General features: G+C 41.1%; 178 protein-coding genes (1 of these 178 running past the window's edge). 79 read left to right on the forward strand and 99 right to left on the reverse strand.

Features of this window, described 5'->3' with window-relative positions; genetic code table 11:
- Together trmB and AB0756_RS04770 are read left to right on the forward strand one after the other, a co-directional pair.
- Nucleotides 1-535, forward strand: the 3' portion of a protein-coding gene (gene trmB, locus AB0756_RS04765; RefSeq protein WP_038084102.1) for a tRNA (guanosine(46)-N7)-methyltransferase TrmB. 101 nt of this gene lie to the left of the window's left edge; the window shows 535 of its 636 coding nt (coding positions 102-636); its start codon lies off the left edge, out of view; the stop codon is at nt 533-535.
- A 498-nt stretch (nt 536-1,033) separates the two neighbouring features.
- Nucleotides 1,034-1,741, forward strand: coding sequence for a response regulator (locus AB0756_RS04770; protein WP_167844637.1), 708 nt, complete (start codon nt 1,034-1,036; stop codon nt 1,739-1,741).
- A 17-nt stretch (nt 1,742-1,758) separates the two neighbouring features.
- Here the strand turns inward: AB0756_RS04770 and AB0756_RS04775 are convergent, their stop codons facing one another.
- The 7 genes from AB0756_RS04775 to ppsA all read right to left on the reverse strand — a co-directional run bounded on the left by AB0756_RS04775 (nt 1,759) and on the right by ppsA (nt 12,345).
- Nucleotides 1,759-2,400, reverse strand: coding sequence for a hypothetical protein (locus tag AB0756_RS04775; protein WP_038084104.1), 642 nt, complete (start codon nt 2,398-2,400; stop codon nt 1,759-1,761).
- Between the two features lie 235 nt (nt 2,401-2,635).
- Nucleotides 2,636-3,373 carry a hypothetical protein gene (locus AB0756_RS04780; protein ID WP_050046279.1) on the reverse strand — a complete coding sequence of 246 codons (738 nt, stop codon included), beginning with the start codon at nt 3,371-3,373 and terminating at the stop codon, nt 2,636-2,638.
- A 409-nt stretch (nt 3,374-3,782) separates the two neighbouring features.
- Nucleotides 3,783-4,946, reverse strand: coding sequence for a hybrid sensor histidine kinase/response regulator (locus AB0756_RS04785; protein ID WP_038084107.1), 1,164 nt, complete (start codon nt 4,944-4,946; stop codon nt 3,783-3,785).
- 97 nt (nt 4,947-5,043) lie between these two features.
- On the reverse strand, nt 5,044-5,490 hold the full coding sequence (locus AB0756_RS04790; RefSeq protein ID WP_038084109.1) for a response regulator: 447 nt from the start codon (nt 5,488-5,490) through the stop codon (nt 5,044-5,046).
- On the reverse strand, nt 5,429-7,738 hold the full coding sequence (locus AB0756_RS04795; protein WP_202048597.1) for a sensor histidine kinase: 2,310 nt from the start codon (nt 7,736-7,738) through the stop codon (nt 5,429-5,431). Before AB0756_RS04795 ends, AB0756_RS04790 begins: the two co-directional genes overlap by 62 nt.
- Nucleotides 7,739-8,122: 384 nt before the next feature.
- Entirely contained in the window at nt 8,123-9,802 is a 1,680-nt protein-coding gene (locus AB0756_RS04800) for a dolichyl-phosphate-mannose--protein mannosyltransferase (RefSeq protein ID WP_050046280.1), read from the reverse strand.
- A 44-nt stretch (nt 9,803-9,846) separates the two neighbouring features.
- Complete coding sequence (gene ppsA / locus AB0756_RS04805) at nt 9,847-12,345, reverse strand: phosphoenolpyruvate synthase (protein ID WP_038084115.1); 2,499 nt, start codon at nt 12,343-12,345, stop codon at nt 9,847-9,849.
- A gap of 354 nt (nt 12,346-12,699) precedes the next feature.
- Between ppsA and AB0756_RS04810 the strand changes: the two genes are divergently transcribed.
- Nucleotides 12,700-13,764 (forward strand): tellurite resistance TerB family protein, encoded by a 1,065-nt coding sequence (locus AB0756_RS04810; protein WP_038084117.1) that lies wholly within the window; start codon nt 12,700-12,702, stop codon nt 13,762-13,764.
- Nucleotides 13,765-13,881: 117 nt separating this feature from the next.
- Here AB0756_RS04810 and AB0756_RS04815 read toward each other — a convergent pair whose 3' ends face one another.
- From AB0756_RS04815 to rpsB, 5 genes are all read right to left on the reverse strand, one after another.
- Entirely contained in the window at nt 13,882-15,813 is a 1,932-nt protein-coding gene (locus AB0756_RS04815) for a GAF domain-containing protein (RefSeq protein WP_050046281.1), read from the reverse strand.
- Between the two features lie 880 nt (nt 15,814-16,693).
- Nucleotides 16,694-19,294, reverse strand: a complete 2,601-nt coding sequence (gene recG / locus AB0756_RS04820; protein WP_038084119.1) for an ATP-dependent DNA helicase RecG — start codon at nt 19,292-19,294, stop codon at nt 16,694-16,696.
- 66 nt (nt 19,295-19,360) lie between these two features.
- Nucleotides 19,361-20,377, reverse strand: a complete 1,017-nt coding sequence (locus AB0756_RS04825) for a hypothetical protein (RefSeq protein WP_038084121.1) — start codon at nt 20,375-20,377, stop codon at nt 19,361-19,363.
- A 240-nt stretch (nt 20,378-20,617) separates the two neighbouring features.
- A complete protein-coding gene (tsf, locus tag AB0756_RS04830) occupies nt 20,618-21,562 on the reverse strand; it encodes a translation elongation factor Ts (RefSeq protein WP_038084123.1) in 945 nt (314 codons plus the stop codon).
- A 279-nt stretch (nt 21,563-21,841) separates the two neighbouring features.
- Nucleotides 21,842-22,639 (reverse strand): 30S ribosomal protein S2, encoded by a 798-nt coding sequence (rpsB, locus tag AB0756_RS04835; RefSeq protein WP_038084125.1) that lies wholly within the window; start codon nt 22,637-22,639, stop codon nt 21,842-21,844.
- Here rpsB and AB0756_RS04840 point away from each other — a divergent pair.
- On the forward strand, nt 22,564-22,731 hold the full coding sequence (locus AB0756_RS04840) for a hypothetical protein (RefSeq protein ID WP_167844575.1): 168 nt from the start codon (nt 22,564-22,566) through the stop codon (nt 22,729-22,731). The two genes, rpsB and AB0756_RS04840, sit on opposite strands and share 76 nt — an antisense overlap.
- A gap of 99 nt (nt 22,732-22,830) precedes the next feature.
- On the opposite strand, the gene AB0756_RS04845 is transcribed toward AB0756_RS04840, so the two are convergent.
- Nucleotides 22,831-23,799 carry a glycosyltransferase family 2 protein gene (locus AB0756_RS04845; protein ID WP_038084208.1) on the reverse strand — a complete coding sequence of 323 codons (969 nt, stop codon included), beginning with the start codon at nt 23,797-23,799 and terminating at the stop codon, nt 22,831-22,833.
- 318 nt (nt 23,800-24,117) lie between these two features.
- Between AB0756_RS04845 and AB0756_RS04850 the strand changes: the two genes are divergently transcribed.
- The 6 genes from AB0756_RS04850 (at nt 24,118) to AB0756_RS04875 (ending at nt 30,779) form a co-directional block, all read left to right on the forward strand.
- Nucleotides 24,118-24,999: a cation diffusion facilitator family transporter gene (locus AB0756_RS04850; RefSeq protein WP_237265856.1), complete on the forward strand. Its 882-nt coding sequence runs from the start codon at nt 24,118-24,120 to the stop codon at nt 24,997-24,999.
- Nucleotides 25,000-25,149: 150 nt separating this feature from the next.
- Nucleotides 25,150-25,401: a hypothetical protein gene (locus AB0756_RS04855; protein ID WP_038084129.1), complete on the forward strand. Its 252-nt coding sequence runs from the start codon at nt 25,150-25,152 to the stop codon at nt 25,399-25,401.
- Between the two features lie 855 nt (nt 25,402-26,256).
- Nucleotides 26,257-26,796, forward strand: coding sequence for a helix-turn-helix domain-containing protein (locus tag AB0756_RS04860; protein WP_038084132.1), 540 nt, complete (start codon nt 26,257-26,259; stop codon nt 26,794-26,796).
- Between the two features lie 215 nt (nt 26,797-27,011).
- On the forward strand, nt 27,012-28,745 hold the full coding sequence (locus tag AB0756_RS04865) for a ScyA-related TPP-binding enzyme (protein ID WP_038084134.1): 1,734 nt from the start codon (nt 27,012-27,014) through the stop codon (nt 28,743-28,745).
- 10 nt (nt 28,746-28,755) lie between these two features.
- Entirely contained in the window at nt 28,756-29,883 is a 1,128-nt protein-coding gene (locus AB0756_RS04870; protein ID WP_038084136.1) for a 3-oxoacyl-ACP synthase III family protein, read from the forward strand.
- 95 nt (nt 29,884-29,978) lie between these two features.
- The gene (locus tag AB0756_RS04875; RefSeq protein ID WP_038084140.1) at nt 29,979-30,779 is read left to right on the forward strand and encodes an SDR family NAD(P)-dependent oxidoreductase; all 801 of its coding nucleotides are present in this window, start codon (nt 29,979-29,981) and stop codon (nt 30,777-30,779) included.
- Between the two features lie 159 nt (nt 30,780-30,938).
- Here AB0756_RS04875 and AB0756_RS04880 read toward each other — a convergent pair whose 3' ends face one another.
- The 4 genes from AB0756_RS04880 to AB0756_RS04895 form a co-directional block, all read right to left on the reverse strand.
- A complete protein-coding gene (locus AB0756_RS04880) occupies nt 30,939-31,310 on the reverse strand; it encodes a hypothetical protein (protein ID WP_050046282.1) in 372 nt (123 codons plus the stop codon).
- Between the two features lie 475 nt (nt 31,311-31,785).
- Nucleotides 31,786-35,475: a WD40 domain-containing protein gene (locus AB0756_RS04885; protein WP_050046284.1), complete on the reverse strand. Its 3,690-nt coding sequence runs from the start codon at nt 35,473-35,475 to the stop codon at nt 31,786-31,788.
- A 113-nt stretch (nt 35,476-35,588) separates the two neighbouring features.
- Nucleotides 35,589-39,395 carry a WD40 repeat domain-containing protein gene (locus tag AB0756_RS04890; RefSeq protein ID WP_038084145.1) on the reverse strand — a complete coding sequence of 1,269 codons (3,807 nt, stop codon included), beginning with the start codon at nt 39,393-39,395 and terminating at the stop codon, nt 35,589-35,591.
- Between the two features lie 76 nt (nt 39,396-39,471).
- Nucleotides 39,472-40,338 carry a helix-turn-helix domain-containing protein gene (locus tag AB0756_RS04895; protein WP_038084147.1) on the reverse strand — a complete coding sequence of 289 codons (867 nt, stop codon included), beginning with the start codon at nt 40,336-40,338 and terminating at the stop codon, nt 39,472-39,474.
- 115 nt (nt 40,339-40,453) lie between these two features.
- On the opposite strand from AB0756_RS04895, the gene AB0756_RS04900 reads away from it, so the two are divergent.
- The 7 genes from AB0756_RS04900 (at nt 40,454) to AB0756_RS04930 (ending at nt 47,394) form a co-directional block, all read left to right on the forward strand.
- The gene (locus AB0756_RS04900; RefSeq protein ID WP_038084149.1) at nt 40,454-40,807 is read left to right on the forward strand and encodes a DUF2834 domain-containing protein; all 354 of its coding nucleotides are present in this window, start codon (nt 40,454-40,456) and stop codon (nt 40,805-40,807) included.
- A 461-nt stretch (nt 40,808-41,268) separates the two neighbouring features.
- Nucleotides 41,269-41,964, forward strand: coding sequence for an NADH-quinone oxidoreductase subunit NuoB (nuoB, locus tag AB0756_RS04905; RefSeq protein WP_038084151.1), 696 nt, complete (start codon nt 41,269-41,271; stop codon nt 41,962-41,964).
- 38 nt (nt 41,965-42,002) lie between these two features.
- Complete coding sequence (locus AB0756_RS04910; RefSeq protein ID WP_038084153.1) at nt 42,003-42,968, forward strand: hypothetical protein; 966 nt, start codon at nt 42,003-42,005, stop codon at nt 42,966-42,968.
- A 101-nt stretch (nt 42,969-43,069) separates the two neighbouring features.
- On the forward strand, nt 43,070-44,452 hold the full coding sequence (locus tag AB0756_RS04915) for a cytochrome P450 (protein WP_082051791.1): 1,383 nt from the start codon (nt 43,070-43,072) through the stop codon (nt 44,450-44,452).
- Between the two features lie 128 nt (nt 44,453-44,580).
- The gene (locus AB0756_RS04920; protein WP_038084154.1) at nt 44,581-45,960 is read left to right on the forward strand and encodes a cytochrome P450; all 1,380 of its coding nucleotides are present in this window, start codon (nt 44,581-44,583) and stop codon (nt 45,958-45,960) included.
- Between the two features lie 569 nt (nt 45,961-46,529).
- Nucleotides 46,530-46,997 carry a GNAT family N-acetyltransferase gene (locus AB0756_RS04925; RefSeq protein WP_038084156.1) on the forward strand — a complete coding sequence of 156 codons (468 nt, stop codon included), beginning with the start codon at nt 46,530-46,532 and terminating at the stop codon, nt 46,995-46,997.
- Between the two features lie 4 nt (nt 46,998-47,001).
- Nucleotides 47,002-47,394 carry a nuclear transport factor 2 family protein gene (locus AB0756_RS04930; protein ID WP_038084158.1) on the forward strand — a complete coding sequence of 131 codons (393 nt, stop codon included), beginning with the start codon at nt 47,002-47,004 and terminating at the stop codon, nt 47,392-47,394.
- 142 nt (nt 47,395-47,536) lie between these two features.
- On the opposite strand, the gene AB0756_RS04935 is transcribed toward AB0756_RS04930, so the two are convergent.
- The 3 genes from AB0756_RS04935 to AB0756_RS04945 form a co-directional block, all read right to left on the reverse strand.
- On the reverse strand, nt 47,537-48,040 hold the full coding sequence (locus tag AB0756_RS04935) for a TIGR00725 family protein (RefSeq protein ID WP_038084160.1): 504 nt from the start codon (nt 48,038-48,040) through the stop codon (nt 47,537-47,539).
- A 123-nt stretch (nt 48,041-48,163) separates the two neighbouring features.
- Complete coding sequence (locus tag AB0756_RS04940; RefSeq protein WP_038084168.1) at nt 48,164-48,769, reverse strand: hypothetical protein; 606 nt, start codon at nt 48,767-48,769, stop codon at nt 48,164-48,166.
- Nucleotides 48,770-48,932: 163 nt separating this feature from the next.
- Nucleotides 48,933-49,814: a 4-hydroxybenzoate solanesyltransferase gene (locus AB0756_RS04945; protein WP_038084171.1), complete on the reverse strand. Its 882-nt coding sequence runs from the start codon at nt 49,812-49,814 to the stop codon at nt 48,933-48,935.
- A gap of 283 nt (nt 49,815-50,097) precedes the next feature.
- On the opposite strand from AB0756_RS04945, the gene AB0756_RS04950 reads away from it, so the two are divergent.
- A complete protein-coding gene (locus AB0756_RS04950; RefSeq protein WP_038084172.1) occupies nt 50,098-51,750 on the forward strand; it encodes a Ppx/GppA phosphatase family protein in 1,653 nt (550 codons plus the stop codon).
- A gap of 320 nt (nt 51,751-52,070) precedes the next feature.
- On the opposite strand, the gene AB0756_RS04955 is transcribed toward AB0756_RS04950, so the two are convergent.
- Nucleotides 52,071-52,610, reverse strand: a complete 540-nt coding sequence (locus AB0756_RS04955) for a GNAT family N-acetyltransferase (RefSeq protein WP_038084174.1) — start codon at nt 52,608-52,610, stop codon at nt 52,071-52,073.
- A gap of 150 nt (nt 52,611-52,760) precedes the next feature.
- Between AB0756_RS04955 and AB0756_RS04960 the strand changes: the two genes are divergently transcribed.
- The 4 genes from AB0756_RS04960 to AB0756_RS04975 all read left to right on the forward strand — a co-directional run bounded on the left by AB0756_RS04960 (nt 52,761) and on the right by AB0756_RS04975 (nt 57,377).
- Nucleotides 52,761-53,831 (forward strand): DMT family transporter, encoded by a 1,071-nt coding sequence (locus AB0756_RS04960; protein ID WP_038084176.1) that lies wholly within the window; start codon nt 52,761-52,763, stop codon nt 53,829-53,831.
- Between the two features lie 265 nt (nt 53,832-54,096).
- Nucleotides 54,097-55,278 carry a peptidoglycan-binding protein gene (locus tag AB0756_RS04965; RefSeq protein WP_408019777.1) on the forward strand — a complete coding sequence of 394 codons (1,182 nt, stop codon included), beginning with the start codon at nt 54,097-54,099 and terminating at the stop codon, nt 55,276-55,278.
- Between the two features lie 24 nt (nt 55,279-55,302).
- Nucleotides 55,303-56,277, forward strand: coding sequence for a S66 peptidase family protein (locus AB0756_RS04970; protein ID WP_038084181.1), 975 nt, complete (start codon nt 55,303-55,305; stop codon nt 56,275-56,277).
- A 32-nt stretch (nt 56,278-56,309) separates the two neighbouring features.
- Complete coding sequence (locus AB0756_RS04975; RefSeq protein ID WP_038084182.1) at nt 56,310-57,377, forward strand: glycosyltransferase family 4 protein; 1,068 nt, start codon at nt 56,310-56,312, stop codon at nt 57,375-57,377.
- On the opposite strand, the gene AB0756_RS04980 is transcribed toward AB0756_RS04975, so the two are convergent.
- Nucleotides 57,374-58,135, reverse strand: a complete 762-nt coding sequence (locus AB0756_RS04980) for an FkbM family methyltransferase (RefSeq protein ID WP_038084184.1) — start codon at nt 58,133-58,135, stop codon at nt 57,374-57,376. The genes AB0756_RS04975 and AB0756_RS04980 overlap by 4 nt on opposite strands.
- 364 nt (nt 58,136-58,499) lie before the next feature.
- Here AB0756_RS04980 and AB0756_RS04985 point away from each other — a divergent pair, with 364 nt between their 5' ends.
- The 3 genes from AB0756_RS04985 to AB0756_RS04995 are packed head-to-tail and all read left to right on the forward strand — an operon-like array spanning nt 58,500 to nt 61,883.
- Entirely contained in the window at nt 58,500-59,285 is a 786-nt protein-coding gene (locus AB0756_RS04985) for a hypothetical protein (protein ID WP_038084188.1), read from the forward strand.
- Between the two features lie 4 nt (nt 59,286-59,289).
- Nucleotides 59,290-61,014 carry an ABC transporter ATP-binding protein gene (locus tag AB0756_RS04990; protein ID WP_038084190.1) on the forward strand — a complete coding sequence of 575 codons (1,725 nt, stop codon included), beginning with the start codon at nt 59,290-59,292 and terminating at the stop codon, nt 61,012-61,014.
- An 11-nt stretch (nt 61,015-61,025) separates the two neighbouring features.
- Nucleotides 61,026-61,883, forward strand: coding sequence for an energy-coupling factor transporter transmembrane component T family protein (locus AB0756_RS04995; RefSeq protein ID WP_038084194.1), 858 nt, complete (start codon nt 61,026-61,028; stop codon nt 61,881-61,883).
- A 243-nt stretch (nt 61,884-62,126) separates the two neighbouring features.
- Here AB0756_RS04995 and AB0756_RS05000 read toward each other — a convergent pair whose 3' ends face one another.
- Complete coding sequence (locus AB0756_RS05000) at nt 62,127-64,199, reverse strand: S9 family peptidase (protein ID WP_038084197.1); 2,073 nt, start codon at nt 64,197-64,199, stop codon at nt 62,127-62,129.
- Entirely contained in the window at nt 64,192-64,824 is a 633-nt protein-coding gene (locus AB0756_RS05005; RefSeq protein WP_038084199.1) for a hypothetical protein, read from the reverse strand. Before AB0756_RS05005 ends, AB0756_RS05000 begins: the two co-directional genes overlap by 8 nt.
- Nucleotides 64,825-65,397: 573 nt before the next feature.
- Here AB0756_RS05005 and hemE point away from each other — a divergent pair.
- Together hemE and AB0756_RS05015 are read left to right on the forward strand one after the other, a co-directional pair.
- Nucleotides 65,398-66,453: a uroporphyrinogen decarboxylase gene (gene hemE / locus AB0756_RS05010; protein WP_038084201.1), complete on the forward strand. Its 1,056-nt coding sequence runs from the start codon at nt 65,398-65,400 to the stop codon at nt 66,451-66,453.
- 101 nt (nt 66,454-66,554) lie between these two features.
- Entirely contained in the window at nt 66,555-67,499 is a 945-nt protein-coding gene (locus AB0756_RS05015) for an NAD-dependent epimerase/dehydratase family protein (protein ID WP_050046287.1), read from the forward strand.
- Between the two features lie 22 nt (nt 67,500-67,521).
- Here the strand turns inward: AB0756_RS05015 and AB0756_RS05020 are convergent, their stop codons facing one another.
- From AB0756_RS05020 to AB0756_RS05035, 4 genes are all read right to left on the reverse strand, one after another.
- Nucleotides 67,522-67,818 (reverse strand): DnaJ C-terminal domain-containing protein, encoded by a 297-nt coding sequence (locus AB0756_RS05020; RefSeq protein WP_050046288.1) that lies wholly within the window; start codon nt 67,816-67,818, stop codon nt 67,522-67,524.
- Nucleotides 67,819-67,826: 8 nt separating this feature from the next.
- Nucleotides 67,827-69,038, reverse strand: coding sequence for an RNA-guided endonuclease InsQ/TnpB family protein (locus AB0756_RS05025; protein WP_038080764.1), 1,212 nt, complete (start codon nt 69,036-69,038; stop codon nt 67,827-67,829).
- A 65-nt stretch (nt 69,039-69,103) separates the two neighbouring features.
- Entirely contained in the window at nt 69,104-69,574 is a 471-nt protein-coding gene (locus AB0756_RS05030; protein ID WP_038072196.1) for a hypothetical protein, read from the reverse strand.
- A 77-nt stretch (nt 69,575-69,651) separates the two neighbouring features.
- On the reverse strand, nt 69,652-72,150 hold the full coding sequence (locus tag AB0756_RS05035) for a protein kinase domain-containing protein (RefSeq protein WP_038072199.1): 2,499 nt from the start codon (nt 72,148-72,150) through the stop codon (nt 69,652-69,654).
- Between the two features lie 815 nt (nt 72,151-72,965).
- Here AB0756_RS05035 and AB0756_RS05040 point away from each other — a divergent pair.
- Entirely contained in the window at nt 72,966-74,546 is a 1,581-nt protein-coding gene (locus AB0756_RS05040) for a B12-binding domain-containing radical SAM protein (RefSeq protein WP_038072202.1), read from the forward strand.
- 50 nt (nt 74,547-74,596) lie between these two features.
- Here AB0756_RS05040 and AB0756_RS05045 read toward each other — a convergent pair whose 3' ends face one another.
- A complete protein-coding gene (locus tag AB0756_RS05045; protein ID WP_038072307.1) occupies nt 74,597-76,738 on the reverse strand; it encodes a sensor histidine kinase in 2,142 nt (713 codons plus the stop codon).
- A gap of 560 nt (nt 76,739-77,298) precedes the next feature.
- Between AB0756_RS05045 and AB0756_RS05050 the strand changes: the two genes are divergently transcribed.
- From AB0756_RS05050 to AB0756_RS05080, 7 genes are all read left to right on the forward strand, one after another.
- A complete protein-coding gene (locus tag AB0756_RS05050; protein WP_038072205.1) occupies nt 77,299-77,502 on the forward strand; it encodes a hypothetical protein in 204 nt (67 codons plus the stop codon).
- A 323-nt stretch (nt 77,503-77,825) separates the two neighbouring features.
- On the forward strand, nt 77,826-79,088 hold the full coding sequence (locus AB0756_RS05055) for a GNAT family N-acetyltransferase (protein ID WP_038072208.1): 1,263 nt from the start codon (nt 77,826-77,828) through the stop codon (nt 79,086-79,088).
- A 44-nt stretch (nt 79,089-79,132) separates the two neighbouring features.
- Complete coding sequence (gene ruvX, locus AB0756_RS05060) at nt 79,133-79,633, forward strand: Holliday junction resolvase RuvX (protein ID WP_082051834.1); 501 nt, start codon at nt 79,133-79,135, stop codon at nt 79,631-79,633.
- A gap of 124 nt (nt 79,634-79,757) precedes the next feature.
- Nucleotides 79,758-80,327, forward strand: a complete 570-nt coding sequence (locus AB0756_RS05065) for a DUF3727 domain-containing protein (RefSeq protein WP_038072213.1) — start codon at nt 79,758-79,760, stop codon at nt 80,325-80,327.
- Between the two features lie 201 nt (nt 80,328-80,528).
- Nucleotides 80,529-81,074 carry a YqeG family HAD IIIA-type phosphatase gene (locus AB0756_RS05070; RefSeq protein ID WP_038072215.1) on the forward strand — a complete coding sequence of 182 codons (546 nt, stop codon included), beginning with the start codon at nt 80,529-80,531 and terminating at the stop codon, nt 81,072-81,074.
- A 185-nt stretch (nt 81,075-81,259) separates the two neighbouring features.
- Complete coding sequence (gene proB, locus AB0756_RS05075; RefSeq protein ID WP_038072217.1) at nt 81,260-82,369, forward strand: glutamate 5-kinase; 1,110 nt, start codon at nt 81,260-81,262, stop codon at nt 82,367-82,369.
- Between the two features lie 90 nt (nt 82,370-82,459).
- The gene (locus AB0756_RS05080) at nt 82,460-83,326 is read left to right on the forward strand and encodes a HEAT repeat domain-containing protein (RefSeq protein ID WP_038072219.1); all 867 of its coding nucleotides are present in this window, start codon (nt 82,460-82,462) and stop codon (nt 83,324-83,326) included.
- 139 nt (nt 83,327-83,465) lie between these two features.
- On the opposite strand, the gene AB0756_RS05085 is transcribed toward AB0756_RS05080, so the two are convergent.
- From AB0756_RS05085 to AB0756_RS05105, 5 genes are all read right to left on the reverse strand, one after another.
- Entirely contained in the window at nt 83,466-86,939 is a 3,474-nt protein-coding gene (locus tag AB0756_RS05085; protein WP_050046292.1) for a trifunctional serine/threonine-protein kinase/ATP-binding protein/sensor histidine kinase, read from the reverse strand.
- Between the two features lie 31 nt (nt 86,940-86,970).
- The gene (locus AB0756_RS05090; protein WP_038072221.1) at nt 86,971-87,441 is read right to left on the reverse strand and encodes a serine/threonine protein kinase; all 471 of its coding nucleotides are present in this window, start codon (nt 87,439-87,441) and stop codon (nt 86,971-86,973) included.
- An 89-nt stretch (nt 87,442-87,530) separates the two neighbouring features.
- Nucleotides 87,531-87,773, reverse strand: a complete 243-nt coding sequence (locus tag AB0756_RS05095) for a sensor histidine kinase (RefSeq protein ID WP_082051793.1) — start codon at nt 87,771-87,773, stop codon at nt 87,531-87,533.
- Nucleotides 87,774-87,849: 76 nt separating this feature from the next.
- Nucleotides 87,850-89,223 (reverse strand): DUF3370 domain-containing protein, encoded by a 1,374-nt coding sequence (locus AB0756_RS05100; protein WP_038072226.1) that lies wholly within the window; start codon nt 89,221-89,223, stop codon nt 87,850-87,852.
- Between the two features lie 40 nt (nt 89,224-89,263).
- Complete coding sequence (locus AB0756_RS05105; RefSeq protein ID WP_038072228.1) at nt 89,264-89,776, reverse strand: C15 family peptidase; 513 nt, start codon at nt 89,774-89,776, stop codon at nt 89,264-89,266.
- Between the two features lie 58 nt (nt 89,777-89,834).
- Between AB0756_RS05105 and hisH the strand changes: the two genes are divergently transcribed.
- Both hisH and rsmD read left to right on the forward strand, forming a co-directional pair.
- Nucleotides 89,835-90,470 (forward strand): imidazole glycerol phosphate synthase subunit HisH, encoded by a 636-nt coding sequence (gene hisH, locus AB0756_RS05110; protein WP_038072231.1) that lies wholly within the window; start codon nt 89,835-89,837, stop codon nt 90,468-90,470.
- A gap of 85 nt (nt 90,471-90,555) precedes the next feature.
- Entirely contained in the window at nt 90,556-91,101 is a 546-nt protein-coding gene (gene rsmD / locus AB0756_RS05115) for a 16S rRNA (guanine(966)-N(2))-methyltransferase RsmD (RefSeq protein ID WP_038072234.1), read from the forward strand.
- 93 nt (nt 91,102-91,194) lie between these two features.
- On the opposite strand, the gene petG is transcribed toward rsmD, so the two are convergent.
- On the reverse strand, nt 91,195-91,308 hold the full coding sequence (petG, locus tag AB0756_RS05120; RefSeq protein WP_048871568.1) for a cytochrome b6-f complex subunit V: 114 nt from the start codon (nt 91,306-91,308) through the stop codon (nt 91,195-91,197).
- A 207-nt stretch (nt 91,309-91,515) separates the two neighbouring features.
- Here petG and AB0756_RS05125 point away from each other — a divergent pair, with 207 nt between their 5' ends.
- A complete protein-coding gene (locus tag AB0756_RS05125) occupies nt 91,516-91,890 on the forward strand; it encodes a c-type cytochrome (protein WP_038072313.1) in 375 nt (124 codons plus the stop codon).
- 28 nt (nt 91,891-91,918) lie between these two features.
- Here AB0756_RS05125 and AB0756_RS05130 read toward each other — a convergent pair whose 3' ends face one another.
- Both AB0756_RS05130 and AB0756_RS05135 read right to left on the reverse strand, forming a co-directional pair.
- Nucleotides 91,919-92,092, reverse strand: coding sequence for a hypothetical protein (locus tag AB0756_RS05130; RefSeq protein ID WP_153021519.1), 174 nt, complete (start codon nt 92,090-92,092; stop codon nt 91,919-91,921).
- 182 nt (nt 92,093-92,274) lie between these two features.
- Nucleotides 92,275-94,788 carry an NACHT domain-containing protein gene (locus AB0756_RS05135; RefSeq protein ID WP_038072237.1) on the reverse strand — a complete coding sequence of 838 codons (2,514 nt, stop codon included), beginning with the start codon at nt 94,786-94,788 and terminating at the stop codon, nt 92,275-92,277.
- A 311-nt stretch (nt 94,789-95,099) separates the two neighbouring features.
- Between AB0756_RS05135 and AB0756_RS05140 the strand changes: the two genes are divergently transcribed.
- The 4 genes from AB0756_RS05140 (at nt 95,100) to AB0756_RS05155 (ending at nt 101,749) form a co-directional block, all read left to right on the forward strand.
- Nucleotides 95,100-95,630 (forward strand): ATP-binding protein, encoded by a 531-nt coding sequence (locus tag AB0756_RS05140; protein ID WP_038072240.1) that lies wholly within the window; start codon nt 95,100-95,102, stop codon nt 95,628-95,630.
- Between the two features lie 636 nt (nt 95,631-96,266).
- Nucleotides 96,267-97,034: a peptidylprolyl isomerase gene (locus tag AB0756_RS05145; RefSeq protein ID WP_038072243.1), complete on the forward strand. Its 768-nt coding sequence runs from the start codon at nt 96,267-96,269 to the stop codon at nt 97,032-97,034.
- A 109-nt stretch (nt 97,035-97,143) separates the two neighbouring features.
- Nucleotides 97,144-100,152 (forward strand): peptidase domain-containing ABC transporter, encoded by a 3,009-nt coding sequence (locus tag AB0756_RS05150; protein ID WP_038072246.1) that lies wholly within the window; start codon nt 97,144-97,146, stop codon nt 100,150-100,152.
- Between the two features lie 52 nt (nt 100,153-100,204).
- Complete coding sequence (locus AB0756_RS05155; protein ID WP_050046294.1) at nt 100,205-101,749, forward strand: HlyD family efflux transporter periplasmic adaptor subunit; 1,545 nt, start codon at nt 100,205-100,207, stop codon at nt 101,747-101,749.
- Nucleotides 101,750-101,820: 71 nt separating this feature from the next.
- On the opposite strand, the gene AB0756_RS05160 is transcribed toward AB0756_RS05155, so the two are convergent.
- A complete protein-coding gene (locus AB0756_RS05160) occupies nt 101,821-102,972 on the reverse strand; it encodes a mannosyltransferase family protein (protein WP_050046295.1) in 1,152 nt (383 codons plus the stop codon).
- A gap of 49 nt (nt 102,973-103,021) precedes the next feature.
- The gene (locus AB0756_RS05165) at nt 103,022-104,752 is read right to left on the reverse strand and encodes an ABC transporter ATP-binding protein (RefSeq protein ID WP_038072248.1); all 1,731 of its coding nucleotides are present in this window, start codon (nt 104,750-104,752) and stop codon (nt 103,022-103,024) included.
- 678 nt (nt 104,753-105,430) lie between these two features.
- Here AB0756_RS05165 and AB0756_RS05170 point away from each other — a divergent pair.
- Nucleotides 105,431-107,167 (forward strand): iron uptake porin, encoded by a 1,737-nt coding sequence (locus tag AB0756_RS05170; protein WP_038072250.1) that lies wholly within the window; start codon nt 105,431-105,433, stop codon nt 107,165-107,167.
- A 71-nt stretch (nt 107,168-107,238) separates the two neighbouring features.
- Nucleotides 107,239-108,435, forward strand: coding sequence for a substrate-binding domain-containing protein (locus tag AB0756_RS05175; protein WP_038072252.1), 1,197 nt, complete (start codon nt 107,239-107,241; stop codon nt 108,433-108,435).
- A gap of 129 nt (nt 108,436-108,564) precedes the next feature.
- Here the strand turns inward: AB0756_RS05175 and AB0756_RS05180 are convergent, their stop codons facing one another.
- The 3 genes from AB0756_RS05180 to AB0756_RS05190 form a co-directional block, all read right to left on the reverse strand.
- Complete coding sequence (locus tag AB0756_RS05180; protein WP_038072254.1) at nt 108,565-108,966, reverse strand: VOC family protein; 402 nt, start codon at nt 108,964-108,966, stop codon at nt 108,565-108,567.
- A gap of 91 nt (nt 108,967-109,057) precedes the next feature.
- A complete protein-coding gene (locus tag AB0756_RS05185; protein ID WP_050046296.1) occupies nt 109,058-109,840 on the reverse strand; it encodes a sulfite exporter TauE/SafE family protein in 783 nt (260 codons plus the stop codon).
- A gap of 46 nt (nt 109,841-109,886) precedes the next feature.
- Nucleotides 109,887-110,750, reverse strand: coding sequence for a TauD/TfdA family dioxygenase (locus AB0756_RS05190; RefSeq protein WP_167844636.1), 864 nt, complete (start codon nt 110,748-110,750; stop codon nt 109,887-109,889).
- 1,844 nt (nt 110,751-112,594) lie between these two features.
- Here AB0756_RS05190 and AB0756_RS05195 point away from each other — a divergent pair.
- The 11 genes from AB0756_RS05195 to AB0756_RS05245 all read left to right on the forward strand — a co-directional run bounded on the left by AB0756_RS05195 (nt 112,595) and on the right by AB0756_RS05245 (nt 124,820).
- A complete protein-coding gene (locus AB0756_RS05195) occupies nt 112,595-112,750 on the forward strand; it encodes a hypothetical protein (RefSeq protein WP_153021520.1) in 156 nt (51 codons plus the stop codon).
- A complete protein-coding gene (locus AB0756_RS05200) occupies nt 112,751-114,001 on the forward strand; it encodes a response regulator (RefSeq protein ID WP_237265853.1) in 1,251 nt (416 codons plus the stop codon).
- A gap of 174 nt (nt 114,002-114,175) precedes the next feature.
- Nucleotides 114,176-115,279 carry a chemotaxis protein CheW gene (locus AB0756_RS05205; RefSeq protein WP_038072260.1) on the forward strand — a complete coding sequence of 368 codons (1,104 nt, stop codon included), beginning with the start codon at nt 114,176-114,178 and terminating at the stop codon, nt 115,277-115,279.
- A 96-nt stretch (nt 115,280-115,375) separates the two neighbouring features.
- Nucleotides 115,376-116,833, forward strand: coding sequence for a methyl-accepting chemotaxis protein (locus tag AB0756_RS05210; protein WP_038072263.1), 1,458 nt, complete (start codon nt 115,376-115,378; stop codon nt 116,831-116,833).
- 16 nt (nt 116,834-116,849) lie between these two features.
- Entirely contained in the window at nt 116,850-119,126 is a 2,277-nt protein-coding gene (locus tag AB0756_RS05215) for a hybrid sensor histidine kinase/response regulator (RefSeq protein ID WP_038072266.1), read from the forward strand.
- Nucleotides 119,127-120,191, forward strand: coding sequence for a chemotaxis protein CheB (locus AB0756_RS05220; RefSeq protein WP_038072268.1), 1,065 nt, complete (start codon nt 119,127-119,129; stop codon nt 120,189-120,191).
- Nucleotides 120,188-121,114: a phosphodiester glycosidase family protein gene (locus tag AB0756_RS05225; RefSeq protein ID WP_038072270.1), complete on the forward strand. Its 927-nt coding sequence runs from the start codon at nt 120,188-120,190 to the stop codon at nt 121,112-121,114. The genes AB0756_RS05220 and AB0756_RS05225 overlap by 4 nt, the downstream gene beginning before the upstream one ends.
- 200 nt (nt 121,115-121,314) lie before the next feature.
- Nucleotides 121,315-122,166 (forward strand): ABC transporter ATP-binding protein, encoded by an 852-nt coding sequence (locus AB0756_RS05230; protein WP_038072272.1) that lies wholly within the window; start codon nt 121,315-121,317, stop codon nt 122,164-122,166.
- Nucleotides 122,123-122,977 carry an ABC transporter permease gene (locus AB0756_RS05235; RefSeq protein WP_038072275.1) on the forward strand — a complete coding sequence of 285 codons (855 nt, stop codon included), beginning with the start codon at nt 122,123-122,125 and terminating at the stop codon, nt 122,975-122,977. The genes AB0756_RS05230 and AB0756_RS05235 overlap by 44 nt, the downstream gene beginning before the upstream one ends.
- A 514-nt stretch (nt 122,978-123,491) precedes the next feature.
- Entirely contained in the window at nt 123,492-123,998 is a 507-nt protein-coding gene (locus AB0756_RS05240; protein ID WP_038072278.1) for a MarR family winged helix-turn-helix transcriptional regulator, read from the forward strand.
- A gap of 39 nt (nt 123,999-124,037) precedes the next feature.
- Entirely contained in the window at nt 124,038-124,820 is a 783-nt protein-coding gene (locus tag AB0756_RS05245; RefSeq protein WP_038072330.1) for an ABC transporter permease, read from the forward strand.
- A 27-nt stretch (nt 124,821-124,847) separates the two neighbouring features.
- Here the strand turns inward: AB0756_RS05245 and rpsU are convergent, their stop codons facing one another.
- The 3 genes from rpsU to AB0756_RS05260 form a co-directional block, all read right to left on the reverse strand.
- Nucleotides 124,848-125,045 (reverse strand): 30S ribosomal protein S21, encoded by a 198-nt coding sequence (gene rpsU / locus AB0756_RS05250; protein WP_038072281.1) that lies wholly within the window; start codon nt 125,043-125,045, stop codon nt 124,848-124,850.
- Nucleotides 125,046-125,647: 602 nt separating this feature from the next.
- Complete coding sequence (locus AB0756_RS05255) at nt 125,648-125,968, reverse strand: RNA recognition motif domain-containing protein (protein ID WP_038072284.1); 321 nt, start codon at nt 125,966-125,968, stop codon at nt 125,648-125,650.
- Between the two features lie 282 nt (nt 125,969-126,250).
- Nucleotides 126,251-127,420, reverse strand: coding sequence for a fasciclin domain-containing protein (locus AB0756_RS05260; RefSeq protein ID WP_050046298.1), 1,170 nt, complete (start codon nt 127,418-127,420; stop codon nt 126,251-126,253).
- Between the two features lie 489 nt (nt 127,421-127,909).
- On the opposite strand from AB0756_RS05260, the gene AB0756_RS05265 reads away from it, so the two are divergent.
- Nucleotides 127,910-129,022, forward strand: a complete 1,113-nt coding sequence (locus AB0756_RS05265) for a DNA topoisomerase IB (RefSeq protein ID WP_038072287.1) — start codon at nt 127,910-127,912, stop codon at nt 129,020-129,022.
- Here the strand turns inward: AB0756_RS05265 and AB0756_RS05270 are convergent.
- The 4 genes from AB0756_RS05270 to AB0756_RS05285 form a co-directional block, all read right to left on the reverse strand.
- The gene (locus tag AB0756_RS05270; RefSeq protein WP_063779543.1) at nt 129,019-132,114 is read right to left on the reverse strand and encodes an ATP-binding protein; all 3,096 of its coding nucleotides are present in this window, start codon (nt 132,112-132,114) and stop codon (nt 129,019-129,021) included. The genes AB0756_RS05265 and AB0756_RS05270 overlap by 4 nt on opposite strands.
- 353 nt (nt 132,115-132,467) lie before the next feature.
- A complete protein-coding gene (locus tag AB0756_RS05275) occupies nt 132,468-133,499 on the reverse strand; it encodes a YihY/virulence factor BrkB family protein (protein ID WP_038072290.1) in 1,032 nt (343 codons plus the stop codon).
- A 120-nt stretch (nt 133,500-133,619) separates the two neighbouring features.
- Nucleotides 133,620-134,711: a glycosyltransferase family 9 protein gene (locus AB0756_RS05280; protein WP_038072293.1), complete on the reverse strand. Its 1,092-nt coding sequence runs from the start codon at nt 134,709-134,711 to the stop codon at nt 133,620-133,622.
- A 108-nt stretch (nt 134,712-134,819) separates the two neighbouring features.
- Nucleotides 134,820-135,701, reverse strand: a complete 882-nt coding sequence (locus AB0756_RS05285; RefSeq protein ID WP_038072296.1) for a TauD/TfdA family dioxygenase — start codon at nt 135,699-135,701, stop codon at nt 134,820-134,822.
- A gap of 281 nt (nt 135,702-135,982) precedes the next feature.
- Here AB0756_RS05285 and AB0756_RS05290 point away from each other — a divergent pair, with 281 nt between their 5' ends.
- On the forward strand, nt 135,983-136,774 hold the full coding sequence (locus tag AB0756_RS05290) for a DUF4058 family protein (RefSeq protein WP_237265851.1): 792 nt from the start codon (nt 135,983-135,985) through the stop codon (nt 136,772-136,774).
- On the opposite strand, the gene AB0756_RS05295 is transcribed toward AB0756_RS05290, so the two are convergent.
- Nucleotides 136,665-138,176 (reverse strand): group II intron reverse transcriptase/maturase, encoded by a 1,512-nt coding sequence (locus AB0756_RS05295; protein WP_038072299.1) that lies wholly within the window; start codon nt 138,174-138,176, stop codon nt 136,665-136,667. The two genes, AB0756_RS05290 and AB0756_RS05295, sit on opposite strands and share 110 nt — an antisense overlap.
- Nucleotides 138,177-138,729: 553 nt before the next feature.
- Here AB0756_RS05295 and AB0756_RS05300 point away from each other — a divergent pair.
- Nucleotides 138,730-138,954 (forward strand): DUF4058 family protein, encoded by a 225-nt coding sequence (locus AB0756_RS05300; RefSeq protein WP_038072302.1) that lies wholly within the window; start codon nt 138,730-138,732, stop codon nt 138,952-138,954.
- A gap of 308 nt (nt 138,955-139,262) precedes the next feature.
- Here the strand turns inward: AB0756_RS05300 and AB0756_RS05305 are convergent, their stop codons facing one another.
- Entirely contained in the window at nt 139,263-141,704 is a 2,442-nt protein-coding gene (locus AB0756_RS05305; protein WP_050046303.1) for a heavy metal translocating P-type ATPase, read from the reverse strand.
- A gap of 134 nt (nt 141,705-141,838) precedes the next feature.
- Between AB0756_RS05305 and AB0756_RS05310 the strand changes: the two genes are divergently transcribed.
- Nucleotides 141,839-142,243, forward strand: a complete 405-nt coding sequence (locus AB0756_RS05310; protein WP_038108555.1) for an ArsR/SmtB family transcription factor — start codon at nt 141,839-141,841, stop codon at nt 142,241-142,243.
- A 79-nt stretch (nt 142,244-142,322) separates the two neighbouring features.
- Here AB0756_RS05310 and AB0756_RS05315 read toward each other — a convergent pair whose 3' ends face one another.
- The 18 genes from AB0756_RS05315 to AB0756_RS05400 form a co-directional block, all read right to left on the reverse strand.
- Entirely contained in the window at nt 142,323-143,498 is a 1,176-nt protein-coding gene (locus tag AB0756_RS05315; RefSeq protein WP_038108556.1) for a hypothetical protein, read from the reverse strand.
- 289 nt (nt 143,499-143,787) lie between these two features.
- A complete protein-coding gene (locus AB0756_RS05320; RefSeq protein ID WP_072040795.1) occupies nt 143,788-143,979 on the reverse strand; it encodes a CbtB domain-containing protein in 192 nt (63 codons plus the stop codon).
- A 503-nt stretch (nt 143,980-144,482) separates the two neighbouring features.
- Entirely contained in the window at nt 144,483-144,971 is a 489-nt protein-coding gene (locus tag AB0756_RS05325; protein ID WP_082051794.1) for a YkgJ family cysteine cluster protein, read from the reverse strand.
- A 55-nt stretch (nt 144,972-145,026) separates the two neighbouring features.
- Nucleotides 145,027-146,235, reverse strand: a complete 1,209-nt coding sequence (locus AB0756_RS05330) for a glycosyltransferase (RefSeq protein ID WP_038108557.1) — start codon at nt 146,233-146,235, stop codon at nt 145,027-145,029.
- 65 nt (nt 146,236-146,300) lie between these two features.
- Complete coding sequence (locus tag AB0756_RS05335) at nt 146,301-147,467, reverse strand: glycosyltransferase family 9 protein (RefSeq protein WP_082051795.1); 1,167 nt, start codon at nt 147,465-147,467, stop codon at nt 146,301-146,303.
- A gap of 7 nt (nt 147,468-147,474) precedes the next feature.
- The gene (locus AB0756_RS05340; protein ID WP_050046305.1) at nt 147,475-148,512 is read right to left on the reverse strand and encodes a glycosyltransferase family 9 protein; all 1,038 of its coding nucleotides are present in this window, start codon (nt 148,510-148,512) and stop codon (nt 147,475-147,477) included.
- 245 nt (nt 148,513-148,757) lie between these two features.
- Nucleotides 148,758-149,567 carry a glycosyltransferase family 2 protein gene (locus AB0756_RS05345; protein WP_050046306.1) on the reverse strand — a complete coding sequence of 270 codons (810 nt, stop codon included), beginning with the start codon at nt 149,565-149,567 and terminating at the stop codon, nt 148,758-148,760.
- Nucleotides 149,568-149,812: 245 nt separating this feature from the next.
- Complete coding sequence (gene waaF / locus AB0756_RS05350; protein WP_050046307.1) at nt 149,813-150,949, reverse strand: lipopolysaccharide heptosyltransferase II; 1,137 nt, start codon at nt 150,947-150,949, stop codon at nt 149,813-149,815.
- Between the two features lie 163 nt (nt 150,950-151,112).
- The gene (gene rfaE2, locus AB0756_RS05355) at nt 151,113-152,648 is read right to left on the reverse strand and encodes a D-glycero-beta-D-manno-heptose 1-phosphate adenylyltransferase (protein ID WP_050046308.1); all 1,536 of its coding nucleotides are present in this window, start codon (nt 152,646-152,648) and stop codon (nt 151,113-151,115) included.
- The gene (locus AB0756_RS05360; protein ID WP_038087477.1) at nt 152,645-153,265 is read right to left on the reverse strand and encodes a D-glycero-alpha-D-manno-heptose-1,7-bisphosphate 7-phosphatase; all 621 of its coding nucleotides are present in this window, start codon (nt 153,263-153,265) and stop codon (nt 152,645-152,647) included. The genes rfaE2 and AB0756_RS05360 overlap by 4 nt, the downstream gene beginning before the upstream one ends.
- Nucleotides 153,266-153,352: 87 nt before the next feature.
- Nucleotides 153,353-154,078 (reverse strand): SDR family oxidoreductase, encoded by a 726-nt coding sequence (locus AB0756_RS05365; RefSeq protein WP_038087474.1) that lies wholly within the window; start codon nt 154,076-154,078, stop codon nt 153,353-153,355.
- A 12-nt stretch (nt 154,079-154,090) separates the two neighbouring features.
- Nucleotides 154,091-156,022, reverse strand: a complete 1,932-nt coding sequence (locus AB0756_RS05370) for a glycosyltransferase (RefSeq protein ID WP_038087473.1) — start codon at nt 156,020-156,022, stop codon at nt 154,091-154,093.
- 70 nt (nt 156,023-156,092) lie between these two features.
- Nucleotides 156,093-157,049, reverse strand: coding sequence for a glycosyltransferase (locus AB0756_RS05375; protein ID WP_038087469.1), 957 nt, complete (start codon nt 157,047-157,049; stop codon nt 156,093-156,095).
- A gap of 13 nt (nt 157,050-157,062) precedes the next feature.
- Nucleotides 157,063-157,476, reverse strand: a complete 414-nt coding sequence (locus AB0756_RS05380; RefSeq protein ID WP_050046309.1) for a glycosyltransferase family 9 protein — start codon at nt 157,474-157,476, stop codon at nt 157,063-157,065.
- Nucleotides 157,463-158,518 carry a glycosyltransferase family 9 protein gene (locus AB0756_RS05385; protein WP_038087467.1) on the reverse strand — a complete coding sequence of 352 codons (1,056 nt, stop codon included), beginning with the start codon at nt 158,516-158,518 and terminating at the stop codon, nt 157,463-157,465. The genes AB0756_RS05380 and AB0756_RS05385 overlap by 14 nt, the downstream gene beginning before the upstream one ends.
- A 435-nt stretch (nt 158,519-158,953) precedes the next feature.
- Nucleotides 158,954-159,658: a sugar transferase gene (locus AB0756_RS05390; protein WP_038087463.1), complete on the reverse strand. Its 705-nt coding sequence runs from the start codon at nt 159,656-159,658 to the stop codon at nt 158,954-158,956.
- Between the two features lie 5 nt (nt 159,659-159,663).
- Nucleotides 159,664-160,011, reverse strand: a complete 348-nt coding sequence (locus AB0756_RS05395; protein WP_038087461.1) for an STAS domain-containing protein — start codon at nt 160,009-160,011, stop codon at nt 159,664-159,666.
- 179 nt (nt 160,012-160,190) lie between these two features.
- Nucleotides 160,191-160,931 carry a WecB/TagA/CpsF family glycosyltransferase gene (locus AB0756_RS05400; RefSeq protein WP_038087458.1) on the reverse strand — a complete coding sequence of 247 codons (741 nt, stop codon included), beginning with the start codon at nt 160,929-160,931 and terminating at the stop codon, nt 160,191-160,193.
- Nucleotides 160,932-161,833: 902 nt separating this feature from the next.
- Between AB0756_RS05400 and AB0756_RS05405 the strand changes: the two genes are divergently transcribed.
- Nucleotides 161,834-162,136, forward strand: a complete 303-nt coding sequence (locus tag AB0756_RS05405; protein ID WP_237265849.1) for a hypothetical protein — start codon at nt 161,834-161,836, stop codon at nt 162,134-162,136.
- On the opposite strand, the gene AB0756_RS05410 is transcribed toward AB0756_RS05405, so the two are convergent.
- From AB0756_RS05410 to AB0756_RS05480, 15 genes are all read right to left on the reverse strand, one after another.
- Entirely contained in the window at nt 162,133-162,813 is a 681-nt protein-coding gene (locus tag AB0756_RS05410; protein WP_038087451.1) for a response regulator, read from the reverse strand. The two genes, AB0756_RS05405 and AB0756_RS05410, sit on opposite strands and share 4 nt — an antisense overlap.
- A 65-nt stretch (nt 162,814-162,878) precedes the next feature.
- Nucleotides 162,879-164,369 (reverse strand): ATP-binding protein, encoded by a 1,491-nt coding sequence (locus tag AB0756_RS05415; protein ID WP_038087513.1) that lies wholly within the window; start codon nt 164,367-164,369, stop codon nt 162,879-162,881.
- Between the two features lie 1,205 nt (nt 164,370-165,574).
- Nucleotides 165,575-167,704, reverse strand: coding sequence for a hypothetical protein (locus AB0756_RS05420; protein WP_038087449.1), 2,130 nt, complete (start codon nt 167,702-167,704; stop codon nt 165,575-165,577).
- A 27-nt stretch (nt 167,705-167,731) separates the two neighbouring features.
- On the reverse strand, nt 167,732-168,970 hold the full coding sequence (locus AB0756_RS05425) for a GAF domain-containing sensor histidine kinase (protein WP_050046313.1): 1,239 nt from the start codon (nt 168,968-168,970) through the stop codon (nt 167,732-167,734).
- 375 nt (nt 168,971-169,345) lie between these two features.
- On the reverse strand, nt 169,346-170,737 hold the full coding sequence (locus AB0756_RS05430) for a UDP-glucose dehydrogenase family protein (protein ID WP_038087445.1): 1,392 nt from the start codon (nt 170,735-170,737) through the stop codon (nt 169,346-169,348).
- A 33-nt stretch (nt 170,738-170,770) separates the two neighbouring features.
- The gene (locus AB0756_RS05435) at nt 170,771-171,721 is read right to left on the reverse strand and encodes a UDP-glucuronic acid decarboxylase family protein (protein ID WP_038087441.1); all 951 of its coding nucleotides are present in this window, start codon (nt 171,719-171,721) and stop codon (nt 170,771-170,773) included.
- Nucleotides 171,722-171,780: 59 nt separating this feature from the next.
- Complete coding sequence (locus AB0756_RS05440; RefSeq protein ID WP_038087507.1) at nt 171,781-172,815, reverse strand: glycosyltransferase family 2 protein; 1,035 nt, start codon at nt 172,813-172,815, stop codon at nt 171,781-171,783.
- Nucleotides 172,816-172,898: 83 nt separating this feature from the next.
- Nucleotides 172,899-173,933: a glycosyltransferase family 2 protein gene (locus tag AB0756_RS05445; RefSeq protein WP_038087438.1), complete on the reverse strand. Its 1,035-nt coding sequence runs from the start codon at nt 173,931-173,933 to the stop codon at nt 172,899-172,901.
- 348 nt (nt 173,934-174,281) lie between these two features.
- Entirely contained in the window at nt 174,282-175,286 is a 1,005-nt protein-coding gene (locus AB0756_RS05450; protein WP_038087435.1) for an NAD-dependent epimerase, read from the reverse strand.
- Nucleotides 175,287-175,316: 30 nt separating this feature from the next.
- Entirely contained in the window at nt 175,317-176,306 is a 990-nt protein-coding gene (locus AB0756_RS05455) for a glycosyltransferase family 2 protein (protein ID WP_038087431.1), read from the reverse strand.
- Between the two features lie 41 nt (nt 176,307-176,347).
- Entirely contained in the window at nt 176,348-177,613 is a 1,266-nt protein-coding gene (locus AB0756_RS05460; RefSeq protein ID WP_038087428.1) for a lipopolysaccharide biosynthesis protein, read from the reverse strand.
- Between the two features lie 50 nt (nt 177,614-177,663).
- Nucleotides 177,664-178,956: an O-antigen ligase family protein gene (locus AB0756_RS05465; RefSeq protein ID WP_038087425.1), complete on the reverse strand. Its 1,293-nt coding sequence runs from the start codon at nt 178,954-178,956 to the stop codon at nt 177,664-177,666.
- A 16-nt stretch (nt 178,957-178,972) separates the two neighbouring features.
- Nucleotides 178,973-180,400: a GumC family protein gene (locus AB0756_RS05470; RefSeq protein WP_038087423.1), complete on the reverse strand. Its 1,428-nt coding sequence runs from the start codon at nt 180,398-180,400 to the stop codon at nt 178,973-178,975.
- Between the two features lie 383 nt (nt 180,401-180,783).
- On the reverse strand, nt 180,784-182,025 hold the full coding sequence (locus AB0756_RS05475) for a hypothetical protein (protein WP_038087420.1): 1,242 nt from the start codon (nt 182,023-182,025) through the stop codon (nt 180,784-180,786).
- Nucleotides 182,026-182,350: 325 nt separating this feature from the next.
- Nucleotides 182,351-182,863, reverse strand: a complete 513-nt coding sequence (locus tag AB0756_RS05480; RefSeq protein ID WP_038087418.1) for a hypothetical protein — start codon at nt 182,861-182,863, stop codon at nt 182,351-182,353.
- A 420-nt stretch (nt 182,864-183,283) separates the two neighbouring features.
- Here AB0756_RS05480 and AB0756_RS05485 point away from each other — a divergent pair, with 420 nt between their 5' ends.
- From AB0756_RS05485 to AB0756_RS05505, 5 genes are all read left to right on the forward strand, one after another.
- The gene (locus AB0756_RS05485; RefSeq protein ID WP_167844635.1) at nt 183,284-183,424 is read left to right on the forward strand and encodes a hypothetical protein; all 141 of its coding nucleotides are present in this window, start codon (nt 183,284-183,286) and stop codon (nt 183,422-183,424) included.
- Nucleotides 183,425-183,491: 67 nt separating this feature from the next.
- Nucleotides 183,492-185,498 carry a protein kinase domain-containing protein gene (locus tag AB0756_RS05490; protein WP_167844634.1) on the forward strand — a complete coding sequence of 669 codons (2,007 nt, stop codon included), beginning with the start codon at nt 183,492-183,494 and terminating at the stop codon, nt 185,496-185,498.
- A 95-nt stretch (nt 185,499-185,593) separates the two neighbouring features.
- Nucleotides 185,594-186,454, forward strand: coding sequence for a hypothetical protein (locus AB0756_RS05495; RefSeq protein WP_038087415.1), 861 nt, complete (start codon nt 185,594-185,596; stop codon nt 186,452-186,454).
- A 125-nt stretch (nt 186,455-186,579) separates the two neighbouring features.
- The gene (locus AB0756_RS05500; protein WP_038087502.1) at nt 186,580-189,807 is read left to right on the forward strand and encodes a DEAD/DEAH box helicase; all 3,228 of its coding nucleotides are present in this window, start codon (nt 186,580-186,582) and stop codon (nt 189,805-189,807) included.
- A 4-nt stretch (nt 189,808-189,811) separates the two neighbouring features.
- Entirely contained in the window at nt 189,812-190,651 is an 840-nt protein-coding gene (locus tag AB0756_RS05505; RefSeq protein WP_038087412.1) for an SWIM zinc finger family protein, read from the forward strand.
- A 40-nt stretch (nt 190,652-190,691) separates the two neighbouring features.
- Here the strand turns inward: AB0756_RS05505 and AB0756_RS05510 are convergent, their stop codons facing one another.
- Nucleotides 190,692-190,991, reverse strand: a complete 300-nt coding sequence (locus AB0756_RS05510) for a KOW motif-containing protein (RefSeq protein WP_038087409.1) — start codon at nt 190,989-190,991, stop codon at nt 190,692-190,694.
- A 141-nt stretch (nt 190,992-191,132) separates the two neighbouring features.
- On the opposite strand from AB0756_RS05510, the gene AB0756_RS05515 reads away from it, so the two are divergent.
- The 4 genes from AB0756_RS05515 (at nt 191,133) to AB0756_RS05530 (ending at nt 198,466) form a co-directional block, all read left to right on the forward strand.
- Complete coding sequence (locus tag AB0756_RS05515) at nt 191,133-191,567, forward strand: COG3650 family protein (protein WP_038087407.1); 435 nt, start codon at nt 191,133-191,135, stop codon at nt 191,565-191,567.
- Nucleotides 191,568-192,447: 880 nt separating this feature from the next.
- Nucleotides 192,448-193,887, forward strand: a complete 1,440-nt coding sequence (locus AB0756_RS05520; protein ID WP_082051797.1) for an efflux RND transporter periplasmic adaptor subunit — start codon at nt 192,448-192,450, stop codon at nt 193,885-193,887.
- A gap of 74 nt (nt 193,888-193,961) precedes the next feature.
- Nucleotides 193,962-197,147: an efflux RND transporter permease subunit gene (locus tag AB0756_RS05525; protein WP_038087404.1), complete on the forward strand. Its 3,186-nt coding sequence runs from the start codon at nt 193,962-193,964 to the stop codon at nt 197,145-197,147.
- 353 nt (nt 197,148-197,500) lie between these two features.
- A complete protein-coding gene (locus AB0756_RS05530) occupies nt 197,501-198,466 on the forward strand; it encodes an orange carotenoid protein N-terminal domain-containing protein (RefSeq protein WP_038087402.1) in 966 nt (321 codons plus the stop codon).
- A gap of 473 nt (nt 198,467-198,939) precedes the next feature.
- On the opposite strand, the gene AB0756_RS05535 is transcribed toward AB0756_RS05530, so the two are convergent.
- From AB0756_RS05535 to AB0756_RS05575, 9 genes are all read right to left on the reverse strand, one after another.
- Nucleotides 198,940-200,406 (reverse strand): HlyD family type I secretion periplasmic adaptor subunit, encoded by a 1,467-nt coding sequence (locus AB0756_RS05535; RefSeq protein WP_408103986.1) that lies wholly within the window; start codon nt 200,404-200,406, stop codon nt 198,940-198,942.
- 214 nt (nt 200,407-200,620) lie between these two features.
- Nucleotides 200,621-203,572, reverse strand: a complete 2,952-nt coding sequence (locus AB0756_RS05540; protein WP_082051798.1) for a peptidase domain-containing ABC transporter — start codon at nt 203,570-203,572, stop codon at nt 200,621-200,623.
- A gap of 28 nt (nt 203,573-203,600) precedes the next feature.
- Nucleotides 203,601-204,380 (reverse strand): peptidylprolyl isomerase, encoded by a 780-nt coding sequence (locus AB0756_RS05545; protein ID WP_038087394.1) that lies wholly within the window; start codon nt 204,378-204,380, stop codon nt 203,601-203,603.
- A gap of 753 nt (nt 204,381-205,133) precedes the next feature.
- Complete coding sequence (locus AB0756_RS05550; protein WP_038087390.1) at nt 205,134-206,213, reverse strand: ATP-dependent 6-phosphofructokinase; 1,080 nt, start codon at nt 206,211-206,213, stop codon at nt 205,134-205,136.
- A 146-nt stretch (nt 206,214-206,359) separates the two neighbouring features.
- A complete protein-coding gene (locus tag AB0756_RS05555) occupies nt 206,360-206,983 on the reverse strand; it encodes a class I SAM-dependent methyltransferase (RefSeq protein WP_038087495.1) in 624 nt (207 codons plus the stop codon).
- A 167-nt stretch (nt 206,984-207,150) separates the two neighbouring features.
- On the reverse strand, nt 207,151-207,732 hold the full coding sequence (locus AB0756_RS05560; protein ID WP_050046317.1) for a Uma2 family endonuclease: 582 nt from the start codon (nt 207,730-207,732) through the stop codon (nt 207,151-207,153).
- A 216-nt stretch (nt 207,733-207,948) separates the two neighbouring features.
- The gene (locus AB0756_RS05565) at nt 207,949-208,155 is read right to left on the reverse strand and encodes a UPF0175 family protein (RefSeq protein WP_202048596.1); all 207 of its coding nucleotides are present in this window, start codon (nt 208,153-208,155) and stop codon (nt 207,949-207,951) included.
- A gap of 130 nt (nt 208,156-208,285) precedes the next feature.
- Complete coding sequence (locus tag AB0756_RS05570) at nt 208,286-210,619, reverse strand: hybrid sensor histidine kinase/response regulator (protein WP_050046318.1); 2,334 nt, start codon at nt 210,617-210,619, stop codon at nt 208,286-208,288.
- A gap of 250 nt (nt 210,620-210,869) precedes the next feature.
- Entirely contained in the window at nt 210,870-212,171 is a 1,302-nt protein-coding gene (locus AB0756_RS05575) for an adenylate/guanylate cyclase domain-containing protein (RefSeq protein WP_038087380.1), read from the reverse strand.
- Between the two features lie 125 nt (nt 212,172-212,296).
- Between AB0756_RS05575 and AB0756_RS05580 the strand changes: the two genes are divergently transcribed.
- The 4 genes from AB0756_RS05580 to AB0756_RS05595 all read left to right on the forward strand — a co-directional run bounded on the left by AB0756_RS05580 (nt 212,297) and on the right by AB0756_RS05595 (nt 216,203).
- Nucleotides 212,297-213,808: a DEAD/DEAH box helicase family protein gene (locus AB0756_RS05580; RefSeq protein ID WP_038087378.1), complete on the forward strand. Its 1,512-nt coding sequence runs from the start codon at nt 212,297-212,299 to the stop codon at nt 213,806-213,808.
- Nucleotides 213,809-213,825: 17 nt separating this feature from the next.
- Nucleotides 213,826-215,040: a DUF790 family protein gene (locus AB0756_RS05585; protein WP_038087376.1), complete on the forward strand. Its 1,215-nt coding sequence runs from the start codon at nt 213,826-213,828 to the stop codon at nt 215,038-215,040.
- Between the two features lie 134 nt (nt 215,041-215,174).
- Nucleotides 215,175-215,543 (forward strand): hypothetical protein, encoded by a 369-nt coding sequence (locus tag AB0756_RS05590; RefSeq protein WP_050046319.1) that lies wholly within the window; start codon nt 215,175-215,177, stop codon nt 215,541-215,543.
- Nucleotides 215,544-215,585: 42 nt separating this feature from the next.
- The gene (locus AB0756_RS05595; RefSeq protein WP_038087373.1) at nt 215,586-216,203 is read left to right on the forward strand and encodes a Uma2 family endonuclease; all 618 of its coding nucleotides are present in this window, start codon (nt 215,586-215,588) and stop codon (nt 216,201-216,203) included.
- Between the two features lie 95 nt (nt 216,204-216,298).
- Here AB0756_RS05595 and AB0756_RS05600 read toward each other — a convergent pair whose 3' ends face one another.
- Nucleotides 216,299-216,997, reverse strand: a complete 699-nt coding sequence (locus AB0756_RS05600) for a PD-(D/E)XK nuclease family protein (protein WP_038087371.1) — start codon at nt 216,995-216,997, stop codon at nt 216,299-216,301.
- A gap of 2 nt (nt 216,998-216,999) precedes the next feature.
- Nucleotides 217,000-218,145 (reverse strand): DNA cytosine methyltransferase, encoded by a 1,146-nt coding sequence (locus AB0756_RS05605; RefSeq protein ID WP_237265847.1) that lies wholly within the window; start codon nt 218,143-218,145, stop codon nt 217,000-217,002.
- A gap of 670 nt (nt 218,146-218,815) precedes the next feature.
- Here AB0756_RS05605 and AB0756_RS05610 point away from each other — a divergent pair.
- The 3 genes from AB0756_RS05610 to AB0756_RS05620 all read left to right on the forward strand — a co-directional run bounded on the left by AB0756_RS05610 (nt 218,816) and on the right by AB0756_RS05620 (nt 222,264).
- Nucleotides 218,816-219,187 (forward strand): hypothetical protein, encoded by a 372-nt coding sequence (locus tag AB0756_RS05610; protein WP_050046320.1) that lies wholly within the window; start codon nt 218,816-218,818, stop codon nt 219,185-219,187.
- Nucleotides 219,188-219,499: 312 nt separating this feature from the next.
- Nucleotides 219,500-220,852, forward strand: coding sequence for a histidine phosphatase family protein (locus AB0756_RS05615; protein WP_038087366.1), 1,353 nt, complete (start codon nt 219,500-219,502; stop codon nt 220,850-220,852).
- 98 nt (nt 220,853-220,950) lie between these two features.
- The gene (locus AB0756_RS05620; protein WP_038087364.1) at nt 220,951-222,264 is read left to right on the forward strand and encodes a dihydroorotase; all 1,314 of its coding nucleotides are present in this window, start codon (nt 220,951-220,953) and stop codon (nt 222,262-222,264) included.
- 293 nt (nt 222,265-222,557) lie between these two features.
- Here the strand turns inward: AB0756_RS05620 and AB0756_RS05625 are convergent, their stop codons facing one another.
- Nucleotides 222,558-223,076, reverse strand: a complete 519-nt coding sequence (locus AB0756_RS05625; protein ID WP_038087357.1) for a peptidoglycan-binding domain-containing protein — start codon at nt 223,074-223,076, stop codon at nt 222,558-222,560.
- Nucleotides 223,077-223,229: 153 nt separating this feature from the next.
- On the reverse strand, nt 223,230-224,813 hold the full coding sequence (locus tag AB0756_RS05630) for a phytoene desaturase family protein (protein ID WP_038087354.1): 1,584 nt from the start codon (nt 224,811-224,813) through the stop codon (nt 223,230-223,232).
- Between the two features lie 285 nt (nt 224,814-225,098).
- On the opposite strand from AB0756_RS05630, the gene AB0756_RS05635 reads away from it, so the two are divergent.
- Both AB0756_RS05635 and AB0756_RS05640 read left to right on the forward strand, forming a co-directional pair.
- Nucleotides 225,099-225,881: an ABC transporter ATP-binding protein gene (locus tag AB0756_RS05635; protein ID WP_038087351.1), complete on the forward strand. Its 783-nt coding sequence runs from the start codon at nt 225,099-225,101 to the stop codon at nt 225,879-225,881.
- A 79-nt stretch (nt 225,882-225,960) separates the two neighbouring features.
- Nucleotides 225,961-227,523 carry an MlaD family protein gene (locus tag AB0756_RS05640; protein WP_038087348.1) on the forward strand — a complete coding sequence of 521 codons (1,563 nt, stop codon included), beginning with the start codon at nt 225,961-225,963 and terminating at the stop codon, nt 227,521-227,523.
- Nucleotides 227,524-227,601: 78 nt separating this feature from the next.
- Here AB0756_RS05640 and AB0756_RS05645 read toward each other — a convergent pair whose 3' ends face one another.
- Nucleotides 227,602-227,892, reverse strand: coding sequence for a DUF3288 family protein (locus AB0756_RS05645; protein ID WP_038087346.1), 291 nt, complete (start codon nt 227,890-227,892; stop codon nt 227,602-227,604).
- A 243-nt stretch (nt 227,893-228,135) separates the two neighbouring features.
- On the opposite strand from AB0756_RS05645, the gene AB0756_RS05650 reads away from it, so the two are divergent.
- Nucleotides 228,136-230,601 (forward strand): ATP-dependent Clp protease ATP-binding subunit, encoded by a 2,466-nt coding sequence (locus AB0756_RS05650; protein ID WP_038087343.1) that lies wholly within the window; start codon nt 228,136-228,138, stop codon nt 230,599-230,601.
- The last annotated feature ends 85 nt before the right edge of the window (nt 230,602-230,686 follow it).

Here is a 230,686-nt window from a genome sequence, read left to right on the forward strand (position 1 = left end):
TTTACCACTACATTTAGATATTGGCTGTGCTAAGGGACGCTTTGTTCTTAATATGGCACAAGTGGAACCAATGTGGAATTTCTTAGGTTTGGAAATTCGGGAACCATTGGTAGCAGACGCAAATAGGTTGCGAGATGAGTTAGGGCTGAGAAACCTTCATTATTTGTTCTGCAACGCCAACAACTCACTCCGTCCCCTTTTGTCTTCTTTACCTCAAACAAGATTACAACGTGTCACAATTCAATTCCCCGATCCTTGGTTTAAAAATCGCCATGCAAAACGGCGAGTGGTACAGCCAGAATTAGTCGCAGAACTTGCAGAATTTCTTCTCCCTGGCGGTATTGTTTTTTTGCAGTCCGATATGGAGTTTTTAGCAGTCGAAATGTGCGATCGCTTTGCAGCTAATTCCGCTTTTGTGAGACATGGTAAGGGAGAATGGTTAGCAGAAAATCCTCTATCAGTTCCTACAGAAAGGGAAACATATACCCTTAACAAGGGAGAACCCGTTTATCGGGCTATCTTTGAAAAATCTTAAACTGAGGAAGACTTTATAGTTAACCGATACCCAATTGCTGTTCATCAAAGTTGCTCTCAAAATTCGCATCACTTGCTCTAAGTCTTAGGGAACTTAATAGCTGTCCCTCTCCCGTTTAAAACACTTTGCCATGTGAGTTTTGAATCCGTTGGTGTTTTTGCCTATTGGTCAAGTGCGCCTAACTCAGTTACCAGTTGTGCGAATCAGCCAAGGTTTTAGTTCTGCGATCGCTTGAACGCGCAAGCTTTACTCAACTTATCAAGTATTCAAATATAGGTACTGAAATAATAAAAAATTATTATTTATGCGATTCTCTGACGATCTTGGAAAAGCATTGATAAAATTGGTGAAACTCGGAAAAATATGTCAATACTAATCAATAGTGGGCTTGAAAGACAGATGGTTTGAGTATTTGTACGAATCACTCTTCCATAAAAGAGAACCATACCCCACTCTCCTTTACCCTAATTAGACTCTCAACTAAGAAACACTGTTACTATGAAACCTGAAAAGAGCGATTGTGATTCCAAAGATAGTGAAAATAATTCTCAATCTGTAGATAGATTGCGAGTACTTGTAGTAGATGATGATGTTGATAGCTGCATTTTTATGCGCTTTATTCTTGAAAGTTTTAATTTTCAGGTAATGACAGCCTCAAAGGTCATGGAAGCTGTGGAACTCATGGTGAAATTTCAGCCAAATCTTTTGATTAGTGATATCGTTATGCCTCAAATCAATGGTTATACGCTCATTCGTAAAGTTAGAACACTTAACCCTCCATTAGGACAAATCCCAGCTATAGCGGTAACAGGTCTGGATTTGGAAGAAGGACGCAACTTTGCTTTAAGGTATGGGTTTCAAGCTTATTTAATTAAACCAATCGCTCCAGATGAATTAATACTCTTAATAGAAAAACTTATAAAGAGCCCGTCAAACAATCAACTCCAATGCGAAAATTCATCTAAAATAATAACTACAAAAAGCTTCTTGCCTTCTCAATCAAAACAGGTAGATAAGTTACCAATTGAGACAACATCTTTACACAAAAATTCTGCCAATCAGATTATTATTAAAACTCAACAACTAAGAACTCAGTCAAAACAACTGAAGATACGTTATAACGACCTTGGCTGTCGCTTTGTAGTCTTAAGAGCTCTGTTTGCTCAAAGTCAACGGAAATTCGGGCGGATCAAGCTGTATCAATAAGATACAAATATGCATTTCTAATCTTTCTTTATCAATGGTTTCAGCACAAAAAATCCGTTATGCTGAAGCACATCCCGTTGCTCATCCGTAAGAAACATATAGCCTATGTCATACTTTTCATAAATAGAATAAAACTTGCCTTTAGGAAAATTTTGCTCCACAATCTGTAGAAGGGAATTTAAGTATTTAGAATCTGGAATTTGAATCGTGTTATAGTTAATTTTTGTACTGTAACGCTTTCCATTGAGTGTGAAAGACTGACCCACAGGCTGGTGTTTATTGTTAAATTCAGTTGAAATATTACTGATTGTAAAATCTCTGTGTGCTAGAGAAATTAATTTATACGTGAATTCCTTATATACAGCTTCTCTTGGTTCCGCATTTTCCCAATTGAAGGTCAAGACTAAGCGATCGAATGCCTTCAAAACTTGAGAGGAATGAGTCAAGTAGCTTTGTGCAATGTTGCGACGAGTAGCGGATATTTGCTGTGGAGTTAAGTAGTCTAATAGCCCAATCGTTTCAAGATTTTTTATAATTTTTTCAATACTATTTGTTGTAAGTAGGTTTTCATGGTCAATACTTACATAAAATTTTTCAAACAAAGCTTTAGCTTGATTTTCTGTTAAAGCAATAACACCAAAACCGTAACGTTCTAACAATGGTATCTCTGATATAGAAATTAAAATCCATGTGTCATAAAGCCGATAGGGGGACCCGCGATCGCGTAGGATTTTATTGAATAAATTGATAGATAACTCCTCGAATTGGTAGTCGCTTTGTTGATATTGCTTTCCATTAACACTAACGGAAACTATTACTCCCTTTCCGCCATAAGACTACCGATCTTCTTCTCCTCTTTCCTCTGTGTCCTCTGCGCCTCTGCGGTTCATTTAATTAAGAAATCTTCGAGCGCGAAGGGAGTAATTTCTCAGTTTGATAGTTGCTAAAGATTGTTTGTTTAACTATTTCTAATTTAAGATTTTCAAAATGAAGGTTTGCTACACCACTCTTGGCTAAGGTTTGGGCAATACCAACATAAATTTTTTGTAAGTAATCGGAAAAAGCTTCAGAGTTATCTCGTCGAGCAAAAACTGTAGATCCGTCAATATACTTAAATAACTCAATTCCATCGTTAACATTGTGAGACTTAAAATCTTTGAGGAGTCGCTTGTATCCCTCTTGTGAAAGTACAGCAGTAGAACGCAAGGAATTAAGGAGAGGTTCATATTGTTTTGATTCAAGCCATTCATAAATTTTCATTCGCCGTTTAGCCTGCTCAAATAGCTGAACATCAAGTTTTCCTATACGATTCCCCATGAGATCTGCTTGCAGTTGTTTGTGGACGTGTTGAGTGATAACACCTGACTCTCTAAGTTGATGCAAAATTTTAATTAATTGAGCGCGTTCCTCCTCATTTGGTTCTTCTACATCGAACCCCACAACTGCTTTAAACAATCCTACTGTAGGTGAAAAAGGAAGTAGACGGTCTGTAGCAGCCTGTATAAGTTGATCGAGTAAAGCCAAACGATCCGTAATTGCTCCCTCTGCAATTAAGCGAATAACCTCCTCATAACTTGCTTGTGTCATTAAGTTGAAGTTGCGGAGGTTGCGAGCAACATCTGTTAGAGACATGGTGTTTCTTATTGCAGCAGATTGGTCAAGCTGAATACCTTGTGTGGATAAAGGAAAAATAATTATAAAAAATACCAACCAAATGCAGGCTAATAGTTTTAAGAATGACAAGCAAAATTTCATAAGTGAAGTTGGCACAAATAAGCATATATAGTTTGTAGTTGTAATGTATGCCCTCCCTGCTAAGCTTTCTGCAAACACAGACATCGCAACTACAAATAGAAGACAGAAATTTTATATTTTTTTTACGTGTTTGTGTTTTTTTGCCAACAAACTCTAGTTTATAAAAGAAGAATTTTGCATGAGTTCTTATGTCTTTATTTGAAAGGTCGAATCATTCATCCCAAAATGACAAAATTTTTTCGGCTGATTGTTAGGGCAAACTGACTGTACAGGATTTGTTATAATTCTACTCCCTGCTCTTTCTAACTACAGGTAGTGTAACGGCAAAGGTCGTCCCTATACCAATCTCGCTATGAACGGAAATTTCCCCTCCAAGGGTGTCCACGCATTTTTTAACAATTGATAAACCCAATCCAGTACCGGGGATCGAACCTACATTGGAAGCTCGATAAAAAGGTTGAAACATTTGCTCGCGGTCTTCTTTTGGAATACCTATTCCATCGTCATGTATCTGAAAAATGACTTTTTGTGCCTGCCCAATCAATTCAAATCGAATGGTACTCTCTTGTGGGGAATATTTAATAGCATTGCTTAGCAAATTACTACAAATATGCCGCAGTACAATTTCATCCCACAATGCTTCTTCCAATTGACCAACACTTGTAAAAATCAGAGAAAGATGTTTTTCTTTTAAACTTAGTTGCACTTCTTCAATCAGTTGATGGCAAAATATTTCTAAATTAAGTAGTTGAAATTCACATATAAGTTTGCCGGAATCTGCTCTCCCTAAAAATGAAACTTCATCTAATATTTGAGCCATGCTTTTGATTGCAGAACGAATCAACTGATAATGAGAATTTTTTTTCTCTTTAGGCAATTTGTCTCCGCTATTATGCAATAATCCAGAAATTAACTGAATTGTATTTAAGGGGCTGCGAATATCGTGTGACAGCATGGAGACAAATTCTGATTTAAACTGACTGATTTCCTGAACTTTCACAAGTTCAGCTGTTCGTTCTTCAACCCGGCTTTCTAACGCCTGATTGACTGCACGTAATGATTCTAAAGCTTGTTTGCGCTCAATTGCATAACGTAGAGAACGAATCAAGACTGAGACATTAATTTGTCGTTTGACAAGATAATCTTGCGCTCCTTTCCGCACCGCTTCGAGGGCGAGTCGCTCGTCGTTAGTATTGGTCAATACAACAATTGGCAAATTAGGTGCTTGCTTTATCAAAGGCGAGAGGGAAGCTAACCCTTCACTATCTGGTAGGGTCAAATCTAACAAGATAGCGTCATAAGTAGCCCTACTTAATTCTTGAAGAGCGTCCCTCAATCGCTGAACGTGAAACAAACTAAATTGATTGGACTCGGCGTTTTTGAGTAACTCTTCTAACAACCTTGCTTCTGCAAGATTGTCCTCAATTAACAAAATTTTCACCGAGGTCACCCCCTATGGAATGATGAATTATGAATTATGGATTATGAATTATGAATGGAAGGTTTAAGTATTTAGCATTCATCATTCAGCACTCATCATTCATAATTTATTCTGATGGTAAAGTTACGGTTGCTAGCCAAAACTCTTCTATTCCTTTGACGATTTTGAAAAGCTGGCTGAGGTTGCGGGATTTGGTAATGTAGCAATTCACGTGCAAATCGTAGCTGTGGAAAATGTCATCCTCATTGTGTGAGGTTGTCAGTACGACGACAGGAATGCGTTTGAGTTGTGGGTCGGCTTTAATTTCTGCCAAAACTTCCCTACCATCTTTTCTTGGCAAGTTTAAATCTAGCAGAATAAGGTCAGGACGGGGCGCATCCGCATACTCCCCTTCTTGACGTAAATAAGCCATAGCATCCATACCATCCCTAGCCGTAATGACTTGATGTGGTACTGTACTATTTTTCAATGCTTCTTGGATCAGACGAACATCAGCTTTGTTGTCCTCTACCAAAAAGATTGTTTTGTACTTTTCTTCCGCTTCTGCGCTCACGATCGCGTCCTCCGACTGGAATCGTAAAGTAGAAAGTTGCTCCTTCACCGAGTTGTGACTCTACCCATATTCTTCCCCGGTGACACTCGACAATTTTCTTACAAATTGCCAAACCCATTCCTGTACCTTGGTACTCATCTCGCGTATGCAAACGCTGAAAGATGACGAAAATGCGATCGCTAAACTGCGGATCGATACCAATACCGTTATCCCGCACAGAAAACAACCACTCATCTTCCAAGCGAGTTGCTCCTATATGGATTTCCGGATTCTTGTCACTGCGGAATTTGATAGCATTGCCAATGAGATTTTGGAATAACTGCATCAACTGGGTACTATCAGCCATTACAGTTGGTAAGTCATCATAAGTAATTACAGCCTTAGTTTCACTAACACGCTTGCGTAAATTAGTCAAGGCGCGTTCTAATGCCGTATCTACCTCTATGAGTTCAAACTCAATCGCTTGCATATCTACTTTAGAATAAGCTAGCACATCGTCAATCAGAGTCTGCATGAGACTGACTCCCTCAACAACGTAACCAATAAATTCCTTAGCATCTTCATCGAGTTGTTGGTCGTAGCGCATTTCCAGCAACTGCGCGTAATTTGCCACTTGATTGAGAGGTTCTTGCAAATCGTGCGAGGCGACGTAAGCAAACTTTTTCAATTCAGCGTTGGAACGCTCCAGATCGTGCGCCAGCTGAGCCAGTTCATCAGCCTGACGCAGTACGATATTAACAATTGCTTTTCGTAATTCCAGTGCGGCTTTTATTTCTACATATCGCCACGGCAAAGAGGTTAAGCGAACTGTCTCTTTCCAGAGTTCAAAGGATTTTCGGGGACGCAAGTGCAAATTCCCTTCTGTTTGGCTCAACTCAAAAGCCTTATTGGGATCGCCTCCCCAGTTTACAGTTTGAATAACTTCTGGTCTAAACCACAAAACGTAATTTCGTTTGGAGATGGGAATTGCTAGCAAGCCACTGGCAACATGTTTGAATCTTTCAGCATCAGGATAAATATGTGGCAAAGAATCTGTATAGAAGACTTCTTCTTTGACATTATTCCTCAACCACTGGACTAAAAAGTTCAAATCTTCTTCTTTGGGAGTTTCACCAATTAACGTGTAATTTCCACCAAAGCAGATCGCTGCACCTTGAGCGCTGGTTAAATCGAGAAGGCTGGGCTGGTGTTTCACTAACCCATCAATAAAGTTTTCTTCTTGCGCCATATATTCAACCAAAGCTGATTGAATAGACGCTAACTGCATGCGGTAGTCATAATCTTCCGTTTCTTCTCTAGCTGAAAGTTCTGCAAATATGACTCGACCGAGAAATTCGCACGCTTTTCTTAACTCATAAGCAACGTATTTGGGTGTCTGATGGTGACAAGCAATGAGACCCCAAAGTTTTCCTTCTTTAATCAAAGAAATTGTCAAAGAAGCACCTACACCCATGTTATGCAAGTACTGTATGTGGCATGGAGCCGCACTTCTGAGACTGGAGTTGGTTAAGTCTACCGGACGTTGGGTAACTGGATTATTGATTGGAAAAATTTCTACAGGTTCTGAACGAGTATCCGGTATGATTCTAATCCAATTGGAAACAAATAACCTTCTTGCTGGTTTGGGAATATCTGATTCTGGGTAATGCAAACCCAAGTAAGGTTCTAGATGATCTAGTTTTTCTTCAGCAATAACAGAGCCATGTCCGTCTGCATCAAATTTATAAAGCATTACCCTATCAAATCCGGTGACTTTCCGGACTTCTTGGACAATAATTTGGCAGAACTCCCTAATATTGCTAGTTTCCCCCAGTTGATTAATGGATGCTCTCGCTAAATGATAAAAACTTAAAAAGGGAATATTGTCCTGAGCAATAGCAGGCTCTAATTCCAAAATCAACAATCCTTCTGGGTTGCGATGAAAGACTGCGTCAAAGACTACATATTCATCACCTTTTTTCCGCACCCAAATTTTTGTAGGATTGATGAAATCCAAACTATCTTCTAACAGTCCTGCTTTTATTCTTTCTATTTGAAAAGGATCGAGTAAATCTTCCAGTTTTTGGTGCAGCAAATTTATCGGAGCTATCCCAAATACTGAAGAGACATTGGTGGTAACTTGCAATATAGTTAATTCAGGTTCTTTCAGAACAAGAAGAACTCCATGGGGTTGAACTTGACCGGAAACATGAATGGGTGCTTCTTTTAAGCTAGTTACGTTAATGTCTTGTTGTAAATCCTTAAGCACTATGAACCTCTATTGTTAATAGTAGAGTAACTTTACGTAATTTTGTGAATTTCTGATAAAATTTCTCAAAAGAACACAAACTACAAACTTTTCAGTTTTTGACAGTTGATAAATTTTCAAACAGCAGCACGTATTCTATAAAGTTAACAAAATTTTTCCTAATAGTGACCGCTCGGCTTTCTTTCTACTTTTCCTCAGGACTTTGACTTGCATTACTACAGTAGTGTAGCTTACATTAGTTTAGACGATTGTCAATTTATGTTTCAGATAATAAATATTAAAAGTCAGTGATTGCTTGCACGGCAGATGTGTATTTATGTTAAAAAATCTCTTGAAAAGTTAGGGTCGGCATTGCCGACCCTACTAACAACTAACCACTAACAATTAAATCCAAGAATTAAACCACATCCTCACGGGTCTATACTCAAAATTTGATAGGGGTAAACCTAAATAGATCGGCAACCAGAAAATAAAGGCTGCAATAATCAAAAAGGTAAGAGTCACGCCAACAGCCCAGCTCCTTACGGGTCTAAACTCAAAATTTGATAGGGGTAAACCTAAATAAATCGGCAACCAGAAAATAAAGGCTATAATAATTGAAATGGTAGGAGTCAGGCCAACAGCACGCATTTGAGTATAGTAACTGCGGATGCACCAATCGACAAGCCAAGCGATCGCCAGAAATGCAAAGACCACAGCTGTCATGTAGTGATAGATAAAAAGGCATCGGTTGACTTTTACCCAAGGGAGTAAATTTGCGGCATAATTGACTAAGAAATACAAAACAATCCAAGTCTCGTTGCTGAATTCAGCAGACAGGAAAAAACGTTTTTGCTCAATCCAAAGCTTGGCAAATTGTCGAATTAAGACTCCTAAGAAAAATAAAAGCGCAGCAGCACCAAACCACCATAATAAGGGATTGCCCATGGCATGAACGTCATAAATAACTTTCCCTGCACCTGTAGGAAGAGGAGGACCTATGACAGGAATTGGATCTTTAATACTCGTTGCTGTTTGGTAGAAATACGCCATTGGTCGAATCATGAAAGGCCATGTATACCAAGGAGAACAGTAAGGATGTATTTTAGAGCTATTACCCAGACGTTCGTGAAATCCTAAAATCTGCTTGTGAACTTCTACAAACCCATATCTTGTATCTAAGTGTAGGTGTGGAATCCAGATAAGGCTGTACACAATCGCAGGAATGATTCCTAAAAAAAATAGAATCTGAAAAATATTCAGTTGAGTTAATTTTTTTAGTGGAGTAGGCTTAGCTTCTAGTCTATAGGGGTTTATATATTTCGTCTTTCTTTTGCCAATGGGTAATGAGGTCAAAGATAAAGGCAAAACAGAAGTTTCCTGACTTTCTATTTCAACAGAATTATTTTGAGCATGATGATGAACAAATTCATCTTGGGATTGCTCGTTGCTCTTGACTCTCTTCAAGTGAAAAGATTGCAACCACCGATTTCCCCAAGCTATTATCCACATAAGATAAGCACCTAGCAGAAACCACAAACCGTTCCACTTGGTAGCACAAGAAGCACCAAAAGCGACTCCAGAAATGACTAACCAAAAGGTACGCCGTAAGTGCTGTTTGGCAAGTGCCAGAATCAAACACAATTGTCCCAATAAGCCGAAAATGACAATATATTGATTGATTAAGGCATAGCGGGATTCTACAAGAAATATACCATCACACGCTGCAAACAATGCAGCTAGAAAGGCAAAGCTGCGACGGTAACTGATTTGATAAGCGATCGCCCCAACAATCACAGGAATAAATGAGCCAGAAAAAGCATTGATCCAGCGATAACTGATGGGTGACATCACCGACCCAGTTAACCCATTGACCTGGTTTTGTAAAAAAGGAATGTGATTGGCAATCCAAATTCCTATGGCAATAATGTATTTTCCTAATGGTGGATGACCGTCAAAAAATGGGGTATTGGTCAGATAGTTGTTGCCAAATTTAGCATAGTAAACTTCGTCAAAAACAAGGGTATTGAATCGTCCCAATCCCCAAAATCGGAAGGCGAGTGATAGCAAAAATACACTCGCCATGCTAAGGTAAAATATTTTTTTATTCACTGGTCGCTAGTCATGAGTCACTGTGTATTTTCTACTTTAGCGATCTCCAACATGGTTTTTAACACGGAATCGGGATTGAGGCTAATGGAATCAATTCCTTGTTCCACTAGGAATTGAGCAAATTCTGGGTAATCGCTGGGTGCTTGACCGCAAATGCCAATTTTCCGATTGTACCTTTTAGCAGCGGCGATCGCCAACCTGACCATTTGCTTGACTCCCTCACCGCGTTCGTCGAATAATCGCGACACTAAAGCAGAATCCCTATCCAACCCCAGTGTTAGTTGAGTCAAGTCATTGGAACCTATAGAAAACCCATCAAACACTTGTGCAAACTCGTCAGCCAGAATGACATTATTGGGTAACTCGCACATGACATAAACTTGCAAATCGTTGACACCCTGCTTTAAACCATTTTTTGCCATTTCTTCCAACACCAGACGCCCCTCATTGGGAGTGCGACAGAAGGGAATCATGGGAATTACGTTTGTTAATCCCATCTCGTCCCTCACTCGTCTCATTGCTTGGCACTCCAAAGCAAACGCTTCTTTGTAGCCTTCATCATAGTAACGTGCTGCACCCCGCCAGCCGAGCATTGGGTTTTCTTCTTCTGGTTCAAACTGCTTCCCACCCAACAAGTTAGCGTATTCATTACTCTTAAAATCTGACATTCGCACTATAACTGGTTTGGGATAAAAAGCAGCAGCAATTCTCCCAATCCCTTGAGCGAGGCGATCGACAAAATACTGGGGTTTATCATCATAAAGTGCGGTTATTGTCGCCACTTTATCTTTGACAAATTCATCATCTAGCTTGTCATAATGAATCAGTGCCATTGGATGGGTTTGGATGTGGTTGGCAATAATAAACTCTGTTCTTGCCAAACCGACTCCATCATTGGGAATTGCAGATAGGCTAAATGCTTCTTGAGGGTTACCCACATTCATCAATATCTGAGTGCGAGTGCGAGGTAAATCTTCTAAGGTCACTTCTTGCACTTCAAAAGGCAATAATCCCTCATAAACTCTTCCTTCTTCCCCTTCAGCACAAGAAATGGTAATTTCTTGACCGTTTTTCAAAATTTCCGTAGCATTGCCACATCCTACAATGGCAGGTACACCTAATTCTCGTGCAATGATTGCTGCATGACAGGTACGCCCCCCTTGATTGGTGATAATCGCACTGGCTTTTTTCATAATTGGTTCCCAATCAGGGTCCGTTCTATCTGTGACTAAAACTTCTCCCGCTTGGAAATCTTCAAGTTTGTGTATATCTGTAATCAGGTGAGCTTTTCCCTGACTGATTGCTTCTCCAATAGCACGTCCTATAACTAGTGCTTTTGGCGCTTGAGAATTGGCAATTGGCGATTGAGCTAACTTTTCCCCAGTCCCGATCCCCCATGCTCCGCTCCCTGTAAAACGATACGTCCTTAAAACATTTTGCGTTTTTTGTGATTGGACTGTTTCCGGTCGGGCTTGGACAATAAACAATTCGTTTGTGATACCATCTTTTGCCCACTCGATGTCCATTGGGGTGTAGGTGTTGTGAACTTGAGAATAATGGTCTTCTATTAAACAAGCCCAACGAGCGAGTTGTAAAATTTCTTCATCTGTTAAAGCATATTTATTTCTTTCTATTTGAGGCACTAAGATATTTTTTGTAAATTTTGTGCCATCATCATAGACCATTTTTAATTCTTTACTCCCCAATCTTTTATCAACGATTGGGTTGTAACCTTCTCGTAAAGTTGGTTTAAAAACATAGTACTCGTCTGGGTTAACAGATCCTTGAACTACATTTTCCCCCAAGCCGTATGCTGCTGTAATCAATGCAGAGTTCTTGAAACCCGTTTCGGTTTCAATTGAGAACATGACGCCAGAGCATGCTAGGTCAGAACGCACCATCTTTTGTATACCAACAGCAAGAGCAACGCTAAAATGGTCAAATTTCTTAATATGTCGATAAGAAATAGCTCTATCTGTAAATAAAGATGCAAAACATTTATGACATGCTGCTAAAACACTCTCTACCCCAGTTACGTTGAGATATGTTTCTTGCTGACCTGCAAAACTAGCATCAGGAAGGTCTTCAGCCGTTGCACTAGAGCGTACAGCTACGTCTGTATCTGGATTGTATCGTTTGCACAGAAGCTTGTAAGCTTCCACAATGGCTTCTCTTAGTGGTGTTGGAAATGGTGTGTGGAGTAGTAATGCTCTTGCTTTTTTCCCTCGTTCTCGCAAATTTTTGACATCCTCTACATCTAGGTCAGAAAACAGTTTTCGCAGTTTCTCTTCTAACCCAGCCGATTGAATAAAATATCGGTAAGCATAAGCCGTGGTAGCAAATCCAATAGGTACATTTACACCTTTCGGTGTAAGTTGTTGAATCATCTCACCCAAGGATGCGTTTTTACCACCAACAATTGGTATATCCGCAATCCCAACCTCATCAAACCAGAGAATGAGCGATCGCTCGATAGATGATGAGTGCGATAAAGTATTTTTTGTTGCTGTATCCATCTAAAATAACCCCTTTAAGATTGATCCCTGATTCTTCTCGATCGCCTTCCTATATGTATTATATATCACCGATCTTTTTAATGCCTGTACGTTTTTTTAGATTTCAACCTCATTTATTTAGCTTCACTGACAGACAAAACTTTTTCGGAAAATTGTCTAGCGATCGCTACGGATTCAAATGTTCAAATTAAGTTTTATAAAGATTTTTTTGCCTGACTGCTTCCTGTATGCCTTATCTGTAGCAAGAAGAAAGTTTTACGGAAGATCTAGGATTAGGGGACTCCCTCGCTTGGTAAACTACCCATTAACACTAAAGTTTTGATAGCACCAACAGCTTTTACGGAGGGAGCAGTCATGGGCAAATACGACAAAATCTTTAACTCCACGAAAACAACTAAAGAGAAACTGACCGCACAAGAAGCGGTAGCAGCGATTGGAGTTGTAACTTCGGCGGCTGATTCTAGCTTAGACGAAGTAGATCCAGACTATATAGCCGATATTCTGTGGGAATTTCTAGAAGTTTTTGAAGAATATTCAGATGATCAAATGTTAGAGCTTCTAGATAAACTGATAGCTATAGCGGAAGAAGATAGTGTAGGAGCATTATTTAACGCAGCAAAGAGTTCCCTCTCGGAAGACTTAACACTTGATGCTTATGCGGCGGGGGTTAGCCTTCTTGTTGATGAGGAAGAAATAGTGATTCCGAAAGGAAAAATGAATTTACTAAAAAAGTTACAAGAAGCGTTGGAAATTAAAGATGATGAAGCCAAGGAAGTCAGAGACGAAGTTATAGCCGCTTTTGAAGACGTAGAGGAAGAATTAGAAGATGAAGAATTTCTAGATGATGATGCACCAGGGTTTGATGAAGGTTCCGAACCACAAATGTATGAGTCTCCAGGAAAGAATTTTGTAGTTCCGATTCCTGTAGACACTCAAAGAGGTGGTAGAGTTCAAGCGCAAGAAGGGTTAGTTAGCTTTTCTGATGACTTTGGAACTCTATTAAGAATTGATTACTTTCGCTTGACATCACAGCAAAAAAAGGAAATTGAATCTATAGGACACGAAGAATATCTACGATCGCTTCTCCTAGAACAGTATGTACCTCAAGGAATTGTTGCAAATTTACCAGATGCACGGGTAAAACATACTAAGTACATAGAGGACGCATTGGATGGTGCGTACTTTGTGCTAGTTGATATGCCTGAAGGTTCAAACATTTCTAAAACGGGAAACAACGGAACTGCTAGCAGATTAGATGCCTATCGGGGACTTTTAGGATTTACCAGTGGTAATTTCCTATATATAGTTAGCAGCCAGCGCAGCTTTTTTGATGGAGAAACTCCCGGTTCAATTGAACAAGAGTCTCAAAGGATCGAAGAGAGCATTCTAAATTTCGTTGATACAATCGAATTTACTTAGGAATTGGGGACGAGAGCCTATGGACTGGCGACTGCGAGCTATTACAGATTGGCTCACCCCTTTTCCCAGGCTCCGCCTGGGAATGCCTTTAAGTGGTTTGTCACGTCAGCAAGCAGGCTAGAATCGAGAACTGCTAATATCTTGCCAGCATCCCACAATTTCTATGGGATTTCCTTCAGCATCTGTCACCAGTCTCAGTTCATCATACATCCATCGGTAATAACCGTTCTTGTGCAAAAAGCGGTATTCATAAGCAAAGTGTTTTCGGTGGGTTAACTGCACTAATTCAGCAAGCACGCGGTTCCGGTCATCTGGATGGATGTGAGAAAACCAAAACTGAGAATGGCTTGTAAACTCTTGGGGCTCATATCCCAAAATGTTAAACACGTTATCGCTAACGAAAGTCGCTCCAAAGTATCCCGATGGCTTGCAGCTATAAATAATCGCCGGACTGTAAGCAAGAAGGTGCTGAAGCTGATTTTGGGTACTGAGAAGCAACTTTTCCGTGCGCTTGCGTTCGAGGAGTTCTGTTTGTGCTTGTTGATAAAGTTCGGATTGCTGAATGGCAATTGCCACTTGAGTTCCCAACTGTTTGAGTAAATTAATTTCTACAGGTTCCCACCCTCGTGGCTCAAAACAATGGTTGGCAACAAGGAGCCCCCAAAGTTGAGAAGATGCCCCCGTTCCTCCGTTTTCTACTACAATGGAGACAACTAGATTCGAGCGAATTTGCAATTGTTCGAGCAATGCTATGTGACAAGGTGCAAGATTTGATGTGTATATATCCGCAACAGCTTGAATCTTTCCCTGTTCGTAAAATGGGCGAAGAGAGAGTTCTTGGAAAAAAGAATCTTTGATGATAGTCCCCTGAACGCTCTTGCAACCGGGCGCAAGTGACTCAACCACTATACTACCGGTCCAATCGGGATGAAAGCGATAGATGAAAACGCGATCGCACTGAAGGAATTGCTGCACTTCTGAAACCGTTGTCTTTAAAATTTCCTCTAGATCTAGCGACCGACGAATATGCTTTGCCATTTCTGCCATCAAATGTTCTCGTTGAGTTTGCTGGTATAAAGCAATCTCTGACTGTCTTTGCTGTGTGACATCCGCACCAATACCAATTACCTCCAACAATGTACCGCTATCGTTCCAACGATTGACCGAGTTCCACGAAATCACTCGTTTCTGTCCGTGCTTGGTAGTCAGTCTCATTTCGTAGTTAATCACTTGTCCCTTCTCAAAATCACGGAACAGTTGCTCAACTTGCCAGTATTCGCCATCTGGATAGAAAATATGCCACCAATTTTTTCCCACAAGTTCATCACTGCTATAACCCGTGACTTCACTAACTATGGGATTTACAAAGGTAGTCATCCCATCAGGAGCAATCCCACAAATCAAAGTTGGAGCAGCAGTTACAATATGACTGATGTATTCTTTCTCACGTCGCAAAGCATCTTCTGCGTGCTTGAGCTCTTTCAGATTTCGCGTAATGGATAATTCTGGCTCTACTTCCACAATGGCACGAAAATAGCTTTCTTGTTGCTGCAATGATTTTTTTAAATAGCGAAGTTCTATCTGGCTGACAACCTGACGACTAAGTGCTTCAAGGGCGGTGATTTCCTCTAAGTTAAGTTGGCGCGGTACCCGGTCAATAACACATAATGTTCCAATCCGAAAACCTTGTGGTGTTGTCAAAGGCGCACCTGCGTAAAACCGGATGTGAGGATCTTCAGTGACTAGAGGGTTAGTAGCAAAGCGGGGATCTTGCAACGCATCTGGAACGATCAGTGGCTCTTTATGCAAAATAGCATGGGCACAAAATGCGGCACTGCGAGGAGTTTCAGAAGTTGTTAATCCCACTTTAGATTTAAACCACTGGCGATCGCTATCTATTAAGGTAATCAATGCGATCGGAGTCTTGCAAATGAAAGCCGCAAGACTGGTTAACTCGTCGAATGCTACTTCTGATGATGTATCAAGGATTCGATAGCGCAAAAGTGCTTCAAGCCTCAAAGCTTCATTGTCGGGTAAAACAGATTCCATTGCCCAAGTTTTTAAGCAATACCAGTTAACTGAAGCTTTACAGCCTCGTATTTATCTTGTGCCCTAAATACCAATGGAAATTGACCTAGTCTATCAAAAAGACACAGTTTTTCATCCTTTGGTACAAAACGTTACGGCGCTTTGCTCCGATAGCTAATACTATAAACTGTCTCAATCAAATCCGGTACAATTTCTGCTATTCTCAGCTTTTGTCGCAACACTGTAAGGTAAATTTTAATTCAATACAATTTGTAGATATTTATGAATACATTAATAATAACTTATCGATCCAGAAAAATTAATGAAAGTTTATGAGTAATAGTCTTATTGTTTCCGTTATTCAAGAAGCCTTGCCGGCAATTATCTGGTAGAAGGCTGAATATGAATTGCCTATCCTCATTTAAATTAGATATTTATTTTTGATTATTAAGTATAAGAATATGGATGGATTGAAAGCATTGAAATACCCAGCGCATCGTTGGAGAAGTGGTTGGTTTACCTAGTACACGAAGGCAGAAGTACGATGGCAGAGGAGCCACTGCGGTGGACGGGTTTCACAGGCTACAGCAAGTGGCGTGGCAGAAGGCGCAAAAGCTTTAACTGTTAGCTTTTTCTCTGTTACTAATGGTTGCTTTATTTACGCCGAACTGTACTAGTTGGTTTTTAATAGTAGATTTTGTATGGCTTAAAAGAGGTATAACTAATAACTAACGCAAACAACAATAACGACAACAATCAAGAAATTTACGCGATTATAACAGAGTTAGCCGATATCTTGCACCTACACCCTATAAGGGTGAGGCTATACAAACGAAGCCAGCCTAAGCAGGCTAGAAATTCCAATTTTTCGTGTTATTGATAAAAATATACGCAAAATCAGTTATGTCAAAATTGCCCCACCCATTAACCGCTCGTACCGATATTTCAACTCTTCTTTCATCAAATACCATCGCTCTAAACTTGCGTCTATCTCTATCACCTTTTCTGCTGCTTGTCGCGCTAAAACTAAGACCTCCTCATCTTCTACCAAACTAGCCAAAGTAAAGTCCGGTACACCAGATTGACGAGTTCCTAAAACTTGTCCGGGACCGCGAAAACGCATATCCATTTCAGAGATAAAAAAGCCATCTTGGGACTGTTCCAAAACTCGCAGGCGTTGCTGTGCATCCGGGCTTCTAGAACTGCTCATTAACAAACAGTAAGATTGAGCCGCACCTCTACCAACACGTCCTCGTAATTGGTGCAATTGCGATAAACCAAAGCGTTCCGCATTTTCTATGAGCATAACTGTTGCATTTGGTACGTCTACACCTACCTCTACAACAGTGGTCGAAACTAAAATTTGAGTTTGATTAGCCCGAAATTTACCGATCGCTTCGTCTTTATCCACTGAACTCATGCGACCGTGGAGCAACCCCACCTGAAACTCAGGAAAAATACTTTCTTGTAACTTTTGATGCTCCTCCACTGCCGATCGCACATCTAATTTTTCTGATTCTTCCACCAATGGCAATACCACGTAAACTTGTTGTCCTTTAGCAATCTCTCTGCGGATGAGGTCGTAAGCTTGGGTGCGCTGCTGACTGGTTAGAATATTTGTTTGAATTTTTTGCCGTCCGGGCGGTAACTCATCAATTTGGCTGACATCCAAATCCCCGTGTATTGTGAGCGCCAGTGTTCGCGGAATTGGAGTTGCTGTCATCGTTAGAACGTGAGGTTGCTCGCCTTTTTGTTGTAACTTTGCCCGTTGTTCCACCCCAAAGCGATGCTGTTCATCAATAACGACCAAACCCAAACGTTGAAAATTAACAGGGTCTTGAATCAATGCATGAGTTCCCACCAACAAAGGCAATTCACCAGTTTCTAACTGAGCGTGAATTTGTCTTCTTTTTGCCATTTTTGTAGAACCAGTCAGTAATTCTACTGGTAAATGCAAAAGATTAAACCAACTCACTAACTTACGATAATGTTGTTCTGCCAAAACTTCAGTAGGAGCCATCAGTGCTGCTTGATACCCAGATTGAATAGCCGCCAGGATAGCAATCACAGCCACAATGGTTTTACCAGAACCAACATCTCCTTGAACCAAACGATTCATCGGTACAGATGTTTGCAAATCGTTGAGAATTTCATGAACAACTCGTTGCTGTGCGTTAGTCAGTTTAAAAGGCAATATCTCGTAAAATTTTTCCAGCAACTCTCCTTTAGGTGCAAGAACAGCACTGGTTTGGCTTGCCTTGGCATAGTGTTGCCGTTGTAGTAAACTCAATTGCAAGTAAAAGAATTCGTCAAAAACAAGACGACGACGGGCTGCTTGCAGGGTCATACTATCGGAAGGAAAGTGAATGTTAGCAACCGCTTCCTTCAATTCCATCAATTCATACTTACCTCGCAACCCACTTGGTAAGGGATCTTTGAGAGAGGAAGCACAAGGTAAAACAGCCGTAACTGCTTGACGCACGAGATCCGCACCAACACCCTCTGTTAAGGCATAAACTGGTAAAACTCGATTGATACTGAGTGACTCTATCGTATCGCCGGGATGCGCTAAAACTTCTATTTCTGGATCTTCTAGAGTTAACCCATACTTGCTTCCTTTAACCAATCCACACGCTGCTACAATACTACCCTGAGGATAGCGCCGCTTTAAACTTTCTTGCCATGCGCGACTGCTATAGCGCGTACCTGCGAAAAACCGACTAATCTTAATGCGTCCGGTATTATCGCGCAGCGATAATTCTAAAATTGTTAGCTTTTGATTTTTAGGGCTGCTAAAGCAATTGCAACTTTTGACTGTTGCGACTATCGTTACGGTCTCCCCCGCCTCCAACTCGCGGATATGAGCTTGACGGCTATAATCAATGTGGTCGCGGGGATAGTAAAAAAGCAAGTCGCGCACTGTCTCCAAGCCAAGACGCTCTAAACTTCCTGCTTTTTTGATTCCTATTTCTGGTAATTCCCTGAGTTTTTGGTCAATTTTGGGAGCTAGTCTCCGACTCACTTCGGCAATGATTTTGGATTGGGGATTGGGAATTTGAGAACTCGGAGTTCCCGCAACATGGGGATTGGGGGTTGGAGATTGGACGCTAGGAGTTGGGGCTTGGGAAGAAAGAATTCGAGAGTAGGTGAATGAGGATGAAGGAGATGAAGATGAAGGGGACGAAGGAGATGATGGAGATGAAGAAGATACGATTGTTTCCTTATCAACAGTTTGCTGTAATTGATAAAGATATTTGCGAGTTTCTGAGATTAAACGCTGTCTATCTTGCAAGCCCAGATTGGAATAATTAGCGAATTCAACAGATAATTCTTGCCAGCGACGCCGTTCATTGGTGGGCAAACCCGTGGGAAATTTGCCGAAAGTTAGGGTAAAAAACTCACTGAAGCGGTACTGCTTACCCATTAAATCGGTAAAACCTTGTTCTGATTCTATAGCTAGGGCTTTCTGTAATCGTATCCAATCTGGCTTGTCATTCATCATCGGATTTAAAATTTAGGATTTTGGATTTGGGATTTTGGATTGAATCTAAAATCGAAAATCCAAAATCTAAAATTCATCAGACCAAATAGCACGCCATGCTGCTTCTGCTTCAGCAATTGAGCGTTCTCGCTGTTTCTTTTGGTACTCTTGTGCTAGCTTATTTAGTTGAACGAGAATACTTCGGATCTGCTTGCGACAGGATGACAGGGTTACGTCATTAAACTCAATTTCTCCAAGTCGCAGGTTAAGAGCCATAATCTGTGTCAAATTGGGTTCTTCTGACTGCTGTTCGCCATCAACTTCAATGACTAAGCTGAGTAAGTTAGGTGGTCCTGGCATTACTTCAGTAGCAGCTTCAGAAGCAGCAGCTGCTGCTGCTTCCAAAATCGGTTCCGGTAATTTTTTAGGCAGTATCCCGCATCTCTGTAACAGAAGATTGGCATCACGTGAAACCAATTTCAGCTTATCTTGCATTGCTCTTTCCAAGCCATGCTGCCATTTGAGTATTTCGATGGGATTCGCGGAGTTGGGAAATGGAGGTAGGGGTACTGGCGATCGCGACGACAAGGAAAGGAAGGCGGATACAGCCGAGCGAGGGGACAAGGGGGGCGAGACAAACAATGAGGAATTTTCTCCTTTGTCGCTTTCTTGTTTGCTTGCTTCAACACTCGTCACTTCCTCTTTTGTACCATCTTCCCCATCTTTCTTATTTTCCCCTTGTTTCTCATCGTCCTCATCTGGCTCATTGTCCTCATCTTCCCGTTCTTCCTCATTCTTCTGTTCTAGACTGGCTTCCTGCTGCTCGCTTTTCATTAAAGCTTGCAACTGTTCGGCTGTTTGCTGACCGAACTTCCGGACTGATTGTTGCAATTGCTGGCGCTGATTTAAGGACAAACTCAAGAAACTTTCAGGGTACCCTTGGGTACATAGGTGGTAAGTTGCTTGATTTAACTGTTGCTGTACAGTTTTTCCCAAAGTCGTTAAATAGTTGGCGTAAGCATTGTGAAGTTCTTTAGCGATCGCCCGAATCGCCTCTTCTAATGCCTGAATATCCCGTTCTATTCGTTCAATAGCTCTTGCCATATCTTTAGTTTACCGCCCATCTGAACCGAATATGGTACAAATGCACTTAATTATTGTAGGATAAATTTGTTTAAGGACGCTAGTTTAATATATCAATAAATATTTTTAGTAGGTGGGCACTGCCCACCTACATCAAACAGTTAGTACTGCCCAATACAACTCCTCTCAACACGCATAAAGACGCTTGCGAGGGTGGCTTCCTTACGCCTAATGGTCATCTTTTAGGTAAACAAAGTAATTTTACTTAGTACCCATTTGAGCAGCCACTTCTTCAGCAAAATTGCTTTCTTGCTTCTCGATCCCCTCACCCAGTACATAGCGAGTAAAGCGACGGACTTGGACGCTTCCGCCTACTTGTTTTGCACTTTGCTTGATCAATTCCTCAACAGTGATACTTTGATCGCGAATGTAAGGTTGATCCAGCAAAGTCATTTCTTTGAGGCGTTTTTCAATTCGTCCCTGAACAATCTTTTCCTTAATGTTCTGTGGCTTGTTACCCAAGTCATCACGCCCCATTTCGATGTCTTTTTCCTTTTGAACAACATTAGCAGGAATTTCATCGACGTTGACATATTCAACGTTAGGGCAAGCTGCTATTTGCATGGCAACATTGCGTGCTAGAGTTTGGAGATGCTCGTTTCCAGCCCCTGCTTCAGCTTGGCTGTTCAGTTCAACCAACACACCGACGCGACCGCCCGTGTGAATGTAACTGTCTATAACTCCTTGTGTCCCTTCTGCAAGGTCAAATTTGGTGAATCGGCGAACCTGAATGTTTTCACCTAACTGGGCAATAGTTTGCTTGAGATAATCTTCAACCTTGACGCTTTGATCTTCTATATAAGGTTGAGTCAATAAGGACTCAACACTGTCAGCATTCGCCGCTTGTTTTGCCAAGTTCTGAACAAGGGCTTTGAAAGCATCATTACGGGCAACAAAATCAGTTTGGCAGTTAACTTCTATAACTACGCCAACACTTCCACCCGGTTGAATATAATTGTCCACTAGACCTTCTGCTGCAATCCGTCCTGCTCCCTTCTCGGCTTTTGCAATACCTTTTTGGCGCAGCCACTCGATAGCTTTTTCTACATCACCATCAGTTTGTTGCAGTGCTTTTTTACAGTCCATCATACCAGCACCAGTTTTCTGGCGTAGCTCTTGGACGATTTTTGCAGATATTTCCGCCATGTTGCCTCAATTCCTACTTAATGGTTAAGAGCTAATTGCTAATTGCTAATTGCTAATTGCTAATTGCTAATTGCTAATTGCTAATTGCTAATTGGTTTTTACCATTAACTATTAGCTTTGATCTTCTTACGGAGACGCTCTCGTCGCTGGCGCAACACGCCTCGCATTGCGAAGCTACGCTCGTAAGGGCTATACGCCAGTTGCTTGCAGGGGAAACCCACCTACACCACTGGTCTCACCATTAGCTATTAGCCATTAGCCATTAGCATTTAAGATCTATTATTCTTCGTCTTCGTCTTCTGGGAAAGCGTCAGAATAATCTGTTTCGCTTTCTTCGTAGTCGAAGTCTTCTTCAGCGCCTTCGTAATCTTCGTATTCTTCTTCTACATCCAATTGACCGTGACGACCTTCGTATATGGCATCTGCTAGTTTGCCCACGATCAATTTAATTGACCGAATAGCATCATCATTTGCCGGAATTGGAATATCTACAACATCCGGATCGCAGTTTGTATCTAACATGGACACAATGGGAATGCTGAGTTTCTGGCATTCCTGAACTGCGTTATACTCTCGGCGCTGATCTACGATCACGACTACATCGGGAACTTTCCGCATGGTTTTAATACCACCCAGATACTTCTGAAGCTTTGCCATTTCCCGACGTAGCATTGCCGCTTCTTTCTTTGGTAGCAGATCGAGAGCACCATTTTCTTCCCGGCGTTCCAAGTCTTTCAAACGATCTACGCGAGTTTTGATGGTCGTCCAGTTGGTGAGCATTCCTCCCAACCAACGCTGGTTGATGTAGTGAGCACCACAACGAGCCGCTTCTTGAGCAATAATCCCTGCTGCTTGACGCTTTGTTCCAACGAACAAGAACTTTTTACCCGCCTCAGCTTGCCCTCGCATATAAGTATACGCTTCTTCCATCAACTGGGCTGTTTGTACCAAGTCGATGATATGGACTCCGTTGCGGGATGTATATATATAAGGAGACATTTTTGGATTCCACCTACGGGTTTGGTGCCCAAAGTGAACCCCTGACTCCATCATCTGAGCCAATGAAACAACTGGCATATTCTTTAACTCCTATTCGGGTTAAACCTCCATCCAAGTGGATTTCCCAACATCAGGAAACACCCGAACCCTTGGATGTGCGAGATTGGTGAACCATACAAGGTTAGCACATTTTGGCGAATGGGGAATGGCGAATGGGCAATGGTGAGTAGAGAGAAAATACGAAAGTAAAGTACAAAATTCCCTACTCCCTATTCCCTGCTCCCTAGCCCCTGTCCATATGCTTCATACACGCCTTTAACGTTATACCAGTTTAAAAAAATCCGGGCGATTTCTAATGCTAACTGTGGCTTGCCAAGTTGGATCAACCACTGTAGAAATGGAGCCATTGTCCGTTCGTTAAGAAATCCATTGAGGGAAAGAATTCCCCAGAGCACGCGATGCAGCCAAGTCATTTGAATCATCATTCGTACTTCCCAAGTGGGATGCTTTTGATAAAATAAAACGCCCATACGTCCGCGTTGAATTTCTTTGTCTATTAAGCGGGGAATTTGTTCTAAACTAAAGGGAGGATGCCAGTGAAAACCAACTGCCTCCGGACATTTAATAAGTTTTAAACCTAGTTTCTTTAGGCGAACGCCTAATTCTAAATCTTCCCATCCATAAAGTTGAAAGCTGGTGTCAAAAAGCCCTGCTTCTTCCAGCCAATGTTTTGCGATCGCTACATTTCCTGTAGCAAAGAAAGCAGCAGAAAAATCTGTAATTTTGTAGGGTTCGGATGTGGGATTGTCAAAGTTACAAGTATTGATGACTTCCCCATAAGTGAATATGCAATCGCTCCCCAATTTCTCTTTTCCTTGGGTGAGTGCATCGGCATGGGCTTGCAAAAAATTCTCTTTTACAACGAGATCGCTGTCAATAAAAACGATTGTATCGCCTAAAGCCTTCTCAACACCCAAATTTCGAGCAGCAGCTGGACCTTTATGAGCTTGACGAAATGTTCGCACGTGGGGAAACTCGCTTTTGTATGTGTCCAACCACTCCAGCGTACCGTCTGTCGAGCCATCATCTACCAAAACAACTTCATAACCATCTAAGCGATCGTTTATCAGTTTCTGATTTTCCATAGCTCGCAGGCACTTTTCTAAAATTGGCTTGCGATTGTAAGTCGGAATAACAACGCTAAAAAACACAACCTCACCCACAACGATATTGCCCATCTCTAGCATAGGACAGCCTTAGCTCTAGGACTGTTCCTTGGGATTCGCGATTGTATCATGTTCGACTTATTGCTAGTACCAGGCAAATTTTACACGCTCGCGCAGTTCTTTCGCTCCCAAATGTTCAACCGTATGCGATATGAGTGGCTGGTGGAACCAGTACGGAACTTTCAAAGGGTGGTTTCATTCACTACTAAAGTGGGTGTTGCCATGTTAGAAATATATTGACATATAAGTTCGTAAGTTATGCTCTCAGTTCAGAAGTGTGAATGCGCGTGCAAAGATACAGTAACGACAGACACGCATAAAACTAAACTTTTGTCAATTATTGTCTGTTTGCTTGTTGGATTTTTTGTAACCGAGTGGAGCGTGGGTTTGTGGAGTGGTAGTTTATCTTTACAGGCAGATGCAGAACACATTCTCTCTGATGTAGCAGCTTTAGGAATATCGTTACTTGCGAGTTGGTTGGCACAGAAACCAGGAGGCGATCGCGCTACTTTTGGTCATCGCCGAATTGAAATTTTAGCAGCTTTGGCAAATGGTTTGAGTTTGCTTGTCATTGCTCTTTTTATCTGTTGGGAAGCTATTCATCACCTTCGCAGCCCAGAAGGGATTTCAGGCTTACCCATGTTGGTAGTGGCAACAATCGGTTTAATCGTCAATTTGCTGAACATTACTTTGCTTCATCCTCATTCTCATAATGACTTAAATCTTCGAGGGGCTTTGCTTCACGTCATCGCGGATACAGCTAGTTCCTTAGGTGTGATTCTTGCGGCTGTAGCGATTCATCTTTGGAATTGGTTGTGGGCAGATGCAGTTATCAGCCTATTTGTTGCAGGTTTTACAGGTCTGAGTGCCTTACCACTCCTTCAAGAAAGTCTTTTGATTCTTCTGGAATATGCACCACCATCTACCGACCCCATTGAGGTAGAAGCTTCTTTAAAATCTTTTCCTCAAGTGGTGAATGTTGAACAACTCCGTGTTTGGAGAATTAGCAGGGAACAAGTTATGCTTTGCGCTCACATCACTGTAGATTGTATGACTTTTGAAGAAAGTAATGGCTTACTCGCACAATTGCGATCGCATCTTCAAGAAACTTTTGGCATTCAGGATGTCACTTTGCAGCTGACAAACCGTAAATTTTTAACAGCAACTTCTATTCATCCTTTATTTAAGCAGGATTTAATCTCCATGCTTTAACAGTAACCAGTCGTTGAAATTCGACTCCTGATACTGAAGATACGGGGAGCATTTCAATTTGGAAAAAACACGTTTGCGATTGAAATCGCGGCTATACAGGCTAAGTCCCTCCGGGTATCTCCTGACGGAGACGCTACGCGATGCGAAGCTATGCCTGTAGGGCTATACGCCAGTTACCAGGGCGCGGGAAACCCGCCTGCAGCAATGGTCTCAGCGCCTGTAGGACTAGACTCACCGCCTGTAGGACTTCTTATTAAGTCCACGCAGGTGGACTTTGTTTATGTAGCCCCAGAATGCTATTCTGAGGGCAATTGGCAAATTCGAGATGCTCCCGAAGATACGGTCATACATCAGGCTCTCACCCTTGTCTTCCATCTTCCACAGACAAGTGATATCTGTTGACAGCAACGACCTATTAATTGATGGCGATATTGCATGAAAATCACGATATTAGTACTCTAAAGATGAGTAGTATATTTTCTTAGGACAAACAAACATGGATAAAGAAGTTGTTATATTTCTAATGAGTGCGAGTGCGGTTATTCTCTACCTAGTATTTTCTGCGATGACTGAGATGGGTACGAAGCTACCTTGGAAGAAATAGGTTACGAGCGCGATTAAACACGCTAGGTTTTGTTCCGAGCGTGAAACCACATGGAGAGTTTGGCGATCGACCGATAAGACATCTCTAGGAATTAATTTATATCTTCTAGAATCCCTGTAAAGACTAGCCATGCTTGGTCTTTACATTGTTTTTAGAGACGTCTAATGACAACAATTAAAAATACAAGTACCTATATGGGTAACTTTATAGCTGAACAAAACCTTTTACATCAAGTGCATAGGTTAATTCTGTTGGCAACTATATAAAAAGTAAAGAATGAGAATTAAATCAACTTGATGTAATAGGAGAAACGGGTATGGTATGAAACAAGAGTTCTTCTGAGCCAGAATTCTGAACCTAGAAACGTAGCTCTCCCTCCAGTATTTTCTCTTTTTTCGATAGTAAAATAAATTCTTGCTAGAAGAATACTCAAATGCAGAACTTGCATTGAGTTCGCTACAGCGTTAGCACGGTAATGCCAAAAAACTCGTTTCTTCTTAGAGACGATCTATTTGAAGTATCTATACATAGACTAGACATTACACTTTGCAAAAGAACAATCAGTTTTTTGAATTCATGTTAGTTATCTATTAGTGCTCTTGAAGTCACACATACTTATCAATCAAGAACTTTATTAAAGAGTCAAAAAGAGAATGATTGAAATTTTCATAGTGAATGAATCTCCCGAAACCAAGTTTTTTTTAACGAAATACTTGGAAGCAGCAGGCTTTACAGTAGTTGAAAGGAACAATGATTTTGTTCGCGTTCATCTAGAAGAAAATAAATTGTTAGCTCTTGAAGAGAATCAAAAATTTAATAATATCTCTTCTCTATTCCCGTCTATTCCCCGTCTTTATGAGGTTTTTGAATTCATTGAATTGAATTATCGCAAACCTATTAGCCTAAAAGAAGTTGCTCAAGCCGTTGGTTACTCTTCTGCTTACTTAACTAACTTAGTGCGACGGCTGACAGGAAAAACGGTTAATGATTGGATTATCTTGCGACGGATAACAGAAGCATGCTCCTTGCTTTTGAAAACTGATGAATCCGTCAATCAAATTGCTGTACAAGTCGGTTATCAAAATATCAATCATTTTTACTCTCAGTTCCGCGATTGTCATGGTACTACCCCCCATGCTTGGCGAAAAGTGCAACGCTCCACACTGGATTATCGCAAAAAACTGCAAGCATGAGAATGAATATCTACAAATAGTTCATCATTTTTTATTTTTTGCAAAAAATACTTAATTACCGTATTAATTGGTAGTAGGCTATTCTGAAGATCGAGAAATCAATAAAAGTTAGCAAACAAGGCGAAATTAATGAATGTGACTTTTGAATAACGACTTCGTTTTCTAATTAATGAAAATGCCATCAAACAATCAAGAGTCAAATAAGGAATGAATTTATGAGTGTTGCTTTAACTCCCTCACTTGTTACGAATAGCCAATCAAATTTACAATCGCACGTTGTACCTATTTCAGTTGCATCCGTAATAGTCAAGATGTTAGAAGAAATAGGAGTGAAATATGCATTTGGTGTATCAGGGGGAGCAATTGTCCCTTTGTGGCATGCCTTGCAACATAGTTCTATTCGGGTGCTACATTTTCGTCATGAAGCAGGAGCAGCTTTTGCAGCAACTGAAGCATACTTTGCTAGTGGTTCTCCAATAGTGGTGTTTGCTACAACCGGTCCTGGCATTACCAATGCAATAACAGGTTTATTTGCAGCTCGTTGGGAGGGTGCAAAGGTCATTTTCGTATCGGCTTCCACCTCAACATCTCAGCGCGGACGGTGGGCTTGCCAAGAAACCAGTGCTTATACAATGCCTACCACGGGGATTTTTACCTCAGAATCTCTGTTTCATTATGCGACTACCGTCGAATCTGATGATGAACTTCCAGAGATTTATTGCAGGCTTGCAAAAGGTTTAGCCCAACCTGGTGGCTTTGTTGCACACTTGAGTATCCCCAGAAATATTCAAGTTAGTTCATTGAAGACATCACTGTCACAAGTGGCTCTTTCTCTTGCTCCCCCCAGCACGACGGAGGACGCTATTGCAAAATGTGCGGGGTTGTTGTCGGAAGGATCGTTTGCCATCTGGGTTGGCTTTGGTGCGAGAGAAGCAGCTTCAGAAATTCGCCAGCTGGCTGAGAGGACAGGGGCGGCTGTTATGTGTTCGCCGCGTGGCAAGGGTATTTTTCCAGAAAACCATTCTCAATTTGTGGGGGTTACGGGCTTCGGCGGACATGAGTCGGTTTTGAAGTATATGCAAGAGTCTTGTCCTTTGAGGACGCTAGTACTTGGAACGCGCCTTGGTGAACTGACTTCATTTTGGCATCCTTCTATGGTTCCCGACCGAGGTTTTTTACACGTTGATATTGATCCGGAAGTTCCTGGAACTGCATATCCCTATGTTGAGACATTTGCTATTCAGTCTGATATCAGAGTGTTTGTCAAAGCTTTATTAAAGTATTTCCCAGACAATCAAGATGAGTCAGCCATTGCTTTGTCTCAAGCTGAACCAAAAAGCGTGAATACACCTGCGAAAAATTTGGTGCGTCCTAAAGTACTTATGGATGCAATTCAAGCGACGATCGTTGAGAAGAGTAATGCAATAGTGATGACAGAAGCAGGTAATTCACTGGCTTGGGGAAATCATGTACTGCAATTTACCGAATCAGGTCGTTACCGAGCAAGTACGAGTTTTGGTTCTATGGGTCATTTCGTCACGGGCGTTGTTGGTGCTGCACTAGCAAGCAATAAAAAAGCTGTTGCTATTGTTGGGGATGGTGCCATGCTCATGAATAGTGAGATTAGTACGGCTGTGAGATATGAAATTCCTGCTGTTTGGATTATTCTCAATGATGGATGTTACAACATGTGCCGTCAGGGCGTGGCATTTGAGGGATTGAAGGATATGGATACAGACATTCCGCAAGTAGATTTTGTTAAGGTTGCTTGCGCTATGGGAGCCGATGGTATCCGTGTTCAAAAAGAATCCGAGATTCAACAAGCTTTGGAGAAAGCGATCGCATCTCCTGTTCCTTTCGTAGTTGATGTAGTTATCGATCCAACCGAACCCGTACCAATAAAAGGTCGAATTGACAGTTTGATCTCACAAACCACTACAAATTCTTAAGGAGGTTAATATGAAAGGCTCTTCAGTAGGCATTCGCTCTCTAGCATTAAGTTTTCCAAATACCGTATGTACAAACGATTACTACCGTAAGAAATACCCAGATCTAGTTGCTCAGTCCGAACAAAAAAGCTTGGGAAGGCTCTTTTCTCTTGCTGGTTCTACTCCCGGCAATGCGTTTGACCAGGAGATGATGCCTTACGTATCAGACCCATTTCGTGGTGCTGTAGAACGACGCATACTCAGTTCAGATGAATCGTCATTAACCCTTGAGTGTCGTGCAGCACGAGACGCCCTTCAGGCAGGAAATTTTTTGTTAGAAGACATCGATCTTGCGATCGTCACTTCTTTTGGGACTGAAGAAGTCGTAGCTGGCAATGCTGCTTTCCTCGTCAATGAACTCGGTTTGCGCTGTGCGAGTTGGAATCTTAATTCCATGTGTTCAAGTGCTATAGTTGCACTAGAAACCGCCAGTACATTAGTGCGGTCTGGAGACTATCGCAATATCCTGGTGATTACTTCCTGTGCCTATTCTCGTCTTCTTGATGAAAGAGATACCATCTCGTGGATAGCGGGTGATGGTGCTGGAGCCTTTGTCGTCAGTGCGGTCAAAGCCAATCAAGGAATCCTTGGTAGTAAAATTGTTCATTCTGCAGAGACTTGTAGCGCATTTTACACTGAATTGGCAGAGGATCATCAGGGCAAGTTGCGATTATTTATGAGGTCTGGCAAAGGAGCAAATCGAGTTATTAGCAACACGGCGGCTGATTTTGTTCTCACTTGCACCGAGGGTGCTGCTGCTGCTGCTAATGTGACACTCGATGAAATTGATTTCTTTATTTTTAACACGCCAACTGCCTGGTTTGCAAAATTTGGTGCTCGCGTACTCGATATTGAGCCAAAACGCACTATCGATCTCTACCCCAAATATGGGAACATCGGACCTGTACTTCCCCTTGCGAATCTCTACCATGCTGCCCAAGAGGGTAAGATTCATGAAAATGATTTGGTTCTGGTTTATTCTTTTGGTGCAGCAGCAAATGCCACTGCAACTGTCATGCGGTGGGGTGATGTTGCCTTAGGTCCTGCTCCTGCTCCTTCCTTAAATGAACCTGTGGCAGCATTAGGAATGTCTAACTAAAACTTCCTGCGGTACAACCGTCCTGTATTCGTGGCGGGTTAAAAACCCGCCACACAAAAGCACTAATAATCTTCGATCGATAAGAAGCAGAGAGTATGGACTTGCAACTAAAAGGAAAACGCGCTCTTGTCACTGGTAGTAGCTCTGGAATTGGTGAAGGTATTGCTAAAGCACTAGCAAAAGAAGGGGTGACGGTAGTGGTGCATGGTCGGAATGAAAAAGAAGCGAGTCGCGTTGTTCGAGAGATTGCAGTAGATGGTGGAAAAGCGTTTGTTGCTATTGGTGACTTAGCGACTGATGGAGGAGCAGAGCAAGTAGTACATAAGGTTTTATCAGTTCTTGGTGCTGTAGATATTCTGGTTAACAATGCTGGTACTTATTCAATGCGAGGCTGGATGAACTCCACCCCCAACCAATGGTTGGAGCTTTACAATATCAATGTTGTTTCTATGGTACGCACAACCCTGTTACTGTTGCCGCAAATGCAAGAATTGGGTTGGGGACGTATTATTAACATCGCCAGTAGTGTAGCAACAAAACCAACGTCTGTGGCTGACTATTCAGCAACCAAAGCTGCCAACCTCAACTTAACAGTGAGTTTGGCACAAGAGTTGACTGGAACAGGGATTGCAGTGAATGCCGTTAGCCCTGGTTCAATTGTTACACCTCGTTTGAATGACATTATGCTTCAGATTGGTTTGAACCAAGGATGGGGTACAGACTTAGTGCAGATCCAGCAGCATATGTTGCGAGGGCTGATGAACAATCCCACCAATTCCCTGGGAAAAGTTGAAGACGTAGCTCATATTGTGACTTTTCTTGCCAGTCCTCTTGCTGATTACATCAATGGTGCAAACTTACGTGTAGATGGTGGTTGGGTACCAACAATGAACTAGTACAAAAAGGCAGAAGTACGCAGGCAGAGGAGCCACTGCGGTGGACGGGTTTCACAGGCTACAGCAAGTGGCGTGGCAGAAGGCGTAAAAGCTTTTATCATAAGCTTTTTGCTTGTTATTAATGGTTGCCTTATTTACGCCGTTCTGTACTAGAGTCTTTTAATATGTCAACGCCCCTTGCTCTTTCAGTATCAGTTTTTTACCTTGATAAACTAGCAAAACGCCGTCTGCTGTTACCTGATAAACATAGTTGTTATTGCGGAACTGGTAACCGAGAAACCGTCCTGGTGTAACACCATCTGCACCAGTTGAGTGCATAGTTTTGCCAGTCAGACTAATCGATTGACCGGTTTTTAAATTCTTGCCAAAGTACCTAACATTATTGCAAGTTACATATCCTTCCGGGCAATTTCTGGTGATTTTGACGTTGAAATTTTTAGTCTTTAAGGTTTCAGCATTAGCAACTTGAGTCCAAAGGGTAATAAATGGTAACAGAGCAACCAATACGGCAGATTTTTTGAAGTTCGACATGTATTCTACAAATTAATTTAATAGCTATTTGATAGATACAAATTGATTAATGTAATTTCGGAATCAATACTGCTCGGATCGGAATTTTTGTACGTTGGAAAAACCCAACAAATACCTGTAAAGTAAAGTTGGGTTTCGTTCCTCAAACGCCACGTCACTTAACGGGGGGAACCCAGAGCAGTCACCTCAACGGGGGTAACCCTCCGAAGTTTGCTATTGGGGAGTCAGTGCGGTCTTGGGGAGACAGTGCGTTGCGGAGGTTTCCTCCGTTGGAGCACCTGTCGTCTTTGCCCAAGTGAAGCATCTGACGTGGAAACCCCCAAGCCCTTACGGGTTCGCCAGTCCCCTCGTGCCGTAAACCTGCTTTCAGGGCTGGACTCACCGCAACTTCTCTGGGCACGGCGCTGCTCTGGGCACGTGAGTGGCTCCCCAACCTACGTGTTTTCGCATTTTTAGGCTTAACCAACAAGACTTGTTACATAGATGAAAAATGCTCCAATGCAGACTCTATAGCTCCTAAAGTCTTTAAGGTGGTAACCGTCGCATCTGTTAACCCAGTTGCGCTAGCGATTTTCATCCCTTCGTAAAGTCTTTTATCTCTTAAAATTTTCACACACAGACCTGTTGAGATCTGCCAAATTCTCAATGTCTCATCTTCACTGCTACTAATCAGAGTATACTCGCTCGGGCTGAAGGTGACTGACAAAACTCCCCGATTGTGTCCCCTTAGTGTTTTAAGAAATTGACCTGTTTTAATATCCCATAACTTTACCGTTTGATCCATGCTACCACTGCTTAAGATTCTTCCGTCAGGGCTGAAGGCGATTGACCAAACCCACCCTGTATGTCCGTGCAAAGTTCTCAAGCACTTACCATCAAAAACATTCCACAGCCTTACTGTGTGATCTCCACTACCACTACTTAACATTTGCCCGTCAGGGCTAAAGGCGATTGACCAAACCCACCCTGTATGCTCGTGCAAAGTTCTCAAGCACTTACCATCAAAAACATTCCATAACCTGACTGTATGATCGTGACCGCCACTTGCTAAAGTGAGACCATCTGGACTAAAAGCTACTGACAAAACTCCATGTTTTTCTTCACGTATAGTTTTTAAACACTTACCATCAAAAATATTCCATAACTTTATCGTGCAGTCGTGACTGCCACTAGCCAAAGTGAGACCGTCATAACTGAAAGCCAATGACCAAACCCAATTCGTATGTCCGTACAATGTTCTCAAACATTCACCAGTACTGATATCCCATATCTTGACGGTTTTGTCTTCACTGGCACTTGCTAGCATTTGACCGTTAGGACTGAAAGCCAATGCTCGAACTCCATTACTATGCCCTAACAAGTTTCTAAAGCTTTGACCAGTATTGATGTTCCACAGTTTCACCATTTTTTGACTGGTACTTGCCAGTATTTGACCATCAGGGCTCGAAGCAATTGACCAGATCCTGCTGCTATACCCCTGCATTGTTTTTAAGCACTGACCCGTGCTAACATCCCACAGTCTTAGCGATTGATCGTCACTACCACTTGCTAGAATTTGACCATCGTGGCTGAAGTGTACGGCTCGAATTATATTATTGTGTCCTTGCAAAGTTTTGAGACATTGACCGTTACTGACATTCCACAATTTTACTGTTCGATCCCAACTGCCACTTGCAAGGGTTTGCCCATCTTTACTAAATGCAACTGAAATCACCCAACCGCCATGACCTTGCAACTTCATCTGACATTTCCCAGTGTGAATATCCCATACGTTAACTGTGCCGCCACTCGCACTAGCAAGTATGTGCCCATCTGGGCTAATAGCAACTGACCAAATCCCTTCATTGTTTTCCTGTAAAGTGCTCAAACACTTACCATTCCTTGCATCCCATAACTTCAGTGTTGTATCTACGCTACCACTTACTAATATTTGGTTGTCAGGACTAAAAACAACTGCTCGCACCATATCACTATGTCCTTGCAGCGTTTTTAAGCACCTACCATCCCTGACATCCCATATTTTTACAGTCTTGTCATCACTACCACTCGCTAGTATTATTTGGTTATCTGAATTATTCGGGCTTGGTCGTGAAGCAAAAACGAGTGAGGAAATTCCTTTTTTGTGTCCCTGCAAGGTATTAAAATGCTGTCCGTTTGCAACATTCCAAAGATTGATTGTTTGATCTTCACTCCCACTGGCAAGAATACTACTGTCAGGACTGAAGGCAATTGATGTTACCCAATCCGTATGACCGGTTAAGATATTTAACTGTCTCCAATCACTGACTTGGTATACGCGAATTTCGCCATTCATATCCCCTACTGCTAGCAATTTCCGATCGGGGCTAAATACTAACGACAAAATACCACTGAAGCTTTCAGCAAATACCGTTCTCTCTAAATTAGCATGCACAAAATTCACATTGTGCAAATTTACATTTCGCAGATCGGCTTGCCGAACAGTAAGATATGAAAAATCGTAGTAACTCAGATCTGTTTTTAAATAACAAAGTAGATTTAAGATATTTCCCGCTATATAATTTTGTTCTTGCGGTAAGGTCTCTCGCAGTTTTAAGAAAATTTTTCTAATTTGATTTCTCAGGCTTTCTTGACTTCTAAAAACAGTTAGCAAACCATCGATCGCTGGTTTAAGAATTAGGCGAGTTTGAATCTCTTTAATATAATCTTTAGCTGTGGCTTTTATTAAAGCATGACTTGTCAATAAATTAGTATTTTGAGTACTAATTTCTTGCCAAATTTGTTGTACTAAATTATCAGTTATATACTCCATTACAACAGGCTGTAATGTAAAAAGCGATGCTCTCTTTTCAACTAGCGATCGCCTGACCAGAGATTCTAGAGCTTCGAGTAATTTTCTGGGTAGTATCAGTGCTATAATATCATCTTGTAACTCTGATATTGTCACTGGTTCGCGATCGATTGCCAACCAATATATTATATTTTTTTCTAAATTTGATAACCGGGAAAATTGTTGATCTAAAAGTTCTCGAATGCTACCGTAAACTGATGTATCTTCTTCTAAAAATTTAGAAATATTACCATTAAAAATATCTAAAATGGTTGTAGCGACTATTTTCAAGGCTAAAGCATTACCAGCATAGCGATCGACCACTGCTAGTATTTCCGATTCGGAACCCCATAACCCTTTAATTTCAAAGATTTTTTGCCCATCTACCACCTCTAAACCCTTCAGTTGTAGTGAGCGAACCGGTAGCGATTTGCCTTCAAGAAACGCCACTTCTTTCGGTTTTTCCCGTGACGTCACCACAACACAACTCGCGTGAACTAATTCACCCATTCTTCTCATCAGTTGACCGTATTCCTCATAGCCTTCTCGATAGCTTCCCGCGATCGCACCACTTTGTAGGATGGTCTCAGCATTATCAAGAACAATCAGACAACGATGTTTGCGTAAAAAATCCATGAGTTTAGAAATTCTACCATCCAGACTGTTTGGCAAATCAACTTCTAAAACTTGGGATTGAGAAAAAAATTGAATTAAGTTTGCTAAAAGCTCAAAAAGTGATGGAGCGTTATGGAGCGAGCGCCAAACAACATACTCAAAACGATCTTGAACTTGTTGTGCTAGCTTTGCAGCCAGAGAGGTTTTCCCAATACCTCCCATTCCCAACAGCCCTACCAATCGACAACCTTCTTTTGTCAACCATTGCTCTAGTATATTGAGTTCCTCTGTGCGTCCATAAAACACAGAAACATCAATTGCTTCTCCCCAATCTACATTCCCCTTGAATTCCTCCTTGGAAACAGGGGGGTTTGATGTTGGAGCAAGTGCATTGCTGAAAGAATTAGAATGAAAATCTTTAGCATAATTTTGGATGGAATTATCTGAAGTTTCCTCCACTCTGTCTGGCTGAAAAGATTTGCTCCACTGGCGTTTAAGAACAGAGCGCATATTACTTTTGCTAACCTTCTTACCCAGTACTTCAGTAAGTAACTGCCAAAGTTTAGGACCAATATCTCGTTTTACCCGTACTAGTGAGGAGTTAGCAATTCCAGCAATTTGCTCGTAGGTCAAATTCTCCCAAGAACCTTTAAGGATGGTAATCTCTACTGCACTCAACCGCCTTCCCACTTTTATGAAGACAGCTTCATCAGTAAATTCCAACAATTCCTTAAAGTCCATAGATTAGTGCATAGTTTTACGCAAACTCTATTATATAAGAGACTTTATCGGAACTTCATTGAAAGTTGACTCTATCGTGAAATAGCAGCGTTCGTTTTGCAGTTCGCAACACTCTACCTTTCCTCAACTGCTCCTAAAGCAAGCAAATTTGATTTTTGTGCTTCTGTTAAACCGGTAACTTTGTAAATATTTGTAGATTCATAAAGACGTTCAATTCTCATAGTCTTTATGCACTGTTTTGTCTCTACATCCCAAATTTTTAGCTGAGCATTTCCATCTCCACTTACTAAAAGCTGACCCTCAGGGCTGAAAGCAACAGATATAACCCAGACATCATGGTCAGTTAAAGTTGCCATGCAATCACCTGTCACTACGTCCCAGAGTTTGATAGTACCGTCGCTACTACCAGTAGCAAGGATATTGCTCTCGGGGTTGAAAGCTATAGTCCATACCCAATTATCATGAGCATGTAATAGATGAAGACATTGACTTGTGGTTATATCCCACAATCTCACAGTTCCATCAGCGCTACCAGTGGCAAGGATCTTTCCATTAGGGCTAATGGCAACCCACCAAACCCAACTGCTCTGTCCTTGAAAGATTTGATTGCACTGGTATGTTTCTAAATCCCAAACTCTTATAGCGTTGTCAAAACCACCTGCAGCCAGTTTTTTGCCATCAGGGCTAAAAGAAAGCGATAATGTCACGGCTGCAGGTAGAGTTTGCACGGGTTGACCTGTTGCTATATCCCACAGTTTAATAGTACGGTCATAGCCGCTACTTGCTAGGAGATGACCGTCAGGACTAAAGATAGCGCTTGTGACTGTACCTGTATGCCCTTGCAAAACTTTCAGGCACTGCCCTGTCGAGACATCCCACAATCGAATGGTTCGGTCAGCGCTACCACTTGCTATGGTACGTCCATCAGGGCTAAAGACTACGGAAAATAAAAAATCAGTGTGTCCTGTAAAACGGCGGTATTCACCCTCTAAATTCCACAATCTTATAATGCGATCGTAACCGCCACTAACAATGGTTTTTTCTTGTTTTGTCTGCCCTTTAGAACCTACAGGAGCAAAAGCCACATCAGCTATCCAATTGTGCATTCCCTGGAATATTCTGATACATTCTCCAGTAGTAATATCCCATAGCCTTACAGAAAAGTCGTCACCACCACTAGCAAGCAAAGTTTCTTGGTGGTTAATTGCGATCGCATAAACGGAGTTGTTATGTCCTTGCAAAGTTTTGAGGCATCGTTTGGTAGCAACATCCCACACTCGAATTGTTGTGTCTATACTAGAGCTGGCAAGAGTATTTCCGTTATCCAAAAAAATTACTTTAGGAACTCCATTATTGTGCCCTTCTAAAGTTCCAATACATAAACCCCGATCCACATCCCAAAGTCTAATAATTGGATCTAAAGCTCCGCTTGCAAGCATCCCTGCAGAACTAAATGTTACAGAACGAATACATTCAGTATGTCCTGATAGACTTTTAATACACACCCCTTTAGTGAATTCCCATAATTTGATGGTTTTATCATCACTACCGCTAGCAAGAATGCTGTTATCCGGACTAAAAGCTAGAGAAAAGATTGCGCTTTCATGTCCTCGTAAAATTTGAGTACACTCTCCCGTATTGAGATTCCAAACTCGAATATCAGAGTCTGTACCTCCGCTAACGAGTCTGCTACCACAAGGAGAAAAAACAATGACAAAAGCTCCCCCTGCATGACCTTGCAGAGTTCTCAAACATTGCCCGGTCATAACATCCCACAATTTAATGTTATCGTTTTGCGAACAACTAGCAAGTATGCTGCCATCCGGGCTAAAAGCAACACACCAAGCAGAACCAGTATGCCCTTGAAAGCGAACGATCTGCTGACCTGTAACCGCATCCCACAAACAAATTTGACCTTCTGTATGAGATGTCGCAAGGGTTTTGCCATCTGGGCTAAACACCGTAAAGACAGTGCTAGAGAAAGTTTTGGCAAAGACAGACTTAGATAAATCGCTACCAGTAAAGTTAACTTGTTTTAAAGAAGTTTCCTGGAGATATGCCTGCCAAATTGTGAGGTGAGATAAATTATAACCAGTCAAATCACTTTGTATATGACACAGCAAGTTAAGAATATTACCAGCTGCATACCCCGGTTCTAGTGAAGACAAGGGGGACAAGGGGGACAAGGGAGAATTGGCTACTTTGTCTTCTTGTCTACCTTTTCCTAACCTCTGCAGTTCATACAAAACTTGAGAAAGCAGATTTTCAATTGCTGACTTGGTGCGTAGGTTTAACAGCAATTGCTCAACAATAGGCTGAAGAATCAACTTAGCTTGAGCAATCCTGATATTATCTTTAGCAGTCGCTTTCATCAATGCATGACTTTGGAACAAGAAACTAGACACTGAAGAAGAAGCAGAGAAAAATTCTCCCTTGTCTCCCTTATCCCCTCTATCCCCTTGTCCCCACTCCAGAAGTTCACTACATACGCGTTGAACCAAATTTCTTGTAACATATTCCATCACCACAGGTTGAAGAGTAAATTGTACGGAAGTTTGTAGATCTGATTTTTTTTCAATTAAATTTCGCCTGCTAAGAGAATCTAATGCTTCCAAAAGTTTCATGGAAGATATGGGTAAGACTAAATCTTCACGCAACTCTGCTATTGTCACTGGTTCCCTATTGATGGTTAACCAGTACAGTAAATCTTTCTCTAGTGGAGAAAGACGATAAAATTGCTGCTCCAATAAATCATAGATACTACCAAAAACTGTAGTGCCTTGAGTTTGAAACTCTTGAATATTACCGTCAAACAATTCCTGAATGGTAGTAGCGATAATTTTCAGCGCCAAAGGATTACCTGAATAATGCTGTATTAAGTTTTTCCAATCTGCATCCGAGCCGCAGAAAAAACTTTTGGTTCTCACTAACTCTAGCGCTGCATTAGTACTTAATCCTGTTAAATGTAAAGACCGAACGGGTAAAATTTCACCTTCTAAAATTGTAATTTCTTGAGGTTTTTCACGACTGGTCAGAACAACACAGCTTTGATGGGATATTTCTCCTACTTGTTTGAAAAGTTCTTTGTAGTCCTCATAGCCCGATTGGTAACGTCCGGAGTGCTCTTGACTTGCTAATATAGATTCTACATTATCTAATACAATCAAGCAGCGATGCGATCGCAAATGTTGCATAAGTTGTGCAATGCATAATTGTGTAATATCTTGCGAAATATTGCTACTATTTGGAGATAAGTTTATTGCTTTACCGTTGGCAAAAAACTTTAGCAAACTCGTTAATAAATCTAAAAGAGACGGGCTATTACGAAGACTGCGCCAAGCGACAAACTCAAATTGTGTTTGAATTTGAGTTGCTAGTTTTACCGATAGGGAAGATTTGCCAATTCCTCCCATTCCCAGTAGAACAATGAGGCGACAACGGTCATTCAAGATCCAATGTTCTAACTGAGTCAATTCCTTAGTGCGCCCAAAAAATATCGAGATATCAACAACTTCTCCCCAATCACAGTGGGGAAGTTGGGACTCTTTTTGGGAATCGGGGGCGATGGGGAAGAGGGAATGGGAAATCGGGGGATTTTCTTCTTCACTCCCAACGCCTGATGAGACCAAACATGACTCGTTTCTAACACTCCCAACTCTTAAATAGTCACTTGTGGTCAACACCAAGCCAAAAGCTCTAAAAAAATACTCAAGAGTTTGCTTATCAACTCCTTCTTCCCGTGCTATCACCTTAGAAACTGTAAAAGGAGCTAACTGAGTACGATAGCTTAATTCCTCCAGGGTGAACCTTGCGCCGTCATTTTCCTGGATTTCCGCCTGATACCTAGCTTCTTGTAGCTTCTTCAATCCTGCAAGGCTGAGGACAACACCCCGCTTGCGTTTTTGCTTGTGCTTTTCCATGGGGAGGAGGCTCGATCGGTCTTTTATTTTAATAGTTTTAAAACCGTATCTTAAATTTCTTCAAGTTTTATACAACTTAGGCGATCGCTTTCTTCCAGATTCTTTCGGTTGTTTCATCTGCAGGAAACAGACATTCGATCCGCAGTTCCTGAAGCGTGATGTCATAAGGAGTCCCTAACGTGGCAATGGTCGAAAAAAACTGTAATTCCATATCCTCTCGCTTGAGATGAAGGGTGAGCAGCAAGGCATTTTGTGCTGTTTTATGGGAAGTTTGCCAAATCTCCGAAACACCCGGATAGCTCATCAGTTCGTTCAATAATAAAGAAGATGGCTCGGATTCCCCTTCTAAGTTTGGCAAAGACCCGCTATAAGCATTCACTTCTCGATGCAGTCGTTGGAGCGCCTGGTTTGCAAAGTCTTCCCAGTTGACAATAAACGGACGCACACCTTGGGAATGGAACACGACCCGCATCAAATTAATTTTTCCATCTCTATAGAAGAGGGTTTGTAATTTATGTGGATCGATGAAACTGTTAATAAGTCGAGTGGCTCCATTGTTGGGTAGCAGCAAATTCCAGTAGCGATCGACCACGAGCGCTGGGTAAGGTTCCTGTTGCTGGAGCATAAAATCAAGTGCTTGGCGAATTGAGGTCATTTCAGGAGCTGACAGGTCGGTCTCAGCATAAATGGGGGCAAATCCCGCCGCTGTCAGCATAAGATTTTGCTGTCTCATTGGAATTTCCAGAACTGTCGCCAATTGAATAACCATGTCTTGACTGGGTTTCGCTCGTCCTGACTCTAGAAAACTAATATGTCGTTGAGAGACTTGACTTTTGAGTGCTAGCTTGAGTTGACTGTACCCGCGTTGCTCTCGCCAGTGTTTTAAGAGCATTCCGAATGAGTCGGACTGGTGGTCGCGAAAAGCAGTTGAACGTTGCTGCATGAGAAGAATCGTGAGGAAAATGATTTTGATTACCTGACAGGTAATTGCTTCTATTATCTCCCTTTGGCACGATAGAGGCACACCGACTCAGAGGTAAGCAACCATGGTGAAGTCAATGGATATTTCGACAAAAAACTCATTTAACTTAATGAAACCACTGTATTTGCTACTTACTATTGTTGGCTTGATGGTGCCTTGGTATTGGCTGCTTCAAGATCCATCTGCGCTATTATCTCCAACCTTATTTCTACAAAAAGCATTTGCAAACAATATTACCATCGAGCTAATGGGCGATTTGCTCATTGCGGCAAGCGCTTTCTTTTGTTTTGCCTGGATTGAATTGAAGCGATTGGGCATTTCTCGGCTATGGATACTTCTTTATATTGGACTGACCTTTGGAATTGGGCTTTCTTGCGCCCTGCCATTTTTTCTGTACTGGAGAGAACAAAGCCTTGAAGACAACAATTGAATTGATGCAAAAAATAACATTGAGACATTTCATGTTCTTGCGTTGAGCGAGGAGGATTGGGGGAGAGTGTGACTGATTTTTCTAAAGTCTGAGAATACGCAAATTCAGAGCGCGACAGCTTAACAACTAAGCTGTCGCGCTCTGAATTTGCATAGTTTAAATCAATCAGATTGTGGTGGATGGGCATACTCTCCCATCCAAATTATGCAAAATGCAGGTAGAACAGCTTAAGTTAGCGTCTTAAAACCTTTATCTTTACTAGTGCAAGTCGGGATGTTATCGGAAACTGTAGTTATTGCTGATGTAGTTATCTGCGAGCCAAAAGAAGTTGCAAACAGGAGCTTCTTTGAGAAAGGTTGTTTTCGTGAGTAGCATTTGGAGTCATAGTTGACTTCCGGATCGAATTATGCATTGAACGCATTTTTGCAAGAACACATTCAAACTTTTTGGGGGACTTACCCATGACTAACTCTGTAATTAATCCTATTGAGCATTCACAAGTCACGCAACAACTCTCTGAAAATATTATTCTCACAACCGTAGACGACCTGTACAACTGGGCAAAAATGTCTAGTTTATATCCCTTGATGTTCGGGACAGCCTGCTGCTTTATGGAATTTATGGCTGCTTATGCTTCCCGATTTGATATGGAAAGATTTGGCATGATTCCCCGTGCGACTCCCCGACAAGCAGACTTGTTGATTACTGCGGGTACAATCACCATGAAGTATGCGCCAAACTTGGTACGGCTTTACGAACAAATGCCAGAACCAAAATATGTCATTGCTATGGGAGCATGCACAATTACTGGCGGTATGTTCTGTACCGATTCCCCTTCTGCTGTTCGAGGTGTAGATAAGTTAATCCCAGTTGATGTTTATATTCCGGGATGTCCTCCCAGACCGGAGGCTGTTATTGATGCCATCATCAAATTGCGGAAAAAGATTGCCAACGAGAGCATGCAAGATAGACAGCAGATTCAGCAAACTCACCGTTACTACAGCACTACCCATAAAATGAAAGTTGTCAGCCCTATTAACGATGGGCAATACTTGAAAAGCTCAACACGAGTTGCACCACCGCCAGAAATTACCGCAGCTACTGGATTGGAATTACCTTTAGCTCTTCAACCTGCTACAAACTCTCGCGATTTCTAATACTGCTAGGACTTTGGTGTAGCCCCCTTTTTTCAGCTATGGATATTGCTGTCTTTTCTCCCCAAGAACTACCATTGGTGCTCGGAGCACTGATGACTGTGGCAGCTAAACCTGAAGCACTAGTACCACAAGAGTATCAGTTTTTACAAGTCATCAACCAAATGCATCAATCTTTTGTTGCTGTTGATGACTTACGTCAGATCGCACCAAAGCAAATCGCTGAAATTATTGCCGATTCCCAGAAACGCAAACGCTTGCTTCAAATGGCAATGGTGATGGCAATGGTGGACGGTGAAATTAAACCCCATCAGCAGAAAATATTGCGATCGCTAGCAGAAGCTTTTTGCATTGACGAACAAGGTTTGCGAAACCTGTACAAAGCAGCCAACGGACATAAACTGTTAGTACGAGTTGATATGATGCGTCGGTTGACGGGTAAATTTGTGGCTACAGCCGATTGGCAAGAAGGAGTAACTGGTATCAAAAAAACGATATCCCCTCTATTTTTTAATGGAGGCGAAGACTTTGAAATGGCTTGGAGATACCGACAGCTTGGCTTGCTACCCAAAGGGACTTTGGGACGTGCATATTGGGAACATTGCGTTCAAAGACATTTCAGTTTTCCAGGTGAAAATGCTGGTATTCCAGAACGAATGGTTTTTCACGATTTCGGTCACGTATTGTCTGGCTACGATACAGATCCTCTAGGAGAGATCCAACAAGGAGCGTTTCAAGCTGGTTTCATTCGTGAAGATGGCTTTGTGTTTCTCCTGTTTGCGCTCCTGCATTTTCATTTAGGAATTCAAATGACACCTGTTGCAGATACTTGTGTTGGATTGTTTGATATTTCTCTGGTAATTCTAGCTCTACAGCGTGGTGCGGCTTGTAAAGTAGACTTTTCCAATAATTGGAATTTTTGGGAAGTTGTGGAGGTACCTGTAGGGGATTTACGCGATCGCTATGGTATTCCACCTGTGACACTCCTACACTTCCGCAAGCGGTAAGTGTAGGCTTCTGCCCGATTTAGCTAAATATTTAGCAACTAACCACCAACCACTGTGGGGGTGCAACGCCTTGCGCCCCTACTAACCACTAACCAAAACTTATGATTTCAATTCAAGAAAATTTTCTACAGCAAAGCGGTAATAAGCTACCTCCAAGAATACGCGAACCAAAATTGCTGCAAATTCTCTGGGGTGTTTTACAACAAAAAGATTATCTGGAAAAGATGTCAAAGCGCTATGGTGACATCTTCATAGGTGAATTTGCTGGCTTTCCTACTGCTGCAATTATCAGCCATCCCCAAGGAATTCAAGAAATTTTCACGGCTGATGCTAAGTTGTTTGAAACAGGCCCTGGCAATAGTATCATGCAGCCTTTAGTTGGGTCAAACACCTTAATATTATTAGATGGCGATCGCCACATACAACGCCGCAAGTTATTGATGCCTCCCTTTCACGGTGAGAGAATGCGGGCTTACGGACATTTGATGTGTGACATTACCGAGCAAGTAATGAGTCAATTGAAAGTTGGGCAAACATTCATCGCTCGTGAGTTTATGCAAGAAATTTCCTTAACCGTCATTCTAAGAGCTGTTTTTGGATTGCAGGAAGGAAAACGTTACGAACAAATCAAACAGGCTTTAACTGATATTTTAAAGTCTTTTAGCACTCCCTTAAAAGCAATGGTGCTATTTTTCAAAGGACTACAACACGATCTGGGTTCTTGGAGTCCTTGGGGATACTTTCTACGTCAAAGAGAAGCTCTTGATAAATTAATTTACCAAGAAATTCAAGAACGTAGAAATCATCCCGATCCTTCAAGGGAAGATATTTTAAATCTTTTGCTATCAGCTAGAGATGATGAAGGTCAACCCATGACAGATGTTGAGCTACGCGATGAATTGATGTCCATGCTTTTTGCCGGACATGAAACAACGGCAACAGCTTTATCATGGGCATTATACTGGATTCACAGCTTACCAGAAGTCCGTGACAAACTGCTACAGGAATTGAACTCCATTGATATTTCTGTTACCGAACATACAGAAATAGCTAAATTGCCTTATTTAAATGCTGTTTGTTCGGAAACTTTAAGAATGTACCCGGTTGTTTTCTTTACTCAAGCCAGAATTCTCCAAGCTCCCATGCAACTGATGGGTTATGAAATACCAAAGGGCATCATGTTGTCACCATGTATTTATTTAACTCACCATCGCTCAGACATTTATCCAGAACCTAAAAAGTTTAAGCCAGAACGTTTTTTAGAACGACAGTTCTCTCCCTATGAATATTTACCCTTTGGCGGTGGAAACCGTCGCTGTCTTGGTATGGCTTTTGCGTTATTTGAGATGAAATTGGTACTGACAACAATTTTATCCCGTTACTCATTTGCACTTGCCGATCGCAGTCCTGTACTTCCTGTACGCCGGGGTATAACATTTTCTCCATCCGGGGGGGTTCGTTTGATTGTACGAGACCGTAGATAAAGCAGCTTTCCAAGGTGGGATGGGTGGGATACCTGTCCCATGAGAACTAGATGTAGTTCAGGAAGTAAATTCTCGTTTAGACTTTATTTGTGAGATTTATTTGTGAGAAAAATTGAGGAAAATAACAAATGGTTGCGTTTCAAGAAAATTCTGCAAAGCACGTTGAGACTAAAGAACTCCCAAAAATACGTGAATCGCGCTTACTTCAAACAATATGGGCTATTGGTAACCCAATAGATTATCTTGAAAGAATGGGTAAGCGTTATGGAGACATCTTTTTAGCAGAATTTATTGGCTTTCCCTCTCAATTAGCTATCAGCAATCCCCAGGCAATTCAAGAAGTATTTACCGCTGATGCCAAGTTATTTAGTTCTGGTGTGGGGAATCTTGCCGAACCATTATTAGGAGCTAACTCTTTAGTGCTATTAGATGGCGATCGCCACAAGCAGCAGCGCAAGTTATTAATGCCATCTTTCCATGGTGAAAGAATGCGAGCATACGGTCACCTTATGGGTGACATTACCAAGCAAGTGATGAATCGACTTCAGGTTGGACAAACATTTGTCGTCCGGCAATATATGCAAGAGATTTCCTTAAGAATCATTTTACAAGCAGTTTTTGGACTCAAAGAAGGAGAACGCTACGAACAAATTAGGACAACTTTGACTGAGATGTTAGATTCTTTCAATACTCCCTTCAAGACACTATTTTTGCTTTTTAAAGTCCTGCAAGTTGATTTAGGAAATCTCAGCCCATGGGGGCATTTTTTAAGAAAAAGGGATTTACTCGATCGATTGCTTTATCAAGAAATACACGAGCGGAGAACTCAACCGGAATCCTTGGGTGAAGATATTCTCAGTTTATTAATATCAGCTAAAGACGAAACAGGTCAACCCATGACCGATGTCGAGCTGCGCGATGAATTAATGACGATGCTTTTTGCCGGACATGAAACAACTGCAATAGCTTTAGCTTGGGCTTTATACTGGATTCACTACATACCTGAAGTCCGAGAGAAACTGCTGCAAGAATTAAACTCTATTGATATAGCGAACATTGAACCAGTAGAAATTGCTCAGTTACCTTATTTAAATGCTGTTTGTTTGGAAACCTTAAGAATTTATCCAGTTGTTGTCGCTGCTTTAAACAGAGTTTTACAAGCCCCCATGCAATTAATGGGTTATGAATTACCTGAGGGAATGACTCTTTCGGTAAGTATTTATGCAACTCACCATCGCTCCGATCTTTACCCAGAACCAAAGCAATTTAAGCCAGAAAGATTTTTGGAACGGCAGTTTTCTCCCTATGAATATTTACCTTTTGGTGGAGGAAATCGACGCTGTCTTGGCATGGCATTTGCCATGTTTGAGATGAAACTAGTACTGGCGACAATTTTATCGCATAACTCATTTACACTAGCTGAAAAGCGACCTTTGTTTCCCGTCCGTCGCGGTCTAACATTTGCGCCTAATGGAGGAGTGCGGTTGATGCTGAAGGAGCGACGGTAATATTTGCTAACAATTCGATCTTCTTCACAGTGAGATTTCTATTCAGTAGTTCCCTGAAATATGGGCTCTTTTTACTGTTAGCCATATATAGCAATTCTATTTGAGATCCGAACAAGGGGGACAAGGGAGACAAGGAAGAGGTGTTTGTAACTCAGTTAGGACTGCTATATCCTCTCTTCTGAGGGAGCATGCAAATTTGGAAAAAACATATGATTAAATTAACTCTAAACTTACTATATTTTGACTATAGTTAGCTACTAATATAAACAATTTCAACCATCGAGAGCCTAGTAAAATTTCCTGAATTTCATCTCCAGCAAATATCAGGAATTTCCCACTCTTGACTATATTTCATTATAAAATTCCAAATGGGAACCATTGGCTCCCTTGGAACCAGAATAACAACTTCTTGCTTGGCAACACCGATACTCCGTTAACCACCTTCGGGCGGTTAGCCGGAGGTGCGGTTCAACTCCGCCGTTAGACCGCTCCGTTTTAGTCTTCAGGGAAGCAACCTAAGAACTACCAATTTCAAATTGGTGTTGCTGAAAGGTGATTAACACACAACCATGAACACAGTTAACTACAGACTCCCGCAGCTTGGAGACGAGCATCAAATCAGTGGTTGCATGTGGGCTTCTGCGGTTCTATGGGAACTCACTGATGGCACACCAGAAAGCGTTGCCGAATGGAAAAAGCTATGTAGCCCAGAAGAATTAAGAGACAGAATATTAAGTAATGAGAAAACGCTAGTTGCAACGTGGAATGAAATTGTTGTTGGATTTATTGCCTTTAAGAGGGGCAATCATTTGTCATTGCTGTTTGTCAGAAGAGAATTTTCTGGGCAAGGAATCGGTCGAGAACTCTTCACCCGATGCAGCTATGATTTGGATGAAGTCACTGTTAACGCCGCAGAAGAAGCAGTTGGCTTTTACCTTAAAGTAGGGTTTATCCAAAGCGGCGATCGCTTTTTCAAGTATGGAATATGGGGGACACCTATGAAATGGATCAACCTTTCACACGAAGTCATGGAGTAACCTGATGGATAACCTGTCACTGCTGTCCACACTCCGCGAATTAGAGTGCGAACTTCATCAGCCCAAGTGCCGTAGGGATCGAGAGCGCTTGGCACAGTTGCTTGCGTCTGACTTCAGGGAGTTCGGTCGCTCAGGTGCTTCGTACACACGCGATCGCATGCTGATGTCGCTGCCGAGCGATCCGGAACCACCGCAGATCTATGCCCAGGACTTTGCCGTCAACCAACTCTCAGACTCGATCGCTTTACTCACTTATCGATCGGCTCATGTGAACCCATCGGGAAAGTTGTTCCGCCACACCAACCGATCGTCGATTTGGCGGCTTGAATCGTCAGGCTGGCGAATGGTGTTTCATCAGGGCACTCCTACAGACCCGTTTGACCAACCTGCAGTCTAACACAGTGCGATCGCCTGTTCTGCGGCAATGATCTATCGAGCGGCAAGCTAGAGTTTATGCGAACCGTGAATTTTGAGATGAGCTATGAGTCTTTTACTGACTCCGTTATTTCTGCTGCGCTGTACTATAGCTATTTCACTTTTTATAATTTGATAATTAAAAGTTGCCTAATTGTTGCGATCGCATTCTCTACATCACAAAATACATAAACATTATCTGGTGACATCTTTTGGAAAAAAACTTGGCTGACTTCATCATCTAATAACAAAATAATCTTTTTACCTGCTTTCAAGGCGAGAGCAATTTCTGATGCAGTTCCTGCACCCATACCACAGGCAATTACCACATGAGAGGAGAGGACATTGATATTATTTCGAGCATTGCCCATATCAGTGAAAATAGCAATATCAACTGCCTCAGAAATTCCCTCATCTGTTTTACCAGGAAGAATACCAAGAGTTAAACCGTTGGCATATTTTGCTCCCTGATTTGCGGCTTCCATAACCCCAACATTTCTACCACCAGTTAGCAAAACCCAACCTTCTTGAGCAATGCGTTTACCCAGTTCATAAGCGTTTTTGATATCAATATCTTTTGCTTGTTCTCCAGGTCCCATCACCCCAATAACAATTTTTCTCGGCACCATAAGGTTTGCCTTAGATGATTTTTGTAAAATCTATTGATGTATCAAGATCTCCCCTAGCTCCCTTAAAAAAGGGGGAAGATACTCTCAAAGTCCTCTTTAGTAACAACTATCAACTAACAACAATTACCACTCCTCAGCCCAATAAATAATCTCCGAAGTCGAACTGTCAATTGCCACCCCAAAACTATCTCCATGATTCCATCTAAAATTTGAATTGCCTTTGTCATGCGCCCCCAACACAAGAACTTCATAGGAAGGAGGAAAAGAGTCTTCTTGAGAATCACTCGTATGGAAGAAAGTCGTTGGTACGCCATTCACTTGATTTGCGTGGTCGTTCGTGTTACCACCTTGATATTTATGCGTCGCGATCGCTCTATACTGCGAAAGCAAATTTTGAATCTTTTGTGGCGATTGCTTTAACCGCAGTTGAAAAAACTGATTTCCTTCAGAAGCGCCAGAAGAATAAGCAACACGCACACCTGAAGCGTCAGTAGGGATATCAGTAGGAAAATGTTTAATTTGTTCCCGATGGGACCACAGTTTGTGGCGAATATTTTTGTACTCGGAGCGATCGCTCACTATCTCAGGTTGACTTCCACTGCTAATGGCTTTTCTGAGAAAAAAACCACTCCCGGCAATACCAAGACTACCTAGAAATAGTATGACGACAGTGGCGATGTTAACAAAATGTATAGACAGACGATCTGCTGTTGTTAAGCTGCGCTTCATGAAGGTGGGTGTATCTAACTAAAAAAGTAGTACACCCCACTACTACCGAAAACAGTGAGATTTCGTAAGTACTATTAGAAGATTTTATGAAATATTCATAAAATCTTTATAAAATTTCCGTACAAATCCGGGTTTATTGTAGAAGTCGAGTTAACCGTCGCAACTAAAAACTTCCAGCAATCATGCCAGCAAGTAAGATAAAACCAATCCAAACATTCTGGCGGAACATTTCACCGTAGCTCGAGTTTGGCAAATCTTTCTGACCCAAGCGGATGCACTGCCAAACCCATCCAACAGAAGCAAAAGCAAGACTTATCCAAAAAATCAAATGCAGTTGCAAAATCAAACCCAACCACCCGAGTAAAATGACAGTGCCCATCAAGAAAATTCCAATCGCCACAGGAGCGTACTGACCAAAAAATAAGGCGCTAGAATTCACACCAATTCTTCGGTCGTCTTCGCGATCGCTCATAGCATAGACAGTATCAAATCCCAATGTCCAGAGTACCGTTGCACCCCAAAGTATCCAAGTGGGAAGCGAAAGATTGCTTGTCACTGCACTCCAACTAATTAAAACAGCAAAACCCCAAGCAATGGAAAGTACGAGTTGTGGAACGGGAAAAACTCGTTTTGCTCCAGGATAAAGCAAAATAACAGGAACGGCTGCTACGCACAACCAAAATGTGAGCGCGTTAAGATAGAAAGCGAGAACAGCGGCACATCCCATTGCGACTGTAGCGACAACAATACCGACTTTTACGGAAAGCGCACGGCTCGCGAGAGGGCGATCGCGAGTTCTTTCAACCTGTGGATCTATATCTCTATCCCATAAATCATTGACAACACATCCTGCAGCGCTCGTAGCAAGAGTCCCCAGAACGATCGTACCAACGAGTGGTAAAGGCGGTTTTCCAGAAGCCGCCAAAAACACAGCCCAAAGGGCTGGAATCATTAAAATTAATCGTCCTTCTGGTTTATGCCACCGCAAAAGCCGGACGATCGCAAGCCATGTTGGTTCGGTGTTGCTTAGGGGCGTGTTTACCATAGATCTGCAAAAAATATAGATATAGACAGAGAGCTTTATTAAGCTTTACATCTATAGAATATCTTTATTTGCTATTTGTAAAAACACAACCATAAAGTGGCACCTTTGAATGTGGCAAAGAACTCACTTGGGGTTGTAAATAGATAGGGTTAATCTGCGCTTCTCAGGTAAAGTCTATAAAAAGCCGAACTTGAGAAAAAATTATATTCCACATCAAGCGATCGTTATGCCGATAAGATCGGCAGTACCAGCTTTTCCCATCCCAAACAGAGAGAAAACATCGATGGTGAATTTAGTTTCGGCAAGCTGGGCGAGTCTATCCACTCAACCAGTCGATCAACAGAGAATTATAGCGGCAATTGATTTGGGGACAAATTCACTCCACATGGCAATCGTGCGAATTGAACCCACACTCCCAGCTTTTAGCATAATCGCTAGAGAAAAAGAAACCGTAAGGTTAGGCGATCGCGATCTCACAACAGGTAATTTGAAACCAGAGGTAATGGAACGGGCGATTGCAGCTTTAGGACGTTTCCAAAAAATAGCAAAAACCCTTAATACCGAAACAGTCATTGCTGTTGCTACGAGTGCAGTACGGGAAGCCCCTAACGGAAAAGATTTTCTCAAACAGGTAAAAGACGAATTGGGCTTATGTGTCGATCTCATATCCGGTCAGGAAGAAGCACGGCGAATTTATCTGGGCGTCCTGTCGGGGATGGAACTCAACAACCAACCCCATATCATTATTGATATAGGTGGTGGTTCCACAGAATTGATTCTAGGCGATAGCCATGAAGCACGCACCCTCACCAGTACTAAAGTAGGTGCTGTGAGACTGACAGGTGAATTCATTAAAACCGATCCCATCAGCAATATTGAATTTGAGTACTTACAAGCTTATACACGCGGAATGCTAGAGCGGGCTGTAGAAGAAGTACAGGCAAATATCAAGTTTGGCGAACATCCCCGCCTGGTTGGTACTTCCGGTACGGCGGAAACTTTAGCAGCGATTGATGCGCGGGAAAAGTTGGGTTATGTTCCCTCTACTCTCAACGGTTATGAAGTACACCTGAGGAATTTGCGCGAGTTGGTCAATCGCTTGCGCTTAATGAGCAATGTAGAACGAGCGACTATTCCCGGTATGCCAGAAAAACGGGCGGAAGTGATACTGGCTGGTGCGATTGTCATGCAGGAAGCAATGACTCTGTTGGGAGTTGAATCATTTGTTGTGTGCGAGCGTTCTTTAAGAGAGGGCGTAATTGTAGATTGGATGCTGACTCACGGTTTAATTGACGACCGTCTGCGCTATCAGAGTACGGTACGCCAACGAAGCGTTCTGAAAACAGCAAAGAAATTCCACGTTAATATAGAGCACAGCGATCGGGTTGCCGTATTTGCTTTAAGTCTATTTGACCAAACCAAAGGAATACTTCACAATTGGGGTGCTGAAGAACGGCAATTGCTTTGGGCATCTGCAATCTTACACAATTGCGGTCATTATATCAGTCACTCCTCACACCACAAGCACTCATATTATCTCATTCGTAATAGTGAGTTGCTAGGTTACAACGAAACAGAGATAGAAATCATTGCTAACTTAGCACGCTACCATCGTAAATCAGCACCTAAGAAAAAGCATGATAGTTATGGGAATTTGGCCAGTAAAACTCACAGGCAAATTGTTAACCAGTTAAGTGCTATTTTAAGATTGGGAGTAGCTTTAGATAGGCGGCAAATTGGAGCGATTACAAGAGTCCAATGTGAATCTTTGCCTAAAGATCGGGGATTCCAACTTAAAATTTTTCCAGCACATTTTGATGATGATTGTGCTTTAGAAATGTGGAGTTTAGATTATAACAAAGGAATTTTTGAAGCAGAGTTTGGGGTGAAATTAGTGCCTATTTTGGAAACATCCACTGTTCCAAGTAGTTGTTAGATAAAGAAAAAGGATGGCATTCATTTGAACCAAACAGGGGCGCAAGGCTTTGCGCCCTTACTGTACAGAAAAATTAAAATTACCGATTCTTGTAGGTGCGGCTATCCCCTACAACATTGAATGGCTGGCTTTAGCCGTCCTATAGTCTCTACGGTGGTGTACACAAGTTTTCTAAAGTGCATTCTTGCAGTTTCGATCCCCCCTAACCCCCCGATAAATTGGGGGGAAAATTTTTCAATCCCCCAATTTATTGGGGATTTTAGGGAGATCTCTAAAGATGTGTACACCACCGCAGCCTATACACTGGGGATTGAAGTAGCTCATAGCTTTTCCCACCGAGCTTTTGAAATTCCAAAAATCAAAGTATCCCACCAACGTCCCTTAAACCACTCATTCTCAGTAAATCTTTCCTCAAACTGCATCCCAACTTTTTGCATGACTCTAGCAGAAGCAAGGTTTTCAGCAATGCACCATCCATAAATGCGCTTTAGCTTCAACTCCTCAAACCCAAACTTTATCATCGTGCTTGCTGCTTCAGTTGCATATCCCTTTCCCCAGTAATCTGAAGCAATTTCGTAACCAAGGGAAGCTTCTGGTAACTCTGGTTTGATTTTACGAATACCGCAATTACCAATGACTTTTTCTTCAGATTTTAAGACGATCGCTAACTGAAATTTCGTTCTCGGTACTTGCTTTTGTTGTTCTAAAAACATTTGTACAAATTCCTGCACCTCAGTTTTGCTACGTGTCTCCCATTCGTAAAATTCCAGATATTGGGGTTCTGTTTGGTACTCAAAAATCGGTTCCCAGTCTTCCGGTATAAATTCTCGTAAGATAAGACGTTTGGAGGAAAGAATCATTGTGGTGAGGGCATTAACAATTAACGATCCAGCTTTGGGAAACTTACCAGTCTCCAGTATAACTTTGAGGTTCCTTTACAAAACAACATAATTCGGTACAATTGTGTAAAGTATTTCTCGCAATTGTAAAACAAAGGCGCACCCACTCCCATGCAACTGAAGCTCAGTGCATCTCAACAACCCTTCGCACCAATACTGCTGATAGCCCCATTTTTCTTGTGGGGTACTGCAATGGTGGCTATGAAAGGAGCGATCCCCCACACAACACCATTCTTTTTAGCAGGGGTGCGTTTGATACCAGCAGGGGTACTTATTCTGATCGCAGCAGCATTCATGGGAAAACCTCAGCCAAAAGGATGGTTGGCGTGGTTGTGGATCGCTCTATTTGCTTTGATAGATGGAACTCTATTTCAGGGCTTTTTAGCAGCAGGGTTAGTCAGAACCGGAGCTGGGCTGGGGTCTGTAATGATTGATTCTCAACCTTTAGCAGTTGCTTTATTGTCTTTGTGGCTGTTCCAAGAACGGATTGGTTTGTGGGGATGGTTGGGACTTGCGCTCGGAGTGATGGGTATTAGTTTAATTGGCTTACCAGATGAGTTAATCTTAGGTCTGCTCTCTAATTCCTTGCCCTCCTCTACTACTTTCCCACACTCCTTTCTAGAGAGTGGCGAATGGTTAATGCTTTTGGCAGCGCTTAGTATGGCAGTGGGAACTGTACTAATTCGCTTTGTGTGTCGTCACGCCGACCCCGTGACCGCTACAGGATGGCACATGATTCTGGGTGGATTGCCATTGTGGGGAGTTTCAGCAGTGACAGAATCCCAACAGATACAGAATCTTGTTCCTTCGGATTGGCTGGCTTTATGCTACGCTACAGTGTTTGGAAGTGCGATCGCATACGGCTTATTTTTCTATTTTGCCTCTAGTGGCAGTCTCACCAGTTTAAGTTCTCTAACCTTTCTCACACCTGTATTTGCTTTGCTATTTGGGAATTTGCTTCTTCAAGAAGTACTAAGCCCGGTGCAGTGGGTAGGAGTAGGATTGACTCTAGTCAGTATTTACCTCATCAATCAGCGCGATACTTTAGCACAAGCCGGTCATAAACTCGTCGCCAGTGATACAAATACTGCACAGCAACAATCCCTGTTAGAAGCTTCTGCAAGAAAACTGAATAGAGTTTCCGTACCGTTACGCGAATCGGAACCAGAGAGTTTACCGTAAGTTAAAAAAAAGTACTGAAAAAGAAAGAATTATCAAAATTCGCGGCATTGATAAAAGATGGGAAACAGGCTATGGTATTTTTCAATCATATTCATCTGTTACTCTCTTTATTTACGTATACCGAGCTGTTAAGCTGCTAGCTACTAGCATCTCTATAGTTACAGTTTTCTATGGCTTGGATAAGTAGGGTGTATTTAATTATTTTGTAGCCAAGAAAAAACTTAACATTAAAATAGCTTGTTACCGTGGCATTAATGCGTTAGTAATGCATATCCTACCTAAAAAACTTTATATGGGGCTACGTAGTTCCTCTGTATTTCTCATTGCCTGCTTTGCTTGCTTGGGTCTTGACCATAATTTAGCAAGCAACGCTACCCCTACCCAAGCTGTGAAAGGCTTTAAACTTGCTCAAGTCAGTTCTACAGACAATGTCAAGATTTCTAATCTCCTCGAACCTGGTAGCACGGGTACGGAAGTGAGAACACTCCAAACCTTATTGAAAGAGTTGGGGTACTACGATGGTGAAATAGACGGTAAATATGGTGGTGTGACAAGTGTGGCTGTCGCCAAATTTCAGCAAGCTAGGGGTTTAGTTGCAGACGGTGTATTTGGAACTGTTACAAAGCAGAATCTTGAACAAAATATTCAGAAAAAGTCTTTGACACCTTCTGTAGCGATCGCAAGCAATGCCATCTCAGCCAGTACTACAACAACAGACCCAGTAGAAAAACAGGACATACTGTGGTGGCTGCTGGTTGGTATGGGTACTATAGGAAGTCTTGGCGCACTCGCTTACATTATTAAGGGATTCAGTCAAGTCAAAAAACCTGCTCGCTATATTGAAACTTCTCCTCAAGAACACACCAACTCTGTTACGCCATCAAGACAAGAACACACCACAACAGCGAATGCAGGATACTTAAGAACTAGCGAACTTGTCCCACCAGAAACAGTTGCAAACCTTAAACCCCAACTTCTATCAGTAGAAAAAACTTCTCGCCTTGCCAAAGTCAACATCATCGAGCAATTGATAGAGGACTTGCACAGCGCAGATCCCACACAACGCCGTAAAGCTATCTGGGATTTGGGACAACAGGGAGATTCAAGAGCGGTTCAACCTCTGGTGGAACTGATGGTAGATGCAGATACTCAGCAACGCAGCTTAATTTTGGCAGCTTTGGCAGAAATTGGCACTCGGACACTGAAACCCATGAATCGTGCTTTGGCAATTTCGTTGCAGGATGAAAGCCCCCAAGTGCGGAAAAATGCTATCCGCGATTTGACTCGGATTTATGACATGATGGCTCAAGTGAGCCAAATGGTATCACACGCCATGCACGACCCCGATGCTGAGGTACAAGCCACAGCAAAGTACGCTCTTTCACAAATGAACCGCATCCGTTCTTTACCGAGTCAGGAAAGAGAAGACAAGACCAGTGACCAGTGAACAATGTCCAGTAACCGATGACCAATGTCCAACGCCCAATACCCATCTAAAATTGTCCCGCAATCCCTAAAACCGGGCGATCTACTGCAAGTTATTTCACCAAGTGGTGCTTTGAGAGAATTTGAATCGTTTCAAAAAGGAGTTGAAATTTGGCGATCGCGAGGTTACCAAGTTGAGTTAGCGTCGGGGTTTGATGACAAATGGGGATATTTAGCAGGTCAAGATGAAAACCGCCGCCATCAACTAGCAACGGCTTGGCAAAAACTGCAATGTCGTGGAATTCTATGTGCGAGAGGTGGTTTTGGTAGCGCACGCATTCTCGAAGATTGGGTATGGACAATGGGAGAATTGTCCCCCTCACCCTCCGCTTCCCAAGCCGTTGGAACTCCAAGTCCCCTACTGACTAACCCTAAATGGTTAATTGGTTTTTCTGACATTACTGCCCTTTTGTGGAGTCTTTATACAGTAGGTATTTCAAGCGTTCACGGTCCTGTCATGACAACTCTAGCTTCAGAACCAGAGTGGTCAATTCAAAGATTATTTGATTTGGTGGAAGGTCGTCCTTTAGCACCTTTAGAAGGTGACGGCTGGGGTGGTGGCATTGCTAGTGGTATTTTATTACCAGCCAATCTCACAGTAGCAACTCATCTCCTAGGTACACCATTACAGCCAGATATGGATGGTGTAATTTTGGCATGGGAAGATGTGACAGAAGCACCTTACAGAATAGACAGACTGCTGACTCAATGGCGAATGAGTGGTGCTTTGCAAAAAGTTCGAGGTATTGCTTTGGGGCGCTTTAGCCGATGCGAACCACCTCCCAATGTCCCTAGTTTCACTATTGAGGAAGTTTTACGCGATCGCTTGGGTAATTTAGGCATTCCTGTGGTTTCCGGTCTACCTTTTGGTCATGATGGACCAAACGCTGCTTTACCAGTAGGTGTGAAGGTAACTCTAGACGCAGATCGGGGGCTATTAGATTGCACACAAATTGAGTGATAATACGATTGCTCCTAACACGTAGAGCTTAAATGAAGCTAGCATTTATCACAGCTACTCCCCAAAATGCCGAGCTAGGAAGCGGAACTTTTGTGGGTAATGCACACCTGATTGCTAACCTGCGATCGCTACATCCTACCGTTGATGTTTTTACCCCCTCTCAACCAACTGGATTGATGGGCTACATGGTAGATCGTTTCCGATGGAATTGGGGGCTCGATCCACGATGCTTCGACAATTACGATGCTGTTATTGGTCTTGATATGGATGGTTACACCATTGCCAATCGCATCAAACCCCCATTTATTGCTTACATTCATGGTATTATTGCCGACGAAGCCAAGTTTGAGCGGGGGTGGGTACGTGTCTCTTTAGAGTTGATGGCAAAAGCAGAACGAGTCAGCGTCCATCGTGCCAATATGGTAATTGCCACTAGCGATTACTCTCGCACCAGGCTAAGCTATCTCTATAACTACACCAAAGACATCCAAATTGTACCGCCTCCTATCGACCTCCAAGCATGGGATGCAGCAATAACATCTATCAGTCAAGAAGCTAATAATGCGCGTCCCACCGTATTGTGTGTTGGCGTGCAGTATCCGCGTAAAAACGTTGCTACCCTGGTTCGAGCAACAGCAATTCTCCGCGATCGAATACCAGATGTGGAAGTGCGAATTGCAAGCAAAGGACCAGAATGGGACAACTTGCGCCGTCTAACTCAAGAACTCAATTTAAATCAAAACGTAACCTTCCTCGGCTACCTCCCTTATGAGAAACTAGTACGCGAGTACGTTCGCTGTCATGTTTTCTGCTTGCCAAGCCTGCAAGAAGGCTTTGGGATTGTCTTTGCTGAAGCCATGGCAACTAGCAAGCCCATTGTCGCCAGTCGTTCGTCCTCTACACCCGAATTAATTCAACATGGCGTACAAGGTTTGCTAGCAACCCCTCTAGATCCGGAAGATTTAGCACGTCAGCTAGCAGAAGTACTTTTATCACCAGAGAAAAGCTCTGCACTTGGCAAAGCAGGGCGGGTTAAAGTTGCAGAGTTTGATGCACCTGTTACCGCCCGACGCTTCAGCCAGTTGTTAACTAAACTTTAACGCTTAGCATACAAATTAAAGGTATCTACATATGTAGAAGGTAAAAGTTCTCTTTTTCGCAGTTCTATGTTAAAACCATGGGAAGTCAGCATTTTTTTCACTTTTTCTATTCGCCCATTTTTATCATGAACTTCAGCAATTATTTGCTTGATTTTAGACCAGTCACTGTCTTCTATGCCTTTCAAAACTTCGTATTCTTCTCCTTCTACATCAATCTTCAATAATTCTATTGAGCTAATCCCTAATTCAGAAATCACCGAAGACAGTGTTTTTACCTCACATTTTATTTTTTTCTCATCTTGAAAAAAATCTTTAAAGAGGTCTTCTATTCTGATTTCAGAAGGAAAAGACTCCTGCTCCACAAGTATTTCACCAGGTCTTGTTGTTGAATTTCCCGCCATGTCGGGATAAAAAGTGAACGCTTTTTCTAAGTTGTTTTCTGAACTCAAACCATAGTTAAATACGAACAGATTATCTAGGGAGTGCAACTGTTTATTTTTTTCTAACACGGCAAAAGTTTCTGGAATTGGCTCAAAAGCATAAATTTTTAATTTTTCTTGGATGGTACTTACATATAGAGAGAAGAGTCCAATATTAGCCCCAACATCAAATATACAATCACCTTCGTTAATGACAATATTATGTCCAATATATTGCTGTTCAGTAAAGATTTCTGAATAAATATATTGTGTTTCCTCTTGACTACTAACGTAGTAATACTCCAAGCCACTTGGAGAAGTCATCTTTTTTTCACTCATTGCCGACTCTGTTATTTCCAAACTATAGGTTGGTGAAAAAGATACTGAAGTATCAATGAAATCAGCATCTTGTATACAATGAGGCTATGATAGACCGAATAGTGCTTTAGTAGTCAATATGGAGGTAACTTTAGATCCAGATCGAGGAGTATTTAGTTAAACGCAGTATAACTAAATGCTATAGCACTCCCAAATGATTTACAATCACCTCTTCCTTGTCTCCCTTGTTTGGATCTCAAATAGAATGGCTATATTTCTTAGCGATCGCGGAACTTCTCAATCCCATTTGAAAGTAAATCTAGGTTAGTATAACCACCAGAACCCAAAGTTTTTCGCTCCGCCCTAATTAGGACTAGATATAACCATGACACTGATTCATTCTCCAGAAGGAGAAGAACGGAAAGTTCAAATTACGAGTACTGCTTCTATTGACGGAACTCCCGTGGCGTACATTGTCGTTTTAGCAGCAGTAACCACGGCGCTTGCTTTTATTCCGTTCACTATCGTATTGGCATCGGGAGGAGGAATGCCACTGAGCCAAAGTATTTTTCCTTTGTTAGGATGGATACTTGGACCTATGAGTGGTGCATTAGCTAGTGGTATTGGTACGTTAATTGGAACTTTTTTAGCTCCCTACACTGCAGGTATTCCCTTATTGTCAATTTGGGGAGCAATGCTAGGTAGCTTTACAGCGGGAATGATGGTTTTAAGTTACAGACGCAAATATTGGTGGATCGCATTGACTATTTTTTTCGCCTTTGAGCTTTTTCTGTATGCCGATCGCGCCCTTCGCAATGGCGTAGCTCCCAACATAGTCATAGCAGGTTCTTTCGTTGACTGGTCTGGTCTAGTGTTATTTGCCTTACCTACACGCACTTTATTTGCTCGATGGATCTCAAGTCAGAAGATTATTCCCTTAATAACGGGTTTATTTTTAGGAACATGGATGGTATGGGGTGTTATTCATCTGAGCGCAACAACAATAACGTACTACATATTTAATTGGCCAGAAGAGGTATGGATGGTCTTGATTCCTGTCATCCCTGTAGAAAACTTGATTCGCTGTGTAGCTGCGACAGTTATTGGTGCGGGCGTCATTTCCGGGCTCAGAGAGATCAATTTAGTGAAACCTAGAGAAGCCATTTATTAAAAGAATGAAAGCGATCGCCACTTTAGAAAAATTCTCTTATCTTTACCCAAGTTCTCCTAACTCAGTATTAAAAGATATCTCTCTAGAAATCTACTCCGGAGAATTTTTAGGTATTATCGGACCAACAGGTGCGGGGAAAACTACACTATGTCTCGCACTGAATGGAATTGTTCCTCAATTTTATGGGGGACGTTTTTTTGGACATATTACAGTTGCAGGGAAGGATACTCTTGAGTGTCCGATATCTGAGTTAGCGCGTTATGTAGGGATGGTATTTGAAGACCCTGAAATGCAACTCACTTCCACCTCTGTAGAAAATGAAATTGCTTTTGCTCTTGAAAATTTATGCGTTCCTAGAGATGAAATTATCAAGCGGATTCCCCAAGTTTTAGAAGCAGTTCGCTTGGAAGGCTGTGAAACAAAAAATCCTCAGGAATTATCTGGCGGACAAAAACAACGTTTAGCCATTGCTGCAACCTTAGCTTTACAACCTGCTCTACTCATTCTCGATGAACCGACCTCTCAATTAGACCCCATTGGTTCTGAAGAAGTTTTTGCTACTGTTAAAGAACTCAATCAAGAATTAGGCATTTCAATTGTTATGGTTTCCCATGCAGCTGAAGAGATGGCTCAATTCGCCGACCGCTTGGCTTTTTTATCTGATGGTCAGCTCTTAGACGTGGGAACGCCCAATCAAATTTATTCTCGGATCGAACAATTAAGACAGCACAACCTGCGTCCGCCTCAAGTTGCTCAAACTTTTTACTTTATCAACCAACGTCAAATTCCCGTTAGTCAAATTCCCGTGACGCTCTCTGATGGGTTCTCTTTGTTGAGCAAATTATCTACAGCAAATCAAATTGTTCCATCCCCTGAATTTTCTCAAAATGAAAAAAGTACGCAAACGCCCTTATTGTCCGTGCAAAACCTAAGTCACATCTATGAGGATGGTACGCAAGCATTGCGGGATGTTTCTCTCGATATTTATCGGGGAGAATATGTGCTAATTGTTGGGCAAAATGGAGCAGGAAAAAGTACTTTGGTTAAGCATTTCCTCAACCTTTTACAACCATCTCAAGGAAAGGTATACGTTAATAATCAAGAGACAAGTAACCTGTCAGTTAGTAGTTTAGCTCGTTCCATCGGCTATGTCGCGCAAAATCCCGATAACCAAATTTTTAACACAACAGTAGAAAAAGAAGTTTCCTTTGCTTTACGAAATTTGGGGTACTCGCGCAAAATCGTAGAGCAAAGAACTCATAACAGCCTTAAAAATATGAACTTATGGGACGAGCGCCATCTTCATCCCTTGTCTTTACCTAAAGGCGATCGTGCTCGGATTGTAATTGCGGCGATTCTAGCCATGAATCCAGAAATCGTTATTTTCGATGAACCAACTATCGGACAGGATTACCAAGGAGCTTGCTCAATTTTGGATGTAAGCCGTCAATTACATCAGCAGGGAAAAACTGTAATTGTTATTACTCATCATTTATATTTAATGACTGAATACGCCCAACGGGTTGTCGTTATGGGAAAAGGAACCGTTCTTCTCGACGCACCTATACGTCAAGCTTACCATGAGACAGAATTATTACAATCAACTTATTTAACTCCACCGCAAGCAGTTTTGTTATCTCAAAAGCTTTCCGAGCTTACCAATCAAAACTATCCTTTATTGACTCCTCAAGAGTTAGCTAATTGTTTTGTATCTCGTGATTCTGTTTAGGAGATAAAGTGATGGGAATTAGAAATTTTCAGACTGTAAAACGAGATTCAATTTTTACTCGTATAGATTTTCGTACAAAATTGGTGATGATAGGAACAATTACCCTGATTGCTTTTATCTGGGAAAGTCCTATTACCGGAGGTCTTTTAACTTTAAGTGTTGCCCTTGCTTGTCTCATAGCAGGAGTCAAGTTAAATTATTTGGCGACTCTTTTGAAAATTATGATTCCTTTTTATATATTCCTCTTATTGAGTATGGGGTTGTTTAATGTCTCTCAAGTGAAATTATTAACCCACAAGGAAGAATTAACTTCTCTACTGACTATTCCTTCAAATTGGTGGTTTCTTGGTGGAGGAAAAATATCATTAGAAGGAATTTTATATGGAGTGAATGTTATATTTAAAACTTTAACCATGGTTCTAGTCATTCCATTAGGAATTTTCACAACTGATGTCAATCAAATGATTGTCAGTATGGTTAAGGCTAATATACCTTATAAAATTGTCTTTATTTTTTCGTCTACTCTACGATTTTTTCCCGTACTTTTTGAAGAAATCCAATCGATTATTGAAGCTCAACGATTGAGAGGGCTAGCTTTTGAAAAAATGGGTTGGATGCAACGAACTCGAGTCTATGCTACCGTTGCAGTTCCGCTTATTTTAAATGCTATGACTAAATCCCAAACCTTAGAAGTTGTATTACAATCAAAAGCTTTTTCTGGTAGTTCTCAGAGAACTTATCTTCACGAATCTATACTTAGTACGACTGATTATTTCATCATAGGAAGCAGCATTGGTTTATTTTTCCTAGCTTTAATTGTCTATTTTGGGTTTGGCGTTGGTCAGTTTGCTTGGCTGATTTATTCTTAAATAAGGCATTAAAATCTCCAACGAACGCAGCTATATTACCTTGTTTTGTTACTTGATGGTAGAGTCTCATCAACTGCATTCCCAGGCTGAGCCTGGGAACGAGAGAAAACGGGTTCAAATAGAATTCCTACATCAGTGAACTTATAATTCAACACGCTTCAGTTAACAATATCTCATCCTTGAAGATCCCACCCTTTTTAAGGGGGGCTAGACGAGTCTTAGCTAAACCGTATTGACTTATAATTAACAATCTCCCAAACCTAACCTATCTAAAACAAAGGCATATTCAAAAGCGAGTTCCTTCAAGCTTTCATAACGCCCAGATGCACCGCTATGACCCGCACCCATATTAGTTCTCAGCAGGAGAATATTTTTGTCTGTTTTGATTTCTCGCAGTTTTGCCGTCCATTTTGCCGGTTCCCAGTATTTGACACGAGAATCATTTAAACCTGCTAAAATAAGCGTGTCCGGATAATCTTTGGCTTCAACATTGTCATAGGGAGAGTAGGATTTTATGTAGTCGTAATAAGCTTTATCGTTTGGATTCCCCCATTCTTCCCACTCTGTTACGGAAAGGGGTAAGGAAGTATCCAATATGGTTGTAACTACGTCTACAAATGGAACATCAGCAATGACGGCTTTAAACAGATCGGGACGCATATTCATAACTGCTCCCATCAATAAGCCGCCTGCACTTCCACCAGAAATCACAAGGCGATCGCTGGATGTCCATTTTTCACCAATCAAGTACTCAGCACAAGCAATAAAATCAGTAAAGGTGTTCTTTTTCTTCAAAAATTTGCCATCTTCATACCACTTCCTTCCCATTTCACCACCACCGCGAATATGAGCTATGGCAAACACGACTCCACGGTCTAATAATGAGAGTCGATTGGAGGAAAACCCAGAAGAGGAAGGATAACCGTAAGAACCATATCCTGTCAAGAATAGAGCATTTTTTCCATCTTTTTGAATGCCATTTTTGTAAACAATAGATATGGGAACTTGCGTTCCATCAGCAGAGGTAGCAACCAACCATTCGCTTTGGTACCGATCGCGATCGTATCCGCCCAAAACTTCTATCTCTTTTTTCAACTCTCGCTGATTTGTTTCCATGTCATAATCAAACACAGAATGGGGAGTAGTGAAAGAGGTGTAATTAAATCGCAGGATTGTTGTGTTAAATTCAGGGTTACTACTTTCGTAAAAATCGTAGGTTGGTTCTGGAAAGGAAATTTGATAAATATTTCCTGTCGATAAATTTTGTACTCTCCCGATAGGTAGCCCACCTTGCCTTTCATAAATCACCATATAGTTGGCAAATAAGCTAACACCCGAAAGCATGATATCTTCTCGATGAGGAATGACTGTTTGCCAATTTTCCCGTGCTGGTGAGGCGACAAGAGTTTTCATGAGTTTAAAGTTAATTGCCTCTTCATTGGTAACAATGTAAAAGGAATCACTGTGATGGTCGATATCATACAATACTCCTGTCTTTCTTGGCAGAAAAATTTGAAAATTTCCATTGGGCTCGTTGGCATCTAAGTAATGAATTTCTGATGTAATTTGGCTACCCAAACTCATCATAATGTATGCTTCGCTTCTCGTTTTTCCAACTTCCAAAAAGAAAGCATCATCTGGTTCGTGAAAAATGAGAACGTCTTCGTCTGCAGAAGTTCCTAAAGTGTGTCTAAAAAGCTGGAACGGGCGGTTTGCAGGATCTATCTTGGTATAGAATACCGTTTTATTATCATTTGCCCAGGCAAAAGAATAATAGGTTTCGGGGATAGTTTCCGGGTAAAGCTTTTTGGTGGTTAGATCGAGAAAGAAAAGGGTGTATTGCTCGGCTCCACTGGTATCAACTGAGTAAGCTAAAATCTGGTGATTGGGGCTTACTTGCAGGACACCCAAACTAAAGAATTCGTGCTCTAGTGCTAACTCGTTTTGGTCTAATAGCACTTCTTCCGGTGCTTCGAGGCTACCTTGTTTGCGACAGTGTATTGGATATGCCTTACCTTCTTCAGTACGTGAATAATAATAATAGTTATCTTTGCGATAAGGTACTGATAAGTCTGTTTCTTTGATGCGAGCAAGCATTTCCTCGTAAAGCTTTGTTTGCAATGCTTCTGTATGCTGCATCATAGCCTCAGTGTAAGCGTTCTCAGCTTCTAAATAAGCGATCGTGTCTGGGTTATCAATCTCGCGCATCCAAAAGTAATTATCGATACGACGATCGCCATGTAATTCTAAAACATGAGGTTTCTTGGACGCAGTGGGTGGAGTGAGTGTCCTTTGCAAAGCATTGTCTTTAGTCATCTTCGTCAATCTGTTTCCGATGTTTTGTTTTTAGGATACAAAAGCCAATAGCTGGGATAATTCCCAGAATAATAGCTGTAAATCCCTGTCCGCTCAAATACACTACCCGATCTCGGCTCGGTGCTGGAATAAAATCTTGCACAACGGATAGCAATCCCACCACAAAACTAATCAGTAAAAATGAAATTGAAGGTAAAAAATTCCACCACCAAGCACGTGCGGTATATCGGCGCAGCACTATCCATTGGAAAAATCCCAGCCAAATCCCTGAGAAAATGTACGCAGTCGTTGACACAATTCCAAAAATCAAAGCCTCTTGAAAAGTGAGATTTCTGTTTAAGGATGAGGCGATAGATGAGATGTAGTCAATCCAAGCTGTAGAAACGTTGGTGGAAACCAGCCAGCCCAAACTTGTTGCTATCATCCACAGCCAACCAGATATATATTGTCTGACAACAAGTGCTTGATCGACCCCATAGATAAGCGCAAACACACAATAACTGATATACCTCCCCAAAGCGTTCCATCTTGGTTGCTGAAGAATCTCAGGTGACAGTGTTTCTGCAAGGATCTTTTCTATCGCTATACTGGCAATTCCGCCTACAACCCACCCCAAGACAGTCATGAAACAGAACAGGATGAAAAATTTTTGGCGTTGCGATCGCGCTATTAAATACCTTTGTGGAATAACAACACTAGAGGAAGGCGTTTCATTCGAGGGGTGGTTTGAGTTGGTTGACATAAAAAATTTATATTTCTTTACATAATTGCTTTTATCTGTTTGATGTTATGAGAAAAGACTATCTTGGAGATTTGGTATCTAAAGATACTGATTTTCTTTATCCCACGAAGAATTTAGAAATGTTTTATTTTTTAGGTTTTATACCAATTTGTTAAAAAATTAGGTCAATACTACGAATCTTACTAATATCATCTATGGAAAATTCTAATGAGTGTAGGGCGAGCATTGTCTACCCTATGTACTTTATCTTTTATTCCAAAATTTGAAATCCAAACAAAATTACATACAGGCAATTATTAAAAATTGTCAATATTTACTTCTTAAAACTTTGCATTTAGTCAATAATTTTATAAGAAGTTTTGCGAACAGCCCCAAAAGGTATTTCTCTTGGAAAAAGGGCAAAGCGGGAATGATAAGCTAAACAATGACAAAAAAGATTTTAGGATGAATTGTTAAATGGGTGTTTCCTCTAACGATCCATTTCTCCTTAGAGCAGCTCGTGGTGAAGTTTTAGATCGTCCTCCCGTATGGATGATGCGGCAAGCAGGACGGTACATGAAAGCTTATCGAGATTTACGGGAGAAGTACCCTTCTTTTCGCGATCGCTCGGAAATACCGGAAGTAGCGATTGAAATATCCTTGCAACCGTGGAAAGCCTTTCAGCCAGATGGAGTGATTTTGTTCTCCGACATTGTCACACCGCTCCCTGGCATAGGCATTGATATGGATATCGCGGAAGGCAAAGGTCCTATTATTTACTCGCCCATCCGTACATCTGAGCAAATTGCTAACCTTCACCCTCTAGAACCAGAAGAGTCTCTGCCGTTCATTAAACCAATCTTAAAGGCGTTGCGGCAGGAAGTAGGTAATAAGTCAACTGTTTTGGGCTTTGTGGGTGCGCCCTGGACATTGGCAGCTTACGCTGTAGAAGGAAAAGGTTCCAAAACCTACTCCATAATCAAAAATATGGCGTTTTCAGACCCAGTTATCCTGCATCAACTGCTAGGAAAATTGGCAGATTCCATCGCCACCTATGTCCGCTACCAAATTGATTGTGGTGCTCAAGTAGTACAAATGTTTGACTCTTGGGCAGGTCAGTTAAGCCCTCAAGATTACGAAGTCTTTGCTCTCCCCTACCAGCAAAGAGTTTTCGAGCAAGTTAAGGCAACTCATCCAGAGACACCCTTAATTCTGCTAGTTACCGGTAGCGCTGGTTTGCTGGAAAGAATGGCACACTCGGGTGCAGATATTATCAGTGTAGACTGGACAGTAGACATGGCAGACGCACGGGAAAGATTGGGCAGGCAAATGAAAGTGCAAGGCAATCTAGACCCAGGGGTGCTATTCGGTTCTAAGGAGTTTATTCGCGATCGCATTCTCGATACCGTTCGCAAAGCAGGTAACAGAGGGCATATTCTCAACCTCGGTCACGGTGTTTTGCCAGAAACACCAGAGGAAAATGTAGCTTTCTTCTTTGAGACTGCAAAAAATCTCAATGCAGTGACTGTGTGAGGAGGGAGCAGTTATAAATTATGAAGTTAAAATTATGAATTATGAAACTTTTTTACCATTTATACTTCATAATTCATAATTCATAATTTATAATTTTCACTATGAGTCATAAAAAGATTTTTGTGACGGGTGCAAGCGGTTGTATCGGTCACTATATAAGCGAAACTTTAATACAACAAACAAACCACGAGCTGTATCTATTGGTTAGAAATCCAAAAAAGCTGCAAGTTGATACGCAAGCACGACCGGATATCACTGTATTGCAAGGTGATATGCAAGAAATAGGGCAATTTGCTGACTTGTTGAAAACAATAGATGTTGCGGTGCTGACAGCAACTGCTTGGGGTGGAGAAGGAACATATGAAATTAATGTATCTAAAACTTTAGAATTACTGAACTTGTTAGATCCGCAAAAGTGCGAACAAGTTATCTATTTTTCCACAGCGAGTGTTTTGGATAGTCACAATCAACCGTTAAAAGAAGCAGGGGAATTAGGGACAGATTACATCCGGTCTAAATATGATTGCTTGCACAAGATATCACAACTCGCGATCGCATCTAAAGTCACTTCTGTGTTTCCCACTTTAGTATTGGGTGGTGATAGCAAAAAACCTTACTCACACGCAACAAGCGGTATTCCACAAGTGACAAAATATATAGATCTCATCCGTTTTTTGAGCGCCGATGGTAGCTTTCACTTTATTCACGGACAAGACATTGCCACTGTCGTAAAATATTTGATAGATAATCCACCAGAAGAAGAAAAAACGCGTCGGTTTGTGTTAGGTCAAAAGCAAATCACTGCAGACGAAGCTATTCAAGAGGTTTGTAGCTATCTTGGGAAAAAAATTTACTTTCGCATCCCTTTGTCTGTATCGTTAGCTAACTTAATTATAGTGTTGTTCCGCATTCAAATGGCTGCTTGGGATAGATTCTGTATGAACTACCGACATTTTACTTACAAAACTGTTGTTAATCCTGCAAGTTTTGCATTACCAAATTATTGCGAAACAATGGGTGATGTATTAAAAATTAGTGGCGTATAATTGCGTGTGCTACAGCTAAACGTTATTGGATTTTTAGGATGATGAATAAATCGCCTGAGTCACCTTGGCTGTCGGTGTTCCCTGCTCCTTTGATACGCAATCGGGTATTATCACTCACACCAGCCGGAATTTGAACCTTTAAAGAGTCTAATTCATAGTGGTAACCTTGGCCCAAGCAATTCAAACACATTGCCTCGCTATCTCGTTCTTTGCCATGACCCCTACACCATTGACAGCGTTTCTGTCGGGAGAACTCCACTAGCTTGTCGGTAACCCGAACAGCTTCTTGTGGTGTTATCTTTAGCTCAATTTTTGACACTCTCCGCCCTATAAGGGCGAAGATTCTTCAATCACAGACCCAACTTGCTGATACAGGATTTCTCCAGTATGAGTAGAGGTCGAATCTCCTGAAGCGTTCGGATAGTAGATCCAAGTTCCCGTATGCCCTACGGTACTCAAGGCTAATTTCAGAATATTGATAGCGGCATTCGAGTCTCTATCTATTACAAAGCCGCATTCGCAAACATGGGTTCTTGTAGATAGAGATTTTTTGACTATTGCGCCACAACTGAAGCATTCTTGAGAAGTGTAGGCGGGGTTAACCGCAACAGTTATCCTGCCAAACTTCACCCCAAAATACTCCAACCATTTTCTGAATTTATACCAACCAGCATCATTAATAGATTTAGCGAGACAGTGATTTTTCACTAAATTTTTAATCCTCAAATCTTCATAGGATACCAAATCGTGAGATTGGATTACGCAACGCGCCAGTCTCTTGGCGTGTTCTTCACGTTGCCTACTTATTTTGAGGTGTACTCGCCCTAATTTATTAATAGCTTTCTTACGGTTGGCAGAGCCTTTCTTTTTACGAGAAACGCGCTTTTGTCTAAATTTTAGACGTTTCTCTCCTGTGCGATAAAACCTTGGGTTAGGTTCACTATGTCCATTGCTGTCGGTATAGAATTCTTTAAGTCCTACATCCAAACCAATGGTTTTCCCTGTGGGTTGTGTTTCTAATTTGTTGTCTACACTAATCAGAAATTGAACATAATACCCATCAGCACGACGAACTAATCTAACTCGTTTTACCTGTTCTAATTGGTAGAAGTTTAAATCCCATGTTCCTTTCAGCTTGAGCGTACCAATACCTTTTTTGTCGGTGAAGGTTATTTGTTTCCTAGTCTCGGAAAGTGACCACCCAGAGGTTTTATACTCCACTGAGCGAGAATTTTTCTTGAACTTTGGATATCCCTTTTTACCCGGAACAGACTTTTTGCAGTTGTCGTAAAAACGAGCAATAGAACTATAAGCCCGTTCAATAGAAGCTTGGCAAGCACTAGAATTCAAAGCTTTTACAAACGGGAATTCGCTTCTCAATGACTTACTAAGGCGATACATTTGTTTTTGTCCCACGCCTCGATTATCCATCCAAAAACGGATACTCTTATTGCGAACAAATTGAGCCGTCCTAATCGCCTCATCAATGGCAGTATATTGAGTCGTTTTCCCTTTGGCTTTGAATTCTAAAACAATCATTTTCCGTGGAAAACTTCTGCGCAAAATATTATAACACATATAAGTCGCCCTAGAAGGGCGAGGCTTTAGACCCATTCTCTTGGTAAATCAAGACTGGGGGAAGTAGATTGAGATTGAAAATATTTTGATTGAAAGATTCGACGTAATGAAGGAATTACGAATTCAAAGATTTGCCAATAAAGTAAGTTACGAATGAGGTAGAGCCCAAAACCCAATCCAAAACAACTGACTGCAAACAAGACAAACAATATAAATTGTACAAACAACACTACAGGTTCTTGAGAACCGCTCTCAGTCATGGGACTCGTGAGATAATTCAAAACGAGATAAACAGACATTTCGACGAAGCCGAGCTTCAAAAAATCGAGACTGTTACCCCAAATCTGAGCACGAGTTAGGTTTTGTTGGTTTAGCAGAGGTTTGCGTAACGTAGCAACCTCCCGAATCCAAGAAGTCTGTGGTAAGTATCGATGCCGCAACCAAGAAAATCCTAAATACAAGAGTGTAATTACAATCAACCAGTAAAGTTGATTCATTCTGTTACATCCTACAAAATTGCTAGATAGCTTGTAATAAAGGATACCCAGTTTATACGGCTAAAAGAACAATTAACCTAAAATACCATTTCATTCACTTGTGTTTCTTCGTATTGTTGTCTGAGGGGAATTTCTATGATAAATTCTGCACCTTGACCGGGTGATGAAATACAACTCAACTGTCCTTTGTGCTTTTCTTCAATAATCTGACGGCTGATTGATAACCCAATACCTGTTCCTTTACCTATTGGTTTTGTGGTGAAGAACGGGCTAAACAGCTTGCATCTCACCTCTTCTGGCATCCCAGAACCATTATCTGCAATCCGAATTGTCACGCGATCGCTATCTGATATTTCTGTGCGAATATGAATCAGTCCCGTGTTATGTATCATTTGTTCATCGTCTCGTAGACATGACGAATGACGAATGACAAATGAGTCTTCAACAGCATCAATCGCATTAGCCAGAAGATTCATAAACACTTGGTTGAGCAACCCGGCATAACACTGTACCATTGGTAAATCACTGTAATCTCTAATCACTTCAATGGCAGGTCTGTGAGGTTGGGCTTTCAAACGGTGTTGTAGAATCATCAAATTTGTATCGATTCCTTCATGAATATCTTGCAGCGTCAGTTCGGTTGAATCCTGTCTGGAAAAATTTCGCAAATTGCGGATAATTTCTTTAATCCGGTCTGCTCCTACTTTTAATGATTTCAGCATTTTTGGCAAATCTTCTTGAAGAAAAGCCAAGTCCATTGCTTCTATCTCGTCTTTAATTTCATCAACTGGTTTGGGATAGTAGAACTGGTACAAGTTGATAAGATGGAGCAAGTCTTTAGTATAGTTACTTGCATGAGAGAGATTGGCAGTTATAAAGGTGACTGGATTATTAATTTCGTGAGCAATACCTGCTACCATTTGTCCCAAACTACACAACTTTTCATTTTGTATAAGTTGTAGCTGTGTATTTTGTAGTTGCTGTAATGTTGCTTCTAGCTGTCTTGCCTTTTCTCTTTCTCTCGCTTCAGATTCCTGTAGAGCCTGATTTTTTTCCTCTAGTTCTTGGGAATGGCTCTGCAAATTGCTGTAAAGATTGGCATTTTCAATTGAGATAGAAACTTGCGTACACAGCAGTGATAGAACTTTAAGGCGATCGCGTGTAAAAGCACCCTGAGTTATGGTATTTTCTAGATATAACAATCCTGTTAAATGATTTTTATAGATAATTGGCAAACAAAGAATTGACTGGGTTTGATGCTTGATAATATAGGGATCGTTCTTACATAAATGTTCTTGATTTGCATTATCAAATACTAAAATTTCTTGATTTTGAGCAACATATTTAATAATAGATATAGGTAGATCGAGGTTCTCTTGTATAGGTATAAAAGGAACTAAAACGGATTTCTCGGATTCTAGAGAACCTTCAGCTGCTAAAACTAATTTCCCCGATCTTTGTAAAACTAGTAACCCTCTTTGTGCTCCTACATTTTCAATAAGAATATGCATTAACTTATCTAGCAACTTATCCAGATAAATTTCTTCTGAGATAGCGCAAGAAAATTTCATGACTGTTGAAAAATCGAAAGCATCTATGACTTCCGTAGCTGTTAATTTTGTTGTTTTCGTAACTGGAAGGCGAGCGGAAGTAGGGTTTAACTCTAATTCGTCGTTATAGAGTTTTTGATGGGTGTATTGTTCGCTCAATAAGTCTTGTTTCCCTATAGTGAAATGGGAAACTTTACCTGTAGTTGTCAGTTGATTTAAACAAAATTCTAAGTCGTGTTTTAACCCCAAAGCGCTTTGGTATCTATCCTCTGGGTTTTTTGCTAGTAATTTTACAATAATCTCAGAAACCATTTCTGGGATTTCTGAGTTTAGCTCATGGGGTGGAACTGGTTTTTTCGCAATGTGACAGTGAATGAGTTCCATTGGGTCTGTTGCTGCAAATGGTAACTGACCGCTCAGCATTTCATAGAAGGTGACACCTAATGAGTAATAGTCAGACCTAAAATCAATCTGACGATTCATTCTACCTGTCTGTTCTGGGGACATATAGGCAAGAGTCCCTTCAAGGCTGTTTGTACTGCTGATATTTGTATTTTCTGGAGACCAACGTGTTGCGATCGCAAAATCTATAATCTTTGCTTGCTTAGTTTCTACATTTAGAAGAATATTTGAACTTTTTATGTCTCTATGAATAATTTGATTGGCATGCAACTCTGATAAAGTTTGTGCTAATTGAATTGCTATTTCTAAGAATTCTTTTAATTCAAGCTTTTGCTGTTCAATGAGTCGGTCTATCGATTGCCCTTCATAATATTCCAGTACTAGAGCTAGCTCATTATTATAGCTTTCTAAATTATACGGCTTAATAATTCCTTCTATATTTAAATCTTTAGTTATTTGATATTCATGTTTCAATAGATTAACTTCTTCTAAGGAGGGCTGTTGATAGTTATAAGTTTTAATAATAACTGGTTTCTTGTTATGTATAATATATCCTTTATAAATAACAGTATTACTACTGATGTGAATTTTCTCTAGAATTTCGTAATCACTCAACTTGAGCATATTACTACACCTTTCCTTCATACTCAAGATGATATATTTTTTACCTCTAAAAATCTTTTGGCAGTGATCCCAATCACAAGTTAAAAAGTATTAAAAATTTAAGTAAAACTAGTATGTAAGGTTACGGGTTACTTTGAAATTAAAGGCTGGTAACTAGCGACGGAGAGGTCGATCTCGAGTGCCAATCCTATTTTCATATCAGTTTTTAGAAGATTTTTTAAAAGTTTTGGACCAATATAATTCGCTACTATACAAACAAATCCCCTTTGGATATCTCCTTAGAGAATTATCTGGAGGAGGTTTTCCCGGTCGTAATACCTGCCGTGCCATTTCCAGTTATCAATACTAGTACGTGAAGGCAGAAGTACGCTCGTCTGAGGATAGAAGGCGCAAACGCTTATTACTGAATCTTTTTTCTCAATCCCAATGGTATAGTTATTTCAGTCATGTTATACTAGTATAAATTACAACTTTATAAAGTATTTCGAGATCCTCTGAGAAAAGATCTCTCGAGTCTCAGATTTTATTTAGACACTTACAGAAAGAATGTAGAAAAACACTGTTAAAGTCCCCTTTATTCACGGTAGTTTAGGGGTGTTTCAGAAATTTTGACACATTGCTAACAGCTTTTCAGATTTTGATGCCATCCTATAAAATTCCCGTTAAATTACACAACACTTGGTGAAAAAATTGACTAAATATATTTTAAGCTAGGAGATCTCAGAAACTTTATAAAAGTTAACTGCGTCTGGAAGACTCTCAAGCATCAAATACTAATTTCCTTGTACGCTGATTTTGGTGAGGTATGACGGTTCATGCGAATTTTACTGGTTTATCCTGTTTTTCCCAAAACATTTTGGTCATATGAAAAAATTTTAGAGTTAGTTAATCGTAAGGTTTTGCTACCACCTTTGGGTTTAGTGACAGTAGCGGCAATATTACCCCAAGAATGGGAATTCAAGTTAGTTGACCGTAATATTCGCCCAGTTACAGAGGAAGAATGGGCATGGGCAGATGTGTGTATTTTTAGCGCTATGATTGTTCAAAAACAAGATTTACTCGAACAAATTCGAGAAGCAAAGCGGCGCGGTAAATTAGTTGCTGTGGGAGGTCCTTACCCAACTTCAGTTCCTCATGAAGTTCAGGGAGTGGGTGCTGATTTTCTTATTCTAGATGAAGGAGAAGTTACCCTACCGATGTTTGTCGGGGCAATCAAACGAGGTGACACTTCTGGTATTTTTCGCGCTACAGAAAAACCAGACGTGACAACAACCCCCATACCCCGGTTTGATTTGCTAGAGTTCGACGCCTACGACATGATGTCAGTCCAATTCTCAAGGGGCTGTCCTTTTCAATGTGAATTTTGCGACATTATTGTTCTCTACGGGCGCAAGCCACGTACCAAAACTCCAGCACAGCTATTGTCAGAGTTGGATTACCTCTACAAGTTAGGTTGGCGGCGCGGTATTTTTATGGTGGATGACAACTTTATCGGTAACAAGCGCAACGTGAAGCTGTTGCTGAAAGAGTTAAAGCTTTGGATGGCAAAGCACAACTATCCATTCCGGTTTGATACCGAAGCTTCTATCGACCTAGCACAAGATCCAGAATTAATGGAGTTGATGGTTGAGTGCGGTTTTGCTGCTGTATTTTTGGGCATTGAAACACCAGATGAGGACAGTTTGCAACTCACGAAAAAGTTTCAAAATACCCGCAATTCCTTAACTGAAGCGGTTCACACCATCATCAAAGCAGGTTTGCGCCCAATGGCTGGCTTTATCATTGGGTTCGATGGAGAAAAAGCAGGTGCAGGGAATCGTATTGTCCGCTTTGCCGAACAAGCAGCAATTCCCTCTACAACTTTTGCCATGCTACAAGCACTTCCAAATACAGCCCTTTGGCATCGCCTGAGTCGGGAAGGAAGATTGCGAGATAACAAAGATGGCAATATTAACCAGACGACTTTAATGAACTTTATTCCCACTCGTCCTTTAGAAGATATTGCTAGAGAATATATAGATGCTTTCTGTACTTTGTACGAGCCCATGCAGTACTTAGATCGCACTTATCGTTGTTTTCTCATGATGGGCAAGCCAACATGGACTTCTCCTTTTAAAATGCCAGAGTGGGTGGTTGTGAAAGCGCTATTGCTTGTTATCTGGAGACAGGGAATCAAACGTGAAACCAGATGGAAATTCTGGCATCACTTGTTTAGCATCATCAAGCGGAATCCCAGAGTAGCAGAACATTATCTTGCCACCTGCGCTCACAACGAGCATTTCTTGGAATACCGTCAAATTGTACGCGAGCAAATAGAATCTCAGCTTGCTGAGTATTTAGCACAAGGTGCTGAGAAACCTTATGAGACCGTGAATGAGTTAGTGGCTAATTGCTAATGGCTAATAGCTAATGGCTAATTGCTAATGGAACCGTTAGCAATTAGCCATTAGCTATTCCTAGTTTGTACCAGCGGCAAAGTAATAATAAACGTTGTTCCTTTACCCAAGGCAGAATCAACTTCTATTTTACCTTTGTGCTTCTGAATAATTTGATAGGAAATCCACAATCCCAATCCACTCCCTTTACCAACTTCTTTCGTTGTAAAAAAAGGATCGAAAATTTTATTTTGTAATTTTGGTTCTATTCCAGAACCATTATCTTTGATTTTGATACAAATTCCTTCAACAACGTCATTTATAGTCACGTTTTCAGTACAAATTTCAATTTGACGGTTTCTCCTTTGTCCTTTCTCTACAAGTAGCGAATCATTAATAACGAATAACTCTTTTAAGGCATCTATAGCATTGTTTAAAATATTTATAAAAACTTGATTGAGTTGTGCAGGATAACATTCAATCGATGGTAAATCACCATATTTTTTAATAACTTTAATTTCATCTCTAAATTGGTGATTGACTAACAATAAAGTGCTTTCAATTCCTTCATGAATATCCACAAATTTCATTTCTGATTCATCTAAACGTGAGAAATTTCTTAATGATAAAATAATATCGCGAATGCGTTGAGCACCTATTTTCATCGAAGACATCAGTTTGGTTAAGTCCTCGGTGATAAAATTAAAATCAATTTCTTCTAAAAGATTTTGAATTGCTGGAGTTGGCTGGGGATACTCTTGTTGATACAGCAATAGTAATCTGAGTAATTCTTCTGTATAATCTTTAGTGTAGGCTATATTACCATAAATAAAGTTGATGGGATTGTTGATTTCATGGGCAACACCCGCTACCATATTGCCAAGGGAAGACATTTTTTCTTTTTGAATTAATTGTGCTTGAGTTTGCTGCAATTCGTTTAATGCTTCAGTCAGTTGATCGTAAGCTAAATTTAATTCCTGATTTTTCTGTAAAAGTTGTTGAGTCCGTTCCTGCACCCGTTTTTCTAAGGTTAATCTTGCTTGTTCTAATTGTTGAGTGTATTCAGCTACTTTACGAATCAGGCTGTTGAGAGAAACCGCTAGTATTCCTACTTCGTCTTGACTGGTGACGGGGGCTTGTAGCTCAAAGTTGGATTCTTTTGTGACTTTTTGTGCAACTTGAGTAACAACTACTAAGGGATCGGCAATTCTTCGCGCAATGCTTTTACCTACAAAAATGGTTATTAACGCACCCAGTATAAAAAAACTCCACAGCCTCAACCATAAAAACTGGAGAGTCTTGTTTAAGGGAGAAAGGGATTTTAAGACTGTAACTGTTAAAGACGCATTACTCAAGTCCGCGATCGCAACACTTTTTGCTAAGTAATCTTCTCCCGCAATTATAAAACGTTGAGGTGCATCGGTAACTCCGGGAGGCTGCCACTGAGTTTTACAAACAGCTGGTATTGTGGAGGCGTAAACACACAGGAGATTTGCTTTACCGGATAATGATGATTGACGCACATTAAAAGCAACTACGTGTTCTCCTTTAATGGGATCTGTGTGTTGAAATAATTCTGGCTTGATAACAGTACCCAGTTCGATAGCACCAATAATTTCTTCTCCGTCTCGAATAGGTGATAACCCAACTAATACCGATTTTATCTGACCTTGTTGCTGAGAAACATGAACGACATCAGAAGGATATAAGCCACTCAGTGCGAGGGAAATACTTTTTCGATCTTCTAAAAATGACTCATCTAATGCTGGCTGTTTCAAATTTAATAGAGTTACACCATTTTGATTAACGACTTTCAGTAAATCTAATTTTAAAGTTGTTTTTTGTGACACTAATATCTTTAGAAGTGCTTGTGTATCGGATTGCTTAATTGCGGTACGAACATCTTCTCGTTCAGCTATCAGCCGTGTCCAAGAATGTAAAAATTGTTTTTCTTTGTGTATGGCTTGCAAAACTGCTAAAGTCGTAGTCTCAAGATGGCTCGTTATCTGCTGCTCCAAACTACTGCTGAACCAGTAAGCAAAGTTAATAACCGCAAGCACCATAATACTGAAAAATACCAGAAGAAATGGCATAACTATTCTCTGGCTTAAAGCTAGTTTTGAATAGCTAGCTTGCAACTTTACACCTCGGATCGCAATTCCTGATTTAACTTGTTGGCTGATGGTTTCTTTAGAGAAGTTGTGTATTGACATTTTTTTTAAAGATAAATCAGCAACACTTGTGACATATTCTTTGGTTGACGGCACAAACCTTGCTTGTGGCAGTTTTTACTTCCTTTCCCATCTAAAAATTACCGATTTTTGCAGGTGGGCATTGCCCGACCACACTATGTAGCTGGCAATATTCACCCTACGGCTATGGCTGATATAGCCATTGGGAAGGGAGTCAGTGGCTTTCCCCTTAATGTCTGCTGCTTGTCTATGTTATAACTTAAGTGTAGTTAATAATACTGAAAAATACTTTATACACCCTGTTTGTCTGCGTTTTTTGAAGCAGCGATTTTAAAGACAGAAAGCAAAAGCCAAGTCTTTTCGGAGCTTACTCACCGATTTCGGCATGATTTCTTTGAAATCAGGAACATTTTGGAAGTGTCCCCTCAATCCTCTTTCCTCTAAATTTTACATTTCTTTACAATTGGTCTGTCATTCATTAAAGTTCATTGCGAAGTACGAAGTTAAGGCAAAACAACATGATAAGTATTGGTAATGTAAACACTTTAATTACATAACGATGTAAGGAGAACAGAGTGGCAATGGAATCAACTTTTCTTGAGGGCGCGAACGCAGTACATACACGTGAAGATTTTAGTGAATACGTTGCCCACCTACAGCTTCACATGACTCTGCAAGCTCGCAACCTGGTTCCATCTCTGAAGCAGACTGTGGAAGATAGCCGAGAGCAACTCCTCCATCAAACTCAAGCTCATTTTGAAAAGCTGGTTTCTCGGCAAAGCTAGTACAAAGAAGAAGGATTGAGGATGAAAGCAACAGCGACCTCGATATACACGTTAATGTAGAGACACGCTGCTTGACCCGTTCTTAGCAGAAAATGGCTGGGGCAAGATGAATACATCGGCAGTCGAGTTTCTTACACCGTGGTTAAATAAGGTAAAATAAAATAAGATAGAGGCAGATTTTGTAAGAGTGATTCAGTCATTCTCAACAAGGTCTGCTTTTTAAGTATTTTTGTTGTAAAATCACACTTTTGGTTCACTAGAAACAAGTGGAAAGCCGCTAAGATTATTGCAGCAGTTCCTTTTCTTCAGTGACTAAAAGCTGAATGGCGGCTCGAATGAAAATGACTTCATTGCTTCCTCGAAATCTCAGCGTTATTATCCGTCCCGTCCAGCATCGGGATCTGGATGGTATAGACCGCCTAACTCAAGAGTCATTCGCAGCCCAAACTCCGAAAGGATCTGGTGATGCTATGCGGCAAATGCAATCGCTGCGCCGTTGGTATGGGTTATTGAAGTTTTTGAGTTGGTTTCCCAATCCCCTACAGTACGGTCTTTGTGCTTATGTCGCAGAACAGGGACGCACGCTGTTGGGCATGATCCAAGTATCTCCGTTTAACCGTACACACAGCACGTGGCGGGTAGAACGCGTGGTTTTGGAGCGTGCGACTGATAAGCAAGGGATAGGTTCACAACTTCTGCGCCATTGCTTTGAGTCAATCTTAGAGGCTCGCACTTGGATATTAGAAGTTAACGTCAACGATAAGGACGCTTTGGCGCTTTATCGGCGAAACGGATTTCAACGTCTAGCAGAAATGACTTACTGGGAAATTGAACCAGAGTTGCTTCAAGAACTAGCACAAGCAGAACCAGACTTACCTAATCTCTTACCTGTCAGTAATGCCGATGCACAACTGCTGTATCAATTAGATACGGCATCCATGCCACCCATTGTCCGACAGGTCTTCGATCGCAATGCCGATGATTTTAAAACAAGTTTGTCGGGTGCTTTGACAGAAGCAGTGAAGCAATGGCTGACTAAAACAGAAGTGGTGAGTGGCTACGTATTTGAACCCCAGCGCAAAGCAGCTATAGGTTACTTTCAAGTACGGCTCGATCGCAAAGGTCAGCAGCCCCACGTAGGAACTCTAACCGTAAACCCAGCTTATACCTGGTTGTACCCAGAACTGCTGTCTCAACTAGCGCGAATAGCTCAGGATTTTCCCCCTCAATCTTTACAGTTGACCTCAGCAGACTACCATCCAGAAAGGGAAGAATATCTCGAACGAATTGGGGCGACGCGCACAGAGCACACTCTAATGATGTCTCGTTCGGTATGGCACAAGCAACGGGAATCTAAGTTTGTGTCCTTGGAGGGAATTCAATTACCGGAAATGCTGCAAGGTTTGCAACCAGCACACAAACCAATACCGGGTGGTATGTCTTGGACGCCACCAAAGCAAAAAAGGCAACCAGCACCAGAGAGAGTACAACCCAATCCCCCTCAAGACAATGTCGCTTTTTCATGCAACAACAGCATGGAAACTTCTTGTCAGCCAGAAACCACAGATTCTTCACAGCAGGAGTAGAGGAGTGAGGCGTGGAAGAAATTGGGGATAAAGAGATACGGGGAGTGGGGGATTTGGGGACACAGGGAAATAACCTCAAGTCTTCCACTCCCCAAAAGTACGTATCCGCACTAGGATTAGACGTGGGTAGCAAGCGAATTGGTGTAGCAGGATGCGATCGCACGGGATTAATTGCCACTGGTTTAGTCACAGTTGAGCGGACTTCCTTTGAGAAAGACGTGGAAAAGCTCCGCCAAATTACAAGCGATCGCGAAGTACAAGTTTTGGTTGTAGGATTGCCCTATTCAATGGATGGATCTTTGGGCTTTCAGGCACGTCAAATACAAAAATTTGCAAAAAGACTTGCCAAAGCGCTCAACCTTCCTGTGGAATATATAGATGAAAGGCTGACATCCTTTCAAGCAGAGCAAATGCTGCTCTCAGAAAATCGCTCGCCTTCCCGTCATAAAGGCTTGATTGACCGTAAAGCAGCAGCTCTTATCTTGCAACAATGGCTTGATGCAAGGCGATCCATGTCCAAAGATAAGGAGGCTGCTGTTGATTGATACAATTATTTAAGGTAATCTTTACAAGACTGATGATTTATTCCAATAACTATTTGATTGATAATATCAGTTAAAAGAATAAAGATAAGAAAGTCCGTTTTCAATATAAATCACCTATTAGGCTATGTTTTCCTCGCCATTTTCTGAAGAAGATAATGTTCATGCCGGTTCCATCACTCTCACCGACGAAAAAGGAAGAACCCTTGATTGTTATATCGAGCACTCCTTAGAAGTAGATGGGCAAGAATATGTCTTGCTTCTTCCTGTTGACTCACCAGTAGAAATTTTTTCTTGGGAAGGCGACGATGAGGAAGAGGAAGCTATTCTGGTTGAAGATGAAGCTAGAATTGACGAAATTTTTGCAACAGCTCAGGTTGTTCTTGCAGAACAAAACCTGGCATTAAAAAATACTGCGTATGCTTTAACTGTTTCTGGTGAATTGCCTCCTGTTGAGGAGTCAGAACTCTTCACTTTGGAAATTGAAGATGAAGGAACCGATCTAGAACCAGAGCAGTTGCAACTTCTTGCTAATTTCTATCATGAAGAGCAAGAATATGCTATTTACACACCCCTAGACCCCTTGCTGTTTTTTGCACGCATAGCAAAAAATGGTAACCCCGAGTTATTGTCTCCAGAAGAGTTCCGCAAAGTTCAGCCTTTGTTAGAAGAACACTTGTTTAATGAAGTTGAATGAAATTTATAAATCCCAAATTAGAAGTTAAAAGAAATTTTAATTTTTAATAAGGGTTTTAGACTATCATGGTCTATAGAAAACCTTTGATAGTTAAAGATAGGCAGCGGTTACCTGTTTTGACTCAGCTGCCTTTAAAGCTGTGGCTTTGCACTTTACAAGGGAGAAGATGGTAGAGAGGGTAGTCGCTGACTTGGGAACATTATGCGCTGGAACGATTTCTTGCAGCCCGATTTGATTGTAGAGGGGTCGGTGTTAAACCTCACACCAGATATAGTTAGGAAATACAACCTTAAAGGTTTGGTGTTAGACGTAGATGAAACGTTAGTACCGATAAGAGTGGCGTCAGCTTCTCCTGAATTGCAGCAGTGGGTAGAAGAGATCCGCACTTGTGCAAAATTATGGTTGGTAAGCAATAACATCAGTGATGCTCGTATAGGTGGAATCGCTCGCTCTCTCGATTTACCTTACTTTACGGGTGCTGCTAAACCTTCGCGTCGCAAGATTAGAGAAGCGCTCAAAGCAATGGATTTGCCCGAGAACCAGGTAGCAATGGTTGGCGATCGCTTGTTTACTGATGTGTTAGCTGGTAATCGCTTGGGAATGTTTACTATATTGGTTGAGCCTATTATACACCCTGATGCAGCCCTGCGCTCTCATCCGATACGGAACTTTGAAGTTTGGGTATCAGAAATATTAGGAGCCTCAATTACTCCTAAAAAAAGAAGATTTAAAAATCGTGACAAATAGACAGGAAACTAAATCTAAAGAAATAGTTAACAACTTTTGGTTTTCGCTAAAATTCGGAGAATATAGGTATATATAACAGTGAGGTCAGCACAATAAAGACCTCAAATATAATAAGTACAGATAAAATATAGAGCGTCAGCCTTCATATATTAGGGGGACTGGCGCTTTATCAATTGGTTAGGCAAATGACTCAAACAATTGTTGTTAAAATAGGCACCTCTAGCCTGACACAACCAGAAACCGGACAATTGGCACTTTCTACAATAGCCACCTTAGCAGAAACCCTCTCAGACCTGCGAAGGCAAAACTATCGTGCGATCTTAGTATCTTCTGGTGCTGTAGGCGTCGGTTGTGCTCGGTTGGGTCTAACTGAACGCCCCAAAGCAATTGCTCTAAAACAAGCGGTAGCAGCTGTAGGACAAGGTAGGTTAATGCGAGTGTACGACGATTTGTTTACAACCTTGCAGCAACCAATTGCTCAGGTTTTGCTGACCCGTAGTGACTTGGTGCAGCGCAGTCGATATCTCAACGTATACAATACATTTAGGGAATTACTAGAATTGGGTGTCATTCCAGTGGTGAATGAGAATGACACGGTGGCAGTGGAAGAGCTAAAATTTGGTGATAATGATACGCTTTCCGCTTTAGTTGCTAGTCTAGTAGAAGCTAACTGGCTGTTTTTACTGACTGATGTAGATAGACTTTATTCAGCAGATCCCCGTTCTGTACCTGATGCACAGCCTATATCTTTAGTAAGTAATATAAATGAATTAGCAAAATTACAAGTCCAAACAGGTGGTCAAGGTTCTCAATGGGGAACAGGTGGTATGGTGACTAAAATATCAGCAGCAAGAATTGCAACAGCAGCTGGTGTTCGTACAGTGATTACTCAAGGACGACAACCCCGGAATATAGAAAAGATTTTACAAGGTGAATCTTTTGGAACTCACTTTGAAGCACACCCCGAACCAACTTCTGCTCGCAAACGCTGGATAGCTTATGGTTTGGTTCCTCTAGGAAAATTGTACCTAGATGAAGGGGCAGCGATCGCAATTTCTACTTCAGGAAAGTCATTATTAGCCGCAGGGATTTTGGCAGTAGAAGGAGAGTTTGACACTCAAGAAGCAGTCCTGTTATGCGATAAAAACGGTCATGAAATTGCTAGAGGGCTTGTTAACTATACCAGTGGGGAACTGCAAAAGATTTGCGGGCGTCGTTCCAGTGAAATTCCTACTATTTTAGGTTATGTCGGAGCGGAAACTGTCGTACATAGAGATAATTTGGTTTTGACATAGCCACGATCCAAGATAACTCTTTGTTTGGATACCGGGCTTCATGAAGAAGTCTAGTATCTTGCAGCCCCCAATAACAACCTACTGAAATATATGCTTTTTCTACGAATGTTGACTCAATTGACAATTAAAGGCTGTGCGATCGCAGTAGTTTGTTTGGCAGTATCTTTATTAGAGATAAATACCATTTGGGCGCAGTCACAAAATGATATACAAATTAAGTCTTATATCGAACAATTAAAGAATCCCCAACAACGTTCTGCGGCTATAGAGAATTTAGTCACTGCTGGCAAATCTGCTATTCCCGCTTTAATAACAGCGTTACAGGACAGCAACCCTCAAGTGCGTGCTAGTGCAGCTGCGATCTTAGGTCAAATGGGGCCAAATGCAAGTGAAGCTGCGCCTGCTATACTGCGAGTTATAGACGATGGAGATCCAGTTGTTCGTTCTTCTGCAGTCCTAGCCATACAAAAAATTGGCAAGCAAGCCTATGTTCCTCATTTAATAGCAGGTTTAAATAGCACAAAGTCATGGGAACGCTACAATGCATCTCATGGTTTACGTGCTATGGGGAAAGATGCTGCACCAGCCGTACCTGTCTTAATGAGAAAGTTACAGGATGAAGGGGATCCTTGGATGCGGGTCAGTGCTGCTTCTACTTTGGGTAGCATTGGTACAGCCTCTACACCTGCAATACCGATCTTAGTAATGCGCTTGCAAGATACAGATATCACAGCCCGTCATAGTGCGGCTTATGCTTTGGGTACTATCAGTTCCAAATGGCAACAAAATATCAAGCAGTTACCAACACAAGAGCTAGACAAAATTATCTCGAACTTGGAAAAAGCTTTGAAAGTGGTACAAGATCCCGCGCTACAATTTCGCCCAGAAGCAGTGACTTCTGTAAGTGAACCTCTCGCTGCTTTAAGAAAGGAAAGATTGAACAGGGAAAAAAGATAAAATGGGGGAGGTTTAGATTAACAGATGCCCGTAATCCAGAAAATCTCTCAGAATGAATTATGCTTGGCTCGTGTGGATTCGCACAGACAAATTGTCCTAAAGCTTGAGCACGTGTCAGTTATCTGAACGCGATATGTCATTACACTGGAAGAGTAATGAGAAATTCCGCACCCACTCCGGGAGTAGAATTGACATCTAAAATCCCCTGATGTTTTTGGACAACAATTTGATGGGCAATTGATAATCCCAATCCAGTCCCTTTGCCAACAGCTTTTGTAGTAAACAGATGGTCGAAAATTTTCGATTTCAATTCCTCAGGGATTCCCACCCCGTTATCTTGAATCCCAATCAGAATACTTTGCTTCTCCAACAGGTGTTGAGTCCTAATGGAAATCCTAGGCGCTTTTGAGACAGATGAGTCTTCAACAGCATCGATAGCATTAGCTAAAAGATTCATCAAGACTTGATTGAGTTGTCCGGGAAAACATTTGACTAATGGTAACTCACCATAGTCTTTGATAATTTTGATTTCCGGGCGGTTGCCATTTGCTTTTAAACGGTGTTTGAGAATCAGCAAGGTACATTCAAGACCATCATGAACATTGAAGGGAACTTTGGTATCGGTGTCAGCGCGGGAGAAGATCCGCAAGCTCTGGCTCATGTGACGAATGCGATCGGTTCCCAGTTTTAAAGAGTCAATCAGTTTGGGAAAATCTTCCCGCAGGTATTCGAGATCTATCGCTTCGATTTGAGCTAAAATTTCAGCACCAGGATGAGGGAATTTTTCTTGATAAAGGTCAATCAGGTGGAATAGATCGCGAAGATATTCAAGTGTTGGTTGTAAATTACTCGCAATAAATCCCACAGGGTTGTTAATTTCGTGTGCTACACCCGCCACTAAATTCCCCAAAGCAGACATTTTCTCATTTTGGATGAGTTGGAGTTGCATTTGCTGTAGGTCGCTCAGAGAATGTTCGAGTTGTTGGGCGTAGCTTTGCATTTGCAGGTAGAGGTCTTGGGATTTTTGATAGAGGCGAGCGTTTTCCAGGGAGATGGCGACTTGGGAAATCAGAAGGTTCAGCACTTGCAATCTCTCGGAGGTAAAGGCTCCGGTCGTCAGAGAATTTTCTAAGTACAAAATTCCAATTAACTTCCCTTGATTGAGGATGGGAGTACACAACAGACTTTTGGGTTTGTATTGATTGAGATAGGGGTCGCTAATAAAGGAATTATCCGCAACAGCATCATCAATCACTAAAGTTTTGAGCGTATTTTTGACATAGTAAATCGGGTGGAGAGGAACTTCCAAACAAGACTCAACAGGAATCGAGCGCAGAATAATTGGGCTTCCTGAGAAGGTTGCAAGCGCCTCAATCACTAAATTGTTGCCATGAGGTAACATCAGAGCACATTTTTTGGCTCCGGCGTTTTCCATGACAACTTGCATCAATTTATCAAGTAACTTGTCCAATTCAATTTCGCTTGCCAGAGTTTGTGAAGCTTCGATCGCACTCGTCAAATCGAGTTGTTCGGAAACACTGCTACTACTTGAGGGCGTCACTAATGTTGTTTCGCCGGACACTGTAAGTGTATCGCTTGAATTGAGAAGATTTGTTTGCGGTTGTAGAACGGAGTCTAGTAGATGAGGATAGCGTTTTTCTAAGTCAGAAACTTTTGCCTTTGCACTCCACCGAGCATAGCAATAGTAGGCGTGGGTCATGTAGTCTTGAGCAATTCTTTGTTTCCCCCATGACAGGTAAAAGCGAGCAGCTAATTCCCAAGCGAGAGCTTCTTCATTGAGGTACTCATTCTCCTGAGATAAAGAGATAGCAAGATCGTACATCTCGATCGCTTCCGATTTTTGCTCGAGTACTCGATGGCGTTCTGCTTCCACGAGATAGAATTTGTGCAGGTAATTCATCGGTGCGTAATGCGCCCATTTCTGTAATTTTTCTTGATTGATACGCACCTTGTCCAGATGACTCTTTTGTTCTTGTTCTAAGGACTGAGAGTAGATTGCCAGTCGCGAGAGTGAATCATAAAAATGAACAAGTACAACGACGATTTGCCCTATCCCGCTATCCAAATACTTTTCTGCTAACGCTGCATATTCTACAGCTTGCTGATATTCTTCAAATAAATAACACAGGTGCAATTTGCTGAAATAGAAAAATAAAAGCCCAAGGCGATCGTTTGCTTTTTGGAAAAGTGGCAGTATTGTTTCTTCATCAAAAGATTCTCCAGATAAGTAATAGGGATTCTCGGTTTTTTCTAGTAAATTCAGAACGATCTGTCGAAAGATGGAAGCCCAAGCTAATGCAACTTCCTGTTTGAGTTGACCAATGGCACGATTGTAAGTTGCCATTTCTGTTTCTAGTAGGGTGAGTTCTTTGCCAATGTAGTATGAAATGTTGGAATGCATTTGAAGAGAAAGGGCGGCAAATTCTAAATCTCCTGTTTCTAAAGCCGCAGAATAAGCTTCTAACAAAGATGGTAATCCTTTCTGAGGATGGGTTTTCCAATGCCCGATCAGACCATAAAATGATTGCATAATTTCAGCCTTCATGTCTTTGGCATTAAATTTAATCACTATATTTAAAGCCAGTTTGCCAAATTGATATCCTTGTTCTATATCTCCCATCAACCCACCCAGTATTATCCCATAACCCATGTATGCACAGGCTGATAAAGGAGCATTGCCATATTGAAGTGACCAATTGACCTGTTTCAACAAAATTAATGAGAACAGTTCCGGTACAGTATAATAGGAGTAACTATTAACCAATGATAGAATACGCAGGATTGCTAAGAGATTGGTATCTGTCATTTTTGGTAGATAAATTAAATCTTCAATACGTCTTTCCTTCAGATTGACAGTAATTTCTGACAAAGCTTGCTCGATATCTAAATCCTTAGGATTGCTTGGCAATTCTTGCCCCAACATTTTCAGTACACTTAATGCTGTATTGATAGCTTCTTTAGCTTGATTTTGTGCTCCCAAAGACCTAGTTTTGACTTCATAAACTTTGATTTTATCGACCAATAAAGAAGCTTTTTCTAAGACAATATCTACCAATTGTGTGACTTGTTCAAAGTCGCCAGCCAAATATGCTACCTCTGCTGCTTCTTGATGCAATATGAGGGTAAGCTCGTAATTCGTTTCCCAACGCTCGCTTCCTAGAAGTTGGATAGCCGTCGTCAAGTATTTCATAGCAGTTATGTAAGCCGTAGCTGTTTTTGCTTTCTGCCCTGCTATCAGATTTAATGATGCTAAATTTTCCCGCTCGCTTTGGCAAGTGATTAATTCTAAACCAGAATTGAATTGATTGACAATTTCAAAAATCTTCTCTTCTTGTTGTAATTTGGGTGTTTTGCTCAACAGCAATTGCCCGATTTTCAGGTGAGTCGCTGGTTTTTTGTCTTCAGGAATTAAAGAATATGCTGCTTGCTGTACGCGGTCGTGAAGGAATTTGTAGTTGGCTAATGGCTCATGGCTCACAGTCAATTGACTGTGAGCACCTTCATTGTGATAAAATTTATAAACTTCTGTTGTAGGAATCGCCAATCCTTCCTGTAAAGCTTTCCACAAATTGGCAGCTGTTTGAGATGGCAATTGTTCGCAGATAATTGCCAGAGTTGCTAAATCAAAAGAGTTGCTTGACTTGCTTTGTGACGGGATGAATCAGGATGTTGGCTGGTTTGATATCTTTGTGAATGATGCGATGGCGATACAACCCTTCCAATGCGATCGCTATTTGAATCGCAATTTGCAGAAACTCTTCCTGACAAGCGCTATAGCACTCGCGCATCCGAGTGCAGAAATAATTCTTTACATAATCCTTTAAAGATATGCCTCCAAAATCCTCCATTACCAAAACATACCTGTTCTTGTAGTGTTCCAAACTATACGTTTGAATCACACCTTCTAATTGGAAATTTTTGGCGATGGCGAACTGATTGCGGAATTGTATGAGTTCTTTCAAACTAGGATACTCATTCCGCATCATTTTGAGAATGACTGGCTGTCGGTCTAGTTCTCTTACCCCTCGATAAACTACAGTTTTGTAACCTGAATAGATTTGTTGAGAAATAAGATAACCAGTCAACTTCACCATAGCTGCCTCTAGCAAAATCAATTATTTTTGCCCGTACAAACTTATTCTTCCCATTGATGTACTAAAATTACCAATTGCAACGCACACAGTTAGCTAATTTTTCTTGGGGAAAATTCTGATTCAACGGGAAGAGTGATGAGAAATTCTACACCCTGTCCCGGAACAGAATGGACTTCTAAAACCCCCTGATGCTTTTGGACAACAATTTGATGGGCAATTGATAATCCCAATTCCGTACCTTTGCCAACAGCTTTTGTGGTAAACAGATGGTCGAAAATTTTGGATTTCAATTCTTCAGGAATTCCCACCCCATTATCTTGAATTTGAATCAGAACGCTTTACTTCTCCAAGATCTGTCAACCTAACATGACTAAAGGCAAGTACTGGTTCCCGATTGCCAGTCACAAGTTACTGACTGCTAGTCACTGTCAAAACTTGCGGAGGAGTAGCGTCTGGCGGATAGAGAAAATCTACTTCAACTAATCTTTTCTCGCCTCCCTTCATATTCAACACTACCAAAGGTTCTCCCTGCTGTCCGCGTCTTTGCACCAAATGCACGTATTGAATTTGAGGCAAACCAGCATCATCTTGATAGCGAACTCTTACCGATCCGCGAAAGAAGACTTGTGGTGCTAATGAGTTAAAAAAGCGCAATCCTGATTTAGTTAACTTATCTTCTTTAATAGGTGTTTGCATTGACACGGTGACTGTTTGCTGGTTTTGAGTGTTGTTATATAACGGCAAAGTTAAGCTGTATTGCACGCCATAGTTTCCATGAGCGCGATAAGCAGTATCCGGATAGCGTACCAACATGGGAGCACTTTGTATTTGCTGTGTACCTAATGTTCCGCGATCTAAAGTAGAGACTCCATAGGAAAAAGCTTGTCCGGGACTGGGAATAGTGAGATATGTTTTTCCAGGGTTATCTACAAGTAAACCCTTCCATTCCGCACCTAAGGCAACTCCAGCAACCCGCCCGTATATTATTGGTTTGCTTGTCTCTTCTAAAGGAGTGGGGACTTTGTCACGAGGTCCGGATAATTCACTATTATTTAATAGATATTGCCACTCTTCCACTGTAGGAGGACGTTCGCTACCATCAGAATTTGTTGGTGCAAACATAGCCAGACTAGCTGCATAAACTGTGCCACTACTCCACAGTCGCATATATGTAGACCGACCATTTAATGGTGGTGTGAGTTCTTTGACGGGAATTGGTACATTTAGTAACATTTGGCTTTCCCCAGGTGGAATAATTATTTGAGCAGGGAAAGTTTCTTGCCGTTGTCCTCGAAGAACTTGATTTGTTACGCGATCGCCTGGTCCTGCAAAGATAGTGCTTAAAAGATTATCACTTTTAGATGGCAACTCAATAAAAGGTGCATCTGGCTGGCTGAGATAAGTAGCGGCTTGCAAAATATTCACTGTCACCGGTTGAGAACTGGGGTTGTGTACGATAATTCCCAGATATAGCGATCGCAAATCTTCAGGAGTTGGTGCTGCTGCTACGTGATGAGCAAAAACATCAAATCGACCTTTAAAAGGAAAATTTAAATGTGCTGTGGGAACTTTTTTTCCTTCTGATGGAAAAGTTGACAGCAAAATCCCTTCCTTCAAAACCTTTTCAGGGCTATTACTATTGAAAACGGGTACTTCATCTAATTTTCCTGGTAAAGGGCGTACTTCTTGCTGTTGCACTATTTCTTCCACCGGCGCAGGTGAGGGAGCGATTGGGGAAGGTGTTACTTGTGCAAGGGGAAGAATTAGTAAGAATGGAAACATATACCGAAATATTTTTTTCTACTTTGAGACGCAATTATCTTTACAAAAGTGCCAATTTGTGGGTCATCAGTAAGAAATCCTCCCTAATTGAGGGAAAGTTTTCTTCAGTCAAAATAGGAACGTGGACAAAGATGCAAGGGGTTTTAAGTTCCCGGAGGCGCAGTTCATCTAAAACAGAATAATAAAGACCTTCACAGACAAATTTTCCACAGTCATGGCTAATCTCAACAGCCCCGAACCCCACCACTAATTTTTCTAAATCAACAGTTGTCACCAACATACTTTCCCCACAGACAGCTCCTACTTCCACACTTAATAGCGTCCGTTTTTCAGCCATACCACAGCAAATGATGCAGTCTGGTTGAACTTCGCGGATCTTTTCTATGACTCGAAAACTGGCTTGCTCAACATCTACAGGCAATTGTCGCAACAGCGTTAAATCATAAGGCAAGCAATTGAGCCGGACAACTTCTGCCAGTAGATCATCAGAAGAATTTGATTTTTGATGGGGTAACCAAGTTTGAAAAGAAGTTAATAAAAACCTTTTCTGCATAAGAATTATTATTTAGAATATAAGTACCCTACATAATAAATTAGCAAGGAGTAGGTAAATGGCGTTGATTGCAGTCGTAGACTACGACATGGGAAACTTGCACTCAGTTTGCAAAGGATTAGAAAAAGCGGGCGCAACTCCAAGGATTACTGATTCGGCAAAAGAATTAGAAAAAGCAGATGCTATCGTTTTGCCGGGGGTGGGTTCCTTCGATCCAGCTGTAAAACAGCTGCGATCGCTTGATTTGGAAAAACCCATCAAAGAAGCAATTGCTTCTGGCAAACCTTTTTTAGGTATTTGTTTGGGTTTGCAAATTCTTTTTGAATCAAGTGCAGAAGGAGTTGAACCGGGACTCGGAATTATTCAAGGAATAGTACGGCGATTTGTTAGCGAACCAGGTATTACAATTCCCCATATGGGTTGGAATCAACTCGAACTTACCCATCCAAAAACAACTTTGTGGGAATATCTACCGCAAAATCCTTGGGTATATTTTGTCCATTCCTATTATGTAGAGCCAACAGATTCCCAAATTTGTGCTGCAACTGTCACTCATGGTAGCCAAACTGTCACAGCTGCGATCGCCCGAGACAATCTGATGGCGGTGCAATTCCATCCAGAAAAATCTTCTAACGTTGGATTGCAAATTCTCTCTAATTTTGTATCTCAAGTTTGGACACAAGTTGCTGCATAATAGAATTTTGTACGAGCGTCCTTTGTCATTTGTTCTTTGTCAAATGACCGATGACTCATGACTAATGACTGATGGCTGCTGACAAATGAGCTTAAGAATTTACGGTAATCGTCCCTTAAAAACATTGCCAGGGAGAGAAACCCGACCTACCAGTGCGCGAGTACGGGAGGCAGTGTTTAACATTTGGCAGGGAACGATAGATGGTTGTCGCTGGTTGGATTTGTGTGCTGGAACTGGGTCAATGGGCGCAGAAGCTTTGTGCAGGGGAGCCAGTTTAGTCACAGGTATTGAAAAGTCCAGCCGTGCGTGTGCAATTATTCAAGAGAACTGGCAGCATCTGACGAGTGCAGAACAAAAATTTCAACTGCTGCGGGGAGATGTCTTACAGATATTGCCCAAACTTTCAGGGCAACAATTTGACAAAATTTATTTCGATCCACCCTATGCAAGTGGATTATATCAGCCAGTATTAGAAGTCTTAGCTTACCATCATCTTTTAGATACAGATGGCGAAATCGCACTAGAACACAGCCCCCAAGATTGGACACCGCCTATCATACCTTCTTGGGAAATCTGCCGTGAGAAAGTTTATGGCAATACTGCTTTGACCTTTTATAGAATCGCGAAGTGAAGACAGACAAGGGGAACAAGGGGACAAGGTAGAATGTTCTCCTTGTGTGCTCTTTCTTCCTTGTCTCCCTTCTCCCACTGACTATTCTCAAACTTACAAACCAAGCTGATTGCCACGCTTGTACTGCTCGTAAGCTTTATAAAACAATCCAGCTAGGGTTACGAAGATTAGACCCAGTACAATGCCGTCTAGCAAGGGTTCAACCACGTTAGATCTCCTTTATGCAACAAAATTGGTTCCCGTCACTGATTCTACCAAATTCAGCAACAACTCTTTCATTGTTCTCATCTCATTATCCTCCTTGTCCCCAATCTGTGCTCTCAAACACAATCAATTGCATATTTAATCAAGAACTTTTAAGCTATGTGTATGAAATAAAATTTTTTTGTACACTTTGACTTGAACAGCAAACTTTTGGATAACCAGATCCCCAAACCTAAGATTCTGCTTCAGCGCATCGCACTCATTGTTCTGGCGGTCGTGCTAACAGTCCTTTTGGGCGTTTTTGCTGTTTATGCAACTAGACCCTCAGATCCTTATGCCAAAGCTGTTATAGCGCTTAAAGGTGACCCAGTACAAGGACATGCCATCTTTCAAATCAACTGTGCTGGTTGTCATGGCTGGCAAGCAGATGGTAGTGTTGGACCTAGCTTGCAGGGGGTCTCTAAACGCAAATCGCCCTATGGTCTCATACACCAAGTGACAAGTGGTGAAACGCCACCTATGCCAAAATTTCAGCCCAGTCCTCAAGCCATGGCAGACCTTTTGACTTATTTGGAATCTCTGTAAAAATAATTTACATAAATTGGGTAAAAAGTTAATGTTTGTGTGTTTCTGATTCAGGTAAGAAAGAAGACTCGATCGCGGGATGTGTTATTGAGTCTTCAAATTTTTCTGTCTCAAAATCTTCTGCCGAATTTGAGCTACAACAACCATCGGTCCATTTCTCACCTGGTTTGCGATCGCACTTTTTTACTTGTTGTTTGCCCATATTGAATTTGCTAGTTCTTAGCTTGTTGAGTACTACAAAATTATACCACTTGTGGCATTTTACGGTAAAAAACGGTAAAGTTCGGGATATAAAAGAACCGACAGGGGGTAAAAGCCAGAAGGCAAAACCTTGTATACTGCATTCTCAAGCTGCACCAGGGAACGAGAGAAAGCGATTGCGAGTTACCTTAACCCTTGTTCTCTAATAAGAGTTTCAGGAATGCGCTTGCTAGGTAGCAACATATAATCGAGAATTTGATTGCGTAACTCTTTAGAAGAGTAATTACTTCCTTTTATACATTCTAGAAGGAGAATATTTGAGTACAAATAATCTTTTAAAATTTTAATTTGTTCGGGGGAAAATTTTACGTCATCATAACCAATATTCAAATACAGCCTCATGACTCCTCTTAAATGTTTGATCCAATCTTGCCAATCAGATTGAGGTGCATTGTCATCAGGAAAGCTCTCCTGTAAGAATATGAGTTCGTCAGCTAAACCTTCGTAATTTAAAGCTCTATCACTGGTAATATTAGAAATAATCTGATTGGGAAAATTATCTTTTTCCAGCGTAATTTGTCTCGTTTGTTTGATAAGAGTAATTACACCCCGATTTTTATCAATTGTTACACCTTCGCCTCCCAATTGAGGAGCCATGACCGTATCGTCGCTTACGGGAAGTTCCTTTCTCAGCAAAGGATTGACTTTATGAGGTTTAAACGGTTTATTATCCGCTTTAGCAGATACTTTGGTATAAGTGTCCACCAAATATAATGCAAAATCAGAAAGGGGTGAGCGATCGATAATCTTCTTTCTTTCTCGATTGAACTCTTTTAAAAGAGTAGCAAGTTTTTGTGCTAAAGCAGAATCGACTTTTGAGAGTTCATTCGTATAAAGCTCAAATTCCTGATCCACGAATAAATAGAAAGCTCTCCAAGAGCTAGATTTGACACCATGATAAGTTGTGACATCATCCAGCCAAGCCAACATCTCTTGCAATCGTTTATTACTCACTAATTTATTAATTTGAATAAATAGAATTTTAAAAAAATCATCAGCATTAGCTAGCCGTCCTGCAATTATGAGAAAGACCTCTCGCCACTGACGATTTACTAAGTGCTGTTTAACAACTTCTTTTAAAAGTTCATAGCTTCGACTCTCTACAATATAATTAGCTACAAAATATTCTTGAAAACTTAAGTGAGAAAATGAATATATATCTTGCGCCTGTTTAACAAGCAATCCGTGATTGGCTTCTATTCTTTTTAAAATTGCCAAACTATCAACAGTTGAAATATCATTAGAAAAATCAGGAAGATTCTCAATGTAATTTCCAATAATTTCTTCTAATTCCCTTTGTTGCCATAAAATTTTATGGGGTTCTTGCAAGAAAGATTCATAAGCTATTTTGCTCATTAAATTAACTTTTTGTTGGTACGGTAGATTGAACTTATTTGTTACACTCCTTTCTATCCGTCTGCTTGCATCCCATTTGCGTAAAAGGATTTCTACTGCATCGTGAATCAGTGAGTACTGATTTCTTGGAAGTTCGTAGCGATCGTCAAATACCAAGCATAACATTGTCAGCAATAATGGATTTGCTGTTAATTCTTCTAGCGATCTATTTTTTTCTATTTTTTCAAGTAAGCTATCTGCTAACTTCAAATCTTCACTTGGTGCAAACCATTTTCTAATAAAAAACTCAACCTGATTGCAATCGAAATCTGCCATTTCCACTTCTGTAAAATCAGGAAATATATAATCAGCAGATCCCGAACGACAAGTAAGGACAAAACGATTTTTAGGAAATCTCTTGACAAAACGATCGATGTTTTGATAAACGCGATCGCTTTTTGTTTCGCCGACCTCATCCAATCCATCTAACAAAATCAAGCAACGACCTTGTTCTAGTAAGTTGTGAACAAATTGAGATATTTCGCAAATATAGTCTGACAAATCTTGTTTAATAGCATCAATAAGATCTTGTTGATTTTCGTCATCAGAAAAAGATTTTAATGAAATAAAAATAGGAATTTTTTGTAATTCTTTATTTTGTTGAATAGAATGTAAAACTAGATGCTTGAGAAAAGTTGTTTTACCTGCACCTGGTCTACCCCAAATAAGCAGCTTAGAATAGTTTTTAACAGCGTCTAAAGCAGATAAATGATTTCTAATTCTATAGTTAAATCGACTAAAGCTTGCACCTTCGTTTGAAAAGTGGCTGAAGAGTTCTTGAATAGTTTTAGACTGTTTTCCTTGAACATTTTCTAAAACATTGACTTGGGCGTAAACACTATTTAGCTCTACGGGGTGAGTCATTGTCAGGACTTTTATAGTACTGCACTTTCTCTGAAGATATTCTTGATAACGCTGAAGCCAAGTTTCTTGCTCATCCGTCTCGACTTTTTCTCCTTGTTCCAATGATGTTTGTTGTCTTAAAGCTTCCTGATAACTGTTATATCCTAGTAAAATTCCACATAAAAAGTTGAGATTTTTCTCCTGCATCTTCGTTGGTTCATCATCCTTAAAGAAATTCCGTATCGTTTTATCTGAAATAATATCTTTGGAATCTTCTTTTTTTTCTTGATAAACCCGATTTAGCTCCCCAATCAGAAATTTAGGTGAAGCACCAAATTTCTCTATATATGCTTGTTTTAATTTTTCAAAAATTTTCTGATGAACTGATATTGCTGCCATGTTTGGTCTCGCTACGCTTTCTAAAATCTTTAAGCACTAAAACTGTCATGCTTAAATCGGCTACACCAAGGATAGAAAAACCTCACCTCCCAAATCTTTCACTTGACACGGAAAGAGCAACATTACTCTTTCTCGTAATATTCTATCAATACATCCAAAGATAGAAAACAGTACTAAGAAAGATTAAATCTACTTTTAGGTATAGGGTTGGAAGCGCAAATAGCTTGTAAAGTAGTAGCAGTTTCCGATCTTTACCGTTATTTACCGCGAATTATTTTTAGAAAAAAATTATTAAACAAAAAGTCTTAATTATGAGTGATAAAGTAATCTCTCCTGAGACGTACATCGATAGTGCTCGGATTAACCGAGAATTTAAAAGATTTGCATCATCCCTGTCAGTTGAACTGAAGCTCTCACTGAATAGCATCCTGGCTTGGGCTCATCTTTGGCGTCAAGGGCGATTGGATTACAGTGCAACCGTTCAAGCTGTTGAAGAAATTGAGCAAAACCTTAAATGTCAGAGTCTCCTCATAGAACAACTTTTGTCATGGCGTCTCACTGCTGACAAACTTGAAGGAGTTAATTGCAAGCCAATGATTGTAGCTGCTGTTAATCAACAATTTGAACGCGATCAATATCTTCAGGTTAAAGAATTTAAATTTTACCTCAATCGCACCTTGAGTCTGACTCAGCTTTGGCATCAAAGTCAATTTAGTCAAAGTACTACCGTTGAGGCTTTTGAGGCGATCGAGCAAAATGCCAAACGCCAAAGCCGAATTTTGGAGAAACTTCTCAATTGGAGTTTCTCAAATCTCAATCTTGCTTCTGAAATCGACTCCTAAAGGGGATTCTTAAGACATTACTGCTTTAATATCCCTATTGCTAGGGTCCCGAGCCTCACCACGTTTGTCCTCCCTTGTTCGCTAGAGCACCGATCCACTAATATTTGTTGACAAAAACTAATTATGTAGGCTAGGGTAAAATACCGATTTTCCGTAAAATATTTGGGTCAGATTTTTAGAAATCGCATAAAAACCGAATACTAAAATCCCCAATTCTAACAAATTGCATAGCTAGCGTTTTAGGTCAAGTACTTTTACTGAACTGGCGCTCTAGTTGCCTGTGGCGGGAGTGGGTATGCTAGGGAAATTACAGAAACTTGCTGGAGGCAGTATTCCATAAATGTCTCAAGCAAAGGTGCCCTCTGCCTTTCCCGACAAAGACTGGCTTTACCAGTCATATAAAATTTTATATTATTATATGTACTATTGTTAAGATACACATCAATTGTATAATTCGTTATTAAAATAGCTAGCGTATGGAAGAAGTGAGTTTGCCTTTACTGGTGGGTGCAGAGGGGAAAACGACTCTTGAGAGAGCTAAAAGCATAACCAACTTCTTTCTGCTGTTTAAATAACATCTACAAACACAGGGCGCAGCACCAAGCAGACTATGCATTTTCAAGTGTCTCGCAGTGAATGACTGAAGTGTTGCAAATTGGTAACCGTACAATCAAAGCGAGTGAATTAACTTCCTTACTGGCTAGCTATCAAATGCTACCTCAGTTCCTGAGGGAGTTAATTCTGGATGAGGCTGTTGAACTAATAGAGTGTACACCTGATGAAGTTGCCCAAACTCAACGGCAGTTTTATGCCGAACATCAGTTTAAAAATGAAGCTGATGTCAGAGCATGGATGGCATACTACCATTTGTCACCAGCGCAGCTAGAGAGAATCGTTACTCGCAGACTCAAAATCGAAAAATTCAAGCAAGCAACTTGGGGGAAAATGTTGGAACCCTACTTTTTCCAGTGCAAAACAAAACTGGACAAAGTAATTTATTCTCTACTGAGAACTCAAGATGCAGGAGTTGCTCAAGAACTCTACTTTCGTATTTTGGCGAAAGAACAGTCCTTTACAGAACTAGCACGAGAATATTCACAAGGTCCGGAAGCCCAAACGAGCGGCTTAGTTGGTCCTGTTGAACTATCTGCACTTCATCCAGGAATAGTGCAATTTCTGTCTAGCAACCAACCAGGTAAACTTTTGCCTCCTACTCGTATTGGTGAGTGGTTTGTCATAGTGCGCTTAGAGAAATATCTCTCGGCACAGTTGGATGAAGCAATGAAATCTCGCCTCCTCAATGAACTCTTTGAAAATTGGCTTACAGAACAGCTTCAAAAACTGAGGAATGAAAAAGAACAGTTAGTGGTGAGTCCAACCCCGTACACGAATTTCCCAACCTAGGGGATTGGTGTTCTCGAAACTTCCTTGTAAAGAAATACCAGAAGGGTTAGTTGTTAGTGGACAAGAACCACTAACAACTAACAACTAACAACTAATCATTTCAAAACTCATGAGTCATACTAAAGCCTCTATTCAAGATTTCTTAACCAACTTAATCCCTTTTAGTCAACTCTCAGCACAAGAACTAGCAAAGTTGTTGCCTAAGCTACAGCTTTTGCGTTATCGCATGGGTCAAATAATTCTCACACACGAACATATATCCTCTCAAGTATCAATTATTTATGAGGGACAAGCACGTTTACTAGCGAACGATCCAAATACTGAAATGCCCATTACACTGCAACTACTTAAATCGGGGGAAATCTTGGGTTGGGTCAGTTTGATAAGGGGAGTTCCTTGTGAAACAGTCATTGCTTCGGAGGAAACAATTTGTGTAAATTTACCTGCAACAGAATTTTTAAGCTTATTAGAGAACTATCCAACATTTGCGCTAGAATTTTACAATCGTTGTAGTATTATTGAAATTTTTGAATTATTAGGTATTGAACTGGCGCGACGAGCTAATAGTGAAGCTATACTAAACTCTTATGCTGTATCCGATATTGCAGAACTCGCTTTCAAGTTATCTAACGAAGCAACTGTTCTGACTCTTGGGAAAAATAAAAAAACTAATGTTCAACTCGATCCTACATTAGATTGGTTTATAAGTAGTAAAGTTTCTGAAAAATTTCCTGTAGGAACTCTTTTAGACATTAAAACTAAGACAAGTGAAATCGTAGGACAAGGTTCTGTTAAACCTCGTTTGATAGGTTTACCACTTAAAGAGGATGAAGTAGAAAGCATCGACGATGAAGATTTTGATTCTTCTTTTACAATTCATTCTTCCGAAGCAATTTTCTATGCACCAGAAAATCCACCTAAATTAGAAGCAGGAGTTCTTTATCAATCGGGTTCGCCTAATTCCAATTATCCCTACATTCAAGGTCGAGGACCAAAGAATGCAACTCTAGCTTGTTTTCATATGCTCAGTCAATATTGGAACATTCCTTTTCGTCGAGATGCGATCGCAAAAGTGCTAGATAATCAAATTCAGCGAACTCAAACTTTGTCATTACAACTTTGTGGTGCTATTGCTGAATTAGTAGGATTAAATGCTCAATTAATTAACAATATCAATGCTATTGGAATTACCAAGCTGCAACCTCCTGCTATGATTCGATGGCAAGATAGTTTTGCTATCCTTTATGAAATCAGCGAACAAAAGCTTGTGTTAGCAGTACCAGAAATAGGGCTAATACATCAAAAAATAGGTAATTTTATCGAAAATTGGGGTGCAGAAGGTCAGGTATTACTACTTAAACCAACTAAGTACACACCCAAGCAAAAATTTAGCTTGCGTTGGTTTATTCCTTCCTTGATAAAATACAGTAAAGTTCTCCTTGAAGTCCTACTTGCTTCATTTTTGGTTCAAATTTTTAGTTTGGCGAATCCTCTGATCGTTCAACTCATTATTGATAAAGTTATTATACAAAATAGTTTTGGTACTCTCAATATTTTAGGTATATTACTGTTAATTTTATCTTTTTTTGAAGGACTCCTGACAAGCCTGCGTACCTATTTATTTGTTGATACAACTAACCGCATTGACCTCACTTTAGGCTCAGAAATTATTGACCATTTGCTACGTCTACCTTTGCGTTATTTTGAAAAACGTCCTGTAGGAGAGTTAGCCACTCGCGCTCAGGAATTGGAAAACATTCGCTCATTTCTTACAGGAACTGCTTTAACAGTGGTCTTAGATGCTGTGTTTTCCGTCATTTATATAGTGGTGATGGCAATGTATAGTTGGTTGCTAACTTTAGTTGCTCTAGCAACTGTGCCACTTTTTGCCTTTCTAACAATAGTAGTTTCCCCCGTAATCCGACAGCAGTTACGAAATAAAGCAGAACGCAATGCCGAAGCTCAATCTTATTTGGTGGAGGTGATGTCAGGTATTCAAACAGTAAAAGCACAAAATATAGAGTTGCGATCGCGCTGGCAGTGGCAAGAGCGCTATGCTAACTATGTCGATGCTGGCTTTAAAACTGTTGTTACTTCTACTGGTGCTAACGTCACAAGTAATTTTCTCAACCAGGTTTCTAGTTTATTAGTCATATGGGTAGGAGCATCCTTAGTTCTTCAAGGAAAACTCTCTTTAGGACAATTGATTGCCTTTCGCATTATTGCTGGTTACGTGACAGCACCGTTACTGCGTTTAACGCAATTGTGGCAAAACTTTCAAGAGACAGCACTCTCTCTAGAACGGCTTGGTGATATTTTGGATAGTCCTGCAGAAGTTACAGAGTTAGACCGTCAGAACATTCCTATGCCTTCTATTCGTGGGGCTGTTAAGTATGAAAATGTCTCTTTTCGCTTTAACCCTAACGGTTCATTGCAACTGAAAAATATTAATATTGATTTTCAACCCGGACAATTTGTTGGAATTGTTGGACAAAGTGGCTCAGGAAAAAGCACTTTAACAAAGCTTTTACAACGACTTTACGAACCAGAATCAGGCAGAATTTTTATTGATGACTATGATATTGCCAAAGTAGAACTGTATTCCCTACGCCGTCAGATTGGTATGGTACTTCAAGATTCTCTCTTATTTGATGGAACAGTTCAGGAGAATATAGCGTTGACTCATCCAGATGCGACACCCGAAGAAATTATACAAGCAGCAAAAATAGCTGCAGCACATGACTTTATCATGTCTCTGTCCAATGGCTATAACACGAGAGTAGGAGAAAGAGGTTCAGCTCTTTCAGGAGGACAGAGACAGCGCATTGCAATTGCTCGTGTAATTCTACAAAATCCTCGCTTACTCATTTTAGATGAAGCAACGAGTGCTTTAGATTACCAGTCAGAGCGAGAAGTTTGCCTTAATTTAGCAGCAGCATTTCGCGATCGCACTGTCTTTTTTATTACCCATCGTTTAGGCACTGTTAAGAATGCTGACGTAATTTTGCTATTAGATCGAGGAGCCGTTGTCGAACAAGGAACCCACGAAGAACTTATGGCGCAAAAAGGTCGTTACTACTGCCTCTATCAACAACAAGAGTTAGTGGCTGGTAGTTAGTAGTTATTAGAAAAACAAATAACAAACAACCACTAACAAACAACAATCAACCATGAACAAATCAATTCAATGCAACCCAGAACCGCTTCCGTCATCAAGGGTGTTAGAACCCGAAGTTAGAGTACCTGTAAATACTTCTACTGAAGATAATAAATTTGCTCGCTCTGTTGTCCTGCGACAATCGCCAATCTGGTCGCGAGCTATCCTTTGGGGAATTTTAGGAGTCACAGCCTTAGTGTTGATTTGGGCACATTTCGCGAAAATTGAGGAAGCAATTCCCAGTCAAGGAAAATTGGAACCTCAAGGAACCGTGAAGGAAGTGCAGGCTCCCGTGGCTGGAGTCGTAAAAGCTGTCCTTGTGAAAGACGGACAACGAGTCCGCCGTGGTGATGTGCTTTTAAGACTAGATCCCACAGCAGTTAGGTCTCAATTAATCTCACTTCTCAAAATTCGTACTGCTTTAATGCAGGAGAATCAATTCTACCGAGCGCAGCTTGCTGGTAAAAATACAAGCTCGAATACATCGTTATCGATCTCGCAAATCCAGTTACCTCCAGGGTTGATTTCTTTGACTCAGAGCAGAGCAGCGTTAATAGCAGAAAATCGGCTTTACCGCGCTCAATTAAATGGACAATATCAGAATCCAAGTTTTTCGCCCGAGGAAGCGGCTCGTATAGAATTTAGTCAAGCGGAATTGCAGGCTCGAGTTTCCTCCGACCAATTGCAGACAGATCAATTAAAAAAACAACTCAATGAAAACCAAGCGCAATTATCGTCTGCTCGGGATATTCGAGAGGTTAATCAGACTATTCTCAACAGTTTTGAACCTCTTGCGGTAGAAGGAGCAATTTCTCGGATACAGTTCCTCAAACAGAAAGAGCAAGTTCGTACTCATCAAGCAGATGTGGAACGGTTAACGCAAGAGCAAGCACGTTTGCGCTTTGCGATCGCTCAATCACAAGAAAAGCTCAAAAATACTATTGCAGCAGCAAAAAAAGAATTGCTCACTCAAATTGCTAGTAATAACAAACAAGTTGCTCAAATTGACAGTGAATTGAACAAGACAATTTTAGAAAATGATAAAAAGATCGCTGAAACAGAAAATCAAATTAGTCAAGCACGGTTAAATTTACAATACCAAGAACTGAGATCGCCATCAGACGGAATTGTTTTTGATTTACAAGCGCGTTATCCTGGTTTTGTGACTAATCCCAGCCAAGCTGTCCTCAAAATTGTGCCAACTGAAGATCTGACAGCAAAAGTTTATATCACCAATAAAGATATTGGTTTTATTAAAGAGGGAATGAAAGTAGATGTCCGAATTGACTCTTTTCCTTTTAGCGAGTTTGGTGATATTAAAGGAGAAGTTGTCTGGATTGGTTCTGATGCTTTACCACCAGACCAAATTCGTCCTTACTACAGTTTTCCTGTCAAAATTCGCTTAGAACGTCAATCTTTGGCTGTTCGCAATCGAGAAGTCCCACTTCAATCGGGAATGTCAATTAATGCGAATATTAAGGTACGCGATCGCACGGTTATGAGCATTTTTACAGATTTATTCTCAGAACAGATTGACAATCTCAAAACAATCAGGTGATGTCATTTTGGATTTTCAATTTTGAATTTGTATACAGATTCCCCCTTGTCTCCCTTGTCCCCCCTATCCTCCTACGCTACCCAATTCCAAATTGCAAAGTCAATCGCGTAGAAAAAAAGCGATATGGCGAACCAGGTTAATATAGCGTAGCCCCAACGAAGGTGTTGCGAAAGCAACATTCCAAAAGCTATAGATAAGGACACAACGCCATAAGCATAGCGGTTGACGGACATGAGAGCACCGGAAAAAATCATCAATAACAACGAGCAAAAACCATAGGCGATAGCAACACGGCTTATTTTGGTGCGTAAGTACCATAACAGGTATCCGCCACCAAAAACCATTACAACTTTAATTAAGCTATCTCTACCTACGGCTATTGCATCTCTCAGGATAAACCACCAATTTGGCTGCGCCCATGCTTTCTGTACGCGAACAAATGCCAAGGGATCGCCAAATCGAATTCCACAATACAAACTAAATGAAACTAACCCAATCCCCACAGCCAAACCTGCTGCATAGGCGATCGCAGGTCTTTTTTCTCTCCAAGCCACAAAAAGGAAAGCGGGTATAAGTGTGATTCCTGTAGCACGAGTTGCACTTGCCAATGCACCCCAAACAGCTGCTTGTACGTGCTGGCGTTTGTCAAATGCTCGTAAAGCCGCAGTTGTTAGCAATAAAAATAAACCTTCAGTATAAATGACAGTCCCAAAGAGTGAAAACGGACACCAAGCAAAGACAGCAATTACCCACCGGGCTATGTGAATACCATGACGAGCTTTTGTCCAAGAATATAACAGCAGCAAAGTACCAAGAAAAGCCAGATTGCTGACAAGTGTACCAGCAACTTCAAAGGGTAAGCCTAGCATCATTACCCCACGAATCACTAAAGGAAACAGGGGATAAAAAGCAATAGAATGCTGTTGCCCGTCATCTAAATAGTCGTAACCTGTCAGTGCAATTCGCCGATACCATTTACCATCCCAATGGGAAAAGAGCTCCCAACTGGGTTCGGGAATAAAACCGGGAACAAAGTCAAGTGGATGTGCAGTTCGCCAATGTGTTTGTACTGGAGATGTGTAAAGTATTGGAGCAATGACTTGCATTGCAACCACAATAACAAGGCGGCTAACCAACCACATTGCAATAACAAAAAGGAATCCTTGAGTTGTCAGCTTATATTTTTTGCAAAGATTGGTTGCTTCTGAAGTTAGTTTTGTCATAGTAAGCACTCAAGCCGCAGACACAAATTCTTTCCAATCTCAAACTAAATTATTTCATGCTAAATTGCTGGGAATAGAACCGTGCATAACGGTTTTCAAACGCCAACAATTCCTCGTGAGTTCCTGATTCTACAATTTGTCCCTTTTCAAGAACTAAAATGCGGTCGCACCGTCGTACCGTGCTTAAACGATGAGCGATAATAAACACAGTGCGCCCCTCCATAAGCCTTTCTAATGCTTCTTGCACCAAAGCTTCTGATTCAGAATCTAAAGCAGACGTCGCTTCGTCCAAGATGAGTATTCTGGGATTGAGGAGAACAGCACGGGCGATCGCAATTCTTTGCCTTTGTCCGCCTGATAAATTGACGCCTCTTTCCCCAACCCAGGTATAGTAACCATCTGGTAATTGAGAGATGAATTTATGAGCGTTGGCAATTTTAGCTGCGTTCTCAACATCTGCCATATCAAACGAATCTCGCCCAAAAGCGATATTTTGAGCAATGGTTCCAGAAAACATGATAGTTTCTTGAGGAACAATACCAATTTGTCGCCGCAAACTGTGCAGTGTCACATCCCGAATATCCACACCGTCAATCAAGATTTGACCTGCATTCGGATCGTAAAAGCGAGGTAAGAGGTTGACAAAAGTCGTTTTACCTGCACCAGAAGCACCAACTAAAGCAATTGCTTCTCCTGGCATTGCTAGTAAACTAATATCTTTTAATACGGGTTCGCCGGATTTATAGGCAAAGGAGACGTGACGATACTCTACCTTTGCGGTAACAGTTGGAAGTATGATAGCATCTGGTTTTTCTACAACTGTTGGTTGAATAGCTAATAACTCGAAAACACGGTCAACTGACGCTTCGCCTTGTTTAAATTCGTTGTAATTGTTAGTTGTGTGACTTATGGGATCGATTAAGGATGCAGCTGCTGCTAGGAAACTAAAAAACTCTGCTACAGTCAAATTACCGCTATCGATCTGCCATGCGGCAAACAATAAAAGCAGCAAAAAACTCACTGCTTGTAGAAAACCAACAATGGGAATTTGAATGGCTTTAAGCCGTTCGGTGGAATATTTTGCTTTTAAAGCACGTTCGGCTTCACGGCTAAATCGAGCAATCTCATAATCTTCGGCTGCAAAAGCTTGTACTATACGGATACCGCTAAAAACTTCAGTCAGTATAGATGATAAATCTGAAACACGATTTTGGCTTTTGAGGGAGAACAATCGCAACCGTTCGCCAAACCATCCAATCAAAAGACCCATCAACGGTGCAACAATCACTGTAGTGAGCGTAAGTTGCCAGTTGAGGTAAATCATATAAATGGGAATGGCTATTAACTGCAAGGAGCAGGGAATAAAATCGTGAAAAAGTTTGTGTACGACTTCTCCCACCCGATCTATATCTTCGGTAAGTCGGTAAGATAGATCGCCTGCTTTTGCTGTTTCAAAATAGCTGAAATTTAATTTTTGGAGATGGGTGTAAACCTGCTTGCGGACGTGAAAAGCAACTCTCAGAGCAGCTTTTGCCATGTAGATATCTTGTACGGACTGAAAAAAGCCCCTCACAAGAAACACGCCACCTAAAATACCCAGAATTTCGGCAATTGCGATCGCATTACCTTTGCCAAAGGCATTTGACAATTCCTTGACAAGCGAGATCAGTGCTAGGGTTGCCAGTACATATCCTATAATGCCAACAAATCCTTTAAGGATTGTTTGCCATTGGGGTCGGATATATGGTAGGAGATGCCAGTAATGAGAGCGTGTTTTCAAGCGATAGAGTCCACTATAATATTTTTCTTTATTTTGACGCGATCGGGTTTCCTATGGTTTCTGAAAGTCAGCGATCGCTAATCAGTGACCGACGAGCGGTGATACTAATTCCCGCTACGCATCTAAATACCACGTAGAAGCCCCTCCAGATTATTTTGGAAAAACAGAAATCGATTCATTTTTCTAATTTCCTACATTGTAAGTATGAAGATTCATCGATCGCTGCTGAAAGTTTTCAGTATGTACGCGGAGAAACTTGCCTTTTGAGAATTTCTTTGATAATTTGAATGGTGCGAGATACTCGTAAAAAACTTTTGCGATTAATCATTTTTTTACGATGATATTCTCAAAAAAAAATGATAATCATATTGGGTGTACTAAGCGATCGCGTGGTTGCTATTAAAAATTGCATTGCCGCTGTATAAATATAGCTATTTTTTACTTAAAGTCCGAAGCGAAATCTCAGTAAAACAGGGTTTTAGCGTCATACCAGACCTTACACGGGAAGTGTGGGCTATCCAAGGGAAGCCTACCTTAACAGGCTAAATAAAGAGCTTAATGAGAGAACCTATATCAATTGATATGGGCTGATTTAAAGTGCCATAAAATGCTACTGACAATGGGGTGTAGAGGCGCTAGCAGACAAAAGAAAATTAGGTGTGAGTGAGATTAATAATGATGACAAAACAACTTTGTAAACTTCTTAAAGTCACTACGGTGCTATTTGTCGCTCTATTTTGTGCTGCCGATCGCACCTTGGCTGGTGAAATCAAAGAATCGGTAGTATCTGTTGAGCAATTGTCTCAAGAGTCGGAAAGCCTAAGCCAAGTTACATCAGTATCTCAATTTTCTGACGTACAGCCTACAGACTGGGCTTTTCAAGCATTACAATCTCTAGTAGAACGGTATGGTTGTATTGCTGGTTACCCTAATGGGACGTATCGCGGAAACCGCGCTTTGACGCGTTATGAATTTGCAGCAGGTTTAAATGCTTGTTTGGATAGGGTGAACGAACTGATTGCCACAGCAACGGCTGATTTGGTTAAAAGGGAAGATTTAGCAACTTTACAGCGCTTACAAGAAGAATTTGCGGCGGAATTGTCTACTTTGCGCGGTCGTGTTGATGCTGTGGAAGCCCGCACAGCCGAACTAGAAGCAAACCAGTTTTCTACCACGACTAAACTGACTGGAGAAGTGATTTTTAATGTAGCTGAGGCTTTCGGAGATGATAGAGCATTTCCTTACGGACTCGATCGCGATGACTTTAATGGTGTTAACTTGGCAAACCAAACCCAAGTTGTGAACCGCATAGCTAGTTTAACGGGTTTTAATACCGCACAAGCTCAAGCATTGCTCAACTCTTATGGTGCGGGTAATTTTGGAAATTTAGATAGAGATGTGGCAGATAACACTGTCTTTGCTGACCGAGTTCGTTTGAACTTTGACGCTAGCTTTTTTGGAAATGACCGTTTAAGAGTGCGGTTACAAGCTCGGAATATTACCCAGTATTCTACAGGGACAACGGGTACAAACATGACTCGTTTGGGGTTTGATGGGAATGAAAACAACGATGTTGAGCTTAACGATCTGTACTATCAATTTAACTTAGGTACTGGGCTGCGTGTGACACTTGCCGCTCAAACTGAGATCAACGATAGCATTTACGTCTTCAACCCTTCTTTTGAAAGCAGTGGTCGTGGTTCTCTCTCCCGTTATGGAAGGTTCAGCCCCATTTACCGAACGACTGACAATGCAGCTGGTGCAACACTTACCTTTGGGCCTAACTCACCTATCAGTGCTTCAGTAGGCTTTCTAGCACCACAAGCTAGTGACCCTAGTTTGGGACTTGGTCTTTTTAATGGTTCTTATGCAGCTCTTGGTCAGATTGCATTTCGCCCCAGTAAAGCCTTCAATGTAGGCCTAACTTATGTACGAAGTTACTTTAATAACGAAGGAGGTGTGAACCTTCTTGGTTCCACGGGTAGTTTTAATGCAAGCCGTCCATTTGGTAATTTTGCAACGACAGCTAATAATTATGGTTTAGAAGCAAGTTTCCGTCCTAGCTCAAAGTTGGATATTTCAGGTTGGGTAGGTTATACAAATGCAGAAGCCCAAGCAGGTCCGTTTGAGGGTGCGGAAGCGGATATTTTCTACTGGGCTGGTGCGATCGCACTGAAGGATTTGGGTAAAGAAGGAAATGTGCTTGGAATAGTCTTTGGTCAGCCACCAAAAGTCACACATAGTGATGTTATTGAAGACCCCAACACCTCCTATCACTTAGAAGCTCTTTACCGCTTGCGAGTCAATGATAATTTGAGCATTACTCCTGGTGTGTTGGTCATTTTCAATCCAGAACATAATAATGACAATAACACAATTTATATAGGAACAATCCGTACAACCTTTTCTTTCTAAATAAAAATTTTACAATACAAGCATCTCCTGGGTGCAATACCGTCAGCAAAAATATACCTAGAGAGAATAGAATGAATCCCAGCAAATTGAACAATCAAAAGACTAATGAGTGCAGCCATTGTGGTTATGATAAAAATCCTATTGAAGCTAAACGCTGTCGGAAATGTGGTAAGCCCTTGAATGTTGTTTCTATAGGGGAAAACAGTAAAGCAGTTACTCAACCCAAGCCAAAACCCGTTCAAGATTTGCTATTAACACCTTGGATAGTGCGCTCTGTTTTTGGTTTGCTGTTTTTGTTTTTGAGTTGGTTGATCTACTCTTTATTTATAACTGTTAGCAATGTGAGCAATTCCGATCGACTTGTAGGTTCCGGTTCTAGCAGCAACAATGCAGACATTTCTCCCGATCTCAAACTCTACAACTCTATAAAAGATGTACCCAATGTACCGGAAGGTACATTTAACTATGGCGGAGGTGCTACTTTTGCAGCGCTCACCGCTCGGGGTCTGAATGATGCGATCGCCCGAGCGCACCCCAATTTTCGCCTCCGTTACACTCTACCCAGAGAGGGTAAACCAGGTGGGAGAAAGGGTATAACTATGCTGCTCGATAGCCAACTTAGCTTGACTTTACAAGGAGCATCTCTCAGAGATGCTGATTATGATATGGCTAAACAACGAGGCTTTCAGTTAAAGCAAGTGCCAATCGCCTTGGATATGTTTGTCTTCTTTACTCATCGAGACATATCTATTCCTGGGCTTTCAGTCAATCAACTTCAAGATATATACACGGGTAAAATAACTAACTGGAGCCAAGTAGGAGGACCAAATCTGTCAATCGTACCTTTTTCTCGAGACCCTAAGAATTCCACTTTATTAAGTGAATTTCTCGGTTCAAAAGCTGAGCAAGTTAGTTCGAGAGTGCAATTTATTATTGATTACACTGATGCTATCCGTAAAGTAGCTTCTACGCCTGGAGGGATTTCTTTTGGAGGAGTTGGACCCATTGTTGGTCAACAAACAATCCGTCCCCTTGCTGTTGCTAGAGCAAATACCCAAGAATATATACAACCATTCATAGAAGATAATAAACGGATCAACACCAATGCAGTACGGGATAGTACCTATCCCCTTACCCGGCGTCTGTTTATTGTGTTTCGTCAAGATGGTACGATCGATGAACTAGCCGGATACGCTTTCATCCAGATGTTACTGTCTAAAGAAGGTCAGCAGATTGTTGAAAAGGCAGAACTCGTTCCCATACGCTAAGCTTAAGTGACCCCTAGATTGAATCCAGGCGCTTGAGGTGGGCAAAGTCCACCTTACTAATTAATAATTCGTCATCGGTAATTTTTGACTTCAATAGAACTTGCGAACTCCGTGAATATCCTAAAAAGCTTAATAAACCATCTCCGCTTTTAGAAACAATTTAAACTGAATAACGTTATTAGATGGATCTTTTAAATAGAAATTCAACTGGTCTGCTGCTTCTTGTTGACGTTTTCTCGTTACTTCTTGAACAAATTCAAGATTGTGTTGTTTGGCTAATTCCAAGACCGTATTAAAATCTTCTTTATTTTGGAAAATGACGCCAAAATGCCTTGGATACATTTGTGGCATCGAATCAACTTGTTCGGGATATAGATGACACACTAACTGAGAACTAAAGAAGTTTAAAGTTATTCTATCTGAGTACTTTCGCCCCAATTTACACCTCAGTTTTGTCACATAGAAATTTTCAGCTTCATCTAAATCTTTACAAGGAATAGCTACGTGAAAAACTTTGTTATTATCTTCCATTTTTTTCTCCTTAAGAAGGCAAGACTATGAAGGTATAAGAAGGCAGGCGTATTCTGATTTTCTTTGGGAAACTTAATACAATCAACACAAATTAGTGCAAACTTTCAACAATCATAAACGTTCCCGTAGCAGCCAAAGCCCAAGCAATTAGCTTACGAAGCTTTGACGTATCGATCTTTTTCACAGAACGTGCTCCTAAGTATGAGCCTAGTATAGTTGCTGGTACGAGAAATAAAAGAAGTGGTAAATGAACGCCTAAAGTCAAAATACTGGTGACTGCACCAATACTGGCAGTAATAAGGTTAATTGCCAAATTGGTTCCTACGGCATCCTTTGGATCGATACCCAAAACTCGAATCATTGCGGGCAATCTCATACTACCAAGCGCTAAGCCTACAGCACCGGATAGCAATCCCAAGACAACCCCAATTGCTACCTCAAGTAATAAACTTTGTTGAGTAGAATGCTGTTTTCCAACTAAATTTGTTTTTTGATTCTTAGCTATTTGAAAGCTGGAGTAAATAAGTATAATTCCTATAAGAATTTTTGCCCAATATGCTTCCATACGAGCAAAGGTAAGCATACTGATAAAAGCACCAAGCCCTGAAGGTATACCAATCGCCCATAACAATCGAAAATTGACACGACCTTCTCTAATATGACAATAAGTGCCTGCGATCGATCCCATAGCAGAAGTTGCTAGGTTTGTACCCGTTGCAATACCGATTGAACTGGTGGATGCTTGTAAAGCATATACAAGCAAAGGAAGCCGGATATTACCCAGAACTAGACCTACTGAAGCGCCAAAATAGCTCAGAATAAAAGAAACGATCGCAAGAATGAATATGATGAAGTAATTCTCAGGAAAGGTCATAGTTTTTGAACCAATGTAGATGCTTTTTCTTAGAGTCTTTCAAAATCTAAATTTTAGTCTTAGGAAGAAATCCAAATTTTAGGTATTGAGCATATTCCGAAACTCCATCAAACCACAGTCTATTTATTTTACGAACTTCATTATCTGGAAAAGAAGTTCTTCCATGTAAGACACTATTATTTTCAATCAACAAAATTTGATTGGCTTTAAGTTTAAAAATTAATTGATTTTTCGGCTCGTTAACGTAATTTTTAATAACTCTAAAACCTTTTTCTATTTGAAAATTCATTTCTACTGAAATAACTGAATCAGATCGGAATGCAATCGATATTCTGCCTTCTTTTTCAACAAATATTGGTCGTGTAGCTGTTCGTTCGCCTCTTGTGATGGTTAATGGATTGGCAAACAGCTTATACAACTCTTGAACATAATTTTCTAGTAAATACTCATAGACATCCTGACCGTAAACAATTTGAGACAATCCGCCATGTTTAGATGGGATCTCGCACTGCATGGCAACTACCTTAGGGGGGTCCATGTCAAATGAACCGTCTGTATGTATTGGATGCAGTCGATTGGTAGCAGAAATCTGATCTTCAGGAGCTAATTTGCCTAGATTTTCAACTGGAACAATACCATTTCGATCGGAACGTTGGTGTCTCTTAACAGAACCAAAAAACTTCCCTAAAGCTAATAAATTCTCTTGAGGATTGGGAGAAGGATCGCATTCTAGTATGACAAACTTAAACTTATTGAATGTCTCAAACAGCTTCTGTTGATCTTGTTCAGACATTTCTACAACTTTATCAATCTTTAGTGTTACGCGATCGAGATTAATTTTGGAATCTTCAAAAATATTGAAGTTATACTCATTTGCTTTCCAAATTGAAAGTTTGTCACTTAGAATCATAAACTCCTCTTTATGACTTATTTAGAATGGCTATTTAGAAATTCCCTCATACATATATTAAGCATGAAATTTACTGACTTAATAGCAATAAATAATTGCTAAAAAAATCTTGCAGAATATCTAATCTGAGCTTGCTACATACTTCATCTAATAGAAATAGATTTGACTTAATTGTTAGTAAAAATTACTATTCTTTTCTGATATGAAAACTATTTTTATTCTCATAAATGAATATATTTTTATCATCCCAAAAATTATCTTTTAATAAATATTAAAAAAGCGGATTGGGAATTTTACTGATTTTTTGTCAGAACAAATATATAAATATTACATTGTCTAAAATATTTCAATGAAAAGAGCTTCCTCATACCATTTCTTAGGATTTTGGCTATTCAAGGATGGAAGTACAGAAGGCAATTTTCGCTTCTTTTGCTATCAAATTCCCTTGAGATTACGTTATTTCCGCGTTTTACACTATTCAAAATTTCGTTATAAGTTAAATCTTAATGAGTTTCACAAAATATTAGATATGATACTTTTTGAAAGTAATAAAAATAACTTTTATTTTAAGTAATCTTGTCACAATGTTATGATTTGTTGACTTTTCTAAGTTTGCAATTCGTTTTTAACAGCTTAAAATCAAGCTAAAAATGAGAGAGTAAGCGAATTTGATAGCTATCATCGATCTAAAGTAATAAATAAGTCATAAGCCAAAAAAGCTACTAAAGGTTATTGAAAAGTGTAATTTTAACTCCTTGTCAAGATGTTCGTAATAGTATAGAAACTGTTCAAAGCAAATAATTACAGCAGATTTCTACTGGACGAGTACAGCAATACCCTAGCCACCCGAACCGAGTACCTATCCGGATACCAATGTCTGGGTTGGGGAGGGGTTTACCTCATTGAGATGCAAAGCGCTATGTGTACGCGAGCCATATGAAATTTCCTCGTATGCTTATGTAAAATTTTTGGCTTTATAACTTCTGCATTGTCCAAAAAATAATTACGTGCATTAGGTGAAACTTTTGCTTTAAAGCGTTTTTCAGATGCATTACTTCGATCTAAGTAGAACTTTTAATTTGAGAATAAGTATAAAATATGGGAAATAGGTGAGCATTTTGTAAATTTATTTTGAACAAAAACCTGTCAAGGTTGCAGTTTAATTAGTGCATATCATTGTTTCCTTGTAGAGTGCGTCAGTCTTAAACTTGTTCAAAAAGTCAAGGATCTCATCAAAAACGCTCACTCTTTTTTTGTAATGATTATGATAATTTAATATGTTTATCTGCGAGCAGAGCAAAAGGACAAACTTTAGAAATGATACAGAGGAATTTTGTGTGGTGTACAGCCCAATTCTGTTTTTCCTCAACTAGGAAAGTTTAGTGAAATAAGTGACATTATCCTATATACTAAGTTCGGAGAAATTTTACAAATAAGCTGTTGCGTGTGAGCTTCGCGAAAGGCACGTGGAGCTTGCTCTTGCTTTTTGGCACTTTGTCTGGTAGCTTTGAATATGCGAGATAATATGCAGTTAAGTTTTATGCATAACCTCTCTTTATAGTTAAGGATATAGTAAAGACCGTCGCTCTAAGAAAAGCCTTTGTTAAGAAGTCCAGACTTGGTGCATCTCAATTGTTACAATACATCTCAACATAGTTCCGGTGTATCTACCAGAAATCTCTCTAGTCAAGCTAAGTAAACGAGCTCACTGAACCTCAAAAGAAAGTAGCATTAAAGACATTGTTATTGTCAGTATAATAGGTCAGCTACCTTTCTTATCGTTCCAAGAAAGCTAAATTTGCTAAAGCTTATCCCCACAAAGTAGGATTGGTAGGTATCAATTTATGTCTTGTACTCCACTTCAGACATCTGGAACTGTTGCAAAATTTGTGCGATGGCGATCGCTCAGGCAGGTTATCTACAAAATTATACACAGATTGGGCTCTGCCTTTACTTTGCTAGATCTGATGTTGAAATATATGCCTGCTAATTGGGTTTAGATGATGTCAAGAAAAATACAATATCAAGCTGGAGAATTACAGAATGAGCTTGAAGATCTGCGATGTCAGCGAGTGAGTGGCTTAGTTGATATCAGCGCCTTCGTTCATCCGGATAAACAACCTAGAAAACGTGTTTTAGTTTTTAACAACGGCGAAATTATTTACGGTGGAATAAAAACTCTCACCAATCAAGAATTTGCCAGACAAATTGGGGTAAAGTGCAGCAGTAGCTGGGCGGATACAGCTGTCAGATACGCCGCGCAAAAGTTACAAAATCCCTTATCTTTTCGAGAACTGTTAGAACATATCGTTCGGATAAGAGTATTCAAATGGGAGGAGATTGAAACCTTCGTCCGCACTCAAGTCGCGCAAGTCTTGGAACAAACCCATTCATTTTCCGGACAATTGCAGGTGGACAATACACTACAGATCGATCTGAGTTACGGAACTGATGGTCATACCTTGAACTGGTACGCGCTGCTTCAAGAAGTGGGAGAACGCCAAAAAAAATGGGATGCTCTGGCTCCAATCGTCCCCAGTATGGAGGCTATTCCTCAAATTTTGTCCGGTCGTTGGCGAGCCATCATAGAAAATAACAAACAGCAACACTTACTTGAGAGGGTGGATGGTAGGCGATCGCTCATAGATATTGCTGAAGAATTAGATCAAGATCCACTAGAACTAGCTCAATGCTACAAAGTGTGGTCAGCCTCGAATTTGCTTTCTATAAGGGAAAACACGTTCCTAACACCATCCCAAACTCAAACTGTGACTCCAGACGTTCCTGTTCCTGTAGAGCAAGAACGTCCAATTGTTTTGAGTGTTGACGACAGCCCAGTCGTACAGGCTCTTATTAAGAGAGCGTTGGTTGAAGACTACCAAGTTTTCTCTGCAAGCAATGCTGTAGAAGCTTTAAAAATGCTGAATACTCATCCAATTATGCTCTTGCTGTTGGATGTAACTATGCCAGAAATTGACGGATTAGAGTTTTGTCGCACAGTCCGCAGTATTCCTAGATTTAAGCAATTACCTATTGTTATGGTAACAGCACGAGATAAATTTTCCGATAAACTTCGAGGTCAAATTGCAGGTACTACCCATTATTTAACGAAGCCATTTGAACCAGAAGCCTTACTAAAAATTGTAGATAAATATGTTAAAGAAAAAAAGCTTGCTGAAACAAACTCTCGTGAATCACGTTTTCGTGCTTTAGGCTTTAAAAGCCAAACTACATCCAGCAAAATTTTTTAATGGGTAAATCAATTCAAAGAATTAAATAGAGATGAATTTTATACAACTCTTTAGTACAATCGTGAAATTTATTAACAAATTAGGGAAAATCATATTGTTACGTTCGTGCTTTTGAAGCTCCGTTCATTATAGGACTCTTGGGGTGTATTTTCTTTTTTTAAAACGGTATTATATATGTATCAAAGTAGTAAATATCTAACAGTCCTGCTCCACGATTCACTATACGGTATTGAAGCAGAATTTGTTCAAGAAATTTTTCCTCTTCCGGAACTTATACCTGTTACCGATACCAACAGCGATCTGATTGGAGTCTTTTATTTAAAACAGCAACTCATCCCCGTATTACATCTCGATTTACTATTAGGTTATTCACTAAAAAATTGCCATATAAACGATTTTCTCATCATCATACAGTGGGAAAGCTTACAAATTGGCATAATAGTTCACGAAATTTTAGAGATGATAGAAGTCGATAATAATCTTATCGAAACACCTATATTACAAGGAGATATATCCGATCGCACTATTTCAGTTATAACTGGATTTATTCAAGTCAATTCGCAAGCTGTTTGGTTGCTTAACTCTCAGCAGTTGATCCGTCATCCAGATGACTTACTAACTTTAATTTGGGATTTAGAAAGTGAACTAGATACCAGAAAAAAAGCTGTTGAAGAAGAAAAATTTATAGATAATTATCAGTTACTTGAGGAAAGCTCGGTTCCAAATTTTTACGATCTTTATTGCCCATACATAACTTTAGAAGAAAGAAAAATTTTTCAGCAGCGAGCGTTAGAACTTCAAGGCATAACAGTCAGGTTGGAGACTGAGATTGAAAAAATTTCTCTTGCTGTCATTAGTTTTGGAGATGAATATTTTGGTCTGAATTTAGAATTGGTGAGAGAGTTTACCAATATTCAAAATTTAAAACCTATTCCTTGCTGTCCAAAACATATTCTCGGTAATATGAATTTGCGAGGACAGATTATTACCTTAGTCGATATTCGTCATGTTTTGAATCTTCCGACTACTCCCATCACCCTTGGTTCTAAAGCTGTTGTATTTCAAGTCCATGATATTCTTGCTGGGTTTCCTGTAGATCGAGTTTTGGAAGTCGTTGCGCTCAAACAGGATGAAATTTTACCATTAAGTGTAACTTCATTTGATGATACCCTACAGTATCTTCAAGGATTTGTTCCTTTTGAAGACCAAATTCTTCGTATTTTAGATTTACCCAAGATCTTAACAGAAGGAGGATTAATAGTGAATGAACAAATTTAGATTGGCTACTATGGCTCGAACATCGATTTCCTAGTCACTAATTTCTAAACCGCAATCTCTATTTCCTATAAATACCAAAATAAGGATATACAATATATGTTTACCAAAATTAAACTGAGAGAAAGAATTATATTGGGATACTCATTTCCACTTTTACTATTGATGTTACTTAACGGGTTAGCTTTCTTAAATTATAGAAATTTAGATGTCTCTTTTCAAAAAGTAGAAGAAGCTAAAAATGCTGATAAAGAAACTGCTCAATTAACATTAGGTATTTCAAGATTTGAAAGATCTGTGCGCGGTTTATTGATATTTAATGACCTTCCTGAAGCCTTGAACAAAGACTATAAAGAATCAGTAACTGAATATAAAAAAGCTATTCAGTCACTTGAAAAAATTTCTGTGACTCCACGACAAAAAGAAAGATTGACACAGATTCGCCGACTGGGAGATGAGATCGAGCAATTTTCTCAAGAAATTGTAAACTTGATAGAATCTAGCAAGAAAGATGAAGCCATCAAAATATTTCAACAAGGAAAAAGTAGAACTTTATTACAGGAAGTTGAGGAGTTACAAACGGAATTTGAACGGGAGCAGGAAAGAATTACAGCCGTGTTGCTTCAAGATGTTAAACAATCAGCAACTATTGTACAAATTGTTGCCGGTTTGGGAACATTCATCACAGTTATTATTTCCTTAGCGATCGCTTATATCCTCGCATCTACTATTGTTAAGGCAATCCAAGATGCTTCAGATTCAGTTTCATCTTCTGTAAAAGATATTACTTCTACTGTTAGCAAGCAGGAGCAGATCGTTTTTGAGCAATCTGCTTCTGTCGGTCAAACAACTTACACAATGCAGGAATTAGGAGTGTCTGCACTTCAATCAGCAGAACAAGCAGAATTATCAGCCCAAAGAGCAAAGCAAGCCTTAACTCTTGCTGAGGGTGGGACAAAAACAGTTGGTCTCACAGTGGAAGGGATTGCAGAACTGCGAGACCAGGTGACTGCGATCGCCAACCAAATTGTCCGCTTGAGCGAACAAACATCTCAAATTTCCACAGTGTCCGATCTCGTAGCGGATTTGGCAAATCAAACAAATATGCTAGCTCTCAACGCAGGAGTTGAAGCAGCACGCGCAGGTGACCAAGGAAAAGGCTTCGCCGTTGTGGCGGGTGAAATTCGCAAACTCGCCGACCAAAGTAAAAAGTCAGCAGAACGAATCAATGCTCTAGTTAATGAAGTCCAAGCAGCGATTAACTCCACAATTATGGTGACCGATGAAGGCACAAAAAAAGCGACACAAGGAATTAAGCTAGTAGCAGAAACGGGAGATGTATTTACAAATATTGCTGATGCTGTTAACAACGTGTTCCTCAACACCCAACAAATTACCCAAACTGCCAAACAGCAAGCAATTACAGTACAACAAGTTGTCGCTGCAATCAATGCAGTCAACACCGGAGCAGAAGAAACAGCCATAGGTATTACTCAAGTAAAAGTGGCTACCGAAGAACTGAACGAAGCTGCTCAAAATCTTCAGGCTGTACTTTGAGGTAGAAGGAATTCCTATGATGATAGAAGATGAAGAGTTGCGATCGCTATACAAAGAAGCGAGCGCAGAACACATACAAAAGATTGAAGCAGCATTGCTACATCTAGAGAAAAATCCCCAAGACAACGCCAAGCTTGAGGGATTATTGCGAGAAATGCACTCTCTCAAAGGCGATTCCCGGATGTTAGGGGTCAAAGATGCAGAGACACTAACCCATGAAATGGAAGAAATTTTGGGAACCGTCAAGCGAGGCGAACAAGTTCTAACACCTCAGCTGTTTGATTGTCTTTATCAAGGGATAGATGCTGTCCGTAAAATTGCCCATGAAGCCATTACCGGTCAACCAGCGGGAGTCAGCGTCTTCCATGTCCTCGCCCAACTTATGAAAGTTGAGCCTGATGATACCTATTCGGAAATTCAAGAAACAACAACCGATTCCCACGATACCAAACCAACCCACACCAGAGTGGAACAGCCCTCTGTCTCCACAGACGCAATTCACCCCAATGAACCAACAGAACTGATTGATGACCAGATTGATACAATCCGTGTTGAATCTGAAAGACTCGATAAACTATTAACTTACGTAGGTGAATTAGTTGTCACCAAAGGTCAAATTGCCAACCAACTCGCCGATTTAGAAGAAATCACAACCTTATGGGAAGATTTAAATCGGCAAATTTTTGCCAGTCGTCAATTATTGCAAGATTCACTAGAGCATCTACCAGATACAAAACAGCAATCACTGCTCAGGTTTTCCGATTTATTGGAAAACCGCCTCAAGCAATTAGGAATTTATTTAAACAACCTTAAAAATAAAACCACAGATTCCAGCACTAAGCTCGAAGCTGTATCCGATGAACTGAATTCAGCCATCACCTCTGTCCGACTGATACCACTCTCAGCAATATTGAATTTCTTCCCTCGTACTGTCAGGGACTTAGCCAAGCAGCAAAACAAAGAAGTCAATCTCCTAATTGAGGGAGGAGAAACTTGTGTAGACAAGCGGATTTTAGAAGAGATGAAAGATCCACTGTTGCACCTCCTTCGCAATGCAGTCGATCACGGTATTGAAACCCCTTTAGAACGCCAACAAGTCGGCAAACTTCCCACAGCCACAATTCAGATTCGAGCTACCCAGACAGGTAACACTGTAACCATAGAAGTTTCTGACGATGGGCGCGGATTGGATGTTGAAGCCATTAAACAGGCTGCAGTCAACCGAGGTATCTGCACTGAAGAAGAACTTTTAAGAATGTCCCTGGCTGAAATTCAGTCATTGATTTTTGTTCCTGGGTTCTCCACCCGCACCTCAGTCACAGAAATTTCTGGTAGAGGAGTTGGTTTAGATATTGTACGTGCAAATGTTGAGCGTTTAAAGGGAAAGATACTTGTAGAATTTACACCCGGTTTGGGTTGTTTATTTCGTATTACGATTAATAGCGTACTTGCAACAACTCGCGTCTTAATTGTAGAGATCAACCACAATCCCTATGCGATTCCCATTGAATTTGTTGAAACCATGCTGTTGGTTTCTCCGCAAGAAATTTTTGCTGTTGAAGGTAGCCAAACTTTTTCTTTCCAAGGACAACCCGTATCTATTATTTGGCTTGCCGATTTACTCGGTTTGCCAGTGAAGATTCCCTCAACAACACAAGCGTTAACTGCTGCTTTAAAAAGTATTCCATGCGTTATCTTACAACTTGGTTCTGAGCGGTTGGCTTTGCTAGTAGATAACGTTGCGGAATTACAAGAAATTGTTTTAAAGCCACAAAGTAGTTTGCTAAAACGAGTGTGTAATATTGCTGGAGCAACTATTCTGCCGACTGGAGATGTTTGTATGGTGTTGAGCCCGACAGATTTATTTAAATCTGCTAAAAAGACAGTTGTCTCCATTACAGTTAGAGAACTAGCTGAAATCGCACAAATTAAAAAGAGGATTTTACTAGTCGAAGATTCAGTTCCTATCCGGACTCAAATGAGACGGATTTTAGAAGCAGCTGGTTATGAAGTTATAGTGGCTGTAGATGGTCAAGATGGTTTTGAAAAACTGAGTGAAAGCCAATTTGATGCTGTTGTTTCAGATGTCCAAATGCCAAACCTTGATGGATTTGAGTTTACTATGAAAATTCGCGACTTAGCAGAATATCAAGAATTACCTGTTATTCTCGTCACTACTTTAGCAACCGAACAGGACAAACTGCAAGGTGAAAAAGTAGGAGCAAATGCATACATTACTAAAGGACAATTTGAACAGGGAGAATTTTTAGATATCTTGAGGAGATTAATATAAATGTATTCCTTGAAAAAAAAAGTTGTTTTAATTGAAGATTCTCCCATTGCTTTAGAAATTCTTCAACGAATGCTAAATTCCTCATCAGAAATAGATGTGGTTGGTACGGCGCGGAATGGTGAAGAGGGCTTGGCAGTTATTATTAAAACTCAGCCAGATGTCATTTGTACCGATTTGTTGATGGAAAATATGGATGGGTTGGAATTAACTCGGCGCGTTATGGCTGAAAATCCACGACCTATTCTAGTAATTAGCAATTACGTGCAGAAAACAGACATTGACAATGTTTTCCGATTGTTACAAGCTGGTGCAGTAGATGTTTTTCCCAAACCTGCAAGCAATTCGCCTACTGATTATGAAAAACTTAAGTCGGCGTTGATTGCTAAGATAAAAGTGCTTTCTAACATGAAATTAATTCCCAAACGGGAATACAAACAGCTTCCTACTGTCGGTCAATTGACAACCTCTGAATCGGTTTTTCAAACGAACTCACCAAGAGCGATCGCAACGTCTCGCATCCAAATTATCAGCCTTGGGGGTTCTACCGGGAGTTTGCAAACAATTCAAAAGATTCTCAACCAACTCCCGTCTGATTTTCCACTACCCGTAATTTGTGTTCTGCACGTGGGTGAAGGTGTGTTGTCAGGATTGGTCAAATGGTTGTCATCAGAGTGTGGGCTGCGAGTAAAAGTTGCTGAAGTTGGGGAGTTTCCGTTACCAAGAACCATTTATTTTGCACCAGAAAAGAATCACTTGGAATTGGATTCTCAAGGTGCATTTATTTATGCAAAACCTTTACTGGGAGAAAAACATTGTCCTGCGATTACAGTAACATTTAAATCTGTCGCTAATTATTATGGTAGAGCGACAGCAGGTGTGTTATTATCTGGGATTGGGAATGATGGAGCCGCAGGCTTGCAAGCAATTTCTCAAGCAGGCGGTATTACACTAGCCCAAAATGAAAACGCCATGTTTGGTATGGTCAAAGAAGCAGTATCTTTGAATGCCGTTCAACATTTGCTAAATATTGAGGAGATCGCTCCTTTTTTACTGGATATGTTATGAGAAAAATCTGGTGGTTTTTAGGAATGCTAGCCAGTATGGGCATATTAATGATACTTTTTTGGCGTTCCTCACAAAACTCCGTTTTAAGTAGTACAAAAGTAACAAATAAAATAGCTCTTACAGAAAAAACTATTAGGTATGAAAGGCGCGTTCTCAAGCAGGGCGAAGCCCATATTATATTTGTTCCTTCTCAAAGTGATTTTTTAGTCACACCTGCAGTATCGCAAAACTTAGAAACTCTCGAAACATTTGCCCGGAAGTATCAAGCGATCGCTACCATTAACGGTGGTTTTTTCGATCCAAAGAATCAAAAAACAACATCAAATATTGTTCTACAAGGCAAGCTGGTTGCCAATCCGAGAGAAAACGAACGCCTCGCAAACAATCCCGATTTACAATCGTATCTCAATCAAATTTTTAATCGTACAGAATTCAGACGTTATGCGTGCAATACTGCTTTAGGCGAGAACTCAAAGGCAAATAGTACAGCCCGTTATGATATTGCTTTTCACAACGATCCACTCCCTGTTGGTTGTCAGTTAGTTGATGCTTTGGGTGGTGGACCGAAGCTATTACCGGATTTAACTTTGGTACAAGAAGGCTTTGTAGATGAAGCCAAATCCCGCGATGCTTTGGGTAGTACTCAACTTAATGCTAGAAGTGCTGTAGGTATTACCCGAGACGGTACCATTATTTTGGTCACCATTTCTCAACAACCAAAAGCTTCTCTATCTGGAATATCATTACCCGCACTTGCAGATTTTATGAAAAGTTTGGGTGCGGAAAAAGCGATGAATTTAGATGGAGGTAGTTCTTCTTCTCTGTATTACAATGGCAAAACTTTCTTTGGAAAATTTGATTCAGAAGGAAATTTCGTAAAACGACCTGTCAAGTCAGTTTTGCTAGTGCGAAAAAAATCTTAAAAATTTTAGAACTTGTTAATAAAAGGCGTAGGGTTGGCAATGCTAACCCTACTTCACTTTTTTCATCTAGATTGTCTGGAAAGGCGAAACCATCATCTTGCTTGCATTTTGAAAGATTTAACCCAAGAGAACTTTTCGTTTGAAAAAACATATGTAATACTAATTGTTAGGTTAACTAACTAAATTAGGGAATCTCATTTGTGGCTGAACTGATAGGAAGAACAGAGCGGTGGCTACCGCCTTTATCCGAGCAAAACATAGCTTTGGAAGTACGCGCTTTGACTCGCAAATTTGGGAAATTCACCGCAGTCAATGGTTTAAGTTTCACTGTTGAAGCGGGTGAAGTGTTTGGGTTGCTTGGACCGAATGGTGCGGGAAAGAGTACGGTCATTAAAATGCTGACAACTTTATTACCCCCAACATCCGGACAAGCTGCGATCGCAGGATTGGATGTAGCGCGACAAGCACCGTTAGTGAGGCGTGTCATTGGCTACGTTCCTCAAGCCCTGTCTGCTGATGGTAGTTTAACAGGTTACGAAAATCTATTGATGTTTGCCAAGCTGTATGACATTCCCCGCAGCAAAAGAGAACATTTCATCAAAGACGTACTGACTTTTATGGGTTTACAAGATGTAGCCCACAGACTTGTAAGAAATTACTCTGGAGGAATGATTCGCAAGTTAGAGATTGCTCAATCCATCCTGCATCAACCGCAAATTCTGTTTCTTGATGAACCAACGGTAGGGTTAGACCCCATAGCCCGGACTCAAGTTTGGGAACTCATACAAGAACTCCGAAACAATTATGGCACTACCGTACTTTTAACAACCCACTTTTTAGAAGAAGCCGATCGTTTGTGTCATCGCGTTGCAATTATCCATCAAGGTCAAATAGTTGTCACGGGTACACCAACAGACCTAAAAGCTTCTTTAGACAAGAGCAATGCAACTTTAGATGACGTATTTATTTACCATACGGGCGATCGACTCACATCAGGAGCAAGCTACCATGAGACATCAAGAACCAGACGCACTACCCGCCGATTGGGCTAACAGACGCTATACTCGTCAAGGAAATTTGTTAGTCGCAACTTCAGAACTGATTGATAAGACAATCATCCTTGTTGAACTAGAAGTACGCAAACTATTACACGATCCCAGTGATATATTTTTACGAACAGCACAACCAACTTTGTGGCTTTTAATTTTTGGGCAAGTCTTTAACCGTATTCGTGCGATTCCTACAGGGAATTTGCCCTATATAGACTTTATGACTGCCGGAATTTTAGCTCAAAGCGTACTATTCATGGCAATTTTTACAGGTGGGATGGCAATTATTTGGGAGAGAGACTTGGGAATAGTTCAGAAATTCCTAGTTAGTCCAACTCCCCGCCCAGCTTTGGTACTGGGAAAAGCGTTGTCTTGTGGAGTGCGAAGCATACCTCAAATCATCATTATTTATGGGCTAGCATCCCTACTTGGCGTCCATTTGAATTTTAATCCCCTTTTTCTTTTGGAAGTTGTACTTATTGTAGTTTTGGGAGCAGTTTGTTTCTCCAATTTTTCAGTCATAATTGCGTGTCTGGTAAAATCACGAGAACGTTTTACAGGTATCGGTCAGTTAATAACCATGCCTTTGTTTTTTGCGAGTAATGCTATTTACCCTATTGCGTTGATGCCAAAATGGTTGCAAGTTATTTCATTCCTCAATCCATTAACCTATCAAGTTGATGCGTTAAGAGGTGCGATGCTGCTAAACGGTACAAGCACATATGGGTACGCATTAGATTTTGGTGTTCTGTTATTTGCAGTTGTTGTCTTGACCGTTATTGCAGGACGATTGTATCCACAAGTAGCAGTATGAAGAAAAAGCTTATTCTAAAGTATTGGAGATTGCCAGTAAGGCTAGGAACATTGTGAGGTTGAACTAGCGATTTGTAACCCACCCATAATTCAGATAATCTTAAATTTGGGTGGGGCATACAACAATACTGCAAGGGCTGAGAAGATTGTTGTGGAAGAGAAGCACCTTTGTGCAGGGGAGGAAAAAAACGCTCTTTCCGACAAGTATTGGGATGGGCGTCCTCGCCTGCTCTTACCTAGGCTACCGTGGTGTAAACAAGTCTCCTAAAATGCCTTCTGGCAGTTTCGAGCCCCCCTCGCCCCCCTTAAAAAGGGAGGAAAATTCTTTAATTCCCCAATTTATCGGGGAATTTAGGGGGTTTCTAAAGATGTGTATACCACCGTAGCTTACCTGGGAAGGGAAAGACTCTGGTTCATTTAGGTGAAAACTGCTGGAAAAATAAGGTTATTGCTAGAGTAGAGTTACAAATATGCATCATGATATATTGATGCGCTAAAGAAAATTAATTATTCAAATGGGTTTAAAGCGAACTTCTCAAAAAAACACTTCTCAAGAATGTGCTGCTAAGGTAATGGAGACAATTCCATTGGTGATGAGAGCTATTCGAGCAGATATGCGTGCTCAGGGCTCTACAACTTTGTCAGTTCCTCAATTTCGGACACTAGCATTTCTCGATCGCAACCCCGGTGCTTCACTTTCCGATTTAGCCGAACATTTAGGAGTAACTCGCGCTACAGCATCAGCAACCATAGAACGGCTCGTACAGCGTGCTTACGTACATCGTAACGATCATCCTCAGGAACGACGGCGGATTGTGCTCAAGCTAACTGAAGCAGGAAACCATCACCTTCAACAAGCTCGCGAACAAACTCGCACTCATATTGCCAACCTCCTCAAACACCTTTCGGAAGAACAGATTCTGCAAATAGAAGAAGGACTGATTTTATTAAAGGAAGTTTTTGAAGAAACTTTAAAAGAACGAGAAACCGATGAATCAGATTTACCTCACATTTTGGGATAATTGATATCTAAGTGTTTTTAAAACCCGTTTTAACCCGTGATAAACAGATACCTAAGAGTACTGACATTATTTTGGACTGCTGCCATAGCAGCTGAATTAGAGTACCGCATTAACTTCCTCTTAGCAGCGCTAAGTAGCTTAGGTAACATGGTGGGTAGTCTCTTCGGACTGTTCCTCTTTTATGGAAATGGCTACCGCTTTGCTGGTTGGTCTTGGGAAGCAGCTTTGCTAGTCTTGGGAATTTTTACTTTACTTCAAGGCTTTTCAGCAACCTTTCTCGCTCCAAATCTCAACAAAATTGTCCGCCACGTACAAGAAGGGACGCTAGATTTTGTACTGCTTAAGCCCATTCGCAGTCAGTTCTGGCTTTCTACTCATACTATATCTCCCTGGGGATTGCCAGATGTTATTTTTGGCAGCATCATCATTGGTTATGCCGGACAACAACTCCGTCTCGGAATTGATGACTATCTCAAGAGCATAATTCCCCTATTCTTTGGTTTTGTTATTCTTTACAGCCTGTGGTTCATGCTAGGAGCAACTAGTATTTGGTTTGTCAAAATTTATAACGTCACTGAGGTTTTGCGAGGTTTACTGGAAGCTGGTAGATATCCGATGGTAGCCTATCCTACAGCTTTCCGCTTTTTCTTTACCTTTGTGGTTCCAGTTGCATTTTTAACAACTATACCAGCAGAAGCCATGCTCGGACGAAGCCAACTCTCTGGCACGATCGGAGCAGGAATCTTGGCACTGGTACTGTTTTTTGTTTCCACAAGGTTCTGGCAGTTTGCGCTGCGGTTTTATACTAGTGCTTCAAGTTAAGGCTAAAAGCTTCTGCAAGCACGGTACTTACTGTTGACGAAAACCCCTTTTATATCTTTGCTGTTTGTGTCTGGCAATAGCTTTACGCTTGTGCTTTTGCAAAGGTGTTTCAAAATGACGATGTTTCTTGACGTCTGAAAAAATTCCCGCCTTGGAAACTTCCCGCTTAAATCGACGTAAGGCTGACTCAATCCCTTCATTCTCGCCTAGAATTATTTGGGTCATTCTGTTCTCTCCTACTAAATTCTAAATTGACTGATGGCTGACCATTAGTCATTGCTTGCCGTCAACCGTCGCTGGTCACTGAGTAACAAAAAGCAAAAAGGGCAGACAAAAACTCTGCCCAAAATACTTAAATCTCTTTCATCACTTTCGCTCCTAGAAAATTTGAAACCCTATTTTCACGTTGGTCTGGGTAGGTAGTGAATCTATTTCTACAGGCGGTGAGTCCAGTGCTACAGGCGGGTTTCCCGCGCCCTGGCAACTGGCGTATAGCTCTTGCGGGTATATCTTCGCATCGCGTAGCGTCTCCGTAAGGAGATACAAGGGAGGGGTTTCCCGCGTCCTAAGACCTGCTCTACAGCCCTGCGGGCATAGCTTCGCATCGCGTATGGCCCTTACAGGCATTGCAGAAAGGCAACGCGAAACGTGTCGCCCCTGCGACGAGAACATCTGCCTAAGGAAATACCTAGAGCAACTTTGCTTGTATAGCAGCGAATTCTATTCGCCTCGATTATTTTCTCTCTAGAGTGGTAGAAAAAGGTTAAGAATTACAGCATTTGTTTGAACAATTGAGATTGGAAGAGGAACCAAAAAACGCTCAAAGCTTAGTAGCGTCGAGAGTATCCACCACCACCACTGTTGTTTCCTCGTCTACCCCCACCACCAAAGGATGAACCTCTCTCTTCACGTGGCTTTGCCTTGTTAACTTTTAGGTCACGACCCATCCATTCAGCACCATCAAGACCTTCAATTGCCGCAGTTTCTTCTGCATCTGTTTCCATCTCCACAAAAGCGAAGCCTCGTACACGACCTGTTTCCCTGTCTGTAGGTAACTGAACGCTCTTTACAGTTCCATACTCACCAAAAACTTGTTGGAGATCGTTTCGTGCGATCTCATAAGATAAATTACCAACATAAATTGACATAAAACATCTCCAGAATCAAATTGAGGTAGAGACTTAGATCCGGAGAGACACTTGTAATTATAGATACAAACAAATTGTATAACCGAATATAATCTTAAGTCAAAAGTATATCACATAACTGTTAAAAATGCTATCAACGTCAACTGCTCCACCCACTAGGGATGTAAGCACGATCTATAAGAAAAATGCGAATCAGGTTTAGGAATTGGGGCACATCTCCAATTCCTAAACCTGACCGCTTGTTTCTTGAGAGCGCCCTCTGCCGTTTTAAGCCTATTAAAGTTATTTTCGGCTTAAATTAATATTAGGTGGAATCAAAACTTGATTAATAACATGAATAATCCCATTACTGGCTTGAATATTAGACTGTAGGATTTTTGCGTTATTCACCATCGTTTGATGAGTGAGAGAATTGATTTCAATATTGACAGCTTTGCCTGCAAAAGTTTTTAGCTTGCCTTCGGAAAGTTCGCTTATTTGGCGTTTCCGAGGAATCACGTGATATGTCAAAACTCTAATGAGAGTTTCTCTATTTTCTGGTTGCTGCAACCACTCTAAAGTGCCTTCGGGCAATTTAGCAAACGCTTCATCAGTTGGAGCAAACATAGTCAGCGAATTATTTGGGTGTTGCAAAATCACTGTTAAACCTGCAGTCTTCAACAAAGAAGTTAGAATTGAAAACGAGGCATCAGATGCAGTAACCGTCACAACATCAGGAAGAGTTGTCAGATTGTTTCTGCTGGCATTAACCGCCTGAGCAACTACATAATTAGCAGTGGTGATGTTACTGGGAAGTGGTTCTACTCGTTCTTGCCAAACCAATGCTTGGTATAGGAGTGCTGCTGCAGAAGCACGAGTAAGAGGTTCTAGTGGATCGAGTCGCTTGACATTGGGATAGTTAACCACTAAGTTGGCTTGTGTTGCTGCGGCTATGGCATCAGCAGCATAGTTAGGAATGATTGGAGCGTCAGTGTAATACCCATTGAGAATATTTGATGCAGGAGCAGTTGCTGTCAAGCCCAAACCATTTGCCAAAGCAGCAATTGCTTCAAACTTACCAACTTCCTGTTTGGGAAGAAACAAGTTTGCTGGATAACCGGGCATAAATCCTGTTTCGTATGCTTCCTTAATTGCAGAAGCAGCCCAGTAGTTGGAAGGAACGTCTTTAAAGCCGCTAGCGTTTAACTGTCGAATCCGCTTTTGCTCAAACGCTTTTTGAAGCATAACTGCAAACTCTGCGCGTTTGACAGGTCGATCGGGTCGAAAAGTACCATCTGCAAAACCATCTATAATATTTCTCTCAACGATGGCTTGAATAAATGGACGCGCCCAATAATCGGCTTTAATGTCAGAAAAAGTCGTTTTTGATGTTGAACTCAGAAGAGTTGGGACAGCATTTTGCGCTGAAACTGGGAGCGACATCATGACAGGAGATGCTGTAGCGACTGCCATTCCAAAAGCTATTATTATACGGCTGACTGATGAGCTGCGAAACAAACTACACATATAAAAGAACCTCAGAAAAGAAGTAGGGCAATCCTCAAATTGGCTTCTATAGGTAACAGAGCAATGAGTTACACAAATGCATGGTTTAGTATAAAAAACAATTCATTTGCCCTAGTGTACGCAGTTCATAACGGCTACTTAAAATGAAGACAATGAGGAAATAGAGATAATAAGGGTCTTCAATGGCATCAACAAGCGAACAGGATATATTTCTAAATTTTTTATCGTAAAAAAAGCGAGTTGGGTGGGCAATACCAGCCGTTCGATATTGAGGAACAGCAACCACCCTACCGTGAATCAAATACCTTTATTACTTACAGCTTTAATAACTCTGCTTTTATATAGATTTTAGTTGAGTAAGAATTGGTTAAGTTTAAAAATATACATTTAATGTGCTGTACGATCGCTCATCCTAGAACAGGTATTTTTCCACTTATGGAATCCATACTTCAAAAGGAAGTTATTGAAAATGTTGTTGAAGCTGCGCTTCAAATTGACCCTATTCAATCAGCAAAGATAGTGGGGTTACACTACGTTAGCGATGATGTTCCGGGAATTCAACGTCAACGCGTAGACGAAGAGTTTTGCTACATCGATATTCATGGGTCAAAAATTTGCGATGAACAGGAGTTGAACCGCTTTAAATCTCTGGTTATACCTCCCGCTTGGACTGATGTCTGGATTTGTCCATCCCCTAACGGACACTTACAAGCAACAGGACGTGATGCAAAAGGACGAAAGCAGTACCGATATCATAAAAATTGGCGACAAACCCGCAGTCAAACAAAATTTAATCGCATGATTGTTTTTGGGGAAGCTTTGCCCAATATCCGCAAGCGAGTTGAAGAGGATATGGCGCTTAAAGGTGTCCCAAGACAAAAGGTACTGGCAACAGTCGTCAAACTTTTAGAAGTTACCAAAATTCGTGTTGGCAATGAAGAGTATGCCCAAACGAATAAATCTTTTGGTTTAACGACAATGCGCGATCGCCACGTTGATATTTCAGGTTCAACAATCCGATTTAAATTCCGAGGAAAAAGCGGAGTAGAACATGATATCGAATTTCGCGATCGCCGTTTGGCAAAAATTGTCAAAACCTGCCAAGATATTCCCGGACAAGAATTATTCCAGTACTTAGATGATGAAGGTCACCGCCAACCCATTGACTCTAGTGATATTAACGACTATCTACGTGAAATCACAGGTTTAGAGTTTACTGCCAAAGATTTTCGGACTTGGGCAGGTACTGTTTTAGCAGCACAGGAATTTTACGACATGGGGCAAGTCTCATCACAAACACAAGCCAAGAAGAATGTTACCCAGGCTATCAAAAATGTAGCAGAACATCTTGGCAATCGTCCTGCTACCTGTCGTAAATATTACGTTCATCCTGCGGTGATTGAAGCTTATACGGACAATTCTTTGTTCCCGTTTTTAGAAAATGCATCAGCAGAGTACCAGTCCGATTCACCTCATTCTTTACGACCGGAAGAAGTGGGAGTCTTGAAACTGTTAGAACATAATTTGTTGCAGGAAAATGATGGCTAAACTTTCCCCACTAAGAGCGCGATCGCTTGAACAAGTTCTTCTGGGTCAACAGGTTTAGAAATGTGTTGTTGAAATCCAGCCGCTAGTGCTTGCTGTTGGTTTATTTCTCCTGCATAAGCGGTCAGGGCAATTGCTGGAATTTGGCCTCCCTGCTCTGGCGATCGATTTCTTACCTGGCGCATAAGCATATAGCCGTCAATTTGTGGCATTCCAATATCACTGACTAAAATATCTGCCTTAAAATCATCAAGAGCCAACAATGCCTCTACTGCTGATGCGACAACTTTCACCTCTGCCCCAGATTGTGTCAGAATTGCCACTACCAACTCTCGCATATCAGCTTCATCATCTACCACCAGAATTTGCAACCCAGATAATGGCAGCTGGTGAGTTGTAGAGACGTGCAATAGGGCATCTTTACACGAGTCATAGAGTTCCTGAGTGTCCTCCAAAAGAGGTAATCTGACTGTGAAAGTCGCTCCTAGGTTTTCTCCCGGACTTTCCGCAAAAACTGTGCCACCTTGTAATTCTGTGAGATGCCGAACAATGGCTAATCCCAATCCCAGCCCGCCAAATTTACGTGTTGTTTGACTGTCTTCTTGTAAAAAATACTCGAATACGTGGGGGAGAAATTGCGGGCTGATGCCCTTGCCATTATCTTTCACTTGAATCTGAGCGTAATTATCCACCTGTTCTAACCGAACTTCTACCGTTCCTCCCGGTGGAGTAAACTTGATTGCATTAGATAGTAAGTTCCAAACCACTTGCTGCAAGCGATTCCCATCGCCAATCACTCTCCCTAACTCAGAGTCGAGTATAGTTTGAATCTCAATATGTTTTGCTTGAGCTGCTAACCGAACAGTTTCTAATGCTCCTTGAATAACTGTGATTAAATTCACCGGACTGGCATTTAAAACCAATTTACCTCGCAAAATACGCGAAACATCCAACAAGTCTTCAATCAGTTGAGTTTGTAATTTGGCATTCCGCTCAATAGTTTCCAACGCTCGCTCGCTTGCTTGCTCATCCAACTTGCGCGATCGCAATAGCTTCGTCCATCCTAAAATTGGATTGAGGGGAGATCTCAATTCATGAGACAAAACTGCTAAAAACTCATCTTTAATGCGATTTGCTCTTTCTGCCTCCTCCCGCGCTGCCCTTTCTCTTTCTAACAACCGCTCTTTTTGTTGCTCTGCTAGTTTGCGATCGGTAATATCAAATGCAACACCAGCCATGCGAACGGGTCTACCCTGTCCATCGTGATAAGCGCGACCAATCGAACGAATCCAACGCACGGCTCCGTCTTTGCGGATAATTCGCGTCTCAACGTCGTAATCTTCTCGATTGGCAAGCGATCGCTCTACTGCTGTGTTGATTTGCGCTCGGTCTTCTGGATGAATGGCATTTATAAAGTCGGTATAATTTGTTTCATCCTTTGGTGCCAATCCAGCCATTATTTTACATCGCTCTGACCAAACAATTTTACCGGAGGCAATGTCAAAGTCCCAAGTTCCTATTTCACCTCCTTCTAAAGCAAACCGCAAGCGTTCTTCACTTGCTTTGAGAGCTGCTTCTGTTTGCTGTAACTTGGTAATGTCTAGAAATGCAGCAACTGACCCCCTAGGCTTTCCTTGTTCGTCAAATAAAGGTGCTGCATAACCAAAGAGATGGGAAACCGATCCATCTTCGCGCACGGCATCAACAACTTTTCCTTCAACGGGAACTCCATGTACTGCAGCATAGCGCAAAGGAAGTTCATCACCTGTGAGTTCTTTCCCATTCTGAAGAATTTTGTAGAAGGGACGGGGATTACCTTCAGGTGGGGTACTCGATACATTCATGTTGGGTGATAATCCCAGAATTTGAGCAAAAGCTGGATTGGCTTGAACGTTGCTAAATGTGAGATCGCGAGCAATGAGAATGCCAATTGGAATGACCTCAAACAGTGTTTGCAATTCATCGATCCGATGCTGCAAATCTTGATTGAGTTTTGCGATCGCTCGCTCCCGTATTTCGAGTGTTTCTGCCATCTCATCAAAAGCACGAGCCAATTGACCGAGTTCTCCTGGCTCGTAAGTGAGATGGGTGCGTGCGCTCATTTCACCTTGGCGAAGTTGCTCGGTTGTTGTGACAAGTGATTTTACTTTGCGGAGCAAAAATAAATCTCCTCCAACCCAAGCGGCTACCAGAGCAAGAATTGTAACCGTTGCCAAGCTAATTAGGTTAAGGGCTAAAAGTCGGTCTGCTTCAGCAACGGCAACATCTTGAGGAATACCAATTCTGATAAATATATCTGGGCTAGTAGATGCATTGCTGACACCAGTAAAGGCATAAAGTCGTTCAACGCCATCAAGCCCCCGTGCTTCGTTTGTGCCTTCTTTTTGCTGTAGGATGAATTCTATGGTATTGCGATCGGCAAGAGGCTTGCCAACCCAATTTTGTGGATCGGGATAGCGGACTAGCACGGTGCCGTTGCGATCGCTGACTGTTAACACCGAGCCCTTTGGTAACTGTGCTTTGGCTGCCAATTTATTTAGCCAAGCAAGATCCCAGGCTGCAAAGACCACGGCTTTGACTTTTCCGTCTCCATCTAAAAGTGGATAGCTAAAGTTGATGGATGCTTTCTTTGTGGCTCGACCAATTTGATATTCCCCAACAGCAAAAGCTCGAGTGCTCTTAGCAAAACGAAAGTAAGAGCGATCGGCTGCATTGATGGCTTTGTTCGTACTCGGAGCACTGCAAATTAAATTGCCATTAGTATCAATCACTCCAAAACCCGCATAAGCACGGTACTGCTTGAGTAAGTTAGCAAGCAATCGCTCGCATAGCTCTGTGTTACCGTTCCGTATTTCTGGCAATTGAGACAAAGCCATCAAGAGTTGGCGTACACCTTCATTGGCTTGTTCCTGGTTAGCAGCAGCAAATTGAGCCAAGCGGAGCAAATTTTCCTTTGCATCAGTAGCCGCACTTCGGCGTTGCGCGGAAGCAGTGTAGAGAATCAGCCCCAATGCCGGAATAACCGCTAGTAAAACAAGGAGAATCAAGCGGATACGGAGGCTGGATAAAAAAGAAGAATTAAACCGGAAACCCATTTAGCAGTGGCCAGTGAATTTCTACACTTGGAAGTCTGGTACTTGAACAATGAGTCAATTTTTGTTTTTTTTCGTGAATGTTTTTTGTAGATTGTATCACTTAAGTTTGGTTAAGCTAACTTTACTATTATAAGAGCAGCACTTAATAGTAGATACTTTTAAGCTTGTCTAAAATGCTTCATTAATTTTTTCTTCACAAGGGCATTTTATCTACCAAGCAACCATTTTTTAGATGCTTATTTAAACATTTTTTTATTATTCTTTATTCCATATGTTTGCTGAATATAGCATTTTCCGTCTCTCTTATTGTATCTATCTAGAGTTATAAGCCTTTGCTATCAAGTCTCAAATTCTTAGCGATTTTTTCTCCTTTTTATACGCTTAGATGGTGCGATCGCTCGCAATAATTTATTGCCTAATTTTGACAAAGATCTGCGATCGCCTGCGGGTTTTTGATTTAGTACTTGTGTATTACCTTGAGGTTTTAATCCTTGCTCGCGGCGAGCTTTTTCCGTTAAAGGAATGGCGTTGTGAGTCGGAACAATACGGGAACCATATTTTCTGGCATAAACTTGGGTAAATTCGGCACCAAAAAAGAGAATTTGTGCTGCATAGTTAACCCAAGCCAAAATAACAACTAATGAACCAGCAGCACCGTAGGTTGAGCCAAAACTACCGTTTCCCAAGTACTGTCCTAAAAGATACCTACCAATGGAAAAGAGCAGCGAGGTGAGAGCCGCACCAATTAAAACATCATTCCAAGTTATTTTGACATCTGGCAAAACTTTAAAAATCAGTCCAAATAATACGGTGGTGATGACAAAACCAAGAATGAAGTTAATCACTTGCCAGATAAAATCAATGCCTGGAAGTAAATTACTGAAGTAACCTACTATACCTGCTAAAACTGCACTCACGACCAAGGAAACAAGCAGTAAAAATCCAATAGCTATCACCAAAGCAAAGGAAGCAAAGCGTTGGCGAACCATAGTTTTGACAGCACGTCCCGGTTTTGGCTGCACTTCCCAAATGGTATTGAGAGAATCTTGTAATTCGTTAAATAAACCAGTAGCACCAAATAGAAGGACAACGATACTGATAAGAGAAGCGATAGTCCCAGCCTTGGGTTGGCTGGCATTTTCTATGGCTGTTTGAATCACTTCTGCCCCTGATTGACCGATTAGACCTTGAAGTTGCTCGCTAATGGCTCCCCTAGCGGCATCTTCTCCAAACACTGCTCCTGCTATGGCAATAACGATAATGAGCAATGGAGCAATGGAAAAAATTGTGTAATACGATAGAGCAGCTGCTAATCTAGAAGCCTTATCGTTGCTCCATTCGTTATATGTTTCTTTCAGCAGCCCCCAAATGTCCTGCCAGTTCATCTATCGATATCCTCTCCTAAGATGCGATCATGTGCTTTTATCCTGAATTAATTGATACAGGATGTTGTATGGCGATCGCATCTTTCTGAAGGCGTTGCTATTGCCTCCTAGGGATAGAGTTTATTCATTGGTGGTAGACTTATGACCGAGCAATTCCAGCACTGATTCAACCACCTCTTGTACGGAGACATCATCGACAAAAGAGTTACGATGGTCACAAGAGTCGCGAGTACAATCAACACCACACACGGGACAGTGAAGACGCCAAGAAATGGCAGGACGGTGACGGGAACGAGTCATAGGTCCGGCTGTCATTAAGTTTCCACACCAGTAAATACCAACAGTTGCACAGCCAACAGCAGCTGCGATGTGCAAGGGACCGGAGTCATTGGAAACAACAACTTTACACAGTTTATACAAACCGGCAAGACCGCCAAGTGAAAGGCGATCGCATAGATTGTGTATTTTACCCCGTGCTTGCGTTTTCATAGAAGCGATCGCTGTCTCAACTAATTCCCGTTCTGAGTGAGTTCCAGTAACCACAACTTCCGCACCAGCATCCACCACTGCATCCCCCACTGCAGCAAATTTTTCCACCGACCACCAGCGCCGGGAATCTGTGGCACCAGGATGAAGCGCAACTAAAGGTTTCTCATCTATACTAACAATGCTTTGAGCTTCAGCTAAATCTGCTGATGTAACAGCAAGATGCGGTTCTAGTTGAGTTGTTTTTGCACCTAAAAGAGAAACAACTTCCAGATAGCGCAGAATTTCGGGTTGATAGTATATATAAGGAACCCAAAAATCCAGTGGTACGGCATCTGGAGTTTTCAATCCTACTGTGGTTTTAGCTCCCAAACGGAGTACAAAAGGATTAGAGTAACGTCCCCCGCCATGCATTTGAATAGCAACATCAAACTTTTCTGCCACCATTTTGGCAAAAAAGTCAGCTAGCTCTGGCGGATTGTCTTCCGTATTAGCATTCCCACGGACACCACGGCTGCGCGGAATGACAACAACTCTATCAATGGGAGACGGTCTATTTTTTAAAAAAGCAGCATGCCAATCCAAGCCCAACAAAACAATTTCTGCGGCGGGATAAGTTTGGCGTAAGGCTTCTAAAGCTGGTAGAGCAAAAATAAAATCTCCGACGGCATTGGCACGGAGAACAGCAATTTTTGTAACACTTTGGAATTGCATTGAAATGCTCATAACTTCGTTTTAAGGCCTGCTTTTCAGACTCCAAGCTAACCATGCTGATTGATTCAATTTGGTTTGATAACGCCTTGCTTATGTTAGGACTGGAGGAAAATTTTTAACTTAGAATGGAAAAGCTGGATCGCATAACCTTATATAAATATCTCTTTGAGGATCGGAAAAAGCTTTTCTACCATGAAGAATTCTTGTATTATCAATCATTAAAATATCGCCTTTTTCCCAAGCAATAGCAGCCACAAGTTTTTCAACAATTTTATCAATTTCAAAAATAAGCTCGTCGGAAATTTCTGAATCATCTTCAAATTTAATAACCTTTGGATTTAGCTGCTTTGCTGCCAGCAGGCTATTAATAAAAACTTGATATTTTCCACATCTACTGGAAACAATAGCTGGGCAGACGTATTCCAGACTAATTGATTCATCTTCAAATATAGTTAAAAATGTATGATTATTTTTACAAATTTCCTTTAATTCATCGATATTATCAGCTTTATATTTTTTTTGCCATTCTTCTTTTGTTGCACTAGCAGTAAATTTTAGCTTCTTTTTACTCAATATATCTTTCATGGAATCACTGAGTTCGTTAAAAATTTCTCTGCCATCACATATAATTGTTTCTCCATCTTGTGATGCCGGATTGGCACAAAAAAACCATATTAGAAGTGGTATATTCTTCTGATAATACATTTCTCCATGTAACTTAATTTCGTGCTGGAAATCATTAACGCTTAAAAGCGTCTTATCTTCGTTAATAACTTTTCGATTGAAAGCTCCTCCAGCATAATCTCTAAAGTTATTACTTAATGAATTGCTAAATTCTTGAAAATCTTCAGTATTTGATTGAAAGTTTTTGAATAATAAAACACCGTATTTCTTAAAAAGATTAATAATTTCTTCTCGATCTAAATCTAAAATATTTTGATGGTCTGCATTAATAACTTGCATTCCTATTTTTTCTGATATGGGTTTTACTTTTATGCTCATAAAATTAAATCCTTTGTTAAGTGCTTTCAAAATCTGTATATTGAATATATATTCTACTGTTAATCGTAACCTTTGACAAAATTTTCATTTTTTACTACGAGAAATTTTCTTAATTAATGATACAGTATCTACTTCACATGCATATATGATAGCAAGTAACATCAATTGAAAAAAATTATATTAATTATGTCGGTTAAAATGCTATCTCCATTTTTGCCTCCCCCAAATGCGATCGAGGCAGTTTAGAATAAAGGCGTAAATTCAATCCAACGGGTATTGCAATGCCTTCTCCCTTCCCCGGTATGGACCCATACCTTGAAGCTGGGCTGTGGCCCGATGTTCATAACGCACTAGCGAGCAAGATCCGTGCTTTTCTCACGCCACAATTGCGTCCTAAATACGCAGCAAGACTTGAAATATACGTCGTTGAAGATACTTCTCCTGAAAGCGAAGTTGCCATCCTATACCCCGACGTTGAAGTCTTGCAACTGCGGACACAGCGTGAAACATCTCCATCACTCCAATCAGGCACTGTCACAACTCCTCCACTGCTAACGCTTCCAGTCATTCAACCAGTCGAAATTCGTATTCCCTCTATAGAGATTCGCGATACTGCTAATAACGTACTGGTATCTTGTATAGAAATACTCTCACCAGTAAATAAGCGCGAACCGAATTTGACCGATTACCGTAGAAAACGCCAGCGTTTGTATAACGCTAACGTCCATCTCATTGAAATTGACTTACTGCGTAGGGGAACTCGTCCATTTAATCATCCCCGTTTACCAAAGGTACCCTACTTAGTAACTCTTACTCGTGCAGGGTTTTCAGTGATGGACGTGTGGCCTGTGAAGTTACAAGATACACTTCCTATAATGGTAGAGTCGATGGGCGGTATTATCCGCCGCACCTCTCTGTTAAATCTGGGCATGCGAGTTTCCCCGCACCCAGCTTCCGACGTTCTTAGCTTTCGCGTTTGCTCATGTGCAGGTAGTTGTGACAGCTTTCGTGTACTGCTATCAGATTGTTTTGTTTCCAGTTGGCGTGGTTCTTATCGATATGGTGGAGGTTAACTCGCTTATCGGTTAGGAACTTCAGCCCACAGGCTGCACACGTATGGTTTTGCCGTTTTAAGGCAACAGAGGTTTCACCGTCGTAGAGTTTGCTGTTACGCTGGCTCCAATAGGTGATATCGCCATCAAAGGGGGATTTAGTTCCTTTGACGTTGACGAACTTATTCTCGGAGTAAGGAACTGATGGAAACGCTTTGTCCAGTAATCTCTTGCTGGAATAGCGCGTTTGCTTGGCTTCCTTATTGAATACCTTGAACGCTCTTTTCTGGATGTGATACAGAGAGAACCGTGAGCCATCCATCTTACAGTAGCGGTGGTAATTCCTCCAACCTCTGACTATGGGCGCTAGCTTAAGAGCTTTTGCCTTAGCACCATAATTTGAGTTGTTGACGACAGCTTTAACTTTCTGACGGAACTTTTTGAAGTTATCCGTTGATGGGACACATCTAAACTTTCCGTTGGTTTGCACCTTAAAGTGCCAACCGAGGAAATCAAAGCCATCTGTCGTGCGAGAGAGCTTGGTCTTCTTTTCGCTGACATTCATTCCCTTATTGGCAAGAAACTTGCTGATTTCGTCAAGGATTAATTGCGCGTTATCTTTTGGTTTGAGTATAATCACCATATCGTCTGCATATCTTACAGATTGGTGAATATCCTCTATGCCATTAAGCGCAATATTCGCTAGTAGGGGACTTACCACTCCGCCCTGCGGCGTTCCTTGTTCAGGAAAATCTGGGTTGACTCCGGCTTTTAAGCATCGGAAGATTCCTTGCTTTATGTTACGAGTAGCAATAAGTCTATCCATAATCGCTGAGTGGCTTATCCTATCGAAGCATTTTTCGATATCGAGTTCGATGACTCGCTTATCTTTTCCATTGGAGTTGGATTTCAGGTTAATTTGTAGGATTTTCTGCGCGTCGTGCGTAGAGCGTCCCGGTCTAAACCCATAGCTCCTTGCATGGAAAGTTGCTTCGTGCGCTGGTTCTAGTGCGTATTTGACGAGGCATTGCCACGCCCTGTCCGCCATAGTAGGAACCTTCAGAATTCTGAAATTCCCATCTTTTTTAGGAATGGGAATTTCGCGTAGTCCCTGGTGTTTCCAGTTTCTACCATGGCGTAGTAGCTTATCTGCTAGGTCAAACCGTTGCAAGAAGGTGAGCTTTGCTATGCCATCAATTCCTGGGGTCTTTTTCCCAGCGTTCAACTGCGATACTTGACGAACAGCAAGCAATCGTGCCGAGGTGGATTTCAGAATCAGTTTTTGAAGTGACCTCGCTTTGCGGTAGTCACCAACACAAACAGCTTTGTAAATTCTTCTTTGCAGGCGGAATAGGTTTTGGCGGAATTTCTTCCACGGTAACGTCTTCCAGGATTCGCTAATATTGCTACTGCGTCTAATCATACTCTACTCCAAATCCTTTACTCTGAACGCCTCAGACCAATTGCGGTCTGTCCTACCCGAATCAAAGGAGTTCCGCAACTCGTCCAGCCTACAAGGGGTTCGACCTGTCCCTTGACCTTTTAATTCGTTTTTATTCGTTCCCTCAGTCAGATTGATGAGCCACTGCGTTGCCGGGGTTTCCCCGGTTGAAGCATGTGGCGTTGTTCCGTTAGGTGTAGCCAATTCGACCACTGGATTCCCTAGACTCTTACCTCTACTATGGAAGAAGTGAGGCGGGAATTAGCTCCAGTCGAGTCGGGGTTTTGCTGTTATGCCCCGCTCAGAGGTGGGTCGCTTTTATAGGCTCGGTTTCACCTTAGGAACTCCCCGTTAGCGCCAGTGTCAGCCCATAACAGCCGTCTGATTGCGCCCTGTTCCCAGCTTCAGCCTCCAAAATTCCGAGTTTGGTCACTGTGGGCAGATAGGGAGTCACATCTGAGTCTGATGGGTGGGAGTTGCACCCACATCCGACCGAGAGTTCAAGGTTACTCTAGGGTTTCGCCTTGGGCAACTTATGTACGGACTGGTTACCGTGATTCGGTTGCCAACGAATCGCACTCCCATTCCTCTTCGCAATCCAGATCCAAATGCCGTTCTCAACCTGCAAGCTGCCCTAAATGCAATTTACGATGAAGCAGGATATGATTTATCTATAGATTACACTCAAGCTCCACCACCACCAGCCTTTAATGGTGAAGATATCGAATGGATCGACCTACAAATTCAATCGTCTCTATAGCAAGATACTTCTGAAACATTTTCTCGATTCTGTATACATTTTGCTCCAGATAGTATATCTAGCTGTTTTTCAAAAGCAATGTAATATTCACCCGACTCATAACACTCTACAATTGCCATCTTTTACGACCCGTGTTCCAGAGTTTTAGCAACTGTTAGTCAATCTTTAGGAGCGATCGCACAAGTACATTTCTAATAAATCTCATCACTATTTTACTGGAGCAGATCCCTTTGATTACTTTCTCGCTCTTGAAGAGTTTTTTGTCTGTGACAGTTAAGATGCGGAATAGGGGCAAAAAGCTCGTAGAGCTAATTTATACGCTTTGTTCTGAATAGTCGCATTCCATTCGCGGTTACCAGCAACGAAGTTCCTGTATCTGCTAAGACAGCGATCGCCAGCCCAACAAAACCAAAAGTCCCTAACAATAAAAACAATACCTTTGTTACCAAAGAAAAGACAACATTTTGTTGAATCACAGATACAGTTTTGCGGCTTAATTCCACTGCATAAGCCAACCGTCTCAAGTCACTTCCCACTAGCACGACATCTGCTGTCTCCAAAGCAACGTCGATTCCACCAACTGCAAAACTAATATCTGCAGCAGCTAAGGCTGGCGCATCGTTAATACCGTCTCCAACCATACCTACCACTCCTTTTTGACGCAATTGTTCAATTGCTTGAAGCTTGTTTTCGGGTAACAACTCTGCTCGATACTCTGCAATACCTACTTGTTGGGCAATCTGCTTGGCAACAGCCGTGCGATCGCCTGTTAGCATGACCAACCGTTTTAGTCCAACGCGCTTGAGCTGTCGTACCGCCTCTGTTGTTTCCAACCGCAGTCCATCCGAAAGAGCGATCGCTCCTAACAATCCTTGCGTTGTTCCCACCAGCACTGGGGTTTGACCGCACTGTTCGATCTCAGCTAACAGAGATTCTGCTTGACTGGACAAACCAATACCAGAGTCTGCGAACAACCGTCGATTGCCAACAAAGTATAACAGTCCGCCAAAACTTGCCTGAATTCCTTTGCCCGGTAAGGCTTTGAAGTTAAGCGGTATTTCTAAGTCTATCCCTTCCAAGCTAGCCTTTGCCACGATTGCCTTTGCTAATGGATGTTCTGAGAGTTGTTCGAGGGAAGCTGCAATCCGTAGCACTGTATTTGTATCGACTGTTTCAAGATCGTAAACTTTCTGCACAACAGGTAAACCTTGCGTAAGGGTGCCAGTTTTATCAAAGGCAAGAGTTGTCAGATGTCCGGCAGTTTCCAGTGCATGACCACCTTTGAATAAGACTCCTTGACGACTGGCAGCACCAATAGCGCTAACAATCGAAACAGGGGTAGAAATTACCAAGGCACAAGGACAGGCTATGACCAACATTACAAGTGACCGATAGAGCCAAACGTTAAAAGATTGGGCAAATGCTAATGGTGGAATCAGGGCAATGGCGATCGCTATCAAAATTACAATTGGAGTGTAAACTTCTGCAAACCGATCTACCCATTGCTGTGTAGGAGCGCGGCTTCCTTGGGCTTCTTCTACCAAATGAAGAATTTTGGCAAAGGTCGTATCATGAGATGTATGAGTGACTTGAACTTCTAAAAAACCCGCTCGATTTAATGTTCCGGCATACACAGTATCGCCAGGAGCAATATCAACTGGAATTGACTCTCCTGTAATTGGGGATTGGTCAATGGCGCTTGTACCAGAAACGACTATGCCATCTAACGCCACGCGCTGTCCCGGTCGGATGGTTAAAATTTCACCTATCTGAACGTTTTCAACAGTTACAGTGACTTCTTTATTGTCCCGCTTAACAGTAGCAGTCGATGGAGCTAAATCCATGAGAGCGCTAATAGCATTGCGGGTACGACCAAAGGTAAAAATTTGCAGTGTTGTCCCTAACGAGAACAAAAATAGGACGAGCGCCCCTTCAAACCAATCCCCTAAAATCATTGCTCCAATCACTGAAATGGTCATCAGTAGATTCATGTCAGCGCGGCGCAAGCGCAACTCAAACAAACCTGCTCGTGCAATAGGATATCCAGTCACTATAATGCCAGTGCCATAGAAAGCTCGTGCTATCCAAACGGGTAGCGCTAAATATTGAGCAAGTAACCCCAGAACTAATCCCACTCCTGCTAAAATTACGCTCTGTCCCCGGCGGTTAGCAATCCAGAATTTCCAGGTTGTTGGAGCAGGATTTTGAGGAGGCTGAGGGATTGGATGAGCGCGATCGCGATCGTGTTCTCGGTCACTATTGTGGTGGTGGCAATTGTCGTGGGTGTGATGACCCTCACCAGATTCAAGGCTCTCCTCTACCATGTATCCCAGACCTTTAATTCTTTCATGTATTGCTGCCTCGTTTACCAGTTTGGGGTCATAGGATAGTTGCAATCTTTCTGTGGCAAAGTTAACTGATACATCTTTTACACCTGGCATCTGTTGCAATCCAACTTCAACTGTTTTGGCACAGCTGCCACAATCCATCCCACTGATTTGTGCCTGTAGCTTTTTAGCAGGTGCCACCTCAACGGTGTAACCTAGAGCAGTTATACGATTGATAATTTCAACTTCATTCAAGATATCCGGCTTATAGGATACTTTAACTCGTCTGGTTGCAAAACTAACAGTTGCTTCCGTCACACCGCGTAATGAATGCAAGCTAGCTTCAACGGTCTTAGCACAACTTCCACAGTCCATACCATCAACCTGTAAAAGCTGAGTCCTTAGGGCAGGTGTTTGAGTCATGGCAGCTTTAGAGAAAGAACTACAAAGTGAATTGCCAATATTCTAACTTAAATAATTGAACAAATGCTCAATTGTACAACAGCAATAAGTTTAGGTACTATTAAAATTGAAAACTATTTTTTACCAAAGACACCATGAATAAGCACAAAACAAAGCAAGACTTGGAGCAACTGACTCATTTGGATGCACCAATCTGTGACGCTCACGTAGTACATCTAGATCGTGTATGCTCCTCAAAAGTACAAATCCTGCCAACAGACAAGGCACAACAGATGTCAGAGATTTTTGGAGTGCTAGCAGATACAAACCGCCTGCGCCTTCTATCAGCTTTGGCTTCCCAAGAGTTGTGTGTTTGCGATCTAGCAGCATTAACAAAAATGACAGAATCAGCTGTTTGCCATCAACTGCGATTGTTAAAAGCTATGCATTTAGTTAACTACCGTCGGGAAGGTCGAAACGTCTATTACAGCTTGGCTGACAGTCATCTTCTCAACCTGTATCGTTTTTTGGTAGAACATTTAGATTCGTCAAACGGTTAGACTCCCAATTGCCCGATTGTAAATACTGCCTGCTGTTTCCAATCATGTTTTTTGGTTCATAAGCCGCTTGATAGAAAGGCTAATGAGATAAACTTGACCTTGCTGGTGGCTTGAGCTTTGACTGTATTAGCAATCCAATCGCCATACCAATGCCTGTGAAAGCTGTAAAGTAGAATAAGCCAAGCAAGCGAACATACATTGGCGGTGCAATCCCCTCTACTTCAACTGACTGAGCCACTGTCACTGGCGTAATTTGACGCTTAGAGCCGCTTAGGGAAGTTGCCTCCACCTCGATTTTATGGGGTGAACCATCAAAAAATTGTTCGTGCCATGTTAATTTGCCTTGAGAGTTAGAAATACCTTTGTAGCTAAAAACTGTTAAGCCGTGTTCTAGAGCGATCGCCTTTACGTGTAAGGCTACATCTTTGATAGGTTGTCCTGTCGCGGTGTCCTTTACCTGTAACGTTAAATGAGCAAGTTTTCCAACAGTCGCATTTTTATCTCCCTCAAGGTGGACTTCCACACCTTGAGATTGCTGAACTGATGGTGCAATAGCTTCTGTACCGCTATTGTGCCCACTGCCATGGGCTTCTGCAATTTCTGCACTAATATTAATAAACAATAGAGTTGCGATGGCGATCGCAGTCAATCCACTTAACAACAAACGCACTGACTGCGGTGCAATCTCCCCTTGTCGCAGTTGTTCTTGTCCGCCAATAACCCAACCGCCCAATAATCCAACTGACACTAAAATCGCTGCAACGATAGCAAAATATTTATATTTAACTGGATTTTCCCGAACATTTAGATTTAAGGTTTGCTTGTAGGGAGTAAAAGCATTGGCGACTAAAGGTGATACATTCACCTGCAATTGGTAATTTCCACGAATGGGGAAAATCTGTTGAATTTCTAGCTGACCCTTAGGTGTGGCTGCTTCCATTTGCAACAATTTTGTACCCTCAACTATTGGAAAATCCGTTGTCAATAAGGGATTTGTCGGCGGCGTCAGAATTTCCAAGCCAATGAGAGCATTTTCTAAAGGTTTACCTGTAGCATCCACAGCCTGTAATGTCAAAGTAACAGGAGATTGTTCTCTTTGTGCTTCTGCTTCAAAAGGAACGATATGTTCTAGGGGTGGGTTGGTAGTCAGTAGCACTTTAGGTGCAGGAGTTTGAGAAACTCCTGCAAAGGAATAGAGAATTGACAGTACGATGCAAACACCGCTAATAACCCCAAACAGGCGATACTTTTTCATAGAACCTTATAGAAAGTGCAAAAATTTTGTACGTGAGTGCGACTGAGATTTTGACAAGGATGATAAGGGAGAGAGCATGATGTATAAACGCAACTTGGTGATAGAAATTGGACATTATACGCCATCAAAGTAAGGTGATGTAGAGAAAGGACATAAAGCATTTCTACATCACTTAAAATTACCTCTACCTCAAACACAAGCACGGATTTTGTGCCTTTTAGCACCATTACTTTGTTAGGTATCTGAGTAAAGCCTAAATACACCTAAAAAATAATAGAATTCTAATAATTTAGTGACATGCAACGCCTAAAGTGTGATGGCGTACCGAGTGTGTTGTGTTGTGAGCCGCAGGATAGGTGGAGAAGAACACAGTCCAGATTGTAAGAGTGGATAGCAGCATATAAAGCGTTACCTGTACGGGCTTGGACAGTGTAACATTTAGAGTCTTTTGCAACACTGAAGGACGAGAAAAAGCAGTCATTTTTGACTTCCTGTAATTAAATTGGGTAATCTATCAATCAAGGGGTATTATGCCGCCTGATTGCAAAAAGATATACGATAAACTTTCTTCTTGACAAGAGTGTTTTTCATCATACAGGCTTGACTGCTTTTAACTATTGCTATATAAGAAAATTCTTATTTCTAATAAGCTAGCTCAGAAGAAGTGAAATAAAGACTTTAGTATTTCTTTTAGTTAAAAAACTACTAATTGTAAATAATATTTGCAAAATTTAAATTTTCTCAAATTTGGTCTTTTAAAAGACAGGAAAGAGGCGCATCCCAAAGAGCGCCGATTACCCTCAGAATAGAATTCTCGGGCTATACAAACAAAGCCAACCTACGTGGACTTTCTTAAAAAATAACCTGCGTAGGCAGGTTTCGTTTGTATAGCCGCGATTTCAATCGCAAACTTGTTTTTTCACTCATTGGGATGCTCCCTTATTTAGCTGTGACTGTTTATACGGCATCAATACATTATGTGCTTTACAAAATCAAGTTTTGATAATGCACTTCAAAAGGGATTAAGTCTCCACCAAGCCGCATTAGTCGATCGGAGATCGCTTCAAAATTACCCCATATTATGTCATCGCCACGCGCAGATACTTCAGTTTCAATCTGTTTGCAATAGAAATTTCTGTTGCGCCCTACAAAAAACCCATAAGTACGACAAACAATAGGACGGTCATTGTAGATAAGACAAGAGCCAGACTGCTCATCCAAGTAGGGACAAACAACACATGTTCCTAACGTATCCCCTGCAATCTGTACCAGGAGTGCATCAATTTTATGTTTCACTTCAGCACGTACTGTTGCATCGAGTGCTGCAACTGCTGTATCGATACGCTCCCATTCTATAGGACTCAGTTCTGGAGGACTTGCGGACTTCTCAGCAGCATCCATCACAACCTCTCCGGCACAGCCACCAGCTATGCTCTGTAGGAATTGCCTGTACCCGCTCTTCAATCTGTTCATCTATAATCTGTAATTTTTCTTGTGCTTCATTCATGTAGTTTAAAAACGTTTTCATTTAAAATTTTAGCAAGTTTTGATAAATATTTAGATGCGATCGCGCAATATTATGCCACGTGAAGTTTTGAATAAAAGCACGACCGATATTACCGAGATGATGGCGTTTTTCAGGATGGTTTAGCAACTGACAAAGAGCATTTGCCAAAGCATCAATATTGCGTGGAGGAACGAGGTATACTGGATGCTGGTCAGGGAGAGGAGTGGGATGTTGGGTGGCAATGACTGGCAAACCATGAGCCAATAAAGTGAGAAGCGAACCGCTTTTCACAGTCATGCCATGATTAAAAGGAAGCACTCCAATATCACATGCAGAAAGGTATTTAGAGGCGCTTTCAGCATCTAAATAGCCTGTAAGATAGACTTTAGTATTTAAATTTAGTTCCGCAACAAGGGCGTGGAGTTTATCCCAATAACGCTTTGCTTCATCGCCTCGCAAAGCTAAACTTTCTACACCACCTATCAGTAACAGTCGTGCTTGTGGATGAGTTTCAAGAGCTTTTTGAAATGCTGGTAAAAGTGTTTCTATGCCTTTAACTGGGTGGAGAAAACCAAAGAAAGCAATAATAACGTTATCAATTGTAAAATTATATTTCTCACGAATAATTTGCTGTGCCGTACTGCGATCGATAGGGTAAACATCGACGTTAGCAGCAATGGGAATACTTGATACACGATCGTGTAATTGTGGTAGCCGTTTGTGAATGACTGCTTCTGCTTCAGCATTGGTGACAATCAGCGCATCACTTAAAGTGAGTAAAAATCCATCTTCCCTATCCCACCAACCATGTTGCTGTCCCCACATCTTTAACCATTCTAAAAATTGTGGCGGTATCCCTTTGGGTTGCCACTCCCACCAGCCGTATTCATGGACAGTTGTTACAATTGATTTGCGATATCCAGTAGCTTTCAAAAGTAATGGCAACAGAAAGATCGAACGTTCAAAACCGTATGTACCTGCTGCGTGTTGAATGTGCAAAATATCAGCATTTATTGCGTGTAGCGATCGCACTAACACCAACAAATCTGTTAATTGCCAATCATTAACTACCCCCTTAACTTCAGGTTCGCTAGCTTCTTTTGCAGCAGCATGAGTTGTGAGGACAACAGATTGAACATCTAACTTATGAAGGGCATTTCGCAAACAAGCAGTGTAGTGAGCCACACCACAGCGTTCGGGTTGATAACTGCCAGCAATAATAGCAATCATTGTGAGTTGTAAGTTGTTATTTGTTAGTTGTTAGCCATTAGCAATCAGCCATTAGCCATTAGCCATTAGCCATTAGCAATTTCTATCAATTTCAACCCTGTAGAAACGACTTCCTCTGGTGGGATATCAAGGCATTCGAGATTGTAAGGACACGTAAAGGCATAGCACGGACTACACGGAGTGGGACGGCGAAGCAAGCGGGATGTACCGTTACGAGGTTCCCACTGTGACTCAAGTTCAGTTCCTGCAAACATCACAACTGTTGGCGTGCGAGTTGCATCAGCGATGTGCATTGTTGAGGTGTTATTGGTCAGTACTAACTTGGCGTTGGCAATGAGTGCTGCTAGTTGAGGTAATGTTGTTTTGCCAATCAAATCAATTGCGCGATCGCCCAATACTTCGAGCAATAACCCACTTTTGGGACGATCTTTGTCTACACCTGTCACGATCGCAGGCATTTGTGTCACTTCTGCAAGCTGACGTGCAGCAAGTGCAAAGCGTTGAGAATCATAATTTCGGGATTGGCAACTTGTCCAGGGATTGAGGAGGAGGTAATTCGGGGCTGGAGATTGGGAAAAGTTTTGTTTCCCAGTCGTTAGCCCCCAGTTCCCGGTCCCTAACATAAGAGATAAAGCTTCTTGTTGCGCTGTTTCTGAAATATGGATGCAAAGACTGCGGTCTTGTACTTCAAACCCTGCTTGTTCAATCAATCTTAAGTTTCGTTCTACTTGATGAACCTCATCTGATATGGATGGAACTTCTAGTGTCAGCACACCATTTCCTACCTCCTTGGATTCACCAATTCGTGATGGAATACTCGCTAAATAACATAGAAATCCCGCAGGATGGGGACTTTGACTAAAACTAGTAAAGATAATCGCTGCATCAAATTTGCCATTTTGCAGCTTTTTTACTAATTCCCACTCACGCTCGGGGTCAAAATCCAATTTGCCTAAATCCTGCCACAAAACCCGCCAAGGTAAGACTTCATCTACCCAAGGTAATAAGTCTACTGCTAGAGCCCCACCCGGACTCGCCATAAGTGTGAGATGGCATTGTGGCAAATTTTCCTTGATAGCCCGTAAGGCTGGACTTGTCATTATGACATCACCAATATTGTCCAACCGCATGACTAATATCTTCCGCCACTCTTGGAGTTTTGATTTTTGAACCCCACCCTGTAGCGGATCTACATCGATATCGGATTTGTTTAATTTGTCTGTAAAGTTCATAATTCTCTCAACCGATCTCCCCTCTCTCTTTTCCTTTGAAATCTTTGCGTCTTTGCAGTTCATGTAATCTGTCTTCCACAACTGCTAAAACCTCACTGACAGAAATACCTTCCATACAACTTTGCCAACCTTTATCTAAAGGGCACATGCCACTGTACCAACATTCTTGTACAGTAAAATTGCTGATATTCCGTTCGGGACATTCTGGATATCCTTGTAAATTGACATGAGGCGACGGTTGACCGTAACGACCGTGCCAAGAAGGACCAAATAAAGTAATAGTTAATATATTTAATGCAGCTGCTATCCGCGCAGGACCAGTATCGGAAGCAATGACCAAATCACCACAAGCTAAAGTTGCTGCAAAATCTCGTAATTTTCCTCGCGGAAAAACTTGTGCTTCGCCTCCAATACCTTTAGCGATCGCCAATGCTTGTTGTTCATTAGAACCAACCGGAACCACCACAGTTGCATTCCAACGCTGCTGCAAAATTTGACCTAATGTTATAAAATTTATATCAGCCCATCGCTTGATTGACATTCCTGCATCCGGACATAAAAACACTAAAGGACGGGGGATATTCAGAAATTGCTCTTGTGCTTTATTGATTTCTTCATAAGTTAAATAAAGTTGTGTGGGTTTCACAGCATCTGCACCGATTAAACCTTCCACCTGCAAAATTTTTACAAAGCGATCGCCCACTCTTTCATTTGGCGGAGGTTGTCGCCACAAGTTTGTAACTTTTTGGGATGCACTACTCTTGAAAATAACTTTATCTATATCTTCATAATTAGTGTCAGAAACAATCAAATCGAAAGTTTCACGAGTCAGTAATTCAATAACCGATTGTTTGGCGTTACCAGATTCTGCACAAAGAACTCGTTGAATCAGTGGGTCACTTTTTAACAATTCATTACCCGGTCGAAAAGTTAAAACTGTGAGTTCAGCTTCCGGGTAAGTGAGTGCTAAGGCATGAATTGCACTTAGCGCAATAACAATATCTCCAATACCACCTAGTAATTCGATAAATAAGATTTTTTGCATAAGGGCTAATTGCTAATTGCTAATTGCTAATTGCTGATGGCTAATGGCTAATAGCTGATGGTGAGACTAGCCTGCTCCGGCGGGTTTCCCGCACCCTAGGGACTGGCGTATAGCCCTTACGGGCATAGCACAAAGGCAACGCGGAGCATGTGCCTTGCACATAGCGTCTCCGTAAGAAAATAGCTAATAGCTAATAGAAACAATTAGCTATTAGCTATTAGCCATTAGCTATTAGCCATTAGCTATTAGCCATTAGCCAGTTCTACATATTTATTTGCAGGACAACTGCGATCGATAATAGTCGTAGGTAACTCCTGATGATACACACCTGAAGGAATAATTCCACAACCACCGTAAAGTTCCATCAACCGCAACTGGACTAAAACGTCTTCACCGCAGTGTTCTGATGGTAACTGTTGCCAGAAAGAATAACCACCTATACCACGAAGCTTTTCTGTATCATACATAACGCAAGCGCCTACCCAAGCAACACGGTACTTACGCTGTCGATCTGGAGTTAGATCCAAATTTTTCTGTATGTGATAAAGATTAGCAGCATTATGCAACCGCCAGCGTTCCCACTGGCTTGTATCAGATTTTACCACTTCTGGCTGAACTGGACCATTCCAAAATTCAATTTTTTGCTCGTGAGGGCGGATATCATTAATAAAACTCAGTCCGATGACAGCACTACCAACAAAGCCACAGTTCTCTTCTTGCAAAGCAACAAGCATATTTTCAACCACAAAGGGTTCTAAAATTAAATCATCATCTAGGAAAAGAGCATAAGTTGCCTTTGCCTGTTCCAGTAAAAATTGTCGCTGTTGTGCAATTCCGCGACGAGGTAAGTTTTTATAAACTTCCACCACGTGACCGTGAGATTGAAGCACGCGCAATACTGCTTGTACTTCACCACTTTCTATAGAATTGCTATCTTCAGTTTGATCGGAAATAACAACGCGAAAGTCACGGTAAGTTTGAGCGATCAGGCTTGTTAAAGTAACCGCCAAAGCAGTGGGACGACAATAAGTAGGTATTAAAATATCGACAGTCATTGGTCATTTGTAATTGATTATTAGAAATGCCTTGGTATTTATCTTGCGGCGCGGGTTAGCAGATCCGCACCATAATGCTCTTTTATTACTCTCGTTAGATTAAATTGGAAACCTAATTCTGATATGAGTCCGCGTAGGCGGACTTCGTTTATATAGGCGCGATTTCCAATCGCCTTGATTATTCTCTCCTTAGAGTCATAGAAGAGCAATAAGAAATTTTGGGATATTTTTTCTTGAGAAGTCCTTTAATCAATAGCAGTGAGTGCCTTTTCTATAAGTGAATCAGTTTTCTCAATCCCTGTTGCACTTTCCCAAGTCTCGCTTAACAGTTCGCGGGCTGCACTGACAACAGACTCTGGAGTCACCAGACTCAAGCAATTCTGATGGCCCTCAGGACAAATGCTTTTGTAGCAATTTTTACAAGGGACATCATGAAAAAGAACGCGATTTGGAACACCCCAAGGAGTATGTTGGGGATTGGTTAGAGCATACAAATCCACAACTGGTGTACCAACAGCTGCGGCAATGTGAACTGGACCAGTATTATTAGAAATAAGTAAAGGAGTCAGTGATAGCAGTGCTGCTAGTTCGGTTAAGTCAAGACGACCTACTAGGGAAGCCATGTTGCTGACAGATGCTATTGCCATGATGTCTTCAACGAGTTCTTGTTCTGGTTGCGTACCCGTAAATATAACCGGGATGTTGAAGTCACGAACTAGACTCCTGGCGACAAGAGCAAACCGATCGGGTGCATAACGTCTGGAAGCAGCTGTTGCACCGGGATGAATGACTACCCAAGGATGTTCTCGATCGATACCAAGTTGTTGTAGGATTTTCTCGACAGTGGCTAAAGCCTTGTTTGGAACTCCTAAAGACATTCTCTCATCGTCTGTATGACAATTAATTGTAGCTACTAAGTCAAGTTGACGGCGAACCTCATGACGCAAAAAACGTTCTGGTTCTGGATCTTTTACCCAATCTGTTAAGAGTTGGTATGGGTTCTCATGACAATGTGCCAATCGTAGGGGTATATCTGCTAGATAACATAGAAATGCCGAGGGAAGGGGATTTTGACTGTAAACTGTAAAAATGATTGCACCGTCAAATTGAAGGTTTCGCAGGTAGTCCGCCATATCATATTCGGGACGGCTATTTTGTCGGGGTGCTGTTGCTTTTAGCCAAGGTGCATCATAGACAATGACATCATCTATTTCTGGCACAAGTGAAGCAGTGGTTGCACCTGCGGAGGATGTTAGCAGTGTAATCCGACGATTGGGATGCGATCGTTTGAGAGCACGAATTGCTGGTGTAGTCATCAATACATCACCAATGGTGTCGAGTCTAATGCAGAGAATATTTTTGGCAGAGTTCCAGGAAGTCATTGGTTGCTGGTTCGTGATTAGTTATGAGTGGTTAGTTGTTGGTCGTTAGTTATTGGTTGTTAATTGGAGAGATGATTTATAACAGTAAACATTAAGAAGAGGTAGGTTGGGTTGAAGAACGAAACCCAACAATTTGATTCAATTGTGCTGCACCTGTACGCGGTTAATGGTTTTGTATAATTTTTTTTATGATTTCTGTGGTTGAACGATTCTCTAGGAATGGTAAGAGTTTGACAACACCACCGAATTGTTGTATAACAGGTGCTTCTGGTAGTGTTTCTATTGTGTAATCACCACCTTTGACATAAATGTCAGGTTGCACTAATCGAATTAAGTTGATAGGCGTGTCCTCATTAAAAGCAATCAGATAATCAACACAAGCCAGCCCACCTAAAACTTGGATACGGTCTTCTAACGAATTGATAGGACGGGTTTCTCCTTTGATCCGGCGGATGCTGTTATCTGAATTAACTCCAATTATCAAAATATCTCCTAATGCTTTAGCACGGTTGAGATAAGAAACGTGTCCAGCATGAAGAATGTCGAAGCAACCATTGGTGAAAACTATTTTGTATCCCGCTTTGCGGTAGTCGGCGATAACGGTAATGAGTTGGTTGGTGTCTGTTATGTTTTTTTGGAGAGTGGGGGAGGAGGAGAGGGGGAGAGCAGGAGAGGGGGAGTGGGGGGGAGTGGGGGAAGACGAAGATAGAAACAGCCGGAGTTCTTCAATAGAACAGGTGGTGGTTCCTTCTTTTCTCACAACGATTGCTGCAGCACTTGCGGCAAAATCAGCAGCCAATGGTGTTGCTGCACCAGATGCTAGGGCTAGGGTTAAAGCACTTATATAAGTATCTCCTGCGCCTGCGGTGCGGGATTGGTTGGTGGGTTGAGTGTATGTACGGTGCGGCGGGGAGTCACCCTGAAAGACGATCGCACCTTCTGTGTCTAGCGTGACAGCAACTATTTTTGCACCTGTTATATCAAGAAGTTTCTCGCCGTATGGTGTAATTTGTTCTGCACGTGAGATTTCTTGATTTTGGATGGGGATGTAAGGGGGAATTTTCAGTAATTGTGTTGTCTGTTCGTAGTTTGGTTTGACTGCTGTTACTTTAAGATGTCGGTAAACAGTGAGGTTTTTGGAATCAACAACGAGAATCCGGGGATGTTGCTGTTGCAGTTGCGCGATCGCATCAATGACTTTTGCTGTTAAAATTCCATAACCGTAATCGGAGATGATAACAGCATGACATTGTGGAAAGACAAGTTGTAATTTTGCAATCAGTGCTTGTTCTGTATCGCCATCAATAGCGTTTGTCGTTCCCGTATCTATTCTCAGGAGTATTTGTGATGCTGCGATCGCTCGTTGCTTGGCAAGTGTTTGCCTACCTGGATGAACGATGAGGTCTGTCGTTGAAACACCCTGTTCTAAGAGCGATCGCTTTAATTGTAAACCTTCTGAGTCGTCACCAATAACTGACAGAAATGTCACTTGTCCGCCAAAACTGGTAATATTAACAGCTGTATTGGCTGCACCACCAGGAACGTAGACGCGATTTTTAACAGTTACAACTGGAACTGGAGCTTCCGGGCAAAGACGATCGCTAAATCCTTCTAAATAGCCATCAAGCATGGCTTCACCAATGACAATGACATGAAGGTTGGGGGTTGTATCCAGCAACTTTAGCAGGTCAGGCTTCACCTAAAAACCTCCGTGAGTGATGATTCCTTGGGCAATTCTCCCCTATATTCAGAATGACTATCTACAGAAAAGATTGCTTGTGCGGCTTCTGCAAGGTCACTGACAATGAAATCTGGAGTTCGCAAGGGAGACAACTCCCATTCTGTCTCATTTCCATTGTTAATTAATATCGTTTTGCAACCCGCACGGTGTCCGGCTTCTACATCATTGAGAATATCACCAATAAACCACGATGCGTGTAGATCGATATTGCGATCGCGTGCTGCACGTAATAACATTCCAGGTGCGGGCTTGCGACAATCACAAGCAATGGCAAATTCTGAAACCACGCCATCCGGGTGATGGGGACAGTAGTAAAAGCCCGATAAATTGATACCAAACTCACCAAAAAGGTTACGCAAATGTTCCTCCACACCCACAAGAGCAGATTCCTGGAAATATCTGCGTGCTACACCTGACTGATTGGTTATAACAATCAACTCATACCCTAACTCATTCAGAAGCCGTAGTCCCTCAATCGCACCTGGCGCTAGTTTAATATACTTTGGATCGACATTATAAGGTACATCCTCAATCAGAGTCCCATCCTTATCCAAAAATACTGTTTTATTAAGCATAAAGCATGGAGCATAGGGATTTGAGCATAAGTCGTTAGTTAGCAGATAGTTGTTTGCCACTAACGACTAACCACTAACGATTAACCATTATGGCCAAGAACTTTCAGCCATTGGTAGAACCATCATTTCTGGAATGACAGTTCCTTCGGGGGTGGACAGTAAAAACCGGATAGTCGCAGCAACATTCTTGGGATTTTGTAGCTTGCTGACATCTATATCTGGAAATCTATCGAGTAAAAATGGCGTTTCCATTCCACCTGCAACCAAAGCTGTCACCTTAATATTGTAAGGACGAGCCTCTACGTGCAACGCATGACTGAAACCTAATAGCCCCCATTTACTGGCATGGTATGCTGAAGCATTGGGCCAAGCACGCTTTGCTGCAGTAGAAGAAATGTTGATAATGTGACCGCTTCCTTGTTCTTTCATAACTGGCAAAGCAAATTTTGACATAATGAAAGGAGCGCGTAAGTTCACTGCAAGAATTCTATCCCAATCCTTAACGGAAAGTTCTTCTATAGAGACGGTCACATCTGTACCTGCGTTGTTAATTAAAGCATCCAAGCGTCCGTATTGGGAAACAATTTTGTGAATCGCAGTCTCTACTTGTTCCTCATTTGTCACGTCTAGTACTAATGGCTGTGCTTGAAAGCCATTAGCCTGAATTTCTCCACTGACTTTATTTGCTAGGTCATCTCGAATATCGGCAACAACAACGCTAGCACCTGCTGAAGACAATGTCTGGGATGTTGCTTCTCCAAGTCCGCGTCCGCCTCCTGTCACTAAAACGACTTTGCCTTGTAGTTCTTGCATAATTCTGACTCCTTAAATTGTTAAAGCTTGATGATTTGCGAGCCGTAACTCATTATTGGGAATTCGGCATTGAGGATTCATGCTTTCCCCTGTCGCGAGTCCCCTACTTTCTACTAACTCACACAAAATATGGAGAACAATATGTTGTACTTCTTGGATACGTTGAGTATCAGTTGCCGGTACAACAACTGCTGAATCTGCGATCGCTAATACTTCCCCACCATCGCCACCTAAAAGAGCAATTGTGTTGATGCGAAGGTGACGGGCAGTTTTGAATGCTTCAATGATATTACGCGATCGCCCACTCGTACTGATCCCGAGTAATAAATCTCCTGGTTGAGCAAATGCTTCTACCTGTCTGGCAAAAACGTGCTCGTATCCGACATCGTTAGCCCAAGCCGTTAAAAAAGCTGTATCTGCTGTCAGCGCCATAACTGGCAATCCCGACCGTTTTGAGCAGCGTAATTTACCAACAAACTCTGCAGCAAAATGTTGAGCATCGGCTGCGCTTCCTCCATTACCACAAACCAGCACTTTACCGCCTAAAGAAAAGCAAGAAAAGAGCAATTCTGCGGCTTCTTGAATTGCACTTTTCAAGGTGTGTCTGGATTTTTCCATCACCGCAATCGCTGCTGTAAAACTTTCATCAATGAGGGAACCTGAGGAAGGAGCAGGAGAAGAAATAATTGTTCTTTGCTTGTGACGCAAAACTTTTTCGTATAGGGTGGCAATAGAGTTTGTCACTTTCTTCCAAGTAAAGTAGCGAGCAACACGATCTCTCCCTTGAGAGCCCAAGCGATCGCGTATTTCTGGATTTTTGAGCAAATAAGCAATTTTCTCTGCAATTGTATCTGGATCGTTTGGCGGTACAAGAAACCCTGTTTCAGAATCTTTGACTGTGAATTTGATTCCTCCAACGTTAGAACCAATCACGGGAGTTCCACAAGCCATAGCTTCTAAAGGTGTAATACCAAATGGTTCATACCAAGGTGTTGTGACAAAGACATCTGATGCACAATAATAATATTTAAGTATTTCGCGATTGCGACGCCCGACGAATGTCACTTGCGACTCAACACCCTCTTCAAGAGCAACAGCTTGCAATCGATTGATTTCTGGTGTAGTGCGGGGGTCTGGTTCTTCTGACTCACCTCCTACAATCAACAGTCGTGCTGGAATCTGATACTGCTGCAAAACACGTCCAAAAGCTCGGATGACTGTATCTACTCCTTTACGAGGGACTAAACGCCCTAACTGAAGAATGAGATTTTCATCGGGAGAAAAGTCTAGCTTTTCACGAGCAGATATTTTATTGACTGGCGAAAACTCTGCTGCATCAAAGCCGCAAGGAATAATAGTGATATTCTCTTTTTTGGCACAGTAAAGTTTTCGCAAGTCTTCTTCATCCTGAGGACACTCAGCAATGATATGATCTGCTTCTTTCACAATGCGGTCTTCAATGGTAAAGCGAGCGTCCGGAAATTCGTCTGCATCACCTTGCCAAAAACGGCGGACTCGACCTAGTGCATGGAAAGTTACAACAAAAGGAATACCCAAAATGCGCTTAATTTCTGCTGCAACCAATGCTGACATCCAGAAGTTAGCATGTATCAAATCGTACTTATATTTATTTCCATAAGAACTATTTTGACAAAAATTCAAAACGTATGTTGTAAATTCCTCCATATACGGCAGCATATCTTCTTTTCGCACGTATATAGCAGGACCTGCAGGAACATTAATAATCCGAACACCATTCATCCATTCTATAATTTCTGGTAATTCGTGACTGTCCCGTCTGGTAAAAACGTCTACTTTATAACCTGATGCAGCTAAATGTTTAGCTATTTGTCCTACATATACGTTTTGACCGCCGCTATCTGCACCTCCAAAAGTACCAAGAGGTGAAGCATGCTCGCTAATTAAGGCAATGAATTTAGTCATTGGTTATTAATCACCGATTCCTGTAAAATCTTTGTATTTCGTTCGTAGTTGCAATGCATATAGAGCGTAACTACAAACTTGTGATTATTTCTGCTGACCTACTTAATTTAAAAACTTTGTCCCAGTCCCGAACAAATCTCTTAATATTAAAGCGTTGTTGTGCTGTTTCTCTCGCTCCTTGGCTCAGTTTTTGCGCCTGTGTTCTGTTATCTAAAAGATGCTTCATTTGATGAATTAGCTTTTCTACATCAGTGCTGATGTAACCAGAAACTCCGTTTTCTACAACTGTTGTCATTTCTGTGGTTGCTAACCCAATAATTGGCAATCCCACCATCATTGCTTCACAGACAGCAAGCCCCAAGCTAGTGTAGCGAATGGGATTAAAAAAGAAGCGGTAGCGCGAAGCAAATGCTGGTAGTTGATGGTGCGGTATCTCACCAAGTCCATCCAGTTTTTCTGCACCCATACCAACTAAATCTAGAGGGATTTCTTGGCGAACGCGTTCAAAGACATCGACACCCAAACGACGACCGCGCGATCGCAATCCATTGACAACGACTAATCCCCGTTCTAATTCACCCGTGTAACAAACATCATCCGGTATAGTTACCCCATGTTCAATGATACAAGTAGGCGTTTGACCGCTATCCCACATCAGTTGGTTAAAGTGAGTTACATGAACCAGTAAAACATTTGGATCGTTTACAATATGGCGGGTATCTGTTGGGTGTTCTCGTGGGGGATCGTGTTCCAAATAAATTTTTGGAAGTTGTCGTTGTGACTCGGAGAGTATTTCGTATTGGTCTTCGAGGTAGTTTTTGCGTGATTGAAACAAAATACAGTCTATTTTAAGATTTTTGACTTCCGAAGCAGGTATATCATGAACGTTATCTGACCAAGGTAAGCCTCCAAGACGACCACCATATCCTTCTGGGCGATCGGGTTTGACGGGTAAATAAAACTCATGGGAACTTTGAGTTAGGTAGTACAGATAACTACCATGCACGTGCCAAGTTAAAATACGCATAAAAAATTACGAATTATGAATTATGAATTATGCATTTAGAAAGAACGCTACCACCAAATTCTTGGGAGCGACCAATACGTATTGGAATTCCTGCTAAATAGCAAATATAAGCTAAAGAATAGGGTGACTCTCCTAGCTCTGTACAAATGACAGCAGCATCAAACCTGCGCTGGCTAAGTTTAGAAATGAGAGCTAATTCATGTTCGGGGTTGACGAACTTTGTGCCGATTTCTTCATGAATAAATACCTCATCTACCCAAGAGGAATATGAATTTATTTTGTGTGAAGACTCTATCAAAGTGATAAATGAATTGGGTTGCAATTGACGTAAGCTTTTTAGTGTTGGAAGAATTTGTGTTTGATTGTGGTTGCTCCCTGTATGTATAACAAGAATATTCTGTACGGTCTGCCAGTTATCTAGTAGCATTTAAGACTCCCTTGGGCAATAGTTCGTCTACTTGAGCCATAACCGTTTCGAGAGTAGGGAGTGGGGAGTGGAGCGTTGGAGATAAAGAAGAGGCTATGAGAATACGATGGCGATCGCGATTGAGTGGAGCCCAACGATTGGGATCTGAGTTGGAGAAAATGACAACACTCTTAACTTGCAAAGCTGCTGCTAAATGAGAGACACCAGTATCGTTACAAACTAATAAAGCTGCTTGACTTAAAAGGGCTGCCATTGCACCCAAGCTGGTGTGCCCTGCCAAATCAATTGGTTTGGTCTGCATCATTCCTGCAATTGACTGTGTTAAACTTGTCTCGGGTGGCGTACCCGTCAATACAACCTGAAAACCACGCGCAGCAATGGCATCGCCAATAGCTGCAAACAATTCTTTTGACCAGCGTCTTTCTGGTACGCTTGCACCTGGATGAATGCAGACATAATCACCTTTTTTCAGGGCTTGGGTAGCCTCTATTTGCTGTAAAGCTGAAAAATCTTCTTGCTGTAGAGGAAACTCTAAATTGTCTCCCTGCAATGGAATTCCCAAATATTCCATTAAACACAGATGACGCCATACCTCTGGTTGGTCTGTAGGGTAAGGCAAAAAATAATTAGGGTCCGGACAGTATTGTCCGGGCTGGTAAAAACCAGCATTCATGCGAGCACCCAGTAAGACCGTGAAGGAATTGCTAACAATACCGCTACCGTGCATTTGCAATGCCAAGTCAAAGTCTTGCTGCTGCACGTTAGCAAAAAACTGCGGTATTTTGTGAACTGGCGGTACAACTTCCGGAATTCCAGGATAACCGGGAAATTCCAAAAAATCATCTAGGTAATGGCTGAACCGCTTGACAAAGTTTTGCGCCCATACAAGACCAATTAAGGTAATTTTAGCCTGTGGGAAAGCAAATCTTATTGCTCTCATAGCAGGTACAGCACATAGTAAATCACCCAAGCCGGGAAGCGATCGCACGATGGCTATTTGAGCAATGGGTAAATGCTTGCTAAGGCGATTTTCTTGTAACACGCATATACCTCCTGGGCGACTAATATAAACATACTCTGCCGCACATTACAGTTCATTGGGCATATGACCAAAGAATTTTTTGCTTTGTACAATCGCAATTGTGCAAATGCACAAAAAGAAAAGACGAATAAGAGCAAAGGTTATACATGACGTTACCTATGCTCCTATTTACATAGAATATAAATTTATTTTTACTTCTTTATGGGGATGCTTTCTCCTCTAAGTTTATCACTTATCGCTTGAGTTGTTAGAGGATGTTTTAAAAGTAGTAGCTGAGGTATTCAAAACTTCAAATCCTCCTAAATTCCCCTTAAAGAAGGTGGCTTTAAGAGTACTTGCTTTTTAAGGGGGGCGAGGGAGAAAAGTACTTACCCCCCAATTTATCGGGGGGCGAGGGGGGATCTTAATACAAGGGTAAACTTTACAAACATCCTCTTAATATGCACCACTTTTCTGAAAAACAATCTTGAGAGTTTTCAAAATTAAACCAAGATCGTAGGCGATCGACCACTGTTGTTGGTAGTTTAAATCCATGCGAACAATATCTTCAAAATCTTTAATACTGGAACGTCCATTAGCTTGCCATTCACCAGTCATTCCAGGTTTGACGTTTAACCTTTGCCAGTGATGCATTGAGTAGTGCATCACTTCATCGGGAGTGGGAGGACGAGTTCCAACTAGGCTCATTTCTCCTAAGAGCACATTCCAGAATTGAGGGAGTTCATCCAAGCTAGTACGACGGAGAAATGCTCCTACGCGGGTAATGCGCGGATCGTTTGCATTCTTAAAAATGTAATGACCTTTAACTTCGTTATGAACGAGATGTTTTAATTCTTCGGCTCTTACAACCATGGAACGGAATTTCCAGATTTTGAAGGAACGACCATTTAAGCCACAGCGAATTTGACTGTAGAAGATAGGACCGGGATTATCTAGCTGAATGGCTATAGCAATGGGAATTGCCAAAACTGCGGTAATGCTCAGACCAACAATGGCACCTAAAATGTCAATAAAGCGTTTTGCTTTGCTTGATACAGAATGATGAACGGAAAGCTCAGCAAATCCTGTTATGTTTGTCAGTTTTAGAACTGATGTCTGAATGTTTGTCTGAATGTCGTGAGAAGTGGAGAGATTAGACATGATCGTTACAGTGTTGTTGGGCTAGCGTTAACCGTAGTCTTAATAGCGTCGTAATTTTCAAAAATTTCAAACTGTGAATCTAGTTGAGTGAGCTCAAAAATCATCCGAATAGCTGGTTGCAAGTTGCAAATGACAAGGCGACAGCCTTGAGCACGTGTAGTAGAAAGCCCATCTACTAAAGCGCCCAATCCAGAACTATCCATAAAGTCTACTTGGGCTAAATCAATGACCCAAAGATGGTAGGGCTGAGGGGCTAAGCTAGCAAGTTTTTCTCGCAAAATTTCACCTTGATGCAAATTTAAGCATCCTTGAGGCTGAAGTACATTGATTTGATATTCTTGTGTGAAGGTCATAAACTGCGCTATTAATTGCACTTCAAGGCGTTTGTAGAGATAAGCAAAGGCGTTTTACGTGGTGGAATGCAGCCAAGTTCAGCTAAAACACATTTAGGTTGCAAAAACAATTTTTAAAACTTTTGTGGTGTAGGCGTTCCGCCCATCCAAATTATGCAATTTAAATGTGAAGCAGTTGGCTATGATTTTGCCGATAATTTTGGTTTTGTCTGTTGTTCGTTTTGAGACCGGGTAAAAGCATAGCGCAGTAGTAAACTTAAGAAAATAAAGTTGCCTATGAAGTAACGCCGCCACAAGCGATTCGGTTCCATGGCTACTCGCCACAACCACTCCATACCGATCGCACGGATGGAAGAGGGGGCGCGGGTTACGCGTTCTGCTACAAAATCAAACAGCCCTCCTACACCCATACAAGTGATACCAGGCAGTTGATTGGCATACCGATCTATCCAAATTTCTTGTAGGGGTACGCCCATTGCTACTAATAATAAGTGCGGTCTTGCAAATCGAATAGCCTCTAAAACTTGTTGCGTTTCATTTTCTGGGAAGTAGCCATCTTGCGTTCCTGCGATCGCTAATCCGGGAAAAGCTGTCTTTAAATTGGTGGCTGCGTCTTGTGCAACACCGGGTTTGGCACCTAAAAGGTAAATTGATAAACCTTTTGCTGCACCATTCTTGCATAAAGCTGGAACTAAGTCAGTGCCATTGAGGTTGTGAACTAAAGGTGTACCTAACAAAGAACTACCCCAGCGAACTCCACTCCCATCTGCTAGCAATAAGTCACTGCGTTCTAATGCTAACGCTAATGCTGAGTTGTTTACAGCGGTTACCATTGTGTGAGCATTAGCATAATATACGCGACCACCCTGTCGCTTTAATAAGCGTGTTAATAACAACTCAATTGCTTCTTCTGAGGACATACAGTCAAAACGGGTGTTAAGAAAACTAACTTTGTTGACCATGGAGTGTTAAGTGTCTGGACAATAAGGGACAGGAACCGGGGATCGGGAACGAGATTGTTTCCGCTTGGTTATTAAGAGGAGAAGGCAGAAGGGATAAAACTTTTTACCCATTCTGCTATGTACAAGTACTTAAGGGATTGAACATCTACTAAGTCTTACTACAGTTTCATACTTAAAGCACAATCAAAAATACTATCTGTTGGCTAGTTCAAGCCTGATGTATAGGCTATCCTCATAGAGAAATAAAATTATCTACATAGCTATCCGTCTGGCTGTAGCGTTAATCAAATTTAAGCTTCATAATAAATTTCTATAGCGATAAGCTTTAAATGACACATTTGATGTTTTAGGCGTTTAAAAGCATGGATGTTTAGTAAAATTACGATCGATTGAGAGCTAAAAATCTCAATAAATTTTTAGCTCTGACAGCTATATTTTTGACTGCAAAGTTTAGAGCTTTAGTATGAAGAAAAATTTAGAGATTGCGTACTGTACAAATAGAAGAAAATATGCATTAACTAAACAGCCATTTTAATAAGTTTTTGTTTAAAAAAGTTTACCAAATCTTTCCTGGATTCTCACGGTTCATATGTATCTTAAAAATGAAAGTTATGATTGAGACAAAATAATGCGTCTTAAAACAGTTCAAACCAAAAAATTAACTCGATTCACATCATGTTTTTTTTGACAATACGTAAGTGGTAAAAGTTTAAATTACATTATTTCTTTGTAAGAATTTAATTGATTTTTTAGAATATGAATATTAAGTTATTAACAGACAAGTCAATATGCTAGATGACATTGTGAAGTACAAAAGGTAATCTGTATGTAGAATATTCTCCGTTAGAAGTGTATTTGTGATGGAAAGACATCGAATTATGGTTATTGGCAGTCATGTTGCTACCGTACAACGTGTTAGCACTTACTGCTTGCAACAGAATGCAGAAGTGTTCCCCTATTATGGTATTCCGATGAATGAAGAAATAACTCTGTTTGCACCTCATATCTTGGTCTTCTGTCTACCGATAAATGAAGCCTTGGAGCATCACAGTTTACTTCAGCCTTGCATTTTTTGGTCGGAACAGCCCAAGAATGAGGATTTACCATCAGTTAACACGCCTACAGAACTTTATACTCGGCTACAAGAGGTTCTTCAACTTTAAATTAATCCTTCACGCACGGCTAAGGCTGCTGCTTGAACGCGATCGTCTACACTTAATTTGTTAAGAATCATGCGAACGTAAGATTTGACGGTTCCCAGTGAAAGGTAGAGTTCGGCAGCAATTTCTTGGTTGGAGTATCCTTTGGCAATCAACTTCAAAATCTCGCGCTCGCGATTGCTTAAAATAGGTGGCGAATTCACTTCAGATGCAGGAATCTCTGGAGATGCAACATTAGGCTTGAGCATTCGACCAACCTTTTGCGCTATTTCAGGAGCTAAATATGCTCCCCCCTGCATTATCAATTGAATGACAGCAACGAGTTGTTCCCATTCAATACTCTTCAAGCAGTAACCATCTGCACCTGCTGCTAGCATTCCCATTACCTGAGTATCGCTATCAAATGCACTCAAGGCAAGAATGCGAATGGCAGAACGATCGCTTTTTATTTGCTGCGTAGCTGTAATTCCATCCATAACTGGTAGATCGATGTCCATCAAAACGACATCTGGCTGTAATCGTGCGGCTAATTCAATAGCTTCTGCTCCATCGCCTGCTTCTCCAACTACACTAAAGCCAGATTCTAATGAAAATTGACCTTTCATACCTCGCCGTATCAAAGCATGATCGTCAACTAGTAAAATTCGTACTGTTTTGTTTTCACTACTTTCAGCAATCATTCTGTCTCCTTAATGACATCTCCAAAAAATGAAGATAAAAGCCATATAAAATTAGAGCCGCTACGTTATGTCTGGAGATGTGTCAGTTTACGCTCTTGACACTCATCCCGAGCAATGGAAACAGGGAGTGTAAACCAGAAAGTACTTCCCACTCCGAGAGTACTTTTGACACCAATATTGCCTCCATGAGCCTCAACAATTTGACGGCACAAATACAGACCAAGCCCTGCTTTTCCACATCGCCCCCGTCCTTGAGTAAAGCGGTGAAACAGCCGCTCTTGTTCCTGTGGTGCAATTCCCGGTCCGGGATCGCTCACGGAAATTAGAACTCTGTTTTGACCAAGAGATGCTACTTCAAGGACAATTTCTTTGTTTGGGTTGCTGACTCGTATAGCGTTGTCAAGCAAATTTTGCAGAACCCGTCGTATTTCTACCTCATCACCATAAACAGTTGGCAGAGATGGCGCAATTTTATGGGTAAGAGCAAACTCACGTTTGGAAGTCGCTTTGACTTGAGCCATAACTTTCGCAAAAACCCTTTTCCAATCAAGAGGATCGTGGTTTAGATAAGCGCCACGGGCAGTTTCATAACGAGAAACGTCTAAAATTGTTTCCACTAGCTTAAGGAGATCTTCATTGCTTTGATAGTATTCTTCAAAAATTTCTCTCCAAGTGCAATTTATAGACCCAAACGCCCCTTTTAGCATACTTTGTATCGTGTTGCGGGTAGCCAGTAAAGGGGTACGGATATCGTGGGATAGAGCACAGATCAAGTCTTCAAGCTGTTGGTTGCGTGTTTCGATGTGTTGTTGTCTTTGCCGAGTCTCACTCGCCACTTCATTGAGAACTCCAGCCAACTGACCAATTTCATCAGAGGATGAATAACCCACTAAAGGTTCCATCTGACCTTTCTGCCACACTTTGCCTATTTGAGTTAACTCACGCAAGGGTACTTTAACGCGTTGATGTAAAAACAGGAAGTTCAAAACTGCTCCTACCAACAGCGTTATTAAAAGGATGATATTTACAGAGCTGTTTACATGATAGAGTTGTTGCAACTGATACTTGCGTTGGTGTAAAAGATTATCCTCGCGATCGATAAAAATTAAGATTTCAGTATGCAACAATTGAAATAAACTCTCTTTGCTAGATGGATAATCAATGGTCGAAAGAGAAAACACCCTTTTAGCTAAAGGGCTTTTCCATCGCTCATAGAGATATTTGATGTGATTCAGTTGCTGAAGTTGATCGGGATTGTCTTTGACCAGATCGTATAAGTGGCTAAAGCTCCTGTGAAAAGTAATTTCTTCGTTAATGTCAATCTCCAGAGCAGCTTTTTCTTCATCTAGAACAGCATTTAGAAGGCGTTCTCCTTCTCTCTCTACTACAAGACTATTGGTCACCCAACTGACTGCTTCTTGAGTGAGGTTTTCCGTCCACATTAGCAAGCTTTGTTGTCCTACTATAAGTAGAAATAGTACGATAAAACTAGCATAAAGGGGCGTAAATAAATGATTTTTCAAAGTAGATGACACACGCAAATTCCGTGAATTCACAACTAACACAATAGTTACTCTTTTTGCTTCTATGTAAGTAATACCAAAACAGGAACCCGTATATTGTAACAGATTTAACTTCTTTGTTTTGGAAGATTTCTGCTATTACTAGTTTTTCGGACTTAGATACCCCACAACAATTATTGACATAAAAATATAAAACTCCTTTTTTCAATCTCTAACTGTGACAGTAGCTCAATCAAAGCAAACTAGATGGATCTATCAAAACACACACTCATTTATGAAAATTAATAAATGAGTTATTTGATAGTACGATCCAAGTCATATAACAAAGGCTTTTCATAAAAATTTACTTGATATTTGATTTCTTGTTTTGAGCCCAGAGAGGTAATTCGTCTCACTTGTTTTGACCCAATTATATGACTTATGAAATATAGGAAATGATTCTTATTAATTAGAGTTCATTGAAGTGCTTATAATTATATATCAACAAAAATTAAAGTATTCATTATTTGATTTTAAATACTAATTTTACCTGCTTTTCCTACTTTTATTACTGTTAGCTAGTAATCTTGATAATCAAAATTGAATTTTCTAAATAGATTTATTTTTACAGTTGTATAAAATGTTGAATTTTATCCCAAAAATACTTTATATAACGATTATGAGTTTCTAAAAACGCTTGGTAAACTTTTCAGAAAAAATGAGCTTAAAAAAGATTGAAAAAGTTTAACCACAAAGTTTAATCAAAAATCAGGTTTTTAGCTTGTGATTGTTGAGAATTTGTTCACCGATCGCCAAAATGCCATCGTATCTTTTTATGTCATACAGCGCTCTATCCCTTACCGAGCAAAGTTTTTTCAGAGTGTTTGTCACTCCCCCAGATATCTATCAAAAACAAGAGTTTGTTTTTGATATTGGTAGTCGTAATAATTATTGGCAACTTGTCTTTGGTTGCTCAAATTTATATAAAGATACTCTTTTTCATTCATCATCATGCTCCTGTCAAAACGGTTCTCTATTAAATTTCCTACCTTTTTGACTATTTTTTCAGCTTCTTCATATTATTTTGATAAAATCTAACCAAAAAATAGATTACCTTATATGCTCGAGTACGTAAACCCTCACACTATAAGTTTTTTATCCCATAGATGAGGGCTGTTAGTTATTAAGATCTATGACTTTACCTACTTTTCCTACTCATACCGATACTTTACAAATTTTAGGATAGGCGTTTGTACTGACTATTTTGGTATGCCGTAAAAGACTCCTCTGCCGTTGGTTCCAATAAAAACAAGTCCGAATTGCTGAGTACTTGCTTCCATGACATTAGGGTCATTACCAATGGGTATTTGGGGATCGCCAATACTTATCCATGTTTTTCCATTGTCCAAAGAACGAAAAATTCCTTCACCCAAATCTGAAACTTTTCCATACAGATATAATGCTGCGATTGTACTTCCCGGTTGCGGCTTGCCAAAGGCAAATAAATAAGCTCTCTCTACTCCCGCTATCTTGGCAAATGTTGTACCACCATCTTTCGAGCGATAAAGCCCATTTCGGTTAAGGCTCAGCCACACCTCGCGCTGGTTTCCCGGAACTGTTTTGAGCATAGACCAATCTTCACTTGACAACGATGAATTCACAACACTAAACGATGCACCTCCATCGCTACTGCGGTAAACCTTGCCATCACTGTAGTAGTAAAATGTATTGCTATCGACTTTGTCTGCTGCTAGTGGCTGACCCCAGTACCAAGTCCCTTTGGGTCCGTTAGGTAAGCCCCAGACTCTACTCCATGACACTCCACCATCCGTTGTGCGTAGGGGTTGACCTTCGCTGACGATTGTGACAAACAGATTTGGGTTAGCTGCCGACACAGCTACACGCAGTGGGATTGTGTGTTGTGGAAATGATGAAAACTTTTTCCAAGTGTATCCGCCGTCTGTTGAAGTTGCTCCAGTGTACGTATTGTTCCATCTAGTGCCACCAACGCGCACCATTCGGAGAGGATTGTTTTCACTGTAAGCAATGCTGTATGTATCTTGAAAGCGAGGACTGTTATTGCTACCTAATTTTGTATATGGGTAAGTGTTTAATCCTTGACTGTGATTAAATCCGTCTACATCAGCCATCCCACTCAATAACAAAGACCCCCTAGGAGGTGAAACCAATGCAAAACTAACTAATCCCTCATGCCCTGTTTGAGAGTTTACCCACAAAGATCTTGGTTCGTTAATATTGTTTGTGTGCCATGTTCCATACCAGTCGGTCAGCCAAACTCTGCCAGGAGTTGTTGGATCGAATTCAATTGCTGAAGCCGCTGAGGCAAAATACCAGTCGTACCACCAAGACACTTGCGAGTCCAGATCGTACATCGTTTTTTGCCACTTAGTTCCGCCATTTGTAGATTGAAAGATTCTACAAGAATCATCGATGCGAGAGTACTGGTCATACGCAATTAAAACGCGATCGGGGTTCTTTGGATCTACAGAAATAGCATTGAATTTAGTTTTGGCATCACTTGGCGTAATGTAGCTCCAACCTATATTGGTATATTTGCTAACTCCTAAGTTATGCGTGACATAGAGAAAGCCATTATTAGCCAAAGCCATTCTATTAACGTGAGAGGGGCTTCCCGGTATTCTCTCCCAAGTTACCCCTGTGTCGGTAGATTTGTAAATTCCATCTCCATAAGCATTGGCAAAAACCAAACCGGGCGTGTTTTTATCGAACAGAATACCTGCGATCCCAATATTTGCTTCAGGATTTCCCACAAAAGAACTGACTTGAAACCATGTTGCGCCTCCATCTAATGACTTCCATAACCCGTTCAGCCGAGAACCAAAAAAGATAGTATTAGAATTAAACGGATCGACGACTAGCCTTTCTCCCGTCCACCTTTTAGATTCGTTACCGCCCATTGGCAAATCTATATTCAGTTTGGTCCAGGTTGTTCCGCGATCGCTAGACTTAAAAATTGTTCCCAAGCCAGCTGAAGCATTGGTATATTTGCCAGCCGCAATGTAGACAATATTGGGGTTGTTCGGATCGAGTGCTAGCGCTTCTCCGCCGTAGAAATTGCTTTCGGGAAGCCTAAAATTATCGGTCAATGGAATCCATCTTTTATCTCCAGAATTCCAACGATAAAAGCCTCCTATATCGGTTCTAATATAGACTAAATCCTGCTCGAGGGGATGTATGTAGACACCCGTTACATAACTACCGCCACCTATGGCAACATTGTTCCATTGATAATTTGGTGTAGTGCTACAGCCAGCCTCGAAGGGCATGAGTGCTACAGTAGTTGTTGCTAAGGCGATCGCAGCAACACTAGCAATTGCTCCTAATGAAGCACAGAGACGTTTATTCATCTTAAATTAATTCTGAAATCTAATTAGTTATATAAAGCTGTTTCGTCCTTCCAATCTCGATCTTTCTTCAGTGACAGGCAGAGTAAACCAGAAAGTGCTACCGCCATCAAGATTGCTTTCGACGCCAATGTTACCTCTATGAGCCTCTACAATTTGGCGACACAAGTAAAGCGCAGGACCAGATCTGCTGAGCCGCCCTCGTCCTTGAGTTAGGCGATGGAAAACCCTTTCTCGTTCTTGGGGCGTCATTCCCTGTCCCTTGTCGCGTACTGATATTTTGACTTCGTTCACTCCAAGTGGTACTATGTCAAGGATAACCTGTTTATCTGCAAAGCTTACTTTAATAGCATTATCAAGTAAATTTTCTACCACTCTCTGAATTTCTATCTCATCACCACAAACTATTGGTAATGAAGGAGAGATATTGTAAGTTATCTCGCATTTCTGCTTGGCAATGATATGGCTTTCTGCAATCGCTCCAACAAAGATTTTTTCCCAGTTAAGGATTTCCCAATTAAGGTTTTGAGCAACATTGGTTTTATAGCGAGAAATATCTATAAGAGCTTCTACAAGCTTGAGAAGGTCTTCATTGGTTTGACAATAATCTTCAAGCACATCTCGCAAAAGGTCACTTATGGGACCAAAAGCTCCACCTAGCATAGAACGCAAAATACTGCGAGTGCCCAGTAAAGGAGTACGCAAATCGTGAGAAAAGGCACAGATGAGATCTTCAATCTGCTGCCGATTCAAGGTAGATATACGTGTTAAAATGTCTGTATTGCGCCTTAACTCCAATTGCGCTATAACTTGATGGCTCAAGGCACGTAATGCTTCTACTTGTTCCAAACTTAACTCTCGTGGAACCCGATCGATGACACAAAGTGTTCCCAGTGCATATCCTTCTGGTGTAATCAGAGGAGCACCAGCATAAAACCGAATGTGAGGCGCAGACGTGACCAAAGGATTGGTGGCGAACCGACTGTCAAGCCACGTATCTGGAACAATCAAAATGTCATTTGGCTGCAAAATTGCGTGGGTACAGAATGACACCTTCCTTAAGGTTGAATCAACATCCAATCCTATTTTAGCTTTGAACCACTGCCGATACTCATCAACCAAGGTGATTAAAGCTATGGGAGTGTTACAAATTTGTGCTGCTAAACGGGTGAGGTCATCGAAAGCAACTTCACGGGCAGTGTCCAAAATCTGGTATTGACGGAGGGCTGCGAGTCTCTGCAATTCATTGTAAGGGAGTGTAGATGCCATTTATTTTTTCTAACTACCTCTACTCAGACTTGGAACTTTAACATTTCTTAATTACATACTCATTTTAATTTTCACAGATTACAATATTTCAGTACTTTTAACCTCTATCATAGGTTAGAAAAGTATATTCTTTTGTAAACACACCTCTTTTAAGGATTGTCAGGAAATTAATTATCCCAAGAATGTAGAAGGGGCGTTCTGCCCCCACTACAGAAAATTTGGCATATTTTTCTTGGCAAGCCCCTTGCTAGTTGCAAATACCCTTTCTCACTACTCTTAAAAATCGGGAGTCAGGAAGAGGAATTCTCATGAGAGTTGAAGAAATGTTTTTCTAGAAACAGCCCAAGTGTGAAAAAGTAGAGGCAGATCCGTGTTTTATCGCCCAATTCCTACATAATAGAATCCAGCGAGTTGTAATTCTTGAGGATTGAGGAAGTTACGACCATCAATCATAACAGGGCTGTTCATTAAAGTTGCCATCTTCCGATAGTCCAAATGGCGGAATTGTTGCCAGTCTGTGACCAGTACCAATGCATCGCAACCATCAGCCAAACGTTCTGGATCGGTTTCTACTAGAACGCCTGATAAACCATCACGCAAACCGCTTTGTGAAACAATAGGGTCGTATGCCTTAACTTTAGTGCCCAATCTGTTGAGATTTTCTATCAAGTTTAATGCTGGAGCATCGCGCATATCATCTGTATCGGGCTTAAAGGTCAAACCGAGCAGTCCTACTGTTTTGCCTTTAAGGATTTTTAGAACCTGCTGAAGTTTTTCGATGGCGATCGAGCGCTGACGTTGGTTGATACTTACCGCAGCTTTCAGCAGATGAGCCTCGTAGCCATAGTCATCAGCAGTGTGAATGAGAGCAGAGACATCTTTGGGGAAACAGGAACCACCCCAACCGATACCAGCTTGCAAAAATTTGTGACCGATACGGGAGTCTAAACCAATTCCTTTAGCAACTTGGGTGACATCAGCCCCAACGCGATCGCAAATATTAGCAACTTCATTAATAAAGCTAATCTTAGTTGCCAAAAATGCATTAGCAGCGTATTTGATCATCTCAGCAGAACTGAGGTCAGTCACAACGACAGGTACTGATGGTAAAGATGGGTCAGTCGCAAACTTTCGTTCCACAATGGGGGCGTACAGTTCCTTCATCATGGCGATCGCTTTCGGGCTATTGCTACCCAATACAATTCGATCGGGATTAAAGGTATCATACACGGCTGACCCTTCGCGCAAAAACTCTGGATTGCTAACTACGTCAAACAAGGGTAGCTTCTCCACAACCGCCTGACTACTACCAGTACCACCTGCTGCAACCAGTACCTTTTGACGTTCTGCAATGCCATCAAGTACAATCATCCGCACCCAGTCACCAGAGCCAATGGGTACTGTAGATTTATTGACGATGACTTTATAGCCTCCGTTCAAATGCGCCCCAATTCCTCGAGCAACAGCTTCTACATAACGAGTATCGCTTTCGCCTGTAGGTAAAGGAGGTGTCCCTACCGCAATAAACAGAATTTCACCATGAGTGACTCCTGCACTCATATCCGTAGTGAATTCAATGTTTCCAGACTGAATGGCTGATTGCATAATTTCCGATAGACCGGGCTCGAAAATTGGTGCTTGACCAGCCTTCATTAATTTAACTTTTTCTTCGTTGTTATCTACACAGATGACATGATGACCAATATGTGCCAAGCAAGCACCTGTTACCAAACCTACGTATCCAGTACCAATAACACAAACGCGCATATTCTTTGTTCCTCTAAATTTTTATTTCACTTACTAACTGACCGCAGACATTTTCTTCTCAGTTATGCGATCCCGGAAATTTTCTACTGTTAGTTTTAACCCTTCTTTCAAAGGAACATGAGGTTCCCAGTTGAGGTAAGTCCTGGCTCGTGTAATATCTGGGCGGCGGCGGCGCGGATCGTCTTGAGGCAGTGGTTTAAAGTTAATCTGTGCTTTGGGATTTACTAACTCTTGAACAGCAGTAGCCAATTCTAAAATGGTGTATTCTTCTGGATTTCCTAAATTAATAGGACCAATGCGATCGCCATTCATCAGCCGTATTAGCCCTTCTACTAAGTCTGAAACATAGCAAAAACTGCGGGTTTGCGAACCATCACCATACACGGTTAAAGGTATGTCCCGCAATGCTTGAGTAACAAAATTGCTAACCACTCGACCATCGTTTTCCAGCATTCTCGGACCATAGGTATTGAAGATCCGGGCAACCCGAATTGCGACATCATTTTGTCGGTGATAGTCAAAAGCGAGAGTTTCAGCAATCCGTTTGCCTTCGTCGTAGCAAGAGCGAATTCCAATTGAATTGACGTTACCCCAGTACTCTTCTGATTGGGGATGAACTTCTGGATCGCCGTACACTTCTGATGTTGATGCTAAGAGAAATCGGGCTTTCACACGCTTGGCCAGCCCTAGCATGTTTAATGTCCCCATCACGTTGGTTTTAACAGTCTTGACTGGGTTGTACTGGTAGTGTACCGGAGAAGCAGGACACGCTAGGTGATAAATTTGATCGACTTCTAACCGAATTGGTTCAGTGATATCATGACGGATAAGTTCAAAGTATGGATGCTCCATCCACTTCAGGATATTCTCCTTATGACCAGTGTAGAAGTTATCCAAGCAAATCACTTCGTGTCCCTCTACCATCAATCGGTCGATAAGATGGGAACCAATAAATCCAGCACCGCCAGTTACTAATATTCTCATAAAAACCTTGAAGGACCTTAAAAAACCCTAGCTTAAAACTGGGAAGAGAAACTCCAGAACTAACTAGACTGCTCTTGCATAATGCGGCGTTTCTGGGTTGCGCCTGTTGTTTTTAAAGCAAGAGATTCAATTTGGCTGTACAGAGACTGAGGCAACAGTAACAAGAAATATGCAGCACCTACAGTCAAAAGCGTTCGACGGGGTTCGTTGAAAAAAATACGCCAGTTGGTTTTCAGAGCCTGATTGACTAGTTTTACTGCCATTGCACTGTCTTGCAGCGTAACTGCCCGGCGGGCTAAATACCTCAACTGATAAGCTCTTGCTAATGTTGCCCATTGGTTAACTATTTCTGGAGCGTATAAACGGGCTCTATTCAGCATCAATTCCCAAGAGTCTAATTGCTTAAGTAAGTTTGCTGAAAGTCCTCCTGAATTTACCCTATATAAGGTCAGGGCTTCAGGAATACCCTCTATTTGTAAATTACTTTTAACAGACATCCGAAACCAACATTCAACATCTGTTGAGTCGCCATTTGTATGGCGCGATCGCTCATCAAAGTAAAAATCCTCAACAGTACCGTAAAGATCGTCTTGGAATTTTATCGCCTCAAAAACTTCTCTGCGAATGACAGCAGCAGAACCATTGCTAATGGGATTTCGGCAAAGGATAATTGCTGAAGTAATGCCCTCAATTTGAGGCATTTGATAAATACCCAAGGGCTTGCCATTGTCATCGATAAATGCAGAACGGCTAAAGCTGACCCCTACGTTAGGTGAATTATTTAAATGTTGAACATGTTTTTCTAATTTTTCTGGTAGCCAAAGGTCGTCAGCATCTAGAAGTGTCAAATAATCTCCTTTGGCATGGCGAATACCAGTATTTCTTGCACCTGGTAAGCCACGATTTGTTTGACGAATAATCCTAATTCTGGGATCTGCGAATTGCTGACAAATTTCTATACTTCTATCAGGAGAACCATCGTCAATAATGAGAATTTCAATATTTTTATAAGTTTGGTCAAGAGCAGATTGTACTGTAGCAGCAATATATTTTTCAGCTTTATATACTGGTATGATAACAGAGACAGTTTTCATTTGAACAATCACCTTATTCTGTAGTAGAACGATATGGGTAAGAATTTCAGGTATGTAGAGACCAACACTCATGAGTCTTTACATTAGGTTGTAGATCGGGAAGGACTTTCAAGAATGTATCGTCTTTGGAGCGTTCCTGTAATTTTTGCTACAACCTTCTCTATATTGGTGTAAGCAGATGGGGGTAGGAGCCAAAGCAAATAAGCTGCTACGAAAGTCATAAATGTAGGACGTGGTTCTTCAACCAAGATGCGCCAGTGAGTCGCTAGCGCCCGATTAATTAATTTCACAGCTACAACTCCTTCTGCTTGCAGTCGTACTGCTCTACGAGCTAAATGCCGCATTTGATAAGCTCTAGATTGATTTGCTCGCTGTGCCATCAATTCGGGCGCGTAGGAGCTTACTCGCTCAATCACCTTTTCCCAAGCTTCTATTTTCTTAAACCAGTTGCATGAAAGTGTTCCATCAATGACTCGGTAAAGCGTTAGAGCTTCAGGAATCCCCTCAATTTGCCAAGGAGTCTGAAGCGCTATACGTAGCAGAAGTTCCATGTCCTGTGACATACGAAAGCGTTCTTCAAAGTAGAAGTCTTCTACAAAACCATGAATGTTATCCTGAAACTTAATACTTTCAAACACTTCTCGTCGATAGACTCCAGCAGAGCCATTTCCAACCGGATCGTGGCAAAGTAAATAAGGTGGAGTAATTCCACTCAGTTTGGGCAAATGGTAAGTTCCTAAAGGTTGCCCAACTTCATTGATAAAAGCCGAGAGGCTAAAGCTTACTCCCACATCTGGCGATTTATCAAGATGCTCGATATGTTTTTCTAGCTTTTCTGGTAACCACAAATCGTCAGCATCTATCAAAGCCAGATATTCTCCTTTCGCATGACGAATACCAGTATTTCTAGCTCCAGCTAAACCGCGATTTTCCTGGTGAATAATTTTAATTCTAGAGTCTGTAAACTGTCGGCAAATTTCTATACTGCGGTCTGGGGAACCATCATCAACAATGATAACTTCAAAATTTTTATAAGTTTGTTCCAACACTGACTGCAGTGTAGCAGCTATATATTTTTCTGCTGCGTATACTGGAATAATTACAGAAATTTTTTTCATCTTTAAGACCGACTTTATTTCAGTCACGCTCTTAAGTTGTACTGTTAATAAACTAATCTTTGATATAGCAATGGAAATACTATCTGCTGGCTACAATCTCAATCTTCCGCTGATAGCATTCCATACAGGTGAGAGAACTATCCGTCTGGATATCCGCTTATAACTCTCTTCTCAAACCTCTGTGTGCTATACATCTCTGTGGTTAACAAATTACTTTTGAACCTTTTAGGCGCTGCGATCGCAGAGAAAGAAGTTGAGGCATCGGCTACCCGTATCAAAATTTTATGAGTTACCTTGACAGGGCTAGAAAAGGGATGAAAAAATAAAAGACCAATGACCAAGGATGGTCTAATGAACGCTAGTTAACTGATTTGACGCCATATATTCACGATACCATTTTACAAAATGATGAATACCTTCTTCAATTGAAGTCGTTGGCTTAAATCCCACATCATGGATTAAGTCGTCCACATCAGCGTAGGTAGTCAAAACTTCCCCTGGTTGCATCGGTAAGAAGTTTTTCTTGGCTTCTTTACCCAAAGTCTTTTCAATAACCTTAATAAAAGTCATCAACTCTACTGGTTGATTATTACCAATGTTGTAAAGCTTATAAAGTGCTTGACTACCTTGCACGCTTGCTGTTTGGGGTGGTCTGTGCATTACCCGAAATACTCCCTCAATGATATCATCAATATAAGTAAAATCTCGTTGCATTGTGCCAAAATTGTAGACATCAATAGGCTTACCTCGGTCAATCGCTTGCACGAATTTGAAATATGCCATGTCTGGTCGTCCCCAAGGACCGTAGACTGTGAAAAAACGCAATCCTGTCATGGGTATTTGGTAAAGATGGCTGTAAGTATGTGCCATCAGTTCGTTGGCTTTCTTGGTAGCGGCGTAAAGAGAGACGGGGCGATCGACATTATCGCTGACAGCAAAGGGAACTTTGGTATTTGCACCATACACAGAACTCGAAGAGGCAAACACTAGATGCTGAATTTGACTGTGGCGACATCCTTCTAGAAGATTAATAAAACCTGTGATGTTGCTGTCTACATAAGCCAAGGGGTTTTCGAGTGAGTAGCGTACACCTGCTTGGGCGGCAAGATGGACTATGTAGTCGAAGGAGTAGTTTTGGAAAAGTTGGGTAACGCCAATGCGATCGCTTAAATCCAAAAACTGAAATTTAAACCCTGGGTGAGGAACTAGCCGTTCTAACCGAGCTTTTTTTAGCCTAACATCATAGTAATCATTAAAGTTATCGATACCAAAGACTTCCAGCCCTTCTTGAAGAAGACGTTGTGCTAAGTGATAGCCAATAAATCCAGCAACCCCAGTAACCAGTACTTTCATTGTTAATATTCCTTAAAATTTGCACTCTTTCTAAGATATAGAAGCTTTCTCATCATGAGAGCCTCGAATAGCAGTAGCACTAGCTTTGCTTATTCCTTGGAGAAAGTTGTTAGCAATTTTAGGCGAAACTATTCGTTTCAATAAAAACTTCAACATTAATTTTTGAGTTTTTTTATCCAGTAAAGTCTGTGGATGAGCATGAATTGCCATCATCAACTTCTGACCAGCCTGCTTTACTCCATCGATTCCGGGAACACGTGTTAAGCATAAGTGGGCTGAATATTGATAGGCATTAGCTAAGCTCTGATTTTTGAGCGATTGGAATTCCGGAGGTGCTGCTTGAAATGCTCGCTCGAGAACAATGAGCTTGCATTTTTCCATAAACTCCATCTTAGACGACATCGAGCTTGAAGATTGACGATAAAAAATTTGGGGCTTGGGAACAACAACAAAATGCCAAAGTGCTGCTAATCGCACCCAATAATCCCAATCCGCAGAACCTCCTGCAGGAGGATAAAATTCTCCTACCGACTCAATTGCTTGCTTGCGAATCAGAGGATTTGAGCCACTAGCAAGGAAATTTTTGACTAACAACTTGCTATAAACATTTCCTTCAAAATATATAGGCTCATCTGCATGAAAAGATTTTCCTTGTTCGTCCATAAAGTGAGTCCAGCTATAAGCAACACCTGCTTCTGGACGCTGTTGTAAGGCTGCAAGTTGCAGTTGTAACTTATCTGGTGACCATAAATCGTCAGCATCAAGAAATGCTAGAAATTCTCCAGTGGCGCGAGCCATTCCACGATTGCGAGCGACTGGTAAACCACCATTATCATAAGAAAAAATTTTGAGACGAGAATCTGCGATCGCATTAAGTACTTCTAAAGTCCTGTCGGTTGAACCATCATCAATAACAATTATTTCAAAATCTGAAAAAGTTTGTCGCTGAACTGACTCAATCGTTTGTAAGATAGTATGTTCGGCGTTATAAGCAGGGATGATAACAGATATAGTTGGCACAAAAATTTACCTCTATGTAATAGAACAAGGACAAGACTTCTTCAAACTAGTGAAGGCGATTTTCTAACAAAAACGTATTTGATAGCCCAAATAGTAAACACAGGCATTGCTAACCCATGAGTCATAAGTACTGCTACAGCTACCCAAAAGATTCCCCATTTCACGGCAATCAGTAAAGAAAATGCGAATATTACCGTGAAAATCAGATCCCAGTAAAAGTTGATGTGAGTTTTATCCCTAGCTTGGAGTAGTAAAGAAGCAGCAATAGCAAAAGGACGCGGTAGAGCCGAAAGACATATCAAAACTAAGATAGGAATTGCCGACAACCACTTTTGTCCAAAAACAATTGGTACATAAAATGGGGCTAAACTTGACTGTAGAAAAACGAGTGGAATTACAACTAGAGCAATTGTTTTCAGACCGCTAAAAAATCGTCTTTTAAGTTGTTTGATGTCTTCACGAACTGCACAAAGATGAGGATACATAGCCCAAATAAATGAAGTCATAACATTGAGGCTGATCCCCAGTCCAGCATTAAAGGCGAAATAATAAAGCCCAAGGGCGTCAATACCAAGAAAACGTCCAATCAGTAAATAATCTAAATTACTTCTTAGCTTATTTAATAGTTCACTTCCAAGAACATTTTTAGCAAAATTAGCAATTTCACGCCATCGGTAAAGAGTAAAAGACTTAGTCACTCGCCAAGGATGGTTCCTACGATTGATTGCGACCCAAATAGGAGACGTTAGGACAACTGGTAATACTACAGCCCACATTCCCAGCCCTAGTAATGCCAAACCTATAGTTAAAAGATTGCCAAGTAAAGATTGCGTAACAGTACACAGTGCTAATATGTTGAGTCTGTTTTCTCTCTGAATCAATGCACATTGAATCATGTAAGTTGGCAACATTAAATAAACTGTAGCAACTATACAAATAGGCAATATAACTTGCGTATTTCCGTAAAACCAAGCAATAGGAAAGGCAGCCATACACTGAATGATAAAAAGCGAGCCGCATAAAATCCAATTAAGCCAGTACGCTGTATTGGATAGAACTTCAACATCACTTTCTTCGGCTTGAATAAGTTTAGCTCCAATCCCAGCTTTAAGGCTAAAAACATCTGCAAAATCTTTCGTAGTCAGAACAACTGCTGCCAGACCGTAATCGTAAGGACTTAACAGGCGAGCTAGAGTAACTGTTGTTGCCAAGCGGAAAATGCGATTCGCTAACTCTGCTCCCCCTAGCGAGCTAAAATTTCTAATAAATTGATTGGAGAATTTTTGCTTAAGCTGGCTGATTAACATATTTGTTGTCCTTAGAAGACAATTATATATTTTTCCTGTAAAATTGATTTTTAAACATATGTTTTCTCTGGTGTTCTATCCCAAGGAACATTAGGAGCTTGTACTTCTCCTTTAAGTGCCATTCCCATAACGATTAAACCAGGCCAATATAGATATGCCAAACGCTGTTGGCTATCATTAAAAGTAAAGAGAAATAAAGTTAAAAGAAAAGACAATGCTATCCTAGCAGTTGCGCTTTTATGTGCTTTGATTGCCAAACTGATAATACTCAATACCATTGGTAATAAAAAAGCGATAAAACCAACTAACCCCTTTATAAATAAAAGACCAAACCAGGTATGATGAGAGCCGATGGGCATTGTTGCCACTACTTTAGGACCTGGTACCTCCGGAACTCCATGACCCCATATAGGAGCTTCTTGCCAACGCTCTGAAGCTATTTCAGCTAAAGCTTCATGCACTCGTGAAGAATCTGGTCTGGCATTATGAAACATATCATAAGCATCTCTACCAGCACCAAGAAGTACCGTGCTAAAAATACCTGAGAAAAAGCTAATTAACCCGATCGCAATTGGGGTGACGGCTTTAGTAATTTTTGAGATAAACAAAACTGATACGAAAACTATTGGTATAGCTATAAAAGACAAGCGAGAAACTGACACAACACTCATAGCTAAAGAGCCAATTATACCAATCCTGCGCCACGTTTTGTTAGGCTCTCCGAGAGCAAGGAAGAAGTAGATGTTTCCAATTAAACCTAAAGCAGGTCCCCAAGGAGCAAATAGAAACAGACGTAGCTCATTTGTGCCATACTCAATACTATAAAGATTTACAGTATAAAAAAGATCTCCATTCTGTATTAGTCTTTCGATTGGAGAAGAAAAGAGTACCTCAGGCAACTTTAGTATCCAAGTGAGATAAAAAAAGGGGATTACAATTAAACTTTGAAGACATAATATACAGACTGCTCGATAAATTAATTGTGGTCTAATATTAAGACAACCACTTAGAGGAAATAGTGCTAGCAATGCCCAGTCTGTACCCCAATTTATTAACGATCTAATGGTTTGGTTAGTACCAACATCAGAGTCAATGCAACCTATAATCGTGGCAATTGCTATGACGAAAATACAGACAAGCCAAAGCCATAGTATCCAAGAAACATTAATTTTTTTTTCAATAGGAGTATGCTTTGTTTGGTTCCAAAGTCTCTTGCATAGGTAAAAAAATAGTATCCACCCTAAAACGAAATTTACCGGATATATCAAAGCCAAAAAATAAAATCCATAGGTGCCAATTATAGAATACCAAATCAGACGTTCTTCAAAGTTTTGAGGTTTCATTGTCCATTGTCTTCCTCTATCTATTTACAGTCGTATCAGATATAGAATTTTTGCGCTCGCGCCACCAAAGTAATACGAGTCCAAGAGATACAAAAAAGGAGCCGCCAGCTGAGCCTATTAAAACTAATTTTTCTTTTGGTGAACTTGGAGTATCGGGTAATGTAGGTTGTATAACAATTTGAATGAGTGGATAAGAGCCAAAGGTATTCGACTTGCCAAGATCGAGTTTGGTTAAAGTAGAGGAAAAGACTGCTTCAGCAATTTGCGTATTGCGCTTGAGAGAATCCAAAGTGACTTGCTGCTGTGTTAGAGCCTTAAGTCTACCCTCAAGCTGAGCAATCTGTTGTTCTATTGCTTGAGCTTGGGCTGTGAAACCCTTTTGGTCTGCTTGAACTGTAACAAGTTGTTGGAAAAGAATATCACGAGGAGCGGTGTTACCAGAATTATTACTACTAAGGTTTAATTGCTTTAGGGTTGCTAAACTAACCGATCGCCCCAAAAGAGACTGACCTCGGGCTAGCAAAGCCTCTTGAGCCGCATCTCGCTTGGCTTTCTCGGTAATTAATGTAGGGTGGTTGGGTAAAAATTTGGATTCTAGTACGACCACTGCAGCGCTAGCATCGCTATAGCTTTTTAAGTTCTGTTGAAATATCTGATCCGTTTGAAGGACAAAAGCATCTGAAGCTTGACTTGCAGATAGTTTTAAATTAGCCGATAATTGTGCTAGACGAGTACTAGCCTGTTTCTGTTGGGCTAATATTTCGGCTCGTTGTCTGCGTAGCTGTTCAATATTCTTTGTCAGATCGCTAATTTGATTTTCCGAACTCAAACCCGAACGTGCTTTGTAATCAGAAAGGTTTTTCTGAGCAGATTCCAATTTTTTTTGGGAAGAAGTCAGGGTAGTTTGGTAACCTACATCTCTTTGAATAACTTCTTGAGATCTCAGATCGTTGAGTCTTGCTTGAAAGGCTTGGTAGAAAGCTAAAGATTTATTTTGTGCTTCTTGGGGACTTGTACCTTGGAAATCAATACTCATAATAGAGGTATTGACGATTACCTTAATCCGAGGTTCGCCAAACTCTTCTAAAGACATATTTAGCCGAGCTGCTGCTGCTTGCAATACTGGTTCGCTTTCAGCAATAAATTTATAAATTTCTCGCGGATCCTGAGTGGCAAGTGCAGCGTATGGAGATACATTTTCATAATTAGCTTGACCAATGCCTGGTAAATTGACATTGGTATTCGACCATGCTCCTGGTAAATTAAGAGCTGAAGAACTAGTATAGGTTGGTGGTGTCACCTTTAAATACAGAAAAGCTGAAACCCAAAAGGCTAAGTTAGTTGCTAGACCCAAAAGAAAGTAACGCTGCCAACGCCCTTGGTTCGCTCCTGATTTACGTGACCTGCTGGGGTAACCAGCAGAGATTTCTATAGAATTGGTCATTAACAATCCTCTCTATGGGAAACTAGCACAGATTGCAGCTTCTATAGGGTATTGCGCGATCGCCTGAAAGTACTTTAGGCTCAAGCTTGAGTAACCCGAGACATTTTCTGCAACTCTGAGTACCAGTTTCTTACTTAAACCACAGTAAAAATACTATCAGGTGGTTACGATCGCATTTTTACAGATAGTGTCCTCTGGGGAGCATCAGATTATCCACCTAGCTATCCATGAGAAACGAGAGGATTTAAGACATTTTCAAAAATTGCAGTCTGCATTGCATAAAACCCCAGTTAAGAGGAGTTGTCTCAAGCGTCTCTACATTATTTTTCACTCCTATGTATAACTCGCTTTTGTCTCTCTACAATCGCGTTGACACAACTTCGTTAAACCGAAAAAAGAAAATACTGGGGGTACATTCTCACAATTAAAGATGAGAGATAGAGCAAAACTGCCAACCCCAAAGTTGCCCAAGCCCAGCTTTGCTTTTTCCAAGGGAGTTCCCAATATTTCTCTAAGAGATACAGGAAAAAGAATGTTCCTCCAATACCTTGCAGTTGGGTAATATGCCAAACTGAACCAATAAAGAGCGCTCCAATACCAGAAACAATGGTTAATACTTGCAGTCCTATATAATGCCATAGGTTTTTGTGACCGTGCCACTTTGATGCAAGCACTAACAAACCTGTGAAATATACAAATACACCCATAAACAGTGCCCCAGAGGAGAAAATGTTAAGGTAGGCAATGTCTGTTTGACTTATTTTCAGCCCGACATAAAACACCAACAGCAAGAAAGAAGCGGCGGTTGTCTGAGGAATTACTTTTCTTTCTCTAAAACCAATAAAATACTGTAATGGCATGACTGCTACTGAGAAACCCAAAAATGTCTCTAGAGCAATAACTGCTAAAAATGCGATCGCAATGCTGTTGTAAGCAATTGCTACGGCTGCCCAAATACAGAAAAGAAGAAAAGCATACAGAGAAAACCTATTGATTTTGCTTTCTTCATAAAACTGTTGAAGTGCCTGTTGGTGTAAATATTCACTCAATGTCAATGCTCCAATTAAGCCCATACAACCGGGTAGAGCAATAAATCCAGCGATTTCAGGAGTAAACCATTGACCTCCAACAATCGACGCCAAACAGACACCATAAGTGACAATTTCATAGACTATAGGAGGGATGGCAAAGAGAATGGGTAGCAAATAAAGTGCAAAAAGCCAACCAATTGCGATCGTCAGTAAGATACTAGAGGTGAACCATATAATATTGACAAAAGTGAAAAAGCCAGCAATGTGCTGCTTGATTCCCGATCTTTGAACATCCTGCGGCTCGTTATAATTCTTTAACAAAGCCGTTAATTCCTCTGGCGCTACTGGTGAACCAAGCAGAGTTTCTGCATTTGTTAAGTAATATTTTCTTTGCGAGTTAGCTAAATCAACACTTAAGATACCTCGCGATTGTAGGTCATCAATTGTTGTCAGACTGCATTGAATGCTAGTGAGCTTTTGAGCTTGACTCGAAGTTAAATTGTGAAAATTAGTTTGAGCAAAAGCAGGTAATGGGACTTGTATTGATAATAGAATTATTATACTAATAAGTATACTTAGTAACTTACGTCTCATAAGCCACCCCCGCTTATCCTAGTCTTTCTTGGCTAAAAGGTAGCACAAACAACACAATCTCATGTGTTTATAAGTCCACTGATTGAAGTGTCACACCATCTTGTGAATTTTACAGGTGCGCGATCGCAATTCAAAAAGAACTTCAAGAGTTTGTAGAATTGTCGGCTGATAATAAGTTAAGTACTTTTAAAAAAATAGCATAAATATTAAGATAATAACTCAGTGAAGTAGCTCCAACAAATTCAACCTAAAATACTTTTAGGTGTGTAGTTGCAATGCATCTGCTAAAGTGCCACACAAACATTTTATGTTTTTTCAGGTTGAACTACTCACCAGATGGTTCTGCTTTTTCAACAGAATTATCATTCACCCCTAAAGTTAACTCTAAGGGCGTGCGTGATGGATACGCTTTGACAACTTCTCTATACACTTGATAGTTAGCAGGTAATGTCCTTTGTTCGCCACTCAACGTATACGTCAATTGGTAGTCAACAGATTTCAACAATTCAGGCTGACTGGCTTCCTGTCCCTGCTTTCTTTGTTCGACTTCATCCACTGAAGGTCTTGGCGGTAAAGCAGCCCACCACAGTCCTTTGTCATCAGGACCTGTGACTGCTCCTTCTGGCTTTATACCATTACGATTGAGTAAAGACGTAGTACCAAAAGTTTCAAAACGCGATGATGTTTCATTCGTTAGGTCGTTAGCATATTTAACTTGCCAAGTATACTGAGTGAGTGCTGTTGCTTCGTATTGAGTCGTGGTTAAGGTGGTGCAACCAGCCAGTGCGATCGCAGAAGCGATCGGTAATGTTAAAAGCAGAGATGTTGGTTGTTTCATGAGGATTGGGAATTCATCGCTAAGCTATACGTTTGCTTGTTTCGAGATCCGGAGGAGAGTATCCCTCTACCAGCTCTGTGAAGAGGAATTAGAGCAAGCATCTCATACCAATTCTATGTGAAGTTGCACATTAATTGCCCTCACTCTAGAAGAGTGGACGGCAGGCGCTACAACGGGGGGAACCCAGGGCGCTACAACGGGGGCACGGCGCTGCTCACCGCAACGCGCTGCCTTGGCTATACAAACATAGCCTGCGTAGGCAGGCTAGAAATTCTAATTTTTAGTGTTATCTCTAAAAATAGATGTTTATTAAAGAGCAAAAATACAGTATTAATACCTTGATATAAAATGTAAATTTTCATACACTTTTTAAATTCGCTAGGTATATTTGTTCAGTACTGTAGCTTCGGATATTGAGTCATGGTTAAGGTGGTACAACCAGCCTGTGCGATCGCAGAAGCGGATATAGATATTTCTACTTTTTCCAAAGCAAGTTCTTACAGAAGTCAAAAACTATTTTTTCGGAATTACCATCTTTGTAGTTGTAGTTTTTATAAATAACAAAGTAACTTTATCTGTGTCAAAATATTATCATTTTTAGTGATAATTAAGAAAAGGAGTATAAAGTATGGCAAAGAAGAAAATTTTAATTTTAGCATCGCTTCCTAATAACCATTCTTACCTAGATTTAAAGACTGAAATCAATAAAATTACGACTGCTTATGCTAAATTCAACCAACTTGAAAACACTATTAAAGAAAAAGGAAATAATGTATTTGAAATAACAACAATAAGTAATGTAAGTTTGAAAACTATGTCAGAAGCGATTCAAACAGAAAAGCCTTCTATAGTCCATTTTTGCGGACACGGTATGGAGAATGGCTGCTTAATATTCGAGAGTGATAATGGGACAGCAGAACCTGTAAAACCAGAAGGTTTGGCTGCTTTTTTTAAGCAACATACTAGTCATGTTCAATGTGTATTACTTAATGCTTGCTATTCAGCTAAAACTGCACATTTAATGTGCCAACATATTAATTATGTCATTGGTATGAACCAGGAGATTCTAGATGAATCTGCAATTAAATTTGCTGAAGGATTTTATGAATATATAGCTAACAGTCATATAAATAATCAAAATGCTATCCAACAATATAGTGAGATCGCAAAAGCTTTTGAATTAGGCAAAGCTCGCATTCAAGCTAAAGCAGAATCTAATTTTCAAGAGAAGATTCCAGTGTTGGAAATAAAACTTGCAGAAAAAAAGAAAAAACTAGTTTCTATATTACCGAAAGCAAGATACACATTAGATTTATCACCACCTAAAGAAGGTAGTCTGGCGATAGTTTTTAAAGCTAATGACAATATTTTAAAACGTGATGTAGCTATTAAAGTATTTTACGAAGAAAATTTACAGCAGCCGTTTGACAAAGGTATTCAAGAAGCAGTGAAAATTTCAGATAGGTCAAATTTTATTACTATTTATGATGTTAATTTAAATAAAATTCCTTACTACTATGTGATGCAGTATGTTGAAGGTAAAACCCTTCGAGAAAAAATTAATACTCGGGATAAGCTACGGTTTAACGACGCACTTAACATTATTGTAGCCATTGGGGATGCACTTCTTAGTATTTCGAGTTCAAATTCTATTTTTCCCAATACTACTCCTAATATCAAACCATCAAATATTATACTGAATGAAAAAAATGAACCTTTTATCTCACCTTTTAACTTGTTTGAAAGCTTGCATCAGAACGAAATAATACAAGAACTTAAAAAGATGTCTGATAAACAAAATGAATCAGACTCTTTAGAAGCGTCAGCATACCAACTTCCCGAACGCTTTAGTCATCATAACCCAAATCATCCAACGTTCGATCAATCTGCTCAATACCTGCTTGGAATTTTAGCGTATGAGATTCTCACAGGCAAGACACCACGTGTGCTGGAAGATTATCACAAATTGGAACAAGAAGGGGATAGTGCATTTAGAGATTTGCGTTCTTTGGAAGAGATTCGCAGTTGTCGTAACGATTGCCCGGAAATTCTTCAGAACACTATTTATAGAATGACAGAGCATGAACCAAAAAAACGTTATGCCACACTTGAGGATGCGTTAAAAATAATTCGGAATGTAAACTTTTATTTAAATACGGTCAAGGAAAGTTACATAAGGTGTCTAAACAAAAAAGACTCTGATAAGAGCTTTATTCAAATTTTTTATGATAAATTTATAGAAAAAGAGGATGTTAAGGCGCAATTTATAGGTTTTAACGAGCGAGAGTTAAATAATCAAGATAAAAGGTGGCATATACAGTATCAGCAACTTGAAGAAGCTATTATATTGTTATTCGCTTATTATGAACAGAAACAAAATTTGCCTGAGCAGAACGAGCAAGAAGAACCTAATATTCTCAGTCGGATAGCAAATTCTCACAGTAAGATTCCACATGAGTTCTATAGCACTTTTGTCTCTAATTTAATAGAAACAGTAAAAAACACAGATCCTGAGTGTACAAAGGAGTCTGAGAAAAACGAAAATTCAAGTTATACAAAACTAGTGACAGAGGCTTGGGAAGAAGTTTTACGTCCAGGAATTGAATATATGCAAAAATATCAAGGAAAAAAGTAAGAGCTTCGATATTAGCAATGTGGGATTTATATTCCCTATAATACATAATCACATGGCTTGGAACCGTGTGAGTGTCAACTAAATCACAAAAATTCATGACTGAGAAAATTCAGTATTTGCTAAAATTAGCAAAGCGCAATGCCGAAACTTACATCGCTAACCCAAAAACGAAAGCCGTCATGCTTACAGGGTCAGTTGCAGAAGGGCTGTGCGATGAATACTCTGATTGCGAGATGTGCATTTATTATGACGAATTACCCTCTGATGAGGAATTAGAGGAAGCGCGTCAGCGAAATCATGGGTCGGAGACATTGGGTATTTTGGGAGATCGGCTAGAGGGTGCGATCGGTCAGACTTACTTTGTGAATGGAGTTGAATGTCAGTTTGCTCATGCAACGATCGCACAATGGGAAAAGGAAATTTCAACTATCTTGGAGGGATTCGATCTTCAATCTCCAATGATAAAAACAATGACTGGAACGCTAATTGGAATTCCATTGTACGGCGAAACGCTGATTGAGAAGTGGAAAGCCAAAGTTGCGAATTATCCGGATGGGCTAGCACAGAAAATGGTCGAGCATTACCTCAAATTCTTCCCTATTTGGGGAATGCAGCCCAAGCTTGCTAGACGGGACACAACGCTCTGGTACTACCAAATCCTTGTTGAGTCAGCCCAAAATTTACTTGGTGTATTGTCTGGGTTGAACCGCTTGTATTATTCAACTTTTCAATTCAAGCGAATGAGCAGATTTATTGAGCAAATGAAGATTGTCCCTGAAAACCTTGCATCTCGTCTCGAAAGCTTGTTTCATCATGAAGCCCCCGTAGCTATCAATGAACTTGAAGCATTGGTACGAGAAACTATAGAGCTTGTAGAAATTTATATGCCTCACGTAGATACTTCCTTAGCAAGACAGAAATTAGGTTGGAGACAACAACCGTGGAAACAAGAGTGAATCAGATCGTGAAGAGTTTTAACTCACAAGCGTGTATCAATACTAAATATAATCCCCATGTTCTTAACTAGATGGTAAAGTAACTGTAGTCCTCCAGAATGAATGGCACGCTAGAGGCTTCAGTTATGAAAGTTATTCACGGTACATGGATACCTCACGCACAGACTGGCTTTTTTCAGTCAGGTTCCTTTTACTTGTGGGTAGAAACCCCATTTTCCAAAGAATACCACACCAAACAGATACTCCACCCCGGACATCTAACTGGAGATGAATTAGAAACATTTTTAATACAAGCGTTAGGCATCCAAGAACCAGCAATTAAACTGCGAGAACGCATATCTCCTAAATACTTTGCCTTCCCAACGAGTAGCGATCGCCCCCTACCGTCACCAGAATTAACTAAGTATTTGGAGGAAGAAATTCCTGCTGAATATGATGGTTTTAAATACTGGCAAATCAATTGCTACGAACTTGTTACAACGACCAAAACCGAGAATTTTCAAACTCCTAAAGCCATTAACGCTATTAAACTTATTAATGATATTCACTTTTTAGCACTCTACAATTCTCAAGAAATTCAACTGGGTTCAGACCTTTTATTTTGGTATCACTACACGCAAGCTTTTAAGCAAGTTATTCTTAAAGACCAGTATATTCCAGCACTGAAATATCGAGAGATAGAATCTACGGTTTCCATAAAAAAAGGAAAACAAGCAAAAACAAGTACCCCATCCTTTGAAATTTACCCCACTTGGGAAATTATCTCCGAACAGTACGAATCAAATATCAAAAAATATATTGAGTATATGCCACTTATTTGTGTGGCGGGTTCAATGACAGCCAACGATCCAGTTGTGTTTTTTGATAACGAAACACTGTTACGTCACTTTTCTGAGTCCTTACTTGATAACATAGTGACTCATACGTCTTTTCCAGCCTCCTTTGACAAACAAATAGCTAATTCTTTACTCCAAGAGTGTCTTTATCGCAACGGACACAACCCAATATCTACCAGGACTTCTCTAGAAGAATACAAGCAATGGCTGGCGTGGAAAAACAAAATTACTCGCACTCAAACTGACTCCCCCTTTAATCTCTGCTTTCAATTGCATTCTCCTTCCCCCGATGCTTTAGACAATTGGTTTGTTCAGTTTCTAGTTGCTAGCAAACAAGACCCCTCTCTAAAACTGCCACTTTTTGACTATTGGACAATGAGTCAAAAAACTAAAGCAGGAGTACACAAGCAATTCGGTCAAGACTTTGAGACAAATTTATTACTCAATCTGGGATATGCTGCACGGATGTATCCTCAGTTGTGGCAGGGAATGGAAACGGAACATCCCACAGGGTTATATCTGACACTAGGAGAAGCCTTTGATTTTCTTAAGGAAACTGCTTGGGTGTTAGAAGATACTGGTTTTAAAGTCATTGTACCAGCCTGGTATACTCCTACAGGTCGCCGTCGTGCTAAGATTCGGCTCAAAGCTTCTGCTTCCAAGCAAAGCGCAGGGAAAAGCAAAACAAAAGGCTATTTTAGTCTTGATTCACTCGTACAGTATCAGTACGAGCTTGCTATTGGTGACCAAGTCGTAACTTTACAAGAATGGGAACAACTCATTAACACCAAAGCACCTTTAGTGCATTTTCGTGGTCAGTGGATGGAACTAGACCGGGATAAAATGCAGGAGTTACTTGAATTCTGGGAGTCCCAAACAAAAGAACAACAAGAAATGTCGGTGCTCGAACTCTTGCAACGCAGTGCGGAAGTTGGGGAGGAGTGGGAAGTTGAACACGATGAATTTTTATCAGAAATGATGGCTAAGTTGCAAGAGAAAAGCCAGCTTGAACCAACTTCAGATCCTATTTCCTTACGGGGTAATTTACGAGAGTACCAAAAACGCGGTGTATCCTGGCTGAGTTACTTGGAACGTTTGGGGCTTAACGGCTGTCTGGCGGACGACATGGGTTTGGGTAAGTCCTTGCAAGTTATTGCCAGAGTTGTACAGGAGAGGGAAGAAAGGGAAAGCCAGAAAGAGAAAGAGGAAGGAAATTTTTCCCTTTCCCCCTCTTCCACCCTTATTATCGCCCCTACTTCTGTTGTAGGAAACTGGCAAAAGGAAATTGCTAAGTTTGCACCTCATCTCAAAACGATGGTGCATCACGGTAACAGTCGCTTTCAGAACTCTGCTGACTTTAAAGCAGCAAGCCAAGAACACGATGTCGTGATTACTTCCTTTACTCTGGCTCGTAAAGATGAGAAGCTTTTAGGTAGCGTGCAGTGGCAAAGGATTGTGTTGGATGAAGCACAAAACATTAAAAACCCTAAAGCCGCTCAAACAAAAGCTATTTTGAAACTATCGGCAAAACACCGTCTTGCTTTAACGGGGACTCCTGTAGAAAATCGTTTGTTGGATTTGTGGTCAATTTTTAACTTTCTCAATCCTGGCTACTTGGGCAAAGAAGCACAGTTTCGGAAATCTTTTGAGATTCCAATTCAGAAGAATAATGATAAGATAAAATCAACAACTCTTAAAAAGCTAGTCGAACCTTTAATTCTGCGTCGGGTGAAGACGGATCGTTCTATTATTAACGATTTACCTGATAAAGTAGAACAGAAACTATATACTAATTTGACAAAAGAACAGGCTTCACTTTACGAAGTTGTAATTCGAGATGTTGAGGAAAAACTGCAAGAAGCAGAGGGAATTCAACGTAAAGGTTTAATTCTCTCAACTCTAATGAAATTGAAGCAGATTTGCAACCATCCGGCACAATTTTTACAGGATAGTAGTGAGTATTCTCTCGAGCGATCGCACAAATTCAGTCGATTGGCAGAAATGGTAGAAGAAGCAGTTTCAGCAGGAGAAAGTTTACTTATTTTTAGTCAGTTTACCGAAGTTTGTGAAGCCATAGAAAAATATATAAAACACTCTCTGCACTGCAATACGTACTACTTACATGGCGGTACTAGCCGACAGAAGAGAGAAAATATGATTAGTGAGTTTCAAGACCCAGACACAGAACCATCTGCTTTTGTACTTTCCTTAAAAGCAGGTGGTGTTGGTATCACTCTCACCAAAGCAAACCACGTTTTCCACTTTGACCGCTGGTGGAATCCAGCCGTTGAAGACCAAGCAACTGACCGGGCTTTTCGTATTGGTCAAAGTAAAAATGTTTTTGTCCATAAGTTTGTGGCGATTGGGACTTTGGAAGAGAAAATTGACCAAATGATTGACGATAAGAAAAAACTTTCTACTAGCGTTATTGGTTCAGATGAGTCCTGGCTCACAGAATTGGATAACGAAGCATTTAAGCAACTTATTGCCTTGAATAAAAGTGCAGTTTTGGAGTGATATCATGACTAAATTTGCTCGAACCTGGTGGGGCGATCGCTTTATTAAAGCATTGGAATCTTTTACAGATGAACGCAGGCTTCAACGAGGACGTGCTTATGCAAGTGGAGGTAAAGTTTTAAGTTTTGATATTGACAAAAATCACATAACTGCTCAAGTAAGAGGATCGGTCAATCCCTACTTTGGTGTCTATAAAGAACCAACTTACAATATTTCTATTGAACTTACACCTATTGCAAAAACTCGTTGGAAAGATGCAATTCACAAGCTGTCATCCAAAGCAAGTCTTGTTTCCCGCCTTTTGATAAACGAAGTTCCTGAAAACATAGAAGATACTTTCTCTGAGTTTGGATTGCATTTATTACCTCACAGCAGACAAGATTTTAAAACAAGATGTTCTTGTCCGGACTATGCCAATCCCTGCAAACATATTGCTGGAGTTTACTATCTAGTTGCTTCTCAACTCGATCGCAATCCATTTCTCTTATTTGAATTGCGAGGGTTATCAAAGATAGAACTTCAAAGCCAATTGGCACAAACACCTTTAGGTAAAGCCCTATCTCAAGAACTCAACATTGAAGAAATTCCTGTTGAAGCTTCAACTTCATTCTATACAAAACTCCAAAAGAAATCAGTTGTCACGCAGCCAAGTGCTAGAGAGTTTTGGTTGGGGACAAAGCGATTACCCCAAACAATTGATGTTCCAACTTCGGGAGGTGTATCGGCAATCTTAATTAAAAAACAAGGAGATTTCCCACCTTTCTGGCATAAGGATAACTCTTTTATTACAGTTATGGAGGAGTTGTATCAAAGGGTAAAGACAAAAAATCAAAATTTGATGTGATATATACTTCTCCTACATTCAAAGTTAAGTAGCTGCAAATTCAGTGTATGGTCTCAAGTGACCTATGAGTGTCATGCACTCTCGCGATCGCCGCCAAAGCATCTCGATTCAGTGCGGTATATGCAGCTTCAAGTAACTTGACAGCAGCAGCTTCATAAATTACTGCCAACTGCTTTCGCTCTAAATCAACTTCTACCTTGCGACCAAATACCTCAATTTCAACAACAACCTTATCCTCCTCCCATCTAAGAACAGTTGCTTGAAAATCTTTAAACGGACCACTGATAACTGTCCCTACACTACCTATTTGAATATGATTCATTTGTAATAAACTGTTCATATAATGTTACGATTATATTAATCTTAAATGAGTTGTAAGAAAACTCATTCCCAAACACCTACTCAAAGTCAAAATACGGAACTGTTAGCAATAGCATACGTCTGAGCCATTATACAAGTCAGACTTCTTCAAGTATAATCAATGAAAATTTTAATATCTGGTGTTCTTTTCTTGGGATTAACCAGCCCTTTCTTAGCTAGCGCTCGCAGTGTTGCAAATCAAAGTACGCTATCCATAAAAAACAATCATCATTACATTTCCCAAAATGCGGTGGCTGAGAGGTTTAATGTTGTCGGTACAGAACCATTTTGGAATGTCAGCGTTAGCAAAAGTGGAATTGTCTACTCTTCACCAGAAGTCAAAAAACAAACATTTCCTTACGTAGCACCCTTAAAAGCAGCAGGACGTCCTGACGATTTGGTCAGGGTATATCAGTTAAAAGGTAAAGGTAACAATACTCTCATTCTTAAAAAAGTCGATAAATGCAGTGATGGTATGTCTGATAAAGATTACCCCTATTCAGCGACGCTGATTTTAGGTACTAAAGTTTTAGAAGGTTGCGCTGAAAAGAAATAGGTTTTTACAGCAGTCCTAAACCACTCGTGAAAATTTGAAATGTTTGTACTTCCTGTAGTCCCCCCTTACTAAAGCTACGGTGTACACGATTGATTTGTGCGTACACCGTAGTATGGCTTGAGGGAAAAACCTCAGAAAATCCTCAGGTTTATCTGGTACTTTTTAGTTGTCGAGCTGATACTTGACAATCGATCTTCATTTATAGTAGCCCGCTTAGCGGGCTTTCTTAATAGAATTTTATCTTAAGTTACTAAGATTGGTTTTTATTTTTACAAAACCTCATGAATAGTGAGTGCTTTCGTTGCATCAATTTTTTTACAGTCGTAGTGAGAAAACACCCTTAAAAAAGTTTTTAACGAAGAAAATTCACTACTATATAAACGAAGTGTATAAGCGGATTTTACTTGTACAGATGCGATCGCGAACATCACTAAGTCTTAAATGGAGTATTTCAGATATTCTTTGAGATAGCTTACCAAAGAGGGTCACAAAATTTATTTTCTTTGTTAAGTATCTCGATTCTTTACCAGAGTTTAGCACAAAATGATTGTGATTGGAGAAATGTTAAGTATGTCTTTGTAGAGAGTTGGAGGAGCATGGAAAACCAATTATATATCTCTAGTAGCAGTTACAAGACAGAGGTAAAAATATTTTAATAACTATTAATGAAGAAACTTAAATAAATCCGAAAGAGCTTCTGGTATAAGGAGGGTATTATCCATTTATGACAAAAATTAGCTAATAAATATACTTATTCATTTATTCAATTAGTGTGAGGAAGAACAAATAAATTAACAATTAAATATTGGTCCGAACTCTTACTTAAGGTTGAAATTGTTGTCAGTCTACAGGAAGTTATTTAAATCAGGATACTACGCATATGAAACATTTTGAACCTTTTGAGGATACAAAGCACACGAGAACACCAGACAGTAAAGATAACCGCTTTAGCGTGGTAGTCATTCCACAAACACAGGAAGAGATTAGCCAACAGACCAACACGGTTGAAGAAGCCGATCTAGATGATACTTTCCCCGACACTGACAGAAAACCCCCATCACCAAAGAAGCGGAATTGGTGGTTAATTCTAGGAGCGATCGCATTGCTGATTGGTGGAGGCTTTGGTTGGCGTTGGTGGCAAAATAACAATGCTCAAAAACAATCACCACCAGGTCAAAGCCAATCGCAAGCAGTACCTGTAAGAATATCTACAGTTCAGACAGCAACAATTAGAGACAGCGCAGAATTTGTTGCAAACTTAGAGTCACGTCGATCCGTCACACTTCAACCAGAAACCCAAGGTCGAGTGTCCCAAATTTTTGTCAAACCAGGAAATGAGGTACAAACAGGAACGGCTATTGTTCAAATCAATCCTGACGAACAACAAGCAGCCCTCAGTGGTGCAACGGCTGCTGTCGCTGCATCTCAAGCAGAAGTCACAAGCGCTAGGGCGACACTGAGTTCTCTTGAAGCCGAAAGGCTCTCCAATCAATCTCAATTGAGATTAAGCCAAGAACAGTACCAAAGATACTCTAACCTTGCAACTCAAGGAGCAGTCTCGCGGGAAACAAGAGACCAATACTTGAATCAATTCCAAGCAGCCCGATCCAGCCTTGCTGCTATTAACAAGAAAATTGAAGCCCAACGGGCTGTTGTGGCTCAATCAGAAAAAGCAGTACAGCAAGCACAGGCTAATGCTCAGCAATCGCAAGCTCAACTCCAGAACTATCGAGTCACAGCACCTTTTGCTGGTACGGTTGGTAATATTCCAGTCAAAGTAGGAGATATAGTCACTACTTCCACTCAACTGACAACCATTACCCAAAATCAACCTTTAGAGGTAAATATTTCTATTCCATTACAGCAGGCTTCGAGAGTGCGTGTAGGTACACCAGTACAGCTGATCGACGCGCAAGGTCAAAATATTGGAACCAGTAAGGTATTTTTTATCTCTCCTCAAACAGCCAATGACACGCAATCTGTTTTAATTAAAGCACTCTTTGATAATGCTAAAGGTCAATTGCGGGCTGATTCTTTTGTGCAAGCAAGAGTTATTTGGGAACAACGACCCGGAGTTCTCATTCCTACTGAAGCAATTTCTCGCGTAGCAGGACAAACGTTTGTTTATGTAGCTCAACAGCAAGAACAAAACCAACAAGGAAAAACCCAATTGATAGCCAGACAAAAACTCGTTAAGTTAGGCGATCTCCAAGGTAATAGTTATCAAGTAATTGAAGGATTGGAGCCAGGAGAAAAAATCATTGTTGCGGGTTTACTTAATCTAAAAAATGGTGCTTCTATTACCCCTGCATCTAAGTAATAGCTAATAGTTAATAGTCCATCCATTAGCCATTAGCAATTAGCCATTAGCAATTAGCCATTAGCAATTTTCCCATGTTTGTTGACTTCTTTATTAAACGACCTGTTTTTGCTAGCGTCTGCACCCTAATTATTTTGCTACTGGGGGCAATTAGCATTCCTACACTACCTATTGCTCAGTATCCTCAAATCAGTCCTCCCCAAGTTAACGTTACAGCTAACTATACGGGAGCAAGTGCAGAGGTTGTAGAAAACACGGTGACAACTGTGTTAGAACGGGAAATTAACGGCGTTCCCGGTCAGAGATATATCAGTTCGAGCAGTAGTAACTCTGGCTCGAGTTCAATTACAGTCACCTTCGATCCAGACCGCAACCAAGATATTGCTGCTGTCGATGTCCAAAACCGGGTATCTGTGGCTGAAGCTCAGTTACCAGATGTCGTACAGCAAACAGGCGTTACCGTCACCAAGCGCTCTAGTTCGCTTTTATTGGCTTTCGGTTTGTATCCTGAAAACAACGAGTATGACACTATCTTTTTAAGCAACTACGCTGACCTCTACTTAGTAGATGCTCTCAAACGTGTGGAAGGGGTTGGTGATGTCAATATTTTTGGGGAACGCAGGTATTCCATGCGCCTGTGGTTAAATCCCAATCAATTAGCCAGCCGCAATCTTACTGTTCGGGATGTGACTGAAGCACTGCAAGAACAGAACTTACAAGTCGGTGCGGGGCGGCTCGGTCAGCAACCAGCACCAGAAGGGCAAAGATATCAGCTTGATGTGCGGGCGCAAAGTCGGTTGGAGGATGCTTCCCAATTTGAGAATATCATCTTGAAAACAGGCGCGGATGGTACGCTTGTTAGACTGAAAGATGTTGGTAGGGCAGAACTGGGAGCAGAAAATTACGATTCCTTTTTGCGCTTTCGAGGCAAAGATGCTGTTGGTTTAGGTATTTATCAATTACCAGGTAGTAATGCTTTGGATGTTGCTAACGGAGTCAAAGCTGAAATGCAGAGACTTTCTGAGAGATTTCCTCCTGGTATTAAATATGAAGTGTCTATTGACTCAACTTTGTTTGTGCAAGCATCACTGACAGAAGTGATAATCACTCTGTTGATTGCGATCGCCTTAGTTGTACTGATTATATTTGTTTTTCTGCAAGACTGGCGCACTACAATTATTCCATCGATTACAATTCCAGTTGCCTTGATTGGAACCTTTGCTTTTATCAAAGCGTTTGGGTTTTCGATCAATAGCTTGACGTTGTTCGGTTTAACTCTAGCAACAGGGATGGTCGTTGATGATGCGATCGTTGTTGTTGAAGATATTTCGCGTCGCATTCAGGAAGATGGGATGGAGCCGCGTCAGGCTGCTTCTGTAGCTATGCAAGAGTTGTTTGGAGCAGTCATTGCCACTTCACTAGTCCTCATGGCAGTGTTTGTACCAGTAGCATTCTTTCCAGGAACAACGGGAGCACTTTACAGGCAATTTGCTTTGACGATCGCCTTCTCAATTGCAATTTCCACTTTCCTTGCATTAACCATCACTCCTTCACTCTCTGGGTTGTTGTTACGTCAAAGGCAAAGAACTGGCGGATGGTTGGGATGGATTTTTGACCGGATTAATGGCTTTCTGAACTGGTTGCGCCGGGGTTATCAACGCATTCTCAACCAGATAGTCAAGATTAAGTATATTATTCTGGCACTTTTTGTTGCTAGTTTGGGGTTGACAGCTTGGTTGTTCCTAAGTGTCCCTACAGCATTTTTACCGGAAGAAGACCAAGGCTACTTCATTACTCTCATACAAGGACCGCCGGGAGTGTCGCTGAACTACACCAGCGATGTCATGAAGAAGGTAGAAACCGAAATATTAAAATTTCCTGAAGTGAGAGGGACTTTTGCTGTTGGAGGTTTTGGCTTCAGTGGAAATACTGCCAATAGTGGTGTTGTTTTTACATCTCTCAAGCCTTGGGATGAGCGAACAGAAAAGGGACAGTCAGCACAAGCAATTATTGATAAGTTAAGAAAATCACTTTCGGGAATTCCAGAAGCTAGAATTCTTCCCAATAATCCTCCAGCAATTCCAGGTTTGGGTTCTACTGGAGGCTTCCAATTTCAGTTGCAAGACCAAGGCAATGTGGGTTTGGAAAGTTTAGTACAAGCAGCAAACCAGTTAATTGGGCAAGCCAATCAAAGACCCGGATTGCAAAGTGTTTACACCACTTTTACAGCGAATACGCCACAGGTACTGGTAGAAGTCGATCGCAACCGAGCGAAAGCCTTACAAGTGTCTGTAGAAGATGTTTTCGGCACACTGCAAAGCCTTTTAGGGTCACAGTATGTGAATGACTTCACGTTAGAAGAACGCAGTTATCGGGTATATGTCCAAGCAGAGGCACAGTTCCGCTCCAATCCTGATGATATCCGCCAATTATATGTTCGTTCGGAACAGGATAAGATGATTCCTTTAAGTACTTTAGTAAAGATTACCCCCACTACTGGAGCACAAACCATAAATCGCTATAACCTGTTCCGCTCAATAGAAATTACTGGCTCAGCAGCTCCTGGTTCTAGTTCTGGAGAAGCAATTCAGACGATGCAACAGCTCGCTGAAGAAACTCTACCACCTAATTTAGGTTATGAATGGTCTGGTATTTCTGCGGAAGAATTGCAGTCTGGGGGTCAAGCACCGATTATTTTTGCCCTCGGACTGGTGTTTGTCTTCCTGGTTCTAGCGGCTCAATACGAGAACTATATCGATCCTTTGATTATTCTTTTAGCTGTACCCTTAGCTATTTTAGGTGCTCTTTCGGCTCAATCATTGCGTGGTTTGCCTAACGATGTCTACTGTCAAATTGGTTTGGTGATGCTGATTGGATTGGCAAGTAAAAATGCCATTTTAATTGTAGAGTTTGCAAATCAACTCCGAGAGCAAGGTTATTCCATTACGAAAGCAGCTCTTGAAGCATCGCAAGAACGCCTGCGCCCGATTCTCATGACGGCTATTTCCACTCTACTGGGGATTGCTCCATTGCTATTTGCAACGGGAGCAGGTGCAGGTAGCCGACAATCACTTGGTACAGCAGTATTTGGTGGAATGCTGATTGCTACTTTTTTAACTTTGTTTGTAGTGCCAGTCTTATACATTGTTATTGAGACGCTTGGCGATCGCTTTTTGAAAAAAGACCGCGATCGATCTAAAGGCTCCAAAAAGTCAAAGGCGAATTCCCAAGAAAAAACACCCGTTGAAAACCGTCGTTAAATTCATTTTTCTGATGGTTTGAGCATCTCCCCCGTCACGCCCGTTCTATGTTAGTGGCGGGGACGCCCGTTCTAGATTCTGGGGTAATTTATTTTTTGAAAATCCCTTACGCATCACCTTGTAAGTCATTATTTGTTGAAATATCTTTACAGAACTTAAAGTAAGTGTTACATTACTTTACAAAGCAGCATAAACCATTATGCCTGCTATTTTTCATGGAATACGGGATAGCCTCGATTCTGGCGATCGCCTAATTCCTGAAACTAATTCAACGGCTAGAGTAGCTTGTGTTTTGACATCGTCTTCTGAATAATCAGCGCAATCAGTAAACAGATAAACGTGGAGATTTTAATATGTCTTTATCTATTGAATCGGCGCAAAAGATTTTCTCCGGCACTCAAGTGCCCAGTCCAATCCCAGCAACTATAGCACTATTTGACCAACTTAGCGTTGATGATAAATTGGCATTACTCTGGTTTGCCTACACCGAGCTAGGTCGTACAATCACTCCTGCGGCTCCAGGAGCAGCGCGTTTGCAACTAGCAGAAGGGCTACTCAACCAAATCAAGCAACTATCTAATGACGAGCAAACGCAAGTTATGAGAGAGCTTGCTGACCATATTGACACGCCCATCAGCCGCTCCTATGCAAACTTCAGCGTTAACACCAAGCTAGCTTTCTGGTACGAGTTAGGAGAGTTGATGAAACAGGGACTTGTTGCTCCTATCCCACCGGGCTATCAAATGAGTACTGGTGTCAGAGTCGTGTTAGAAGCCATTCAAAAACTCGATCCAGGACAACAAATTACAGTCCTTCGCAATACTGTAGTAGATATGGGATATGACCCAGGAGCAAGTTCTACTAATTACGCAAGAGCAGCTGTAGAACCCATGTTCGAGCGCACTGTCCCATCTCCGACTAAAGTCACTATCGAGGGCATCACAGATCCGACTGTAATCAACTACATTGAGGCTCTAAACGCAGACAATTTTGACGCTGCTATTGCTCTATTTACTCCAGATGGTGCTTTGCAACCTCCTTTCCAAAAGCCGATTGTTGGTCCTCAAGCAATTGCAGCCTATTTGCGCGCAGAAGCACAAGGACTCAACATCATGCCAGAAAAGGGTATATCAGAAGTTTTAGCAGATGGTTCTAAACAATTAAAAATCACAGGTAAAGTCCAAACTCCTTGGTTCGGTGTACAGCTTGGCATGAACATTGCGTGGCGGTTCTTAATCAATCCTGAAGGCAAAATTTTCTTTGTAGCGATCGATATGCTGGCATCTCCTCAAGAACTGCTAAACCTACGTCCTGTCTAGAAGACTGCATTATTTATTCAGCTACACATATAACTTTTTGTAGAGACGCGCTATGGCGCGTCTTGAGACTTTTGTGAAAATTTACTGTGTGCGATCGTGTTTCTATCGCTACCATAATAAACGTGTTTTAAGAGGCTCGCTCGAAAATTTACTGAGAATAACATAATAACGCAGTCAGTTCTAATACCAATTACTTGCAATGTTAAGTGCTACGCGATCGCCAGCTTTAAAACCATAGTCTTGTTTACTTTGCTGATAAAGATGGGAAACAAATAAAACCAAGTACGATCGTTCAGGTAATACCCAGCGTTAGCAGCACAACAAGTGTTATTTTTAAATGAAGAATATAAAAAACACCTTCGCATTGGAAAACTAATTTACCAAGCCAGAAAAAATTTGGAATCTTTTTGCCAAGAGTCCAAACCTTTCTCTCACCCTTTTTACTGGGCTGCTTTCACCTGTTCGGGATTGAATTAGCGAATAGACTTCAGGCTTTCTGCTTTCTGTACTAAGAAATCAGTAAAGATACTCATAATAGTACGCTGACGCAATTTTATATTGGCATTGATGGACATACCCGATTGTAGGGACAAAGAGCGATCGCTCACCAAGACAGATTGCTTATCCAAACGCACTTTTGCCGGAAAACGATAAAAATTGTGAATTTGATCGGGTGGCAAAGCATCAGAACCAATCCAAATCAGTTCTCCTTTAATATCACCAAACTCTTGGAAAGGAAAAGAATCAATTCTGACATCGACTTTCTGCCCTTGTCTAACAAAGCCAATATCGCGGTTAGTAATATACACTCTAGCAACTAATTCTTCATTAGGAACGATTTTTACAACTGGCTCAGTCGTATTCACAACAAATCCAGAACTAGAAGGTTGCATCTCAAAAATAGTTCCATCCACAGGAGCGCTAATTTTTTGATATTTCAGAGTTTCCTGCGATTGACTGATTTGGCTGTCAATTTCGTTAACTTTCTTTTGATTCTCCAAAATAATTTTAGTCAGTTGACTGTCGATTTCAGCAATACTTTTTTCATTAACTGTGATGCGTGAAAGTAAATCCTCTTTAGAAAGAGCTTCAGTATTGCGGATTTTTTCATTTGATTGGGCGATCGCTAGTTTTAATTGCTGCTGTTCTTTCATAAGACGAGCAACTTCTGCTTGAGATTTTACAACTTCCTGCTGTTGAGTCAAATACCTCGCTCTTGGAAAAGCACCCTCCTTCATGACCGTTTCCATATCTTTGAAAATTCTTTGACTAATAGCCAGTACATTTTTCGCACTAGTTAACTCAAGCTGGTTTTGGCTCAATTTCTCAATTGTTTTCTCTTTTTCTAGCTGAATATCCGCTAGGCGAGAACTAAAATCAGATTCACGGCTTTGCAAGCGCAACTTTTGGTCTGGAGTCAAGGTCACTCCATGTGTTGAACCACTTAACTGTGCGCGATAAACTTGATTTTCAGCAACGATCGCAGCACGACTCTGAGTTAAAGAAGCAATTTCCGGACGAATATTAAGTGTGACTCCTAGTTTAAGATTCGATGAAACATTCCCTGCTAGATGACGGCGGTAAAAATCATTTTCCTGTACCAAAGCAGAACGATTTTTTTGTAATGATATCAACTGTGCTTTCGCAGTCGTTTGTTCGAGAGTCACGAGGAGGTCGCCTTTTTTCACTCGCTGACCATCTTTAACATGAACGATCTTAACAACACCACTAACAGGAGCTTTCACATCAGTCACTGCACCTTGAGGTTCTAACTTACCAGTTGCGGGAATTGCTTCATCAATTTTAAAGATTGATGCCCAAATAATTGTAAAAGCAGTAATACCAATAATTCCCCACACAATCGTCCGCGACCAGGTAGAAGATTGTTCTAATATAACGGGTTGATCGAATTTGTATTCAGTATTCATAATATTACTCATTGTTAATTACCAATTATTAATAGCTAGTAGCTAATTATCTTAGCCATTAACCATTAGCCATTAGCTATTAGCTATTAGCCATTAGCTATTAGCCATTAGCCCTCCGGGTTCGCCCTTCGGGTTCGCCAGTCCCCTACGGCGGGAAACCCGCCTGCAGGGCTGGTCTCACCAGTCGCCTACGGCGGGAAACCCGCCTGCAGCGCTGGACTCACCATTAGCCTTTTTCTTGTTGTTTATACAAACAGTAGTAGTAACCTTTAAGAGACATCAATTCTTCATGGGTTCCTTGTTCTACAATCGCGCCTTTATCCATCATCAAAATGACATCGGCGTTACGGATAGTAGTCAATCTGTGAGTGATGAAAAATACTGTTTTGTCTTTGAATGCTTCTGCTAGATTGCGGCACACTTGTGCTTCCGCATTGTAGTCTAAAGCACTTGTCGCTTCGTCTAAAATCAGTAATTGCGGATTTTGCAAGACTGTGCGAGCGATCGCAACTCGCTGTCTTTGTCCTCCAGATAAACCAGAACCTCGTTCGCCAACTTGAGTGTTGTAGCCGTTGGGCAATGACATGATAAAGTCGTGAGCGTAAGCGACTTTGGCAGCAGCAATAATCTCTTCATCGCTAGCATCTGGATAAGCTAAAGCAATATTTTCTCGGATTGTTCCATCAAACAATAAAGTATCTTGTAAGACTACCCCTATTTGACGGCGGAGGGAATAAAGCTCTACTTTGCTGATATCGTAACCATCAATCAAGATTTTTCCCGAGACTGGCTCGTAAAGTCTGGGTAATAATTTTAACATAGTACTTTTCCCAGAACCACTCTGACCGACAACACCTATAAATGAACCTCTAGGGAATTCGACATTGATGTTGCACAGTTGCATGGGGCTGTTGGGACGGAAACTAAAAGAAACATTCTGGTAGCAAACGTGACCTTCAATTGCAGGCATGAGGATATTTTGATGTTCTCCCTGTTCTTCTTCTTGGGGTGTATCGAGAATATCGCTCAGGCGTTGTAAGGATAAAGCTGTTTCTTGAAAATTTTGCCACAGTTGGACTAAGCGCAGTAAGGGACTTGTGACGTAATTAGAGATGATGCGGAAAGCGATAAGTTGTCCCAAGGTGAGTTGTCCGTTGAGAACTAGATAAGCTCCAACCCATAAAACTAATAAAGTAGAGAGTTTGTTCAGGAAGTTGCTGAGAGACCCAGCAGTTGTTTGGGTAGAAATTGTCTTAAACCCAGCACTAATGTAGCGGGCGTAGCGTTCTTGCCATTGCCAGCGGGAGCGTAATTCTAAATTTTGCGCTTTGACTGTTTGCATTCCCGCCATAACCTCTACCAAATAGGAGTGAGTTTCGGCGTTGCGCTCGGCTTTTTCATGCAATTGTCGCCGCATAATTGGCGATACTAATAGGTTCAATAGGGCAAATAGCGGTACTGTCACTAAAGCCACTAAGGTCAGCACCCAACTATAAATAGCCATGACAGCGATGTAAATCACTGAAAACACCGCATCCATGACTACTGTTAAAGCCGTACCGGTGAGGAAGGAACGGATGTGTTCGAGTTCGTTAATTCGCGTTGCTAATTCGCCTACGGGACGGCGATCGAAATAGGAGAGTGGTAAGCGTAGCAGGTGATTGATGACTTCTGAACCTAACGAAAGGTCTATGCGATTTGTCGTGTCTACAAATAAATGGGTGCGAACGTTAGACAGTATAGCTTCTACAATTGAGACGACTATTAAAAATATACCGAAAACTTCTAGGGTATCGGGGCTATTGCCTACAATAACTTTATCAATGATGACTTGTGTTGCAAGAGGATTCACCAAGCCAAAAATCTGTACCACTATTGAAGCAATCAAGACCTCAATCAGAACTTTTCGATAGCGTCGCAGAGAGGGGACAAACCAAGAGAGACCAAATCTCGATTTAGGTGTGTGTTTTGTAGGTTGTAGGAGTAACACTTCCCCTTCAGTACCCCAAGTTTCAGCAAAGTCTCTTGACTTGCGACGCACGAGTCCCATTTCAGGAACGGCAATGAGTAACTCCTGGGGACTGGTTTTGTAGATAACTGCAAAAGTATCTTGCCAGGAAATCATGACGGGAGGTTGCAATCTGCTGACAGCAGATGCAGGAATTTTGACTATCTGGGTTGTCAGCCCCATCAACTCTGCAACTGCACCGCAAAATTGCAGGGATAAACTACCCGCGTTTTCTTGTTGTTTGGTCAAAACTCGCCGCAGCATATCTCGGCGGAAGGGCATATTGAAATACTGGCTCAACATCTGAAAACATGCCAGGGTTGCATCAATTGGACCTCTAGCCCGAATATAAGGATATTTTTCTCTTTGGGATTGCTTGGATATGGCTGGTTTGGCAACGATTTCTGAGGCGTAGGGAATATCTGATGCCCAGGAATCTGCTGTTGTGGATGTTGTTACAGGAATGATAGATGCTGGTAGTAAATACTTTGGTACACCAACTAAACGCAGGTTTCCGTGAAGGGGTAGCTTTGTGTTAGCGTTTAAGTCTACAGGACTGCCTACAGGAAATTTAGTATGAGAACTACCGCTGACTAACCACAGACGGTCTTCCCCATTTCCAGGAATTAAGGAGGATCGTCCCATGGGGAATGTTTGCACAACAGCTGTTTCCCAAGCAGTTCGTGTCAGTTTCAGTAAATCCGTGTTGCCATCAGCTCGCCGATTGAGTTCTTCTCCTAATAATTCATACAGTTCTGTTAGGGAGATTCGACTTTGCAATGCTTCCGCAAAGGCTGATTCTTGCTTCATTAAAGATAGAAAATCGGTAGCAGGCAAATTTAGACAAATCACTTCTGTAGATGCGATCGCAGTTTCACAAGCCACATCCCGTACATGACTTACCCAACCTATCACTTCTCCTGGTTGCAGCAACATCAAAGTATCGGGTTTGCCTGACCGAGGATCGTATCCTAGCAAACGAGCTTGTCCTTGACAGATAATGCTAATTTGTTCGGGTAGGGCTTCTCTTTTTGCGATTGTTTGACCCATCCGGTAGCGCAAAAATTGAAATTTTTTCTGTAAATTGTTTAGAGTCTTTTCTGATAAGTGTAAAAAAGGAAATGAACTTGTTAAGTATTCTTTTATATCAACAGAAATATTTGTCATCATATGCTGCACCAATTTTTCTAATCTTTTCCTATGCGGCGTTAGTAGATTTCTCTTGTGGCTGTTTGCGTGTCACCCTCATCCAAGCTTTATCTGTAGCTGAGAGCTGATTAATTTGTTCTTGCAACCAACCTTCAAATAATTCTTTTAACAAACGTTGTTTCATAAATTGATCGAGCTGTGCGGGAAGAAATTTTTCCAAGCGTATAATAACGAAAAATTCTCCAAAAGGTACGGGACGCCAAATTTGACCGGGTTGACTGACTTGAAGTTGCTTTGCTAAGCCAGGGTGCAACGAGCCAAGGTCAACAGGTCCGACAATTCCGCTTCTGTCTGCTTCTGGTCCTACAGAATATTCCCGCGCCACTTCAGCAAAGGTTTGCTCCCCAGCTAGGATGCGAAAATACAGTTCATTGGCAATGCCTAATTCTTGCGTGCGAATCAAAGAGTATATGACTTGATCTAAGTGTGGCTTGCGATGGAGAAAGTAAGATTCTAGTTTGTTTCCCCAAGTTGCTTGCTGAAATTTTTCTATTCTTAACTTGCGAGTTATCAGGGCTTGAAATTGCTGATGGTTGAGGTTGTAACGTTTTAGCCATGTTTCATGTTCGGTAGAATTACTAATTTGATGTTGTTTGAAGAATTGCTGGCTAGCTACAGCGATTTCTTCTCTTATGCAGGTTATTTGCTCGATCGCTCTATCGATAACGATTTCTTGTAAGAGTTGTGGCACCATGTTGTACTGTGCGACCAAAGCGATCAGTTCTTCGCTAGTTATAATGCGATCGCCAATCTCTATCTCATAAGCCATACCCTGCAAAACTCCTTAACTGTTTGTGATTGATTCCTAACAAGCTACTACGTATGATTTATTGAAAAAATGCATAAAATAACTCAAACTTTGTCAAAAAATTACAATTGAACGAAGATAATACTCAGGCTTCTAAATTAGGTAGTATGTTATATTCTTTTGTATGTCAGCTCCTCTTGAAAAAAGTGTGAGTTGATGTGTACTAAGGTAAGTTCTGGTTCTGTCAGAGGTTTCCCTCTGATATGAACCTTCCTACACGCGTAGTAAAACTTGAATTAAACCTTCATGTAATTCATCGGCATTGTTAGACGGCATTACGCAAAAACCAGAAGAAGTTTACATTTATTAATTAAGAATTTTTAAGTACGTCCTCAAAAGCTGTCCTCATCCCCAACCTTTCTCCTAAGGAGAGAAGGGAGAAAAAACTTAATCTCTCTCCTTTTGGGCTAAGGTGGTGTACACAAGTTTTCTAAAGTGCATTCTGGCGGTTTCGAGCCCCCCTAACCCCCCTTAAAAAAGGGGGGAACTTCATTCCAATTCTCCCTTTTGACGATGTTTCATCTCTTTTGTAGAGAGCTGTACACCACCATAGCCTTTTGGGAGAGAGAAATTCTGTAGGAACAACAAACCGACCAAAAATAAACATTCTTTAACACAGGTATTCCTACCAAACAATACAGATATGGCAAACAAGGGTGCGATGCGGCTCACCCTTGTTTTTTAAGATAGGATACCAATCTCCGAATGATGCGGTCAATCTCCTAAATAAATACCCAAACCGCGAGCAGTTTTCACTAAGGTATCCTCTGGACTGACAGCTCTGTATTGAGCGATCGCTTCAGCAATTGGTACTGCGACCACCTGGCGATTTTGCCATGTCACCATGTAGTCATATTTAGCTTCAGCAATGAGATTGACCGCTTCTACACCAAAGGCTGCTGCTACGAGTCGATCGAGTGGTGAAGCCGTTCCTCCCCGTTGGATGTGTCCTAAAACTGTGACTCGGGTTTCTGCAAGAATGCACTCGCTAATTCGGTCGGCTAAATACTGACCGATCCCGCCATATCGGGATTGACCCAAACGATTTGTCATCGTGACAGTTTCACCCTCAACTGTACGAACTGCTTCGGAAACAATAATTAAACAATAGTTTTTGCCTTGCTCTTGGCGCTGTTTAATTTTGTTGCAGATATGGTCAATGGTGTAGGGGATTTCTGGAATTAATATGACATCTGCTCCTCCAGCAATCCCCGCAGCAATGGCAATGTGTCCCGCATCGCGACCCATCACTTCTAAAATCATGACTCGACTGTGAGAAGCTGCCGTGAAGTGCAATCTATCGAGCGCTTCTGTGGCAATATTCACAGCCGTGTCAAAACCGATCGCGTGTTCGGTAATCCCAATATCATTATCAATTGTTTTGGGAATACCCACTAAATTAATACCACCTTGTTGTGCCAAGCGACGAAGAATAGCCAAGCTACCATCCCCCCCAATTCCAATCAAAGCGTCTAAACCCAGTTGATGGTAACCTGCAATAATTTCTTCTGAGCGATCGCATAGACTGCCATCAGGCATGGGAAAAGCAAAAGGATCGCCTGTGTTGGTAGTTCCTAACATTGTCCCACCAGAAGTTAACAGTGGGTCAACTAAGTCAACTTCCAGTTTTGTAAATTGCTCGGGACGCGCCATCAATCCGAGAGTTGCTTGACGAATTCCCAGGACTTCCCAACCTTTGCCACACGCACAATGAACTACAGCTCTAATGACAGCATTCAACCCCGAGCAATCTCCTCCACTTGTAAGAATGCCAATACGCTTGCAATTCCCCATATGTTTTTTTACATTTCCAACCTAAAGTATATTTACTAGTACAATTAGCAGCGCTCAATAGCTAAAAATTCCAGACTAATTTTATAGATCGGATTGTGGGATACACCTTTCGTTAATCTCTGATTATCATACTTTTTGCATCGCCTTCACTTTTTGAACAAGAATGATGCAATTCTTGGAGGTTTATTGCAATCTTGCTCGTGCCACCATTCTTGGAACTTCTCAAGAGTGAAACCATAATTTTTTGCCGTGCTAATATAATCTGAGATGTGATGCACAAAAGCTGGAATTTCAACTCTCTCTTGATTCCTTTGAAAATTAGCTTTTGTTCCTTCATATTGTTTGAAGGGATGTAGCTCAGATATAAAGAAGTGTCCTCCTTTACCTAATACGCGGGATGCTTCTGAAAATATAAAAGGGAGATCGTTTATATGTTCTAGAACGAGATTGCAGGTTATCAAATCGGCAGATCCATTCTCACAAGCCCATTGTTTTGTAATGTCCGTTAGGGAAAATATTACGTTAGCTGAATTCACTTTCTCTTTTGCTTTTTCAAGCATATATGCTGAAAAATCGATAGCATGAACTTTTTCAGCAATTTGTGAAAGAAAAAGAGTATTTTTACCTGTACCACAGCCAATCTCAACAACCGATCTGCAACTCAAACCAATCAAGGTTTCTCTAGTAACTGTTCGATCCAAATCGCGTGTCAAGTTTTTGTCAGTGTCGTATGTGTCTGACCAATTATCATATGCTGCTTGAATACTCATAAGATTGGAATACTCCTCAGTCATCTTGTATTAACCGTTTCTAAAAGTTTGGACAAAGTTACCCGCAATTAGATAAATCGCCGACAAACCCAACTCTACGGTATAAGTTCGCTCAACTAGAAGCGCATTGCCCTTCGGGTTCGCCCTTGGCGCAAGCCGTACCCGGCTTATCGCAAGTTGGTTTGTGGAAGTATAATCCAAGCACTGATAATTTCCTCTACTGACACAGAAATGCCAGGAAAGGCGAGAGGTTGAATGGTTCCTGTAGTTAGGGTAAATTTTGTAGCGTACTCTCCGTCAGTAGGATCGCGGTACACTACTAGTTGTAGCTTTTTAAGATTAACGACCCAATATTCTAATATACTGACTTCAGCATAAATCTTGCTTTTCTTATCTAAATATTTATCTAAGCTAGAGTCGGAATACTCAATCAGCCAAAAGATGTTCTCTGGATAGGGATGGTGAACTCTATACTCACGCCCTAAAGGTTGGACAATAGCAGTATCTGGTTCGGGTTCAGAATTGTTAGGCAAAGTAATAGGCTTGGCTTGACGTACTGTAGCACGGCTACCTAGCAACTTCGTTAAATACTGACTGGCTTCATGGCTAGAATAAGCATGGGTTTCTCCTTCTGGCGATATTTCTACAATTTCTCCTTTGAGTAGCTCAACCTTGCGATCGTCTAGGATACCAGCCTCGATCATCCGATGATACTCGTCAATCGTCCATTTTGCAGTAATAATGGTCATGGCGATTGATTCTCCTCAATGATGTGTTCTATTTTTATGATATTTACCAAAAAAGCAATTTTCTACAAATTTATCTGCGTACATCTATTCCTAAAGTAAATCCAAGTCCTTATTTCAAAGGCAGTACAAAAACAGATTGAGATGATGAAAATCAAGTGGTACGAATTTTGCAGTGTAAGCATCGGAAAGATGTTTATAGAAAATAACTGACAACAATCACAACCTACCTAATTCCCGTAAATTTTTCAAATCGAGTTCAAAATCTTCTATTTCATAAGAGTATAAGGGAATTTTGCGTTCTTGAAGCAATTGTTGAAACCGTATTTTATCTATTTCTGCTAATTTGCTAGCATAACCAAGAGAAAGTTTTCCTGACTCAAACAGCAACAGCGCAATTTCCTGTTTAAATTCAGTTTCTGTCATTCCACGCTTCATGCAAAGTTTCATCTGATATGACAATACTCATGTTTTCCTCTTGCTCAAAATTCAGTAGGTCAGAAGCAGGTACTATAATATCTTCACTTTTAGTTCCATTCTAGATAATTAAAGAAAATTACATTTCCCCAACAAGATTGGCAATAACTGCTGCTAATTCATCTGGGTTGACTGGCTTGGGAACGTGAAGTTGAAAACCTGCAAGCAGTGCTCGATCGCAGTCTTCTGCTCTAGCATATGCTGTAAGCGCCACAGCAGGAGTGCGCCCGCCTTGCTCTTCACTTAATTCCCTAATTTTACGAATTAAGGAATAACCGTCTTCTTGTGGCATAGAAATATCACTTACCAGTACATCTGGTTGAAATCGTTGCAGCGCCTCAAATGCTTCTGTTGCAGTAGCAACTGCCATGACTGTTGCTTTATATTGTCCTAATGCTGTAGTAATTATCTGACGCGCATCTGGCTCATCATCCACAACTAGAATCCGCAAACCATTGAGAGGATGGGGCGATGGGTAAACAGGAGGAAGTGAGGATCGCAATTTTTCTTTTTCTGTAACTCTCTCACTCTCTTCTTTTCCTCCTGTTTTTAAAGGTAAACTAACAATAAATGTTGCACCTTGACCAATTCCGGGGCTGGTAACGCAAACTATACCACCATGCAATTCTATGAGATGGCGAACGATCGCTAAACCCAATCCGAGTCCTCCATGCGCTCGCGTACTTGAGCTATCAGCTTGACGAAAGCGTTCAAAGACGTAAGGTAGAAATTCGGGAGCAATTCCTTCTCCTGTATCTTTAACTTCAATCAGTGCCGAGCGTTGAGTTTTTTCCCACTGACTCTCTTCTAAAAACAATTTCACCTCAACCTTACCACCACGAGGTGTAAACTTAACAGCGTTAGAAAGTAAATTCCAGACAACTTGTTGCAAGCGATTGCTATCACCTAAAACAATACCGATAGAGGGATCTAAAAACGATTCAATAGTAATGTCTTTAGCGTCAGCAGCGGAACGTATTGTCTCAATTGCTGAAAGGACAACAGGTACAAGTTTTACTTGTCGAACATCCAAGCGCAGTTTCCCTGTAATAATTCTCGATACGTCTAAAACATCTTCTATAAGTGTTGATAATAATTTAGTATTGCGGTCTAATGTCTCTAACGCTCTAGCAGTCGTATTTTCATCAAACTTTCTGGTGGTTAGGAGCTGCGTCCAACCAAGCATGGCGTTGAGAGGGGTACGAAGTTCGTGTGAGAGTGTGGCTAAAAACTCGTCTTTTATTCGGTTAGTGGCTTCGGCTTTTTCTGCAAGTTGGCGAAACCGTTCTTCACTTTCTTTCAAAGCAATTTCTGCTTGCTTGCGCTCTGTAATATCTTGAATAAGAGCAACAAATCCTACGACTTCATCAGAATTGAATTGGGGAACATAAGAGATATTGACATAACGGCTGACACCATCTATATATTTCAAATTACTTTCGTAAGTTACGTGTTCTCCTGACAAAACAGCTTCTACATGGGGACAAATTGACTCATAAACTGACTCACCCACAACTTCCTTAATTGTTTTGCCATAAATATCTGACGCGGAAATTCCGTGCCATTCTTCATAACCCTTATTATTGAAACGATATCTTTGTTGAGCATCAACGTAGGAAATGAGCGCAGGTACGGCGTTGGTAATTAAACGCATCTCCGAGTCTCGCTGTCGTAACGCTTCTTCTACCCGTTTGCGATCGCTTAAATCCAGAGCAAATGCTATCATTTCCAATTCATTTGCGCCTGGTTCTTCCACTATGACACCACCAATAAGAATTGGTACCCGACTGCCATCTTTACGAAGATATTCCTTTTCGTAAGGAGTAGCAATTCCATTTTTTTTGGATTCTTCTACTTGTTTTGCATCTCTTTGCCTGTATTCTGGGGGTGTCATAACGTCCCAGCGGACTTTCTTGAATTGTAAATCCTCTGCAGTATATCCCACCATATTTAGAAAATAATCATTGGCATAGTGGATACCGCCACTGGAATCACCAAAAGCAACTCCAAAAATATTAGATTCAATGAGTCGTCTAAACCTTGTCTCACTTGAGCGTAACTTCTGAACACTTATCTCAAGGTGCTGTTTTGCATTACGCAATTCTAAGTTGAGCGAGCTAATCAGTATTGAAACAATAATAAATATACCCAATCGGAAAAGATTGTCAACAGCCAAAATATCTAATGAATATATAGGTTGACTAAAAAAATAACCAATAGCTAAGCTTGACAAAACAGTAGCTAACAACCCCGATTCCATCCCGCCGTACCTAGAGCTAATGGCAACAGCTGCAAAAAAAAGTTGAAACAGGGTTGGTGTTAGCATTGACTGTAGTAATAATGTCATTGTTAAAGCGCTACCTACAGCCAAGGCGGTAATAAAATAAGGTGCAAGAAGGTTGTTTCCTTTCAATGTCAGTGCTCCTTGTATTGCAGAAAACCGTGATAACTTGTCATATTTAAGTAAATTGATGGAAATAATGATTGCTGGTTAGGAGTTGCGCTTTAGTGCTAAAGTGCAACTCCTAACTAAGTAAGTTTACATTTTTTCACATATCTGTGTTTTGTCTTATCGACTACCTATAACATTAAGTTTGTATAAATTTTAGTGTCACAATTGCTTCAATTCGTTTATCTTTTTTTACTTTTTGTTAAAAAACATATTAATTCTTAATATATTCTGCTTTCAGTAAATATGTCATCATTTTTCCTTTACCTTTAACAGAAATTAAACCCCGTTTTTCCAGCAAAAACTTATCTTTTAAGCGCTCATAACTCGCTTCACAAACTTGAATGCAGTCAGCTATTCCGTGAGACTCCATTCGACTCGCTGTATTGACAGTATCTCCCCAAAGATCGTAAGTAAACTTCTTCAAACCAATCACACCTGCTACCACAGGTCCGGTACTAATACCAATTCGGATGCGAAACGACAAATCTCTCTCTTGGTTAAACTGTTGTATGGTGCGTTGCATATCCAATGCCATCTTAGCCATTGTAAGTGCGTGGTCGCTACGGGGAATGGGTAATCCGGCTACAGCCATGTAAGCATCACCAATTGTTTTAATTTTTTCTACTCCATGCTGTTCTGCTAGTTTGTCAAATTTGGAAAAAATTTCATTTAGTAACTCGACCAATTCCGTTGGAGAGGTATGACTTGAAAGTTCTGTAAAGCCAACAATATCTGCAAACAAAACTGTCACTTCATGAAAATGATCGGCAATTGTAGTTCGCTGGTGCTTCAATTTAGACGCGATGGTTTCTGGCAAAATATTGAGTAATAATTTATCTGACTTTTCCTGAGCGACTTCTAAATCTTTGCGAGTGTGAAATTCTTCTTTTCGTAATTTATCGTAAAAATAAACAGACAAATTACAAATAACACAAGTCCAGAATAAATACAATCCTTGTTCGACATAATAGGGAAACGGATATTTTAGAGTGGGATGAAACAGTCCGTATAAGGTCAGGTAACAAAAGATAGTTCCTATTTGAGAAATCATATGGAGATGCCACAGGACAGGAACCATCGTTGCTTGAGTGAGAAACATTAAATTCCAAATGCCTATTCTTGGCTCAATCACATGAAAAAGTAAAGCGGTACCAATTTGATTGATACAAGTTACAGACCAACTTAAACTTAAAAAGATAAGGTGAGGGTGACGGTAACCGAGTTGAGTTTTGGAGAAAAACAAACAAGTACCGATTATTATTTCTATACAAACTCCAAGAGTAAGCGCAGAAAATTTACCTGAAGGTTGTACGTTAAGCCACAAGAAAAATGCAATAACTGTTAAACCAACAATTAGCATAAGCTGCGCTTGCAGTCGCAGTCGCTTGAGAGTAAAGCGATGACGCTGGACATTGTAAGAGTCAAAAAGACTGGGGGGTCTTTTCCAGTGGGATTTGATCTGGTTGATAAATGCATTAACTTGTGTTTTATCTGAGCCATTCCGATTTATCATACGTATAATTACGTTATTAATATTTAATGAAAGAACTCGGTGCAAGAGACCGATCGCTGGATTGTCTTCCAATCCCAATCTCTAGTCCTCAGTTCCCAGTTTCAAGAGTAGGAAAAAGCATTTATATGGGTCGCACCCCTACATTAACCTTTGATCGTGGCACATTAATTTTGCATCCACCACCTCGCGGTAAAGGCTGGATGGATTTTGCTACGTGGGATGACAGGGTAGAAAAATTTCGGATTCCAGCCATTCAATACCGTCCTTTGGTAGAAGCGCTACAAGCAGAAAACACCAGTTTTATTGACGAGGCTAAAGAGTTTTACCCAATAGAGTTGGCTTCAAGTTTGGAAATGGAGCCCTATCCCCACCAAAGCGAGGCGCTAGCCGCTTGGAAGTTGGCGGGAAGACAGGGGGTAGTGGTACTACCAACAGCAGCCGGAAAGACTTATTTAGCGCAGATGGCAATGCAATCGACGCCTCGCACGACTCTGATTGTTGTCCCAACCCTGGATTTAATGCACCAGTGGTACGCTCATTTAAAAGCAGCATTTCCTGACGCTGAAGTGGGACTGTTAGGAGGTGGTTCTCGGGATAAAACACCCATTCTCGTGTCAACTTACGATAGTGCAGCCATTCATGCAGAAACACTTGGGGATCGGTACGCTTTGCTGATTTTTGATGAATGTCACCACCTACCAACGGATTTTAACCGCGTAATTGCTGAATATGCGATCGCACCCTATCGTTTGGGATTATCGGCTACACCAGAACGAACTGATGGGAAGCATGCGGATTTAAATATTTTAATAGGACCGGAGGTTTATCGTAAAAGGGCTGAGGAACTCGCGGGTAAAGCCCTAGCAGAACACGAAATTGTCCAAATTAAAGTCAAACTTTCACAACAAGAACGGGAAAAATACAATCAATTGATTCAAACTCGCAATGATTTTTTGAAAGAATCAAAAATTTCTTTGGGTAGCATGCAAGGTTGGCAAAGATTTGTGCAAATGAGTGCGCGTTCTCAAGCAGGACGTAGGGCAATGCTAGCACATCGTGAAGCTAAGGAAATTGCTTTGGGAACTGATGGAAAATTGCGAATTTTGTTAGATTTATTAACACAGCATTATCCGGAACGAGTTTTAATTTTTACTGCTGATAATGCGACGGTTTATCGCATTTCTCAAGAATTGTTAATTCCTGCGATTACTCATCAAACTCCTGTCAAAGAACGGCATGAAATTTTAACGAAATTTCGGGAGGGAGAGTATAGGACTTTGGTGGCTTCTCACGTGTTGAATGAGGGTGTAGATGTGCCTTCAGCTTCTGTTGCTATTATTTTATCAGGAACTGGTTCGGCAAGGGAGTACATTCAACGTTTGGGAAGGGTTTTGAGAAGGGGGAAAGAAGGGAACAAGCAAGCAGTGTTGTATGAGGTGGTGGCTGAGAATACAACTGAGGAAGGGACTTCGGCTAGGAGGCGCGGTGTTGAAAGAAAGCAGAGAAGCAAGGAGTCAGGAGAGCGGGGAAGAGAGAATTTGCAGGTGGTTTATGGAAGCGGTCAGGGGAAAAGTTATAAAGCAGCCGAACAGTTGGATTTGAATTATAAGACTGAAAATCCAGAATCTAAAATCTAAAATCCAAAAGCAAGAAGATGTTACCAACTGATTTACTCAGTCACAGACAAAATGGGGAAGAAATTCTTCCTAAGAGGTTGAAGGTTGATGATAAAAATTTAGAGATAGCAACGGAGTTGATTGGTTTTTTTCAAAAGGCGGTGAGTAGTTCTCAAGGAGTTCTCGAGCGCCAACTGTTGGAGTTTGAGGGTGATACTCCAGATTACAAGATAAAGCGTGGTTTGGCTTATATTTTAAAAAGCAGTTTTTGCACGTTTGAGGTGGTTAGTCCTTTGGAACCTCAAATGTTAAGAGAAAAGGTTTTTGCTTTGGCGGCTAAGTCTGTTCCAAGCCGTGAATTGACAGAGGTGACTTTGCAAGCGATCGCTGATGAATTAAGTCGCGAACTCGAACGGGAAGTTGTGTCGGAACAGGTGCGTAATGGATTGTATGCGGATTTATCTGAGAATAAAATTTTAACTGCTTTTGATGCACCGCAGTCAGAAAGTTTGTTACACCGCTACAACTTATCTCAGGTACAGGGGGTGTTTTATAAGGCGAGCCAATTAACAATTAACGCTCATCGAAACGTTCCGGGACAATACAAGCTTTTGTTTCGATATCTCAAATTGTTTCAATTAATGTCTTACATAGAGGGAGATGCTGACCACGGATTTACGATTACAATTGATGGTCCTACAAGTTTGTTTACTCCCAGTACGCGGTATGGTTTGGCAATTGCTAAACTTATACCAGCTTTACTTCATGTTACAAAATGGAGTCTTGCTGCTACGCTTCAAATTCGGGATGTTTACACCAATACTTGGAAAACAGGGCGGTTTACTTTGAATTCTGATTGCGGTTTGGTGACTCATTATCCCCCAGGGAAACCGTATGACAGTATGTTAGAGCATTCTTTTGCTGATAAGTGGGATGCTCTCAAAACTGATTGGGTACTGGAGCGAGAAGTTGACTTAATTCCGATACCTGGAAGTGTAATGATTCCGGATTTTAGATTGGTTCATCCCGACGGACGCTCCTTTTTATTAGAAATTGTAGGATATTGGCGACCGGAGTATTTGCAAAAAAAGTTTGCACAGGTGCGTCGCGCTCAGTCTCATAATTTGATTTTAGCTATTTCTGAGCGATTGAATTTGGAAAAAGCAGGTGTTAAATTGAATGATGTACCTGCTCGTATTATTTGGTTTAAAGATAAATTATTACCGAAATCTGTCTTGGCGGTGCTTGAGTGATAGATGGCTCCAATTTTGAGATTTATTTCATAGTATTGACAGCGTCTTCTCTTTCTCAGCTATACCTGGAAATGCCAATGTAGAGACTCTGTAAAGGCAAATGTTGAATTGCTATTTTCTGCTCAATCAGAAGTATGGGTAAAAATAAATTTCCAACTTTATTTTTTATAGCGACTGCTATTTTATGGAATATTAACGCAACTTGTACCTGGGCTCAGGAAATGAATCCTCGCAGCAATAGTTTACGAGAAAGGACTTTAGCGAGCTTTTACAACAAGCAGAGATACCCTACACGCAAATTGACAGCTGTCTCAAGATCCGAGAGTAGGGGAGATTGGTGGTTTTACAAACCCGATGATATCTCGTCGGAAGCAATGCGATCGCCCTTGGCGCAAGCCGTACCCGGCTTATCGCAAGGTTGTCTTCCTGTCAGATCTAGCAGACAGGGTTGGCGTTGTCCTTCCCCTACTATTAGATTCAGTATTGAAGCTGAGTATCGGTAGACTTAGTGCGAACGACAAAACAAATAAGGAGGTGCGATTGCGATGACAAAAGCTGTTCCGAAACTCCTGACATTTGATGACTTCATGACTAAATATGGAGATAATGAACGCTACGAATTAATTGACGGAGAACTTCTTGATATGGAACCAACCGGACCACATGAAGAAGTAGCTGCTTTTATCTTACGAAAAGTGAATGTTGAAATAGATCGATTGAGCGTTGGTTGGTTTACACCTACACGTTGTTTAATAAAACCTCTAGGCACAACAACAGCTTTCCGTCCTGATGTCGTAGTGCTAGATAAAGCTACAATTGTTAATGAACCTTTATGGCAAGATGAACCTGTCATTACTTTAGGAACTTCTGTCAAACTCGTAGTAGAAGTCGTCAGTACTAACTGGCAAAATGATTATGCGCGAAAAGTCGAAGACTACAGTACATTAGGTATCCCAGAATACTGGATTGTAGATTATTTAGGCTTAGGAGGTCGAGATTATATTGGCAATCCAAAGCAACCGACAATATCGATTTACCTGTTATCATCTAGTAGAAACCAATATCAAAAACCTACCCAATTTCGAGGTAGTGACCGTATCATATCACCTACATTCAAAGATATACAGCTAACTGCAGAACAAATTTTTGCTACAGGCAATTAATATCTATTCCGCTCTTATCCTACTTTCTTTGCAAAAGGTTCTAGATATCTTAGTTTAACGAAGAAATCAGCACGTAACTAGTACCCTCAGCTATGCTACTTATTGTATTCGTTACCCATTCTTTGCCAATACTCAACAACCCTTTTTTCCCATTTTTCCCAATACCCTTGCATGGCTTCTGGTTCAAACCAAAATATCTCAGCCTCTCTCTCCGGAATTGCCACAACTAACAAAGCACGATCTATCTTAATACCATAATCTCGATAGTAATCGTTCACTGCTCCTAAATAAGCCGTTAGTTGCAATGGATATTCGTACAATCGCTCAATCGATTCTTTAGGCTTATCTGATGTCTTCCACTCACAAATACAAGGTACACCCTTATAACTAGCGACACAATCGACTTTACCAGAATAGCTTTTGTTGTAGTGAAACACCGAACCTTCCACAAGTCTTATTGTATCAATTTCTTCTAAGACAGGCTTGATACTTTCCCAATAAGGAAGACTCGCTTCAGGACAATCAACGTTCTTTCCAAGCAAATAACGTTCAATTTGTTTGTGAGTTTGAGTTCCCCGACGGCTTGCTGTTGTGGAAATACGAGTTGCTTCTTCCATCCCAACACGAAATTTCCAATTGTTGAGTCTGTCGCGTTCCTCTTGCGGTTTTGTAACATTTAGTATGGTTGTCACGCTGGGAAAACGGTTTCCCAAAGTGTCCACATAAAATTGTTTGCCATTTTCCCGCACGCACTTAGCATTGATGGGGGGTAGAAGTTCTATCTTAGAAGGCATTGTTAGTTTATTTCCTCTTGCGAGAGGTTTCTGTATATTTCATTTAAGGAAGGAATGAGCCCGTACCCAATACACTCTACTAGGCGAGGCGGTACGGCATTTCCAATTTGCCACATTGCTTTTTTCATGGAACCTGCAAAAAGAAATGTATCTGGAAATGTTTGCAACCTTGCCATTTCGCGTGCTGAAATTACGCGATTGAGATAAGGATGAATGTGTGTTCCACCATGGTTTTCTTTGACTGTCATACTGGGTAACCCTGGGTATTGACGCTTGAAAGCATCAACATATTTTGTGTATAAAGAACCTCCTGGTGGAACTTGAGCAATTCTTTCCATATACTCAGGAGAATGACGAGTCCATTGATGGTTAATCTCTGGTATAGGTGTATACTCTGGCAAATCGGCAATTGCTGATTCAATGGGTTTGTATTGGTCAGATAACAATTGTACTTTTGGATACGGGTTTGCCATGCCAAATCGATTGGCAATAAAAATGGCTCTGGGGCGAATTTGAGGAACTCCATATGCTGCAGATTCTAAAATAGCAACAGATACATGAGGATAACCAATACTTGCAAAAGCTTGGCAAATTTCTTCCCTGAGAGCCCCCTTATCGATCGTTAAAATTCCCGGTACATTTTCCATAACAACATACCAGGGTTGGATTTCCGAAACAACTCGCACAAATTCACGAAACAACCGATTCCGAGGGTCTTTAGAGTCCCGTTTTCCTGCAACAGAAAATCCCTGACATGGCGGTCCACCCACAACAAGATGGATTTCAGGCGAATTAATTTCAGACAACCATTGATGCGAATCAAATTTTTCTATATCGCCACAAAAATGGTGACACTTGGGAAAGTTCATTTTATGAGTAGCAGAAGCAATTTCATTGACTTCTACACTTGCGACTGGCTGAAATCCAGCTTGAGCAAAACCCTGTGTCATTCCCCCCGCACCGCAAAACAAATCCACAAATTTGTAGTTATAGGCTGCTAGTGGTGGCGGCTCACATTCAATCAAGACTTTGTAGGGATCTCGATCTGATGTTTCCAGTTCTCTTTGGATACGTCCATAGCGTCCTAGTTTAGCTTTTTTTTTCTTTTGTAAAGACTTGCAATCGTCTTGGGTTGAAAACAAAGACATCTGTTTTATTTCCATTTTGGAGGTTAGCGATCGCGTTCTACTTCTGGTAAAGTTTTATCGCTTTTACAGCAGTTAAATTTCGGTGAGCTTCTTGACTAAAAGAGTATATAGGAGTCCTATGTAACTCCTGTTTAGGTTTGGAAATATACTTATGTGAGCAACTTTTTCTTTCATTTTCAGTTGATTTCTGAGTGTTTTTTACAAATTTTTCGTACATTTACTAGTTAAGGATAGAAAACACTTTTATTACAAAATGTATCTTTATTTTCTCAAGATTCAAATTTTTTGAATTTTTTCTAAGAAGAAATACACAAAGAATATTTAAGAAAAATCTTGATATCCTAAAAATAGGAATTATAAAAAATTTATAAAAATTTTCAAGTAGTGTAGGTAGGGGTAGAAGGAGTTGATAAATCTCGCTTTTGACTGATATTTTAAAAATGCTATATTAATGCAACGCTCCTGAAAATCAATCAATATCTTATTAAATACCGATCGCGATCGCCAACTTACAGTGTTATATCAACCTAAAGTTATAACGTGTCTGAGTTTTAAAGAATATGTATTCCGGTATACTGATTTTTTTGTAGCTAAGCTTACAATAAGAAGTAAACAGAATATTCTTATAGTATCATCGGGCGTCAAAGAATTTGGAAGTTAGGTGAAGACAATGAATACTGGAGCTATCGCTGCTTTGACTGCTATGGCAGCAACTATCGGGATATGTGGTACAGCATACGGACAATCTTTGCAGACACCACAATCCAACCAGGAAAACTACACCATCCAGGGTGGCTCTTTAACTGGGATCGGCAATAGGTCGGCTGAGAACGATTACTCAAGATTTTTTTCAGATCTAAATGCAGGTAACAGTTCAAGGACAGGGGTTCAGGTTGCGCCAACAGGTGTTATACCGATTAGCGATCGCGTTGAGTTGCGTCAGAATGACAGGTTTAATTCAAACAACGTTATCATACCACAAGGAGGCAACCAGCCATTTGAGAATGGCAATGCAGTGGAAGTCCAAGTGACACCTAGGTAGAAATCCTAGATTTCACGTAGATCTGTTCTGCAATAAGGTAATCGAAATTTTGGAAAAACTCAATCAGTCATCTGGTCCCTCCGGATTTTAGGCTTGAGCCCAAAAATCTAGAGGGACTCTTATATTTAGTTCAAGAAATATATTGAGTCGCAATCATCTCACGAGGCAATGGATGATACTCTTTTTATTATGTTACGCAAGTAAACCCCCTGCGATCGCATTTACTATTGGAACACTGCCCTGTACTTAGGGACAAGTATCTATTAGTAACAAGGGTTTTGTTCGCGCACTGAAAATAGAGGAGGGCAAAAAGTGACCCGTGTGATTATTGTGCGTCACGGTCAAAGCACATACAACGCCGAAAAACGCATACAAGGACGTACTGATGCATCCAAGCTCACAGAACAAGGTCGTGCTGATTCGGCTAAAGTGGGCAAAGCTCTTGCTAATATCGCATTTAGCGCAATATACACTAGCCCCCTACAACGAGCCAAATACACAGCAGAGACTATTCATCAAGAATTAGCCAATCATTCCAAACAATGTCCTGTTCCCCAAACTTCTGAAAAGTTACTAGAAATTGACCTTCCTTTATGGCAAGGGTTGGCGAGTGCTGAAGTTAAGGAGAAGTTTCCTGAAGACTATCGCATTTGGCAGGAAACACCGGATCGACTCCAAATGCTAATTCAAAATGGTGAAGAAACCAAAGAATTCTTTCCCGTCCTAGCTTTATACGAACAAGCGCGTCAATTTTGGCAAGAGGCTTTACAACGCCATCAAGGTGAAACTATTCTGATTGTTGGACATAACGGTATTAATCGTGCTTTGATTGGCACGGCACTTTCGATTCCCGCATCTCGCTACCATTCCATACAACAATCCAACTGTAATATTACCGTCCTCAATTTTGCTGGAGGTTTGGAGGAATCAGTCCAACTGGAATCTCTCAATCAAACCCAACACCTTGGAGAAACTTTACCCTCCTTAAGACCCAATCATCAAGGGGTACGATTATTATTAGTGCGGCATGGAGAAACTGAGTGGAACCGCCAAACAAGATTTCAAGGTCAAATTGATGTTCCTCTAAATGATAATGGCAGACAGCAGGCTCAGAAAGCTTCCCAATTTCTCAAAGATGTTGCCATTGATTTTGCCGTGAGTAGTCCAATGCTGCGTCCTAAAGAAACAGCAGAAATTATTTTGGCATCTCATCCCCATCTAGAATTGCAACTATATGATGGTTTGAGAGAAATCAGCCACGGGCTTTGGGAAGGAAAATTAGAAGAAGAAATTGAGCAAGAATTTCCCGGCGAACTGCATCGCTGGCGTACAATACCTGCCGAAGTGCAGATGCCAGAAGGGGAAAATTTGCAGCAAGTTTGGGATCGTGCTGTCATAGCATGGCAAGCTATTGTAGAAACAGCATTAGCAAAGGGTCTTAAAACCGGCTTGGTCGTCGCTCACGATGCGACTAATAAAACTTTACTCTGTCATATTCTGGGTTTGTCTTCAGAACAATTCTGGAATTTCCGTCAAGGAAATGGTGCAGTTAGCGTTATCGATTACCCATCGGGTACTAATAGTTTGCCAGTACTGCAAGCAATGAACATTACCGCTCACTTAGGTGGAGGTGTATTGGATAAAACAGCAGCAGGCGCATTGTAGCATAATTAGCAGAATGCCTAAAAAACTGTAAACTTGTACAAAGCTGATATTTGAATAAATGCAAGCTGATAGCTAATAGCTAATAGCGTACAGGTAAAATGACAAGCGAACTGCTACAACAAGTCAGGGTTATTGACCCGGTATCTGGGATTGACCGCATTACTGATGTGCTGATTAAGGACGGCGTAATTGGGTTTGTTGCCGATAACATTTCCGATCTGCCAAATGATACCCATATCAAAAATTGTCAGGGGTTAATTCTGGGACCGGGATTGGTGGATTTATACAGTCATTCTGGAGAACCTGGGTTTGAAGAAAGGGAAAGTCTTTTTTCTCTCATGCAAGCTGCTTCTGCTGGAGGTTTTACAAGAATTAATATATTACCTGATACATCCCCAGCTATTGACGATCCCTCTGTTGTTGCACAGTTGTTGCAGAAAAGCAAAATGTTAGAGGGACAAGGAGACATTTCTTCCCCTATATCTCTTCCTCTTGTGAATCTTTGGGGTGCCATAACTGAGAAAGTCGTTGGTAAGCAGATGACCGAATTGGCAGATCTAACAGCCGCAGGGGTAGTTGGTTTTACAGACGGTCATCCTTGGGAAAATTTTGCCTTGGTGCGGCGAGTTTTGGAATATGTCCAACCTTTGGGGAAACCGATCGCTTTTTACTGTTGCAATCCGGAGTTAAAAGGAAATGGAGTCGTAAGGGAAGGTTTAGATGCGATCCGGTTGGGGTTACCTTTTATACCTATGAGTTCTGAAACTTCTGCTATTGCTGCTTTATTAGAATTAGCTTCTCCTATAGGCGTACCAGTACACATTATGCGTGTTTCTACTGCTCGCAGTGTTGAACTTATTGCTTCGGCAAAAGCTAGAGGCGTACCCGTGACTGCCAGTACAACTTGGATGCATCTTTTATTGGATACAAAAGCAGTAAAAAGTTACGATCCGAGTCTGCGATTGGAACCACCTTTAGGAAACTCTCAAGATTTAGCGGCTTTGCGGCAAGCAGTAAAAACAGGTGACATCGATGCGATCGCTATTGACCATTCACCCTATACCTATGAAGAAAAAACTGTAGCTTTTGCTGAAGCCCCACCTGGTGCAATTGGTTTTGAATTAGCGTTTCCTTTTCTCTGGCAGTATCTTGTGGAAAGTGGGGAATGGACAGCTGTTGAATTGTGGAGAGCTTTAAGTACCCGTCCTGCAGAGTGCTTGCAGCAACAACCCAGTGCGATCGCACCAGGGCAAAAAGTAGAAATGATACTATACGATCCTCAAGCAAACTGGAAAGTCGAAAAGAAAAATCTTTACACGCTGTCAACTAACACGCCTTGGTTCGGTCAACAGATCCAAGGTCGTGTTGTACGGACTTGGGTTAGCAGCGATCGGCGATCGAGCGTAGATTGAGTACTGTAGAACATATTACGGTCGAGCTTTATCCCTGGTTAAAACGTCTACAGTGGTGTACAGATCTCTAAAAAAGAGATGAAACATCGTCAAAAGGGAGAATTGGAATAAAGTTCCCCCCAATTTATCGGGGGGTTAGGGGGGATCGAAACCGCTTTTAATGCACCTTAGAAGACTTGTGTACACTACTGCAGGGTTAAAACGCAGGGGGTAAAGCTCGACCCGTAGAGCTAAAGCCCCGTGTTTTTATTTCCCTTTTTGAGCTTCAATGTACTTTTTAAGCTTGCTCACCTTTAGCAGAACACAGTATTGACTTTGCTTAACTCGAACCAAGTGCGATCGCCGATAATTCCATCTACAGGCAATCCAGTACGTTTTTGCAAGGATTTTACTGCAGTTTCTGTCCCACTACCAAAGTCACCATCAATAGCACCGTTATAGTCACCCGCGAGTGACAGTCTTTCTTGCACTTTCTTAACGACTTCACCCTTGCTACCTTTTTTCAGAATTGGCATATCAACAGGCGCACCTTTAAAAAGTGCTTGCCAAGTCTTGTTGCCAACAACTCCATCTTGTGCAAGAAAAACCTTACCTTGAAAGAGAATGACTGCATTTTTCGTCTTAGCACCAAATACGCCGTCAATAACTTCTTCACCAGGAAATACACAAGCACCATCAGGACCAAGAAATACAAAAGCACCATATTGTAATAACAACTTTTGTAGTTCTTTTACAACTTCACCTTTAGAACCTTCTTTAAGAACTGGCTTGTTAAGTTGAGCAGAAGCAGTTACTTGATTACCAGCAGTCATATTTATTTCCTTTAATTGTTTGTATCCTTAGAATCACCGAGCAATTCATCGATTTCGGAAACACAATTTTGAAGAAACTCTTAAGAGAATGTTTTAAATGGGGTGGCTGAGGTCTGTAAGAACCTCAACCTTAAGAATTAAGAGACGTTTTTCTTATAAATTTTTCAATAACTCCTGTGTTTGCCGTGGCATAACGAGTGTGTTCGCGCACAAAATACCAGACGCTGCTACAGCTGGCACACCAATTCCAGGCATCGTACTATCACCGACTCGGTACAAACCTGGTATTGGTGTTTGCGGTCCTGGAAACATCCCCTTACCCGCTTCAATGGCTGGACCGTAAGTTCCGCGATACCTCCGCAAATAATAAGCGTGAGTTAAAGGTGTGCCAATCAGTTCTAACACGACACGTTCCCTGATATTTGGGATAATTCGCTCTAAGGCTCGATATAAAGCTTGTGCTTTTGATTGCTTATTTTGTTCGTAACTATCATTCCGTTCCCACCCAGTAAAAGGTTCCAAAGTATAGGCATGAACGACATGATGACCTTCTGGTGCTAGCGTTGCATCCCATACGCTAGGAATAGATATCATACAGGTATTTCCGGGTGCTGTCATATCTCGATCGCCATCAAGAACAACGACATGATGCCCTGTTAAATTTTCTAAATCCCCAGCATGAATGCCTAAATGCAAGTGCATAAAACTGTCAACAGCCGGTGTACCTAAAGCTGTTTGGCAGAAAGATGAAGGCAAATCTTCAGGTTGTAGCAGATGAGAGTATGTATTCCAAAGACTGGCATTGGAAATAACCACGGGTGCTTTGAGAGTTTGACCGTTTTTGAGGCGCACACCAGTAACCTTACGTGGAGATGCTCCATAATGCCTCCGCTCTTGTTGTACTGGGTAGTTTGTTTCATCATCTTCCGTCTTGGAACCACAAGTTTCTACAAGAATTCGCTCGACATGATGACCCAATAACAATTCACCACCCCAACGCTGGAATCCTCGAACCAAAGCGTTGACGATTGCGCCACTTCCACCGATGGGATACTCCACACGAGTACGGGAACGTTCACCCAACATGAAAGCGACCTCAGGAGCAATAGTGCCATGTGCCTTTAAACCAGATAATAAAAAACATTCCAAATCGATCAGCTGCCTTACCCAAGGATCTTTTACTGTTGCATCCATCACATTACCTACAGAAGATTGCACGAGCAGCAGGTTAGGTAACATTTTCAATAAAGACGGTAAGTACTGCCCAACTAAGACGGGTACTAACTGCCAATCAGCCCTTAAAGCCAAAGAAGGAATATCTTTCATCGCCTCGTATAAAGGTAGCAAGCGGTCTGCAAACCGCTTCCACTCCTTAGCACCTTGGGGTGTCGTTTTGGCTATTTCTTCACAATAACGTTCTGCATTGCTATAAACCGGAAAAGAAATATTTGGCAAGTGATAATGACCGAGGGGGTCATAAGCTACAGTTTGTAAAGATTCACCCAAAGCGTCTAAAACCTGTTTGACAGGATTTAAACTCTTGGCACCAGTCAGCCCACAATAGAATGAAGGGCCAGAATCAAATTCAAACCCCCGTCGTTTAAAGCTATGTGCAGCGCCTCCCGGAACTGTGTGGCTTTCACAAACAACGACCCGCTTACCATAACGAGCAAGTAATGCAGCAGCAGTTAACCCGCCGATACCACTTCCAATGACTATGACATCAAGATTTTCCATTTTTGTTAGTAGTTAGTAGTTAGTAGTTAGTAGTTTATCTCCCACTAACCACTAATCATGTACGGGTGGGGCGGCTTGCGCCCTCCTACTAACTACTAACCCTATCTCCTTACGGAGAAGCTCTCGTCGCGCTACGCGTTGCCTTTCTGCTATGCCCGTAAGGGGTATTCGTGAGGGGGATCTCCTGTGTCCTACGTGCAAAGCACACGCTACGCGATGCGAAGTTGCGCTCGCAGGCAACCCACCAACAGGACTGGGTTCACCACTAACCACTAAACATTAACAATGACCAAACCATTAATTGAACTAAAAGGCGTTTCAAAGTCTTTTGGTAGCAATAAAGTACTAGATAATGTAGATTTGACGATTGACCGAGGAGATGCACTGGGAATTATTGGTCCTAGCGGTACTGGTAAGTCAACAATTCTACGAGTTATTGCTGGATTGCTTTCTCCCGATGAAGGAGAGATTTACATACAAGGAGAACGAAGAGAGGGTTTGATTGAAGATGCTAGAGATCCAGTTGGTATTGGTATGGTATTTCAACAAGCAGCATTGTTTGATTCTTTGACAGTTGAGGAAAATGTAGGTTTTTTACTCTATCAACACTCAAAACTTCCCCGTCAGAGGGTTCGAGAACTGGTTAATGAAAAATTAGAAATGGTTGGGTTGGGGGGAATAGGCGACCGTTTTCCAGCCGAACTTTCTGGGGGTATGAGAAAACGGGTTAGTTTCGCTCGTGCTATCATGTCTAATCCCGATAACCCTAAAGACACTCCAGAAGTTTTGCTATACGATGAACCAACAGCCGGATTAGATCCCATTGCTTCTACGGTGATAGAAGATTTAATCCGGCATTTGCAATGTACACAAGGAGTTTGTGGTACTTATGCTATTGTAACTCACCAAGAGAGCACTATTCGTCGCACGGCTGATAGATTGGTGTTTCTCTATCAAGGTAAAGTGCAATGGCAAGGTACAGTGAGTGAATTGGATAAAACAGACCATCCTTTGATTAAACAGTTTATGAGCGGGAGTGTAACTGGACCAATTCAGGTTATTGGCTAGAACGATTTTGGATTTTGGATTTTCGATTGGTCTTCCATCCAAGATTTAAAATCTAAAATTTATAGAGAGGAGAATTGATATGCGATCGCGAACATTTCGAGAAGGTTCTGTAGGACTATTGCTTTTACTAGGATTGGGTGTCTTCGGTCTAATTTTTGTATGGTTAAATAGAGTGACTGCTGCACGCAATTCCTATAAAGCTATTGTTGAATTTGCTAATGCTGGAGGAATGCAAAAAGGCGCAGTTGTTAGGTATCGCGGTGTGAAAGTAGGCAGAATATCCGACATTAGACCCGGTCCAAATAATGTTGAAGTGGAAATTGAAATTGGCGATCCCAACCTCGTTATTCCCAATGATGTGAAAGTTGAAGCCAATCAATCAGGGTTGATTAGTGAAAGTGTTGTTGATATTACTCCAAGAACAAAGTTGATTCCCTCTGGGGATTCTACTAAACCCTTGGACAAAAATTGCAATTCCCAGGTCATTGTTTGTAATGGTTCTCGGTTAAAAGGTCAAATTGGCATCAGTCTTGACGAACTTATTCGCACAACAACAGATTTAGCAACCCTGTACACTAATCCACAATTTTATAAAAATGTGAATAAAGCTGTGGAAAATACTGCAGTGGCGGCAGAAAGTGTTGCTCAATTGAGCCGCAACTTGAATGTTTTAAGCAAAAGCTTACAACAACAAATTATTGGTATTTCCGCAACGACAGGTACAATTCAACGCTCGACAACTCAACTGACGTCATCCACAACCCAAACCTTAAACCAAATTAGTAGAACGGTAGGGCAGTTTAGTGGTACAGCCAGTCAATTTGGTGAGACAGCGAGGGAAATCCGTTTAACGGCCAATCAAGCTAATAAACTGATTAACAACCTTGATACTGCACTTGGAGAAAACCGTTCTTCACTAGTTGCCGCGTTAAATAATATTACTGAAACTAGTAATGCGTTGCGTCAAACAGTCAGCAGCTTATCGCCTACTGTCAATCGCGTTACCCAAGGGCAATTACTGCAAAATTTAGAAACTCTCTCGGCAAACGCTGCTCAAGCGTCTGCCAACTTGCGCGATGTGACCAACACTCTCAACAATTCCAACAATTTATTGGTACTGCAACAAACTCTAGATTCTGCAAGGGTAACCTTTGAGAATACCCAGAAAATCACATCGGATTTAGACGAATTAACAGGAGATCCAGCTTTTCGGCAAAATCTCAGACAACTTGTTAATGGTTTGAGTAGCTTGGTATCTTCCACACAAGAAATGCAGCAGGATATACGTGTTGCCACAACTTTGGATTCCATCAAAGCTGTCGTTCACAATTCCAAGACTGGAACTCCCCCCACAACTACGAAGTTACCACAGATGACATTTAACATTCCGTTAGATAGCGAGCTCGGTCCCGTTAAAACTGCTTTACCAACATCAATTACCTTTACAACTGGTACTCCAAGTGTAGATCGGCAGCAAATCGTCATTGATGATGTCGCTCCTAAGGTGATAAGAAGTTTCGATCGACTCCCCGCTCAACCACCTCAACAACTCGAATCAGTTACAACGTCTACTCATTCCCCGTCATCCCAAGAAAATCTTTTAAAACAACTCAGACAGCATCGTGAGACGAGAGGGGAGTAGGGGGAGTGGGGAGACACTGGGGACAAGGGAGAAGTACTAATCCCCAATCCTCATTGCCAATCCAAAATTCACACATTCCTAGTTCCAATCTTCTTCTTCTCGTTTGCCGCGACTCTTGTAAATACCCCCAAGGCTGTGCAACTGGCGAGTTTTCTCAAACAATTGTTCTTCGGTAAGACCCCATTGCTGTAAAATCTGGTTTAGATCCCGTTGAATGTCTCTGGCACCAGGGAAACCTTGATAGCGCATTCGCAATCTAGCTAATTCTGCTAAATTATAATCAGTAGCCTCTTGAGTTAGCAAAGTGTCGATGATGGGGCGATCGCGATTGTAGAGAGGATGCTGTTGCTCTTTGTTTCCTGCACTCATAAAATTTACAATGAAAAAGTGTTAGTAGTTAGAAGTCGCTTGTTTAAAAATTACCACTAACGACTAACCACTAACGACTAACGATTAACCTCATCGGCTAATACACCTTATCTCTTACGGGTCTCACTACTGTCAGTCACCTTTGAATAAAGATACATTGTCATTAAGTAAAGTAAACAAATGTTCAGGTGAGGGTGAGTTACATCACCCGAAGCCCAAGCAGCAAGGGAGCAAGTACCCGCTATGTTTGAACACTTCACATCTGAAGCTATAAAAGTCATTATGCTAGCCCAGGAAGAGGCGCGTCGCCTGGGGCACAACTTCGTAGGCACGGAGCAAATTCTCTTGGGTTTGATTGGCGAAGGAACAGGGGTTGCTGCCAAAGTGCTGACCGACTTGGGCGTTACTCTCAAAGATGCACGTCGCGAAGTAGAAAGAATTATTGGTCGGGGCTCTGGCTTTGTCCCCCCGGAAATTCCTTTCACTCCCAAAGTGAAAAGCCTGTTTGAGCAAGCGTTTAAGGAAGCTCGCAGTCTGGGACATAACTACATCAGTACCGAACACTTACTGTTAGGGTTGACTGAGGCTGGTGAAGGTGTCGCCGCTAAAGTCCTGCAAAATCTCGGACTGGATCTCTCACAAGTCCGTACCGCAGTGATTCGCAATTTAGGCGAAGCGACATCGGTTTCTGGAAGTCGCGTTGGTAGCAGCAACGGTCAACGCCGCAACCAGTCTCTCACTTTAGAGGAATTTGGTAAAAATCTAACCAAGCTAGCTAAAGAAGGTAAGCTCGATCCTGTTGTGGGTCGTGAGAAAGAAATTGAGCGTGCAGTTCAAATTCTGGGTCGTCGCACGAAGAACAATCCCGTTTTAATTGGCGAACCAGGAGTTGGTAAAACGGCGATCGCAGAAGGTCTCGCTCAACGTATTGTCAATCAAGATATACCTGATATTCTACAAGATAAGCAAGTCATCAGCCTCGATATGGGGTTACTGGTGGCGGGGACTCGCTTCCGTGGCGATTTTGAAGAACGCTTGAAGAAAATCATGGATGAAATTCGCTCGTCCGGTAATATCATCCTGGTGATCGATGAAATTCACACTTTAGTTGGTGCTGGTGGTACTGAAGGCGGTATGGATGCTGCGAATATCCTCAAGCCAGCACTGGCTAGAGGTGAACTCCAGTGCATTGGTGCAACAACTCTTGATGAGTATCGCAAGCACATTGAGCGTGACGCCGCTCTTGAGCGTCGTTTCCAACCGATTATGATAGGTGAACCATCGGTAGAGGAAACTATTGAAATTCTCTATGGTTTGCGTTCTGCCTACGAAAGCCACCACAGAGTTCAAATCTCTGATGAAGCGTTGGTAGCTGCAGCTAAGTTGTCAGATCGTTACATTAGCGATCGCTTTTTACCCGATAAAGCTATTGACTTGATTGATGAAGCTGGTTCTCGCGTTCGCCTTCGCTATTCTTCAAACCCCGCAAATCGCGAGATTAAGAAAGAGTTGGCAAGAGTCAGCAAATCCAAAGACGAAGCGGTTCGGATGCAAGATTTTGATAAGGCAGGGGAACTGCGCGATCGCGAGTTAGAGCTTGAGGCACAGTTAAGAGAGATATCACAAAATGATAAGGCTGTCAATAGCCCTATTGTTGATGAAGAAGATATTGCTCAAATTGTTGCTTCTTGGACTGGCGTACCCGTTAACAAGCTGACCGAATCCGAATCTGAATTACTGTTGCACTTAGAAGATACTTTACACCAGCGTTTGATCGGTCAAGAGCAAGCAGTTACTGCAGTTTCTAGAGCCATCCGTCGTGCAAGAGTTGGTTTAAAAAATCCCAACCGACCCATTGCCAGCTTTATCTTCTCCGGTCCTACGGGAGTTGGTAAGACAGAATTAACCAAAGCGTTGGCTTCCTACTTCTTTGGTTCAGAAGATGCAATGATTCGGCTAGATATGTCCGAATACATGGAGCGCCATACAGTTTCCAAGCTGATCGGTTCGCCTCCCGGTTACGTGGGATTTGACGAAGGCGGACAACTGACGGAAGCAGTACGTCGCAAACCATACACGGTAGTGCTATTTGATGAAATTGAAAAAGCACATCCCGATGTATTTAATATGCTGCTGCAAATCTTAGAAGATGGTCGCTTGACTGATGCTAAAGGTCGTACCGTAGACTTTAAGAACACGCTGATCATCATGACCTCTAACATTGGTTCCAAGGTGATTGAGAAAGGTGGCGGTGGCTTAGGCTTCCAGTTTGCAGACGATGCAGCCGAAGCAAGCTACAACCGCATCCGCAGCTTGGTAAATGAAGAATTAAAATCTTTCTTCCGTCCCGAGTTCCTCAACCGTCTTGATGAAATCATCGTCTTCACTCAGTTGAAGAAAGACGAAATCAAGCAAATTGCCGACATTATGTTGCGCGAAGTTGCCAGCCGCTTGACCGAGAAAGGAATTAGTCTGGAAGTGAGCGATCGCTTCAAAGAGCGCGTTATACAGGAAGGATATGACCCCAGTTATGGTGCTAGACCGTTACGTCGGGCAATTATGCGCCTGCTAGAAGATTCACTTGCTGAGGCTATGCTTTCCGGGGAGATTGCAGAAGGCGATACAGCCAACGTTGATGTTGATGACGACGGACAAGTAAAAGTTACGAAGTCTCAAAGTCGAGAGTTGTTACTTGCAAATCTTGGCTAATTAAAGGATAAGTGTAAAGGATAAAGTATAAAAAACCTTTATCCTTCATACTCAGACTTTTTGGTAGCATTTAAAGACCCTCTCA

The organism is Tolypothrix campylonemoides VB511288_2, assembly GCF_045999855.1.
In the GTDB taxonomy this organism is placed as follows: domain Bacteria; phylum Cyanobacteriota; class Cyanobacteriia; order Cyanobacteriales; family Nostocaceae; genus Scytonema; species Scytonema bouteillei_A.

Excerpts from the sequence above, each read along its gene's own strand:
- rpsB (WP_038084125.1), bottom strand. The coding sequence starts at position 22,639 with ATGCCAGTTGTTTCATTGGCTCAGATGATGGAGTCAGGGGTTCACTTT.
- AB0756_RS04965 (WP_408019777.1), top strand. The coding sequence starts at position 54,097 with ATGCATATCCTACCTAAAAAACTTTATATGGGGCTACGTAGTTCCTCT.
- AB0756_RS05530 (WP_038087402.1), top strand. The coding sequence starts at position 197,501 with ATGTCTTTATCTATTGAATCGGCGCAAAAGATTTTCTCCGGCACTCAA.
- AB0756_RS04995 (WP_038084194.1), top strand. The coding sequence starts at position 61,026 with ATGGGAATTAGAAATTTTCAGACTGTAAAACGAGATTCAATTTTTACT.
- AB0756_RS05420 (WP_038087449.1), bottom strand. The coding sequence starts at position 167,704 with ATGAATAAACGTCTCTGTGCTTCATTAGGAGCAATTGCTAGTGTTGCT.
- AB0756_RS05610 (WP_050046320.1), top strand. The coding sequence starts at position 218,816 with ATGAATACTGGAGCTATCGCTGCTTTGACTGCTATGGCAGCAACTATC.
- AB0756_RS05220 (WP_038072268.1), top strand. The coding sequence starts at position 119,127 with ATGTATTCCTTGAAAAAAAAAGTTGTTTTAATTGAAGATTCTCCCATT.
- AB0756_RS05280 (WP_038072293.1), bottom strand. The coding sequence starts at position 134,711 with ATGAGCATTTCAATGCAATTCCAAAGTGTTACAAAAATTGCTGTTCTC.
- AB0756_RS05160 (WP_050046295.1), bottom strand. The coding sequence starts at position 102,972 with ATGACAAAACTAACTTCAGAAGCAACCAATCTTTGCAAAAAATATAAG.
- AB0756_RS05270 (WP_063779543.1), bottom strand. The coding sequence starts at position 132,114 with ATGGGTTTCCGGTTTAATTCTTCTTTTTTATCCAGCCTCCGTATCCGC.
- AB0756_RS05395 (WP_038087461.1), bottom strand. The coding sequence starts at position 160,011 with ATGACCTTCACACAAGAATATCAAATCAATGTACTTCAGCCTCAAGGA.
- AB0756_RS05485 (WP_167844635.1), top strand. The coding sequence starts at position 183,284 with ATGGTTAAGGTGGTACAACCAGCCTGTGCGATCGCAGAAGCGGATATA.
- AB0756_RS05055 (WP_038072208.1), top strand. The coding sequence starts at position 77,826 with ATGGCGGCTCGAATGAAAATGACTTCATTGCTTCCTCGAAATCTCAGC.
- AB0756_RS05045 (WP_038072307.1), bottom strand. The coding sequence starts at position 76,738 with ATGTCAATACACAACTTCTCTAAAGAAACCATCAGCCAACAAGTTAAA.
- AB0756_RS05330 (WP_038108557.1), bottom strand. The coding sequence starts at position 146,235 with ATGATTGCTATTATTGCTGGCAGTTATCAACCCGAACGCTGTGGTGTG.
- AB0756_RS04920 (WP_038084154.1), top strand. The coding sequence starts at position 44,581 with ATGGTTGCGTTTCAAGAAAATTCTGCAAAGCACGTTGAGACTAAAGAA.
- AB0756_RS04980 (WP_038084184.1), bottom strand. The coding sequence starts at position 58,135 with ATGAGTGAAAAAAAGATGACTTCTCCAAGTGGCTTGGAGTATTACTAC.
- AB0756_RS04945 (WP_038084171.1), bottom strand. The coding sequence starts at position 49,814 with ATGGTAAACACGCCCCTAAGCAACACCGAACCAACATGGCTTGCGATC.
- AB0756_RS05535 (WP_408103986.1), bottom strand. The coding sequence starts at position 200,406 with ATGAGTAATATTATGAATACTGAATACAAATTCGATCAACCCGTTATA.
- AB0756_RS04870 (WP_038084136.1), top strand. The coding sequence starts at position 28,756 with ATGAAAGGCTCTTCAGTAGGCATTCGCTCTCTAGCATTAAGTTTTCCA.
- AB0756_RS05170 (WP_038072250.1), top strand. The coding sequence starts at position 105,431 with ATGACAAAACAACTTTGTAAACTTCTTAAAGTCACTACGGTGCTATTT.
- AB0756_RS05050 (WP_038072205.1), top strand. The coding sequence starts at position 77,299 with ATGGAATCAACTTTTCTTGAGGGCGCGAACGCAGTACATACACGTGAA.
- AB0756_RS05135 (WP_038072237.1), bottom strand. The coding sequence starts at position 94,788 with ATGGCAGCAATATCAGTTCATCAGAAAATTTTTGAAAAATTAAAACAA.
- AB0756_RS05305 (WP_050046303.1), bottom strand. The coding sequence starts at position 141,704 with ATGACTCAAACACCTGCCCTAAGGACTCAGCTTTTACAGGTTGATGGT.
- AB0756_RS05480 (WP_038087418.1), bottom strand. The coding sequence starts at position 182,863 with ATGAAACAACCAACATCTCTGCTTTTAACATTACCGATCGCTTCTGCG.
- AB0756_RS05195 (WP_153021520.1), top strand. The coding sequence starts at position 112,595 with ATGTCTTGTACTCCACTTCAGACATCTGGAACTGTTGCAAAATTTGTG.
- AB0756_RS04860 (WP_038084132.1), top strand. The coding sequence starts at position 26,257 with ATGATTGAAATTTTCATAGTGAATGAATCTCCCGAAACCAAGTTTTTT.
- AB0756_RS05015 (WP_050046287.1), top strand. The coding sequence starts at position 66,555 with ATGAGTCATAAAAAGATTTTTGTGACGGGTGCAAGCGGTTGTATCGGT.
- AB0756_RS05150 (WP_038072246.1), top strand. The coding sequence starts at position 97,144 with ATGAGTCATACTAAAGCCTCTATTCAAGATTTCTTAACCAACTTAATC.
- AB0756_RS05460 (WP_038087428.1), bottom strand. The coding sequence starts at position 177,613 with ATGTTAATCAGCCAGCTTAAGCAAAAATTCTCCAATCAATTTATTAGA.
- AB0756_RS05005 (WP_038084199.1), bottom strand. The coding sequence starts at position 64,824 with ATGACTGTCTTGGGGTGGGTTGTAGGCGGAATTGCCAGTATAGCGATA.
- AB0756_RS04900 (WP_038084149.1), top strand. The coding sequence starts at position 40,454 with ATGGATATTTCGACAAAAAACTCATTTAACTTAATGAAACCACTGTAT.
- AB0756_RS05190 (WP_167844636.1), bottom strand. The coding sequence starts at position 110,750 with ATGATTCTAAGTGACAAACTTTCAATTTGGAAAGCAAATGAGTATAAC.
- AB0756_RS05040 (WP_038072202.1), top strand. The coding sequence starts at position 72,966 with ATGCGAATTTTACTGGTTTATCCTGTTTTTCCCAAAACATTTTGGTCA.
- AB0756_RS05500 (WP_038087502.1), top strand. The coding sequence starts at position 186,580 with ATGAAAGTTATTCACGGTACATGGATACCTCACGCACAGACTGGCTTT.
- AB0756_RS05495 (WP_038087415.1), top strand. The coding sequence starts at position 185,594 with ATGACTGAGAAAATTCAGTATTTGCTAAAATTAGCAAAGCGCAATGCC.
- AB0756_RS05275 (WP_038072290.1), bottom strand. The coding sequence starts at position 133,499 with ATGAACTGGCAGGACATTTGGGGGCTGCTGAAAGAAACATATAACGAA.
- AB0756_RS05145 (WP_038072243.1), top strand. The coding sequence starts at position 96,267 with ATGACTGAAGTGTTGCAAATTGGTAACCGTACAATCAAAGCGAGTGAA.
- AB0756_RS05380 (WP_050046309.1), bottom strand. The coding sequence starts at position 157,476 with ATGCTACTAGATAACTGGCAGACCGTACAGAATATTCTTGTTATACAT.
- ppsA (WP_038084115.1), bottom strand. The coding sequence starts at position 12,345 with ATGGATACAGCAACAAAAAATACTTTATCGCACTCATCATCTATCGAG.
- AB0756_RS04940 (WP_038084168.1), bottom strand. The coding sequence starts at position 48,769 with ATGAAGCGCAGCTTAACAACAGCAGATCGTCTGTCTATACATTTTGTT.
- AB0756_RS05435 (WP_038087441.1), bottom strand. The coding sequence starts at position 171,721 with ATGAGAATATTAGTAACTGGCGGTGCTGGATTTATTGGTTCCCATCTT.
- AB0756_RS04930 (WP_038084158.1), top strand. The coding sequence starts at position 47,002 with ATGGATAACCTGTCACTGCTGTCCACACTCCGCGAATTAGAGTGCGAA.
- AB0756_RS05345 (WP_050046306.1), bottom strand. The coding sequence starts at position 149,567 with ATGACTGTCGATATTTTAATACCTACTTATTGTCGTCCCACTGCTTTG.
- AB0756_RS05620 (WP_038087364.1), top strand. The coding sequence starts at position 220,951 with ATGACAAGCGAACTGCTACAACAAGTCAGGGTTATTGACCCGGTATCT.
- AB0756_RS04885 (WP_050046284.1), bottom strand. The coding sequence starts at position 35,475 with ATGGACTTTAAGGAATTGTTGGAATTTACTGATGAAGCTGTCTTCATA.
- AB0756_RS04910 (WP_038084153.1), top strand. The coding sequence starts at position 42,003 with ATGGATATTGCTGTCTTTTCTCCCCAAGAACTACCATTGGTGCTCGGA.
- nuoB (WP_038084151.1), top strand. The coding sequence starts at position 41,269 with ATGACTAACTCTGTAATTAATCCTATTGAGCATTCACAAGTCACGCAA.
- AB0756_RS04950 (WP_038084172.1), top strand. The coding sequence starts at position 50,098 with ATGGTGAATTTAGTTTCGGCAAGCTGGGCGAGTCTATCCACTCAACCA.
- AB0756_RS05130 (WP_153021519.1), bottom strand. The coding sequence starts at position 92,092 with ATGGGCAAACAACAAGTAAAAAAGTGCGATCGCAAACCAGGTGAGAAA.
- AB0756_RS05640 (WP_038087348.1), top strand. The coding sequence starts at position 225,961 with ATGCGATCGCGAACATTTCGAGAAGGTTCTGTAGGACTATTGCTTTTA.
- AB0756_RS05225 (WP_038072270.1), top strand. The coding sequence starts at position 120,188 with ATGAGAAAAATCTGGTGGTTTTTAGGAATGCTAGCCAGTATGGGCATA.
- AB0756_RS05605 (WP_237265847.1), bottom strand. The coding sequence starts at position 218,145 with ATGTCTTTGTTTTCAACCCAAGACGATTGCAAGTCTTTACAAAAGAAA.
- AB0756_RS05090 (WP_038072221.1), bottom strand. The coding sequence starts at position 87,441 with ATGGTGAAGTTGACTGGTTATCTTATTTCTCAACAAATCTATTCAGGT.
- AB0756_RS04825 (WP_038084121.1), bottom strand. The coding sequence starts at position 20,377 with ATGGCAAGAGCTATTGAACGAATAGAACGGGATATTCAGGCATTAGAA.
- AB0756_RS05430 (WP_038087445.1), bottom strand. The coding sequence starts at position 170,737 with ATGCGCGTTTGTGTTATTGGTACTGGATACGTAGGTTTGGTAACAGGT.
- AB0756_RS05510 (WP_038087409.1), bottom strand. The coding sequence starts at position 190,991 with ATGAACAGTTTATTACAAATGAATCATATTCAAATAGGTAGTGTAGGG.
- hisH (WP_038072231.1), top strand. The coding sequence starts at position 89,835 with ATGGCGTTGATTGCAGTCGTAGACTACGACATGGGAAACTTGCACTCA.
- AB0756_RS05265 (WP_038072287.1), top strand. The coding sequence starts at position 127,910 with ATGGAATCCATACTTCAAAAGGAAGTTATTGAAAATGTTGTTGAAGCT.
- AB0756_RS05405 (WP_237265849.1), top strand. The coding sequence starts at position 161,834 with ATGGAAAGACATCGAATTATGGTTATTGGCAGTCATGTTGCTACCGTA.
- AB0756_RS05440 (WP_038087507.1), bottom strand. The coding sequence starts at position 172,815 with ATGAAAACTGTCTCTGTTATCATACCAGTATATAAAGCTGAAAAATAT.
- tsf (WP_038084123.1), bottom strand. The coding sequence starts at position 21,562 with ATGGCGGAAATATCTGCAAAAATCGTCCAAGAGCTACGCCAGAAAACT.
- AB0756_RS05200 (WP_237265853.1), top strand. The coding sequence starts at position 112,751 with ATGATGTCAAGAAAAATACAATATCAAGCTGGAGAATTACAGAATGAG.
- AB0756_RS05315 (WP_038108556.1), bottom strand. The coding sequence starts at position 143,498 with ATGAAAAAGTATCGCCTGTTTGGGGTTATTAGCGGTGTTTGCATCGTA.
- AB0756_RS05400 (WP_038087458.1), bottom strand. The coding sequence starts at position 160,931 with ATGTCCTCAGAAGAAGCAATTGAGTTGTTATTAACACGCTTATTAAAG.
- AB0756_RS04935 (WP_038084160.1), bottom strand. The coding sequence starts at position 48,040 with ATGGTGCCGAGAAAAATTGTTATTGGGGTGATGGGACCTGGAGAACAA.
- AB0756_RS05240 (WP_038072278.1), top strand. The coding sequence starts at position 123,492 with ATGGGTTTAAAGCGAACTTCTCAAAAAAACACTTCTCAAGAATGTGCT.
- AB0756_RS05310 (WP_038108555.1), top strand. The coding sequence starts at position 141,839 with ATGAATAAGCACAAAACAAAGCAAGACTTGGAGCAACTGACTCATTTG.
- AB0756_RS05255 (WP_038072284.1), bottom strand. The coding sequence starts at position 125,968 with ATGTCAATTTATGTTGGTAATTTATCTTATGAGATCGCACGAAACGAT.
- AB0756_RS05410 (WP_038087451.1), bottom strand. The coding sequence starts at position 162,813 with ATGATTGCTGAAAGTAGTGAAAACAAAACAGTACGAATTTTACTAGTT.
- AB0756_RS05520 (WP_082051797.1), top strand. The coding sequence starts at position 192,448 with ATGAAACATTTTGAACCTTTTGAGGATACAAAGCACACGAGAACACCA.
- AB0756_RS05105 (WP_038072228.1), bottom strand. The coding sequence starts at position 89,776 with ATGCAGAAAAGGTTTTTATTAACTTCTTTTCAAACTTGGTTACCCCAT.
- AB0756_RS05565 (WP_202048596.1), bottom strand. The coding sequence starts at position 208,155 with ATGACAGAAACTGAATTTAAACAGGAAATTGCGCTGTTGCTGTTTGAG.
- AB0756_RS05235 (WP_038072275.1), top strand. The coding sequence starts at position 122,123 with ATGAGACATCAAGAACCAGACGCACTACCCGCCGATTGGGCTAACAGA.
- AB0756_RS05595 (WP_038087373.1), top strand. The coding sequence starts at position 215,586 with ATGACAAAAGCTGTTCCGAAACTCCTGACATTTGATGACTTCATGACT.
- AB0756_RS04955 (WP_038084174.1), bottom strand. The coding sequence starts at position 52,610 with ATGATTCTTTCCTCCAAACGTCTTATCTTACGAGAATTTATACCGGAA.
- AB0756_RS05325 (WP_082051794.1), bottom strand. The coding sequence starts at position 144,971 with ATGAACAGATTGAAGAGCGGGTACAGGCAATTCCTACAGAGCATAGCT.
- AB0756_RS04890 (WP_038084145.1), bottom strand. The coding sequence starts at position 39,395 with ATGGAAAAGCACAAGCAAAAACGCAAGCGGGGTGTTGTCCTCAGCCTT.
- AB0756_RS05525 (WP_038087404.1), top strand. The coding sequence starts at position 193,962 with ATGTTTGTTGACTTCTTTATTAAACGACCTGTTTTTGCTAGCGTCTGC.
- AB0756_RS05025 (WP_038080764.1), bottom strand. The coding sequence starts at position 69,038 with ATGATTGTTTTAGAATTCAAAGCCAAAGGGAAAACGACTCAATATACT.
- AB0756_RS05285 (WP_038072296.1), bottom strand. The coding sequence starts at position 135,701 with ATGAGCATAAAAGTAAAACCCATATCAGAAAAAATAGGAATGCAAGTT.
- rsmD (WP_038072234.1), top strand. The coding sequence starts at position 90,556 with ATGAGCTTAAGAATTTACGGTAATCGTCCCTTAAAAACATTGCCAGGG.
- AB0756_RS05365 (WP_038087474.1), bottom strand. The coding sequence starts at position 154,078 with ATGCAAGAACTACAAGGCAAAGTCGTTTTAGTGACAGGAGGCGGACGC.
- AB0756_RS04880 (WP_050046282.1), bottom strand. The coding sequence starts at position 31,310 with ATGTCGAACTTCAAAAAATCTGCCGTATTGGTTGCTCTGTTACCATTT.
- AB0756_RS05000 (WP_038084197.1), bottom strand. The coding sequence starts at position 64,199 with ATGACTAAAGACAATGCTTTGCAAAGGACACTCACTCCACCCACTGCG.
- AB0756_RS05030 (WP_038072196.1), bottom strand. The coding sequence starts at position 69,574 with ATGAATCAACTTTACTGGTTGATTGTAATTACACTCTTGTATTTAGGA.
- AB0756_RS05540 (WP_082051798.1), bottom strand. The coding sequence starts at position 203,572 with ATGATGACAAATATTTCTGTTGATATAAAAGAATACTTAACAAGTTCA.
- AB0756_RS05425 (WP_050046313.1), bottom strand. The coding sequence starts at position 168,970 with ATGGCATCTACACTCCCTTACAATGAATTGCAGAGACTCGCAGCCCTC.
- AB0756_RS05140 (WP_038072240.1), top strand. The coding sequence starts at position 95,100 with ATGAGTGATAAAGTAATCTCTCCTGAGACGTACATCGATAGTGCTCGG.
- proB (WP_038072217.1), top strand. The coding sequence starts at position 81,260 with ATGACTCAAACAATTGTTGTTAAAATAGGCACCTCTAGCCTGACACAA.
- AB0756_RS05590 (WP_050046319.1), top strand. The coding sequence starts at position 215,175 with ATGGGTAAAAATAAATTTCCAACTTTATTTTTTATAGCGACTGCTATT.
- AB0756_RS05445 (WP_038087438.1), bottom strand. The coding sequence starts at position 173,933 with ATGAAAAAAATTTCTGTAATTATTCCAGTATACGCAGCAGAAAAATAT.
- AB0756_RS05575 (WP_038087380.1), bottom strand. The coding sequence starts at position 212,171 with ATGATAAATCGGAATGGCTCAGATAAAACACAAGTTAATGCATTTATC.
- AB0756_RS04845 (WP_038084208.1), bottom strand. The coding sequence starts at position 23,799 with ATGGGCAATATCGTTGTGGGTGAGGTTGTGTTTTTTAGCGTTGTTATT.
- AB0756_RS05100 (WP_038072226.1), bottom strand. The coding sequence starts at position 89,223 with ATGTTTCCATTCTTACTAATTCTTCCCCTTGCACAAGTAACACCTTCC.
- AB0756_RS04855 (WP_038084129.1), top strand. The coding sequence starts at position 25,150 with ATGCCTGTAGGGCTATACGCCAGTTACCAGGGCGCGGGAAACCCGCCT.
- AB0756_RS05300 (WP_038072302.1), top strand. The coding sequence starts at position 138,730 with ATGTACGGACTGGTTACCGTGATTCGGTTGCCAACGAATCGCACTCCC.
- AB0756_RS05205 (WP_038072260.1), top strand. The coding sequence starts at position 114,176 with ATGTATCAAAGTAGTAAATATCTAACAGTCCTGCTCCACGATTCACTA.
- AB0756_RS05645 (WP_038087346.1), bottom strand. The coding sequence starts at position 227,892 with ATGAGTGCAGGAAACAAAGAGCAACAGCATCCTCTCTACAATCGCGAT.
- AB0756_RS04975 (WP_038084182.1), top strand. The coding sequence starts at position 56,310 with ATGAAGCTAGCATTTATCACAGCTACTCCCCAAAATGCCGAGCTAGGA.
- rpsU (WP_038072281.1), bottom strand. The coding sequence starts at position 125,045 with ATGACCCAAATAATTCTAGGCGAGAATGAAGGGATTGAGTCAGCCTTA.
- recG (WP_038084119.1), bottom strand. The coding sequence starts at position 19,294 with ATGATGAATGACAAGCCAGATTGGATACGATTACAGAAAGCCCTAGCT.
- AB0756_RS05290 (WP_237265851.1), top strand. The coding sequence starts at position 135,983 with ATGCCTTCTCCCTTCCCCGGTATGGACCCATACCTTGAAGCTGGGCTG.
- AB0756_RS05585 (WP_038087376.1), top strand. The coding sequence starts at position 213,826 with ATGTTACCAACTGATTTACTCAGTCACAGACAAAATGGGGAAGAAATT.
- AB0756_RS05340 (WP_050046305.1), bottom strand. The coding sequence starts at position 148,512 with ATGCAAAAAATCTTATTTATCGAATTACTAGGTGGTATTGGAGATATT.
- AB0756_RS05295 (WP_038072299.1), bottom strand. The coding sequence starts at position 138,176 with ATGATTAGACGCAGTAGCAATATTAGCGAATCCTGGAAGACGTTACCG.
- AB0756_RS05490 (WP_167844634.1), top strand. The coding sequence starts at position 183,492 with ATGGCAAAGAAGAAAATTTTAATTTTAGCATCGCTTCCTAATAACCAT.
- AB0756_RS05370 (WP_038087473.1), bottom strand. The coding sequence starts at position 156,022 with ATGACTAAATTCATTGCCTTAATTAGCGAGCATGCTTCACCTCTTGGT.
- waaF (WP_050046307.1), bottom strand. The coding sequence starts at position 150,949 with ATGACTTCCTGGAACTCTGCCAAAAATATTCTCTGCATTAGACTCGAC.
- AB0756_RS05260 (WP_050046298.1), bottom strand. The coding sequence starts at position 127,420 with ATGGCAGTCGCTACAGCATCTCCTGTCATGATGTCGCTCCCAGTTTCA.
- AB0756_RS05475 (WP_038087420.1), bottom strand. The coding sequence starts at position 182,025 with ATGAGACGTAAGTTACTAAGTATACTTATTAGTATAATAATTCTATTA.
- AB0756_RS05210 (WP_038072263.1), top strand. The coding sequence starts at position 115,376 with ATGTTTACCAAAATTAAACTGAGAGAAAGAATTATATTGGGATACTCA.
- AB0756_RS05555 (WP_038087495.1), bottom strand. The coding sequence starts at position 206,983 with ATGAGTATTCAAGCAGCATATGATAATTGGTCAGACACATACGACACT.
- AB0756_RS04915 (WP_082051791.1), top strand. The coding sequence starts at position 43,070 with ATGATTTCAATTCAAGAAAATTTTCTACAGCAAAGCGGTAATAAGCTA.
- AB0756_RS05185 (WP_050046296.1), bottom strand. The coding sequence starts at position 109,840 with ATGACCTTTCCTGAGAATTACTTCATCATATTCATTCTTGCGATCGTT.
- AB0756_RS05180 (WP_038072254.1), bottom strand. The coding sequence starts at position 108,966 with ATGGAAGATAATAACAAAGTTTTTCACGTAGCTATTCCTTGTAAAGAT.
- AB0756_RS04960 (WP_038084176.1), top strand. The coding sequence starts at position 52,761 with ATGCAACTGAAGCTCAGTGCATCTCAACAACCCTTCGCACCAATACTG.
- AB0756_RS05635 (WP_038087351.1), top strand. The coding sequence starts at position 225,099 with ATGACCAAACCATTAATTGAACTAAAAGGCGTTTCAAAGTCTTTTGGT.
- AB0756_RS04970 (WP_038084181.1), top strand. The coding sequence starts at position 55,303 with ATGTCCAACGCCCAATACCCATCTAAAATTGTCCCGCAATCCCTAAAA.
- AB0756_RS05550 (WP_038087390.1), bottom strand. The coding sequence starts at position 206,213 with ATGGGGAATTGCAAGCGTATTGGCATTCTTACAAGTGGAGGAGATTGC.
- AB0756_RS04985 (WP_038084188.1), top strand. The coding sequence starts at position 58,500 with ATGACACTGATTCATTCTCCAGAAGGAGAAGAACGGAAAGTTCAAATT.
- AB0756_RS05035 (WP_038072199.1), bottom strand. The coding sequence starts at position 72,150 with ATGCTCAAGTTGAGTGATTACGAAATTCTAGAGAAAATTCACATCAGT.
- AB0756_RS05155 (WP_050046294.1), top strand. The coding sequence starts at position 100,205 with ATGAACAAATCAATTCAATGCAACCCAGAACCGCTTCCGTCATCAAGG.
- AB0756_RS05580 (WP_038087378.1), top strand. The coding sequence starts at position 212,297 with ATGGGTCGCACCCCTACATTAACCTTTGATCGTGGCACATTAATTTTG.
- AB0756_RS05560 (WP_050046317.1), bottom strand. The coding sequence starts at position 207,732 with ATGACCATTATTACTGCAAAATGGACGATTGACGAGTATCATCGGATG.
- AB0756_RS05625 (WP_038087357.1), bottom strand. The coding sequence starts at position 223,076 with ATGACTGCTGGTAATCAAGTAACTGCTTCTGCTCAACTTAACAAGCCA.
- AB0756_RS05390 (WP_038087463.1), bottom strand. The coding sequence starts at position 159,658 with ATGTCTAATCTCTCCACTTCTCACGACATTCAGACAAACATTCAGACA.
- AB0756_RS05465 (WP_038087425.1), bottom strand. The coding sequence starts at position 178,956 with ATGAAACCTCAAAACTTTGAAGAACGTCTGATTTGGTATTCTATAATT.
- AB0756_RS05070 (WP_038072215.1), top strand. The coding sequence starts at position 80,529 with ATGCGCTGGAACGATTTCTTGCAGCCCGATTTGATTGTAGAGGGGTCG.
- AB0756_RS04895 (WP_038084147.1), bottom strand. The coding sequence starts at position 40,338 with ATGCAGCAACGTTCAACTGCTTTTCGCGACCACCAGTCCGACTCATTC.
- AB0756_RS05545 (WP_038087394.1), bottom strand. The coding sequence starts at position 204,380 with ATGGCTTATGAGATAGAGATTGGCGATCGCATTATAACTAGCGAAGAA.
- AB0756_RS04780 (WP_050046279.1), bottom strand. The coding sequence starts at position 3,373 with ATGTCTCTAACAGATGTTGCTCGCAACCTCCGCAACTTCAACTTAATG.
- AB0756_RS04800 (WP_050046280.1), bottom strand. The coding sequence starts at position 9,802 with ATGGCGAGTGTATTTTTGCTATCACTCGCCTTCCGATTTTGGGGATTG.
- AB0756_RS05335 (WP_082051795.1), bottom strand. The coding sequence starts at position 147,467 with ATGAACTTTACAGACAAATTAAACAAATCCGATATCGATGTAGATCCG.
- AB0756_RS05065 (WP_038072213.1), top strand. The coding sequence starts at position 79,758 with ATGTTTTCCTCGCCATTTTCTGAAGAAGATAATGTTCATGCCGGTTCC.
- AB0756_RS05175 (WP_038072252.1), top strand. The coding sequence starts at position 107,239 with ATGAATCCCAGCAAATTGAACAATCAAAAGACTAATGAGTGCAGCCAT.
- AB0756_RS05650 (WP_038087343.1), top strand. The coding sequence starts at position 228,136 with ATGTTTGAACACTTCACATCTGAAGCTATAAAAGTCATTATGCTAGCC.
- AB0756_RS05215 (WP_038072266.1), top strand. The coding sequence starts at position 116,850 with ATGATGATAGAAGATGAAGAGTTGCGATCGCTATACAAAGAAGCGAGC.
- AB0756_RS05450 (WP_038087435.1), bottom strand. The coding sequence starts at position 175,286 with ATGAAAGTACTGGTTACTGGGGTTGCTGGATTTATTGGCTATCACTTA.
- AB0756_RS05630 (WP_038087354.1), bottom strand. The coding sequence starts at position 224,813 with ATGGAAAATCTTGATGTCATAGTCATTGGAAGTGGTATCGGCGGGTTA.
- AB0756_RS05470 (WP_038087423.1), bottom strand. The coding sequence starts at position 180,400 with ATGACCAATTCTATAGAAATCTCTGCTGGTTACCCCAGCAGGTCACGT.
- AB0756_RS04875 (WP_038084140.1), top strand. The coding sequence starts at position 29,979 with ATGGACTTGCAACTAAAAGGAAAACGCGCTCTTGTCACTGGTAGTAGC.
- AB0756_RS04925 (WP_038084156.1), top strand. The coding sequence starts at position 46,530 with ATGAACACAGTTAACTACAGACTCCCGCAGCTTGGAGACGAGCATCAA.
- AB0756_RS04865 (WP_038084134.1), top strand. The coding sequence starts at position 27,012 with ATGAGTGTTGCTTTAACTCCCTCACTTGTTACGAATAGCCAATCAAAT.
- AB0756_RS05080 (WP_038072219.1), top strand. The coding sequence starts at position 82,460 with ATGCTTTTTCTACGAATGTTGACTCAATTGACAATTAAAGGCTGTGCG.
- AB0756_RS04990 (WP_038084190.1), top strand. The coding sequence starts at position 59,290 with ATGAAAGCGATCGCCACTTTAGAAAAATTCTCTTATCTTTACCCAAGT.
- AB0756_RS05360 (WP_038087477.1), bottom strand. The coding sequence starts at position 153,265 with ATGCTTAATAAAACAGTATTTTTGGATAAGGATGGGACTCTGATTGAG.
- AB0756_RS05515 (WP_038087407.1), top strand. The coding sequence starts at position 191,133 with ATGAAAATTTTAATATCTGGTGTTCTTTTCTTGGGATTAACCAGCCCT.
- AB0756_RS05505 (WP_038087412.1), top strand. The coding sequence starts at position 189,812 with ATGACTAAATTTGCTCGAACCTGGTGGGGCGATCGCTTTATTAAAGCA.
- AB0756_RS05375 (WP_038087469.1), bottom strand. The coding sequence starts at position 157,049 with ATGCGTATTTTAACTTGGCACGTGCATGGTAGTTATCTGTACTACCTA.
- hemE (WP_038084201.1), top strand. The coding sequence starts at position 65,398 with ATGGGTGTTTCCTCTAACGATCCATTTCTCCTTAGAGCAGCTCGTGGT.
- AB0756_RS04810 (WP_038084117.1), top strand. The coding sequence starts at position 12,700 with ATGGGCAAATACGACAAAATCTTTAACTCCACGAAAACAACTAAAGAG.
- AB0756_RS05600 (WP_038087371.1), bottom strand. The coding sequence starts at position 216,997 with ATGCCTTCTAAGATAGAACTTCTACCCCCCATCAATGCTAAGTGCGTG.
- AB0756_RS04770 (WP_167844637.1), top strand. The coding sequence starts at position 1,034 with ATGAAACCTGAAAAGAGCGATTGTGATTCCAAAGATAGTGAAAATAAT.
- AB0756_RS05320 (WP_072040795.1), bottom strand. The coding sequence starts at position 143,979 with ATGACTGCTTTTTCTCGTCCTTCAGTGTTGCAAAAGACTCTAAATGTT.
- AB0756_RS04815 (WP_050046281.1), bottom strand. The coding sequence starts at position 15,813 with ATGGAATCTGTTTTACCCGACAATGAAGCTTTGAGGCTTGAAGCACTT.